The organism is Pseudomonas sp. FBCC-B545, from assembly GCF_059134095.1.
This window is the reverse complement of record NZ_CP101441.1, coordinates 3,363,282-3,593,967: the sequence shown is the minus strand read 5'-3', so window position 1 is coordinate 3,593,967 and position 230,686 is coordinate 3,363,282. Positions and strand designations below refer to the sequence as shown.

The 230,686-nt window shown below is 60.7% G+C and carries 184 protein-coding genes, 1 pseudogene and 2 riboswitches (1 of these 187 running past the window's edge); of the genes and pseudogenes, 93 read left to right on the top strand and 92 right to left on the bottom strand.

What is annotated here, in order from left to right:
* The first annotated feature begins 224 nt into the window (after nucleotides 1–224).
* From NMB39_RS16630 to NMB39_RS16570, 13 genes are all read left to right on the top strand, one after another.
* On the top strand, nucleotides 225–2,162 hold the full coding sequence (locus NMB39_RS16630) for a bifunctional 5-dehydro-2-deoxygluconokinase/5-dehydro-2-deoxyphosphogluconate aldolase (RefSeq protein WP_057022567.1): 1,938 nt from the start codon (nucleotides 225–227) through the stop codon (nucleotides 2,160–2,162).
* 165 nt (nucleotides 2,163–2,327) lie between these two features.
* Nucleotides 2,328–3,215, top strand: a complete 888-nt coding sequence (iolE, locus tag NMB39_RS16625) for a myo-inosose-2 dehydratase (RefSeq protein ID WP_057022566.1) — start codon at nucleotides 2,328–2,330, stop codon at nucleotides 3,213–3,215.
* A 3-nt stretch (nucleotides 3,216–3,218) separates the two neighbouring features.
* Entirely contained in the window at nucleotides 3,219–4,007 is a 789-nt protein-coding gene (iolB, locus tag NMB39_RS16620) for a 5-deoxy-glucuronate isomerase (protein WP_057022565.1), read from the top strand.
* A 25-nt stretch (nucleotides 4,008–4,032) separates the two neighbouring features.
* Nucleotides 4,033–4,848, top strand: coding sequence for a TIM barrel protein (locus tag NMB39_RS16615; protein ID WP_464006401.1), 816 nt, complete (start codon nucleotides 4,033–4,035; stop codon nucleotides 4,846–4,848).
* 10 nt (nucleotides 4,849–4,858) lie between these two features.
* Entirely contained in the window at nucleotides 4,859–6,790 is a 1,932-nt protein-coding gene (gene iolD, locus NMB39_RS16610) for a 3D-(3,5/4)-trihydroxycyclohexane-1,2-dione acylhydrolase (decyclizing) (protein WP_494340416.1), read from the top strand.
* A gap of 19 nt (nucleotides 6,791–6,809) precedes the next feature.
* Entirely contained in the window at nucleotides 6,810–7,835 is a 1,026-nt protein-coding gene (gene iolG / locus NMB39_RS16605; protein WP_494340417.1) for a bifunctional inositol 2-dehydrogenase/D-chiro-inositol 1-dehydrogenase, read from the top strand.
* A 155-nt stretch (nucleotides 7,836–7,990) separates the two neighbouring features.
* Nucleotides 7,991–9,019: a Gfo/Idh/MocA family protein gene (locus NMB39_RS16600; protein ID WP_494340418.1), complete on the top strand. Its 1,029-nt coding sequence runs from the start codon at nucleotides 7,991–7,993 to the stop codon at nucleotides 9,017–9,019.
* A 128-nt stretch (nucleotides 9,020–9,147) separates the two neighbouring features.
* Entirely contained in the window at nucleotides 9,148–9,324 is a 177-nt protein-coding gene (locus tag NMB39_RS16595) for a hypothetical protein (protein ID WP_494340419.1), read from the top strand.
* Between the two features lie 49 nt (nucleotides 9,325–9,373).
* Nucleotides 9,374–10,309: a sugar ABC transporter substrate-binding protein gene (locus tag NMB39_RS16590; RefSeq protein WP_057022560.1), complete on the top strand. Its 936-nt coding sequence runs from the start codon at nucleotides 9,374–9,376 to the stop codon at nucleotides 10,307–10,309.
* 65 nt (nucleotides 10,310–10,374) lie between these two features.
* Nucleotides 10,375–11,928 (top strand): sugar ABC transporter ATP-binding protein, encoded by a 1,554-nt coding sequence (locus NMB39_RS16585; RefSeq protein WP_494340420.1) that lies wholly within the window; start codon nucleotides 10,375–10,377, stop codon nucleotides 11,926–11,928.
* Nucleotides 11,929–11,954: 26 nt separating this feature from the next.
* Nucleotides 11,955–12,977, top strand: coding sequence for an ABC transporter permease (locus NMB39_RS16580; protein WP_003191668.1), 1,023 nt, complete (start codon nucleotides 11,955–11,957; stop codon nucleotides 12,975–12,977).
* Nucleotides 12,978–13,399: 422 nt separating this feature from the next.
* Nucleotides 13,400–13,804, top strand: coding sequence for a TraR/DksA family transcriptional regulator (locus NMB39_RS16575; protein ID WP_003191666.1), 405 nt, complete (start codon nucleotides 13,400–13,402; stop codon nucleotides 13,802–13,804).
* Between the two features lie 199 nt (nucleotides 13,805–14,003).
* Nucleotides 14,004–14,207 carry a hypothetical protein gene (locus NMB39_RS16570; protein WP_057011180.1) on the top strand — a complete coding sequence of 68 codons (204 nt, stop codon included), beginning with the start codon at nucleotides 14,004–14,006 and terminating at the stop codon, nucleotides 14,205–14,207.
* A 1-nt stretch (nucleotide 14,208) separates the two neighbouring features.
* Here the strand turns inward: NMB39_RS16570 and NMB39_RS16565 are convergent, their stop codons facing one another.
* From NMB39_RS16565 to NMB39_RS16555, 3 genes are all read right to left on the bottom strand, one after another.
* The gene (locus NMB39_RS16565; RefSeq protein WP_034120024.1) at nucleotides 14,209–14,451 is read right to left on the bottom strand and encodes a DUF2789 domain-containing protein; all 243 of its coding nucleotides are present in this window, start codon (nucleotides 14,449–14,451) and stop codon (nucleotides 14,209–14,211) included.
* 69 nt (nucleotides 14,452–14,520) lie between these two features.
* On the bottom strand, nucleotides 14,521–14,751 hold the full coding sequence (locus NMB39_RS16560; RefSeq protein WP_057022696.1) for a hypothetical protein: 231 nt from the start codon (nucleotides 14,749–14,751) through the stop codon (nucleotides 14,521–14,523).
* A 110-nt stretch (nucleotides 14,752–14,861) separates the two neighbouring features.
* The gene (locus NMB39_RS16555; protein ID WP_057022558.1) at nucleotides 14,862–15,137 is read right to left on the bottom strand and encodes a hypothetical protein; all 276 of its coding nucleotides are present in this window, start codon (nucleotides 15,135–15,137) and stop codon (nucleotides 14,862–14,864) included.
* A gap of 389 nt (nucleotides 15,138–15,526) precedes the next feature.
* Here NMB39_RS16555 and NMB39_RS16550 point away from each other — a divergent pair, with 389 nt between their 5' ends.
* Nucleotides 15,527–15,976, top strand: coding sequence for a hypothetical protein (locus NMB39_RS16550; RefSeq protein WP_043050583.1), 450 nt, complete (start codon nucleotides 15,527–15,529; stop codon nucleotides 15,974–15,976).
* A 130-nt stretch (nucleotides 15,977–16,106) separates the two neighbouring features.
* Nucleotides 16,107–17,114 carry an ABC transporter substrate-binding protein gene (locus NMB39_RS16545; protein WP_198720324.1) on the top strand — a complete coding sequence of 336 codons (1,008 nt, stop codon included), beginning with the start codon at nucleotides 16,107–16,109 and terminating at the stop codon, nucleotides 17,112–17,114.
* 121 nt (nucleotides 17,115–17,235) lie between these two features.
* Here NMB39_RS16545 and NMB39_RS16540 read toward each other — a convergent pair whose 3' ends face one another.
* Nucleotides 17,236–19,362 (bottom strand): TonB-dependent receptor, encoded by a 2,127-nt coding sequence (locus NMB39_RS16540; RefSeq protein WP_494340421.1) that lies wholly within the window; start codon nucleotides 19,360–19,362, stop codon nucleotides 17,236–17,238.
* Between the two features lie 94 nt (nucleotides 19,363–19,456).
* Nucleotides 19,457–19,846 (bottom strand): DUF2946 domain-containing protein, encoded by a 390-nt coding sequence (locus tag NMB39_RS16535; RefSeq protein WP_124400428.1) that lies wholly within the window; start codon nucleotides 19,844–19,846, stop codon nucleotides 19,457–19,459.
* Between the two features lie 93 nt (nucleotides 19,847–19,939).
* Between NMB39_RS16535 and NMB39_RS16530 the strand changes: the two genes are divergently transcribed.
* The 12 genes from NMB39_RS16530 to NMB39_RS16475 all read left to right on the top strand — a co-directional run bounded on the left by NMB39_RS16530 (nucleotide 19,940) and on the right by NMB39_RS16475 (nucleotide 34,414).
* The gene (locus NMB39_RS16530; RefSeq protein ID WP_124377652.1) at nucleotides 19,940–20,377 is read left to right on the top strand and encodes a DUF3995 domain-containing protein; all 438 of its coding nucleotides are present in this window, start codon (nucleotides 19,940–19,942) and stop codon (nucleotides 20,375–20,377) included.
* 707 nt (nucleotides 20,378–21,084) lie between these two features.
* Complete coding sequence (locus tag NMB39_RS16525) at nucleotides 21,085–22,251, top strand: efflux RND transporter periplasmic adaptor subunit (RefSeq protein ID WP_306957768.1); 1,167 nt, start codon at nucleotides 21,085–21,087, stop codon at nucleotides 22,249–22,251.
* Nucleotides 22,248–25,424, top strand: a complete 3,177-nt coding sequence (locus tag NMB39_RS16520) for an efflux RND transporter permease subunit (RefSeq protein ID WP_046072296.1) — start codon at nucleotides 22,248–22,250, stop codon at nucleotides 25,422–25,424. Before NMB39_RS16525 ends, NMB39_RS16520 begins: the two co-directional genes overlap by 4 nt.
* Nucleotides 25,421–26,872, top strand: coding sequence for an efflux transporter outer membrane subunit (locus NMB39_RS16515; protein ID WP_494340422.1), 1,452 nt, complete (start codon nucleotides 25,421–25,423; stop codon nucleotides 26,870–26,872). The genes NMB39_RS16520 and NMB39_RS16515 overlap by 4 nt, the downstream gene beginning before the upstream one ends.
* A gap of 261 nt (nucleotides 26,873–27,133) precedes the next feature.
* Nucleotides 27,134–28,129: an HOASN domain-containing protein gene (locus NMB39_RS16510; protein ID WP_494340423.1), complete on the top strand. Its 996-nt coding sequence runs from the start codon at nucleotides 27,134–27,136 to the stop codon at nucleotides 28,127–28,129.
* A gap of 40 nt (nucleotides 28,130–28,169) precedes the next feature.
* A complete protein-coding gene (locus tag NMB39_RS16505) occupies nucleotides 28,170–29,156 on the top strand; it encodes an HOASN domain-containing protein (RefSeq protein ID WP_043051409.1) in 987 nt (328 codons plus the stop codon).
* A gap of 30 nt (nucleotides 29,157–29,186) precedes the next feature.
* A complete protein-coding gene (purB, locus tag NMB39_RS16500; RefSeq protein WP_198719860.1) occupies nucleotides 29,187–30,605 on the top strand; it encodes an adenylosuccinate lyase in 1,419 nt (472 codons plus the stop codon).
* The gene (locus NMB39_RS16495; RefSeq protein ID WP_057022550.1) at nucleotides 30,605–32,053 is read left to right on the top strand and encodes a class-II fumarase/aspartase family protein; all 1,449 of its coding nucleotides are present in this window, start codon (nucleotides 30,605–30,607) and stop codon (nucleotides 32,051–32,053) included. Before purB ends, NMB39_RS16495 begins: the two co-directional genes overlap by 1 nt.
* Before the next feature lie 37 nt (nucleotides 32,054–32,090).
* Complete coding sequence (locus NMB39_RS16490; protein WP_057022549.1) at nucleotides 32,091–33,164, top strand: class I SAM-dependent methyltransferase; 1,074 nt, start codon at nucleotides 32,091–32,093, stop codon at nucleotides 33,162–33,164.
* 120 nt (nucleotides 33,165–33,284) lie between these two features.
* Nucleotides 33,285–33,614: a hypothetical protein gene (locus NMB39_RS16485; RefSeq protein ID WP_046072302.1), complete on the top strand. Its 330-nt coding sequence runs from the start codon at nucleotides 33,285–33,287 to the stop codon at nucleotides 33,612–33,614.
* Nucleotides 33,615–33,703: 89 nt separating this feature from the next.
* Nucleotides 33,704–34,150: a GNAT family N-acetyltransferase gene (locus tag NMB39_RS16480; RefSeq protein WP_057022548.1), complete on the top strand. Its 447-nt coding sequence runs from the start codon at nucleotides 33,704–33,706 to the stop codon at nucleotides 34,148–34,150.
* A 3-nt stretch (nucleotides 34,151–34,153) separates the two neighbouring features.
* Complete coding sequence (locus NMB39_RS16475) at nucleotides 34,154–34,414, top strand: hypothetical protein (protein WP_057022547.1); 261 nt, start codon at nucleotides 34,154–34,156, stop codon at nucleotides 34,412–34,414.
* Between the two features lie 303 nt (nucleotides 34,415–34,717).
* Here NMB39_RS16475 and NMB39_RS16470 read toward each other — a convergent pair whose 3' ends face one another.
* Entirely contained in the window at nucleotides 34,718–35,080 is a 363-nt protein-coding gene (locus NMB39_RS16470; protein WP_198719858.1) for an NUDIX hydrolase, read from the bottom strand.
* Between the two features lie 128 nt (nucleotides 35,081–35,208).
* On the opposite strand from NMB39_RS16470, the gene NMB39_RS16465 reads away from it, so the two are divergent.
* The 3 genes from NMB39_RS16465 (at nucleotide 35,209) to NMB39_RS16455 (ending at nucleotide 37,567) form a co-directional block, all read left to right on the top strand.
* Nucleotides 35,209–36,186, top strand: coding sequence for a Gfo/Idh/MocA family protein (locus NMB39_RS16465; protein WP_124412128.1), 978 nt, complete (start codon nucleotides 35,209–35,211; stop codon nucleotides 36,184–36,186).
* Nucleotides 36,187–36,232: 46 nt separating this feature from the next.
* Entirely contained in the window at nucleotides 36,233–36,862 is a 630-nt protein-coding gene (locus tag NMB39_RS16460; RefSeq protein ID WP_057022545.1) for a ribonuclease T2 family protein, read from the top strand.
* Nucleotides 36,863–36,979: 117 nt separating this feature from the next.
* Nucleotides 36,980–37,567: a LysE family translocator gene (locus NMB39_RS16455; protein WP_057022544.1), complete on the top strand. Its 588-nt coding sequence runs from the start codon at nucleotides 36,980–36,982 to the stop codon at nucleotides 37,565–37,567.
* Here the strand turns inward: NMB39_RS16455 and NMB39_RS16450 are convergent.
* The 9 genes from NMB39_RS16450 to gloB form a co-directional block, all read right to left on the bottom strand.
* Nucleotides 37,509–38,384 (bottom strand): helix-turn-helix transcriptional regulator, encoded by an 876-nt coding sequence (locus NMB39_RS16450; protein ID WP_494340424.1) that lies wholly within the window; start codon nucleotides 38,382–38,384, stop codon nucleotides 37,509–37,511. The genes NMB39_RS16455 and NMB39_RS16450 overlap by 59 nt on opposite strands.
* 69 nt (nucleotides 38,385–38,453) lie before the next feature.
* Complete coding sequence (locus tag NMB39_RS16445; RefSeq protein WP_494340425.1) at nucleotides 38,454–41,942, bottom strand: hypothetical protein; 3,489 nt, start codon at nucleotides 41,940–41,942, stop codon at nucleotides 38,454–38,456.
* A 218-nt stretch (nucleotides 41,943–42,160) separates the two neighbouring features.
* Entirely contained in the window at nucleotides 42,161–43,762 is a 1,602-nt protein-coding gene (locus tag NMB39_RS16440) for an ABC transporter ATP-binding protein (RefSeq protein ID WP_198719855.1), read from the bottom strand.
* Nucleotide 43,763: 1 nt separating this feature from the next.
* A complete protein-coding gene (locus NMB39_RS16435) occupies nucleotides 43,764–44,783 on the bottom strand; it encodes an ABC transporter permease (RefSeq protein ID WP_057022540.1) in 1,020 nt (339 codons plus the stop codon).
* 1 nt (nucleotide 44,784) lies between these two features.
* On the bottom strand, nucleotides 44,785–45,858 hold the full coding sequence (locus NMB39_RS16430; protein WP_494340426.1) for a microcin C ABC transporter permease YejB: 1,074 nt from the start codon (nucleotides 45,856–45,858) through the stop codon (nucleotides 44,785–44,787).
* The gene (locus tag NMB39_RS16425) at nucleotides 45,859–47,697 is read right to left on the bottom strand and encodes an extracellular solute-binding protein (protein ID WP_494340427.1); all 1,839 of its coding nucleotides are present in this window, start codon (nucleotides 47,695–47,697) and stop codon (nucleotides 45,859–45,861) included.
* Entirely contained in the window at nucleotides 47,694–49,529 is a 1,836-nt protein-coding gene (locus tag NMB39_RS16420; RefSeq protein WP_494340428.1) for an extracellular solute-binding protein, read from the bottom strand. Before NMB39_RS16420 ends, NMB39_RS16425 begins: the two co-directional genes overlap by 4 nt.
* Before the next feature lie 206 nt (nucleotides 49,530–49,735).
* Nucleotides 49,736–51,136, bottom strand: coding sequence for a transglycosylase SLT domain-containing protein (locus NMB39_RS16415; protein WP_057011157.1), 1,401 nt, complete (start codon nucleotides 51,134–51,136; stop codon nucleotides 49,736–49,738).
* Between the two features lie 98 nt (nucleotides 51,137–51,234).
* Nucleotides 51,235–52,002: a hydroxyacylglutathione hydrolase gene (gloB, locus tag NMB39_RS16410; protein ID WP_306957778.1), complete on the bottom strand. Its 768-nt coding sequence runs from the start codon at nucleotides 52,000–52,002 to the stop codon at nucleotides 51,235–51,237.
* A gap of 65 nt (nucleotides 52,003–52,067) precedes the next feature.
* Here gloB and NMB39_RS16405 point away from each other — a divergent pair, with 65 nt between their 5' ends.
* From NMB39_RS16405 to NMB39_RS16385, 5 genes are all read left to right on the top strand, one after another.
* Entirely contained in the window at nucleotides 52,068–52,826 is a 759-nt protein-coding gene (locus tag NMB39_RS16405) for a class I SAM-dependent methyltransferase (protein ID WP_057011155.1), read from the top strand.
* Nucleotides 52,827–52,911: 85 nt separating this feature from the next.
* Nucleotides 52,912–53,364 carry a ribonuclease HI gene (rnhA, locus tag NMB39_RS16400; protein WP_003173571.1) on the top strand — a complete coding sequence of 151 codons (453 nt, stop codon included), beginning with the start codon at nucleotides 52,912–52,914 and terminating at the stop codon, nucleotides 53,362–53,364.
* A 70-nt stretch (nucleotides 53,365–53,434) separates the two neighbouring features.
* Nucleotides 53,435–54,193 (top strand): DNA polymerase III subunit epsilon, encoded by a 759-nt coding sequence (gene dnaQ, locus NMB39_RS16395; protein WP_164484850.1) that lies wholly within the window; start codon nucleotides 53,435–53,437, stop codon nucleotides 54,191–54,193.
* A 182-nt stretch (nucleotides 54,194–54,375) separates the two neighbouring features.
* Complete coding sequence (locus NMB39_RS16390) at nucleotides 54,376–56,631, top strand: Orn/Lys/Arg family decarboxylase (protein ID WP_306957780.1); 2,256 nt, start codon at nucleotides 54,376–54,378, stop codon at nucleotides 56,629–56,631.
* Between the two features lie 8 nt (nucleotides 56,632–56,639).
* Nucleotides 56,640–57,221, top strand: a complete 582-nt coding sequence (locus tag NMB39_RS16385) for a GNAT family N-acetyltransferase (protein WP_057022534.1) — start codon at nucleotides 56,640–56,642, stop codon at nucleotides 57,219–57,221.
* Nucleotides 57,222–57,231: 10 nt separating this feature from the next.
* Here the strand turns inward: NMB39_RS16385 and NMB39_RS16380 are convergent, their stop codons facing one another.
* Together NMB39_RS16380 and NMB39_RS16375 are read right to left on the bottom strand one after the other, a co-directional pair.
* Nucleotides 57,232–61,467: a glycosyltransferase family 32 protein gene (locus tag NMB39_RS16380; protein WP_494340429.1), complete on the bottom strand. Its 4,236-nt coding sequence runs from the start codon at nucleotides 61,465–61,467 to the stop codon at nucleotides 57,232–57,234.
* A 153-nt stretch (nucleotides 61,468–61,620) separates the two neighbouring features.
* Complete coding sequence (locus tag NMB39_RS16375; protein ID WP_306957783.1) at nucleotides 61,621–62,538, bottom strand: LysR substrate-binding domain-containing protein; 918 nt, start codon at nucleotides 62,536–62,538, stop codon at nucleotides 61,621–61,623.
* Between the two features lie 184 nt (nucleotides 62,539–62,722).
* Here NMB39_RS16375 and NMB39_RS16370 point away from each other — a divergent pair, with 184 nt between their 5' ends.
* Nucleotides 62,723–63,061: a hypothetical protein gene (locus NMB39_RS16370; RefSeq protein ID WP_124400453.1), complete on the top strand. Its 339-nt coding sequence runs from the start codon at nucleotides 62,723–62,725 to the stop codon at nucleotides 63,059–63,061.
* 60 nt (nucleotides 63,062–63,121) lie between these two features.
* Here the strand turns inward: NMB39_RS16370 and NMB39_RS16365 are convergent, their stop codons facing one another.
* On the bottom strand, nucleotides 63,122–63,358 hold the full coding sequence (locus tag NMB39_RS16365; RefSeq protein WP_057022530.1) for a hypothetical protein: 237 nt from the start codon (nucleotides 63,356–63,358) through the stop codon (nucleotides 63,122–63,124).
* A gap of 228 nt (nucleotides 63,359–63,586) precedes the next feature.
* On the opposite strand from NMB39_RS16365, the gene NMB39_RS16360 reads away from it, so the two are divergent.
* The gene (locus NMB39_RS16360) at nucleotides 63,587–64,144 is read left to right on the top strand and encodes an NADPH-dependent FMN reductase (protein ID WP_306957785.1); all 558 of its coding nucleotides are present in this window, start codon (nucleotides 63,587–63,589) and stop codon (nucleotides 64,142–64,144) included.
* A 112-nt stretch (nucleotides 64,145–64,256) separates the two neighbouring features.
* Here the strand turns inward: NMB39_RS16360 and poxB are convergent, their stop codons facing one another.
* The 3 genes from poxB to NMB39_RS16345 all read right to left on the bottom strand — a co-directional run bounded on the left by poxB (nucleotide 64,257) and on the right by NMB39_RS16345 (nucleotide 68,436).
* A complete protein-coding gene (poxB, locus tag NMB39_RS16355; protein ID WP_057022528.1) occupies nucleotides 64,257–65,981 on the bottom strand; it encodes a ubiquinone-dependent pyruvate dehydrogenase in 1,725 nt (574 codons plus the stop codon).
* A 318-nt stretch (nucleotides 65,982–66,299) separates the two neighbouring features.
* Entirely contained in the window at nucleotides 66,300–66,794 is a 495-nt protein-coding gene (locus NMB39_RS16350; RefSeq protein WP_057022522.1) for a DUF934 domain-containing protein, read from the bottom strand.
* Complete coding sequence (locus tag NMB39_RS16345; RefSeq protein ID WP_046072328.1) at nucleotides 66,778–68,436, bottom strand: nitrite/sulfite reductase; 1,659 nt, start codon at nucleotides 68,434–68,436, stop codon at nucleotides 66,778–66,780. Before NMB39_RS16345 ends, NMB39_RS16350 begins: the two co-directional genes overlap by 17 nt.
* 426 nt (nucleotides 68,437–68,862) lie before the next feature.
* On the opposite strand from NMB39_RS16345, the gene NMB39_RS16340 reads away from it, so the two are divergent.
* Nucleotides 68,863–69,930, top strand: coding sequence for an ABC transporter substrate-binding protein (locus NMB39_RS16340; RefSeq protein ID WP_494340430.1), 1,068 nt, complete (start codon nucleotides 68,863–68,865; stop codon nucleotides 69,928–69,930).
* On the opposite strand, the gene NMB39_RS16335 is transcribed toward NMB39_RS16340, so the two are convergent.
* Nucleotides 69,927–70,145, bottom strand: a complete 219-nt coding sequence (locus NMB39_RS16335) for a DUF2970 domain-containing protein (protein ID WP_124400460.1) — start codon at nucleotides 70,143–70,145, stop codon at nucleotides 69,927–69,929. The genes NMB39_RS16340 and NMB39_RS16335 overlap by 4 nt on opposite strands.
* Before the next feature lie 158 nt (nucleotides 70,146–70,303).
* Here NMB39_RS16335 and NMB39_RS16330 point away from each other — a divergent pair, with 158 nt between their 5' ends.
* Entirely contained in the window at nucleotides 70,304–77,524 is a 7,221-nt protein-coding gene (locus tag NMB39_RS16330) for an NEL-type E3 ubiquitin ligase domain-containing protein (protein ID WP_494340431.1), read from the top strand.
* A 59-nt stretch (nucleotides 77,525–77,583) separates the two neighbouring features.
* Here NMB39_RS16330 and NMB39_RS16325 read toward each other — a convergent pair whose 3' ends face one another.
* Together NMB39_RS16325 and metH are read right to left on the bottom strand one after the other, a co-directional pair.
* Nucleotides 77,584–82,374 carry a dermonecrotic toxin domain-containing protein gene (locus NMB39_RS16325; RefSeq protein ID WP_494340432.1) on the bottom strand — a complete coding sequence of 1,597 codons (4,791 nt, stop codon included), beginning with the start codon at nucleotides 82,372–82,374 and terminating at the stop codon, nucleotides 77,584–77,586.
* 136 nt (nucleotides 82,375–82,510) lie between these two features.
* On the bottom strand, nucleotides 82,511–86,221 hold the full coding sequence (gene metH, locus NMB39_RS16320; protein ID WP_494340433.1) for a methionine synthase: 3,711 nt from the start codon (nucleotides 86,219–86,221) through the stop codon (nucleotides 82,511–82,513).
* 162 nt (nucleotides 86,222–86,383) lie between these two features.
* On the opposite strand from metH, the gene NMB39_RS16315 reads away from it, so the two are divergent.
* The 3 genes from NMB39_RS16315 to nfuA all read left to right on the top strand — a co-directional run bounded on the left by NMB39_RS16315 (nucleotide 86,384) and on the right by nfuA (nucleotide 90,432).
* Nucleotides 86,384–88,675 carry a fatty acid cis/trans isomerase gene (locus NMB39_RS16315; protein ID WP_057022516.1) on the top strand — a complete coding sequence of 764 codons (2,292 nt, stop codon included), beginning with the start codon at nucleotides 86,384–86,386 and terminating at the stop codon, nucleotides 88,673–88,675.
* Nucleotides 88,676–88,762: 87 nt separating this feature from the next.
* Entirely contained in the window at nucleotides 88,763–89,788 is a 1,026-nt protein-coding gene (locus NMB39_RS16310) for an acyltransferase family protein (RefSeq protein ID WP_057022692.1), read from the top strand.
* Between the two features lie 59 nt (nucleotides 89,789–89,847).
* Entirely contained in the window at nucleotides 89,848–90,432 is a 585-nt protein-coding gene (gene nfuA / locus NMB39_RS16305) for a Fe-S biogenesis protein NfuA (protein ID WP_003190728.1), read from the top strand.
* A 597-nt stretch (nucleotides 90,433–91,029) separates the two neighbouring features.
* Here the strand turns inward: nfuA and cobM are convergent.
* The 4 genes from cobM to NMB39_RS16285 form a co-directional block, all read right to left on the bottom strand.
* Nucleotides 91,030–91,776, bottom strand: a complete 747-nt coding sequence (cobM, locus tag NMB39_RS16300) for a precorrin-4 C(11)-methyltransferase (protein WP_057022691.1) — start codon at nucleotides 91,774–91,776, stop codon at nucleotides 91,030–91,032.
* A 69-nt stretch (nucleotides 91,777–91,845) separates the two neighbouring features.
* Nucleotides 91,846–92,238: a cobalamin biosynthesis protein gene (locus NMB39_RS16295; protein WP_494340434.1), complete on the bottom strand. Its 393-nt coding sequence runs from the start codon at nucleotides 92,236–92,238 to the stop codon at nucleotides 91,846–91,848.
* Nucleotides 92,235–92,936, bottom strand: a complete 702-nt coding sequence (locus tag NMB39_RS16290) for a CbtA family protein (protein WP_494340435.1) — start codon at nucleotides 92,934–92,936, stop codon at nucleotides 92,235–92,237. The genes NMB39_RS16295 and NMB39_RS16290 overlap by 4 nt, the downstream gene beginning before the upstream one ends.
* Before the next feature lie 11 nt (nucleotides 92,937–92,947).
* Nucleotides 92,948–93,136 (bottom strand): CbtB domain-containing protein, encoded by a 189-nt coding sequence (locus tag NMB39_RS16285; RefSeq protein WP_046072339.1) that lies wholly within the window; start codon nucleotides 93,134–93,136, stop codon nucleotides 92,948–92,950.
* A 98-nt stretch (nucleotides 93,137–93,234) separates the two neighbouring features.
* Nucleotides 93,235–93,448: riboswitch (cobalamin riboswitch) on the bottom strand.
* Nucleotides 93,449–93,859: 411 nt separating this feature from the next.
* Between NMB39_RS16285 and NMB39_RS16280 the strand changes: the two genes are divergently transcribed.
* The 5 genes from NMB39_RS16280 (at nucleotide 93,860) to NMB39_RS16260 (ending at nucleotide 102,144) form a co-directional block, all read left to right on the top strand.
* A complete protein-coding gene (locus NMB39_RS16280; protein WP_057022690.1) occupies nucleotides 93,860–95,248 on the top strand; it encodes a M10 family metallopeptidase C-terminal domain-containing protein in 1,389 nt (462 codons plus the stop codon).
* 123 nt (nucleotides 95,249–95,371) lie between these two features.
* A riboswitch (cobalamin riboswitch) is annotated at nucleotides 95,372–95,571 on the top strand.
* 93 nt (nucleotides 95,572–95,664) lie between these two features.
* The gene (gene cobW, locus NMB39_RS16275; protein ID WP_057022512.1) at nucleotides 95,665–96,726 is read left to right on the top strand and encodes a cobalamin biosynthesis protein CobW; all 1,062 of its coding nucleotides are present in this window, start codon (nucleotides 95,665–95,667) and stop codon (nucleotides 96,724–96,726) included.
* 2 nt (nucleotides 96,727–96,728) lie between these two features.
* Nucleotides 96,729–100,493, top strand: coding sequence for a cobaltochelatase subunit CobN (gene cobN / locus NMB39_RS16270; protein WP_494340436.1), 3,765 nt, complete (start codon nucleotides 96,729–96,731; stop codon nucleotides 100,491–100,493).
* Nucleotides 100,490–101,488 (top strand): magnesium chelatase ATPase subunit I, encoded by a 999-nt coding sequence (locus NMB39_RS16265; RefSeq protein ID WP_494340437.1) that lies wholly within the window; start codon nucleotides 100,490–100,492, stop codon nucleotides 101,486–101,488. The genes cobN and NMB39_RS16265 overlap by 4 nt, the downstream gene beginning before the upstream one ends.
* A 53-nt stretch (nucleotides 101,489–101,541) precedes the next feature.
* Entirely contained in the window at nucleotides 101,542–102,144 is a 603-nt protein-coding gene (locus tag NMB39_RS16260; RefSeq protein WP_494340587.1) for a vWA domain-containing protein, read from the top strand.
* Nucleotides 102,145–102,257: 113 nt separating this feature from the next.
* Here the strand turns inward: NMB39_RS16260 and NMB39_RS16255 are convergent, their stop codons facing one another.
* Nucleotides 102,258–103,205, bottom strand: a complete 948-nt coding sequence (locus NMB39_RS16255) for a DUF1853 family protein (protein WP_494340438.1) — start codon at nucleotides 103,203–103,205, stop codon at nucleotides 102,258–102,260.
* 146 nt (nucleotides 103,206–103,351) lie between these two features.
* On the opposite strand from NMB39_RS16255, the gene NMB39_RS16250 reads away from it, so the two are divergent.
* Genes NMB39_RS16250 through pepN form a run of 6 tightly spaced genes read left to right on the top strand, consistent with a single transcriptional unit; the run spans nucleotide 103,352 to nucleotide 109,852 of the window.
* Nucleotides 103,352–104,242, top strand: a complete 891-nt coding sequence (locus NMB39_RS16250) for an NAD(+) kinase (RefSeq protein WP_003217892.1) — start codon at nucleotides 103,352–103,354, stop codon at nucleotides 104,240–104,242.
* Nucleotides 104,239–105,213 (top strand): metallophosphoesterase, encoded by a 975-nt coding sequence (locus NMB39_RS16245; protein ID WP_494340588.1) that lies wholly within the window; start codon nucleotides 104,239–104,241, stop codon nucleotides 105,211–105,213. The genes NMB39_RS16250 and NMB39_RS16245 overlap by 4 nt, the downstream gene beginning before the upstream one ends.
* Nucleotides 105,210–106,079, top strand: coding sequence for a rhomboid family intramembrane serine protease (locus NMB39_RS16240; RefSeq protein WP_057011131.1), 870 nt, complete (start codon nucleotides 105,210–105,212; stop codon nucleotides 106,077–106,079). Before NMB39_RS16245 ends, NMB39_RS16240 begins: the two co-directional genes overlap by 4 nt.
* Nucleotides 106,080–106,093: 14 nt before the next feature.
* Complete coding sequence (locus NMB39_RS16235) at nucleotides 106,094–106,354, top strand: YeaC family protein (RefSeq protein WP_043051201.1); 261 nt, start codon at nucleotides 106,094–106,096, stop codon at nucleotides 106,352–106,354.
* The gene (locus tag NMB39_RS16230; protein ID WP_057022508.1) at nucleotides 106,351–107,181 is read left to right on the top strand and encodes a DUF2797 domain-containing protein; all 831 of its coding nucleotides are present in this window, start codon (nucleotides 106,351–106,353) and stop codon (nucleotides 107,179–107,181) included. Before NMB39_RS16235 ends, NMB39_RS16230 begins: the two co-directional genes overlap by 4 nt.
* Before the next feature lie 13 nt (nucleotides 107,182–107,194).
* Nucleotides 107,195–109,852: an aminopeptidase N gene (pepN, locus tag NMB39_RS16225; RefSeq protein ID WP_494340439.1), complete on the top strand. Its 2,658-nt coding sequence runs from the start codon at nucleotides 107,195–107,197 to the stop codon at nucleotides 109,850–109,852.
* 359 nt (nucleotides 109,853–110,211) lie between these two features.
* On the opposite strand, the pseudogene NMB39_RS16220 reads toward pepN, so the two are convergent.
* Nucleotides 110,212–110,697: pseudogene (locus tag NMB39_RS16220) on the bottom strand (IS110 family RNA-guided transposase); the annotation flags it as partial.
* 506 nt (nucleotides 110,698–111,203) lie between these two features.
* On the opposite strand from NMB39_RS16220, the gene NMB39_RS16215 reads away from it, so the two are divergent.
* The 4 genes from NMB39_RS16215 (at nucleotide 111,204) to NMB39_RS16200 (ending at nucleotide 114,088) form a co-directional block, all read left to right on the top strand.
* Entirely contained in the window at nucleotides 111,204–111,920 is a 717-nt protein-coding gene (locus tag NMB39_RS16215; protein ID WP_057022506.1) for a helix-turn-helix transcriptional regulator, read from the top strand.
* A 53-nt stretch (nucleotides 111,921–111,973) separates the two neighbouring features.
* A complete protein-coding gene (locus NMB39_RS16210) occupies nucleotides 111,974–112,309 on the top strand; it encodes a nuclear transport factor 2 family protein (RefSeq protein ID WP_057022505.1) in 336 nt (111 codons plus the stop codon).
* Between the two features lie 15 nt (nucleotides 112,310–112,324).
* A complete protein-coding gene (gene zapE, locus NMB39_RS16205) occupies nucleotides 112,325–113,431 on the top strand; it encodes a cell division protein ZapE (RefSeq protein WP_057022504.1) in 1,107 nt (368 codons plus the stop codon).
* 165 nt (nucleotides 113,432–113,596) lie between these two features.
* Nucleotides 113,597–114,088 carry a GNAT family N-acetyltransferase gene (locus NMB39_RS16200; protein WP_057022503.1) on the top strand — a complete coding sequence of 164 codons (492 nt, stop codon included), beginning with the start codon at nucleotides 113,597–113,599 and terminating at the stop codon, nucleotides 114,086–114,088.
* 99 nt (nucleotides 114,089–114,187) lie between these two features.
* Here the strand turns inward: NMB39_RS16200 and NMB39_RS16195 are convergent, their stop codons facing one another.
* The 3 genes from NMB39_RS16195 to NMB39_RS16185 form a co-directional block, all read right to left on the bottom strand.
* Nucleotides 114,188–114,400 (bottom strand): hypothetical protein, encoded by a 213-nt coding sequence (locus NMB39_RS16195; RefSeq protein WP_057011126.1) that lies wholly within the window; start codon nucleotides 114,398–114,400, stop codon nucleotides 114,188–114,190.
* A gap of 227 nt (nucleotides 114,401–114,627) precedes the next feature.
* The gene (locus tag NMB39_RS16190) at nucleotides 114,628–116,370 is read right to left on the bottom strand and encodes a phosphoethanolamine transferase CptA (protein WP_494340440.1); all 1,743 of its coding nucleotides are present in this window, start codon (nucleotides 116,368–116,370) and stop codon (nucleotides 114,628–114,630) included.
* Nucleotides 116,371–116,527: 157 nt separating this feature from the next.
* Nucleotides 116,528–116,689, bottom strand: coding sequence for a DUF6026 family protein (locus tag NMB39_RS16185; protein ID WP_231984824.1), 162 nt, complete (start codon nucleotides 116,687–116,689; stop codon nucleotides 116,528–116,530).
* Nucleotides 116,690–116,963: 274 nt separating this feature from the next.
* Here NMB39_RS16185 and gnd point away from each other — a divergent pair, with 274 nt between their 5' ends.
* The 3 genes from gnd to NMB39_RS16170 are packed head-to-tail and all read left to right on the top strand — an operon-like array spanning nucleotide 116,964 to nucleotide 120,288.
* The gene (gene gnd / locus NMB39_RS16180) at nucleotides 116,964–117,947 is read left to right on the top strand and encodes a phosphogluconate dehydrogenase (NAD(+)-dependent, decarboxylating) (protein WP_046072353.1); all 984 of its coding nucleotides are present in this window, start codon (nucleotides 116,964–116,966) and stop codon (nucleotides 117,945–117,947) included.
* Nucleotides 117,944–119,467 (top strand): glucose-6-phosphate dehydrogenase, encoded by a 1,524-nt coding sequence (zwf, locus tag NMB39_RS16175; protein WP_057022501.1) that lies wholly within the window; start codon nucleotides 117,944–117,946, stop codon nucleotides 119,465–119,467. Before gnd ends, zwf begins: the two co-directional genes overlap by 4 nt.
* Entirely contained in the window at nucleotides 119,464–120,288 is an 825-nt protein-coding gene (locus NMB39_RS16170; protein ID WP_198720245.1) for an HAD family hydrolase, read from the top strand. Before zwf ends, NMB39_RS16170 begins: the two co-directional genes overlap by 4 nt.
* A 65-nt stretch (nucleotides 120,289–120,353) precedes the next feature.
* On the opposite strand, the gene NMB39_RS16165 is transcribed toward NMB39_RS16170, so the two are convergent.
* Complete coding sequence (locus NMB39_RS16165; protein WP_043051608.1) at nucleotides 120,354–120,614, bottom strand: hypothetical protein; 261 nt, start codon at nucleotides 120,612–120,614, stop codon at nucleotides 120,354–120,356.
* Nucleotides 120,615–120,948: 334 nt separating this feature from the next.
* Here NMB39_RS16165 and NMB39_RS16160 point away from each other — a divergent pair, with 334 nt between their 5' ends.
* The gene (locus tag NMB39_RS16160) at nucleotides 120,949–122,271 is read left to right on the top strand and encodes a sigma-54 dependent transcriptional regulator (protein WP_464005662.1); all 1,323 of its coding nucleotides are present in this window, start codon (nucleotides 120,949–120,951) and stop codon (nucleotides 122,269–122,271) included.
* A gap of 232 nt (nucleotides 122,272–122,503) precedes the next feature.
* Here the strand turns inward: NMB39_RS16160 and fapF are convergent, their stop codons facing one another.
* The 7 genes from fapF to NMB39_RS16125 all read right to left on the bottom strand — a co-directional run bounded on the left by fapF (nucleotide 122,504) and on the right by NMB39_RS16125 (nucleotide 129,009).
* Nucleotides 122,504–123,802, bottom strand: a complete 1,299-nt coding sequence (gene fapF / locus NMB39_RS16155; protein ID WP_494340441.1) for a fibril amyloid transporter FapF — start codon at nucleotides 123,800–123,802, stop codon at nucleotides 122,504–122,506.
* Between the two features lie 50 nt (nucleotides 123,803–123,852).
* Nucleotides 123,853–124,596 (bottom strand): fibril amyloid subunit FapE, encoded by a 744-nt coding sequence (fapE, locus tag NMB39_RS16150; RefSeq protein ID WP_494340442.1) that lies wholly within the window; start codon nucleotides 124,594–124,596, stop codon nucleotides 123,853–123,855.
* Between the two features lie 37 nt (nucleotides 124,597–124,633).
* Entirely contained in the window at nucleotides 124,634–125,314 is a 681-nt protein-coding gene (gene fapD, locus NMB39_RS16145; RefSeq protein ID WP_057022496.1) for a fibril amyloid maturation endopeptidase FapD, read from the bottom strand.
* Between the two features lie 61 nt (nucleotides 125,315–125,375).
* Nucleotides 125,376–126,113, bottom strand: a complete 738-nt coding sequence (fapC, locus tag NMB39_RS16140; RefSeq protein ID WP_057022495.1) for an amyloid-like fimbrin subunit FapC — start codon at nucleotides 126,111–126,113, stop codon at nucleotides 125,376–125,378.
* A gap of 68 nt (nucleotides 126,114–126,181) precedes the next feature.
* Nucleotides 126,182–126,733, bottom strand: coding sequence for a fibril amyloid subunit FapB (gene fapB / locus NMB39_RS16135; protein WP_198720240.1), 552 nt, complete (start codon nucleotides 126,731–126,733; stop codon nucleotides 126,182–126,184).
* Nucleotides 126,733–127,161, bottom strand: coding sequence for a fibril amyloid chaperone protein FapA (gene fapA, locus NMB39_RS16130; protein WP_232923755.1), 429 nt, complete (start codon nucleotides 127,159–127,161; stop codon nucleotides 126,733–126,735). The genes fapB and fapA overlap by 1 nt, the downstream gene beginning before the upstream one ends.
* 852 nt (nucleotides 127,162–128,013) lie before the next feature.
* Nucleotides 128,014–129,009: a FecR family protein gene (locus tag NMB39_RS16125; RefSeq protein ID WP_057022492.1), complete on the bottom strand. Its 996-nt coding sequence runs from the start codon at nucleotides 129,007–129,009 to the stop codon at nucleotides 128,014–128,016.
* Nucleotides 129,010–129,161: 152 nt separating this feature from the next.
* Between NMB39_RS16125 and NMB39_RS16120 the strand changes: the two genes are divergently transcribed.
* Nucleotides 129,162–129,431, top strand: a complete 270-nt coding sequence (locus NMB39_RS16120) for a PepSY domain-containing protein (protein WP_057011113.1) — start codon at nucleotides 129,162–129,164, stop codon at nucleotides 129,429–129,431.
* A gap of 20 nt (nucleotides 129,432–129,451) precedes the next feature.
* Here the strand turns inward: NMB39_RS16120 and NMB39_RS16115 are convergent, their stop codons facing one another.
* Nucleotides 129,452–134,590, bottom strand: coding sequence for a dermonecrotic toxin domain-containing protein (locus NMB39_RS16115; RefSeq protein ID WP_494340443.1), 5,139 nt, complete (start codon nucleotides 134,588–134,590; stop codon nucleotides 129,452–129,454).
* 171 nt (nucleotides 134,591–134,761) lie between these two features.
* On the opposite strand from NMB39_RS16115, the gene NMB39_RS16110 reads away from it, so the two are divergent.
* The gene (locus NMB39_RS16110) at nucleotides 134,762–135,796 is read left to right on the top strand and encodes an Ldh family oxidoreductase (RefSeq protein WP_198720238.1); all 1,035 of its coding nucleotides are present in this window, start codon (nucleotides 134,762–134,764) and stop codon (nucleotides 135,794–135,796) included.
* 41 nt (nucleotides 135,797–135,837) lie between these two features.
* Here NMB39_RS16110 and NMB39_RS16105 read toward each other — a convergent pair whose 3' ends face one another.
* Nucleotides 135,838–136,158 carry an ElaB/YgaM/YqjD family protein gene (locus NMB39_RS16105; RefSeq protein ID WP_057022489.1) on the bottom strand — a complete coding sequence of 107 codons (321 nt, stop codon included), beginning with the start codon at nucleotides 136,156–136,158 and terminating at the stop codon, nucleotides 135,838–135,840.
* Between the two features lie 164 nt (nucleotides 136,159–136,322).
* On the opposite strand from NMB39_RS16105, the gene NMB39_RS16100 reads away from it, so the two are divergent.
* Nucleotides 136,323–136,577, top strand: a complete 255-nt coding sequence (locus NMB39_RS16100; protein ID WP_003190904.1) for a hypothetical protein — start codon at nucleotides 136,323–136,325, stop codon at nucleotides 136,575–136,577.
* Here the strand turns inward: NMB39_RS16100 and NMB39_RS16095 are convergent.
* The gene (locus NMB39_RS16095) at nucleotides 136,549–137,469 is read right to left on the bottom strand and encodes a LysR family transcriptional regulator (RefSeq protein ID WP_056845825.1); all 921 of its coding nucleotides are present in this window, start codon (nucleotides 137,467–137,469) and stop codon (nucleotides 136,549–136,551) included. The two genes, NMB39_RS16100 and NMB39_RS16095, sit on opposite strands and share 29 nt — an antisense overlap.
* 90 nt (nucleotides 137,470–137,559) lie before the next feature.
* Between NMB39_RS16095 and NMB39_RS16090 the strand changes: the two genes are divergently transcribed.
* Entirely contained in the window at nucleotides 137,560–138,486 is a 927-nt protein-coding gene (locus NMB39_RS16090; protein ID WP_198720236.1) for a carbon-nitrogen hydrolase family protein, read from the top strand.
* Nucleotides 138,487–138,652: 166 nt separating this feature from the next.
* Here the strand turns inward: NMB39_RS16090 and NMB39_RS16085 are convergent, their stop codons facing one another.
* Nucleotides 138,653–139,114, bottom strand: a complete 462-nt coding sequence (locus tag NMB39_RS16085) for an LEA/WHy family protein (protein WP_494340444.1) — start codon at nucleotides 139,112–139,114, stop codon at nucleotides 138,653–138,655.
* Nucleotides 139,115–139,127: 13 nt separating this feature from the next.
* Nucleotides 139,128–140,558, bottom strand: a complete 1,431-nt coding sequence (locus NMB39_RS16080; RefSeq protein WP_464005656.1) for a nucleobase:cation symporter-2 family protein — start codon at nucleotides 140,556–140,558, stop codon at nucleotides 139,128–139,130.
* A 200-nt stretch (nucleotides 140,559–140,758) separates the two neighbouring features.
* Between NMB39_RS16080 and NMB39_RS16075 the strand changes: the two genes are divergently transcribed.
* Nucleotides 140,759–142,417, top strand: a complete 1,659-nt coding sequence (locus NMB39_RS16075) for a methyl-accepting chemotaxis protein (protein WP_371851114.1) — start codon at nucleotides 140,759–140,761, stop codon at nucleotides 142,415–142,417.
* A 51-nt stretch (nucleotides 142,418–142,468) separates the two neighbouring features.
* Here the strand turns inward: NMB39_RS16075 and NMB39_RS16070 are convergent, their stop codons facing one another.
* The 11 genes from NMB39_RS16070 to NMB39_RS16020 form a co-directional block, all read right to left on the bottom strand.
* Nucleotides 142,469–143,446, bottom strand: a complete 978-nt coding sequence (locus NMB39_RS16070; protein ID WP_057022485.1) for an NAD(P)-dependent oxidoreductase — start codon at nucleotides 143,444–143,446, stop codon at nucleotides 142,469–142,471.
* Entirely contained in the window at nucleotides 143,443–144,735 is a 1,293-nt protein-coding gene (locus tag NMB39_RS16065; RefSeq protein WP_057022484.1) for an MFS transporter, read from the bottom strand. The genes NMB39_RS16070 and NMB39_RS16065 overlap by 4 nt, the downstream gene beginning before the upstream one ends.
* A 45-nt stretch (nucleotides 144,736–144,780) precedes the next feature.
* Entirely contained in the window at nucleotides 144,781–145,722 is a 942-nt protein-coding gene (locus NMB39_RS16060) for a sugar kinase (RefSeq protein WP_494340445.1), read from the bottom strand.
* A complete protein-coding gene (locus tag NMB39_RS16055) occupies nucleotides 145,715–146,497 on the bottom strand; it encodes a sugar phosphate isomerase/epimerase family protein (protein ID WP_046067924.1) in 783 nt (260 codons plus the stop codon). Before NMB39_RS16055 ends, NMB39_RS16060 begins: the two co-directional genes overlap by 8 nt.
* Nucleotides 146,498–146,580: 83 nt before the next feature.
* Entirely contained in the window at nucleotides 146,581–147,642 is a 1,062-nt protein-coding gene (locus NMB39_RS16050) for a LacI family DNA-binding transcriptional regulator (RefSeq protein ID WP_124356115.1), read from the bottom strand.
* A 108-nt stretch (nucleotides 147,643–147,750) separates the two neighbouring features.
* Nucleotides 147,751–148,350 carry a LysE family translocator gene (locus tag NMB39_RS16045; protein ID WP_057022480.1) on the bottom strand — a complete coding sequence of 200 codons (600 nt, stop codon included), beginning with the start codon at nucleotides 148,348–148,350 and terminating at the stop codon, nucleotides 147,751–147,753.
* Nucleotides 148,351–148,405: 55 nt separating this feature from the next.
* The gene (locus NMB39_RS16040) at nucleotides 148,406–149,245 is read right to left on the bottom strand and encodes an AraC family transcriptional regulator (protein ID WP_057022479.1); all 840 of its coding nucleotides are present in this window, start codon (nucleotides 149,243–149,245) and stop codon (nucleotides 148,406–148,408) included.
* A 74-nt stretch (nucleotides 149,246–149,319) separates the two neighbouring features.
* Nucleotides 149,320–149,961: a DUF1345 domain-containing protein gene (locus tag NMB39_RS16035; RefSeq protein WP_057022478.1), complete on the bottom strand. Its 642-nt coding sequence runs from the start codon at nucleotides 149,959–149,961 to the stop codon at nucleotides 149,320–149,322.
* Between the two features lie 103 nt (nucleotides 149,962–150,064).
* Nucleotides 150,065–150,508 carry a hypothetical protein gene (locus tag NMB39_RS16030; RefSeq protein WP_494340446.1) on the bottom strand — a complete coding sequence of 148 codons (444 nt, stop codon included), beginning with the start codon at nucleotides 150,506–150,508 and terminating at the stop codon, nucleotides 150,065–150,067.
* Nucleotides 150,509–150,648: 140 nt separating this feature from the next.
* On the bottom strand, nucleotides 150,649–153,738 hold the full coding sequence (locus tag NMB39_RS16025; RefSeq protein ID WP_494340447.1) for a multidrug efflux RND transporter permease subunit: 3,090 nt from the start codon (nucleotides 153,736–153,738) through the stop codon (nucleotides 150,649–150,651).
* 6 nt (nucleotides 153,739–153,744) lie between these two features.
* Nucleotides 153,745–154,887 (bottom strand): efflux RND transporter periplasmic adaptor subunit, encoded by a 1,143-nt coding sequence (locus NMB39_RS16020; protein ID WP_494340448.1) that lies wholly within the window; start codon nucleotides 154,885–154,887, stop codon nucleotides 153,745–153,747.
* A gap of 290 nt (nucleotides 154,888–155,177) precedes the next feature.
* Here NMB39_RS16020 and NMB39_RS16015 point away from each other — a divergent pair, with 290 nt between their 5' ends.
* The 5 genes from NMB39_RS16015 to sfnG all read left to right on the top strand — a co-directional run bounded on the left by NMB39_RS16015 (nucleotide 155,178) and on the right by sfnG (nucleotide 160,171).
* Nucleotides 155,178–155,879 (top strand): response regulator, encoded by a 702-nt coding sequence (locus NMB39_RS16015; protein ID WP_043051055.1) that lies wholly within the window; start codon nucleotides 155,178–155,180, stop codon nucleotides 155,877–155,879.
* A 3-nt stretch (nucleotides 155,880–155,882) separates the two neighbouring features.
* Nucleotides 155,883–157,187 carry an ATP-binding protein gene (locus NMB39_RS16010; protein WP_046067931.1) on the top strand — a complete coding sequence of 435 codons (1,305 nt, stop codon included), beginning with the start codon at nucleotides 155,883–155,885 and terminating at the stop codon, nucleotides 157,185–157,187.
* Nucleotides 157,188–157,246: 59 nt separating this feature from the next.
* The gene (locus NMB39_RS16005) at nucleotides 157,247–158,017 is read left to right on the top strand and encodes a class I SAM-dependent methyltransferase (RefSeq protein ID WP_057022474.1); all 771 of its coding nucleotides are present in this window, start codon (nucleotides 157,247–157,249) and stop codon (nucleotides 158,015–158,017) included.
* Nucleotides 158,018–158,108: 91 nt separating this feature from the next.
* Nucleotides 158,109–158,894, top strand: coding sequence for a sulfite exporter TauE/SafE family protein (locus NMB39_RS16000; RefSeq protein WP_057022473.1), 786 nt, complete (start codon nucleotides 158,109–158,111; stop codon nucleotides 158,892–158,894).
* Between the two features lie 191 nt (nucleotides 158,895–159,085).
* Nucleotides 159,086–160,171: a dimethylsulfone monooxygenase SfnG gene (gene sfnG, locus NMB39_RS15995; RefSeq protein ID WP_057022472.1), complete on the top strand. Its 1,086-nt coding sequence runs from the start codon at nucleotides 159,086–159,088 to the stop codon at nucleotides 160,169–160,171.
* Between the two features lie 255 nt (nucleotides 160,172–160,426).
* On the opposite strand, the gene map is transcribed toward sfnG, so the two are convergent.
* Complete coding sequence (gene map, locus NMB39_RS15990) at nucleotides 160,427–161,182, bottom strand: type I methionyl aminopeptidase (protein ID WP_057022471.1); 756 nt, start codon at nucleotides 161,180–161,182, stop codon at nucleotides 160,427–160,429.
* A complete protein-coding gene (locus NMB39_RS15985; RefSeq protein ID WP_003190946.1) occupies nucleotides 161,182–161,382 on the bottom strand; it encodes a ParD-like family protein in 201 nt (66 codons plus the stop codon). The genes map and NMB39_RS15985 overlap by 1 nt, the downstream gene beginning before the upstream one ends.
* A 371-nt stretch (nucleotides 161,383–161,753) precedes the next feature.
* Between NMB39_RS15985 and NMB39_RS15980 the strand changes: the two genes are divergently transcribed.
* Complete coding sequence (locus NMB39_RS15980; protein WP_046067938.1) at nucleotides 161,754–162,029, top strand: DUF1652 domain-containing protein; 276 nt, start codon at nucleotides 161,754–161,756, stop codon at nucleotides 162,027–162,029.
* A gap of 61 nt (nucleotides 162,030–162,090) precedes the next feature.
* On the opposite strand, the gene NMB39_RS15975 is transcribed toward NMB39_RS15980, so the two are convergent.
* The 8 genes from NMB39_RS15975 to NMB39_RS15940 all read right to left on the bottom strand — a co-directional run bounded on the left by NMB39_RS15975 (nucleotide 162,091) and on the right by NMB39_RS15940 (nucleotide 170,959).
* On the bottom strand, nucleotides 162,091–163,029 hold the full coding sequence (locus NMB39_RS15975; protein WP_057022470.1) for a carbohydrate kinase family protein: 939 nt from the start codon (nucleotides 163,027–163,029) through the stop codon (nucleotides 162,091–162,093).
* A 12-nt stretch (nucleotides 163,030–163,041) separates the two neighbouring features.
* Nucleotides 163,042–164,523 carry a xylulokinase gene (gene xylB, locus NMB39_RS15970; protein ID WP_464005654.1) on the bottom strand — a complete coding sequence of 494 codons (1,482 nt, stop codon included), beginning with the start codon at nucleotides 164,521–164,523 and terminating at the stop codon, nucleotides 163,042–163,044.
* A 138-nt stretch (nucleotides 164,524–164,661) separates the two neighbouring features.
* Nucleotides 164,662–166,143 (bottom strand): mannitol dehydrogenase family protein, encoded by a 1,482-nt coding sequence (locus tag NMB39_RS15965; protein ID WP_494340449.1) that lies wholly within the window; start codon nucleotides 166,141–166,143, stop codon nucleotides 164,662–164,664.
* Nucleotides 166,144–166,159: 16 nt separating this feature from the next.
* Nucleotides 166,160–167,263, bottom strand: coding sequence for an ABC transporter ATP-binding protein (locus tag NMB39_RS15960; protein ID WP_043051066.1), 1,104 nt, complete (start codon nucleotides 167,261–167,263; stop codon nucleotides 166,160–166,162).
* A gap of 22 nt (nucleotides 167,264–167,285) precedes the next feature.
* Entirely contained in the window at nucleotides 167,286–168,116 is an 831-nt protein-coding gene (locus tag NMB39_RS15955) for a carbohydrate ABC transporter permease (RefSeq protein WP_005788583.1), read from the bottom strand.
* Between the two features lie 10 nt (nucleotides 168,117–168,126).
* Nucleotides 168,127–169,017 carry a carbohydrate ABC transporter permease gene (locus NMB39_RS15950; RefSeq protein ID WP_043051067.1) on the bottom strand — a complete coding sequence of 297 codons (891 nt, stop codon included), beginning with the start codon at nucleotides 169,015–169,017 and terminating at the stop codon, nucleotides 168,127–168,129.
* Nucleotides 169,018–169,187: 170 nt separating this feature from the next.
* Nucleotides 169,188–170,510, bottom strand: a complete 1,323-nt coding sequence (locus NMB39_RS15945) for an ABC transporter substrate-binding protein (protein ID WP_494340450.1) — start codon at nucleotides 170,508–170,510, stop codon at nucleotides 169,188–169,190.
* Nucleotides 170,511–170,710: 200 nt separating this feature from the next.
* Nucleotides 170,711–170,959, bottom strand: coding sequence for a DUF6124 family protein (locus NMB39_RS15940; protein ID WP_494340451.1), 249 nt, complete (start codon nucleotides 170,957–170,959; stop codon nucleotides 170,711–170,713).
* 342 nt (nucleotides 170,960–171,301) lie between these two features.
* On the opposite strand from NMB39_RS15940, the gene NMB39_RS15935 reads away from it, so the two are divergent.
* From NMB39_RS15935 to NMB39_RS15925, 3 genes are read left to right on the top strand one after another with little or no spacing between them, the layout of a single operon-like run.
* On the top strand, nucleotides 171,302–171,796 hold the full coding sequence (locus NMB39_RS15935) for an Hcp family type VI secretion system effector (RefSeq protein ID WP_494340452.1): 495 nt from the start codon (nucleotides 171,302–171,304) through the stop codon (nucleotides 171,794–171,796).
* An 11-nt stretch (nucleotides 171,797–171,807) separates the two neighbouring features.
* A complete protein-coding gene (locus NMB39_RS15930; RefSeq protein WP_494340453.1) occupies nucleotides 171,808–172,650 on the top strand; it encodes an RNase A-like domain-containing protein in 843 nt (280 codons plus the stop codon).
* Between the two features lie 9 nt (nucleotides 172,651–172,659).
* A complete protein-coding gene (locus NMB39_RS15925; protein ID WP_494340454.1) occupies nucleotides 172,660–173,025 on the top strand; it encodes a hypothetical protein in 366 nt (121 codons plus the stop codon).
* Nucleotides 173,026–173,354: 329 nt separating this feature from the next.
* Here the strand turns inward: NMB39_RS15925 and NMB39_RS15920 are convergent, their stop codons facing one another.
* The 3 genes from NMB39_RS15920 to NMB39_RS15910 all read right to left on the bottom strand — a co-directional run bounded on the left by NMB39_RS15920 (nucleotide 173,355) and on the right by NMB39_RS15910 (nucleotide 176,191).
* A complete protein-coding gene (locus tag NMB39_RS15920; protein ID WP_494340455.1) occupies nucleotides 173,355–173,822 on the bottom strand; it encodes a hypothetical protein in 468 nt (155 codons plus the stop codon).
* Nucleotides 173,823–173,923: 101 nt separating this feature from the next.
* Nucleotides 173,924–174,829, bottom strand: a complete 906-nt coding sequence (locus NMB39_RS15915; protein WP_122734530.1) for an AraC family transcriptional regulator — start codon at nucleotides 174,827–174,829, stop codon at nucleotides 173,924–173,926.
* A gap of 72 nt (nucleotides 174,830–174,901) precedes the next feature.
* Nucleotides 174,902–176,191, bottom strand: coding sequence for a glycosyltransferase (locus tag NMB39_RS15910; RefSeq protein ID WP_494340456.1), 1,290 nt, complete (start codon nucleotides 176,189–176,191; stop codon nucleotides 174,902–174,904).
* A 159-nt stretch (nucleotides 176,192–176,350) separates the two neighbouring features.
* Here NMB39_RS15910 and tpx point away from each other — a divergent pair, with 159 nt between their 5' ends.
* The 7 genes from tpx to NMB39_RS15875 all read left to right on the top strand — a co-directional run bounded on the left by tpx (nucleotide 176,351) and on the right by NMB39_RS15875 (nucleotide 189,652).
* Nucleotides 176,351–176,851 carry a thiol peroxidase gene (gene tpx, locus NMB39_RS15905; protein WP_003190967.1) on the top strand — a complete coding sequence of 167 codons (501 nt, stop codon included), beginning with the start codon at nucleotides 176,351–176,353 and terminating at the stop codon, nucleotides 176,849–176,851.
* Nucleotides 176,852–177,083: 232 nt separating this feature from the next.
* On the top strand, nucleotides 177,084–178,382 hold the full coding sequence (locus NMB39_RS15900) for an MdtA/MuxA family multidrug efflux RND transporter periplasmic adaptor subunit (RefSeq protein ID WP_494340457.1): 1,299 nt from the start codon (nucleotides 177,084–177,086) through the stop codon (nucleotides 178,380–178,382).
* Entirely contained in the window at nucleotides 178,379–181,480 is a 3,102-nt protein-coding gene (locus NMB39_RS15895) for an MdtB/MuxB family multidrug efflux RND transporter permease subunit (protein ID WP_043051502.1), read from the top strand. Before NMB39_RS15900 ends, NMB39_RS15895 begins: the two co-directional genes overlap by 4 nt.
* Nucleotides 181,477–184,584 (top strand): efflux RND transporter permease subunit, encoded by a 3,108-nt coding sequence (locus tag NMB39_RS15890; protein WP_057022456.1) that lies wholly within the window; start codon nucleotides 181,477–181,479, stop codon nucleotides 184,582–184,584. The genes NMB39_RS15895 and NMB39_RS15890 overlap by 4 nt, the downstream gene beginning before the upstream one ends.
* A 35-nt stretch (nucleotides 184,585–184,619) precedes the next feature.
* Nucleotides 184,620–186,047: an efflux transporter outer membrane subunit gene (locus NMB39_RS15885; RefSeq protein ID WP_232923790.1), complete on the top strand. Its 1,428-nt coding sequence runs from the start codon at nucleotides 184,620–184,622 to the stop codon at nucleotides 186,045–186,047.
* Between the two features lie 707 nt (nucleotides 186,048–186,754).
* Nucleotides 186,755–188,851, top strand: coding sequence for a putative bifunctional diguanylate cyclase/phosphodiesterase (locus tag NMB39_RS15880; RefSeq protein WP_494340458.1), 2,097 nt, complete (start codon nucleotides 186,755–186,757; stop codon nucleotides 188,849–188,851).
* A 54-nt stretch (nucleotides 188,852–188,905) separates the two neighbouring features.
* Nucleotides 188,906–189,652, top strand: coding sequence for an SDR family oxidoreductase (locus tag NMB39_RS15875; RefSeq protein ID WP_057022453.1), 747 nt, complete (start codon nucleotides 188,906–188,908; stop codon nucleotides 189,650–189,652).
* 9 nt (nucleotides 189,653–189,661) lie between these two features.
* Here NMB39_RS15875 and NMB39_RS15870 read toward each other — a convergent pair whose 3' ends face one another.
* The 4 genes from NMB39_RS15870 to NMB39_RS15855 all read right to left on the bottom strand — a co-directional run bounded on the left by NMB39_RS15870 (nucleotide 189,662) and on the right by NMB39_RS15855 (nucleotide 193,536).
* The gene (locus tag NMB39_RS15870) at nucleotides 189,662–190,141 is read right to left on the bottom strand and encodes a hypothetical protein (protein WP_231989035.1); all 480 of its coding nucleotides are present in this window, start codon (nucleotides 190,139–190,141) and stop codon (nucleotides 189,662–189,664) included.
* Between the two features lie 53 nt (nucleotides 190,142–190,194).
* Nucleotides 190,195–191,604 carry a GntR family transcriptional regulator MpaR gene (gene mapR / locus NMB39_RS15865; protein ID WP_057022452.1) on the bottom strand — a complete coding sequence of 470 codons (1,410 nt, stop codon included), beginning with the start codon at nucleotides 191,602–191,604 and terminating at the stop codon, nucleotides 190,195–190,197.
* 97 nt (nucleotides 191,605–191,701) lie between these two features.
* Nucleotides 191,702–193,111, bottom strand: a complete 1,410-nt coding sequence (ccoG, locus tag NMB39_RS15860; protein WP_494340459.1) for a cytochrome c oxidase accessory protein CcoG — start codon at nucleotides 193,109–193,111, stop codon at nucleotides 191,702–191,704.
* 185 nt (nucleotides 193,112–193,296) lie between these two features.
* Nucleotides 193,297–193,536, bottom strand: coding sequence for a DUF3203 family protein (locus NMB39_RS15855; RefSeq protein WP_494340460.1), 240 nt, complete (start codon nucleotides 193,534–193,536; stop codon nucleotides 193,297–193,299).
* Between the two features lie 119 nt (nucleotides 193,537–193,655).
* Between NMB39_RS15855 and NMB39_RS15850 the strand changes: the two genes are divergently transcribed.
* Entirely contained in the window at nucleotides 193,656–194,153 is a 498-nt protein-coding gene (locus NMB39_RS15850) for an MgtC/SapB family protein (protein ID WP_494340461.1), read from the top strand.
* Between the two features lie 6 nt (nucleotides 194,154–194,159).
* Here NMB39_RS15850 and NMB39_RS15845 read toward each other — a convergent pair whose 3' ends face one another.
* A complete protein-coding gene (locus tag NMB39_RS15845; protein ID WP_494340462.1) occupies nucleotides 194,160–195,413 on the bottom strand; it encodes a M10 family metallopeptidase C-terminal domain-containing protein in 1,254 nt (417 codons plus the stop codon).
* A 549-nt stretch (nucleotides 195,414–195,962) separates the two neighbouring features.
* Between NMB39_RS15845 and NMB39_RS15840 the strand changes: the two genes are divergently transcribed.
* From NMB39_RS15840 to NMB39_RS15825, 4 genes are all read left to right on the top strand, one after another.
* The gene (locus tag NMB39_RS15840) at nucleotides 195,963–197,951 is read left to right on the top strand and encodes an alpha-1,4-glucan--maltose-1-phosphate maltosyltransferase (RefSeq protein WP_494340463.1); all 1,989 of its coding nucleotides are present in this window, start codon (nucleotides 195,963–195,965) and stop codon (nucleotides 197,949–197,951) included.
* Nucleotides 197,952–198,034: 83 nt separating this feature from the next.
* Nucleotides 198,035–201,382, top strand: coding sequence for a maltose alpha-D-glucosyltransferase (treS, locus tag NMB39_RS15835; protein WP_494340464.1), 3,348 nt, complete (start codon nucleotides 198,035–198,037; stop codon nucleotides 201,380–201,382).
* Nucleotides 201,379–203,616 carry a 1,4-alpha-glucan branching protein GlgB gene (gene glgB / locus NMB39_RS15830; protein WP_306957840.1) on the top strand — a complete coding sequence of 746 codons (2,238 nt, stop codon included), beginning with the start codon at nucleotides 201,379–201,381 and terminating at the stop codon, nucleotides 203,614–203,616. The genes treS and glgB overlap by 4 nt, the downstream gene beginning before the upstream one ends.
* 90 nt (nucleotides 203,617–203,706) lie before the next feature.
* On the top strand, nucleotides 203,707–204,834 hold the full coding sequence (locus NMB39_RS15825) for a GGDEF domain-containing protein (RefSeq protein WP_057022446.1): 1,128 nt from the start codon (nucleotides 203,707–203,709) through the stop codon (nucleotides 204,832–204,834).
* 2 nt (nucleotides 204,835–204,836) lie between these two features.
* Here NMB39_RS15825 and NMB39_RS15820 read toward each other — a convergent pair whose 3' ends face one another.
* The 6 genes from NMB39_RS15820 to NMB39_RS15795 form a co-directional block, all read right to left on the bottom strand.
* On the bottom strand, nucleotides 204,837–207,023 hold the full coding sequence (locus tag NMB39_RS15820) for a GAF domain-containing hybrid sensor histidine kinase/response regulator (RefSeq protein ID WP_057022445.1): 2,187 nt from the start codon (nucleotides 207,021–207,023) through the stop codon (nucleotides 204,837–204,839).
* Between the two features lie 171 nt (nucleotides 207,024–207,194).
* A complete protein-coding gene (locus tag NMB39_RS15815; protein WP_494340465.1) occupies nucleotides 207,195–208,046 on the bottom strand; it encodes a CAP domain-containing protein in 852 nt (283 codons plus the stop codon).
* An 82-nt stretch (nucleotides 208,047–208,128) separates the two neighbouring features.
* A complete protein-coding gene (locus NMB39_RS15810) occupies nucleotides 208,129–209,454 on the bottom strand; it encodes an MFS transporter (protein WP_057022443.1) in 1,326 nt (441 codons plus the stop codon).
* Nucleotides 209,455–209,511: 57 nt separating this feature from the next.
* On the bottom strand, nucleotides 209,512–210,705 hold the full coding sequence (gene lhgO / locus NMB39_RS15805; protein ID WP_057022442.1) for an L-2-hydroxyglutarate oxidase: 1,194 nt from the start codon (nucleotides 210,703–210,705) through the stop codon (nucleotides 209,512–209,514).
* 106 nt (nucleotides 210,706–210,811) lie between these two features.
* A complete protein-coding gene (locus NMB39_RS15800) occupies nucleotides 210,812–211,522 on the bottom strand; it encodes a FadR/GntR family transcriptional regulator (RefSeq protein WP_494340466.1) in 711 nt (236 codons plus the stop codon).
* Nucleotides 211,523–211,560: 38 nt separating this feature from the next.
* On the bottom strand, nucleotides 211,561–212,793 hold the full coding sequence (locus NMB39_RS15795; RefSeq protein ID WP_494340467.1) for an MFS transporter: 1,233 nt from the start codon (nucleotides 212,791–212,793) through the stop codon (nucleotides 211,561–211,563).
* 587 nt (nucleotides 212,794–213,380) lie between these two features.
* Here NMB39_RS15795 and NMB39_RS15790 point away from each other — a divergent pair.
* Nucleotides 213,381–214,265, top strand: coding sequence for a LysR family transcriptional regulator (locus NMB39_RS15790; protein ID WP_494340468.1), 885 nt, complete (start codon nucleotides 213,381–213,383; stop codon nucleotides 214,263–214,265).
* 56 nt (nucleotides 214,266–214,321) lie between these two features.
* Complete coding sequence (locus NMB39_RS15785) at nucleotides 214,322–214,999, top strand: GNAT family N-acetyltransferase (RefSeq protein WP_494340469.1); 678 nt, start codon at nucleotides 214,322–214,324, stop codon at nucleotides 214,997–214,999.
* Here the strand turns inward: NMB39_RS15785 and NMB39_RS15780 are convergent.
* Nucleotides 214,989–215,591, bottom strand: coding sequence for a TetR/AcrR family transcriptional regulator (locus NMB39_RS15780; protein ID WP_057022438.1), 603 nt, complete (start codon nucleotides 215,589–215,591; stop codon nucleotides 214,989–214,991). The genes NMB39_RS15785 and NMB39_RS15780 overlap by 11 nt on opposite strands.
* Before the next feature lie 72 nt (nucleotides 215,592–215,663).
* On the opposite strand from NMB39_RS15780, the gene NMB39_RS15775 reads away from it, so the two are divergent.
* On the top strand, nucleotides 215,664–216,263 hold the full coding sequence (locus NMB39_RS15775; RefSeq protein ID WP_494340470.1) for an NAD(P)H-dependent oxidoreductase: 600 nt from the start codon (nucleotides 215,664–215,666) through the stop codon (nucleotides 216,261–216,263).
* A gap of 1 nt (nucleotide 216,264) precedes the next feature.
* On the opposite strand, the gene NMB39_RS15770 is transcribed toward NMB39_RS15775, so the two are convergent.
* The 3 genes from NMB39_RS15770 to NMB39_RS15760 form a co-directional block, all read right to left on the bottom strand.
* The gene (locus tag NMB39_RS15770; RefSeq protein WP_046067974.1) at nucleotides 216,265–216,654 is read right to left on the bottom strand and encodes a hypothetical protein; all 390 of its coding nucleotides are present in this window, start codon (nucleotides 216,652–216,654) and stop codon (nucleotides 216,265–216,267) included.
* A 25-nt stretch (nucleotides 216,655–216,679) separates the two neighbouring features.
* On the bottom strand, nucleotides 216,680–217,936 hold the full coding sequence (locus NMB39_RS15765; RefSeq protein ID WP_494340471.1) for a 3-phosphoshikimate 1-carboxyvinyltransferase: 1,257 nt from the start codon (nucleotides 217,934–217,936) through the stop codon (nucleotides 216,680–216,682).
* 169 nt (nucleotides 217,937–218,105) lie between these two features.
* On the bottom strand, nucleotides 218,106–218,660 hold the full coding sequence (locus NMB39_RS15760; protein ID WP_494340472.1) for a UPF0149 family protein: 555 nt from the start codon (nucleotides 218,658–218,660) through the stop codon (nucleotides 218,106–218,108).
* Nucleotides 218,661–218,838: 178 nt separating this feature from the next.
* On the opposite strand from NMB39_RS15760, the gene NMB39_RS15755 reads away from it, so the two are divergent.
* The gene (locus NMB39_RS15755; protein ID WP_494340473.1) at nucleotides 218,839–219,651 is read left to right on the top strand and encodes a crotonase/enoyl-CoA hydratase family protein; all 813 of its coding nucleotides are present in this window, start codon (nucleotides 218,839–218,841) and stop codon (nucleotides 219,649–219,651) included.
* 5 nt (nucleotides 219,652–219,656) lie between these two features.
* A complete protein-coding gene (nudC, locus tag NMB39_RS15750; RefSeq protein WP_046067978.1) occupies nucleotides 219,657–220,490 on the top strand; it encodes an NAD(+) diphosphatase in 834 nt (277 codons plus the stop codon).
* On the opposite strand, the gene NMB39_RS15745 is transcribed toward nudC, so the two are convergent.
* The 5 genes from NMB39_RS15745 to NMB39_RS15725 form a co-directional block, all read right to left on the bottom strand.
* Complete coding sequence (locus NMB39_RS15745; protein ID WP_056845863.1) at nucleotides 220,458–221,237, bottom strand: TSUP family transporter; 780 nt, start codon at nucleotides 221,235–221,237, stop codon at nucleotides 220,458–220,460. The genes nudC and NMB39_RS15745 overlap by 33 nt on opposite strands.
* Before the next feature lie 120 nt (nucleotides 221,238–221,357).
* Nucleotides 221,358–222,074: a phosphatidylcholine synthase gene (gene pcsA, locus NMB39_RS15740; protein ID WP_057022431.1), complete on the bottom strand. Its 717-nt coding sequence runs from the start codon at nucleotides 222,072–222,074 to the stop codon at nucleotides 221,358–221,360.
* Between the two features lie 148 nt (nucleotides 222,075–222,222).
* The gene (locus tag NMB39_RS15735) at nucleotides 222,223–223,143 is read right to left on the bottom strand and encodes a class I SAM-dependent methyltransferase (RefSeq protein ID WP_494340474.1); all 921 of its coding nucleotides are present in this window, start codon (nucleotides 223,141–223,143) and stop codon (nucleotides 222,223–222,225) included.
* A gap of 236 nt (nucleotides 223,144–223,379) precedes the next feature.
* Nucleotides 223,380–223,871: a DUF1289 domain-containing protein gene (locus NMB39_RS15730; protein ID WP_057022687.1), complete on the bottom strand. Its 492-nt coding sequence runs from the start codon at nucleotides 223,869–223,871 to the stop codon at nucleotides 223,380–223,382.
* A gap of 17 nt (nucleotides 223,872–223,888) precedes the next feature.
* Nucleotides 223,889–225,139, bottom strand: coding sequence for a ribonucleotide-diphosphate reductase subunit beta (locus tag NMB39_RS15725; protein ID WP_494340475.1), 1,251 nt, complete (start codon nucleotides 225,137–225,139; stop codon nucleotides 223,889–223,891).
* 379 nt (nucleotides 225,140–225,518) lie between these two features.
* Between NMB39_RS15725 and NMB39_RS15720 the strand changes: the two genes are divergently transcribed.
* Nucleotides 225,519–225,734: a TOBE domain-containing protein gene (locus tag NMB39_RS15720; RefSeq protein WP_003173733.1), complete on the top strand. Its 216-nt coding sequence runs from the start codon at nucleotides 225,519–225,521 to the stop codon at nucleotides 225,732–225,734.
* Nucleotides 225,735–225,781: 47 nt separating this feature from the next.
* Here NMB39_RS15720 and NMB39_RS15715 read toward each other — a convergent pair whose 3' ends face one another.
* Together NMB39_RS15715 and NMB39_RS15710 are read right to left on the bottom strand one after the other, a co-directional pair.
* Nucleotides 225,782–229,504: a dermonecrotic toxin domain-containing protein gene (locus tag NMB39_RS15715; RefSeq protein WP_494340476.1), complete on the bottom strand. Its 3,723-nt coding sequence runs from the start codon at nucleotides 229,502–229,504 to the stop codon at nucleotides 225,782–225,784.
* Between the two features lie 87 nt (nucleotides 229,505–229,591).
* On the bottom strand, nucleotides 229,592–230,686 hold the 3' portion of the coding sequence (locus tag NMB39_RS15710; RefSeq protein ID WP_494340477.1) for a MalY/PatB family protein. It continues 51 nt past the right edge of the window; the window shows 1,095 of its 1,146 coding nt (coding positions 52–1,146); the start codon falls outside the window, past its right edge; the stop codon is at nucleotides 229,592–229,594.

Genomic DNA, 230,686 nt, shown 5'->3' with positions numbered 1-230,686 from the left:
GGCGCAAAAAAATACCTCGGCATCACGGCCCGTGTGGCCTGCTGAAACGGTGCACGGGCGCTGGCGTGCCGCTATGCTGACGTATTGGAAAAAATATTCCACTAAAAATAATTATGGAATAAATATTGATTGCCGCCGCTGGACGTTCTAGTCTGCTCCCACCAAGAGCGTTTGCCGTCGCCACGGCGGCACAACGCAGGCTGATAAAAATAACAGGAGCCAGCATGGGCCAGACTCGTTTTGCCAGTGGGCGTCAATTGGATCTGATTTGCCTCGGGCGCCTGGGCGTCGACCTCTATGCGCAGCAAGTCGGTGCGCGGCTTGAGGACGTGACCAGCTTCGCCAAGTACCTCGGCGGTTCTTCCGCCAACATCGCCTTCGGCACCGCCAGGCTGGGTCTCAAGTCAGCGATGCTGAGCCGCGTGGGCGACGACCATATGGGCCGTTTTCTGGTGGAATCCCTGGCCCGTGAAGGCTGCGATGTCAGCGGTATCAAGGTCGACCCGGAGCGCCTCACCGCCCTGGTGCTGCTGGGCCTCAAGGATCGTGAAACCTTCCCTCTGGTGTTCTACCGCGAAAACTGCGCGGACATGGCCCTGCGCGCTGAAGACATCAGCGAGGCCTTTATTGCCTCCAGCAAAGCGCTGTTGATCACCGGCACGCACTTCTCCACCGACGGCGTGTACAAGGCCAGCATCCAGGCCTTGGATTACGCCGCCAGGCACAACGTCAAGCGCGTGCTGGACATCGACTACCGCCCGGTGCTGTGGGGCCTGGCGGGCAAGGCCGATGGCGAAACCCGTTTCGTCGCCGACCAGAATGTCAGCCAGCATGTGCAGAAGATCCTGCCGCGTTTCGACCTGATCGTCGGCACTGAAGAAGAATTCCTTATCGCCGGTGGCAGTGAAGACCTGCTCACCGCGTTGCGCACCGTACGCGAACTGACGCCTGCGACCCTGGTAGTCAAGCTGGGTCCCCAGGGTTGTACGGTCATTCACGGCGCGATTCCTGCGCGGCTGGAGGACGGGGCGATCTACCCCGGTGTGCGCGTGGAAGTGCTCAATGTGCTGGGGGCCGGCGATGCCTTTATGTCAGGCTTCCTCAGCGGTTGGATCAATGACGCTAGCGATGAACGTTGCAGTCAGTTGGCCAATGCCTGTGGCGGCCTGGTGGTTTCGCGCCATGCCTGTGCGCCGGCCATGCCGACACCCGCCGAGCTTGAGTACCTGTTCAGCAGCCCGGTGCCCATTACCCGCCCGGACCAGGACGTGACCCTGCAACGCCTGCACCGCGTAACGGTGCCGCGCAAGGCCTGGAAGCAATTGTTCGTGTTTGCCTTCGACCACCGCTGGCAACTGGTGGACCTGGCGCAAAAGGGCGGTCAGGACCCGACGCGCATCAGCGCGATCAAGCAGTTGTTTATCCAGGCCATCGAACGCGTGGAGCGCAAGCTCGGCGAGCAGGGCGTCGAGGCCGACGTGGGCCTGCTCGCCGACCAACGTTTCGGCCAGGATGCCCTCAACGCCGCCAGCGGTCGCGGCTGGTGGATCGCACGCCCGGTGGAAGTGCAGAACTCGCGGCCCCTGGCGTTCGAACACGGACGCTCGGTGGGCAGCAACCTGATTGCCTGGCCCCAGGAACAGATCATCAAGTGCCTGGTGCAATTCCACCCCGATGACGAACCGATGCTGCGCCTGGAGCAGGAAGCGCAACTCAAGGCGGTGTACGAGGCCTCCATCGTGAGCGGGCATGAGCTGCTGCTGGAAGTCATCCCGCCCAAGGATCATCCATCGACTTATCCCGACGTGCTCTACCGCAGCCTCAAGCGCCTGTACAACCTGGGTATCTACCCGGCCTGGTGGAAGATCGAGGCGCAGTCAGCCGAGGATTGGAAGAAGCTTGACGAACTGATCCAGGAGCGCGACCCGTACTGCCGGGGCGTGGTGCTGCTGGGCCTGAACGCGTCCGCCGAATGCCTCGCCGATGGTTTCCAGCAAGCACGCCTGAGCACCACCTGCCGTGGGTTTGCCGTAGGCCGCACGATCTTCCAGGAGCCGAGCCGGGCGTGGATGGCGGGGGAGATCGATGATGAGACCTTGATCCAGCAGGTACAGGCTACCTTCGAACAACTCATCAATGCCTGGCGCAGTTCCAGAGCTTAATCACAGTTCTAAAGGTGCAATGCAATCAAATGTGGGAGGGGGCTTGCTCCCGATAGCGGTGTATCAGGTACCTATTTATCAACTGACCCACTGCCATCGGGAGCAAGCCCCCTCCCACACAGGCTGATCCCAGTGATCTCAGGCTAAAACAATAAAGGTGCAGCCATGCCCGCAATCCGAATTGGCATCAACCCGATCTCCTGGAGCAACGACGACCTGCCGGCCCTCGGCGGTGAAACCCCGCTGAGCACGGCCCTGAGCGAAGGCAAGGACATCGGCTACGAAGGTTTTGAACTCAACGGCAAATTCCCCAAAGATGCCAAGGGTGTCGGCGACGTGTTGCGCCCCTATGACCTGGCCCTCGTCTCCGGCTGGTACTCCAGCCGCCTGGCCCGTCGCTCCGTGGCCGAGGAAATCGAGGCGATTGCCGGCCATGTCGAACTGCTCAGGCACAACGGCGCCTCGGTGCTGGTGTATGGCGAAGTGGCTGATTCGATCCAGGGCTCGCGCATTCGTTTGATCGAACGCCCGCGTTTCCATAGCGAGCAGGCTTGGCAGGACTATGCCGACAAACTTACCGAACTGGCGCGCTTCACCCTGTCCCAGGGGGTACGCCTGGCGTACCACCACCATATGGGCGCCTATGTCGAGTCCCCCGAAGACATCGACCAGCTGATGCAGCGCACGGGGCCGGAAGTCGGCCTGCTGTTCGATTCGGGCCACTGCTACATGGGCGGCGGCGAACCCGTCGAGGTGTTGCGCAAGCATATCGACCGTGTCTGCCACGTGCATTTCAAGGATGTGCGCAAACCCGTGGTGCAACTGGCGCGCAACCAGATGTGGAGCTTTCCCGATTGCATCGTCAACGGCACGTTCACTGTGCCCGGCGATGGCGACATCGATTTTGCACCGTTGCTGGACGTACTGCTGGCTGCGAACTATGAGGGCTGGCTGGTGGTGGAAGCCGAGCAGGACCCGGCCGTGGCGCCCAGCTATATCTACGCAAAAAAAGGTTATGACACCTTGCGTGCGCTTCTCAACCAGAGGACTTGAGTGATGAGCTTGTTGGTCAAAAGCAGCAAACGCGGGCAAACCATGGTCGCCCTGGAAGCCGGGCGCCTGGAATACGTAGGCTTTGCCGCCTACCGCCTGAGCCTGGGCGAAAGCCTGCCGATCAGCGCGGGCGATCAGGAGTTGTGCCTGGTGTTGCTCAGCGGTCGGGTAAACATCGAAGGCGAAGGTTTCAGTTGGCAGAACGTCGGTGATCGCCAGTCGGTGTTCGAAGACAAATCACCGTTCGCCGCCTACCTGCCGCCCGGCACCGACGCCCAGGTCAGCGCCTTGAGCGATGTACAGATCGCCGTCTGCGCCGCTCCGGGTGCCCAGGGTTTTGCCCCGCGCCTGATCCGCCCCGAGCAGTGCAAGCGCAGTGTGCGTGGCAAAGGCGCCAACACCCGCTACGTGTGCGACATCCTGCCCGATAGCGAGCCGGCCCATTCGCTGCTGGTGGTGGAAGTGCGCACACCGTCGGGGCATTCCTCAAGCTACCCGCCGCACAAGCATGACACCGACGACCTGCCGCACCAGAGCTTCCTGGAAGAGACCTATTACCACCAGATCAACCCGCCCCAGGGCTTTGTCTTCCAGCGCGTGTACACCGATGACCGCAGCATCGACCAGGCCATGGCCGTGGAAAACAGCGACCTGGTGGTGGTGCCCAAGGGTTACCACCCGGTCAGCGTGCCATACGGCTACGAGTCGTATTACCTCAACGTGATGGCCGGCCCCAAGCGCGCCTGGCATTTCCATAACGACCCGCAGCACAGCTGGCTGCTGGACCTTTAAACGGTTTGGACGGAGAACAACAACAATGAAGTCGCCGCTACGTTTTGCCCTTAACCGCATGGTCGCGCCTGACCTGGCCCTGGCGGATTTCATCCAGATGGCCAAAGCCCTCAAGTGCGATGCCATCGAGATCCGCAACGACCTCAAGAACCGCGAAATCGAATACGGCATGCCCGCCACTCGCGTACGTGAGTTGTGCGCGGCGCAGGGTATTACGGTGCTGTCGATCAACGCGCTGTACCCCTTTGACGTGTGGAACGACGAGCGCCGTGCCCAAGCGTTGGAGCTTGCCACCTACGCCCGTGAATGCGGTGCCCAGGGTCTGGTGATGTGCCCGTTCAATGAGCCCGGCGACACGCGCACCGACGCGCAGCGCGCCGCCGCTTTGCGCACCGCGTTGAGCGAATTGGCACCCATCCTGCGCGAGTACGGGATTCTTGGTTTTGTCGAACCCCTTGGTTTCGAAGTATCCGCCCTGCGTCGCAAGCGCGTGGCGGTGGAAGCGATCAAGTCCATCGGTGGCCTGGATGTGTTCCGTGTGGTGCATGACACCTTCCACCATCACTTGGCCGGCGAGCATGAGTTCTTTCCCGAACTGACCGGCCTGGTGCATATCTCCGGGGTGGAGGATCGCGACGCGCCGCTCAACGCGATTGGCGACGGCCACCGCGTACTGGTGGGCGAGGGCGATATCCTCGGCAATGCGGCGCAGATCGACACCCTGTTGAGTACCGGCTACAGCGGCTATCTGTCGTTCGAGCCGTTTGCCGAAAGCGTGCATGGTTTAGCGGATATCCAGCAGGCCGTGGGGGCAAGCATCGCCCACCTGCAAAAATCATAAGGGGCGCGTCATGACCACCACACGATTGACCATGGCCCAGGCCCTGGTGAAGTTCCTGGATAACCAATACATCGAAGTCGACGGCGTGCAGAGCAAGTTTGTTGCCGGCGTATTCACCATTTTCGGCCATGGCAACGTGTTGGGCCTCGGCCAGGCCCTGGAGCAGGACAGCGGCGAGTTGGTGGTGCACCAGGGCCGCAACGAGCAGGGCATGGCCCATGCCGCCATCGGCTTTGCCAAGCAGCACCTGCGGCGCAAGATCTATGCGTGCACGGCTTCGGTCGGGCCTGGCGCTGCGAATATGCTCACCGCCGCAGCCACCGCCACGGCCAACCGCATCCCCTTGCTGCTGTTGCCCGGCGATGTCTACGCCAGCCGCCAGCCGGATCCGGTGCTGCAGCAGATCGAGCAGTTCCACGACCTGAGCATCAGCACCAACGACGCGTTTCGCTCCGTGAGCAAATACTGGGACCGCATCAACCGCCCTGAGCAATTGATGGCGGCGGCGATCCAGGCCATGCGCGTGCTCACAGATCCCGCGGAAACCGGCGCGGTGACCCTGGCCTTGCCACAGGACGTACAGGCCGAAGCCTGGGACTATCCCGACTACTTCCTGCAAAAACGCGTGCACCGCATCGACCGGCGCCCGGCCACTGCGGCGATGATCGGTGATGCGCTTGCCGCGTTTCATGGTAAGCGCAAGCCGCTGATCATTTGCGGTGGCGGGGTGAAGTACTCCGGCGCCAATGCCGCGCTGCAAGCCTTCGCCGAGCGCTTTGCGATTCCCTTCGCGGAAACCCAGGCGGGCAAGAGCGCAGTGGTTTCCAGCCATCCGCTGAATGTCGGCGGCATCGGCGAAACCGGCTGCCTGGCGGCCAACCTGCTGGCGCCCGAAGCCGACCTGATCATCGGTATCGGCACCCGTTATACCGACTTCACTACCTCGTCCAAATCGCTGTTCAAGCACGCCGAGGTGAAGTTTCTCAACCTCAATATCAGCCCGTGCGACGCCTTGAAACTCGACGGCGTGCAAGTGCTGGCGGATGCCAAGGTCGCCCTTCAAGCGCTGGCTGACGCCCTGGGCGATTACCGCTCCGGCTGGGGTGAGCAAATCGCTGACGCCAAGGCGCAACTCGATGCCGAAGTGGATCGTGTGCATCAGGTGGAATACCAGGGCGATGGGTTCGTCCCCGAAGTCGACGACCACCTGGACCGTGGAGTACTGCGTGAATTTATCGAGCTGACCGGCTCATGCCTGACCCAAAGCCGGGTGCTTGGCGTGCTCAACCAGAGCCTGGCCGACGACGCGATCATCGTCGCCGCCGCCGGCAGCCTGCCTGGGGATTTGCAACGGGCCTGGCGCAGCAAGGGCGTCAACACCTACCACGTCGAATACGGCTATTCGTGCATGGGCTACGAGATCAACGCGGCCCTTGGCGTGAAGCTGGCCGAGCCGACCAAGGAGGTCTATGCGCTGGTCGGTGATGGCTCCTACATGATGCTGCACTCGGAACTGGCCACCTCGATCCAGGAGCGGCGCAAGATCAACGTGGTGCTGCTCGACAACATGGCTTTCGGCTGTATCAACAACCTGCAGATCGGCAATGGCATGGACAGCTTCGGCACCGAGTTCCGCTACCGCAACCCCGAGAGCGGCAAGCTCGACGGTGGCCTGGTGCCGGTGGACTTCGCCATGAGTGCGGCGGCCTATGGCTGCAAGACCTACAAGGTCAGCACGGTGGAACAGCTCGAAGCGGCCCTGGCGGATGCGCGCGCGCAGTCCGTCTCGACCCTGATCGATATCAAGGTGCTGCCCAAGACCATGATCCACGGCTACCTGTCGTGGTGGCGGGTGGGCGTGGCGCAGGTGTCCACCAGCGAACGCACCAATGCCGCTGCGAAAAAACTCAATGAACACCTGGCGAAAGCCCGGCAGTACTAATAACAAGAGGAGTGTTTGCATGTCTTTGCTTTCTAATTCACTGCGGTTAGGTGTAATCGGCACAGGCGCCATCGGCCGTGACCATATCCGTCGTTGCAGCCAGACCCTGCTCAACAGCCAGGTGGTGGCGGTCACCGATATCAACCTTGAGCAGGCCGCCAAGGTGGTCGCGGACTTGAAGCTGGACGCAGAGGTGTACCCGGACGGCCATGCACTGATCAGCTCGCCGCAGGTCGAAGCGGTGCTGGTGACTTCATGGGGCCCAAGCCACGAAGCGTTCGTACTGGCCGCCATCGCCGCCGGCAAACCGGTGTTCTGTGAAAAGCCCCTGGCGGTCACCGCCGAAGGTTGTCGCAAGATCGTCGAAGCCGAAGTCGCCCATGGCAAGCGCCTGGTGCAAGTGGGTTTCATGCGTCCGTATGACGAAGGCTATCGTGCCTTGAAAGCCGTAATCGACAGCGGCCAGATCGGCGAGCCGTTGATGCTGCACTGCGCGCACCGTAACCCCACGGTGGGCGAGAACTACAAGACCGACATGGCGATCACCGACACCCTGATCCACGAGTTGGATGTGTTGCGCTGGCTGCTCGACGACGACTACGTTAGCGTACAGGTGGTGTTCCCGCGCAAGACCAGCAAGGCCCTGGCCCACCTGCGCGACCCGCAGATCGTGCTGCTGGAAACCGCCAAGGGCACGCGTATCGACGTGGAAGTATTTGTGAACTGCCAATACGGCTACGACATCCAGTGCGAAGTGGTGGGGGAGACCGGCATCGCCAAGTTGCCGGAGCCGTCCCAGGTGCAACTGCGCAGTGACGCGAAGCTGTCCAACGCGATCCTGATGGACTGGAAGGACCGCTTTATCGGCGCCTATGACGTGGAGTTGCAGGCCTTCATTGACAGCGTGCGCGCTGGACAGGTGGGTGGGCCGTCGGCCTGGGATGGGTATGCGGCGGCGGTGGCGGCAGATGCCTGCATTGAAGCCCAGGGCAGCGGGCAGATTGTGAAAGTCAGCTTGCCGGATCGCCCACACTTCTACAGCTGATCCCAATCTCACAGGTGGAACCTGGTCAATGTGGGAGGGGGCTTGCTCCCGATATCGGTGGGTCAGTCACCCAGTATGTATCTGATCTACCGCTATCGGGAGCAAGCCCCCTCCCACATTTGGATTGGTTTTCACTTCAAGTCAGGAGTGTATGCATGCGAATTGGACTAGTCGGCTACGGCCACGGAGGGCGCTTCTTTCATGCGCCGCTGATTGCAACGTTGCAAGGCGCGACGTTTGTAGGCGTCGTCACACGCTCAGCCGAACGCCGCCAGCAATTAAGTACCGACCTTCCAGGCGTGAAGGCCTTCGACTCCATCGGCCAGATCGTCGAGGCCGGCGTCGATGCCCTGGTCATCTCCACCACCCTCAAAGGCCGCCCTGCATTAGTACTGGAAGCCATCGAACACGGTGTAACCGTGGTCAGCGATAAACCCTTTGCCGCCAACGCCGAACAGGCCCAAGCCTTGATCACCGCCGCCGAGCGCCAGGGTTCCCTGCTCAGCGTCTACCAGAACCGGCGCTGGGACTCGGATTACCTGACCCTGCGTAAACTCATCGACGCCGGTGCCCTCGGCAGCATCACCCGGTTTGAATCCCGCGTGGAGCGCTACAGCCCAGAGGCTGTGGGCAATGCCAGTGGCGGCGGATGGCTGCGCGACCTGGGCAGCCATCTGGTGGACCAGGCGCTGCAACTGTTCGGCCCGGTGGATCGAGTGTTCGCCCAACTGCACTACACCGCGCAATACCCCAGCGTGGATCACGGCTTCTTTGTTTCCTTGACCCACGCCAATGGCGTGATTTCACACCTGTGGGGCAACGCCTTGCAGAACAGCCAGGCACCACGCTTTCGGGTCAGTGGCAGCTTGGGTTGCTACACCGTCGAAGGCTTGGATGGCCAGGAAGACGCGTTGATGGCCGGTAAATCGCCGAAGACCGAAGGCGAGCATTGGGGGGCCGAGGAACATCGACGCTGGGGCTGGTTCGAGCAGGGGCCGGAACGTGAGCGGGTGCCGTCGGAGAAGGGCTGCTGGACCCAGTTCTATCGCCAATTGCAAGCGGCCGTGCAGGGCCAGGGGCCGCTGCCGGTAAGCGCCTATGACGCACTGGAAACCACCCGTATATTGGACGCCGCGCGCCTGAGTGCCGAGCGCCAGCAGGTGGTTTCGACAAAAATAGAATAAAATTCTAAAACAGGTTGATATGGAAATTATTTTCCAATAAAGTCTTTTCCAGGTTGCATAAAGTCCGTCCCGCACACGTTTGGGGCGACTCAACAAAAACAAGATCAAAAACAACCAGGTACCGTCAGATGAAAATCTTCAACGCTGTACTGCAAGTTTTACGCCCCGCCCAAACGCCTCGCGGCCTGCCCCGCGCCCGGCCGTTCTACTTCTCCTTCCTCAATGTGCTGTGCGTCGAAAACCAGGGCGCGCTGGTCTGCTGCATTCCGGGCGCGCCGGTGGTGCGAGTGCCGGCCGAGGCCTGATCAACGCAACGTCCAAAAAAACCAACAAGAAAGTGGAGACAGACCGTTCATGAAGACCCCGATCCGTTTTACCGCGCTGGCCCTGTCCATGCTGCTGGCCAGCGGTGTTGCCGGCGCCGCCGATCTCAAGGTGGGCGTCACGATGTCCGCGTTCGACGACACCTTCCTTACCTACCTGCGCGAAGACATGGACAAGCAAGCCAAGTCCTACCCCAAGGGCGATGGCGTGCAACTGCAGTTCGAAGATGCCCGCGCCGATGTGGTCAAGCAACTGAGCCAGGTCGAGAACTTCATCAGCCAGAAAGTCGACGCGATTATCGTCAACCCGGTCGATACCGCATCGACCAAGAACATCATCAGTGCCGCGACCAAGGCGGGCATTCCGCTGGTATTCGTCAACCGCCGGCCCGACCAGAAAGACCTGCCCAAGGACGTGGTGGCGGTGACCTCAGATGACGTCGAGGCCGGTCGCCTGCAAATGCAGTACATCGCTGAGAAACTCGGTGGCAAGGGCAAGATCGTGATCCTGCTGGGCGACCTGGCGAACAACTCCACCACCAACCGCACCAAGGGCGTGAAGGAAGTACTCGCCAAGTACCCGGACATCAAGATCGAACAGGAACAGACCGGCATCTGGCTGCGGGACAAGGGCATGACTCTGGTCAACGACTGGCTGACCCAAGGCCGCGAGTTCAACGCAGTGCTGGCCAACAACGATGAGATGGCCATTGGTGCATCCATGGCGCTGAGATCGGCCGGCAAGGAAAAGGGCAGCGTGCTGATCGCGGGTGTCGACGGTACGCCGGACGGCTTGAATGCAATCACCAAGGGTGACATGGCCGCCTCCGCGTTCCAGGACGCCAAGGGCCAGGCCGTGGGGTCGGTGGAAGCGGCGCGCAAGATGGCCAGGAACGAGCCGGTCGAGCAGAACGTGATCATTCCGTTCCAGCTGATTACTCCGGACAACGTCGCCCAGTTCAAGTAGCCCTGACATCACAACAATGAACCGGCAGGGCGGTCGTGCCCGCCCTGCTGATGGAGTACCGTCTTATGCTCGCTCATGCCGCTGTCTCGCAGCCTCCCGGTATCCAGCCGTTGCCGCTGGACGAACCCTACCTGTTGGAAATCGTCAACATCAGCAAAGGCTTTCCCGGCGTCGTGGCCCTGGCCGACGTACAACTGCGTGTGCGTCCCGGCACGGTGCTGGCGCTGATGGGCGAGAATGGCGCAGGCAAGTCGACCTTGATGAAAATCATCGCCGGTATCTATCAGCCCGACGCTGGGGAAATCCGCCTGCGCGGCAAGCCCATCGTGTTTGACACACCGCTGGCGGCACAGAAAGCCGGGATCGCGATGATCCACCAGGAACTCAACCTGATGCCGCACATGAGCATCGCCGAGAACATCTGGATCGGCCGCGAGCAGCTCAACAGCCTGCACATGGTCAACCACCGCGAAATGCATCGTTGCACCGCCGAGTTGCTGGCGCGCCTGCGCATCAACCTCGACCCCGAAGAACAGGTCGGCAACCTGAGCATCGCCGAGCGGCAGATGGTCGAGATTGCCAAGGCGGTGTCCTATGACTCCGACATCCTGATCATGGATGAGCCCACCTCGGCGATCACCGACAAGGAGGTGGCCCACCTGTTTTCGATCATTGCCGACCTCAAGTCCCAGGGCAAAGGCATCGTCTACATCACGCACAAAATGAACGAAGTGTTCGCCATCGCCGATGAAGTGGCGGTGTTCCGCGATGGCCAGTACATCGGCCTGCAACGTGCCGACAGCATGAACAGCGACAGCCTGATCTCGATGATGGTAGGGCGTGAGCTGAGCCAGTTGTTCCCGGTGCGCGAGACGCCCATTGGTGAGCTGCTGCTGTCGGTGCGCGACCTGAGCCTGGACGGCGTATTCAAAAACGTATCCTTCGACCTGCACTCCGGGGAAATCCTCGGCATCGCCGGGCTGATGGGCTCCGGGCGCACCAATGTGGCAGAAACGATTTTTGGCATCACCCCAAGCACCAGTGGGCAAATCACCCTGGACGGCCAGGCGGTGCGTATTACCGACCCGCACATGGCCATCGAGAAAGGCTTTGCGCTGTTGACCGAGGACCGCAAGCTCAGCGGCCTGTTCCCGTGCCTGTCGGTACTGGAAAACATGGAGATGGCAGTGTTGCCGCACTATTCGGGCAACGGCTTCATCCAGCAGGAAGCCCTGCGTGCGTTGTGTGAAGACATGTGCAAGAAGCTGCGGGTGAAAACCCCGTCCCTGGAACAATGCATCGACACCTTGTCCGGCGGCAACCAGCAAAAGGCCTTGCTGGCACGCTGGCTGATGACCAACCCACGCCTGCTGATCCTCGACGAGCCGACCCGCGGTATTGATGTGGGCGCCAAGGCCGAGATCTATCGCTTGATCGCCTTCCTCGCCAGCGAAGGCATGGCGGTGATCATGATTTCCTCCGAACTGCCCGAAGTGCTCGGCATGAGCGACCGGGTGATGGTCATGCACGAAGGCGAACTGATGGGCACCCTGGATCGCGCTGAGGCCACCCAGGAAAAAGTCATGCAGTTGGCTTCCGGTATGACCGCGGTCCACTGATCTACAGAATAAGAAGGTGATGGGTTATGAACGCAATAACAGACAACAAGCCGGCGACGGCACCGGTCAAGAACCGTCGACGCATGCCTACCGAGCTGAGCATCTTCCTGGTGCTGATCGGCATCGGCCTGGTGTTTGAACTGTTCGGCTGGATCGTGCGCGACCAGAGCTTCTTGATGAACTCCCAGCGCCTGGTGCTGATGATCCTGCAAGTATCGATCATCGGCCTGCTGGCCATCGGTGTGACCCAGGTGATCATCACCACAGGGATCGACCTGTCTTCCGGCTCGGTACTGGCCTTGTCAGCAATGATCGCCGCGAGCCTGGCGCAGACCTCCGATTTTTCCCGGGCGGTGTTTCCGTCCCTGACCGACCTGCCGGTGTGGATACCGGTGGCAATGGGCTTGGGCGTAGGGCTGCTGGCCGGGGCAATCAACGGCAGCATTATTGCGGTGACCGGCATCCCGCCGTTTATCGCGACCCTGGGCATGATGGTCTCGGCCCGTGGCCTGGCGCGTTATTACACCGAAGGCCAGCCGGTGAGCATGCTCTCGGATTCCTATACGGCTATCGGCCATGGCGCGATGCCGGTGATTATCTTTCTGGTGGTGGCGGTGATCTTCCATATCGCCCTGCGCTACACCAAGTACGGCAAATACACCTACGCCATCGGCGGCAATATGCAGGCGGCACGCACCTCGGGGATCAACGTCAAGCGCCACTTGATCATCGTCTACAGCATCGCCGGCCTGCTGGCGGGCCTGGCCGGCGTGGTGGCTTCGGCACGTGCGGCTACCGGCCAGGCGGGCATGGGCATGTCCTATGAGCTGGATGCGATCGCCGCAGCGGTGATCGGCGGCACCAGCCTGGCGGGCGGGGTAGGGCGCATCACCGGCACCGTGATCGGCGCGCTGATCCTCGGCGTGATGGCCAGTGGGTTTACCTTCGTCGGCGTTGACGCGTATATCCAGGACATCATCAAGGGCCTGATCATCGTGGTGGCGGTGGTGATCGACCAATACCGTAATAAGCGCAAGCTCAAGCGCTGAGTGAATCCAAGGGCCAAATCAGATCAAATGTGGGAGGGGGCTTGCTCCCGATAGCGGTCAGCCAGAAACAGATGTGCAAGCTGACACACCGCTATTGGGAGCAAGCCCCCTCCCACATTTAGTCCGGGATCAGCCACTTTCAACCGTTTGTCTTCTATATAGCTCCACAAACTTGAATTTCTTGCTATAAACGCACTCCGATGACCGTTCGCCAAGCCCGTCCTGGTGCCTTTGGGGGTTAATTGGGAAAAAATGCCTGTCTTTTCAGTTGCTGCGCCCTCAAGTCGGCCTTAGACTGCCGCCCCTCGTAAATTGAGTGCCGGGTGGCGCTTGAAATGGACGGCGCCCTTCCGAGACCTGCAGAGGCCTGCCGGAACGCTCCCTTATTCGCCTTAATGCACGTATTTTTTATAGAGAAATCAATGACAAAGGAAAAGTTGCTGGCCATGCCGGCGGATGACTACATGAATGCCGAACAGCACGCTTTTTTCGAGAAGTTGCTGCAAGACATGAAAGTGGAACACCACGAGCGCATTGAACAGAACCGCATCGCCATTGAAAGCCTGGACACCCCGGCCGACCCGGCTGACGCCGCTTCCGTGGAAGAAGAGCGCACCTGGCTGGTAAATGCCATCGATCGCGACCAGCGCATGCTGCCGCAGCTTGAGCGCGCCTTGGAGCGTATCAAGGAAGATTCCTTTGGCTGGTGCGATGACAGCGGCGAGCCTATCGGCCTCAAGCGGCTGCTGATCAGCCCTACCACCAAGTACTGCATCGAAGCGCAAGAGCGCCACGAGCAGATCGACAAGCACCAGCGTCAAGCCTGACACGGGTGAGGGGGGCGCCTGCCAGTGAGCCGGCCGCCCCGCCTGCAACAGCATTACGCGAGCATCCGGCCGCGTCCAGCGCGTAGATTGTTGCTGTTTATGCAATGAAGCTATTCCGAAGATAGCTTTTTCCAACTGGAATAAAACCGTAGCATGGCCAACATTGTTAGCAAGCTAACTAATGCTGCGGAGAAGCTCCATGCAAAACAAAGTCGATGTGGCCGTAATGATCGGCAGTGGCGTACCTGAGACCCTGCGTGCCCTGGGCCAGAAAGCTTGCTGGGTGGTATTGCTCAATGGTGAGCAGCGCGGAACTGCCTTTGCCAGCCGCGATGAGGCAGAGGAGTGCAGGACTGCCTGGCAAGCGCTGTTGCGCATGGAACAGTCAGACAGCCTGCATTGAATTATTCCTTGGGCGATTCGTGCAACAGTGCGTTGAGGTCGTCCACCGCAGGCGCCCATTCGGCATCTACATGCAATTGTTCCTTGAGGAAACTCGCCTGTTGTTCGCTCCAGAACGGCGCGTCGATGAGTTTGACATCATCCGGCAGGCGATGCTCGGCGGTAAAGCGCTCGATGGCTTCCTGGCTCGAGTCCAGGCCCAGTTGATCGAACAAGGTTTCGAGCGTGGGGGTGGTGGTATCCATGTCGTACTCCATGCAGTTCAAGTGTGTATGCATGGGAGGCTTGGGGCGCTGCAGAGTTCTATCAGATTGTCAGGAGGTGAGCGCCCCTGAATCCACGGCTGCCTTGAGCGCCTTGGCAGCGTCCTTCGCGGCATTGGCAGCGGCGTCCACGGTTTTGAACCAACGGTCCTTCTCTACCTGATGCGTAGTGACGGTGGTCAAGGGTGGTTTGGCACGCATTACGATAACTGCTTGAAACTCTCCGTCTACTTCCCTGGCATCGCCGTGGATAAAAAATTCGCCAATATCAAATTCCGTCACGTATAGCCTTCCCTTCAAGGTAACTGCACTGATGAAACCTGACCCGCAGGGGGCAAACTTCAATGGACGCGCCAGTATGGCAGTTGTTGAAGGGCGACGGCGCGGTAAAGTCATCCAGGTGACGAAACGAGTGTGTCACACAGGGCTTGCAACTTGGCTTCCAGGGTCTTGGCCAGTTCGCAGGCCTTGTTATGATCGCTGCGAAACCCCTTGATCCGGCCACTGGGTACTTCAAGGATGTGGAAAAAGTTCTTCCCAGCCGGTACAACTTGATAAATGACCGAGTTCGAGTACCCATCAGCGTTTTGCAGGCAGTAGTATTGGCGTTCCTCTGACCATGATGAACGCTTGTGGAAAGACGCAGCGTCGTGTGGACGTCGTTGCATGCTCAGCTCCTGTCAATCTTGTTGGCCTGTCAGTGGCGTTTCGGGTGGTTTAACCCGGGTTGCTGTTTTAGTATTGTCGTCGGCAGTTCGCGACTGGTTCCATGCCTGGGTATTTTTTTGTTTTGGGCGTCGGAAAACTGCATTTTCGGTTGGGTTATTCTCTGAAGTTGCTCGACTTGTATTCTCGGGTCGCTAAACCTGTGATTTGCTGTGCTACCGGATGACCTTGATTGAGGTCCACCGCGGCTGTATGTACCAGCCTTGTAGGTTATCTTCAGTTTTTAACGAATGGGTGATCGTGCCGTAACGGCCGTTTTTTGTGTTGCCCGCTTCAGCGGCCAGCGCTTTTTTGATGTGGGGACGTTTCCTTGGCAGTCAGTAATCTGGATATGCACGCGTTATTCGTGCTGGGTGATTTGCGCGCAAAGTTGGTCAAGCAGTTTCAATCGCGGTTTGTCTACGTCACCGAACAAACGCCAGAAGGTATCTATATCGCCGAGATCGATACCGAAACGGCGCTGGTCGTGGATGACAAGCCACGCCTGGAACTCAAGGTGGGCGACCATTTCCGTGCGGCGGTGTTACCCAGCCGCGAAGGTGGCAAGTTCGAACTCAAGTTTCGCGATATCAAGTTGACCGTGTATGGGTTGGGCGATTACGCCTTTGTTTCGTCGGCCGAGGGCCAGGGCATTGTGTTCAAGGAAGGCCACAGCGTGATGCTGGTATTTGCTGCCCATGAACAATTGCAGGAAGGCCTGACCAAGACCCTGAAAGCCGTGACCGGCAAGGCTGCCAAATGGCGCAAGGGCGAACTGGTTACTTTCAAGGCCAGCGAATAACCGATAAACACTTCGTGTACCGATCTGTTCCGGAACCTCTACTACAGTTGCGTTGACTTAACTATTCAGAGGCTTCGCGCATTGGCGGCAAAGCCGTTCGCCATGACTGTGAAGACGCGAGGTGCAACGCATGAAGGGATTGAAATCACTGTTGGCAGCGTCCTTGACGGCCTTGAGCCTGTCATTGCCGGTCTCGGCTGCCCAGGCACCGGTGCATTTTGCTGACCTGAACTGGGAAAGCGGCAGCCTGATCACTGAAGTACTACGCTTTATCGTCGAGAAGGGTTATGACCTGCCTACCGACACCTTGCCCGGTACCACCATCACCCTGGAAACCGCCCTGGCCAAGAACGATATCCAGGTGATTGGGGAAGAATGGGCTGGTCGCAGTCCGGTGTGGGTCAAGGCCGAAGCCGAAGGCAAAGTGGTAGGGCTGGGGGATACGGTCAAAGGCGCCACCGAAGGCTGGTGGGTGCCGGAGTACGTGGTCAAGGGTGACCCGTCGAAAAACCTCAAGCCTCTGGCTCCAGACCTGAAAAGTGTCAAGGACCTGGCGCGCTACAAGGATGTGTTCAAGGACCCCGAATCACCAGGCAAAGGTCGCTTTCTTAACAGCCCCATCGGCTGGACCTCCGAAGTGGTCAACAAGCAGAAGCTCAAGGCCTATGGCCTCGACGATAGCTACGTGAACTTCCGCAGCGGTTCGGGCGCGGCGTTGGATGCAGAGATTGCGTCTTCGATCCGCCGGGGCAAGCCAGTGTTGTTCTACTACTGGTCGCCGACCCCGTTGATGGGGCGCTATAAATTGATCCAGCTCGAAGAGCCGCCGTTTGATGCGGATGCATGGAAGACCCTGACCGATGCGGATAACCCAGACCCCAAGCCTACCCGGTCGTTGGCATCCAAGTTGAGCATTGGCGTATCGACGCCGTTCCAGCAGGAGCATCCGCAGATTGCGCAGTTCTTCGAGAAGGTTGAGTTTCCCATCGAGCCGCTGAACAAAGCCTTGGCGAAGATGAGCGAAAACCACACGGCACCGCGGGACGTGGCCCAAGCGTTCCTGAAGGAACACCCTGAGGTGTGGAAGGCGTGGTTGACGCAAGATGTAGCGCAGAAGGTTGAGGCGAGTCTCAAGTAACCGATAGTCTTGATGTGGGAGGGGGCTTGCTCCCGATAGCGGTGTATCAGCTTGCATATGCATTGACTGAACCACCGCTATCGGGAGCAAGCCCCCTCCCACAGTTGGCTGCATTTCAGGCTCAGAACTTGGTTTGCACCGCTACCTCAAACGTTCTCGGCGAACCCAGGTAATACGCCGGCGACACATGGGCAAACTCGGCATACACCTCATTGGTCAAGTTGCGCACGCGGCCGGTCACCGAGGTGTGGGCGTCCAGCCTGTAGCGCAGGAAGGTGCCAAACAGCGTGTAGGCCGGTACCGTCTGGGTATTGGCATTATCTGCATACACCTGGGCGACATACCGCGCATCCACACCCCCTTGCCAATCCTCGGAAAAATCATAGGTCAACCACAGGTTGCCCACGCGCCTGGGCACGTTGGTCGGCGTATTGCCCTTGCGTGACACCACTGCGCCACTGGCCATTTTCTCATTGAACTCATCGTACTCGGCGTCTACCCAGGCGAAGTTGCCTTCAGCCAGCAACCTTGGCGTGATACGCAGTGAGCTGGCCAATTCGATGCCCTTGGACGACTGCGCGCCCACCGGAATGCTGTTGGTCGGATCCAGCGGATCAGTGACGGCAAAGTCTTTGCGTTCAATCTTGTAGGCCGCGACCGTGGCGGAACCGCGACCGTCCAGGTAGTCGAACTTGCTGCCGATCTCCCATTGCTTGCCGGTGGACACATCGAACACCTGGGTGGTGGTATTGGGCTGTTCGACGGCGGTGCTGTATTGCACGTAGACATTGGCCGACGGGATGAATTGATAAGTCAGGCCCACACGCCCCGTCAGCGGTTCCCAGCTGCGCTTGAAGTGCCGTGGGTTAGCGGCGGTGACCGAGCGGTGGTTGGTCACGTCCATGTCGATGGCGTCATATCGCAGGCCGGTCAGCAGCGAGAGCTTATCCGTCAGCCCCAGGCGGTTTTCCACGAACAGTGCCTTGGTGGTCACCTGGTTGGTCTTGTCCTTGACGAAACCCGGGCGGGTGCCGGGGATGTCATAGAAGTGTCCCGGGTCATAGTTGTTCGGGTCCACGGTACTTTTTCCCGGCACGTTCAAGGGGCTGTTGGTGGTGCTGTTGACCTTGTACTCAAAACCGCCGGACCAGGTGGTGGAGAGGCCGAAAATCCTGTTGTCATGGCGCAGTTCGAACTGGTTGCCGTTCTGTTGGCCCTGATGCCGTACCTGATAGGCGGTCGAGCGGTTCACCGCGCTGTTATCGGCGTTGTACTGGTAGGTCTCCAGGTTGCGGTAGTCGCGCTGGCTGTCGAGGTGATAGAGGGTGTTTTTCAGCGTGGTGCTGTCATTTATTCGGTAGTCGATGATCGACCGTGCCCAGATCGTGCGCTGTTCGTAACGACCGTCGGCGACGTTGTAGTTGTTGAAGCGATTGTGCTTGTCGATCTTAAGTTCGCCGGCCTTGGGGTTGAGCACCGGCGTGCCCCAATAGGGGCTGTCTTCATGCTCGTCCTGATATTCCAGGGCCAGGGTGTGGGACAGGTCGGGGGTCAAGTCGCTGAGCAGCGAAAACGCTACGCTCCAGGCATCTCGTTGATCGCGGTCGATATAGCTGTGGTTGGTATTGCGGCTCACGTCCAGGCGTGCGTAGTGCGGCACCTCGGCACCAGGCTCGGTCAGCGCATGGTTGAGGCCGAACGCCATGCCCGCGGTGTCGTAGCTGCCATAGGTCAACTGGCCTTCGACAGCCTGTTCCTCACGGCTCGCCAGCTTGGTCACGTAGTTCAGCGAGCCGCCCACGGAGCCTGCGCCGTTGATCAAGGAGGAAGGGCCGCCCACCAGCTCGACGCGGTCATAGACCCACGCATCCACTGGCCGCGCCAGGCCCGTGGCAACATTGATGCCGTTGAACATCTGGGTAATCTGGCTGCTGGTAAACCCTCGGTACGATACAAACCCACCAAACCCGGGCGGCGCGCTGGCATTGACGCCGGGCAGGGTGTTGGCCGCATCGCGGAAGGTCTTGGCGCCATGGCGCTCGATATCGTTGCGGTTGGCGATGGCCACCGAGGCCGGGGTTTCCCGTACGCTCAGTCCCAGCCGCGAGGCCATACCGCTGGGTTGGTCCAGGGCCAGCCCGGGCTCAACGCTTTGCTCGCCTTCAATGGTGGTCGGTGCCAGCTCCAGAGCAGGGGCGCAGACAGGCAGGCAGCCGAACAGGCCTGCCAGCAGGGGTAGATGTTTCATGGTTGAATCCTGAAAACTTGGCTTGAAAACAAACGCACGGCCGCCCGTCCTTCCTCACGGAAACGGTCGGTATGCAGATCAGAAAGCGCAGGGATCAGGCGAGGGCAGGTGGCGCGCGCGGGTTAGCGGTGGGCCAGGTGAAGCGGGCAGGAATGTCAGCGGCGAGCACGATCGCCGCAGGCGGCGCGTGGGGTTGTGGCAAAACTGCCACGTTCAGGTGGCTGTTGAGCGCGGGGCCCATGCCGCCGGTCGAACACAACGGGCAACCGAACGCCTTCGACAGCGTTGGCAGGTTCTCATCCGTAGAGTTGTTTTGCAGAGGCGCCTGGGTACGCGGATCCACGGTGCAGAACTGGCCGCTGATGCCGTTGAGCTGCATGCCCACCATTTGCCCGTGGCCAATGCTGCAGGCGAACACATTGAACAGGACGCAGCAGTAAAGCATCCAGGCAATGAGCGAGCGGTCGGCACGGGCGAGTTTCATGGGGCGGCACTTTACCATCAGCCGCCGACGAAATGCCTGCAAAAAATCTCAGGGCGACTATCCTGACTCCCACATTTTTCGGGAGCGTCCGCCATGAGTTTTGTCATTGCGCGATGGATTGTCGGGGTTTTTACCTTTATCAGCATGGTGCATCTTTACTGGGCCGCTGGCGGCAAATTCGGCAGCCTGGCGGCGATTCCGCAACTGCCCGGCGAATTTGCCAGCGGGCCGCGACCGGCGTTCAAGCCATCGGCGCTGGGCACCTTTCTGGTCGCTATGGGGTTGGTGGCAATTGCATTGCTCGTTTGCCTGCGCGCCGGGTTGTATTTCACGCCGGTGTCCCATGGGGCGTTGCAGTGGGGCATCAGTGCGATTGCGGTGCTGTTCTTTGCCCGGGCGATTGGCGATTCGGAGCTGGTGGGCTTTTTCAAAAAGGTCGGCGGCTCCCGGTTTGCGCGCCTGGATACGTACCTCTACTCGCCGTTGTGCCTGGTGTTGGGTGCCGGGTTGTTGGTGGTGGCCTGGACCTGATGGTCTCAGCTCCCATGTGGGGGCGGTGCGATGATTCGACTTGCCCCCGGATGAGCATGGGTATCTACACAACTTCTGGTACGCCGCCGGCCCATGTGGGAGGGGGCTTGCCCCCGATGGCGGCCTCACAGCCGACCAGGATGTTCGGTTGGATCGAGTACATATCCATTGTTTAGGTGACGGCCGCTATTGGTTCCGCCCTTACGGCGGGTCATTTTTAAAAGCGCAAAAGTAACCAAAACGCTCTTGCCCCACCACTCGGCACCTCGCTTGGGCTCGGTGTGCCCGTAATCCGCCAGGGATTTGGGGGGCCGCCGCCACGCGCCATCCATGGCGCGGGGCGGCTAAACCGGCATCCCTGCCGGTTTAGCCCCCAAATCCCTGTCGAATTCCGGCCAGCGTGGTTTAACGGGGCGCCTAGGATCAAAAGCAAGATCAAGAGCGGCTCGCTTCGCATCGTGGTTACTGACGGTTGCTTGTGATTGACCCTCCGCTACCGAGGGCAAGTCGAATCGTCGCACCGCCCCCTTCCACAACAAAGCGCCTAAAGGCCGAGATCACCCAAACAGCACACCCAGCCCTCCCTCCAAACACCCTTCAGACAAAAACACACCTCCCGGTTTTATAGCACTTGACCTTCCCAATGTGGCAAGCCCGATAAAAACCTCCAGTGTCGATTTGTCTTGAGACTCCAAGGAGGGTGAACGATGTACGCCAAACCAATAAGCCTGATCACCGGGGCAATGGCCGCGGTGTTGACGCTGGGCGGATGCACAGACAACGCGCCGCCGGCTGCGGCCGCCATGCCGCCCGGTGTGCCGGTGGCCGAGGTGGTTGCGCGGGCGGTGACGCCGTTTGTCGAGTACACCGGTTCGTTGACCGCCATCGATCAGGTGGAACTGCGCCCGCGTGTCAGCGGCTATCTGCAAAGTGTCAGCGTGCCCGAGGGCCAGTTCGTGGCCAGGGGCAGTCCGTTGTTTGTGATTGACCCGCGGGTGTTCCAGGCGGCGCTGAATGCGGCCAAGGCACGTTTGCGCGAGGCCGAGGCCAATGCGGTGCTGGCCCAGGCCGAGCACGGGCGAGCCGAGCAATTGTTCGCCAAGAAGGTCGTGGCGCGTGATCGTCTTGATACCGCCATTGCTTCGTTGAATGCCGGCAGGGCCCAGGTCGAGGCGGCGAGGGCGGCACTGGATGCGGCACAACTGGACCTGGGCTATACCCGTGTCACCGCGCCCATCAGCGGCCGCATCGACCGCGCCCTCGTTACCGAAGGCAACTACGTGACGCAAGGGGTGACGGCGTTGACGACTATCGTCTCCATCGACCCGTTGCATGTGTATTTCGATGTCGACGAGCGCACGTATCTGCACTCGCTTGCCGCGACGCGGGAACATGCCGGGTCCAAGGGCGAAAAAGCCGCCAAGGTCATGGTGGCCATGCTCAACGATACGACCTATGCACGGGCCGGGCGGGTGGACTTCCTGGCCAATGCGGCCGACCGCAAGACCGGCACCGTGCGCGTGCGTGCGGTAGTCGACAACCCGGATGGGCGCCTGACCCCCGGGCTGTTCGCCAAGGTCAAGCTGGACACCGGCGCGGCGCAACCGCGGGTGTTGATCGCCGACCAATCCATCGGCACCGACCAGGGCCGCCGCTATGTGCTGGTGGTCGGTGAGGGCAACAAGACCGAATACCGCCCGGTGGAATTGGGCCCGGTGGTCGACGGCCTGCGCGTCGTCGAACAGGGCCTGCAACCGGGCGAGCGTATTGTCGTCAAGGGCCTGGTGCGCCCCGGCATGCAGGTGACGCCACTGGCCGCCAGTATCGAGGGCAAGCCGCTTGAGGCGCCGCTGACCGTGGGGGGCGTGCAATGAGCTTCCCACGCTTTTTCATTGATCGGCCAATCTTCGCCATTGTCTTGTCGGTGTTGATGATGATCGGCGGTATCGTGGCCTTCTTTCATCTGCCGCTGAGTGAATACCCCGCGGTCACGCCGCCCACGGTGCAGGTCACCGCGTCCTATCCCGGGGCCAACCCGCAGGTGATCGCCGAGACGGTGGCGGCGCCATTGGAACAGGTGATCACCGGGGTCGAGGGCATGTTGTACATGACCTCGCAGTCGGCCACCGACGGCCGCATGATCCTGACCGCGACCTTCGCCCAGGGCACCAACGCCGACATGGCGCAGATCCAGGTGCAGAACCGTGTGTCGCGGGCCTTGCCGCGCTTGCCCGAGGAGGTGCAGCGCCTCGGCGTGGTCACGCAAAAGACCTCGCCGGACATCCTCATGGTGGTCCACCTGCTATCCCCCGATAAACGTTATGACCCGCTGTACATCTCCAACTATGCCTACCTCCAGGTGCGTGACGAGCTGTCGCGCCTGCCGGGGATCAACGACGTGCTGGTATGGGGCGCGGGCGAATACAGCATGCGCTTGTGGCTCGACCCGGACCTGATCGCCGCCCGTGGCTTGACCGCCGGCGATGTGATTGCCGCGGTGCGCGAGCAGAACGTGCAAGTGGCGGCCGGCTCCGTCGGCCAGGCACCGGATTCCAGCGCGGCCTTCCAAGTCACGGTCAATACTCTCGGGCGGCTGACGGACGAAGAGCAATTTGGCGACATCATCATCCGCACCGGCGATAACGGCCAGGTCACGCGTCTGCGTGATGTGGCCCGTATCGAGATGGGCGCCGATGCCTACGCGCTGCGCAGCCTGTTGGACGGCGAGCCGGCGGTGGCCTTGCAGATCATCCAGAGCCCGGGCGCCAACGCCCTCGATGTGGCGCAGGCAGTGCGCGATACCATGCAGCGCCTGCAGACCAACTTCCCTGAAGGGCTGGTGTCGCGGATTGCCTATGACCCGACGGTGTTTGTACGGGCTTCGCTGGAGTCAGTCGCGATCACCCTGATGGAAGCGATCCTGCTGGTGGTCATCGTGGTGGTGGTGTTCCTGCGTAACTGGCGCGCGTCGCTGATCCCGTTGATGGCCGTGCCGGTGTCGATCATCGGCACCTTCGCGGTCATGCACCTGATGGGTTTTTCCCTGAATACCTTGTCGTTGTTCGGCCTGGTGCTGTCGATCGGCATTGTGGTCGACGATGCCATCGTGGTGGTCGAGAACGTCGAGCGGCATATCGAAAACGGCGAGGAGCCCACGCAAGCTGCGCGGCGTGCGATGGGCGAGGTCACCGGCCCCATCATTGCGATTACCTCGGTGCTGGCTGCGGTGTTCATCCCCACGGCGTTCCTCAGTGGATTGCAAGGTGAGTTCTACCGGCAGTTTGCGCTGACCATCGCGATTTCGACGATCCTCTCGGCGGTCAACTCGTTGACCCTCAGCCCGGCGTTGGCCGGCCTGTTGCTGCGCCCACGAGGTGCCGCCGTGGTACATGACCCGCGTAGCCTGCGCGGTCGCGCCGTGCGCCTGCTGGAGGTGCTGGGCCGGCCGTTCCAGCGTGCGCCGCAGGCGTATGGCAGCACGGTGCGCAAGGTGGTCGGCCGTCGCGGCGTGGCGCTGGTGGCCTATTGCGGATTACTCGCGCTGACCTGGTTCGGCTTCAACGCTGTGCCGGCGGGTTTTGTGCCGATGCAAGACAAATACTACCTGGTCGGCATTGCCCAATTGCCCAACTCGGCGTCGCTGGATCGTACCGACGCGGTGGTGCGGCAAATGTCGAAAATCGCCCTGGACGAACCGGGAGTGGAAAGCGTGGTGGCGTTCCCGGGACTGTCGGTCAACGGCTTCGTCAACGTACCGAATGCGGCGGTGATGTTCGTGATGCTCGATCCGTTCAAGGAGCGAACCTCGCCGGACATGGCCGCGGTCGCCATCGCCGGGCGCCTGCAAGCCAAGTTCGCGAGCATTCCCGACGGTTTCCTCGGCGTGTTCCCGCCGCCGCCGGTGCCTGGCCTTGGCGTCACCGGTGGTTTCAAGCTGCAGGTCGAGGACCGTGGCGGAGTAGGGCTTGAGGCGTTGGTGCAGCAGACCCAGGTGCTGATGACCAAAGCCACCGAGTCGGGCCAGGTCGCCGGCTTGATGACCAGCCTGGACGTCAACGCGCCGCAGCTGAATGTGGATATCGACCGCACCCAGGTCAAGAGCCAAGGTGTGCGCCTGGCGGATGTATTCGAGTCACTGCAGGTCTACCTCGGGTCGCTGTATGTCAACGACTTCAATCGTTTCGGCCGCACCTACAAGGTCACCGCCCAGGCCGATGCGGACCACCGCATGCAGGCCGAAGCTATCGGCCGCCTGCAAGTGCGCAATGCCGCCGGGGACATGCTGCCGTTGTCGGCGTTTGTCACCGTCACCCCGGGTTCCGGCCCTGACCGTGTGATTCACTATAACGGCTATCCCTCGGCGGATATCTCCGGCGGGGCGATGCCGGGCGTCAGCTCCGGGCAGGCTGTCGCGCTGATGGAGCGCCTGGCGCAGGAGGTGCTGCCCGAAGGTGTGACCTATGAATGGACGGACTTGACCTACCAGCAAAAGCTCGCCGGGTCGTCGGCGCTGTTTATTTTCCCGCTGTGTGTGTTGCTCGCTTATTTGATCCTCGCGGCGCAGTACAACAGCTGGCTGCTGCCGTTGGCGGTCTTGCTGATCGTGCCCATGTGCCTGCTCAGCGCAATTATCGGCGTGTGGCTGGTGGAGGGTGACAACAACGTGTTCGTGCAGATCGGGCTGGTGGTGCTGGTCGGGCTGGCGGCGAAGAACGCCATCCTGATTGTCGAGTTTGCCCGCAGTCTCGAAGCCGAAGGCGCCAGCCCGCTGGAGGCGGTTATCCACGCCTGCCAATTGCGCTTGCGGCCGATCCTGATGACCTCACTGGCGTTTATCGCCGGCGTGGTGCCGCTGGTATTTGCCAGCGGCGCCGGGGCCGAGATGCGCCATGCCATGGGCGTCGCGGTGTTTGCCGGCATGCTCGGGGTGACGCTGTTCGGGCTGTTCCTCACCCCGGTGTTCTACGTGGTGATGCGCAGCCTGGCGCTGCGCGTGGAGCGTCAGGGGTCGAGTCCGAAGTTGCAGTTGGAGGAGCGTGCATCATGAGACTGTCTTATCCAGTGTTGCTGTTGCCGTTGCTGCTGATGGCCGGCTGCGCCTCGGTAGGCCCTGATTATTCCACCCCTGTGTTGCCTGCCGCGCAGCGCCCGGCGAGCTTCGGTGCGCCCGTCGCCGGTCTCGGTACCGGCGAGGTCGAGGCGCAGTGGTGGCAGGTGTTCGACGAGCCCGCTCTCAGCCAATTGATCCAGCAGGCGCTGGCAGCCAACCATGACATCGGCATCGCCGCCGCACGCCTGGACGAAGCCAAGGCGATGCTGCGCGAAAGCCGCCAAGGGTTCTTGCCCAGCGGCGGTGCCGCCCTCGGTTATGAGCACCGACGGCGCAGTGAGGTCGAGACGCCATCTGGCGAGCAGCGCTCCATTGAAACCACCCGTGCAGCCCTGGATGCGGCCTGGGAAATCGACCTGTTTGGCCGCGTGCGACGCTCGGTTGAGGTGGCGCAGGCCCAGGCCGGGTCACGCCAGGCGTTGCTGCGCAGTGTGCAGGCGAGCGTCGCGGCCACCGTTGCCGCCACCTGGTTTGAGTTGCAAGGAATCGAAGCTGAACAAGCGGTGGTCGCTGACATCAGCCAGAGCCAGCGCGACAGCTTGGGCCTGGTGCAGCATCTGGTCAGCGTCGGCGCTGCCACCGAGTTCGACCGGCTGCGTGCCGAGGCTTTGCTGCGCAATGTCGAGGCGGTAGCGCCCGACCTTGAGCGGCGTCGCGCAACCTCCACCAACGCGTTGGCGGTGCTGCTGGGGCAGGCGCCGCAAGGATTCAAGCCACCGCAGGCCCGGCCCGGTCGTGAGTCTTTGAGCCTGCGCACCCTGCAAGTCGGTGACCCGGCCGGCTTGTTGGCCCGGCGCGCCGATATTGCCGCGGCCGAACGCACCCTGGCGGCTGAGACCGCACAAATAGGTGTAGAAACCGCTGGTTTGTATCCCGATATCCAGGTGCAGGGCTCCATCGGGCTACTGGCCGGAAGCCTCGGCTCCCTAGGCGATGCAGGCATGCAGTCGAACTTTATCGCCCCGGTGATTCGCTGGTCGCTGCTGGACACTGGACGCGTGCGCGCGCGGATCGCCGCCAGCGAGGCGCGTACCCAGGCGGCGTTGATCGCCTACGACCAGACCGTATTGCGTGCCCTGCAGGAAACCGACGATGCGTTCCAGGCCAACAGTGCAGCAGGCAGCACCCTGGGCTTGCGGCTGCTGGAGGCGGCAGCCAACCGCGAAGCGGCCAGGTTTGCGCGCACGCGGTTTGCCGAAGGCGAGGGCATGTATCTGGATGTGCTTGAGGCCGAACGTGCCGACTTCACCAGCCGCCGTGCGTTAACGGCGGCGCGCACCCAGCAGCGCTTGGCGGTGGTCGGGATCTACAAGGCGCTGGGCGGTGGCTGGCTGATTTGTGAACAGGCGGGGCAGGCTTGCAGTGGGGCTGCGGCGCTGCGTTAGCCACAGCCGAGCAAAAACACAGCACGGCAGTGCAAATGTGGGAGGGGGCTTGCTCCCGATGGCGGCGGGTCAGTCAGTACATCTGGCACTGACCCACTGCCATCGGGAGCAAGCCCCCTCCCACATTTTTCTCTCCACACGCCAGGTAAATGTCCATTGGGAAAAGAAATTTCCTACAGGTATTGACCTTGCCACTAGAGGAACCTTTAGCCTTTTCTTCGAGTACGCCAAATCACAAAAACAAGAATCGAGGGGTTATCAATGGATACTGCTGCCCTGCAACAACGCCCGGATTCCGATCTGTTCACCACGGCCTCGACGCTGATGGTCAATGCCCTGGAACCCGGTGCCCACTACGCCCAGGTCACCCGCGCGCTGGAAGCACTGCTCGCGCTGACCCGGCAAGGCTTGTCGGGGGATGCCGATGCCTACGCCCACTACCAGGCAGCCCTGCTGCAACTGCACATTCCGGGCGATCCACGCACTGAGCCGACCCGCCGTTGGATGGCCAGTGAGGTCTACCGCGCCGAAGATGAGTTCGCCGCCGACCTGCCGGGCTTCACCGCGTTGCCGGTGGATGAGTTCCGACGGTTGGTCGACGCTGAAATCGCCGCTCGCAGCCGGGTCAACCACCCCATGTCGGTGCACCTGTTCCAAGGTACGCCGCCTGTGCAAGACGTACGTTTCTTCCTGGAACACCACTGGACCCGCTCATACAACTTCTACAGCCTGCTGGCCGAGCTGGCCTTTCGCTTCGAGGCCATCGAGGATGCCTCGGTGTTCTACCGCAACCTTTACGGTGAAGCGGGGGCCGAGACTCCGCAGCGTTCGCACCCGGCGATGCTGGCCCATCTGATGGAGTATTTCGATATTCCGCTGGCCATCGACTTTCCTGCGTTGCATCCCCTGGAAAAAGCCTACCTGAATAATCGCATTCGCTGCGTGCGCCACACCGATGTCGCCTGGGGCCTTGCGCTGCTCTATGCGGTGGAGTCTGTCAGTTGCGTCAACCACCGGCGCATCTACGAGCTGTTGCAGCGCCTGGACGTTCCAGAGCAGCCCAGCGAATTCCACCGCCTGCACGGCACCCAGGATGAGATCGACACCGAGGAAATGTGGGCGCTGATTGCCAAGTTCGCCGGCGATGAGGGCTTTCAGCGCACGTTCATGCGCGCGCTCAAGCGTCACTTCGAAATCAACAAGGCCTATTTCGACAGCTTGTGGCAGCAGATGCAGGCGCAGCGCCTGCCCGCCTGAACCGCCCAGCGATCCTAAAACAACAATAATGGAGCACATGATGAGCCCACGTAATTTCTCGCAGCCTCAATTGCAGAATATCCACACCGCTGAAGCCCGCCTGTTGGCCGAAGCGCTGAAGCCGGATGCGACGTTCAATCGCATCGAAATTGCCGCCAATATGCTGCGTGCCCTGTGTGAGTCGGGCCAGCGCGGCGATGCCGCGAACGCGGCGCAGTGCCAGCAATTGCTGTACATCCTGTCGCTGAGCGATGACGTCGCCACCGCCTCGACCCGACGCTGGCTGGCCAATGCCATCTATAGCGTGCAAGAGCGTTTCATGCCGTCTGCGGACCTGGCCTCGCCGTTGTCCGAGGCCGCGTTTCAGCAACGCCTGGAAGAGCAGATTGCCGCGCAGTCACGGGAAAACCACCCGATGTCGCAGTATGTGTTTGAGGGCAAGGCGTCCCGCGAGCAACTGCAGGTGTTCCTGCGCCACCAATGGTTCCGCACCTATCGCCTGTACCGGGATGCCGCCGACCTGTTGGTCAACCTGACCGATGTTGACGAGGCGGCCGCCCTTGGCCGTTATCTCTACGGTGAGCTGGGCGAAGAGGACGAACAGCGCTCCCATCCGCGGCTGTTGGCCAAGCTTCTCGCTGCCATAGGCCTGACCGCGGATTTCGAGGCCATCTCGACGATGCCCGAGGAAATCGCCTACCTGAACAACCGTGCCCGCTGTTTCCGCAACCCCGATGTCGGCTGGGGCCTGGCGGTGTTCTACATCACCGAGCTGGTGGTGCCCGGCAACCACGGCAAGTTGTACAACGCCTTGCGCAATGCGGGCTTGAGCCAGGACGACGCGGAGTACTACGAAGTGCATATCAGCCTGGTGCCACCCCGGGCCAAGCGTGAATGGGCACTGATTGCACGGCGTATCCCGGACCTGGGTTTCCAGAACGCGTTCCTCACGTCCCTGGCGGAACACTTCCGGCTGGAGCGGGCCTATTACGACGCGGTCTGGGAAGCAATGCAGCGCGTGAAGTAGCCCTCCTTAGGACAACGCGAGTAACCCGACATGCCGAGTCATATCACTGAATCCCGTATCCACGGGGGCGCTTACTCGTCCCCGGAATTTGCCGCGATCTTCTCTGATGCCAGTCAGGTGCAGAAGTGGCTCGATGTAGAAACAGCGCTGGCGGCCACCCAGGCGCAGATGGGCATCATCCCTCACGAAGCTGCGCGGGAAATCGCCCGTGTGGCCAGCGTGGAACTGCTGGACCTCGACGCCCTGGGGCGCCAGAGCATGGAGACCGGGCATATCCTGGTGCCGACCCTTCGCGCCCTCGAGGCCTTGTGCGCCGATGGCTGGGGTGAGTACGTGCATTACGGCGTGACCACCCAGGACATCCTCGACACTGGGCTGATCCTGCAAGTGCGCGATGCCTGGGGCCTGGTGTTGCAGCGCTTGCACGCGATCCGTGGGCATTTGCTCACGCTCGCCCTGCGGCACAAGCACACGCCGATGGTCGCCCGCACCCATGGGCAACAAGCATTGCCCACCACGTTTGGCTACAAGGTCGCGGTGTGGGTCGATGAGATCGATCGCCACCTCGAGCGCTTCGACGAGGCGTATGCCCGGGTCATGGTGGGCAACCTGACCGGCGCCGTGGGCACCCTGGCGGCGCTTGGCCCGCAGGGTTTGGAGGTGCAGCGCCGCACTCTGGAAAGTCTCGGCCTGGGGGCACCGTTGAGCAGTTGGCACAGCGCCCGCGACCGCATCCTGGAGGCGGCGTGGCTGCTGGTCCAGGCGTCGGCGACCCTGGGCCGCGTCGCCAATGAGATCTACCACCTGCAACGCACCGAGATCGATGAGGTGCGTGAAGGCCGCCGGGCAGGGCAGGTGGGGAGCAGCACCATGCCCCACAAGCAGAACCCGTCGACGGTGGACCTGATCAGTGCGCTGTCGCGGCTGGTGCGCGCGCAGATGCTTGCGCTGACTGATGCGGCGTTCCAGTTGCATGAGCGCGACGGCACCACGTGGCGCATTGAATGGGCGGCTTTGCCGGAGCTGTTCATCTACGCCGGCGCCTTGCTCGCCCGTATGGAGGGTGTCCTGCTGGCCGGGCTGGATGTGCGCGAAACGCGCATGCGCAGCAACCTCGACATGCTCGGCGGGCTGATTCTGTCGGAGCGCATCATGCTCGCGCTGGCGCCACGGTTCGGCAAGCAGACGGCTCATCAGCTGGTCCACGAAATAGCCCAGCAGGCCCAGGTCGAGGGTCGTCCTTTTCGCGAAGCCCTGCTCAGCGACTCGCGCCTGCACGGCTGTTTCAGTCGCCAAGTGCTGGACGACCTGCTTGACCCGGCGGCCTACACCGGGCTGGCGGCAGACATGGTCGACCTGGTGGCGAATAAAGCGATACCCCGTCTTGAAGGGTTAGTAAAAACCCAAGGCAATACCGGTCAGTCCCAGTACGCAATGGAGGGTATGTGATGGATGCGCAAACGTTGGAAATGGCAGCCCGTGCGTCTTGCACCGCACGTTCGGAACACCCGGGCCTGGGTCATGACGGCGAACAGTGCCGGCATGAACACAGCCACATCCTCGACTCGAAAACCCACGGTTCAGGCTATGCCGGCCCGCAGAGCCGCAAGATCTTCTGCAGCCATTGCCGCCTGCAACGCTGGCTGGATGTTGAAGCCGCACTGGCCATGGCCCAGGCCGATGTCAATATCATCCCGCGTGAGGCGGCCCTGGACATCGAAAAAGCCGCGTTGCTGTCGGGCATCAATGTGCGCCAGTTGGCCGATGGCGTGGCGGCTACCGGTCATTCGCTGATGCCATTGCTCAGCGCCCTGCAAAAGAACTGCAGCCCGAGTGCCCGCGAATACGTGCACTACGGCGCCACCACCCAGGACATCCAGGACACCGCCCAGTCCCTGGAAATGCGCGATGTCCTCGACGCCATGGACCAGGCCCTGGAAACCTTGCTGGGCAAATTGTCGACGCTGGCCGATGCGCACCGTGATTCGCTGATGGTCGCCAGGACGCACTCGATCCCGGCGTTGCCGACCACCTTCGGGCTGAAGGTCGCCGGCTGGATCGACGAGCTGCTGCGCCATCGCCAGCGCCTGGCCGAGGCACGCCAGCGCGTGCTGGTGGTGCAACTGTTCGGCGGGGTCGGCACCATGGCCGCGTTCGGTCCGGAGGCGATACCGATGCTGGAGCGTTTTGCCGAGCGCTTGTCATTGCAGGTGCCCTTGACCGGCTGGCACGTGTCCCGTGACCGGGTCGCGGAGTTCGTCAGCACCCTGGCCATGGTCACGGCCTCGTTGGCTCGGGTAGCCGATGAAATCCGTACGCTCAATCGCTGGGAAATCGCTGAAGTGGAAGTGGGCTGGAGCGATCAGCAGATCGGCAGCAGCACCATGCCGCACAAACGCAACCCGGAAGGCTGCGAGCAGGTGGTGGTGCTGGCGCGGCTGGCCAAGGCCCAGGTCATGCTCGCGCTGGACGCGATGATCCTCGAACACGAGCGCGATTACCGCGGCACCCGCCTGGAGTGGTGCGCGGTCGCGGATGTTTCCCACTATGCGCTGATGGCGCTGTCGATCCTCACCGACACCATCGAGGGGCTCACTGTGAACGTGCAGAAGATGGAGTGCACCGCCCACGCCTACGGCGATGCCATCTGCACCGAAGCCGTGGTGTTCGAAATGGCGCGCAAGCTGGGCAAGAGCAGCGCCTACGAAATCATCTTCGAAGTGTCCCAGGCGAGCCAGCGCAATCACGTGTCGATCCGCACCGCGATCGAGGCTGATGCGCGGGTGGTTGCCGCCATGGACACCGGCGCACTGGCTCGACTGTTCGAGCCCAGGACCCACCTGGGCATGTCCGACCGTATCGTCGACAACGTGCTGTCCAAACTGGCGGCCCGCTAAGCATTGATCACCCCACAGACTTATCAAGGAGCGACACATGTCAAACGTTATGGCCGTTGATAAAGCCAAGGTTCAACAGTTTTCGGCGCGCATCATGGAGGACTACGGCAACACCCTGCGCGGCGCCATGCTCTATATCGGCGACCAGCTCGGCTTGTTCAAGGCCCTGGCCGACGGCGAGGCGGTGACCCTGGAGGAGCTGGCGCAGAAGACCGGCTACAACGCCCGTTACCTGCGCGAATGGCTGGGCAGCATGGTCACCGGCAGCTATGTGACCTACGACGCGCCCACCCGCCGTTACCAGATGCCTGCGGAGTTCGTGCCGGTGCTCGCCGATGAAGACTCGCCGTATTTCGCCGGCGGCATCATTCAGTTGAGCGTGCCGTTCGTGAGCATGGCGCCCAAGGTCATCGAAGCGTTCCGTAATGGCGGCGGCTGCGCCGAAGAGGCGTTCCCGCTGGAGACCTGGAAAGGCATGGAACGCATGACCATGCCCTGGTACAAGCACTACCTGGTGCAGCACTGGATCCCCTCCCTGGACGGCGTGGAAGAGAAACTCAAGACTGGCGGCAGTGTGCTCGACTTCGGCTGCGGCGCCGGCCTGGCGGCGATCACCATGGCCAAGGCCTACCCCGAGGCGCGGATTGTCGGCTGCGACTTCCACTTGCCCTCTATCGAGTTGGCGCGGGCCAACGCCGAGGCGGCCGGCGTGGGCGACCGGGTGCAGTTCGAGGTGAACGATTCCGATGCGCTGCGCGGCCAGCAATTCGACTTCGTGACCACCTTCGTGGTGATCCACGACGCCACCGACCCCCAGCAAATGCTCAAGGACCTGCGCGCAGCCACGGCCGCAGACGGCACCTACCTGATGGTCGAACTCAACCTGTCCGAAGAGCTGCACGAGAACATGAACCTGTTTGGCCGGGTGATGTACCCGCAGAGCACCCTCTATTGCATGACCTGCTCGCTGTCCCATGGCGGGGCAGGCCTGGGAGCGTTCATGGGCGAGAAGCGCGCCCGCCAGATGGCGCAAGAGGCCGGGTTCAGCCACTTCCGCAAAGTGCCTTCGGAGTGGCCGCCGATGCCGGCGTTGTTCGAACTCAAGCCCTGACGTGGGCCATGCCTGCGACGGCTGCCTGAAGTTCGTACAGTAAGGCAATTTAGTGGCCCCTTTGTAACTAAATCCTCGCCAAAATCGCTTTTATTTTCAGGTGGTTAGGCGAGGATGCAAATGCGCACTGTGGGAATGATGCTGATTGCCTGCTCCCTGGCCGGCGGCGCGGCTGCCGTGCAGGCCCGGGAATTGCGCGAGGGCGACAAGTACATGTGCAGCTGGGGCGCGGGCACTGCCGCCAGGGCCCAGGAACTCAAGCTCTCCGGGGTGTCGCTGTACGCCGCTCGGCAGAAGATCCAAAGCATCAAGTTCAACAAATCGTGGATGCGCATGATGGCCATGGGCATTACCGAACAGACCTATGACAGTCGTTCACGGCTTAAGCCGGAGGCGATTCGCAAGAGCTTTTATCAGGATTGTTTGCGGTATAAGGTGGCGCGTAAATAACTGCGTGCCACGCACTGGCGCTTACAAATCCACGACAAACTCAATGTAGGTATTTGCATACAATCACGCACTTCTTCATGGAGGCCTGTATGCAAGTGCTTATCCGAGCGGCAACAGCCGATGACGTTGACACGCTTTGTGCTATCCGCACTTCGGTGGTGCAAAACCATCTGAGCCTTGAGCAGATGGCCGACCTTGGCATTACCCCACAGGTACTGGTCGATACCCTGAGTGCGGCCCCCTGCGCCTGGATCGCGGAAGTGGATGGCCAGGCGGCCGGGTTTTCCATGGTTGACCTGGCCGAAGGCGAAGTGTTCGCGATGTTCGTGTTGCCCACCTATGAAAACCTTGGGCTGGGGCGCCAGCTGATGGCGTTGGCCGAGGCGGCATTGTTTGAACACCACGACAAGCTGTACCTGGTCACCGACGGGCGCGATGACATCCGCGCCAATGGCTTCTACCAGCGCCTGGGCTGGTCCGTTGTGGGCCGTGTCGAGGGCGACGACGTTCGTTATGAAAAGGGCAGGGCGCGGTAGACCATGGATGCGCCGCAGCCGCCAGCGTCCAACAGCCTGCGTTATCTCGCGGTTGGCGTGCTGTGCGTCGCGGTGCTATTGGGGTTCTATTTCGTTCAAATCAACGCCAAGGCAGACCGCCAGCGTGAAGAGGCCGCCGAACGCCTTGCGCTGTGTCGTCATCTGGAACGGGTCGCGGGTGGGACCTCCTCGCGTAACGACGAGCTTCGTCGAACGTGCGCGCAACTGAGCGAGCAGTTATTCAAGCGGGCGCCGTCAGATTGATTAATAACCCTTTTTTATAAGCGGGATTGTTTCAGGAATATCTGCGCTACTTGCACCAAAAAGTGGCACTCGTATTGTTCCTTACCTTAAAAAACATGTGGTTATTGAATGACTTACGCAATATGTAATCCGACGAAAGGATTAAAATATTGTTGTTACAGGTTTTTACAGTCGCTACTATAGCCGGGCGTTCACCTCCCACGGTTTATGCATTTTTAAATCCCAAGTTTCCATCAGCTACTTGGGATTTTTTTTGCCTGCGATTTGACCTGGGGAACGAATTTCAGAATATTTCATCTGGCGTCAGAGACGACGCAGGAAGGATTTGACGATGTGGCGGGTGGTATCGGTGGTATCCAGCTCGTCCAGTGCCCCATAGGCGTACCACTGGCAGTCGACGATCTCATTGCAGGGTCGTGCCTGGTCGATATTCACCACCGAGGCCTCGAACACATGGTGCAGGGTGTCGCGGGTCTTGAGTTCCTGTAAATACAGCAAGCCGTCCACGTTTAATCCGGTTTCTTCTTCCAACTCGCGTTCCGCCGCGCCGACCGGGCGCTCGTCGGACTCGACCTTGCCGCCTGGCAACGCCCATTTGGACCGGGCCTTGCGCACGAAGAGAATATGCTCCTCATGTGCGCAAATGACCGTTGCACGTATTTTCAATGCCTGTACCTCCCGCAACGCAATCAATGTCATAAAAGTGTAATGCAATTGTCATGCTAAGTGGTTATGGCGTGCCGGGGCCTGTATGTGGATACTGCCGGTTTGACGAATACGAGCGAGGACATTCAATGAAGACCATACGCTGGGGCATGATCGGCTGTGGCAATGTCACTGAGTTGAAGAGTGGACCGGCTTTCTATAAAGCGCCAGGTTCGGCACTGGTGGCGGTGATGGGGCGGCGTCTGGATGCAGTGCGCGATTATGCGGCGCGACATGGTATTGCCCGTTTCTATACCGACGCCCAGGCACTGATCGATGACCCCGAAGTGGATGCGGTATACATCGCCACGCCGCCCGACAGCCACCTTGAATACAGCTTGATGGTGGCGGCGGCCGGCAAGCATTGTTGCGTCGAAAAACCCATGTCGCTGAATGCCGAACAGAGTGCGTTGATGCAGCGCACCTTCGAACGCGCCGGGCTGCATCTGTTTGTTTCCTATTATCGGCGCTCGTTGCCCCGCTTCCAGCAAGTGCGTACCTGGTTGCAGGAAGGTCGTATCGGTGCATTGCGCCACCTGACCTGGACCCTGTGCAAGCCGGCTGCTGCGGCTGACAGCAACGCCGCCAATTGGCGCACTGATCCGGCGATTGCCGGTGGCGGCTATTTCGCTGACCTGGCCAGCCACGGCTTCGATCTTTTCCAGTACCTGGCTGGCGATATTGTCGAGGTCTCGGGCTATACCGCGCGACAGGCCGGACGCTATGCAGCAGAAGATGCGGTAACCGCCTGCTGGACCTTTGCCAGCGGTGCGTTGGGCATGGGTTGCTGGAACTTCGTGGCGGACCGCCGTGAGGATCGTGTCGAGTTGATCGGTAGCCTGGGGCGCATCCAGTTCTCAGTGTTCGAGGACCAGCCACTGCGCCTTGAAGGCGAGACCACCGAAGTATTGGAAGTGCCATGTCATGCCCATATCCAGTGGCACCACGTACTGAACATGAACGCCCATATTCGCGGGGAGGCCGAGCATCCGTCGCTGGCGATCGAGGCGTTGAAGACCGATATCATCCTGGACAAGGTGCTACAGCGTTACTCCCAGCATCCCTAGCCGTTGCAATAGCGTGAGGCTTCTTTTTTTTCAAAGGAATACCGGGATGAAATACTGGATGGTGTTGTGGCTGCTGATCGCTACAGGTGCAACGGCGGCTTCGCGCAACCAAGGGCGGGCGGGGGAGTTTGATTTTTATGTGCTGTCACTGTCATGGTCACCGACGTTTTGCTTGACGCACCCAAGCAATGAACAATGCTCGGGCAAAGGCTATGGCTTTGTGCTGCACGGCTTGTGGCCGCAATACGCACGAGGTGGTTGGCCGGCCTCGTGTGCGCCGCAGTCGCGCCTGAGCGACGAGGAGATGGACAAGGGCGCGACGCTGTTTCCGACCCGTGCGTTGCTCAAGCATGAGTGGGCCAAGCATGGCACCTGCAGCGGGCTTGAGCCGCTGGAGTATCTGCAAAGGACCGACACGGCGCTTGGCGTGGTGGTCATCCCGCAACAGCTGCAGCCGTTCAATACACCGCCATCGCTGCCGGCACAGGAGATCGAAGCGCTGTTTCGCGAGAGCAACCCACGCATGGGCAATCACGGGCTGGCGGTGATCTGCAAGGGCAAGGTGCTCTCGGAGGTGCGCGTGTGCCTGACCAAGGACCTGGCGTTTGCCGGTTGCCCGCGCAGTGTGAAAAGCCAGTGCCGAGACGGTGATATTCGTATTCCTGCCCAACGCTGAATGCCAATTCCAGCAGTGGGTATGGAGCAGGGCAGAGGGGCATTTTGTTCAATACCTTGATCGTTGCGCGCGTTACCGTGATCTCAACCTCGTTTGGCATCACAAGAAGGAACTGCAATGAGCTTGATCATTTCCATGGCCGCCTTTGCCCTGGCCACTTCCATCACCCCCGGGCCGGTCAATGTCGTCGCCCTGAGCAGCGGCGCGCGCTTCGGTTTTGCCGCCAGCCAGAAGCATGTGTTCGGCGCCGCCGTCGGCTTCACCTTGTTGCTGGTGCTGATCGGCCTGGGCCTGCATGAAGTGCTGGCGCGCTGGCCGATCCTGACCCAACTGATCCAGTGGGGTGGGGTCGCCTTCCTGCTGTACATGGCCTGGAAGCTGGCGGTGGACGATGGTCGCCTGGACGCCGACGGTACGGCAACCGCGCCGTCGATGTTGTACGGCGCAATCATGCAGTGGCTTAATCCGAAGGCCTGGCTGGCCTGTGTGGCAGGCATGGGGTTGTTTGCGGCTGATGGCGACGCTGGGCAGGTGTGGTTGTTTGCGGCGCTGTACCTGGTGATCTGCTACCTGTCGGTGGCGTGCTGGGCGTATGCCGGGACATTTTTGCGCCGCTACTTGAGCCACCCCCGGGGCGTGCGCCTGTTCAACCGCTCAATGGCCGCGTTGCTGGTGGCCAGTGTGGGTTATTTGCTGATGGCTTGAGGTTTTCGCGGTACTGCCCCGGCGTGGCGGCAAAGTGCTGTTTGAAGGTGCGCTGGAAATGCGCCTGGTCGGCAAAGCCTGCGGCCAGGGCGACATCGGCAATCAGTGCACCATTGCGCAATTGGCTGCGGGCAAACTGGATGCGTCGGTTGACCATGAACGCGTGGGGCGTCAACCCGTAATACTGCTTGAATGCGCGGATCAGATAGGACGGCGACAGCTCGGCCGCCTGGCAAATGTCTTCGAGTCTCAACGCCAGGGTACAGTGGGCGCGGATGTACTCGGCGGCACGTTCCAGCTTGTGGTTGACCTCACGCACTGGCGTCAGCGACGGATTCAGGCGCTGTTGCACCTCGGTGAAATAGCTCACCAGCGCGCTCTGTTTTTGCAGCATTTCGGCCTGTTCATCCAGGAGTATCCGGTACAGATCCAACAAGCCGAGGTACAGCCGCGTGTCACGGGTATGGGGCGTATCGAAAGGCCGGTAACCCTGCTCGGTGCTGAAACCCAGCTGGTGTTGCAGGTCGGTCAGCCACGGCGTGTCGAGGTACAGCATGTGATAGGACCAGGGTTGGTCATGGATAGGGTTGCACGCATGCACATCGCCTGGGTTCATCAGCACCACCGTGCCGGCGCTGATCTCGAAGGTCTGGGCGCCGTAGTGGTAATAACTGCGCCCGGTGGTGATCGCGCCAATGGAAAAATGCTCGTGGGCATGCCGGGTGTAAGTGACCTTGCGCCCGTCGGCGATGGTCCGCGCCTCAATGAACGGCAAGCGTTCGTCACGCCAGAAAAGCGGTGCTGTAGCGGCGGTCATGGGCAGGCGCTCCCGGGTGGCAATCAATCGAGCAAGCAGCCTTATACAAAACCCGGGTTTGTTCAAGCCTCAACGATGTACAAGTGCCAGGCCGCGCAGGTAGTCGGCCCAGGGGTCGCTGCCGCTCGCGGCGGCCTGCAGGCTGATCGGCAACCTGGCTTGTTGACGCAAGGCCAGGCTGTCGTGCAGCAGGTGCTGTTCGACAATCACCTGCGTCAGCGCATAGCTGCGCGGCGAGTCCAAGGTGCGAGGAACGCGCCGCTCCAGGCTGTCCGGTGCGGGAATGTTGTCCGCCGTGGGCAGATCATGGTCGAGCTTGTTGAGTACCAGGCCGGTATCGACTAGCGTCAGCGCTACCTTGGCCGGTGGGGTTCCGCGTGCATACGCTTGCCAGTCGAAGCGCATCCAAGCTGGGTGGGTGGCATTGTCGACAGCTTGTATGACCTGGGAGTAATCCAGATCGCGTCGTGGGCGAATCAGCACCTGCCTGGGGAAGAATTCATAGAAGTGCCGGTCAGTGAAATACGCGACATACACCAGCACACCGAATCGACCCACCTCTGTGGAGCCCTGCGGCCCCCGCCGGCTCACGCTGAAAAACTGCACGTTGCCATACTCCAGGGCTTCACGCCGCGGCAAAGTCAGGTGCGACAGCCAATAACGAATGGATTCTCCATAAGCAGCCTTCAACTGCTGGAGCTTCAGGTCAAAGGCGATGGCAAATACTGTATTGATCCGCCCCAGCAGATGAAAGTGCTTGGCCATTTCCCGGTATTTGATCGCCGGGTTTGAGGAATGCCAACGGCGAGAGGTGGTGTCCAGGGCGCCGGCCATGTGCAGGTCGACGAAGGAATACTTAGGCCCGGTATGCACATCCTCAAAGCGCCCTTCTTCGGAAAATGGCGAGTCTTGCGGCAGCCACATCAACACGCGCGTCTCAAGCAACGCATTGTCAGGGTAGACCTTGTGCAGATCCTCCAGGGCGGTCTGCCGCAAAGTGACGATGGGCTGGGCAAACGCCCGCAGCGTTGAGGCCAGGCGTGCACGTTGGAAGTTGAGCGCCTGGCTTGCGCTGTTCAACGCTTGCGCACCGCTGCGTGACTGGGCGGGCAACACGCCGTTGGCCTCGGCCCAGTCCAGGATCGGGCCGACCGCTTCGGTGCTGGCCAGGAAGCTTTTCCAGCCACCTTCCGGGTTCAGGTAGGCCAGGGTCATGATCTGCGGGTAGCTCAACTGACGGGACGACCCTGTCACGACTTTTTCCATATAACTCACGTACTGGCGGAACAGCACCCAGGCCTGGGAACTCAGGCAAGGTGTGGATTCGGGAATGTCGCGAACCAGCAAGTGCGGGCTTTTTGCGCAGAGCAGTAGATGGGCGGCGAGGGCTGCTACCGGTGCGCTGAGCCCTTGCAGGCTGACTTCGATCTGGTGGCGGACGAAAGACACGGACTCACCCCAGTAGTAGTCATCGTGCCAGTCGATGTAGCTGATGCGGGTGGGGTGCAGGTGCGGCTCGGGATCCAGGCTCAAGATCAATGCCGCCAGGATCAGCGCGTTGCGACTGCCGCTTTCGGTGCGCTCACTCGCATGGCCACCATGCCAGTGCAAGGTGTTCGAGAGATTCTCGCCCAGTTGCTGGGCCAGGGGGGACGCCAGCAAACGGACCAGGAGAAAGTCCGCTTCGGCGCGCACGTCGGCCACCGATTTTCCGGCCAGGCCGGCTTCCCCCAACGCTTCAAACAGCGCGCCGTCCCTGTTCGCCATGAATGCCTGGCTGATGTCCAAGACCTGCTGGCGTTCCAGCGTCGACAATTGCCACGCCGTCGGCTGCCAGCCGGTCGACGGTTTCAACGCCCGCCACCAGGCACGATCGCTGGCTGCCAGAGGCTGGCTGACTTCCAGGCGCTGCAGGATGACGCGGGCTTCTTCCAGTGTGCGGGGCGGACTCAATTGATAGAGTTTCAACGCCTGGGCGAGGGTGACGGTGGTGTCGGTGCGCAGGTAGCCACCGGCCTTGGCGGCCACGTCCCGCAGTTGGCTTACCAGCGCCGCCAGCCTGGGTTGTTCCTGTACGGCATCGGTCAGGGATGCCCAGTTGCCGTCCAGGTCGGATGCGCCGAGGCTGCCGGCGGCGCTCAGTACCACAGGGCTGGAGGGATCAATGCGTTCGCGAAGACGCAGGGCCAGGAAGGCAGGGTCGTCGGTCAGCACGCGCAATTGCCCATAGGCTTTTTTCACGGTGGCCTGGAGCGCATCCGGGTCACCGCTGAAGGGCATCTCAAGGCCGTCGGCCCCTTGCAGTGCACCCGCGTCGATGACCTTGGCCAACGCGGTGCGCAACATATGACGATCGTTCAACAGGCCGACATACTGCTGGTAACGATACAGCTCAGCAAAGGAACGTCTGGCATTGAGCACCACCGGTATTGTCGGGGCGGGCATCTGGCGCAAGCGCCCGACCAGGGCATTGATGGCCGACGCGCTCCAGGGCCGTTCGAAGGCGTATGCCTGCAAGGCCGCGGCGACGCTGAGGCTGTGGTCCAGGTAAAGATCAATGCCCAACTGGTTGCCGAATGACAGCAGTTTGTTCCAGCGCTCATCGCGATTGGCCGGGACGAGGAAGCTCAACGCCTGCTCATCGCCGGCTGTGGGTACTGCCAGCTGTTGGCGCTGGCAGTCGAAGTACACGCAAGCCAATGTGCCCGTGGTCGCGCTCAGGTCGTTTTCGTCCATGATCGCCTGCAGCAGGCCCGCTGCATCCTTCAAGGTCCTGGCCAGTCGCGAATCGGACTTCAATTGCAGGCGGGTGCGGTAAATATCCAGGGCCGAAAAAGCTTCGCTGTCCTGAGCAAGCCGCTCCAGGGCATCGGCCAGTTGTTGGCGGTCCCGGGCCTGCTCGGTTAATTCAGCGTAGATCACCGACTTGCTGCGCCCGTTGTCGTCAAACCCAGGAAAACCACCCAAGGCTTCCAGCTCTTCGACAATCGTCCCGGCCTGTAAATGGTTGGCCGGCATCGGTAAACCATGGAAGGCCAGCGCCATGTTCAACGGCAGCGTCAGGGCTTGCGCTTGCGGCTGTGGGTCGATAGGGGGCATGCCCAGTTCAATCGGGTCGATCAGTTGGCTGATGAAAATAATCGGGTTGGCGTGCATCCACCAGCCGGACGCGTCGGCCAGCTTGAAGACTCTGTGCTGGCCGCCCACGGTGGCACTCAGGGTGCTGTTGTGGACCCGCAGGCTCTCGTGATCAAAGCCTTCCAGGGCATCGACCCAGGCCCTGAATGCCTTGCCGTTGATGGCTTTGCCGAAGGCTGCGCTCCATTGGCCCAGTAAGGAGCCAGCGGCAATCGTCACCGGCTGCGAAGGTGGCGCCAGGGCCTGGCTCGCCGCAATGGCAAGCACGCCGGTCAATTGTTCGATCAGGCTGCGGTCACCCTCCATGCGCAGGGCCTGGCGTTCACTCACAAAGTTCGTCGAAGGTTTGAGCGTGACCGGCAAGGCGGTATCGCTGGGCAAGGCGTCCCAGGTCAGGGCGAGGGTGCGAAAGTCTTCCATGAATGCGGTTCCGGAGTTGAGGGTAAACCCGGATGTTCACATGGGCGGTCGGCGTCCCAGTAGCGGGGGCTTCCGGTAAGGCCGTGGCTTGTATCAGCCAGGGCTGCCCGCCATCGCGGCGTGGGGCGGCCTGGCAGCCGCTGAGTATCCAACTGACGGGGGCAAGCCCCCTCCCACATAAGAGAGCAAGCCATTGCCATATTTCGCCCCGTGTTCCCTCAGGCAGGCACGAGGAAGGCCGCCTTGAGCAACTGCCGCGTGTAGGCGTGCTGCGGGGCAGCAAAAATATCTCGCGCATCACCTTGCTCCACCACCTGGCCTTGCTTGACCACCATCAACTGGTGACTCAGCGCCTTCACCACCGCCAGGTCATGGCTGATAAACAGGTAGGTCAGGTTGTACTTGGCCTGCAGGCCGCGCAGCAATTCCACCACCTGGCGTTGTACCGTACGGTCCAGGGCCGAGGTGGGTTCGTCCAGCAGGATCAGGCGCGGCTTGAGCACCAGGGCGCGGGCGATGGCGATGCGCTGGCGTTGGCCGCCGGAGAATTCATGGGGGTAACGATGGCGGGATTCGGGATCCAGGCCCACCTCCTTGAGCGCCGCGATGATCGCTGCTTCCTGCTCGGCAGGTGTGCCCATCTTGTGGATGCGCAGGCCCTCGCCGACGATCTCGCTGACGCACATACGTGGGCTCAGGCTGCCGAACGGATCCTGGAACACCACCTGCATTTCCCGGCGCAATGGGCGCACCTGTTGCTGGCTGAGCTTGTCCAGTTGCTGGCCTTCGAAGCGAATCCCGCCTTGGCTGCCGATCAAGCGCAAGATGGCCAGTCCCAGGGTGGACTTGCCCGAGCCGCTTTCACCCACAATGCCCAGGGTCTGCCCCTGGGGCAGGCTGAAGTTGATCCCGTCCACGGCCTTGACGTAGTCGACGGTGTTGCGCAAGAAACCTTTCTTGATCGGAAACCAGACTTTCAGGTTGTCGACTTCCAACAACGCTGGCCCTACCGCGTTGTTGGCCGGCCCACCGCTGGGCTCCGCCGCCAGCAACTCCTGGGTGTAGGGATGCTGGGGTGACTGGAACAGCGTCTCGCAATCGGCCTGCTCGACGATGCAGCCCTGTTGCATCACGCACACGCGGTGGGCGATGCGTCGCACCAGGTTGAGGTCGTGGCTGATCAGCAGCAGCGCCATGCCCAGCCGGGCCTGCAACTCCTTTAGTAGTTCGAGGATCTTCAACTGCACAGTGACGTCGAGGGCCGTGGTCGGCTCATCGGCAATCAGCAGTTCCGGCTCGTTGGCCAGGGCCATGGCGATCATCACCCGCTGGCGCTGGCCGCCGGACAATTCGTGGGGCAGGGCCTTGAGGCGCTTGTGCGGCTCGGGGATGCCCACCAGTTCCAGCAACTCCAGGGTGCGCAGGGTGGCGACCTTGCCGGTGAGGCCCTTGTGCAAGCCGAGCACTTCGTTGATCTGTTTCTCGATGCAATGCAACGGATTCAACGAGGTCATCGGCTCCTGGAAGATCATTGCGATACGGTTGCCGCGAATATGCCGCAGGGTTTTTTCTTTCAGGGTCAGCAGGTCTTGCCCGGCATATTCGATGGTGCCGGACGGGTGCCTTGCCAACGGGTAGGGCAGCAGGCGCAGGATCGAATGGGCCGTCACCGATTTGCCGGAACCGCTTTCACCTACCAACGCCAGGGTTTCGCCACGCTTGATGTCGAAGCTGACGTGATTGACCACGCGATGGTGTTGCTCACCCGTGACGAACTCGACACTCAGGTCGCGGATTTCGATCAGATTGTCCTGAGTCATCTCATTTCCTCGGGTCGAACGCATCGCGAGCGGACTCGCCGATAAACACCAGCAAACTCAACATGATCGCCAGTACCGCGAAGGCACTCATGCCCAGCCACGGCGCCTGCAGGTTGGATTTGCCCTGGGCCACCAGCTCACCCAGTGATGGCGAACCGGCCGGCAGGCCAAAGCCAAGGAAGTCCAGGGCGGTGAGGGTGCCGATGGCGCCGGTGAGGATGAACGGCAGGAAGGTCATGGTCGAGACCATCGCATTGGGCAGGATATGACGGAACATGATCGCGCCGTTCTGCATGCCCAACGCCCGTGCCGCACGCACGTATTCGAGGTTGCGCCCACGCAGGAACTCGGCACGCACCACGTCCACCAGGCTCATCCACGAAAACAACAGCATGATCCCCAGCAGCCACCAGAAGTTGGGCTGCACGAAGCTGGCGAGGATGATCAGCAGGTAGAGCACCGGCAGCCCCGACCAGATCTCCAGAAAGCGCTGGCCGGCCAGGTCGACCCAGCCGCCGTAGAAGCCCTGCAAGGCACCGGCAATCACGCCGATGATCGAACTGAGCACGGTCAGGGTCAGGGCAAACAGCACCGATACGCGAAAACCATAGATTACTCGCGCCAGCACATCACGGCCCTGATCATCGGTGCCCAGCAGGTTGGTGCTCGAGGGGGGCGCGGGGGCGGGGACCTTCAGGTCGTAGTTGATGCTTTGGTAGCTGAACGGGATTGGCGCCCAGAGCGTCCAGGCGTCCTTGGCCTTGAGCAACTCCTGGATGTACGGGCTCTTGTAGTTGGCTTCCAGGGGGAACTCGCCGCCGAAGGTGGTCTCCGGGTAGCGCTTGAGCGCCGGGAAGTACCAGCCGCCATCGAAGTGTACGGCCAGGGGCTTATCGTTGGCGATCAACTCGGCGCCCAGGCTCAGTACGAACAGGACCAGGAACAGCCACAGCGACCACCAGCCACGCTTGTTGGCCTTGAACCGCTCGAACCGGCGGCGATTGAGGGGGGACAGGTTCATCTCAATGCTCCCGGCTGGCGAAGTCGATACGCGGATCGACCAGGGTATAGGTGAGGTCACCGATCAGTTTCACGACCAGCCCCAGCAGGGTGAAGATAAACAGCGTGCCGAACACCACCGGATAATCGCGGTTGATCGCCGCTTCAAAGCTCATCAGGCCCAGGCCGTCGAGGGAGAAGATCACTTCCACCAGCAACGAGCCGGTAAAGAAGATGCCGATGAAGGCCGAAGGGAAACCGGCGATTACCAGCAGCATGGCGTTGCGGAACACGTGACCATAGAGCACGCGGTGGTTGGTCAGCCCCTTGGCCTTGGCGGTGACCACGTATTGCTTGTTGATCTCGTCAAGAAAGCTGTTTTTGGTCAGCAGGGTCATGGTTGCGAAGTTGCCGATCACCAGCGCGGTGACAGGCAGTGCCAGGTGCCAGAAGTAATCGAGGATCTTGCTGCTCCAACTCAACTCATCGAAGTTGTTGGAGGTCAGGCCGCGCAACGGGAACCAGTCCAGGTAGCTGCCTCCGGCAAACACTACGATCAGCAGGATTGCAAACAGGAACGCCGGGATCGCATAGCCGACGATGATCGCCGAGCTGGTCCACACATCGAAGTGGCTACCGTGGCGTGTAGCCTTGGCGATCCCCAGGGGGATCGATACCAGGTACATGATCAGGGTGCTCCATAGCCCGAGGGAGATGGACACCGGCATCTTTTCCTTGATCAGGTCGATGACCTTGGCGTCACGGAAGAAGCTGTCGCCGAAATCCAGCTGGGCGTAGTTCTTGACCATGATCCACAAACGTTCCGGCGCCGATTTGTCGAAGCCGTACATCTTTTCGATTTCCTGGATCAGCGCCGGGTCCAGGCCCTGGGCACCACGGTAGCTGGAACCGGCCACCGCGACTTCGGCACCGCCGCCGGCGATGCGGCTGGTGGCGCCGTCAAAACCTTCGAGCTTGGCGATCATCTGCTCCACTGGGCCCCCGGGGGCCGCCTGGATAATGACGAAGTTGATCAGCAAGATCCCGAACAGCGTGGGGATGATCAGCAACAGGCGGCGAACAATATAGGCCAGCATTCAATTGCCTCCGCTCGCCGTATCGGCGTTTTGCGTGGTGTCCAGGGAGACCGCCGGTTTGACGTCGGGTTTGGCCCACCAGGTGGCCGTGCCCACGTCGTAGCGTGGTGAGACCTTCGGATGGCCCAAATGGTCCCAGTACGCCACGCGGAAGGTCTTGATGTGCCAGTTGGGAATTACGTAGTAACCAAACTGGAGTACGCGATCCAGCGCCCTGGCGTGGGCTATCAGGCTTTGGCGCGAACCGGCGTCGATCAGCTCTTCCACCAACTGGTCGACGGCGGGGTCCTTGAGGCCCATGTAGTTGCGACTGCCGGGCTTGTCGGCGCTGGAGGATTTCCAGAATTCGCGCTGTTCGTTACCCGGCGAAGTGGATTGCGGAAAGCTGCCCACCAGCATGTCGAAGTCCCGCGAGCGCAGACGGTTAATGAACTGCGAGACATCCACCCGACGAATCACCAGATCGATGCCCAGGTCCGCCAGGTTGCGCTTGAACGGCAGCAGGATGCGTTCGAACTCGGTCTGGGCCAGCAGGAACTCGATGGTCACCGGCTTGCCGGTGGTGTCGACCATCTTGTCATCGACGATCTTCCAGCCGGCCTCTTGCAGCAGTTGGTAAGCCTCGCGCTGCTGGGTGCGGATCATGCCGCTGCCGTCGGTTCTGGACGGCTCGAAAGCCTGGGTGAAGACTTCGGCAGGGATCTTGTCGCGCAAGGGTTCAAGGATCGCCAGCTCATCCGGGCCGGGTAAACCGGTGGCGGCCATTTCCGAATTTTCAAAGTAGCTGCGCGTGCGGGTGTAGGCGCCATTGAACAGCTGCTTGTTGCTCCATTCGAAATCCAGCAACAGGCTGATGGCCTTGCGCACCCTTACATCCTGGAACATCGACTTGCGTGTGTTGAACACGAAGCCCTGCATCCCGGTGGGATTGCCGTTGGGGATTTCTTCCTTGATCAAGCGGCCCTGGGTCACTGCCGGAATATTGTAGGCATTGGCCCAGTTCTTCGCGCTGAACTCCAGCCAGTAGTCGAACTGCCCGGCCTTCAAGGCCTCCAGGGACACGGTACTGTCGCGGTAGTAGTCGGTAATGCGGGTATCGAAATTGTAGAAGCCCTTGGTCACCGGCAGGTCCTTGGCCCAGTAGTCCTTGACCCGCTCGTAGCGGATCATGCGTCCGGGCTTGACCTCTGCCACCTGGTACGGCCCGCTGCCCAGGGGAATTTCCAGGTTGCCCTTGGAAAAATCGCGGGTCGCCCACCAGTGCTTGGGCAGTACCGGCAATTGCCCGAGGATCAGCGGCAATTCACGGTTGTTGGTACGCTTGAACTTGAACAACACACGTAGCGGGTCTTCGGCCACCACTTCATCGACGTCGGCGTAGTAGTTGCGGTACAGCGGGTTGCCGTCCTTGATCAGGGTCTGGAAGGTGAATACCACGTCTTCGGCGCGGATCGGGTGGCCATCGTGGAAGCGCGCCTCGGGGCGCAGGTAGAAACGCACCCAGCTGTTGTCCGGGGCCTTTTCGATCTTGCCGGCCACCAGGCCGTATTCGGTAATGGGCTCATCCAGGCTTTGCACGGCCAGGGTGTCGTAGATCAACTGCAGGTTATCCGCCGGCACGCCCTTGCTGATGTAGAGGTTGAGGCTGTCGAAACCGCCCATGGCCGATTCATGGAAGGTGCCGCCCTTGGGGGCGTCGGGGTTTACGTAGTCAAAATGCTTGAAGTCGGCGGGGTACTTGGGTGGCTCGTTGTAGAGGGTCAGCGCATGTTGCGGGGCGGCTTGGGCCGCGGTGCACAGCAACAGGCTGGCGAGCAGGGTAGTACGCAAAGACATCATTGGGCTTTCTCCGAAGCTTTCAGCCACCACGCGCTCAGGCCCAGGCTATAGGGCGGCGTGGTGACGAAGGCGAACCGGTTGCGGTACGCCAGGCGATGATAGTTGAGGTACCAGTTGGGAATGCTGTAGTGCTGCCACAGCAGCACACGGTCCAGGGCACGGCCGGCGGCCAGTTGTTCTTCGCGGGTCTGCGCCGCCAGCAGTTGGTCCAGCAGGTGATCGACCACCGGGTTGGCGATACCCGCGTAATTCTTGCTGCCCTTGATCGCGGCCTGGCTGGAGTGGAAGTACTGCCACTGTTCAAGACCGGGGCTTAAGGTCTGGTTGAGGGTCATCAGAATCATGTCGAAATCGAATTGATCGAGGCGCTGTTTGTACTGTGCACGGTCGACCGTGCGCAAGCGGGCGTCGATGCCGATGCGGGTCAGATTTTCGACATAAGGTTGCAGGATGCGCTCCAGGTTCGGGTTGACCAACAGGATCTCCAGGCGCAACGGTTGCCCGTCCTTGTTGAGCAGGCGCTGCCCTTGTCCCGACAGCTTCCAGCCGGCGTCGCCGAGCAAGGCCAGGGCGCGGCGCAGGGTGTCGCGGGGGATGCCGCGACCGTCGGTTTGCGGCAGGTTGAAGGGTTGGGTGAAGAGGGCGGTTGGCAATTGGTCGCGGTAAGGGGAAAGCATCAACCACTCATGCCCGGTCGGCAGGCCGCTGGCCGAGAATTCGCTATTGGGGTAATAGCTCACCGAACGCTTATAGGCGTTGCTGAACAGGGTGCGGTTGGTCCATTCGAAATCGAACATCAACCCCAGGGCTTCGCGCACCTTGGCCTGGCTGAACGCGGGACGCCGGGTGTTCATGAACAGCCCCTGGCTCTGGGTGGGAATCTGATGGGCAATCTGCGCCTTGATCACGTCACCGCGATTGACCGCCGGGAAGTTGTAGCCCGTGGCCCAGTTCTTGGCCTGGTGTTCGATATAGATGTCGAATTCGCCGGCCTTGAAGGCTTCAAAGGCCACGTCGCTGTCGCGATAGAACTCCACTTCGACTTTGTCGTAGTTATAGAAGCCGCGGTTGACCGGCAGGTCCTTGCCCCAGTAATCCTTGACCCGCTCGAACACCAGTTGCCGGCCAGGGGCGACCTTGGTGATGCGATAAGGCCCGCTGCCCAGCGGCGGCTCGAAGGTGGTGGCCTTGAAATCGCGGTTCTTCCAGTAGTGCATGGGCAGCACCGGCAGCTCGCCCAGGCGCAGGATCAGCAATGGGTTGCCGGCACGCTTGAATACAAAGCGGACGCGGTGGCGGTTGAGGATATCCACCCGCGCCACTTCCTGCAGGTTGGTGCGGTATTGCGGATGGCCTTCGGTCAGCAGGGTGCGATAGGAAAATGCCACGTCATCGGCAGTGATCGGCTTGCCATCGTGAAAGCGCGCCCCGGGGCGCAAGTTGAAGACCACCCAGCTGCGGTCTTCGCTGTATTCCACTGACTGGGCAATCAGGCCGTAGCTGGAGGTGGGCTCGTCGCCGGACGGCGCATATTGGCCGGTGCCGACCATCAAGGGTTCGTTCAGCTCATTGACGCCGTATTGCAGGAAATTGCCGGTGGCCACCGGGCTGGTACCCTTGAAAGTATAAGGGTTGAGGGTGTCGAAGGTGCCAAATCCCATGATCCGCAGGGTTCCGCCTTTGGGCGCTGCAGGATTTACCCAATCGTAATGGGTGAATTTGGCCGGGTACTTGAGTGAGCCGAACTGCGCGTAACCGTGGCTCTCGGTAATCGTCGCGTTCGCCGCAAAGCTCAAGGCCAGACTTATTAGTAGAAGGAGAGGACGCTTCAAGTCAGAGATCCGATCCAGGCGGCTTGGGCTTTATGATCGGTACAGTAACAGCTTGTTCCGGTTGGAAAAAGGCTGCTGAGAGCACTGGAGACTCAATGTGGGAGGGAGCCTCCCGATAGCGGTGTGTCAGTCAATACCAGGCTGACTGACCCACTGCTATCGGGAGCAAGCCCCCCCCACATGAGCCTCCCGGTGTTCTTGAGGCTTTATCTTGGCCCGGAAACGACCAGCATCTGCCCAGGCTTCAAGGCCTGGCCGGTGCGCGGGTTCCAACGCTTGAGATGTTGCATCTCGACGTTGAAGCGCTTGGCGACCATGTACAGCGAGTCGCCTTTCTTGACCTTGTACTGCACCGGTTTTTTCGCCGCGGCTTTACGAGTGTCCTGCATCACCAGGGTCTGGCCGACCTTGAGGGCCTGGCCGTTGAGCTTGTTCCAGCGTTGCAGATCATGCACATCGACCTTGTTGGCCTTGGCGATCAAGGTGAGGTTGTCGCCACTGCGCACCTTGTAGCTGCGGGTGCGCCCGGCCACCGACTTGGTCTCGACTTCGTCGAACACCGGCTTTTTCGGACGCATACTCAGCAATTCTTCGGGCTTCATCGTCGAAAGGGTGCTGGTCAGCAACTGGGCCTTGGACGTCGGCACCAGCAAATGCTGGGGGCCGTCCAGGGTGGTGCGCTGCTTCAAGGCCGGGTTGAGCTGGAACAGTTCGTCTTCGTCGATCTCGGCCAGCGCGGCAACCCTTGACAGGTCCATGCTCTGCTTGACTTCAACCACTTCGAAGTACGGCGTGTTGGCAATCGGGTTCAGGTTGACACCGTAGGCCTCAGGCGCCAGTACCACCTGGGACAGGGCCAGGAACTTGGGCACGTAGTCCTTGGTTTCCTGGGGCAGGGGCAGGTTCCAGTAATCGGTGGGCAGGCCGAGCTTTTCGTTGCGCTCGATGGCCCGGCTGACCGTGCCCTCACCGGCGTTATAGGCCGCCAGGGCCAGCAGCCAGTCGCCGTTGAACATGTCATGCAGACGCGTCAGGTAGTCCAGGGCGGCGGTGGTGGAGGCGGTAATGTCGCGACGGCCGTCGTAGGCACGGGTCTGGCGCAGGTTGAAGTAGCGCCCTGTGGAGGGAATGAACTGCCACAAGCCGACTGCATCGCTGCGCGAATAGGCCATTGGGTTGTAGGCACTTTCAATCACTGGCAGCAGCGCCAGCTCCAGGGGCATGTTGCGTTCTTCAAGGCGTTCGACGATGTAATGAATGTAGAGGCTGCCGCGTTCGCCGGCGTTCTCGAGGAAGGACGGGTTGCTGGCGAACCACAGGCGCTGTTGCTCGATGCGCGGGTTGACGCCGACGCCGTCCTGCAATTGAAAGCCCCGACGCATGCGCTCCCAGACATCCTGGGGCACTTCGGGGCTAGGCTTCTCTGATAGCCAAATAGGTTTTTGCTTGATCTTGGCAGCAAGATTGGGTTTGGGTTGCACGGTGGATTGTGCAGCGTAATGGGTCGATTGGCAGCCCGCCAGAGTCGCGGAGACAGCCACCGCCACGGCTTGAGCCAGGCGGGTCAATGCGTCTGAAGAAATGGATTTACGAATAGATGACGACATTGGCTGGAAGTAAGTTCCGGGCAAAAATGTCGGGCGATTCTAGAAAGCGCTTCGGTTCCGGTCAACCATTCAGAAATTACGTATCAGAATACGTCCTCTTAGAACTTATCTTTCCAAGCCCTCAAGCTAGCAAACACCTCGGCCCCAGAGCGGTTGTCGCGGCCATTCCGTTCGTCCGCTTTTTGTTTAACGGATGTTTCAGCGGTACGCAGGAAAGGGTTGGTACGTTTTTCCAGGGCCAGATTGGAAGGCAGCGTCATCTCGCCGCGAGCCCGCAGTCGAGCAACGTTCTCTACTCGTTCGGCAATGTCGGCGTTGTGGGGTTCCACGGCCTGGGCAAACTTGAGATTGCTTTGTGTGTATTCATGGGTGCAATACACCAGCGTATCGGCCGGCAGGGCGGCCAGGCGTTCCAGGGAGGCATGCATCTGCTCCGGCGTGCCCTCGAACAGGCGCCCGCAACCGGCGGCGAACAAGGTATCGCCACACAACAGCACCCCTTCGTGATAAAAGGCGATATGGCCCAGGGTATGCCCCGGCACGGCGTAGACGTCGAAGTCCCAGCCCAGCACGTCGATACGGTCATTGTCCTGCAGCGCCACGTCCCGCGCCGGGATCTTTTCGTTGGCCGGGCCGTAGACCTTGGCGCCGGTCAGCCGTTTCAGTTGCTCGACACCGCCCACGTGATCATGGTGATGGTGGGTGACCAGAATGTCGCTGAGGGTCCACTCGGCGTTCTGCTGGAGCCAGGCCAGCACTGGCGCGGCATCGCCCGGGTCGACCACGACGCAGCGCCGGGTGGCGGGGTCTTGCAACAACCAGATGTAGTTGTCGGTGAAGGCGGGTAGGGCACTGATCTGTATCATTCTTCGATTCGCCAAGCTGAACACATTGGTGCATCTTAGAACGTCTAGGCGAGTTGGAGAATGCAATGACCGATAAAGCGTTCGCCCAGGCCGATCCTGAGTGGCTGGCCCTGATCAGTGCGGCCCGCGAATGGTTGTCCGGGCCGATTGGGCAATTTCTGCTGGATGAAGAACGACGCATGCTCGATGACGAACTGGGCCGGTTCTTTGGTGGCTACCTGGTGCATTACGGGCCGTCGGCCGAAACCCCGCCATCGGCACCCCAGGTGCAACGCAATGTGCGCTTGGGCGCGCCGCTGCCGGGGGTGGAAATCGTCTGCGAGGAACAGGCCTGGCCCTTGAGCGAGCACGCCGCCGATGTGGTGGTGCTGCAGCATGGGCTGGATTTTTGCCTGTCGCCCCATGGCTTGCTGCGCGAAGCGGCGAGCAGCGTGCGCCCTGGTGGCCATTTGCTGATTGTCGGCATCAACCCCTGGAGCAGTTGGGGCCTGCGCCGTGTGTTCGCCCATGACGGCCTGCGCCAGGCGCGCTGCATCTCGCCGTCGCGGGTAGGTGACTGGCTGAACCTGCTGGGCTTTGCGCTGGAGAAACGCCGCTTCGGGTGCTATCGTCCGCCGCTGGCGACGGCCAAGTGGCAAGGCCGCCTGGCCGGTTGGGAACGCCGGGCGGGGGCCTGGCAACTCTCGGGTGGCGGCTTCTATTTATTGGTGGCGCGCAAGATCGTGGTCGGGCTGCGGCCGGTGCGCCAGGTACTGCGCCAACCCATGGGCAAGCTGGTACCGATGCCGATGGCCAAGGTCAACCGCAAGCAAAGCGAACCCTAACCCCTTTATTGATTTCAGGCCGGGCTGCCCGGCCTCGGGATACTGTCGGTCCATTACCGCCAGCCCGTCTTGATGGATGCAACCGATGACCGATAGCGTAGAACTCTTCACCGACGGCGCCTGCAAGGGTAACCCCGGCCCGGGTGGCTGGGGTGCCCTGCTGGTGTGCAAGGGCGTGGAGAAGGAACTGTGGGGCGGCGAAGCCAACACCACCAATAACCGCATGGAACTGATGGGCGCCATTCGCGGCCTCGAAGAGCTCAAGCGTCGTTGCAATGTCCTGCTGGTGACCGACTCGCAATATGTGATGAAGGGCATCAACGAGTGGATGGTCAACTGGAAAAAACGCGGCTGGAAGACTGCGGCCAAGGAGCCGGTCAAGAACGCCGACCTGTGGCAATTGCTCGACGAGCAATGCAACCGTCACGACATCACCTGGAAATGGGTGCGTGGGCACATCGGCCACCCTGGCAACGAGCGCGCCGACCAGTTGGCCAACCGTGGGGTGGACGAAGTACGCGGCTACAAGCAGAGCTGAAACCAGCTCACGTGTTAACATCGCGCCCTTTGATTCACACCACACCGTTGAGAGCTGAACCCTGATGGCCATCCGATCTGTTGTACTCGATACCGAAACCACCGGCATGCCGGTGACCGATGGTCACCGGATCATCGAAATCGGCTGTGTCGAACTGATGGGCCGCCGCCTGACCGGCCGCCACTTCCATGTCTACCTGCAACCGGACCGCGACAGTGACGAAGGCGCGATTGGCGTTCACGGTATCACCGACGAATTCCTCAAGGGCAAGCCGCGTTTTGCCGAAGTGGCCGATGAGTTCTTCGAGTTTATCAACGGCGCCCAGCTGATCATCCATAACGCGGCGTTCGACATCGGCTTTATCAACAACGAATTTGCCCTGATGGGGCAGATGGACCGTGCGGACATCTCCCAGCACTGCACGATCCTCGATACCCTGATGATGGCCCGCGAGCGTCACCCGGGCCAACGCAACAGCCTCGATGCCCTGTGCAAGCGTTATGGCGTCGATAACTCTGGCCGTGAACTGCACGGCGCCTTGCTCGACTCCGAGATCCTGGCCGACGTCTACCTGACCATGACCGGCGGGCAGACCAGCCTGTCCCTGGCCGGCAATGCCTCTGATGGCGCCGGATCGGCGGAAGGCTCCGGCAATCGCCCTTCGGAAATCCGCCGTCTGCCGGCTGATCGCAGGCCTACGCCGATTATCCGGGCCAGCGAGCAGGATTTGGCCGAGCATGCGGCGCGGTTGGAAGCGATTGCCAAGTCGGCGGGTGCGCCGGCGTTGTGGACCCAGTTGACCCAACAATCACCCAGCTCAATGCAGTAAAAATGTGGGAGGAGACTTGCCCCCGATAGTGGTGCATCAGCCATGCATTTATCAGCCGGCACACCGCCATCGGGGGCAAGCCCCCTCCCACAGTTGATCTTCATCGCCTGCAAAATCTTCATTCGCCACATTCGCTCCCAGCTTCTACCCTTGAGTGCAAAGCCTCCGGAGTAAGAGCGCTCATGTACAAAGACCTGAAGTTCCCCGTGCTGATCGTGCACCGTGACATCAAGGCCGACACCGTTGCCGGCGACCGGGTTCGAGGCATTGCCAGGGAGTTGGAACAAGAGGGCTTCAGTATCATTGAAGCGGTGGACTATGCCGAAGCACGTCTGGTGGCTTCCACCCACCATGGTCTGGCGTGCATGCTGATCGCCGCTGAAGGTGCCGGGGAAAATACCCATCTGCTGCAAAACATGGTTGAGCTGATCCGCCTGGCGCGGGTGAGGGCGCCCAATCTGCCGATCTTTGCCCTGGGCGAGCAAGTCACCCTGGAAAATGCCCCCGCCGATGCCATGAGCGAGCTTAACCAACTGCGCGGGATTCTCTACCTGTTTGAAGACACCGTGCCGTTTCTGGCGCGCCAAGTCGCCCGCTCTGCACGCACCTATCTGGATGCCCTGTTGCCGCCGTTCTTCAAGGCCCTGGTGCAACACACCGCCGACTCCAATTACTCCTGGCACACCCCCGGCCATGGCGGTGGCGTGGCCTATCGCAAAAGCCCGGTGGGGCAGGCGTTTCATCAGTTCTTCGGAGAAAACACCCTACGTTCGGACCTGTCTGTTTCGGTTCCCGAACTGGGTTCGCTGCTCGATCACACCGGGCCCTTGGCCGAAGCCGAAGCCCGCGCCGCCCGCAACTTTGGCGCCGACCATACGTTCTTTGTGATCAACGGCACGTCCACCGCCAACAAGATCGTCTGGCATTCCATGGTCGGCCGCGACGATCTGGTGCTGGTGGATCGCAATTGCCACAAATCGGTGTTGCACTCGATCATCATGACCGGCGCGATCCCGCTGTATCTGTGCCCTGAGCGCAACGAACTGGGAATCATCGGCCCGATTCCCCTGAGCGAATTCAGTCCTGAGTCGATTCGCGCCAAGATCGACGCCAGCCCCCTGACCCGTGGCCGGCTTGCGAAAGTGAAGCTGGCGGTGGTGACCAACTCCACCTACGACGGCCTGTGCTACAACGCCGAATTGATCAAGCAGCAACTGGGCAACAGTGTCGAGGTGCTGCACTTTGATGAAGCCTGGTACGCCTACGCCGCCTTCCACGAGTTTTTCGCCGGGCGCTATGGCATGGGCACCTCGCGCACCCCGGACAGCCCCTTGGTCTTCACCACCCACAGCACGCACAAGTTGCTGGCCGCCTTCAGCCAGGCATCGATGATTCATGTGCAGGACGGCGGCGCCCGGCAACTGGACCGTGATCGGTTCAACGAAGCCTTCATGATGCATATCTCGACCTCGCCCCAATACAGCATCATCGCCTCGCTGGACGTGGCCTCGGCGATGATGGAAGGCCCGGCCGGGCGCTCGCTGCTACAGGAAATGTTTGACGAGGCCCTGAGTTTTCGTCGTGCCCTGGCCAACCTGCGCCAGCATATTGCGGCCGAAGACTGGTGGTTTTCCATCTGGCAGCCGCCCTCGGTCGCCGGTATCGACCGGGTCGTCACCGCGGATTGGCTGTTGCACCCTCAGGATGAGTGGCATGGTTTTGGCGACGTTGCCGAAGACTACGTATTACTCGACCCGATCAAGGTGACGCTGGTGATGCCTGGCCTCAACGCCGGGGGCGCCCTGAGCGATTGCGGGATTCCCGCTGCGGTAGTCAGCAAGTTTCTCTGGGAGCGCGGTCTGGTGGTGGAAAAAACCGGGTTGTATTCGTTCCTTGTGTTGTTTTCCATGGGCATCACCAAGGGCAAATGGAGCACCTTGCTCACCGAATTGCTGGAGTTCAAGCGCAGCTATGACGCCAATGCCAGCCTGGCCAGTTGTCTGCCGTCGGTGTATGCCCAAGGTCCTGCGCGTTATCAGGGCATGGGGCTGCGCGACCTTTGCGACCAGTTGCACAGCTGTTACCGTAGCAACGCTACTGCCAAGCATCTCAAGCGCATGTATACGGTGTTGCCGGAAATCGCGATGAAACCCGCCGATGCCTACGACCAGTTGGTGAGGGGCGAGGTGGAGGCAGTCTCTATCGATGCCTTGCCAGGGCGTGTCGCGGCCGTGATGCTGGTGCCTTATCCGCCCGGTATTCCGTTGATCATGCCCGGTGAACGCTTTACCGAGTCAACCCGTTCAATCATCGACTACCTGGCGTTTGCCCGTACGTTCGATAGCAGCTTCCCCGGTTTTGTCGCGGATGTTCATGGGCTGCAACACGAAGATGACGGCAGTGGCCGTTGTTACACCGTCGATTGCATCAAGGGCTAAGGATGTTTATGCAAGCTGTAATGAACCCGAAGTACCCAGGGCTCAGTGTGCGGGTCGCCGATGAAGGTTTCGACCCCTATGTTTGGGGCAATGACTTCAGCTTCGAGGTCAGCGCCTATGGTGTGCCGCAGATGGGCCAGCGTGTCGATCAGTGGCCTGTGGAGCGCGTCCTGCCGTACCGCAAGTGCTACGGCATTGACCCGGAAGAGTTCGCCAGCTTTCGCGATGCCACCGACAGCGCGATCTTCATGGCTTACCTGGACGACCGCGCGGTGGGTCATGTGGTGGTCAGCACCAACTGGAACGGTTTTGCCCACGTCGATGAGCTGGCGGTGGTGTTGCCTGCGCGACGCCATGGTGTAGCCAAGGCGTTGCTGGATGTGGCGCAGTTCTGGGCCCGCAAGAAAAACCTGCCGGGCATGATGCTGGAAACCCAGAACAATAACCTGGGAGCCTGTCGCTTGTACGAGCGCTGTGGTTATGTGTTGGGCGGGATCGACCACCTGCGTTATCGCGGCATTGATCCGCAAACCCGCGAGGTGGCGATTTTCTGGTATCGGTTGTTCATGTCCGAGCGGGATGCCGGCTGAGCGGGACAGTCTATGAATTGATCCACGAATGTTCGGCACCGACGCTGATCTGCAGTTGATCACGGTAAGCACGGTAGTGCTTCTTGGCCTCCTGTACACTTTGTTTGAGCCCATCGGGCTCTGTCAGACCTTTGCTTGCGTAATACTGGCGGGTGTCGTCCTCAATGTTGAACGGTTTTCCTGGCGTGAGCCCGTGATTGCCTTGCTGCATTTTTTCTTTGCTCATTCCATCAAAACCCGCATCGTAAATGTCAGGTCGTTTGGATTTCAGTACATCGTCAAACATGTTCGGGCCTACGGTTTCAAAAACCTTGCCTTCGTACTCCAGAAAGTCCGAGGTGTAATCGAATCCACCCTTGGAATTTTTGGTGATGGTCGGTCGATTGGCCTCAAAATAGGCTTTGTTTTTGGTGAAGCGATGATTCATCTCGGTGATCATTTCAGCTATGACCGGATTATTCGGGTGCGTGGCGAAGTTACTCGTATTAAAAAATGGCTTGTAGTCAGTCACTTTGTGAGCGACAGGTCGACTGACCAGAATATCCGAGTCGCCCGCATTTAAGCCTGCCGATCCGACCGCGCCTTTGATCGCGTCATCGGTGTCGAGATAAATGCCTCCGTATTTATTCATCAGCGGATAGCGGGCTATATCGGAAGTCGCAGCGAGGTTCTTGCCCTGACCCTTGCGGAAATATGAATACAGCTCTGTGTTTTTCAATGGCTGGAAGAACTCTTCTTCATGCAAGTTCATGGCTGTGACACCGGGGGCGTCTTTTGCCAGCTTGAGCTTGATTGCCTGGAATAGCTCCGGGGTATCGGCGTCGACATGCACGATGGATTTGAACCCAGGCATTTTGTCGGTGTTGGCCGCGATATTCTTGGTCAACCTGTCCGGTATTTCGCCACCGGCCCAGAAATAGTGAATGTCTTGGGGGATGGGGCGGATGTTCCTGGGCATCTGCAATATGGCCGGCGCGGGTGCTTCTATAAACCTGAAGTTGTGATCGGCTATCTTTTTGGCATTTTGATAGTTTTCCAGTGAGCCCCTCTGCCATTTGTTCTTCGCGCTTCTCCAGAAATATTCAGGCGTTGTCCCTTTGGTATTGCCCACCCCCGCTGACCAGGCACCCACCTTGGTGTCAAAGGTGGTGGCGTAATTCATGCCTTGGTAGTTGATGACGTAGGGGTACGGAGAGCCTGTCTGTATATTTATGTCGTCTACCGGCACGATGTAGGTGTTTTCGTTGAGCTTCCAGGCAGGCAAGGACTCACCACCGAGTAAGCGATTCGCTGTTGCCGAAAGCTCCCATCCCCTGCCGCCCAAGTCCCTGATGGCAAGGTCGGGATGGCCTGCGTTGGGGTGCTGGATAACGCGTTGACCATCCTTGAGTTTGGACTGATAAAACCGGTGGTCAATTTTTATGAATTCCTTACCGTTGTGGTCCTTATAAATATTTGATTGGAGGCCTTTCACCTGCAGCCGGTCGGGCGAGATGTCCACCGCATAGTCCCGCAGTGCGGGCGGGTTGAGCACTTTGAGCTCATCTGCAGCCGCCACCACGCTAGGTCTGAAATCCTTCAGCGGCTTCCCATAGGGCTGCCCCTTCGCCACGTCATAGTCGTACCAATTGCCGTTGCGCAACGCTGCTCCCGTTTCCTCGGCATGGTCGAGGAGCTTGTAGGTGCCCACGGCAACCACGGCATGCTGCTTGCCCGCCTCCTTGAGTACATCGTAGCTGCCGCTGGCCCCCCGGAGGAAATTAACCGCTGACTTTCCCTTGGACCACACCAGGCGGCTGGCGCCCTTGAGCAGGTCACCCGCACCACCCAGCGGGTTGAGCGCCTCCAGCGCGGCGCCGCCAAGGAATCGCACGGTTTTCGATGCGGCCTTCAGGCTGGTCACGCCCTTGGCCAAGACCTTGCCCGCCTGGGCGGCCTTGCCGACGCCCAGCGTGACCAGCCCAACCACGTCAAGGCCAAGGTCGAACAAACCTTCGCCAACGTCACCTTTCATAAAATTGACAATCGCCGACCTGAACGGAATCAGGTTGAGGAAAAAATTGCCGATGGCATCGTCGGCAGCTGCACTTTTGTCATAGGAGGTCGTGCCGCTGGCATGTTCAAGCAGGTCATCGTTGTGCAGGTCGAGGGACTTGGCGAATACTTTGGCGATGTAGTTTGTGCGTTCGGAATTGAATACTTGCGGTGTTTGCGAGACCGTCGCTTTTTCCGTGGACTGCTTAGCGTGCTCGTCTTCGAACGGATTGAACTGGACGGTTCTATACAGCCTGTTGGCGTCTCTTCTATCGAGCATGCCGTAAGGCGGTGAATATTTTTCGATGAGGTAGTTGTGCTTTGAAACAGTGCCTGCGCTGGTATCAATGCGATAAATGTTGACCTGACCGTCGCGGGTGGTTTTCACATCCAGCGTATGGCCTCGCTTGGTCAGGGTCTTCGTCCCGAAGTCGGTGCCTATTTTATATTCATTGGTATGGAAAAACTCGAGCTGACCGTACTCGAAGTTCTGCTTGTCCTCTGGCGGCAGGTTCGAGATGAGGTACTGGGTCAGGCCTGTGTGGCCTTTTTCCAGTTCCGTTATGGCCTGGTTATAACGCTCGGTAAAGGTATCTGCCACCGTCAGTTTGCCGCTTGCGGACTTTTCGCAGAACTCATTAATGGGAATTCGCTTGTCTTGAGTCAGCCAATGTTCTTTGTCGTCATGCTTGACCTTGTCACCCTGCATGACGATATCCAGCATTGAATGGTTGCCGGGGAAGCGAGTGGGCCGTCCTGGGGTCAAGCTGGCTTTGAGGATGTTTCTTGCCTTGAAAACGCTGTCCGGGACTCCTGGGAACTCTGCGCGGAGCAGCTCCAGCGCCATCGTTTCACGGTTGGGGATGGACGTTGCAAGCGCTGTGGACGTGGCTTGCAATGCGCTCTGCTGGGCATTGAATGCGTTTTGCACTGCCTGCATTTCAATCTGGGTGGGCGCGATGTCACCGGCTCTCAACAGTCCATGGACGACTCCCCAATTGCTCAAGGCTTTATGCTGGATACGGTGGGTGAGCGGGGCGCCAACATCGATAGCCTCGGCGGCGGCGAGCACCTGGCTGTAGCTCATCGTGAGTACGCGCCCTGGGAATTTGGCCTCCAGCTTGGCCGCCGCGATTGCCAGTTGTGTCCATGGGATACTGCCGTATGTCACGTTGGCCGGAATGTCCTTGACCCGGTATTCAGGTGCGACCCGTGCCAGCAGCATGCGAGCTGCAAGGTCGGCCGATTGCGGGGTGGCTCGCCCCTCGGCCACCAGATAGCGGCTCAAGCCGTCAATCACCAGCGCAGCCGGCTTATTCCAGTATTGTTGCTGCCCCAGATCAAAGCCGGCGACGCTGTTGCGAGCCGGGGTACCCAGGGATTCCGGATCCAGGCCAAGATGGATTGCCGCCAGCAAGTAGTCATTGCTGCTGGTATCTGTCGCAATGCCCCCCAACTGGGTTTGTATAGCCTGCCCCAATGCTTGTGCCTTGGCCGAGCCCAGCAGCGTTTCCAGCGCTGAGCTGGGGTATTTGAAGTCATCGTTGGAGAGGTTCGCGGCTGACAGCAGATAGCCCAGTACCCCTTTTTGTTTGTCGGCCAATGGCAGTCCGGGCACTGTCGAGCCGGGTGCATTGAGCAGGTCGATGATGGTTTGTTTGTCCTGCGTTGCCAGCGGAGTCGGCCATGACAGCGCCCCGCTGAAATTACCCAACGGGTGGGTGTGCACATGTTCGATAGCGCGCTGATACAGCGCGAGCAACTCATCCAGGGTTTTCGGTACGTTCAAGCCGCTGCCGCTGAGGAAGGTGTGAAGCTTGACGACGCTGGTTGGGGTCAGGTTGTGTTCTTCGTAATAGCTGGAGAGTTCACAGACCGGCAGTGAAAGGCTGTTCAACTGTGCTGCCAGTTGTTTCTCAAGGCGGCTTTGCTGTGCGCTGGACAAGTCACCCGGGAAGGCTCCGGTCAGTTCTTCAAGGAGCGGCAGCAGTTTTGCAGCCAGCTCTTTCCAGTTGCAGTATTCAGCAAAGGCTTTTTTAAGGGCTGCGGGATTGTCGAACTCGTCAGGGCTTGGATCGTTGGCCGAGACATCGGGCCGGTTGTCGAGGGGCTTGGACTGAACCCCGGTGAGAACCGTGGCGGCTGATGGAGAGTCGTGCCCGATCAGGGCCGTGGCAGGCAGGTGGGTAAGCACAGGATTAAGATTATTCATGGAAACCGTTCCTTAGTTTCATATTCGTCCGATAGGAAGCGGGTTGGCGCTTCCTTGCAGCGATTGGGTGTAAAAAACTTCGGACGAGGTTCCCGTCACATCTCTACCGGATGTGTCGGGTACAGCATGAGAAAAGAAGGTTTGGGAGGAGCGTCAGGGTGCGGGCGTGCCAAGCGAAGCGCCGGTTAGCAAGGCTTCGGCCTTGTGCATGACAATCTCCAGCAGCGCGTTTAGCGCCGGCGTGGATGACGCGTTCTTCAAAGTCAGTGCGTAAAGGATCACAGGGATGGGAGGAGATAACGGGCAGCTATCCAGCCCGGATTCCCGCGCGCCAGCTGCGGTGAACGAGTCGACAATCGCCAAGCCTTCCCCGGCTTCCACCATGCTGCGCATCATCTGGTAAGTCTGCACCCGCGTCTGCACCACCGGCAACGGGCGCAGGGCTTGCAGCTTGGCGTCCAGCAAGCGGCTGAGCGGGTCATGCCCCTCAAGCCCGATCAGTGCCTGCCCGGCCAGGTCCTGCAATGCAATGTACTTTTGTTTGGGTTTGAGCCAGCCATGGGGCGCGAGCAATTGCAATTTGCCCTGGGCCAGTACGGTGCTTTGGATTTGCGCATGTTCCGGGTCATGTAGGCTCAGGCCCACATCGGCTTCGTGCAGCAGCAGGCTCCTGACGATCTCGCGGGTCGGCTGGCTCGACAGGTTGCACGGGGTGTCCTGGAAGCGTCGGCGCAGCATGGCAATGCTTTGCGGCAACAGTTGGTTGGCCAGCGGCGGGGTGCACAGGGCGCGCAGTGTCGGGGCATGATGGTGTTTCAAACGGCTGGCCAGGCGTTGTACTGGTTCGAGCGCTTCGTACAGCGGGCCAATATGCGCCTGCAGCTCCAGGGTCTCGCGCGTCGCTTGCAGGCGGCCGCGTACACTGGCGAACAACATGAACCCCAATTGCAACTCGGCATCCTTGAGGGTGGCGTCTACCTCGCCCACGGGGAGTTGCAACCACTCGGCGGCCGTGCCGAGGTGCCCGGTCTGCAAGATGGCCTGAATCACTTCGATATGACGTAAACGCATGGCCGGAGTCTATGTGCAGCGCGATGGGGATTCAATGGTGCAAGGCGTTGTGCGCAAAAAAGACTGCACGGGTCGTCCTGGCCTATGGCGTTCGGCCACGACCTCACTAAAATGGCGCATCTGATCAGTAACGACCAATGCCGGCGTTCCGGTACTTAAAACAAAAAACAGGTCTGGTCTCAAAATGCCTCTACCCTCGACATTCTTCGGGGTGACGGCCAAGCAACTCCTGGTCCTGGTGACCCTGGGATGCGTGGCGGCTTACCTCTTCAATGATCACGCAGAACCCACGCCGGAAAACCTCGCACTGGAAACCTTTATCCGTTCCCAGGAACAGGTAGGTGAACAGGTGGGTGCGGTGCTGGGCATTACCTTGATCCGGCAGGTGGAGGCCTATCCCGCCTATAACGCGTCTGGCTACAAGCGCTCCATGTACGCCGTCGAGGGGGAGCGAGGGCGACTCGTGGTGACGCTCAAGCAAGGCGAGCAGGGAATTGAAGTGACAGATATCCGCAAACCCTGATCCTCCGGCCCAGTCGCTGCCAGCACGCGCTGGGACTGGGCGGGTGGATAAGGCGGGATCTTATGAGGCGAGGGTGGTTTGCGACTCGCGGACGATAATGGTCCCCGACTGGATCAACTTGAATTCATCGCCTTCCAGTTTTTCTACACGGTCGCCAATGGCCAGCTTGTAGGTAGTGGAGGGCGTCGAGCCAACCAGGTCGCCTTGCGCCGGGTTGGATTCCTGGAACTCATGCACCGAATACACGCGACCTTCCGCGTCTCTGGCATGGAACTGTCCGACTAGTACTGCTGCCATCTGTTTAGAACCTCTGGAGATAAACACTCGATTTGCGGTTCTGTAGACCGTCAGGGAGCGGGGTAGTTTACCTATAAGAAAAAAATACTATTCGCTGATGTTTTCAGACGCTTCCTACGCAATTGATTGCAAAGAAAACGCCGGGAAAATCACCGGGAACCTCTGGTGAACACGCCGCGAAGCCTCTATAACTACCAGCTCCTTTATTCAGAAGTCGGGAAAACCTCAATGAGCAAGGTCTACACGATCGCCGTCCTGGTGGGCAGCTTGAGAAAAGAGTCGATCAACCGCAAGGTCGCCCTGGCCCTGGCCGAGCTGGCCCCCGCCAATCTCAAGTTGAACATTGTTGAAATCGGCGATTTGCCGCTCTACAACGAAGACCTCGAGGGAGCAACACCGCCCGCAGCCTACAGTACTTTCCGCAAACAGGTGAGTTCATCCGACGCAGTGCTGTTCGTGACCCCCGAATACAACCGCTCCGTACCCGCTCCGTTGAAGAACGCCATTGACGTGGGTTCGCGTCCTTACGGGCAAAGCGTGTGGGGCGGCAAGCCAGGGGCGGTCATCAGCGTGTCCCCGGGCGCCATCGGCGGCTTTGGCGCCAACCATCACCTGCGCCAGTCCCTGGTATTCCTCGACGTGTGGTGTATGCAGCAGCCGGAAGCCTATTTGGGCGGGGCGGGCAATGTGTTTGATGAAGCGGGGAAGGTCTCGGAAAAGACCAAGCCGTTTCTGCAGGCATTTATCGACGCGTACGGCAAGTGGGTGGAAAAACAGCACGCCTGATTTGGCAATGAGCTCCAATGTGGGAGGGGGCTTGCCCCCGATGGCGGAGTGTCAGTCACGAGGAGGTCGACTGGCCCACCGCTATCGGGAGCAAGCCCCCTCTCACATTTGTCTATCGCAGCCAGTTAGTCCGCGCCAGCTCTATCACTTCATCCCCACGCCCGCTCATCACCGCCTTGAGCATATACAGGCTGAACCCTTTGGCCTGCTCCATTTTGATGCTCGGCGGCATCACCAACTCCTGGGTGGCGGTCACCACGTCCACCAGCACCGGGCCGTCATGGGCCAGGGCCCGGCGCAGGGCCGGCTCGAGGTCTTCGGATTGCTCCACGCGTATACCTAAAATGCCCATGGCATTGGACATGGCCGCAAAGTCCGGGTTTTTCAGCTCGGTGCCGGTGTCCAGGTAACCGGCGGCCTTCATCTCCATGGCGACAAAACCCAGGGACGCATTGTTGAACACAATGAGTTTCACCGGCAGATTCAGTTGCGCCAGTGAAATGAAATCCCCCATCAGCATGGTGAAGCCACCGTCGCCAGACATCGAGATCACCTGGCGCCCGGGGAATGCCGCCTGGGCGCCGATGGCCTGGGGCATGGCGTTGGCCATCGAACCATGGTTGAACGAGCCGATCAGGCGACGCTTGCCGTTCATTTTCAGGTAGCGCGCCGCCCACACGGTCGGTGAGCCCACGTCGGCGGTGAAGATCGCGTCATCGTCGGCCAGTTCGCTGAGCAATCGCGCCACGTACTGGGGATGGATCGGCCGATCGGCCTTGGACGGTTGCGCCAGGTCATCCAGGCCCTGGCGGGCTTTTTCGTAGTGCTTCAGAGAGGTTTCGAGGAAGCTGCGATCGGTCTTGCGGGTCAGGCGCGGCAGCAGGGCGTCGATGGTTTCACTGACATCGGCGGCTATGCCCAGGTCCAGGGTGGCGCGGCGCCCAAGAGCCTGCGGGTCGCGGTCGACCTGGATGATCTTCGCGTCGGTCGGGTAGAACTGCCGATAAGGGAAGTCGGTGCCGAGCATGATCAAGGTGTCGCAGTCGAGCATGGCGTGGTAACCGGAGCTGAAACCAATCAGGCCGGTCATGCCGACGTCGAACGGGTTATCCCATTCCACATGCTCCTTGCCCCGCAACGCGTGCACCACTGGTGCGCCGAGGGCGTCGGCCAAGGCCACGACCTGGTCGTGGGCACCGGCACAACCACTGCCGCACAGCAGGGTGACTTTCTCGCTGCCCTGCAGAATCTCGCTGAGGCGTTGCAGGTCCTGTTCCGCCGGCAAGGTTCGAGGTGCGTGCAGGGCCGGCCAGGGCTTGAGTTTGTCTTCGACTTCCAAAAGTGAAACATCCCCTGGAATCACCACCACCGCCACGCCGCGATTGAGGATCGCCGAACGCATGGCGCGGTGCAGCACCTGAGGCATTTGCTCGGGGTTGCTCACCAGCTCGATAAAGTGGCTGCACTCCTTGAACAGTTCCTGGGGATGGGTTTCCTGGAAGTAATTCAGGCCGATCTCCGACGACGGAATTTGCGCGGCAATCGCCAACACTGGCACATGGTTGCGATGGCAATCGAACAAGCCATTGATCAAATGCAGGTTGCCCGGCCCGCAGCTGCCGGCGCACACAGTCAACTCACCGGTGGCAGCGGCTTCGGCACCGGCGGCGAAGGCGGCGACTTCCTCGTGGCGCACGTGCATCCACTCGATGCTGTCCATGTTGCGCAGCGCGTCGGTCAGGCCATTGAGGCTGTCGCCGGTCAGACCCCAGATGCGCTTGATGCCCGCCTGTTCAAGGGTGGTCGCCAGCTGCTGGGCCAAGTTGATTTTCGCCATGAAGAACTCCAATCGTCAGTGAGGTTAAAAGCTGCTGATCAGTAGAGGACAGTTCGATTACGGCGAATGCTCACCCTTTAGTGTGAAGATTGCTTCATGGCCGCGCGGTATTGGCGGGTGCGCCGGGGGATGAATCACTGGTCGCGTACCAGCGCCATGCGCGGGGCGACGTTGGCCTTGGCCTGCCCACCCAAATTTGCAGAGCCAAGCAGGACCAAATGTGGGAGGGGGCTTGCCCCCGATAGCGGTGGATCAGCCAACGAATCTGTTGACTGGTACTCCGTCATCGGGGGCAAGCCCCCTCCCACAATTTGATACTCAGCGTCGGCGGAACAGCGGCCGCGGCTCGTCGGTGGCGGCCTGATAGGTCACCGAGAAGTCCTTGAGGCTTTCCAAGGCTTCATACGGGTCTTTGTCGGCGCGCAAGGCGAAGGCATCGAACCCGCAACGGCGCAGGTAGAACAGCTGGTCACGCAACACGTCGCCAATCGCGCGCAATTCACCCTTGTAGCCATAACGGTCACGCAGCAGGCGGGCGTTGGAGTAGTTGCGCCCGTCGGTGAAGGCCGGGAAGTTCAGGGCGATGACCTGGAAGTGTTCCACATCGTCACCGATTTCCTCGGCTTCTTCATCGGCGTCCAGCCACACGCCCAGGCCGCCGTCGCGGGCCTTGAGAGCGTGGCCGTGTTCGCGCCACAGGGCCAACGGCACGATCAGGTCGTCGCAGTTGGAGATGCCGTCGAAGCTCGCGTCCTTGGGCAGCAGGTGCCAGGTTTCGTCGACGACTTCGTTGTTCTTAATGATTCGCTGCATAGACGCGCTCCTTGAACAGGTCGATGCCGATGCGTTGGTAGGTGTCGATGAAACGCTCATCTTCGGTGCGCTGTTCGATGTACACGTCGATCAGCTTGCCGATCACCTCCGGCATGGCTTCCTGGGCAAAGGATGGGCCGAGGATCTTGCCCAGGCTCGCATCGCGGCTGGCGCTGCCACCCAGGGACACTTGGTAGAATTCCTCGCCTTTCTTGTCCACGCCCAGGATGCCGATGTGGCCGACGTGGTGGTGACCACAGGCGTTCATGCAACCGGAGATGTTCAGGTCCAGCTCGCCGATGTCGAACAGGTAGTCCAGGTCGTCGAAACGGCGCTGGATCGATTCGGCAATCGGGATCGACTTGGCGTTGGCCAGGGAGCAGAAGTCGCCGCCCGGGCAGCAGATGATATCGGTCAATAGGCCAATGTTCGGCGTGGCGAAACCGCCTTCGCGCAACTCGCCCCATAGGGTGAACAGTTGGCTTTGTTCAACGTCCGCGAGAATGATGTTCTGCTCGTGGGAGGTGCGCAGCTGGCCGAAGCTGTAGCGCTCGGCGAGGTCAGCGACGGCATCCAGTTGCTTATCGGTGATATCCCCAGGGGCAACGCCGGTGGGTTTCAGTGACAGCGTCACGGCGACGTAGCCCGGCTTCTTGTGCGCCAGTGTATTGCGCGTGCGCCAGCGGGCGAAGCCTGGGTGCTGCTGGTCGAGTGCGGCCAGCTCGGCATCCTGGTTGGCCAGGGCCTTGTACTCAGGGTCGACGAAATGCTTGGCCACGCGGTGCACTTCGGCTTCGGTCAGGGTGGTCTGGCCGCCGCGCAGGTGTTCCATCTCGGCGTCGACTTTCTGGGCGAATACCTCAGGGGTCAGCGCCTTGACCAGGATCTTGATCCGGGCCTTGTATTTGTTGTCGCGACGGCCATAGCGGTTGTAGACCCGCAAAATCGCATCCAGGTAGCTCAACAGGTCCTGCCACGGCAGGAACTCGTTGATAAACGCGCCGACCACCGGGGTACGTCCGAGGCCGCCCCCCACCAACACGCGGAAACCCAGCTCGCCGGCTGCGTTGTGCACCGGCTCCAGGCCGATATCGTGCACTTCGATGGCCGCACGGTCGGAGGTCGAGCCGTTGATGGCGATCTTGAACTTGCGCGGCAGGTAGGCGAATTCCGGGTGGAAGGTGGTCCACTGGCGCACGATTTCACACCAGGGCCGTGGGTCGATCAGTTCGTCGGCAGCGACGCCGGCAAACTGGTCGGTGGTCACGTTGCGCAGGCAGTTACCGCTGGTCTGAATGGCGTGCATCTGCACGGTGGCCAGTTCAGCCAGAATGTCCGGCACGTCCTCCAGGGCAGGCCAGTTGAACTGCACGTTCTGGCGGGTACTGATGTGGGCGTAGCCTTTGTCGAAGTCGCGGGCGATCTTGGCCATCATTCGCGCCTGGCGCGAAGTCAGTTGGCCATAGGGCACGGCGACCCGCAGCATCGGCGCAAAACGCTGGACATAAAGGCCATTTTGCAGGCGCAGAGGGCGGAACTCTTCTTCGCTCAGTTCACCTGCTAAGTAGCGTCGGGTCTGATCACGGAACTGCTTGACGCGGTCCTCGATGATGCGCTGATCGTATTCGTCGTATACGTACATATAGGTCCTGTTCTCGGCAAATCTGCGCGCACGGCCGCGCACTCCCAACGGAGCCGGCGCACGATACCAGTTTGCGTATATGCGCAAAAGTGATGTTTGGGTATATGTAAATAACCAAACTGACTAATGAGAACTGTTATCGTGATACCCACATTTGTCATGCGGGCAATCATGATCTTTACTGTGGTCGAGTCTTAGTGCCGTCACCTATAAAACCGACAAGAGGCGATGCAATGAGCAATTCCACCAAAGCCCGTAAACCTGACAGTACCGTGGATGCCTGGGCCATTCTATTCCTGATCATCCTGGTAGTCGGGACGGCCGTGTTCTGGGTCAGCCACCAGTAACAAAGAGGGTTGATTGAGCCTCGATCGGCTGTCGGATTGCCACTATCATAGCGATCCATTTTTTCAGGCTCGAACAACCATGTTGAAGGTGTTGATTGCGTGCGCGTGGCTGGCAGTATCGGCGCACGGGGCGATGGCCCAGGCGGCGTCGGTGGTGTTTCTCAACCCAGGCACGTCTACCGAAACCTTCTGGGTCAGCTATGCGCAATTCATGCAGGCCGCTGCCAAGGACCTCGGCCTGGATTTGCGCGTGCGTTATTCCGAGCGCGAGGCCTTTAACACGTTGGCACAGGCTCGCGAAGCGTTGCAAGGCAGCGAGCGGCCCGACTACCTGGTGCTGGTCAACGAGCAATACGTTGCCCCGCAGATTTTGCGCATGGCCCAGGGCAGTGGGGTCAAGCTGGTGATCGTGAATAACGCGTTGACCGCCGATCAAAAGCAACTGCTGGATGCGCGGGCTGATAGCGGTTGGGTCGCCAGCCTCGTGGCGGACGACGAACAGGCCGGCTACCTGATGCTCACCGACCTGCTGCGTCAACACGGCCCGGTGGCGCCGGGTCAATCCCTCGATCTGCTGGCTTTTTCCGGGGCCAAGAACACCCCCGCTGCACGGTTGCGTGAACAAGGCTTGTACCGGGCCTTGGCCGAGCATCCTGAAGTCCGCCTGCGCCAGTTGGTCTACGGGGAATGGAGCCGCCAGCGCGCCTTCGAGCAAGCCACGCAACTGTTCAAGCGCTACCCGCAGGCGGCGCTGGTGTGGTCGGCCAACGATGAGATGGCGTTGGGTGCCATGCGGGCGCTGCACGACAGTGGGCGGGTGCCGGGCCAGGCGGTGTTGTTCAGCGCGGTCAACAGCTCGCCGGATATTTTGCAGGCACGCCTGCAGGGGCGACTCACCACCTTGGTCGCAGGCCATTTCACCCTTGGCGGCTGGGCCATGGTGCTGATCCATGACGATGCCAAGGGCGTCGCTATCGACGCCCACGGTGGGCGCGACCGCCAGCAAGCTTTGTTCCAGCTGATTGATACCGACCAGGCAAAACGCTTGTTGGCGCCCACGCTCCCCGTGGATTTTCGCACACTGTCGGCCGTCGGTAAGCCGGCGTCCTACCGTTACCCGTTCAGCCTGCAACTGCTGCTGCGCTAAACGCCGGCCAGGTGCAGCACCAGCTTGACGATGCCGAACAGCGTCAAGGCAAATACCACGGTGAACAGGATGCCCAGCACCACAAAATGGCTGGGTTTGCCATGGGTAAAGTCGCGGGCGCGGTTCTTGCCGCTTTGCACGCCGAAGGCGGCGGCCATGACACTGTGGAGCATTTGCCAGAAGGTCGGTGGTTTGTTGTCGACTGGATCGCTCATGAGAACCTCGTCAGGTGCAGCGTTCTCTAGAGCATAGACAATGCCTGGGGCAGGGTGGCGTTGCATGCCTGCTGTAGCCGGTTGCACTCTTATGTATGCACCACCGTCCATGGACCCCGCGGTGATGTGCTGTCACTTCAATTCAAAGGAGTGACCGCATGTCCGATTCATCCCCACTTTCCGTCGCTGGCAAGCCTCCAGCAGCCACCCTGAGTATTCACGGCGATTTCCTTGAAAAGGCCGTGCCCCGGTGGCTGGTCGATGCCACACCCGCTCGCAGGGCGGCGTTGGTACAGGCCACGTCGCTGCCGGATTGGTACACCAGCGCCACGCTGGAACAACGTAAATCCATGCATGCCAGCGTCAAGGCCAGCGCCATCGCCCAGGTGCGACTGGACCAGCGCATGGCGACCTTCCAGGACGTCGACACCTTTGCCCGGCCCTTGCTGCTCGAGGCGTTGAAAGCGCAGTTCCAGGTCGAGGTTGACGTCGACAAGACCTTGCTGTGCCTGCGTCGTCCGCTGGAGGTAACCGTGTTCCAGGTGGAGGTAGCATCCTTCGAGGTGCTCAAGTTACCGATGCTGCAAGCCGCCTTGCATAACTTCGAAGCCTGGGAATGTCGCGACGGCGCCTATCACGCCAGTTCCGGCTTTGTGGTGCAGACGTCGAGCCCTGACACCTTCGAGCCTGCCACCTTGGCGCTGACGGTCAGTGAGTTCCTCAGCCTGTGCCGCAGTCTGGATGTGGGGGCCAAGTATCAGGATTACCTCAAGGGGTTCTTCGCGTCCGCAGATGGCACCCTGCGTGACGCCTTCGTCTCCAGCCAGAAAGCTACCCTGCGCGCTGCCGCCGACCAGGCGCTGGTGAGCGGTGACATCGAGCCTGCGGACCACGAGATGATTGTCTCGGTGATCAACGGCGAGATCCACCCGTGGATGAGCGATAAACAGGTGTGGTTCAACGACATGGGCTTGATGAGAAAGCGCATGACCGGCTGCGTGGCCTTCGTGATCTGCAAGAAGTACCGCTACAACGACGAGGTGATCCTCTACGTCCCTCACGACCCGGCGCATCCGCTCAAACGTTATACCGCCGAGCAGATGCGCGCGCAGTTCAAGCGCCTGTTCACCGCCCGCGACGGCCTGCAGCCCGGCGATCCAAGCCCCACGGCCTACCAGCGGTTTTTCAGCCAGTTCGTAGCCTATGCCGAACGCAGCTACTACTTCAGCCAATTCACCCAGGAGACCGCCGACTCTCCCGGCGGCCCGTTGACGTCACCGTGGCGCACGATCATCGAAACGATCAGCGCGGCGTCGCCGGTTACCCAGATCAAGGAACTGCCCCCAGCGCGTGCGGCGAAACTGGAACCGGCGGCCGACCCGTACATCGCGCCGTCGACCCTCACGCGCAAAGGTCGTGGCCCGTGGGCGGACAATGTCGACCTGTGGGCCTACCTGTTTGACCGGCACCGCGACAAAGTGCTGGCCGATGCCCGCAGCCACGCGGTACCCACCGCCGAAGTAGACGCCAAGGCGCGGGATGCGAAGCTGGCGCACCTGCTGCAAGTCGGCCTGCTGGGCTTGAACCTGGTGTCGATGTTCGTGCCGGTGTTGGGCGAAGTCATGTTGGGGGTGATGGCCGCGCAGTTGTTGTATGAGACCTTTGAGGGCTCGATCGAGTGGGCCGAGGGCGACAAGCGTGCCGCCAAGGCGCACCTGATCGACGTGGCCGAGAACCTCGCCCAACTCGCCGTGATGGCCGGGGTAGGGGCGGGTGTGCGCAGGTTCAAGGCGGCGCGGCCGGAACCCGTGATTGAGCGCCTGAGCCCAGTCACCTTGCCCAATGGTCAAACCCGCCTGTGGAAGCCTGACCTCGATGGTTATGAAAGCGCCGTCACGCTTGGTGCCAACACGCCACCCAATGCGTTGGGCCAGTACCTCGTGGAAGGCAAGACCTATATCCGCCTGGGCAATAAACCCTACGAGCAGGTATTCGATGAGTCGATCAAGCAGTGGCGCATCAAGCATCCGAGCGACGTCGATGCTTACCAGCCGATTCTGCAGAGCAACGGCCGCGGTGCCTGGCGCCACAGCCTCGAGCGGCCGCTGGAGTGGGATCGCCTTACCCTGCTGCGGCGCATGGGGCCGGTCACCGAGGGTTTTTCCGATACCGAGTTGATCAAGGTGGCGGATGTCAGTGGGATCAGCGACAACGCACTGCGCAAAATGCACGTGGACCACGCGGCGCCACCTGCGCAACTGAGCGATGCACTGCGCTTGTTCAAGGCCGACACCGACGCCGGCCAAGTGATCGAGCAATTGCGCGGCACCCAGGCCATTGACCAGCGGTATCTGTATGCGCTGCCCCTGGTCACCGAACTGCCCGGCTGGCCCAGGGCCCGTCTGCTAGAGGTGTTCGAGGGCCCTGAGCTGTCCGGGAGGTCGGTTAAGTACGGTTCCGAACGCCTGCGTGTTGGCGCCGCGCAGAAGGCGTCGATCAAGATCAGCCGTGCCGATGTGCTCGACGGCAAGCTGCCTGAGCGTATCCTGGCGGCGCTCGACGAGCAGGAAATTGTCGGGATGCTGGGCGCGCAGGGCGCGCGGGTCAAAGAGGCAAGGCCCCTGGAGTTCAGCAAGCAACTCAATGAGTACGCCCAAACCCGCAAACCGGCCATCTTCGACAGCATCTATACCGGGACCGAACCATTACCACCTCGGGTTCGCGTGCTGCAGCGCAACTGTCCCGGCCTCAGCGAGGCCGCCGCCGAGCAAGTGCTGGCCCATGCAGGCCCTCCTGAGCTAAAGCAACTGGACGAAGCCCACCGGGTGCCCCTGACCCTGTTGGAAGAGGCGCGCTGGTATGCACGCCAGGGCCGTCAGACCCGGGCGTATGCCGGTTTGCGCAGCGACACCATGGCCTCGGCAGACAGCCGGCGCCTGGCCCTGCATTGCCTGCAAAAGCTGCCGGGCTGGCCCGACGACCTGCGCCTGGAGGTTCGCGACGCCAGTCCCAGCGGTTCGTTGCTGGACAGTATCGGCAGCGCGACGGCAGTGCAGCTCAAGTACCTGGTGAAAAAAGGTCCACATTTTCAGGCCTTCAATGAGCGCGGTGAAGCACTCAACAGCGTGTCCAGGGAAGGCGACAACTTCTACGCTTCGTTAATGCATGCGTTGCCCGATGAAGCTCGGCGCGGGTTGGGTGTGCCGCAGGTCGGCCAGAGTGCCTTGCTGCAAGATAAACTCATTGAGTTTGCCGACCGCTATCGCAGTGAAACGCCCCTGCTGCTGGAACCCCAGGGCCGCTGGTTCAGGCCGCCTGTGCGGGTCAATGCCAAGCTGCTGGGCTACCCCGCCAGCGGCCGGCCGCTGGATTTGCGCTTGAACCTGGAGGCCCGGGCGCGCACGCTCTATCCGGAGCTGAGCGACGACCAGGCCGCGGCTTATATTCGTCGTTTGCGCCAGGCGGGCAAGAGCGACCGGGATATCTTCAACGCCCTGCAAAACTGCGAGCGTGAATACCAGCAGTTGGCATCTACGCTCGATCAATGGGTAGGCCAGGCTCCTACGACCTATGCCTCTTGGAGCACCGCCCCTGACAATACCGCGTACCTGCACAGGGCCCAGGTCGCGCAACTGTTGAAGGCCATTTGGGCGCGGGCGCCGCTGGTCGGGGAGGTGCAACACGCGGATCGTCTGTCCCTTGTCATCAATGACCCCTTGCCGCCATTGACCGCGGATTTTTCCCATATTCGTGAGTTATCGGTGGGTGGTCGCGGTATGACGGATGCCAATTCGAACGCGTTTCTGACGCGCTTTCCCAATGTGCGAACCCTGTCGATTGGTGAAAACGGCCGCTTCTGGGGCCCCACTGCCGACGGCAAGCCGGCGTTGACGAGCCTGCCCCAGGCGGTGAGTGAAATGCGTCAACTCAGGAGGTTGAAGTTCAAGACTGATGCGTTGTCGCTGGCTCCGGACTTCGCCTCCAAGCTCCAGGCCCTGACGGCACTGGAGGAGCTGCATATCGATTGCGCCGGCTTCTCGCCGACGGCACTCAATAACCTGGACCTGTCCGCACTGGTGCAGCTCAAGCAACTGAAATTCGACGCCCCCCATGCGCTCTCGCGTTGGCCGGCCTACGTCGAGCAGTTACCCAGGCTTGAACGTCTGGATTTGAGCAACACCGCGATCAGCGCCTTGCCGCCCAGCCTGTACAGTGGGCATGAACGCTTGTGGGCTGGCCTGTCGCTGGACTGGGCCAAGTTCCCCCCCCAGGCATTCAAGCCCGCCTATGAATACATCAAGGACTACCAAGGCGAGCAGGGGCACTTGATGGATTTGCAACAGATGGTCAGCGACTACATCAAGGGCCAGTTGGGCGCCATGGCTAGAAAAAACCAGCCGATCATCCTGGCGTTGCATGAAAAACTACTCGCCAGTGCGCCGACGCCGCAAGCGCGGTTTGCCGCGATCGAAAAACTCAGCGCCGAGTACGACCGGGTGTTCGAGTCATTCTATTATCCGCCGGTCAGTGCCACGCAAAGCTTCAGGCTGCGCTCGGCGTCCTGGCAAGTGGGGCCGGCTGCCGAACTGGTCAATGTCCTGGAGGCCAATTGGTGGGGGGCAGTGGCGCAGCGTTATGGCTTGCCCGCCAACGTGTCGGTGCTGGAGCTGCCCGGTGCGGACACCTACAGCGTGCCACCGGGAACCCCCATTGAGCTGCCGCCTTTGCCTGCCGGTAGCTTCGAGCATGTTCGCACCCTGCGCTTGCGCTGGTCCGGCCAATCCGCCGAGCAGACACGCGGTTTTATCCGTGCTTTCAGCGGTACGCAAACCCTGGAGCTCAAATCCCATCGGTTGAACGAAATACCCATTGCCCAAGGCGATCTTCCGGCCTTGACCCAACTGGACCTGTCCTTCAATCAGCTCGAAGGCGGGCCGCAGGTGCTGGCGCAACTCAATGCTCTCCAGAACCTGGAGCTGTTGGACTTGAGCCACAACCCGCTCAACCAACTGGATGTCAGCGCCTTGACGCGGCTCAAGGCGCTGAACCTGCGGGCCACGCAGTTGCAGGCGTGGCCGACCGGCGCCGAAGGTTTGCCGCAATTGGCCTGGCTCGACCTGCGCGACAATCAACTGCCAACCCTGCCGATCCGGGTATTGGAGAACGACGCGGTGCTGATGAAGCTTGACCTGGCAGGTAACCGCTTTACGCCAACGGGGGAGGATAGCCTGCAGTCGGCGCGCCAGCGGGTCGAGAACACCCAGGGTCTGCCCGCGGGCGCGTTGGCCCGGTTCGAACAGCAAGGCAGGTCGCAAGCTTTTGCGCCACCGCATGCCAGCGTGTCGATGGCAGGTTATCTGTTGCCCATGCCCCAGCCTTTCGCGGGGCCTGCAGGCGCGCCGGGTTTCACCGCACGCTTGCAACGGCTGAACCCGGCACTGACTGAGGAGTTAGCGCTGCAACGGCTCGCACAACTGCGCAGTGCCGGCATGGGGGAGTCACAGGTCGACGCTCAACTGACGGCATGGCACCAGGCGCATGACACGTTACTCCGTCAGCTCAATGGTTGGCTGTACACCCGCGAGCTCCGGGGGCAGGACTTGAGCGCGGTGGCGCAAGAGCGGCGTCTGGTGGCGCTCAAGATCAGGCAGGCCTGGCAAAACGGCCTGTCAGACGATGCAGGTACCGAGTTGAGCCTGCATGGCCTTCAGGTCAACGACCTACCCAGGTTGAGCACACCGCTGTACCACGTCCATACCCTAGATTTGACCGGTGTGCGCTTCTCGGAGCAAAGCGCCGAAGGTTTCCTCGACAGTTTCCCGGCCTTGCGCCGATTGGTCCTGAGCGGCAACCAACTGACGACGCTGCCCTTGGCCGTGCAACGTCTCAACCAGCTTGAACAGCTGGAACTGGCCGCGAATGCGCTCAGCGACCCCGAGCCGCTGTATCCCTTGCTGGGTAATGAAGGTTTGCGCCGGCTGGATCTGAGCCACAACAGCTTGAGAATGTTCAACCCCAGTACCTTCGGGCGGCTGGAGGCCCTGTATCTCAATTACAATACGGTGGCCAACTGGCCCAGTGCGGCGTTGACCGCTCCGGCCCTGCATACGTTGGACCTGAGTGGCAATGCGCTGACGAGCTTTGCGTACAGCTTGCTCGATGGACGCCACGAGGAGTTGGTCACCGGCACCGACCTTGTCGATAATCACCAGCTTTCACTCAACGCCCTCAGACTCATGCGTGCCTACAGCGATAGCCACTTGGGCGGTGGGGGCGTGATGGGGCTTACGCGGGAGGAAATCGACACCAGGATTGCCGCGCTCGAAAGCGATTCCGATAGTGGTTCGGGTTCGAGCAGCGGTTCTGATTCCGATTCGGACGGTGACTCTGGCGACAGTGGCGATGATGCCTACGCGCCGTTGGAAATCATTCTTGACCCGGCCGCAGATACCAGCGAAGCGGCACTGGCGACTTGGCTGGTGAATGTTCCCGAGCCGTTGGCCGCGGCCCGGCGCGAGGCCTGGGTACAGCTGAGCCAGGAGCCCGGCCATGCGCCATTTTTTCATCTGCTCGCGCAACTGCGCCATACCCCCGAATATGAGTACACCCGAGCCGATTTCACCCGTCGGGTGTGGGCAGTGATCGATGCGGCGGTCAGCAGCGCGCAACAGCGAGAGCCGCTGTTCGTCGCCTCCCAGACCCACGCCACCTGTATCGACGGGCGCATCCTCACCTTCAGTGCCATGGAAGTGCTGGTGTTCGAAGAAAATGTGCTACGGGGCGTCCCGGGCGATGAGCTCAGGCTACGCGGCCAGCGCTTGTTGAACCTGTCACGGCAACTGTTCCGCCTCGATCGCGTCGACAGCTTGGCCGAAGCCAATGCCAAAGGCATGGACCGCGCCGAAGTGCGCTTGCACTACCGGGTTGGCATGACCCGAGGTTGGCCCGACGGCCTGGAACTGCCGGGGCAACCTTCCTATATGGCCTTTGCAACACCGATCAGCGGGCCAGAGCTATTGCAGGCCCGGACCGAGATACTCGCGGCGGAAGCGTCCGAGGCCTTTTATGAAAGTCTGCTTGCCCGTGATTATTGGCTTAGCTATTTGCGCGAACGGCATGGCCAGGCCTTCGAGTCGCTTGAAGAAAACGCGCGCAGGCGCCAGGAGGCCCTGGAAGACGAATACAGCGCCAGGCAATCGGGTACTGAGAGCCAGGAGCGCTACGAAGTGGCGTTGAACCTGTTGGAGATTGAATTGGGCAGCGCCCGTGCGCAGAAGCTGCTCGAGCTGTCCCGCCAGGAAGTACAGGAGTTGTCGGCGGGGGCGGCGCCGACACCGCGGCCGGCGTCACCGCAGCCCGGCCCATCCTCGCGTCATTGAATATCGGTTTGTATCCGCACCGCGTATTCGCGGTGCGGATGGCCGGTTGTGTCGCGGTGTCACTCAGCCCGGGCAGGTTCCAGGTCAAGGAACAGTTCCTTGTCCAGAGGCGGCCTGATCGTGGCTTTATCCAGGTTGACCACGGCGCGGTTTTCGGCGGCGGCCTTTTCGATCAGCTGTTTGCGCGTGAACAACTGGTCTGCCGGAAGCTTCAGGTGGCCGAAGCTGTACTGCGCAGTCGGCGTTTGGACGGCGGGGTAGTGGAAATGCGCATACCACAAGACATGGAGAGTGCCTTTTTCGTACACCGCGTATTCGCTGAGAAAATCCCCGGCTGCCAGCGGCTCGCGGCTCTTGGCCAGGTTGATATCGACAAAGCCATGGCGCCATAGATAGGCAACATTGGACGCCTTGGGCAACTGTTGCTTGTAGCCCTCGGCGCACATCTCACGTGCGAGCTTTTGCGCCGAGGCGGCCTCGCCCCGGTATTGCTTGATCAATGCGGCGGCGCCGGCCTGGCCGGAGTGATCGCGTTGGATTTCATCGGCCAGTGCTGTGACTTTGCTCGCATGCTGGCTCAGCATGTCATCCCAGTCCAGGGGGCTCAGGGTTTCGCGTCGGGCCGGGTCTTGAAGTTTTTTCTGCTGGGCGCGAATCGTGCGTTCGATACCTGCCCGTTGGGCAATCAGGGTGCCGGCGTTTTGCTTGATGATCTTGAGCGCGCGGACCTTCACTGCAGGTGTCGGCGTGGACGGCTTTGCGACCTCCACTTCCACCCACTCCCTTTGATTGGCATGCTCATGGTAGGTGGCGACCGTTTGGCCTGTCAGCGGGTCTTTGATATCGACAAAACTGCCGGGCGTTGTTGCGTCTGCTGGGCGCAGGTCGCCCACCAGGGTCGCTTGTTTACGCGTCTTGATCACCTTGCGACTGGCGGGTTTCGGCCGGCTGGGTGCAGCCACGCTGGGCACGTGGGCGAAACCTTCTTCGGTGAGAATCACATCGGCCAGTTGCGCTTCCAGGCTGGTGCGGGCAATGACCAGTTGGTCGAGGAACTCGGTGCGATAGGCCTCGCGCACAAAGCCTGAACCCATTTCCGTGAGTGAATTGACGGCGTTCTCCATGCGCTCATAGCGTTCGAGTGCGCCCTTGAGTACGTCGATCTGTTCGGTGGTGGAGTAGCCGCTCGTGGTCCGCATCTCGGTATGCGCCAGGATTCGGGTAGTGTTCTCGGGTTTGGTGAGTTCCACGATAAAAGGCAACTCTGCCGGGCTTCGCGAAGTATGGGTGCGATCCAGCACCAGCTCGGCAAGAAACATCAGGATGTTTTGTTCAACGGTGACCACGGACAAGTGCTGGTCCTCGGGATGATCCTTGAGCAGGAACTCGCGTAGTTCCGGGTCAGCCTGCTTGAGGACGGCTTCGATTTTTTCGGCCGGTTCGAGCATCTCTCGCAGCGTTTCGATCTGCCGTTTCCGGGTGTCCAGGAACGTTTGGTAGGCATAAGGAATGCCTTCGGGCAGTTCACGGTTGACCCGGTCAAACAGCTCTTCGGCATTTTCGCCCTGGTCGGTTTCAAGGATGTCGGTAAACTTTTGCAGCCGGGTCTCGAACACGGAGCCCCAGTAGTCATAGAGGGATTTAGCCGCGACATTGCGGGTTTTCTTGTGTCTTGCGTCGGCGTTGTCGGCCTCCATCAGTTCGCCGCCCTTGTCCTGGATCTGTTGCATGGTCGCATTGCCCGTCTCGGCGTTTTGCCGGTAACGCTCGAAGGCGATCTCCCATTCCATCCTGGCTTTGGCCACCATTGCGCGGCGTTCTTCATGACGGGCAACGAGCTTGTCTTGCAGGCCAGGAATCTCGCTCGCGGTGCGCAGCCTCAACCAGTCTTCGCGCAGCTTCTTTTTTTGATTGACCAACTCGACACGCGTTCTGTCCAGCGCGGTCTTGAGCGGTAGCGAGGCGAGCGCCTGGGGCAGGAACTCCAGGTTGAGCCGCGCAAGGTCGGCCTCCAATCTCTCCAAGCGCTTGCGATGCTGGCTCTGCCATCTTTCCCGGCGTTCCCTGGGCATGCCGCCCTCCAGTCGCGCCTTGCGCTCCAGCCGCCAATGCCCCTGGCCGTCGCTGGTCAGCTTGATGCCAGGGCGCAGCGGGTGCTGGGGATCCACCAGGTAGACCTCGCCGAAACCCGGCACTACGCTGATCTGGAACAACAGCCCGCCGAGGCTGGCGTGCCAGGTTTCGCCAATGCGGTACAAACCCTTGAACGGGCCACTGGCCTGGGCGGTGGGCAACGGGTCGGGCCAAGGCACATGCAGCTCGAGCAATAATTTCAACAATTTCGCAGCGGCCTGGGGGCTGGCAATCGAGCGGCTGAAATCCAGCGGGGTAAGCCCGGTGGCCGGCGGTTCACCCGGCAGCGCTACCTCGCCATGAAGTACCTGGGGCGCGGCGGGCTCCTGGATCTGATGCGCAGGGCGGCGCCAGGCGGCCAGCGCCGGTGCGGCGTCCTCGTGTGCCTGTGGTGGGGTGCGCGGCGACGGGCTGGCGGCGTGCAACAGCACCATGGCGGTGTTGAGCAACAGGTCGATCATGGCTAGCTCGCGGGTGGTCGGGTCGCTGCTGTCCAGGCCTGCCAGGTCCTGCTCCAGGCTGCTGACCATCACCAGGAACCAGCCGGCCAGCATCGCCGGGCCGCGGGTCAACGGCAGCAGCAGGGTGTTGAACAGCAACCAGGCACCCTCCATCACGATGGCCCAGCGGCTTTCGCTGTTGGACACCGATTCGCGGTCCGCCAACTCCACCAGGGCCCGTGCGGTGCTGCCGAACAAGTGGCTGGGCAGTTGCCCATTGACTTGCGATTGCAGCCATTCTTCGGCGCCTTCATCCACCGCCAGGGTTGCGGGAGCGGGCTTTTCAGGAACCGCGAACTCATCTCCGGCCAGAAAGCGAATGATGTGCGGCTCCTTGATGCCGCCGTGAGCGTAGATCGGTCGCGCCTTGTCACTCAGCCAGGTAAGCATGCTGTCCTGCAGGTCACCGGGGGCCGCCAGCGCGTCCAGCAGGGCCTGGCGCGTTGGGTACTGATACAAAGCGTCTTTGTACAAAGGGCGATACAGCAAGTGCGGGCCGATGCTGGCATCCCGAGGTTCGATCACGAAGCAATTGTTGACCGTGTCCGCAGTGGCGCCGGGCTTGCGGCACAGGGCCAGGGGCCGCAGGACGATCTCCTGGCCATCGACAATCCGGTCGATGGGTGCCTCGCCCATCAGGGCGTTTACATAGCGGTAGCCCAGGGTGGTGACGCCGTATTGCTGCCTGATCGCGAATTCCAATGCCATTCGCGGCAGTTGCACCTTGAGTTCGCGGGTAAAGAGCTGTTCCCGGCGACGCGCATCGACACTGTCGGACAGCAGCAGGTCCTTGATCGTCTGGGGGTAAGCCGTACCGATGTCGACCCGCTGGATCAGGCCCGAGGAGCCCAACACGTAATCGTCAGTCAGCCACGGCGGCAGCGCGCCGCCACTTTTGGATGACAGCGTCAGCGTGCCTTTGGGTTTGCCGGCGAGGTTTTTTACCGCCAGCTCGGTCAGCGACATCCTGACGTGGTCGATAATGCCCGCGCCACCTGGGTAACCGGCGGCCACGGCGAAGTCCAGCAGCACATCGTCAGGGTCGTAATCGCCATGGTCGGCCTGCATCTGCTTGCGCAGGGTTGTGCGGCTGAAATCATGAAGGTTTTCGATGCCCTCATTGTAGGAGCGTCCCTGGTTAAGCCGCAGCACCGGGGCCATCTGCTGTAGGTGCAGGTGGTAGGCGAAACGGTCATCGGCATGCGCCTGCTTGAGCCAGCCGGGCAGCTGCGCTTCAATTTTCTGCAGCAGTACCGGGTCACCTGCGGGCGCTGGTATGAACAGCATCGCCGGATCCGTGAGCCGGTCCAGGCGTCGGTCAACCTCGGCTTCGCTGGGGCCGCGCAGGTCCACGGCCGCAAGGTCTTCGAGTTGCTGATTGAGGATTAACCCGGCCTGTTGTTCAAACAGGTTGCTGTCCGGTTCATTGCGCCGCCAGGTCAGGCTGTCGAACTGGAACTGGCGTTGCAGGCGCAGGCTCCAGGCCTGGCCAAAGGCATCCAGGGAGTCAAACGCCTCAACCGCCCCGGCCACGCTGCACAGCAGCACCTGTCTGTCGCGTACCAGCAGCAGGTCCGGGGTCAGCAGGCGCACTTCCTGTGTGGCCCTGGCCAGTGTGGTTTCGATGAAATACGCATAGGTGGTGGGTGTGGAGCGCGGCAGGCGTTCGAGACGCACCGGCCAGGCCGCGGCGACCGCCAGCATGTCCCGCTGGGTGTCGCTCAGGGCCGAGGTGGTAGCGGCGGCGGCGGTCATCTGGCCCTGGAGAAATTCCCCCAGCCATTGCCAGCGACTGCGGCCATGACTATCGGCCTGGCTCCAATATTCAGCCAGGTCCTGCTGGAAAGACAGATACAGCGAGGCGCGCAACTCGTCGATAATTTGCGCAATCACCTGCATGTCGACGTCGGCCAGGCCACTGCCGGGGGCGGGCGACAAGTAATACGGCAGTTCACCCCGTGGGCTCAGGTCGAGCGGTCGGGGCTTGAGGACATGGGCGAGGGCGACATGGGCCAGCAAGGGAAAGGCATAGCCGCCACTGGGGGTAGGGCTGGCGAGCTTGAGCGTGAGCAGGTCCAATTGCAGGTTCGGGTAGCGCTCGCTGATGCCCGTACGCAGGGCCTTGAACACCACTGAAAACAACGCTGGGCGCGTAGCGAAATGGGCGTGGACGGCTTGGCTGGGCAATTGGCCCAGGGCCGTAGGTGAGTCGGACATGATGAAATCCTTTTTCCTGTGTGAATCCGGCTGGACGGGCTGCCGGGTCAGCGGACCGAGGATCGGTCCTGCACAGGAAAACGGATTTTGTGGTCACGGGTGCGGCATCGGGATACCGCAACCTTTGGCCAATGGCCTAATTGTCGTACCCCAGGTTAGGCGCCAGCCAGCGCTCGGTCACGGCCAGGTCCTGATGTTTGCGTGCGGTGTAGCTGGCCACCTGGTCCTTGTCGACCTTGCCCACGGCAAAATACTGCGCCTGCGGGTGGGCGAAGTACCAGCCACTGACCGCCGCCGCCGGGAACATCGCGTAGTGCTCGGTTAGGAATACACCGCTGCGCCCTGCGTGCATTTCGCGAGCCTCGGGGTCGAGCAGTTGAAACAGCTGGGCTTTCTCGGTGTGGTCCGGGCACGCCGGGTAACCCGGGGCCGGGCGGATACCGCTGTACTGCTCCTTGATCAGTGCCTCGTTGTCCAGTTGCTCGTCCTTGGCGTAGCCCCAGTGTTCTTTACGTACCTGTTGGTGCAGCCACTCGGCGCAGGCTTCGGCCAGGCGATCAGCCAGGGCCTTGACCATGATCGAGTTGTAGTCGTCGCCGGCGTCCTGATAGGCCTTGGCGACTTCTTCGGCGCCGATGCCGGCGGTGGTGATAAAGCCGCCGATGTAGTCGGTCACGCCGCTGTCCTTGGGCGCGACGAAGTCGGCCAGGGAGAAGTTCGGCTTGCCGTCGGTCTTGATGATCTGCTGGCGCAGGTGATGCAGCCTGGCAATCGGCTGGCCGTCGTCGCCGTAGACTTCCAGGTCATCGTCCTGCACCTGGTTGGTCGGCCAGAAGCCGAACACGGCGCGGGCGCTGATGAGTTTTTCGTCGATCAGCTTCCTGAGCATTTCCTGAGCGTCGGCGTACAGCGCAGTGGCGGCTTCACCGACCACCTCGTCTTCGAGGATGCGCGGGAACTTGCCGGCCAGGTCCCAGGAGATAAAGAACGGCGTCCAGTCGATGTATTCGGCCAAGACGTTGAGGTCGATATTGTCCAGCACCTTGGCGCCGGTAAAGGTCGGCTTGACCGGAGTGTAGGTGCTCCAGTCGAACTGAGGCTTCTTGGCGATGGCCGCCGGGTAGCTCAGGCGCTCGGTGCGTGCACTGCGGTTGGAGGTGCGTTCACGCACGTCGATGTATTCCAGGCGGGTCTTCTCGACGAAGCCGGCCTTCAACTCCTTGGACAGCAGCTGCGTAGCCACACCCACGGCACGGGAGGCGTCGGTGACGTAGATCACCGCGTCGTTGCTGTACTTGGGTTCGATCTTCACCGCCGTGTGCGCCTTGGAGGTAGTCGCGCCGCCGATCATCAGCGGCAGGTGGAAGTCCTGGCGCTGCATCTCTCGGGCTACGTGCACCATCTCGTCCAACGATGGAGTGATGAGCCCGGACAGGCCGATGATGTCGCACTTCTGTTCCTTGGCCACCTGCAGGATCTTCTCTGCCGGTACCATTACGCCCAGGTCGACAATGTCATAGCCGTTGCAACCGAGCACCACGCCGACGATGTTCTTGCCGATGTCGTGCACGTCGCCCTTGACCGTGGCCATGAGAATCTTGCCCTTTGCTTCGGGTTTGTCGCCTTTTTCCAGCTCGATAAACGGGATCAGGTGGGCCACGGCCTGCTTCATTACCCGGGCGGATTTCACCACCTGGGGCAGGAACATCTTGCCGGCGCCGAACAGGTCGCCGACGATGTTCATGCCAGACATCAGCGGGCCTTCGATCACTTCGATCGGGCGTGCGAACGACTGCCGGGACTCCTCGGTGTCTTCGACGATATGGGTGGTGATGCCCTTGACCAGCGCGTGTTCCAGGCGCTTGTTGACTTCCCAGCCACGCCACTCCTCGGTTTCGGCTTCCTTGACGCTGCCGTCGCCCTTGTACTTGTCGGCGATGGCGAGGAGGGCGTCGGTGCCCTCCGGGGTGCGGTTGAGCACCACGTCTTCCACCGCGTCACGCAGCTCGGCCGGGATCTGGTCGTAGATCTCCAGTTGGCCGGCGTTGACGATCCCCATGGTCAACCCGCTGCGAATCGCATACAGCAGGAACACCGAGTGGATCGCCTCGCGCACCGGGTTGTTGCCGCGGAACGAGAACGACACGTTGGACACGCCGCCGGAGGTCAGTGCGTAGGGCAGCTCGTCGCGGATATACGCACAGGCATTGATGAAATCGACGGCGTAGTTGTTGTGCTCTTCGATACCGGTGGCGACGGCGAAGATGTTCGGGTCGAAAATGATGTCTTCCGGCGGGAAGCCGACTTCATTGACCAGGATGTCGTAGGAGCGCTTGCAGATTTCTTTCTTGCGCGCTTCGGTGTCGGCCTGGCCGTCTTCGTCGAACGCCATCACCACCACGGCGGCGCCGTAGCGCTTGCACAGCTTGGCGTGGTGAATGAATTGCTCGACGCCTTCCTTCATGCTGATGGAGTTGACGATGCCCTTGCCCTGGATGCACTTGAGGCCGGCCTCGATCACTTCCCACTTGGAGGAGTCGATCATGATCGGCACCCGGGAGATATCGGGCTCGCCGGCAATCAGATTGAGGAAGGTCACCATGGCCTTCTTCGAATCGAGCATGCCCTCGTCCATGTTGATGTCGATCACCTGGGCACCGGCTTCCACCTGTTGCAGGGCGACTTCCAGGGCTTCGGTGTAGTTGTCTTCGCGGATCAGCCGGGCGAACTTGGCCGAGCCTGTGATGTTGGTGCGCTCGCCGACGTTGACGAACAACGAGCTGCGATCGATGGTGAACGGCTCCAGGCCCGACAGGCGGCAGGCTTTGGGAATGTCCGGGATCGCGCGCGGCGCGTAACCGGCCACGGCCTTGGCGATAGCTTCGATATGGCCCGGGGTGGTGCCGCAGCAACCGCCGACGATATTGAGGAAACCGCTCTGGGCGAATTCTTCAATGACCTTGGCGGTTTGCGCCGGCAGTTCGTCGTACTCGCCGAATTCGTTGGGCAGCCCGGCGTTGGGGTGCGCAGATACATGGGTATTGGCTTTGTTCGACAGCTCTTCCAGGTAGGGGCGCAACTCGCTGGCGCCAAGGGCGCAGTTCAAGCCTACGGAGATCGGCTTGGCGTGGGCCACGGAGTTCCAGAACGCTTCGGTGGTCTGGCCCGACAGGGTACGGCCGGAAGCATCGGTGATGGTGCCGGAAATCATGATCGGCAACTCGATGCCCAGTGCTTCGAACACGCCTTGCACGGCGAAGATCGCGGCCTTGGCGTTGAGGGTGTCGAAGATGGTCTCGATCAGGATCAGGTCGGCGCCACCCTCGATCAGGCCCTTAGTGGCCTCGGTATAGTTTTCCACCAGTTCATCGAAGGTCACGTTGCGGTAGCCGGGGTTGTTCACGTCCGGCGACAGCGAGCAGGTACGGCTGGTCGGGCCGAGCACGCCGGCGACGAAGCGCGGCTTGGTCGGGTTCTCGGCCGTCTTGGCATCGGCGATACTGCGCGCCAGGCGTGCGCCTTCCACGTTCAGTTCATAGGCGAGTTCTTCCATGCCGTAGTCGGCCATGGAGATGCGCGTGGCGTTGAAGGTGTTGGTCTCGAGGATGTCCGCACCGGCGTCCAGGTAGGCCTTCTCGATCCCACCGATGACGTCCGGGCGAGTGAGCACCAGCAGGTCGTTGTTACCCTTGACGTCGCTTGGCCAGTCGGCGAAGCGTTTGCCACGGTAGTCCTGCTCCTCGAGCTTATAGCTCTGGATCATCGTGCCCATGCCGCCATCGAGGATCAGGATACGTTCCTTGAGGGCTTGGTGAAGGGCTTGCAGGCGAGCGCTACGATCGGGCATGGGACTACTCTGGTCAGGCATTACGGAGGGCATGGATCATAGCAAACCTGTGCCGATTTGGAGCATGTGCCGGTTTTGCATGAATATCGTTCATGTTGAGGGCGGCCGTGGCCCGGTAGAATCGCCGGCACTTTTAGCGCACGCATTGAATCGGGACCGGACATGTCACTTCGCTTTTTCGCCAGCGCCTTCCTGGCACTGGTCGCCTGTACCGCCCAGGCACAAGGTCCCGTTGCGGCGATCTCTTATACTCGCGACATCCAGCCGATCTTCACCGAGAAGTGCGTCGCCTGCCATGCCTGCTACGACTCCGCCTGCCAGCTTAACCTGGGGAGTGCCGAGGGTGCGGCCCGTGGTGCGAGCAAGGTGCCGGTATACGACGGCGAGCGGAGCCGGGCGGCACCGACCACCCGCTTGTTCTACGACGCTTTCGGCCAGCAGGCCTGGCAGCAGAAGGGCTTCTATTCGGTACTCGATGCCCAGGGCAGCCAGGCCGCGCTGATGGCGCGCATGCTGGAGCTGGGGCACAACGCGCCGTTGCAGCCCAATGCCAAGCTGCCGGAAGGCATCGTTCTGGGCCTGAGCCGCGAAAACATGTGTGCGACGCCTGGCGAGTTCAACGCTTATGCAGGCGCCCATCCCAAGGAAGGCATGCCGCTGGCCGTCACCGGCCTGACCGACCAGCAATACAAGACTTTGCAACGCTGGCTGGCCTCCGGCGCACCGATTGACGAACAAGGCCTGGCACCCAGCGCCAAGGAGGCCCTGCAGGTGCAGCAGTGGGAAAACCTGTTCAACCAGCCCGGTGCCCGGCAAAGCCTGGTGGCGCGCTGGTTGTACGAGCATCTGTTCCTGGCCCATATCTACTTTGAGAACGGCGAGCCGGGGCATTTCTTCCAGTGGGTCCGTTCGCGTACGCCAAGCGGCCAGCCCATCGACCTGATCGCCACCCGCCGTCCCAATGATGACCCCGGTACTAAAGTCTATTACCGTCTGTGGCCGGTGCAGGGCGTGATCGTGCATAAAACCCACATCACTTACCCGTTCAGCGCGGCGAAAATGGCGCGGATCAAGGCGCTGTTCTATACCGGTGACTGGCAAGCGAGCGCATTGCCGGGCTACGGCCCCGGGCGCCGCGCCAATCCGTTCGAAACCTTCGAAGCCATCCCGGCCAAGGCCCGCTACCAGTTCATGCTGGATAACGCCGAATACTTCGTGCGCACCTTTATCCGCGGGCCGGTGTGTCGTGGGCAGATTGCCACGGATGTGATCCGCGATAACTTCTGGGCCCTGTTTCAGGACCCGGACCACGACCTCTACATCACTGATGCGCGCTACCGTGGGCAGACCACGCCGTTGCTGGCGATGCCGGGACAGAACGATGACGTCGGCAGCGTGCTGAGCCTGTGGCTGGCCTATCGCGACAAGCGCAACCAATACGAAGCCCTGCGCCGTGACAGCTATGCAGACGTGCCGCCACCGAGCTGGTCGAGCCTGTGGGCGGGCAATGACAATGCCTTGCTGACGATTTTTCGTCATTTCGACAGCGCCTCGGTCACCAAGGGCCTGATCGGCGAGGTGCCGCAGACGATGTGGCTGTTTGATTACCCGCTGCTGGAGCGTACCTATTACCAGTTGACGGTGAATTTCGACGTGTTCGGCAACGTATCGCACCAGGCCCAGACGCGCTTGTACTTTGACCTGATCCGTAATGGCGCCGAGCAGAACTTCCTGCGCCTGATGCCGGCTGACACCCGCGAGGATTTCCTCGATGACTGGTACCAGAACAGCGGCAAGCTCAAGCTGTGGCTGGACTATGAAGCCATTGATGACGATAAGCCCACGGGCTTGCATCTGGACGAAAAGGATCCCAAGCGTGACTTCGCCAATCAGCTGTTGGCGCGTTACGGCGATTTGAACGCCAGCCCGGATCCGATCAACCGCTGCACGGGGGCTTATTGCTCGCGCACCGCTATCGACCCAGACCTGCAGGATGCCGAACAGGCGCTCAGCCGCCTGACGTCGCGGCCTGCGGCGGGGCTCAAGGTGATCTATCAGTTGCCCGAAGCCACGATGCTGCGCATCGAGACCGCCAGCGGCCAGCGTGTGGTCTACAGCATGCTGCGCAACCGCGCCCACAGTAACGTGGCGTTCCTGCTGGGTGAGGCCTATCGCTACCAGCCGGGGTTGGACACGCTGACCATCTACCCTGGGGTGATGAGCAGTTATCCGAACTTCATGTTCAATATTCCGGCCCGGGAAGTGTCTGAATTTGTCGCACGCATGCAGCAGGCCCAGGATGCCAAGGGGTTTGAGCAGATTGTCGAGCGCTGGGGCGTGCGCCGCAGCCATCCGCTGTTCTGGCAGTATTTCCACGACTTGTCGCGATACATTCATGAAACCACGCCGGTGGAAGAGGGCGTATTGGACATGAACCGCTATGAGAACCTATAACGGTAGTCAGTGATCCAGTCATCGCCTTGAGCAGGTGCTGAAGCGGTCGGATGGTTGCCTTGCGGGATTGGAAAAGGTATTCCGATGATGTTGATTTCAGTGCAGGCGCTACGGGCGCTGGCGGCGTGGGTGGTGTTCGGGCACCACTTCACCCAAGTGTTTTTTGAATTCGAGGTGCATAACCCACTGGCTTATCTGTTTGCCGACAAGGGCGGCATCGGGGTGGACATATTCTTCGTCATCAGCGGCCTGGTGATTTTCCTCGCCACCGCAGATAAGGCGCTCACGCCGTGGCAATTCATGCTGATGCGCCTGGCGCGGATCGCTCCAGCGTATTGGTTCTATACGCTGCTCATGGCTGTGCTGGTCCTGACAGTGCCGTCGATGTTTCCCGATGCTGAGCTGGCGCTGGGCCATGTGCTGCTGTCGCTGCTGTTTATTCCTGCTGAGAACCCGGGAGGGTATGGGGTCTATCCGCTGCTGGATGCTGGCTGGACCCTGAACTTCGAGATGCTCTTCTACGTTCTGTTTGCCGTGGCCTTGCTGGTTGGCCGTTCATATCGGTTGTGGGTGGTGGCAGGTTTGTTGTATCTGGTGTGCTGTGCCCTCAGCCCCGCCCTGGACCTGGCCAGCGGTTTTTACCATAACGACATCGTGCTTGAGTTTCTGATGGGTATCGTGATCGGCATGCTGTACCGCCGTGGTCTGTGCCGGGCCAGGGCGTGGCTGCCGTTATCCGGGATCGCGGTGGCCCTGGCGGCGATTTATCACGGCGCAGATGTACCCCGTGCGCTTGAGTGGGGCGTGCCCAGCGCGATATTGGTTATCAGCTGTGTAACGCTGGAGCCTTACTTCCAAGGCTCGCGCATTTTGAAAATTCTCGGCGATTGCTCTTATTCGGTATACCTGATCCACGTGCTGGCGCTGGCCGCCGGGCGATGGATTGCTGAGCGAAACGCAATAGATCCCTACACAATCCTGCCGGTTTGCATCGTAGTGACGGCGCTGGGCGCATACGTCAGCTACCAATGGCTGGAGAGGGCAACCTATCGCCCGCTCAAGCGTTGGCTGGCTGTCGAGGACCAGGCAATTATTTCCCGACAAAAATACTAGGACTTTGTACCTCTGTAATGATTTGGCGTAAACTGCCGGCAAGCCTGTGAGGAGTTTCCATGACTGCCATAACCATTACCGACGCCGCCCATGATTACCTGGCTGACCTGCTGTCCAAGCAGAACACCCCGGGTATTGGTATCCGCGTCTTTATCACCCAGCCCGGTACCCAGTACGCCGAGACGTGCATCGCCTACTGCAAGCCGGGTGAAGAGAAACCTGAAGACACCGCCCTTGGGCTGAAAAGCTTCACCGCCTACATCGATGCCTTCAGCGAAGCCTTCCTCGATGACGCCGTGGTCGACTACGCCACCGATCGCATGGGCGGCCAGTTGACCATCAAGGCCCCCAACGCCAAGGTGCCGAACGTCAACGCTGATAGCCCGGTCAACGAGCGCATCAACTACTACCTGCAAACCGAGATCAACCCAGGGCTGGCCAGCCATGGCGGCCAGGTGAGCTTGATCGACGTAGTGGATGACGGCATCGCCGTATTGAAATTCGGCGGCGGCTGCCAGGGCTGCGGCCAGGCAGACGTGACCCTGCGTGAAGGCATCGAGCGCACTTTGCTTGAGCGCATTCCGGAGCTCAAGGGCGTACGTGATGTGACTGACCACACGCAGAAAGAAAATGCCTACTACTGAGTAAGGTGTTCACTGCGAAGAAAAAACGGCGCCCCGTGAGCGCCGTTTTTTTTGCTTAAAATTCATTGGCTTATGATATCTATCTAATAATAAGGATTAAGTGTTGGAGGGGCTTGCCCGCGATAGCCATGGGTATCTACACAACTGTGGAACAGCCAACGGTAACCACGATGCGCAGCGAGCCGCTCTTGATCTTGCTTTTGATCTTGGGCGCCCCGTTAAACCACGCTGGCCGGAATTCGACAGGGATTTGGGGGGTAAACCGGCAGGGATGCCGGTTTAGCCGCCCCGCGCCATGGATGGCGCGTGGCGGCGGCCCCCCAAATCCATGTCGGATTACGGGCACACCGAGCCTAGGCGAGGTGCCGAGTGGTGGGGCAAGAGCCTTTTGGTTACTTTTGGGCTCTTTTCAAAAGTGACCCGCTGTAAGAGCGGAACCAATAGTCGCCGTTACCTAAACAATGGATATGTACTCGGTCTAAAACCAAGACCCCGGTCGGCTCTAAGGCCGCCATCGGGGGCAAGCCCCCTCCCACATTCTGTTCTATGTTTATTCATTTAAATCAACGGGTTGGTTTGATTTTGTGAAGTAAAAAATCAAGGTCTGTACAGGTGCGCATGTCCCGCCCGATACAGTGACGACTCGCTGAAAGTGTCATTGGCCAGCACCCGGCCCACCACAATCAACGCCGTACGCCGGAACCCCTTGGCCGCGACCTTTTCGGCAATATCCGCCAAGGTGCCCACCGCCCAATCCTGATCCGGCCAGGTTGCACGGTGTACCACGGCTATCGGGCAATCGGCGCCATAGTGCGGCAGTAACTCGGCGACGATCTTCTCCAGATGATTGACCCCCAGGTGAATCGCCATGGTCGTGCCGTGCCGGGCCAGGCTGTCGAAATTCTCGCCGGCAGGCATGCTGGTTTTATCGGCATAGCGGGTCAGGATCACGCTCTGGGCAATGTCCGGCAGGGTCAGCTCGGTTTCCAGCAGCGCCGCGCAAGCGGCTATGGCCGTGACCCCGGGAATGATCTGGAAGGGAATGCCCAGCTCACGCAAGTGACGGATCTGCTCGCCAATCGCCCCATACAGGCTTGGGTCGCCGGAGTGCACGCGTGCCACATCCTGGCCTTGTCCATGGGCGGTCTTGATCAAGTCGATGATCTGCTCCAGGTGCAGTTCGGCGCTGTTGACCAGCTGTTGCGCCTGATGGCCCTCCAGCACCGCCGCGGGCACCAGCGAGCCGGCGTAGATGATCACCGGGCAACTGCGGATCAGCCGCTGGCCCTTGACGGTGATCAGTTCCGGGTCGCCGGGGCCTGCGCCGATGAAGTAGACGGTCATGGGAAATTCCTGTTGAAAACGGGTGAGCATGAAGATTATTCATGATCGATAACGGCAATTATCGGGATTTTAACCGGCGCAGGCTAATGCAAAGGTGGCCTGGTTGGTTTTCCTGCGGGTAATCAGCAGACGGGCAGGGTTGCCAGAGAGGTGTTCGGCCATGGCCAGGGCAGCGCTTTCGGCCACGCCATAACAGCCGACATGGGCAAAAGCGACCGCTGACTTATGGCTCAAGCGCTGTTCATAACCGGCCAGTTGTTCGGCATTGAAGCACTGTAGCGGTAGGCCCAGCTGGTGAGCGAGGGCCAATAAACCGGGCTCATCCTGCTTGCGATCAAGGCTGGCCAGGGCGGTGATACGCTGGCGTTCAATGCCGCGCTCGGCGAGGGCGGCGTCAAACAGGTCCAGAAGGGCGTGAACATCACAACCGCGCTGGCACCCCAGGCCGACCACCAGGATCATGCCGAGTATCGATCGTCGCGGTGGCGGCGGAATAACCAGGCGCTGATCAGGCCAAGGGCCAGCCAGAACGCCACGTTGGTCAATTGCGAGGCAATCTGGAATTGTGCCTCGAGAGCCTCCGGGGCCAGCATCGAGTGCACCTGCGGCTGCGGTGCGCCGATTACGTGGGGCACGGCAAGGATCGCCACGCCCAGCACTTTCAACAGCCAGTTGCGGCCGAACACGATTAGCGCAATACCGGCGGCGGTAGCGGCGGCGGTGCCGATCCACCAGCTCTGGCGCAGCGCCAGGTCAGCCGCTGCCGTACCCGGCAATTCCGGTGGCAGGCCCAGGGTGGGCGCCAGCACGAAGGTCGCGTAACCCGCCAGGCCCCACAGCAAGCCATGGCCGGTGCGGGTCGGTGCACGCAGGGTGTACAGGCCGGCGAGCATCAGTGCAAATCCAACGGCAACCACCAGGTTGCCACCGGTGGTGGAGAGCACCCGCTGCCAGCCATCTTCCGGCTCCCAGGCTTCGGCGTCGTGGGTGTGCGCAGCGGCGCTGGCATGCTCATGGGTGACTTCGGTGGTTGCCGGCGGCTTTTCATAGGTCTCCGCCTGCAAAATCAACGGTGCAACCCACAAGCTTTGCAGCAGGGTCAGCAGCAGGGCGGCGAACAAGCCGGTGAACCCTGCGGTCCGGGCAATGCGTTTGATCATGTCGGCAGCTCTCAGTGGCACGGAAACGCAGCGCTGTGGCGGGTATCGTGGGCCGCGTTGTGCACCGCCTCGATATGGGAGAAACCGGCGAAATACACCAGGCACGCGCCAAGGATCGACGCACCGATTGCGGCGGTCAGGCGTTGGCTCAAGGTGGCAGTGCTGCTGGCGGAGTGCGAGGTGCTGGTGGTGATCGACATGGCGCGTCCCTATCAGGTGTCAGGGTGAAACGAGCGCATGCAAACCACGCGAGCCAGGGCACGCAGGGTTTTGAACAGCGCCCGCCCACCGCGGGTTTGTTATCTGATTTTTTCGGGCCGGTCTCCGGGCTTGCGAGGGGCGGCTCTTGGAAGAGTTCCACCTGATAAGCGTCTCCTTCCCATGCACAGCACAGTGGATTTGACGCTTCGCTCGCTTACCGTTGCGGGGGCAGCACCGGACTTGCCATAGGTCTATGGCGCACCGGTTTCCCGTTTCACCCTGTGAAGGGCACCCGAAACAAGATGTGTAGGAGAGCATGCGGCGAGCGATTACGTCAAATGGCGGAATGCGCTGCCAAGGCAACGAGAGAGGTGGCCCTGTACGCGTCCACAATCTTTATTTACTTGTCGTTAGCGAATGCAGCGGAACATGAGCTTTTACATGTTTCAAAAGGAAGAAAGGTTATTCTTTCTGTTGCCGAAATATAAAAATATATTGTATGGGTGTAAGTGGGTTGTTCGGGCTTTTACTTACTTTTCAATAGGTTGTTGAGGCGGTATGTTCAGTGAACTAATGCTCCATTCGTAGCTTGGTTATTTAGAGTGATGCAGGCGTTGAATCGTTGGGCAAGCTGTCCGGGAACGCTTTTTGCGTTTCTCCCTACTGATGCTCGTGGTTGTGGTTTTGTCTCCCTTGAATAGTCAAAATTGATGGTGCCCATTGTGCAGATAACCAACAGCGTGCAACGCTCCTATAACCCGTCCGTAGAGGCTCAACAAAACAGCTCTTCCGATCCCACGTTGCGTAAGTTCGACCCGCATTTGAGGCCAATACCGGGTCTTGATAAGCCGGTTTTTACCGTGGACCAGATCGCCCAGCACCTCACCCGGGACGGCCGGAAATGGAATGACAGCAATGGTGATGGCGTCACGCAAGTCTCCTATACATTCGATACCCACGGACAAGGGGAGACTGCGTTCAATGCCACCCAGAAAAGCCAGGCCAGACTGTCCATGCAGTCCTGGGCCGATGTGGCGAACGTGTCTTTCGAAGAGCGTACTGGCCGTGGGGAAGGGCACCTGGCTTTTTCCAACAGTGAGGTGCCCCGGGTTGCATTCGCCCAATTGCCAGGTGGAGACGGTAAAGTCCTCATGAATCCCCGTTTTGGCACGAATGCTGCGCCTGCACTTAACAATCACGGCCGATATACGCTTACCCATGAAATAGGGCATGGACTGGGGCTTTTGCATCCAGCGGACTATGACAATAGCGGCGATTCCACCTACCCCAGTTACTATCGCGACGCCGTCTATGCCCAGGATACTCGTGGCCATACTGTCATGAGCTACTTCGATGCCAACTTAAGTGGTCAGAACCTTAAGGGAAGGTACTCTGCTGCACCATTGATGGGTGATATTGCTGCTGCCCAGCGGGTATATGGTGCCAACTATAGAACACGTAATTCAGACACCACCTACGGTTTTAACTCCAATTCGGGTCGAGACTATTATCAACTCGATCATCCCAGGAATACGGCATTATTCTGCGTGTGGGACGGTGGAGGTAACGACACATTGGATTTTTCCAGATATCGCCAAAACCAGACCGTCAACCTCAACGCTGAATCCTATTCCGATGTTGGAGGGTTACGGGGGAATGTTTCTATTGCCAAAGGCGTTACGGTTGAAAACGCAATCGGCGGTTCTGGTCATGATGCGATCATCGGGAACGATGCGGACAATGTGCTCAAGGGGGCAGCGGGCGCCGATTGGCTGAGGGGGGCAGGGGGGGCGGATACCTTTGCTTATGACCACGCCAGCGATTCCACGTTGGAAAATCCTGACCTGATCATGGACTTTGAGAGTGGCACCGACAAAATCGACATTTCGGTCTTGTTGAAAAACGCCGGTATTGGCGCCTTGACGTTTGTAAGGCGGCTATCGGGCGAACCTGGTCAAGCTGTTCTGGGTTACAACCGCCACACCAACCAGTCGAGGTTGGCTATTGATCTGACGGGCAACGGCCGTTTTGACTTTTTTCTCAAAAGCCACGGTCCGATAAATACACCCGACATCATTAGTAATGTTCCGGTTAAGTGGGCCTATTCCTAAAAAAGAAGCAGCATGCCAGCGGCTAGGGAGTAGTCGCTTCAACAGGCCGGCCGCTGCCTGTGTGGTTTCGGCGTTTCTCGATGTCGGATGAGCGATCAACATTGACCCGTTCTCCCGCACTGCGTAGCCTTGCCCGTTCGAGGTTCTTCGGCCCAGGCCGAAGCTAAGAAGGGAACGCGGTTCAAGCCGCGGCTGCCCCCGCAACTGTGAAGGGTTCAGTTGACTGCCACGCCACTGCCGAGACGGCGGGAAGGCGCAGTCAGCGTTGGTCGCAAGACCTGTACGCCCCAAGCCAGGAGACCTGCCTCGTCACTGATTTTCCAATTCAACCGGGCGGGGTGATCCGGTGACGAAATCCGCTGCTGCGCGCCGCCGCAGGGCCTGTCGTCCCGTATGCCCGCCCCAAAGGGCATCCGATGAAAACACTGGCCAAACTCCCTGTCACCATCGTCACCGGCTTCCTTGGCTCGGGTAAGACCACCTTGTTGCGTCATATGCTCGACAACGCCCAGGGCCGTCGTATTGCGGTGATCGTCAACGAATTCGGCGAGCTGGGCATTGACGGTGAAATCCTCAAGCAGTGCGCCATCGGTTGTACCGAAGAAGAAGCCAATGGCCGCGTGTACGAACTCGCCAACGGTTGCCTGTGCTGCACCGTGCAGGAAGAGTTCTTCCCGGTGATGCGCGAACTGGTTGCCCGTCGCGGCGACCTTGACCATATCCTCATCGAAACCTCGGGCCTGGCCCTGCCAAAGCCACTGGTGCAAGCCTTCCAGTGGCCGGAAATCCGCAGCGCCTGCACTGTCGACGCAGTGATCACCGTGGTCGACAGCCCGGCCGTGGCCGCCGGCACCTTCGCCGCGTTCCCGGATCAAGTCGACGCCCAGCGCAAACTCGACCCGAACCTGGACCACGAGTCGCCATTGCATGAACTGTTCGCCGATCAACTGGCCAGCGCCGACCTGGTGATCCTCAACAAAGCCGACCTGATCAGCGCCGAAGACCTGGCCCGCGTGCGCCTGGAAGTCGCCGAGGAGCTGCCGCCAGCAGTGAAGGTCATCGAAGCCAGCAGCGGTCGCCTGCCGTTGGACGTGCTGATTGGCCTGGGCGCAGGCTCCGAGGAGCACATTGACGCTCGCCACAGCCATCACGATCATCATCATGAAGGTGAAGACGATCACGATCACGATGCCTTTGACTCGATCTCCATCGACCTGCCCCAAGCCGAAGAAGCGCTGTTGCTCGACGCCCTGGCTCAATTGGTGGTGCAGCACGGCATCCTGCGCGTCAAAGGTTTCGCCGCGATCCCGAACAAACCGATGCGCCTGTTGATCCAGGGCGTGGGCACGCGCTTCGACAAACACTTCGACCGTGCCTGGGGCTTGGAAGAAGCACGTACCACGCGCCTGGTGCTGATCGGCCAGGAGCTGGACGCCGCCGGCCTTGAAGCGCAATTGCGCGCTGCCCTCAGCGTTTAACCATGCACCTGCTCAGGACCCAACCCGGTGGTTTCGTCGCGGACGACAATATTGCCGACCTTGGCCAAACCCCTGCTGAACTGGTGATCCTGTGCAGCGGCGACTCCAGCCTGGCGCTGCTCGCCGAAGCAGCCCAGCAGTTGCCCGAGGATTACCCGAGTCTGCGCCTGGCCAATCCGATGCAGGTGCAAAACCATGCCTCCGTCGACCTGTACGTCGATGAGGTGTTGCGGCACGCCAAGGTGATTCTGATTTCCTTGCATGGCGGCATTGGTTACTGGCGCTACGGCATAGAGCGCCTGGTGGAACTGGCCGAGCGCGGCGTCACGCTGATTTTGGTGCCGGGGGATGACCGCCCCGACCCGGAGCTCAGCTGCCTGAGCACCGTTGATGCCGAACAGCGCGAGCGCCTGTGGCATTTCCTGCGCCAGGGTGGCCTGGGTAACGCGCTGGATTTTTATCATTGCCTGGCCAGCGCCCATCTGGGTCGCGACTATATATGGGCCGAGCCGCAAACCTTGCCGCGTACGGCGATCTATCACCCTGGTAAAGCCAATGCCCGCCTCAATGACTGGCAGGTGGATTGGCGCGCTGACCTCCCCGTGGCCGCCGTGCTGTTCTATCGCTCCCACTTGCAGGCGGCCAATACCGGCTTTATTGATGTGTTCTGCCAGCGCTTGCAGGCTGCGGGCCTCAACCCGTTGCCCATCGCGGTGGCCAGCTTGAAAGAGCCCGGCTGCCTCACGGCGGTCGAGGACCTGCTGGACGACGTGCAAGCCGCGGTAATCCTCAACACCACCGGCTTTGCCCAGTCCAGCCCCGAAGCCCCGCACCTGCGCCCGTTTCGTCGCAATATCCCGGTGATCCAGGCGATCTGCGCCCAGGACAACCAGCCCGGCTGGCAGGCCAGCGAACAGGGGCTCGGCCCCCGCGACCTGGCGATGCATATTGCCTTGCCGGAGCTGGATGGGCGCATCATCAGTCGGCCGATCAGCTTCAAGGACCTGGCCTGGCGCAGCGAGCGCAGCCAGTCGGACGTGGTGTGCTATCGCGCAGTCCCTGAACGCATGGACTTTGTCGCTGAATTGGCGCGGCGCTGGGTCGACTTGGCCCGGGTGCCGAATGCCGATAAGCGCATTGCTCTGATCCTCGCCAACTACCCGACCCGAGATGGGCGTATTGGTAATGGCGTGGGCCTGGACACCCCGGCGGCGGCGTTGAATATCCTGCGTGCCTTGCAATCTGAAGGCTACCCGGTGGCAGAGGTGCTTCCCGAGAGCGGCACCGCATTGATCCATGCGCTGCTCGGTGGAGTCACCAACGACCTGGACAGCCTCGACCTGCGCCCGTGCCACCAAAGCCTGGGCCTGGGGGATTACCAGGCGATGTTCGATCGCTTGCCGGCGTCCAATCGTCAGGCTGTGCTGGAACGTTGGGGCGCCGCGCAAGACGATCCCATGTTTCGCGACGGCCGCATGATGATCGCCGGCTTGCGCCTGGGCTTGACCTTCGTCGGCATCCAGCCGGCACGGGGTTACCAGGTGGACGCCAGTGCCGTGTACCACGACCCGGACCTCGTGCCGCCCCATGGCTACCTGGCGTTCTATTTCTGGTTGCGCCACACCTACGGCGCCCATGGCGTGATCCATGTGGGCAAGCACGGCAACCTGGAATGGCTGCCGGGCAAAGGCGTAGGCCTGTCGGAAAACTGCTGGCCGGATGCATTGCTCGGGCCGCTGCCGAATATCTATCCGTTTATTGTCAACGACCCAGGCGAGGGCGCCCAGGCCAAGCGGCGTACCCAAGCGGTGATCATCGACCACCTGATGCCACCGCTGACCCGCGCCGAAACCTACGGCCCGTTGCGTAACCTGGAGCTGTTGGCCGACGAGTACTACGAGGCGCAATTGCTCGACCCGCGCCGCGCCCTTGAGCTGCAAAAAGACATTCTCAAGCTGGTGCGCGAAACCCGCATCGACCAGGAGCTGGAGCTGGACAGCGAGGCTGACGCCGACATCTGGCTGCCGCGCCTGGACACCTACCTGTGTGACTTGAAGGAATCGCAGATCCGCGACGGTCTGCATGTTTTTGGCGAATCACCCGAGGGCCGCTTGCGCATCGGCACCTTGCTGGCCTTGCTGCGCATTCCCCGTGGCGATGGCCGTGGCCCGCAATCGAGCCTGCTGCGGGTACTGGCCAAGGCATTCGACCTGGGCTTTGATCCGCTCGATTGCGCCTTGGCCGAGCCCTGGACGGGACGGCGTCCGCCAGTGTTGCAGAAAATCGACGGGCAGTTATGGCGCACCGCCGGCGATACCCGCGAACGTCTGGAGCTGTACGCAGCGCGGCTGATCGAGCAGGCGCTGGAAGGTCCCCTCGAGCAGTTGGAAGAGCCCGGCTGGCAGGACGTGAAGTCGGTGATAGAAAGCCTGCGCATCGTGGTCGCGCCACGCCTGGACGCCTGTGGCCCAGCGGAAATGCGCGGCTTGCTGGATGCCCTGGGCGGGCGGTTTGTACCGGCAGGGCCCAGCGGTGCGCCCAGTCGCGGTCGCCTGGATGTACTGCCGACGGGGCGTAACTTCTTCACCGTGGATGTGCGCAACCTGCCGACCACCACGGCCTGGCGCATCGGTTTCCAGTCGGCCAACCTGATGCTTGAGCGACATCTGCAAGATCACGGCGACCACCTGCGCCAGCTTGGCTTGTCGGTGTGGGGCACCGCCACCATGCGTACGGGGGGCGACGATATCGCCCAGGCCATGGCGCTGATGGGCGTGCGCCCGGTATGGGCTACCGGCAGCCAGCGGGTGGACGATTTTGAAATACTGCCGATCAGCCTGCTGGACCGCCCGCGTGTCGACGTGACCCTGCGTGTGTCCGGGTTCTTCCGCGATGCCTTCGCCAACCTGATTCGCCTGTTCGATGCGGCGGTGCAGGCGGTAGCGGCCCTCGATGAACCGGATGACATGAACCCGCTGGCCGCCAAGGTGCGCAGCGAGCGCCAGGCGTTGCAGGCGTCGGGCCTGGACTTAGAGGTCGCGGCGAAGCAGGCCGGCTGGCGCATCTTCGGCGCCAAGCCCGGTGCCTATGGCGCAGGTGTGCAGGGCGCCATTGACGGGCGCCTGTGGCAGAGCCGTGAAGACTTGGCTGAGATCTACCTGAACTGGGGCGGTTATGCCTACGGTGGGTCCGACGAGGGCACCGCCGCCCGCGAGCAATTTGCCCAGCGCTTGAGCCAGGTGCAGGCGGTATTGCAGAACCAGGACAATCGCGAGCATGACCTGCTCGACTCCAATGACTACTACCAATTCCAGGGCGGCATGCTTGCCGCCGTGGAAACCCTGAGCGGTGACAAGGCCGCCAGCTATCATGGTGACCATAGCCAGCCGGACCTGCCCAGAATCCGTACCTTGAAGGAAGAGCTGAACCGGGTTATCCGCGCCCGCGCCGCCAACCCCAAGTGGATCGAAGGCGTCAAGCGCCATGGCTATAAGGGCGCGTTCGAAATGGCCGCGACCGTGGACAACCTGTTCGCTTTCGACGCCACCACCGCGCTGATCGACGATCATCAATACGCGCTGCTGGCCGATGCCTACCTGCTCGACCCTGACACCCGCGCCTTTGTGCAGCAACATAACCCCGACGCCCTGCGGGACATGACCGAGCGTATGCTCGAAGCCCAGCAGCGGGGCATGTGGCAGGAGCCGGGGGCGTATCGCGAGGCGTTGGAAAACCTGTTGCTGGATATAGAAGAAGACAGCCGATGACTGAGACTCCCCATTTCCCGCTGTCCGCCGTGGTCGGCGCCGACGAGCTGAAACTGGCGCTGTGCCTGACTGCCATCGACCCGAGGATCGGCGGCGTGCTGATCGAAGGGCCGCGGGGCATGGCCAAGTCGACCCTGGCCCGTGGCCTGGCGGACCTGCTGGCCAGCGGGCAGTTCGTCACCTTGCCTTTGGGCGCGACCGAGGAGCGGCTGGTCGGCACCTTGGACCTGGATGCAGCACTGGGCGAAGGCCGTGCGCAGTTTTCCCCCGGCGTGTTGGCCAAGGCGGATGGCGGTGTGCTGTATGTGGATGAGGTCAACCTGTTGGCAGACCACTTGGTGGACCTGCTGCTGGACGTGGCCGCCAGCGGCACCAACCTGATCGAACGTGACGGCATTTCCCATCGCCATTCGGCGCGCTTTGTGCTGATCGGCACCATGAACCCGGAGGAGGGTGAGTTGCGCCCGCAACTGCTCGACCGCTTCGGCTTCAATGTGGCGCTGAGCGGGCAGACCTTGCCTGCCGAGCGCGGGCAGATCATCCGTCGTCGCCTGGATTTCGACACCGATCCAGCGGCGTTCTGCGCGCAGTGGGCTGAACCTCAGGCCGCCTTGCGCGAGCGCTGCACCCAGGCGCGGGCACGGCTCGACAGCATCCCGTTGGATGATCAGGCATTGGCCCGGATCACCGAACGCTGCTTTGCTGAAGGCGTCGATGGCCTGCGCGCTGACCTGGTCTGGCTGCGTGGCGCCCGTGCCCATGCGGCGTGGCGTGGCGCGTCAGCCATCGCCGAGGAAGATATCGATGCAGTGGCCGAGTTTGCCTTGCGCCATCGCCGTCAGCCGCAAACGCCACCGGCCGCGCCGCCGAATGAAGGGCAATCGTCGAAGCCGTCTGAGACCTCCCCTGGCCAGGGCCAATGGGGCGATATGCCCGCACCGGCCTTGCCCACCGGCGCACGCCGCGATGTGCCGGCCTGGCCAAAAAAGCCCTAGGCATCCGCCCCCGACCTGACGCGGGGGCGGATGCCCGGCCCCAGGCGGGCAGACTGGACAACGGCAGGCAGGGCAAGGCGCGCAGCGCACAGCAGGGCACGATCAATTGGCCGGGCACTTTGCTCGACGGCCGGCCGCAATCCCGGGACGATTTGCTGTTTCACCTGCGTAGTCGTTCAGCGCCTGAATTGTGGTTGGTGATCGTCGATGCCTCGGCGTCGACTCGGCGCCATCGCGCGTTGAGCGATGCCAAGGGTTTGTTGGCCCAGCTGTTTGACGATGCTTACCGGCAACGGGCGCGCATGGCCTTGCTGACGGCAAGCGGCGCATCGCCGAAGTGGCAGGTGCAAGGCCTGAAGGCTGCCAAAGGACTGGCGGGTTGGCTGGAACAACTCGGTGCCGGCGGCGGCACGCCATTGCTGGCGGCACTGGCCGAGGCCGGGGAGTGGCTCGCGGCGCGGCGCAAGCGCTATCCGGTGGAGCAACAGAAGTTGCTGGTGATGACCGATGGGCGGCTCAAGGCAATTGACGCATTGCCGCGATTGGAGTGCCCGGGATTGCTGATCGATATTGAGCGTGGGCCGATCAGGTTGGGGAGGGCTCAAGAGCTGGCGATGGGGTTGCAGTTGGAGTATCGGCATATCGATGATGTGTAGTGCCTTGGCCATCGCCATCGGGAGCAAGCCCCCTCCCACAGGGGAATGCGGTGTGCTCAAAATGTGGGAGGGGGCTTGCCCCCGATGAGGCCTTCAAATACCCCACAGCTTCATCAGCCCGCCCCCGGCACATTCGGCCAAAGATCCGCCACCATAAACAACCGTTCCGCTTCCTCCCACTCCTCACCGCTCTGCACCATCCGCACCAGCAACTGCGCCGGGGCCATCGGGTCCAGGTCCGCCAGCCAGCCTTGCATCTGTTCTTCACTCCACACCTCACCCGCCGGGTAATGCGCCGGTGCCAGCCAGGCATGGCGGGGTAAGGGCTGCCAGCGGCCGGGCGGGGTGGTGCTGACAAAGTCCCGCCAGTCGCGTTGATGCAGCCAGCGCCCGCGCAAATGCTGCGGGTGAGCGCCAAGGGGGGATTGCGCCGCGCCGGGCCAGGGGTAGAGCAGATAACCGCCCAACCACAAATGCGCATCGAACTGTTGGATATCCAGCGCCGCCAAGGCTTCGCGGCTCTCGGCACGTGCCGAGATCGGCAACTGGTGCTGGGCCAGGTGTGCCAACTTGCGGTCGAGCCGGTCATGGCAGCCAGGGCCAAGCCATTGCGCGGTGTCTTCGCCATCGCCGTCCTGGGGGCCCAGGTAGAGCTTGATCGCCAGTTCCAGGTGGTGCACGCCATCGCGGTCGCGCAGCAGCATGTCCAGCTCGCCCAGAGTATGCCCGGCGCGGCGGATCGGCAGGTTGGCGGCCAGCAATTCCACGCCCGGCGCATGTTGCACCGCGAACTGCCACAGGCGTTCGTAGTAGAGGCCCAGGCGCCGCGTGCGTGACAGGCTCAGCCATTGCTGCAAGGCACTGCTGTCACGGTCCAGGTCACGCAGCCAGGCTTCGAGCAAGTGGGGCGCCTGCACCCAGTCACTGCCGGCCAACGGATGGCGCTGCGGCCATGGTGTCTGCGCGAGCATCGGCGGGGCGAGTATCACCCACGCCAGGTCGCGCACCTCGGGGTGGCGCAATTGACGGGGCAGGGCGTGCAAGTCAGGGAACACTGTCATGGTCCGAGCATAGCCTTTTCAGACGTGCGCAAGGTGCCTGAGAACCATTGTCATCAAGGCTCTGCGGCGACAAAGGATTTTGCCTGAGACGGCCTTTCGCCCATAATCGTTCTTTTTGGTCGCACCCCACACCCCGCAGGAGCCCCATGGAGCAATTTCGCAATATCGGCATTATCGGTCGCCTGGGCAGTACCCAGGTGTTGGACACCGTCCGCCGACTGAAGAAGTTTCTGCTCGAGCGCCACCTGCATGTGATCCTCGAAGACACCATCGCTGAAATCCTCCCAGGCCACGGCCTGCAAACCTCGTCGCGCAAGATGCTCGGCGAAGTCTGCGACATGGTCATTGTGGTCGGCGGCGATGGCAGCCTGCTCGGCGCCGCTCGTGCGCTGGCGCGGCATAACGTGCCGGTGCTGGGGATCAACCGCGGCAGCCTGGGGTTTCTGACCGATATCCGCCCCGATGAGTTGGAAGTCGAAGTGGCCAAGGTGCTCGACGGCCATTACCTGGTGGAGAACCGCTTCCTGCTGCAAGCCGAAGTGCGCCGCCACGGCGAGGCCATTGGCCAGGGCGATGCCCTCAACGATGTAGTGCTGCACCCGGGCAAGTCCACGCGGATGATCGAGTTCGAGTTGTACATCGACGGCCAGTTCGTGTGCAGCCAGAAGGCCGACGGCCTGATCGTCGCCACCCCCACCGGCTCGACCGCCTACGCGCTGTCGGCAGGCGGTCCGATCATGCATCCCAAGCTCGATGCCATTGTGATCGTGCCGATGTACCCCCATATGTTGTCCAGCAGACCGATTGTGGTCGATGGCAACAGTGAGTTGAAAATCGTGGTGTCCAAAGACATGCAGATTTACCCGCAAGTCTCCTGCGACGGGCAAAATCATTTCACCTGCGCCCCCGGTGACACCATCACCGTGAGCAAGAAGGCACAGAAGTTGCGCTTGATCCACCCGCTGGATCACAACTACTACGAAGTGTGCCGTACCAAGCTGGGCTGGGGCAGCCGCTTGGGGGGTGGAGGCGACTGATGCTCGATCCCGCGCGTAGTTATGACCTGATTGGTGACGTGCACGGTTGCGCTCATACCCTTGAGCACTTGCTCGGCCAATTGGGTTACCACAAGCAGGGCGGCACCTGGCGCCACCCGTCACGCATGGCGGTGTTCCTCGGCGATATCATCGACCGTGGCCCGCGCATCCGCGAGGCGCTGCATATCGTTCACGATATGACCGAGGCCGGCCAGGCGCTGTGCATCATGGGCAATCATGAGTTCAACGCGCTGGGCTGGACCACGCCGGCTCCACCTGGCAGCGGCAAGCAGTTCGTGCGCGAGCACAACCCACGGCATGCGCGTTTGATCCAAGAGACCCTGACCCAATTCGAACACCACCCGGCCGACTGGCACGACTTCCTCGGCTGGTTCTACGACATGCCGCTGTTTGTCGATGCCGGGCGTTTCCGCGTGGTGCACGCGTGCTGGGACGAGGGCTTTATCCAGCCGCTGCGCGCGACCTTCCCGGATGGCTGTATCGACCAGCACTTCCTGCAGGCCGCCGCCGTGCCGGGCAGTTTTGCCTGCAACGCCTTCGACCGGCTGCTGCGCGGCACCGATATGCGCTTGCCCGACGGCTTGACCCTGACCGGTGGCGATGGCCTGACGCGCTCGTTCTTTCGCACCAAGTTCTGGGAAGACGACCCCAAGACCTACGGCGACATCGTGTTTCAGCCCGATGCACTGCCTGAGCCGGTGGCGCGCACGCCGTTGTCTTCCAAGCAAAAGAATTCGTTGCTGCGCTACGGCGTCGATGAACCGCTGTTGTTCGTCGGCCACTACTGGCGCAGCGGCAAACCGGCGCCGATCCGCCCGAACCTGGCCTGCCTGGACTACAGCGCGGTGTTGTACGGCAAGCTGGTAGCGTATCGACTGGACCAGGAAACCCAGCTGGATCCACGTAAATTCGTATGGGTCGACGTTGAGCGACCAGAGGCCATTCCATGAGTACCGTAGCTGTATTGCGCTTGCCCCTGAGCGTCGACCTGGGTGGTTTCGTCAAGTTGCTGCAACGCATGCAAGTGCCCCATCGCGTCAGTGAAGAGGCGGGCGAGCAAGTGTTGTGGGTGCCCGAAACCATCAGCGATGACGTGCGCGTGTTGTATCAGCGCTTCCCCGCCGGCGACCCGGACCAGCAGTTGGATATTCCCGAACAGGCACCGGTTGCTCGGCCAGGCTTTGTCCAGCAAGTACGCCATAGCCCGGTCACCGCGCTGGTGCTGCTGGCCAGCCTTATCGTCGGTGCAGTGACTCTGCTCGGCGAAAACCTGCAAGCCATGGCCTGGCTGACCTTCCTGCCGTTCCGGGTGCTGGGCGAGTACATCCAGTTCACGCCGCTTGCCGACACGCTGGCTTCGGGGCAGTGGTGGCGCCTGGTCACGCCGATGCTGATTCACTTCGGCATCCTGCACCTGGCCATGAACGGCATGTGGTACTGGGAGCTGGGCCGGCGCATTGAAGCACGCCAGGGCAGTATCAACCTGCTGGGCCTGACCCTGTTGTTCAGCCTGGTCTCCAACTACGCTCAATATGCCTATGGCGGCCCCGGCCTGTTTGGCGGTTTGTCCGGCGTGCTGTATGGCCTGCTCGGGCATTGCTGGATCTTTCAATTATTGTCACCCAACCCCGCCTATCGCCTGCCCCGTGGAGTGCTGGTGATGATGCTGGTGTGGCTGCTGCTCTGCCTGTCGGGGCTGGTCTCGATGATCGGCTTCGGCGAAATCGCCAACGCGGCCCATGTGGGCGGCTTGGTCATCGGTTGCCTGACGGGTTTGCTCGGTGGTTTGTACAACCGTCGCAAAGCGTCTATTTGATAAGGAAGAGCCTTATGTCCTCTTTTGCTGCAATGATCGAAAACATCACCCCGGACATCTACGAGAGCCTCAAGCTCGCCGTGGAAATCGGCAAATGGTCTGACGGCCGCAAGCTCACCGCCGAGCAGCGCGAGTTGTCTTTGCAGGCAGTGATCGCCTGGGAAATCCAGAACCTGCCCGAAGAGCAGCGCACCGGCTACATGGGCCCGCAGGAATGCGCCTCCAAGTCGGCGCCGGTGCCGAACATCCTGTTCAAGTCGGATGCGATCCATTGATTGAAATTGGTCGCGGTGCAGTCAGCAAAATGTCGGCGCAACTCGGTGAGCCGACTGTTCAATACGCTTTTCGCCTGGGCGATGTCGAGGTGCCGGTCAACCCTCTGATCGGCACCCATGTGCGCCTCGAATACCTGGGTGCCATTCATTGCAGCCATTGCGGGCGCAAGACCAAGACCAGCTTCAGCCAGGGCTATTGCTACCCGTGCATGACCAAGCTGGCCCAGTGCGACCTGTGCATCATGAGCCCCGAGCGCTGCCATTACGACGCCGGCACCTGCCGTGATCCCGGCTGGGGCGAAACGTTCTGCATGACCGACCACGTGGTGTACCTGGCCAATTCGTCGGGGATCAAGGTCGGCATCACCCGCGCCACCCAATTGCCCACCCGCTGGCTCGACCAGGGCGCCAGCCAGGCGCTGCCGATCATGCGTGTCGCCACGCGCCAGCAGTCCGGCTTCGTCGAAGACCTGTTCCGCAGCCAGGTGGCCGACAAGACCAACTGGCGCGCCTTGCTTAAGGGCGACGCGGCAGCAGTGGACCTCAAGCAGGTGCGCGATGAGCTGTTTGCTTCCTGTGCCGAAGGCTTGCTGGGTTTGCAGGAACGCTTTGGCCTGCAAGCCATCCAAACCATTGCCGACATCGAGCCGATTGAAATCCGCTACCCGGTCGAGCAGTATCCGACCAAGATCGTCAGCTTCAACCTGGACAAGAACCCGATTGCCGAAGGCACGCTGCTGGGGATCAAGGGCCAATACCTGATCTTCGACACCGGCGTTATCAATATTCGTAAATACACGGCCTACCAGCTCGCCGTGCATCAGTAGAAGGATCCCAAGCATGCGCACCGAACAACCGAAGATGATCTACCTTAAGGACTATCAGGCGCCGGACTACCTGATTGACGAGACGCACCTGACCTTCGAGTTGTTCGAGGACCACAGCCTGGTCCACGCGCAATTGGTGATGCGCCGCAACCCCGAGCGCGGTGCCGGCCTGCCGCCGCTGGTGCTCGATGGCCAGCAACTGGAGCTATTGAGTGTGAACCTGGCTGACCAGGAACTGACGGACGCTGACTACCAGCTGACCGACAGCCACCTGACCGTGCAGCCCAAGAGTGCAACCTTCACCCTCGACACCACCGTCAAGATCCACCCGGAAACCAACACTGCCCTCGAAGGGCTGTACAAATCCGGCAGCATGTTCTGCACCCAGTGCGAAGCCGAAGGCTTTCGCAAGATCACTTACTACCTCGACCGTCCGGACGTGATGAGCGTCTTCACTACCACAGTGATCGCCGAACAGCACAGCTACCCGGTGTTGCTGTCCAACGGCAACCCGATTGCCAGCGGCCCCGGTGAAGAAGGCCGGCATTGGGCGACCTGGGAAGACCCGTTCAAGAAGCCGGCCTACCTGTTCGCGCTGGTGGCCGGTGATTTGTGGTGCGTGGAAGACAGCTTCACCACCATGACCAACCGTGAAGTGGCGCTGCGCATCTACGTCGAACCGGAAAACATCGACAAGTGCCAGCACGCCATGACCAGCCTGAAAAAATCCATGCGCTGGGACGAAGAAACCTACGGCCGCGAGTACGACCTCGACATCTTCATGATCGTGGCGGTCAACGACTTCAACATGGGTGCCATGGAGAACAAGGGCCTCAATATCTTCAACTCCAGCGCCGTGCTGGCTCGCGCCGAAACCGCCACCGACGCCGCCCACCAGCGGGTCGAGGCCATCGTCGCCCACGAGTACTTCCATAACTGGTCGGGCAATCGCGTGACCTGCCGCGACTGGTTCCAGCTGTCGCTCAAGGAAGGCTTCACCGTGTTCCGTGACTCGGGCTTCTCCGCCGACATGAACTCGGCCACGGTCAAGCGCATCCAGGATGTGGCCTACCTGCGTACCCACCAGTTCGCCGAAGACGCCGGGCCCATGGCCCACGCGGTGCGCCCGGACAGCTTTATCGAGATCTCCAACTTCTACACCCTGACCGTGTACGAAAAGGGCTCGGAAGTAGTCGGCATGCTCCATACCTTGCTCGGCGCCGACGGTTTCCGCAAAGGCAGCGACCTTTACTTCGAGCGCCATGACGGCCAGGCCGTGACCTGCGATGACTTCATCAAGGCCATGGAAGACGCCAATGGCGCCGACCTCAGCCAGTTCAAACGCTGGTACAGCCAGGCCGGTACGCCACGTCTGGCGGTCAGCGAGTCGTATGACGCTGCGGCCAGGACCTACAGCCTGACTTTCCGCCAGAGCTGCCCGGCCACCCCGGACAAGGTCGAGAAACTGCCGTTCGTGATTCCGGTGGCGCTCGGGTTGCTGGACGGGCAGGGCGCGGGTATTGCCTTGCGACTGGCCGGTGAGGCGACGGCTGGCGGCACTTCCCGAGTGATCTCGGTGACTGAAGCCGAGCAGACGTTCACCTTCGTCGACATAGCCGAAAAACCCTTGCCTTCGCTGCTGCGTGGCTTCTCGGCGCCGGTGAAACTGAGCTTCCCTTACGACCGTGACCAACTGATGTTCCTGATGCAGCACGACAGTGACGGCTTCAACCGTTGGGATGCCGGCCAGCAACTGTCGGTGCAGGTGCTGCAGGAACTGATCGGCCAACATCAGGCGGGTCAGCCGCTGAAGCTGGATCAGCGCCTTATCGACGCGCTGCGCACTGTCTTGAGCGATGAAAGCCTGGACCAGGCCATGGTCGCGGAAATGCTCTCGCTGCCGAGCGAAGCCTACCTGGCAGAAATCAGCGACGTGGCGGATGTGGATGCCATTCACGCCGCCCGTGAGTATGCCCGCAAGCAATTGGCCGACAACCTGTTCGAAGGATTGTGGCTGCGTTACCAGGCCAACCGCGACCTGTCCAAGCAGACGCCGTACGTGGCGGAGGCCGAGCACTTTGCCCGTCGCGCCCTGCAAAACATCGCGTTGTCGTACCTGATGCTCAGCGGCAAGCCGCAAGTACTCGCGGCCACCCTGGATCAGTTCGATACTGCCGACAACATGACCGAGCGCCTGACCGCCCTGGCGGTACTGGTGAACTCACCTTTCGAGGCGGAAAAAGCCCAGGCCCTGGCGGTGTTTGCCGAGAACTTCAAGGACAACCCGTTGGTGATGGACCAGTGGTTCAGCGTCCAGGCCGGCAGCACCTTGCCGGGCGGGCTGGCACGGGTCAAGGCACTGATGGAGCACCCGGCATTCACCATCAAGAACCCGAACAAGGTGCGTGCGCTGATCGGTGCATTTGCCGGGCAGAACCTGATCAACTTCCATGCGGCGGACGGCTCGGGTTATCGCTTCCTGGCGGACCTGGTTATCCAGCTCAACACCCTGAACCCGCAGATCGCTTCGCGCCAACTGGCGCCGCTGACGCGCTGGCGCAAATACGACAACGCACGGCAGGCGCTGATGAAAGCGGAGTTGGAGCGCATTCTCGCGTCCGGTGAGCTGTCCAGCGATGTGTTCGAGGTGGTCAGCAAGAGCCTGGCGTAAGTTGGGGGTAGGGTGACTGCAGGCGGCTATTGAGCGGGGGCTTCCATCCAAATGTGGGGCTTGGTCTTGCAGCCGACCGCTATCTAACCAGCGCCCTGATCCAATGTGGGAGGGGGCTTGCCCCCGATGGCGGCCTGACAGCCGACCAGCATGTTGGATTAGGCCGAGTGCATATCCATTGCTGCGGTAACGGCCACTTAAGGTTCCGCTTTTACAGCGGGTCACTTTGGAAAAGAGCCCCAAAGTAACCAAATGTATGGTCAGCCCACCTTTTGCTATCCAGTCACGATGAACGGTAAATCAGGCTTGCGCTAATGTATCCGGGCTCCTTGTGAGCGCGTGTACACGCTCGGCCCTGCAGGAACCCGCTCCAACGCGGCATAGCCGGCGGGAAAGATAACGCCAAACTCCAGTAAGAATCCGTGCACCTGGTTGATCACTCCAGTGCGTCGACTCACCAGTGATTTACGCAGTTTATGCACGGTCGACAGCACCTGCTGGTCAACTGATTTCACCTGTACAGATCGCGTTCTGGGACGTGATGCGGCTTCGCAAATAGCCTCGGCATCAATGAAGTCGTTCTTGTTGCCGGTGACGTAAGCTTTCACATGCTGCGGCGCAATCAGTTGGACCTGATGACCGAGCTTGGTGATTTCTCTGGCAAGAAACTGTGATCCGCCACAGGATTCCATGGCAACTTTGCAGGGGGGCATTTGTGCAAGTAATGGCAGCAACTGTCGGCGATTGAGCTTCTTGCGCAGCACTTGATGGCCTTGTGCGTCTTGGCCGTGCAAGTGGAAGCTGTTCTTGCCAATGTCGATGCCTAGAAGCGTTACGCTGTTCATGAGAAAGCCTCCTCAGGAAAAGTGAGAACCTCAGTAGTGTGGACCTGAGGTTCTCGCCGGGCTGACCATCTCATTAGGGCTCTTGCCCCACCACTCGGCACCTCGCTTAGGCTCGGTGTGCCCGTAATCCGACAGGGATTTGGGGGGGGGGGCGCCGCCACGCGCCATCCATGGCGCGGGGCGGCTAAACCGGCATTCCTGCCGGTTTGCCCCCCAAATCCCTGTCGAATTCCGGCCAGCGTGGTTTAACGGGGCGCCTGAGATCAAAAGCAGATCAAGAGCGGCTCGCTGCGCATCGTGGTTACCGTCGGCTGCTACGAAGTTGTGTAGATATCTATGCTCAGCGGGGGCAAGCCCTTTCCCACATTCATGGCATTTCTGACGGAGTTAGAGGTTTTGAAAGCGGTCGGCTCGAAGGTCGCTATCGAGCCCGTACTACTGACATTTGCTGACAGGAGCCTCTGCTAAGCTGCTGCACCTCTAGCCCCAGTTCTGGTGACATCAACGTGTCGCGCACCACTCGTCTATTAACGTTGCTCCAGGCCCTGCGGGGCAGAAAACGCCCGGTCACCGCCGCCATTCTCGCGGCGCAACTGGAAGTCTCGGAACGCACGCTGTACCGCGATATCGCTGAATTGACCGCCTTGGGCGCGCCGATTTTTGGCGAGGCCGGGGTCGGTTATGTATTGCGCAGCGGCCTGTTTCTGCCGCCCCTGATGCTCAACGCCGAAGAAACCGAAGCGGTCGTGCTGGGCTTGCGTTATGTAGACCAGCGCGGCGATGACGTATTGAGTCGCGCCGCCGCCAACGCCCTGGCGAAGATCGCCGATGTGTTGGACCCTGCGGCTCAAGAGGCGTTGCGTAACCCGACGCTGCTCCCTGGACCTCCCGGCTTCGGTTACCCGGAAAACCGCGTCCCGCTCAACGTGTTCCGCGATGCTATTGGCCATCAGGCCAAGCTGCATATCAACTACGCCGACGCCAGCCAGACCCAGAGCCAACGCCTGATCTGGCCGCTGGCCCTGGGCTTTCTCAATGAAGCGCGGGTGATCGTGGCGTGGTGCGAGTTGCGCGGTGCCTATCGCACCTTTCGCACCGATCGCGTGGCCAGCGCCGATGCCCAGGGTGAGCGTTACCCCGGAAGGCGCAGCGACCTGTTGCGAGGCTGGCGCAAGCTGATGGAGCAGCAAGAGTCCGCGCCGTTTACTCCTGACAAAAACTGACACATCCGTGGCTTAGCATGGCATCACAAATCATTCAGGCAAGGAGTTGTGCCATGTCTTTTCCCGAGTTGGCCCCGGCCATCGTGGCTTATATTGCAGCAACCAATACCGGCGACATTACCGCGATCGACCAGTGTTTCGCCGACGACGCCAATGTATTCGATGAAGGCGAACATCAGGTGGGCACGGCCGCCATTGCACGCTGGATGGAAGACACCGGCCGCCGCTACCAGCCACGGGTCGAGGTGCTCAGCGTGCAGCAACGCACCGGCAAAGTGCTGGTCAGCAATATTGTCTCCGGTAATTTCCCCGGCAGTCCGCTGGAGCTGCGCTACACCTTTCGGCTGAACGAACAGGGCAAGATTTCACGGCTGGATATCTGCGCGTAAGTCATACTGGCGGGCATGACTTTCGACTCGCCACTCGCCGCCTACCAACATGCCATCGCCCAGCAAGGTTTCGTTCCCGACGACGCCCAGCGCCGGGCGGTGCAAGCCCTGCAGACCTGCCATGGGGCTCTGCACCAAGGCCGCTCGCCGGTGACCGGGGTTTACCTATGGGGGCCGGTAGGCCGCGGCAAGACCTGGCTGATGGACCATTTCTACCAAAGCCTGCGTATTCCCGCACGACGCCAGCATTTTCATCACTTCATGGGGTGGGTGCACCAACGTTTGTTCCAGCTCACGGGCACCCAGGATCCGTTGCGGGCGTTGGCTCGGGAGTTGAGTCGGGAGGTGCGGGTGCTGTGCTTCGATGAGCTGTTTGTGAATGACATTGGTGACGCGATCATCCTCGGTCGCCTGTTCCAGGTGATGTTCGAGCAGGGCGTGGTGATGGTGTGCACCTCTAACCAGCCGCCCGATCAGCTATACGCCGATGGCTTCAATCGCGAGCGTTTCCTGCCGGGCATCGTTGCACTCCAGCGGCACATGCAGGTGGTGGCAGTGGATGGCGGCGAGGACCATCGCTTGCATCCCGGTGCTGGCATGCAGCGATACTGGGTGAACCAACCCGCTGCGCTGGCTGCGGTGTTCAAGCAATTAAGCCTGGGGCAGCGTGTGATCAGCGGGGCAGTGAGTGTAGGTCACCGTTCTATCGTGGCGGTACAGGCCAGTGACAGGGTGCTCTGGTGTCGTTATGCCGAGCTGTGCGAGCAACCCCTGGCTGCCATGGACTTCATGCTGCTGTGTGATCGCTACCAAGCCATCCTGTTGGGTGACGTCCCCAACCTCAGCGCACAAAGGCGTGCGGGGCGGATTGCTCGTGGCACCGAGGACGGTGTCGAACGTGTGGTGGCGGGGGATCGCGAATTGCCGCAGCTGTCGGTACACGATGACAGCGTGCGACGCTTTATCGCGTTGGTGGACGAATGCTACGACCGCAAGGTGCCGCTCTTTATCGACGCCGGGGTGCCGTTGGATAGCCTTTACACCGAAGGCTACCTGGAGTTTCCTTTCCGTCGCACCCTGAGCCGTTTGCAGGCGATGCAGTTGCAACGCTTCGCCGTCTAGGAAAAATCGCCGTTTCAGGGATGTTTGCAGGTTTTGACGCGTTCAACCTTCGCGATTTCTGTCGGGCATTTGTAGTTAATCTCCTTCATCTGTTGCCGACTCCGCGCTTACAATCGCAGCTCTCAAAGGGAAACGAATCCCTGGTTGTCGTTATCGAGGAAGGAAATGGACACCCCAGACATCCTGGTGCTGCAAGCCAGCTACACCAACGCCGTGCATGCCGATGCCATTGGCCTGTTGCTCAATCATTATGCTGAAGATTCGATGGGCGGCGGCCACACCTTGCCGGCCGATCTCTTGCAGCAGCTGCCTGCCGAGTTGGCCAAGCGCCCACACGCGTTCAGCGTCCTGGCGTTTATCGGTGGCGAACCGGCGGGGTTGGTCAATTGTTTTGAAGGTTTCTCAACCTTTGCCTGCCGCCCGCTGGTCAACGTCCACGACGTGGTGGTGATGGATAGGTTTCGTGGCTTGGGGTTGAGTCAGAAAATGCTGCAGAAGGTCGAGGAAATCGCTCGGCAGCGCGGCTGCTGCAAGATCACCCTGGAAGTGCTCGAAGGTAATGAACTGGCACAGTCGGCGTACCGAAAGTTTGGTTTCGATGATTCAGTTTTTGATCCGAATCATGGGCGCATGTTGTTCTGGAGCAAGTCGCTTTAATAAATACCTTGCAAAAAAAGGCGCCATTAAATGGCGCCCAATACACTTTGCCAACGGAGCAGGATGGCGCAGGGTGTTGCAGATTAAATAAACATTAAATCAACTGTTCGGTTGTTCCTCGTTGACGGTGTCGACCTTCAAGGTCTTGCCGTCGGCGGAAGCCATTCGCTGTTCAGCTGCGCCATGAGTTTGTTGCTGAATGAAGCTGAAGTTCTGGTAGAACTCCTTCGAACGCTCTGAACCGCCTTCTGCGAAGGCGGCGGCGGAAGTCAGTGTCATCAGGCTGGCAAGCATCAAGGTCGAGAGTTTCATCGCGGTATTCCCATTAAGAGTGATAGGTGTCTGGCCGTTCCTTGATCAGAATCATGGAGCGACTATGGCCGTATCTTATTAAGTGGGAGTTAACGCAAAGTGCCTGCGAAGTTAACAGTTTTGTTAACTTCGCAGGCACTGAACAGGACAGGGTTCAAAGACGCCTGGGGATGAAGGACGTCAGGCCTGGACGAGAATGATTGTATCGTTCTGTCGCCGAGCCAGGTTTACTTCAACACCACTTCACTGCCATCGGCCTTCTTCGGCTTGATCAGGCTGAAGTCGATCAACGCCTTTTGCTTGGTTTCGTAAGGGTTGCCGATCAACAATGGACGCGGTTTGAAGCTGTCGCTGACCAGGCTCTTGCTATGGTCCAGCTCGTCAAAACTCAAGCCGGCCATGTCGGCCCAGGTGTGAATCAGCTGCGAGCTGCTGTAAGGCCGCTGCAGGTCGCCGGCGAAGCTCCAGTCGTGGCTTTCGCGCCATTTGGGCGAGGCGTAGGCCATGAACGGAATGGTGTACATCGGTGCGGTCGGCTTGCCTTCGTTGCGGCCCAAGGTGTCGTGGCCGGCAGAATCGAACACGTCTTCGCCGTGGTCCGAGAGGTACAGCAGGAAACCATTGGGGTCGGTCTTGGCGTAGTCCTTGATCAGGCTGGAGACCACGAAGTCGTTGTACAGCACGGCGTTGTCGTAGCTGTTGTACGTCGGCAACTGTGCATCGCTGACACCTGCGGGCACGCCCTGGCGGTCGGTGAACTTGTCAAAGGTCTGCGGGTAGCGGTACTGGTAGCTCATGTGGGTGCCCAACAGGTGCACCACGATGAACTTGCGCTCGGCGGTATCGGCAAGGGCCTTGGAGAACGGCGCCAGCACATCGCCGTCGTACTGACGGGCGTTCTGGTTGCGGTTGTTATTCAAGTACACCTGCTCGTCAGCCTGTTCGGAAAAGGTCGTGAGCATGGTGTTGCGTTTGGTCATGGTCTGCTGGTTGGTGATCCAGAAAGTCTTGTAGCCGGCCTGCTTCATTACGCTGACAATCGACGGCGTCTTGAGGTACAGGTCCGGGTTTTCTTCGTCGGCAAAGGTCAGCACCTGTTGCAGCGCTTCAATAGTGTAGGGGCGCGGGGTGATGACGTTATCGAACACGGCCAGTTGGTCGCGCAGCTTGTCCAGTTCCGGCGTGGTATTGCGCGGGTAACCGTAAAGGCTCATGCGTTGGCGGTTGGTGGACTCGCCGATCACCAGCACCAGGGTGGACGGCTGGCCGGCCATGCTGTCCTTGAGGTCCTTCAATGGCGGGATCTGGCTGGCACTGGTCAGCATGCCTTGCATATTGTCCAGCTGCTCGGTGTAGCGACGGTAGGCGACGATCATCTGCCAAGGCACGGCCGGTTCGATACGGGTTTCGAAACGGTCGATGGCCAATTCCATGGTTTCGCTGGTAGCGATCTGCTTGACCAGCGGGTAGCCCACAACCGCCAGGACGATGGCCACCGCTGCCACGATCGACTGGCCGCGCGGCAGGTAAACAGGGCGCAGGCGTGTCCAGAGGAAAACGGCAAAGGCGGTGTGGGCAATAAATGCCAGCACGATCCACCAGGCAAAATATTGGGTCGCGTATTCGCCGGCTTCAGAGATGTTCGATTCGAACATGATGAAGATGACGCTTTGGGAAAATTCCTGCTGGTAAATGAAGAAATAACCCAGGCTCGCCATGGAGCAGGCCCACAGCACCACGCCGATCAGCGCGGCAAGCAGGCGCGTACGACGCGGGAACAACAACATCGGCGCCAGCCATAGCGCACTCATGAAGAAGGCTTGGCGGAAACCACTGAAGCCGGAGGTGCCGGTCAGTTGGATTAGCAGTTGGGTAATACCCGAGAAATACCAGAAAAACAGAAACAACCAGCCAAGGCCGGCCCAATCAAAGCCTTTCGCAGTCGTCGTGCTGCGTTTGAACATCGCCATCCAGCGCCCCATCAGAGAATGATTGTCGCGCACAGGCGCGCGACATCGGGCCGCCCAGGAAGTGAGCGGCATCGCGGAACGGGAGTATCGGGAGTGGAATGTGAAAACTTTGTGAGTTTTCTGTAGGTATTACCTTACAGCGCGCTCAGGCACCTACTCAGCAGAGTAAGGGCTTGGCATCAGACGCTTGCTCCAGCTGGGCTTGAAGGTGCAGGCGCAGGCGCAGGACTTCCTGCTGCAACTGATCACGCTCGTCTTTCAACTGACGCAATTCATCGCGACGGATGCTGACGTAGAGGGTCTGTGGCGGGCGGGTCATCTGTGCTGTGCTCATTGCTTACCTCGCAAATAGCCGGTAGATCGCGGTGCCGGAACAGGTTTCCGGCAACAGTCGGGAGCAAGTTTGAATTCTTTTGCGAGACAAGGGAACTTTTTTATTTTTTACGGTCGTGTGACTTTTTCGAGGGTGATGGTGAAACGATGGCAATTTTTTTGCCATGAAACTACACGGATCCGCTCTGGACTAACCCTCAATAGCCTCATTGCGCTATAAACTATGTCACACATTTTTTAGCAGTTAGGAGCATCAGCACATGCAACTGGGGATTATCGGACTAGGCCGCATGGGCGGTAACATTGCGCGGCGCCTGATGCTCAATGGGCATACCACCGTTGTATACGACCGTAACGAAGCCTTTGTCAAAGGCTTGAGCGAGGAGGGCGCTACCGGTGTCGCCGACTTGAAAGCCCTGGTGGCCGGCCTGCAAAAGCCCCGTGCTGTGTGGGTAATGTTGCCGGCGGGCGCGCCCACTGAAGACACCATCAACGCGCTTAGCGAGTTGCTCGAAAACGGTGATGTGATCATCGACGGCGGCAACACCAACTACAAGGACGACGTGCGTCGCGGCAAGGCCCTGGCGGAAAAGGGCCTGCACTATGTCGATGTCGGCACCTCGGGCGGCGTCTGGGGCCTGGAGCGCGGCTACTGCATGATGATCGGTGGCGACGTCGAGACCGTGCAGCGCCTGGACCCGATCTTCAAGAGCCTGGCGCCGGGCATGGGCAACATCCCGCGCACCAAGGACCGTTCGCCGTCTGCCGACCCGCGTGCCGAGCACGGTTATATCCATGCCGGCCCAGCGGGCTCCGGTCACTTCGTCAAGATGATCCATAACGGCATCGAGTACGGAATGATGCAGGCGTTTGCCGAAGGTTTTGACATCCTCAAGACCAAGAACTCGGAAAACCTGCCGGAAGACCAGCGTTTCGACCTCAACGTTGCCGATATCGCCGAAGTCTGGCGCCGTGGCAGCGTGGTGTCGTCCTGGTTGCTGGACCTGACCGCCGACGCCCTGGCCACCGATCCGAAGCTCGATGGCTACTCAGGTTCCGTGGCCGATAGCGGTGAAGGTCGCTGGACCATCGAAGCGGCCATGGAACAAGCGGTGCCGGTACCGGTTCTGTCGACGTCGCTGTTTGCGCGTTTCCGTTCCCGCCAGCAGAGCACCTACGGTGACAAAATGCTGTCTGCCATGCGCTTCGGCTTTGGTGGCCATGTGGAGACTTCAAAAAAATGACCGCCAACGGCAAGAAACCCAAGGCCGAACCCGCACCCCCCACCACCCTGTTTCTGTTTGGCGCCCATGGCGACCTGGTCAAGCGCCTGCTCATGCCGGCGCTGTATAACCTGAGCCGTGACGGGCTGCTGGGCGATGGCCTGCGCATTGTCGGCGTTGATCACAACGCCATCAGCGATGCCGACTTCGCCAAGAAGCTTGAGGACTTCATTCGCACCGAGGCCGCCAGCAAGGTGCGCGGCAATGCCGAAAATGCCCTCGACCCGGCAATGTGGGCAAAATTGGCCAAGGGCATCAGCTACGTCGAGGGCGACTTTCTCGACGACAGCACCTACGCGGATATCGCGCAGAAGATCGCCGACAGCGGCACCGCCAACGCGGTGTTCTACCTGGCTACCGCTCCGCGCTTCTTCAGTGAAGTGGTGCAGCGCCTGGGCAGCGCCGGCTTGCTGAACGAAACGGATGAGGGCTTTCGCCGCGTGGTCATCGAAAAGCCGTTCGGCTCCGACCTGGCCACCGCCGAGGCGCTCAATGCGTGCCTGCTCAAGGTAATGAGCGAGAAGCAGATCTACCGCATCGACCATTACCTGGGCAAGGAAACGGTGCAGAACATCTTGATCAGCCGTTTCTCCAACGTGCTGTTCGAAGCGTTCTGGAACAACCACTACATCGACCACGTGCAAATCACCGCCGCCGAAACGGTCGGTGTGGAAACCCGGGGCAATTTCTTCGAGAAAACCGGCACCCTGCGCGACATGGTGCCTAACCACCTGTTCCAGTTGCTGGCGATGGTCGCCATGGAACCGCCGGCCGCCTTTGGCGCCGATGCGGTGCGTGGCGAGAAGGCCAAGGTGGTCGGTGCGATCCGCCCCTGGTCTTTGGAGGATGCCCGAGCCAACTCGGTTCGCGGCCAGTACACCGCCGGCGAAATCGCCGGCAAGGCGCTGCCAGGCTATCGCGAGGAAGCCAACGTTGCGCCTGACAGCAGCACCGAGACCTTCGTCGCCCTCAAGGTGATGATCGACAACTGGCGCTGGGTTGGCGTGCCGTTCTACCTGCGTACCGGCAAACGCATGAGCATTCGTGATACCGAGATCGTCATCTGCTTCAAGCACGCGCCCTATGCGCAGTTCCGCGACACCGAAGTCGATGAGCTCAAGCCCACCTACCTGAAGATCCAGATCCAGCCGAACGAAGGCATGTGGTTCGACCTGCTGGCCAAGAAGCCTGGGCCGACCCTGGAGATGGCCAATATCGAGCTGGGTTTTGACTACAAGGACTTCTTCGAGATGCAACCGTCGACAGGCTACGAAACCCTGATCTACGACTGCATGACCGGCGACCAGACCTTGTTCCAGCGTGCCGACAATATCGAGAACGGTTGGCGCGCTGTGCAGCCGTTCCTCGATGCCTGGAAGGAAGATGACGGTATCCAGGCGTACAAGGCCGGTGAAGACGGCCCTGCGGCGGCCGATGTGTTGCTGGCCCGTGACGGCCGCGCCTGGCATAGCCTCGGATGAGTGACGCGGCGATCCAACCCATTCGATTTGTTCTCAGCGATGTGGACGGGACCTTATTGCATCCCGACCACAGCCTCAGTCAGCGTACTGCCGACGCGATTCGTGCGATGCGTGAAAACGGGGTGCTTTTCAGCCTGGCCAGCGGGCGGCCGCCCAAGGCCATGCTGCATCTGATGGAGACCTTTGGCATCGACGTGCCGGTCGCCGGCTTCAACGGCGGCACGTTGGTCAACCCGGATGGCAGCATCCTGGTTGCTCATCATCTGCCGGCAGAGGCGGCGCTGGTCACCCTGGCGCTGTTTTCGGCCGAGCCGGACGTGGAGGTCTGGGTGTTTGCCGACGGCGACTGGCTGCGCCGTGACCCGCCAGGGCCGATGGTACAGCGCGAAGCCGATGGCTTGGGCTATGGACCAGTGGTGGTGGAAAGTTTTGAGCCCTACCTGGATCGCGTCGACAAGATTGTCGCCGCCAGTAACAACACTCAGTTGCTGGTGGAGCTGGAGGCGCAATTACAGCCGAAGGTGCAAGGGTTGGCCCAGGTGTCACGTTCGCAACCGGTGTACCTGGACGTGACGGCGATGCTGGCCAACAAGGGCGAAGCCTTGAAGACCCTGGCCGCGCACCTTGGGGTGCCGCTTGAGCAGACCGCAGCCATCGGCGACGGCGGCAACGATCCGGCGATGTTTCATGTGGCCGGCTTATCGATTGCCATGGGCCAGGCCGAAGAAACCGTCAAACGCCAGGCCAATGTGGTGACCGGCAGCAATATCGACGACGGCGCTGCCGAGGCGTTCGAGCGGTTTATTCTCGCGGCACGTTAAACCTGAAGTCTCGCTGCACAACTTCCAGCCTGTGTTTCCCAAGGGTTGGAAGTTGTTGTAGTGAATTACTTCGGCATTGCCCAGTGCTGCAACTGGTAGCCATCTTTATCGAGTTCGGCGCGAGCCTGCAACAACAGGTTTTCCAATTGCGCTGGATCGGTATAAGTCTTCGATGACAGCTGTTTGCTGCCGATACGGGTGTTGGTACGGTCGATGACGCTCAGGCTGAGGGCGCCATTGCCATCGTGCCAGGCCACGCACTGGAAGGGTTGGAAGGCACGGTCTGCAATCAAAAGAGCTTCGTTGATGCGCAGCGGAGCGTTCATTTGGGTCTTCTCTCTGTATGCCCATTCAAGTGAGTACCGGCGGTTGGGCTGACCGTGCGGTGGGTTACTTGTACTGATGCACGATGATGGGGTGCGGGTCACATGCTAGAGCAAGAAATTTTACCTTTCCCTGATTAACATCATCTAAATGCCTGTTTTGAAAGCGGAATGAAAGTTTGCGCCGCCGGCAACTTGCGAGGGCTACATGGCTTTTTGCCCGCACTTATAGCGAAATGGTACAAGCCAGGCGTCAATATCTTGCTAGGGTTACAACCGGTCGCCACAAACCCTTGTTTCTAAATAACTTTAATAATTCTGGCGCCAAGGAATCGTCATGCTTGTGACACCCGTCCAACGCCGCTTGCTGGTGGTCGACCCCTGTGACGACTGCCACGACCTATTACCTGGCTTGCGCACGGCCGGCTGGGAAGTGGACAGTTGTGCCTTGCAGGCGGTAGGTGAGCGCTCCTGCGATGTGGGCCTGTTGCGCTTGCAGCCCAGCCATCTGGAGTGCCCCGAAGCGGTCAAGGAATTGATTGGCCGCAGCGGCACCGAGTGGATTGCTGTCCTCAGCCAGGATGTATTACGCCTGCAGAACGTCGCTGATTTTGTCTGTGAATGGTTCTTCGACTTCCATACGTTGCCGTTCGATGTATCCCGGGTCCAGGTGACCATCGGCCGTGCGTTCGGCATGGCGCGCCTGCGTGGCAAGGGGTACGCGCCTGTAGATGAGCCCCACGAGCTGTTGGGCGACAGCCGCCCCATTCGTGAACTGCGCAAATTGTTGGCCAAGTTTGCCCCCACTGAATCCCCTGTGTTGATCCGCGGCGACAGCGGCACCGGTAAAGAGCTGGTGGCCAAGACCTTGCACCGGCAATCCCAACGGCACGCTAAACCGTTCGTGGCGATCAATTGCGGTGCTATCCCTGAACACCTGATCCAATCCGAACTGTTCGGTCACGAAAAAGGCGCGTTCACCGGCGCTCATCAGCGCAAGGTGGGGCGCATTGAGGCCGCCAACGGTGGCACGCTGTTCCTGGATGAAATCGGTGACCTACCGCTGGAGCTGCAAGCCAACCTTTTGCGTTTCCTGCAGGAAAAACACATCGAGCGCGTCGGCGGCAGTCAGCCGATCCCGGTGGATGTGCGGGTGCTTGCCGCGACCCATGTCAACCTCGAAGCTGCGGTGGAGAAGGGCACCTTTCGCGAAGACCTGTATTACCGCCTGAATGTCCTGCAAGTGGTCACCGCGCCTTTGCGCGAACGCCATGGCGACGTGGCGATGCTGGCCAACCACTTTTCGCGTTTCTATAGCCGGGAAACCGGCCGGCGCCCGCGCAGTTTCAGCGAGGACGCGCTGGTGGCGATGGGGCAACACCCTTGGCCGGGCAATGTGCGGGAACTGGCCAACCGCGTGCGCCGCGGCCTGGTGTTGGCCGAAGGGCGCCAGATCGAAGCCGTTGATCTGGGCTTGCAAGGCCCACAGGCGCTTTCGGCGCCGATGGCGACACTGGAAGACTACAAGCACCGCGCCGAGCGCCAGGCGCTGTGCGATGTGCTCAACCGGCACAGCGACAACCTGAGTGTCGCCGCCCGTGTTCTGGGGATTTCCCGGCCGACGTTCTACCGGTTGCTGCATAAACACCAGATTCGCTGATGGCGGTGTATCAGCTATAGATAAGCTGGCTGACACACTGCTATCGGGGGCAAGCCCCCTCCCACATTTGGGCAACATTCCTTCAGTTGAACACTACTGCGCCTGACTGCGGCGGCTCGTCACTACCAAACCCATCAGACTGACCCATATCAAAATGTGGGAGGGGGCTTGCTCCCGATAGCAGGCTGTCAGTCACTTACCTGTAGCTGAGCCACCGCTATCGGGGGTGTAGTCAGAAGTAATACGGAAATTTCAGGCTGAACGTAAAGTCCGGTGCATCATCGGTCATGCCGATCGCCAGGTTCGGCACGATGGTCAGGTTATCCGAGGCGGCAATGGTCATGCCCACGTTGAAGTAACCGGCATTGGCATCGCTGGACACCACCGATTGCCAGTCGCCGCCGTCCGGCTTGAGCTTGCTCTTGCGCTGCACCAGGTCGGAGACCGAGAACGACATGCTCATCTTTTCGTTGAGCGCGAAGGCTACGCCGACGCCGAACTGGAAGCTGTCGCCCAGGCGGACTTTACCGCCGACTTTCTGGTTGACGTCGCTGCTGATATCGTCAAACGAATCTTCAAAGTTGTGGGTATACGACAGCGAGCCAAACAACACTGCCGGGTCGAAGGTCTTGACCAGGGAAATGCCCGGGGTAACCGACCAGACCCCGTTGCCTGTTGGCAGGCTTTCCGGCAGATAGAGGTTGTCGTTGGTGGGTTGCCTGACCAGCTTGATGCCGAAAGGCTCTTTACCCGTGGGCGCCTTGACCCGTACAGATACCACGGCATCCGGCAAAGTCGGGGTTTCGTCGAGGAACTTGTAGGCCACGCCAAAGTTGACATCGCCAATGGTCGGGTCGCGGGTTACCGAGCCTTCCGAGGTGGCGGTGGCGTCGTTGCCGGCGCCGGCCGACTGGTAGGTCGAGTCGCGGTACACCACCGGTACGTTCAGGTCGAACTGCCAACGGTTGTCGACGTTGTAGCGCCCGGTGAGGTCCAGGGTCCAGCTGTCGGACTTGATCCGATCCAGGTTGATGTTGCCGAGGAAGATCGAGTCCAGTGCGAGGAAGCCATTGAGGGTCAATTGGCGCGCATCATAACGGGCATAGGTGATGCCGGTTTCAACGCTGAACTTGCCATTGCCGAAGAAACCACTGGCCTCGTTGTAGAGGTTGCTCACACTTTGCGCGGGGGCCGAATCGTCCTTGAGGGATTGGCCGTAGGAACTGCCTGCACCACCCGAGGCGGCTGCGGCTCCAGTACCCGTGGTCGCGACAGCGTTACCGCCATTCTTGAAGTCGGCAGGTGACTTGGCCAGGCGCCTGGGGGCGGGCGTCGCCGGTTGATCCTCTACCTGACGTACACGTTGCTCCAGCACAGCCAAGGCTTTTTGCTGCACGTCATAACGTTGCTTGAGTTCCAGGAGTTCCCTCTTCAGGGCTTCGATATCGGCGTCTGGCGCGGCATACAATAGCGATGCGGGCAAGAGCGTACTTAAACAAATCACCGCACGTAGCGATAACGATCGATGCATGAAATAAGCCGTCCTTTACTAATGCGTAAGTGTCGAAGGGTCAGCGTAGTTCAATAACCGAGCGTACGTAGGCCTTTGAGCTGATCCAAATTGCAGTTCAACGCGGCGTTATTCAAGCCGTTGTTGTTCATCACCACATTGATCTGAGTGATATTTTTGACAAGGTTGGTATTGCCGGTCAGCACCGTACCCTGCAGCACGTTGCCGCCACCGATCTGCTGCAGGCTGCTGCCTTGGTTGTGGTTGGCCTGGATCGCCATCTGCACGCCGCCATTGTTGGCCGATACGCTTACGCGGCCCGCTGCGCTGTCACCGCTCACAGTACCTCCGGCCATCAGCACCTGTCCGGATTGGAGGTTATTGGCGGGGGCAACGCCGTTCTCAACATTGATGCCGACGTTGTTGTAGGCGGTGTTGCCATCGCCGGCCGTGCGCACACTTTGGGTCACGCCCTGGCCGCTGCCCAGGCCCGCTCCCCCGACCACGTTGCCGGTGCCGGTGGTTGGAGGCGTGCCGGTACCGGTCGAACCGGTGGTTTGCACATAGAACTGCGGGGTGATAGTGGTCTTGTCGATCTGCATGTTGGCCGTGCCGGTGATGCTGTCACCGACGGCATTGGTCCAGGTGCTGCTCATGACGATGCCGAAGCTGATGATGCGCCCCGGCATTACGTAGCGGCCACGCAGTTCGGCCATTTCTGCGTCCTTGAGTTCGATAGGCTTAAACCCCGATGACGCATAAGCGGGCATTGAGGCTGCCACGCACAACAGCGTCAGCCAACGGCAAGTGTTCATCTGCGGCTCCTGGGGCGTCCTGCCCCTTATTGCGCTTCTAGAAGAAGTCGCTCTGGATAAAACCGAAATCCATCAGCTCTGCATCGCCCACCGGCCTGAACTCATTCATCTGGCTCTTGGCGGTAAGCGGCATGGGCGGGTCGAGCAAGACATTGGCCTTGTCGTAACCTTCACCCAGTACGGCGAAGACAATGCCATTCCAACCTTTGACGAAGTCGTCGCGGGAATAGCGCTTGTGGCCGAGTACGGGATCGCCGATATACACCCAGTCCTTGTCGGCCCGCTGCATCACCACGAAGTGCTTGTAGCCGCGGATTTCCAGCAGCACCACCACGGGGATTTTCACGGTCAGCAAGGTATCTGGCGCGATCTTGTAGCCGCGGGCACGCATGCCGATGCTTTCGAGGTAGCGCTTCATGTCCAGCATGGAAAAGCCCTGGGTTCGTACCAGGTCCTGGTCGGCAGTGACCAGCATGCCTTTGATGATGTGGGCTTCGTCGACATCCAGCCAATAGGCCTGGCGCAGAATGGTGGCGAGTGCCGCGGCACCGCAGCTGAAATCGGTTTTCTGTTCCACCAGGTTGGCGAAGCGGCGCTCACGGATACTCTCGACCTTCTTGTAGATCACCGCGCCGCCGGGCATGGCGGAGATCGCCATGGTGCCTGCCCAGGTCGTGCCGGTGAGCAACATCAGGAGGGTGAGAATCGCGAGGCGCATGATCGGATCACCTGCTGGACACTGGAATAAGATAGGGCCTTGTTGCCAAGGCCCCGTTGGATCAGAAGCGCACGCTGCTGCTGCAGACGCTGCAACCTTGGCCGATCGCCAGGCTGTTGCTGCCTTGGTTGCCCGCACCGGATTGCAGGTTGACGCCTACGTTGCCGGAGTTGCGGTTGACCGAGTTGTCGAGACTTGCGTTGTTGGACACGTATTGCGGCTTGCCACCATAACCATGGCTGCTGGCGGCCGCATTGAGGTAGCTGTTGTTGAGCGAGTTTTGCTCGGTGTTGGAGGCCGCTGCGATGTTCTTGCCATCGGCAGTAGTGATTGCCAGGTTGTTTTTACCTTGGTTGCCTTGCCCGGCCTGGCCGTTGTAACCCACGTTGCCGGAGTTACCAGTGATGGAACCATCAAGAGAGGCGTTGTTTTGCGTTCCTTTGTTGACGAAGTTATTGCCCGCACTGCCTTGATCCACATCGATCACCGCAAACACCGTCGCAAAGTCACCTTTAGCACTGGAGATGGCACCGGCGTTGTCAGCCAGGTTACCGGACCCCGATTGCGCGTTGACCCCGACGTTACCGCTGTTGCTGTTGACCGAGTTATCGGCCGAGGCGTTGTTTTCGGTGTTGGTGTCGTCGAATTTGTTGTGTTCGCTTTTTTGTACATCGGTGACGACAGCGGCAACAGTGCCGGTGGGTTGAGGGGTTGGATGCCAGCCACCCGCTTGAGCAGCAGCAGCCATGAGTGCGGCGAGAGCGAAAACCAGTGGTTTGAGCGCCATTTGAGGTTTCATGGTGTTTCTCCTTGCTTCTGATTAGTTGGTTAAGTGTTGGTACGGCCTAACGAACGTCTATCAAGCGGTCACTTGATAGTGATGCCCAGGGTGTTAGCCACTCGGTTCCCCACCCCGGCACTCTGGTTCACCTGAATCACACCTCGGCTGCCGGTGAAGGCCTGGTCGCTGGTAACGACCTGGCGGCTGCCAGTGGCGGGGGTGAGCCCTGAGTCAGTTGCCAGCGTCGTCGTGTTCTGTTGCAACAGGACGCTGTCATCGATGCTTTGCGGGCCAGGGTTGAGGCTGATCCGCACCGCATTGATCGATTGGTTATTGGCCCCGGCCGACTGGTTGATGCCCAGCACACCGTTGCCATTGATAAAAGAAGTGCCCTGGATCGCCGCCTTGGCGTTCAGGGCCGGGTCGACCTTGCCATTGAGCTTCTGGATGTCGACGGTGGTGGCCTGGCCACCGAGCGCAATGGCACGGCTGTTGGACGTTTGTTGCTGGGTGCCGGCTGCCTGGTTGATCGACAGCACACCTTCGTACTGCTGGCCGCTGTTGTTGATCACCGCGGTGTTGTCGGCCATGGCCGAGGCGCTGCCCAACAGGGCGAAAATCAACAGGGCGCGATTCATCACTTGCCCCCCAGCATGTTGCCGAGGTTGTTCAAGGGCGCCATGCCGCGCTGGATCGAGTCGCTGATCTGCCCGCCCATGCTGTTGCCCGCACCATGGCCGGCGGCTGCGCCAGTGCCCAGTGTCGACATGCCGTGCTGTGTGGTGCCAAGACCAGACAAACTGGCATTGGGCTGGATGGAGCGGGCGAGGCTTGCGCCGCTGCTGATACCGCCTATATCCGCGTCGCTGAGTTCGCCGGACAGGGCGTTGATAATCTCTTTGCTGGGATTGGCATTGGCGGTAGTGGGGTAGGGGTCGGGGCCGAATGCCGGGCGGCCGACCATATGCCCCTGCACGTTACGACCCGTGACGATAACGCCGTCACCGGCAAAGCTCGGAATACTGATACCGGCGCTGAGTACACAGCTGACCAGCAGTGCGGTCATCGAACCTTGAGCAAGTGTGTTCACGGCGGCAGTCCTTATGCTTCACGCTGACCCTAAACAGCGTTGTGAGGGAAAGAGCAGAAGCCGTGCCGCTTTTGATTTTTTGTTGATTTACAGTGGGTTGTGTTTAGAGCCAGGCAAAGTGATGGCAACGCTGTTTCAACATTGAAACAGTCCCCCGGTGCTTGAGACAGGCCCATCCTCACCTCGCACTGTCTCAGCGATGTAACACCGCCCATGACAAATAGATGAATCCGCACAAAGCGGGCGATTCAGGCGAGGGAGGTGTTTCAAAACTGAGACTGCGGGAATGAGCGAACCCACTCCCGCATGAGGGCATAGCTATCTACACATTTGATCGTGTTGACTCGCTGCTTGCTCTTGCTCTTGCTCTTGCTCTGCTTTTGATTTTAGGCGCCCCGTTAAACTACGCTGGCCGGAATTCGACAGGGATTTGGGGGGTAAACCGGCAGGGATGCCGGTTTAGCCGCCCCGCGCCATGGATGGCGCGTGGCGGCGGCCCCCCAAATCCATGGCGGATTACGGGCACACCGAGCCTAGGCGAGGTGCCGAGTGGTGGGGCAAGAGCGTTTTGCTTACTTTTGCGCTTTTCAAAAGTGAGCCGCCGTAAGGGCGGAACCAATAGCGGCCGTTACCCAAATAACGGATATGTACTCGATCAAACTCCAACATCCTGGTGGGCTTCCAGGCCGCCATCGGGAGCAAGCCCCCTCCCACATTTGGATCGTAGAGTATCAGTTAGATAGCGGTCGGCTGTCAGGCTCCAGGAAGAGCAAGCTTCTTCCCTGAAGGCCCCGCCAAAGTTGCGTAGATACCCATGCGCATGAGGGCTCAACCCTTGGGCGTTTTACCTGGGATGGAATTGAGTACGGGGTTGCCGTCCTGGTTCTGGGTCAGGTAGACCGGCAGCACCTTGGGCAGGGAGGGAACGAGGTTGCTGACTTCGTTGATATTGTAGATACCGCCGATGCGGATCTTGCCGGTACCGGCGTCTGCCAGCATGACCGGCGTTTTCAGGTAACGGTTGATCAGCGGCAGCGCATCCGCCAGGGGCAGGTTGTCGAGCACCAGCTTGCCGTGGCGCCATGCCAGCGCGCTGTCATCGGGGCTGATGGCGGTGACTTGCGGGGTGTCGTCACCCTGGCGAAAGCTGGCCTGCATGCCTGGGCTCAGCGGTACACTGGCGTGCTCCGCGTCGCTGGAAACCTGCACCGAGCCTTCCAGCAATATCACCCGTACCTGTTCGTCGTATTCCCAGACGTTGAACTGGGTGCCGGTTACCCGCACCTGGCCTTCGCCGGCCCGCACGATAAACGGGTGTTCGCGGTCGTGGGTCACCTTGAAGAACGCTTCGCCCTTTTTCAAGGTGACCCGGCGCTGGTCCTTGTAGTGGCTGTAGACCAGTTCGGTGCCCAGGTTCAACTCCACTTGGCTGCCATCGCCGAGGGTGATTTTTTCCAGGCCATTGGTTGCTTCGAAATGTTCATAAGAACTGGGCAACCAACCGGCTTCCCAGCCGGTAAAGGCCGCAAGCGGCAATGCGCCAAGGCAGACCGCTGCGGCCACTGCGTAGTTGCGTAACCGGCTGCGTGGCTTGACGGGGGCCACCGTTGGGGCAGGTGGGAGGCGGGGCAGGTGCTCGGCCACCTCCCAGATTTCCAGCATGGCCGCATATTCGAAGGCGTGCAGCGGATGGGCGTCGTGCCATTGCGTAAAAGCCTGACGTTCGCTCGCCGTGCAATCGGCGGCGTGCAGGCGCATGCACCAATGCGCGGCGGCGTCGGTGATCGCATCGTATTCGGCGTCTGAAAGGGGCTTTTCGCTCATTGACTCATCCTGGTTTGCCGCATTCTAACCCCCCGAGGCAGGCGGCGAGAACCGCCATCATGGCGATTGCACATCAATTGGAACTTATTCTTATTTGGTAATACCTAAAATATCAGGACAAGTGTCCGGCATTCCCACAATGGAGTACGAATATGTTGAAGAAAACCTTAGTCGCCCTGTGTGCAACCACCGCGCTGCTCAGCGCTGGCGCCGCCCTGGCCGATAAGCCGGGCGCCGGCTGGATCCCTATTGAGAAGGCCATTGAAGTGGCGAAGACCAAGGCTGGGTATATCGAGGTCTATTCGGCTGAAGCCGACAATGACGGTTACTGGGAAGTCAAAGGTCGCAAGTCCGACGGCACTGTCTATGAAGCCCGTATCGACGGCGCCTCCGGCAATGTCCTGCGCGACCAGAAAGACTGATTTGCCCGCTGGGGGCCTGCTCAGGCTCCCACATCCAGCATGCGTCCCAGGTGTGTAATCAAGTACGTGACTGAATCGGCGTTGGAGAGAATGACGTCGATGCGTTTGTCGATATTACTCATGAAAATCTGACGCGCCTCAACCAGGGTTTTGGCCCCGGTGGTACTCAGTACTTTGCGCTTGAGGTAATGGGTCGTGGTGAAAAAGCCGTAATCCTCCCAGGTTTCCGAAACGTCATCCCAGGTCTTGAACAGCATCCGTTCGGGCGTCAGGGTGGACAGCGCGGTGGTTTGCAAATCATCCTGGCGGGTCTTCACTGCCTGGGCGCCGGGCTTGGCCGTGTCGATCAGGTCGCGGAACGGCTCGAAGCTGTGCAGGTAGGCGATGTCTGCCGTCTTGAAACGCAGGTGCGTCAGCTCATGAATCAGGGTAGCGGCCCTGGCGTGGGCCATCATGTCGAAGGGTACGCTCAGCTTGTCCACGTAATCGGTCAGGTTCGGATCGAAGAAACGCTCGAACAAATACACTTTGCGTTCGCTGTCGTTGACCAGAACCATGGCGTATTCATTTATGGCGTCCGTCAGGCTGTCCCCGCTGACGAAGCGCATCGAGTCAGGGCCGGTCAACGTGGGATCACTTAACTCATCGAGTATCCCGTCGACGATGTTGTCGATTTTCTTGACGTGATCCGGGTTCAGGTTGACAGCGCCGAACAGCTCGCACAAAAACAGGCCGACCCGGCTCTCAGGGGAGCGCAGGGCGGCAAACTGCTGGAGGTTGCGCTTGCAGTTGACGGCGTAGTACGTCGCCACATTCAAGGCTTCGTCGATAGCCTGGGCTTTCCAGCTGGACACGGCGGCAATCTCCCTTATGCCCCGTGCTTGAATGTTGATGTCGCGTCGTTCGGCCCGTAGTGTCTTGTGGCGCGTCCAGGCTTGGCCGAAGCGCGGTTTATGCACGCTCAGGTCCAACACCCATCTGCCCTCCGAGTTGCGGCCAACATAGGGGCCCTGTTGATCGTCGCTGTCCAGGCGCCACTGGTCCTTGGCTTTCTTCACCGGGTATACCTTGCCGGCCATCGGCACATAGCCATCGACGTTGGTCTTGTCCGTGTAGACATGGGTGGACGTGTCCAGCGCAAGGTCCTGCAGGGCGACGTCGTGGGTCTCGAAAGGCTGCAACCGCGTACGTGAAGCGGCGGTGATGTCCAGGGTGTCGAGGGTGGTGGCCGCCGGCAGTTTGCCCTCAGGCAGGTCGACCACCTCTGCCTCATCGGGCGGCGGGGTTTCGCTGCCGTCAAGCTCGCTGTACAGCGAGGCCATTTGTACCACGGCCAGGATGAAGTACTTCATCGCGGCTTTCCACTGGTGCAGTTGCAGTGCTTCCATCGAGCGTTTGACCAGCTTGTAGCTGCGCCACACCACCAGCGGATAGGCGAGCTTGCCTGCCATGAAGTGCACCGCCGTGGGAATACCCTTGCCGAGTAGGCCGACCACCTTGTCCCAGAGCAGCTGGGTGCCGTGTTCGAATTGGCAGGCGAGCATCTTGAGCAGGATCAGCGTGTTTTCACTGAACAGGTAGTGCAGCAGGTTGCCGGTGATTGGAGAGAAAGCCAGTTGGAGATCTGACGGACGATGACGGTTATTTTGCAGCAAGTTGCGGTAAATGGCCTGGTGCGGGTCTTCCAGGTGCTGGAGGACCCAGTCCTGCAGTTCGCCCGGTCGCTCCAATTCGTCCAGCAGCGCTTGTTCGCTGGCGTATTGCTTGAGCACATGGTGTTCACTGTAGGGCGTATATAACACCACGGGCCCGGCATCCTGGCTTTCAGCGCTGATCAGGTACATGCCCAGTACCTTGGCGGCAGTGGCACCTTCGGTCGCCACCAGTTCCACCGGCCGGATCAGCGCCGACGCGCCCTGCAGCGCCGCGCGTGCCAGGGCGTCAGGCATGTCGAATACCTGCCGGACCAAGCCCAGGGCCTGGCTCGACAGGCGTTCTTGCAGCTGTTGCTCGTGGGCCAATTGCAGCACCTGCCAAGGCAATTGCTGGCAGAACCGGCGCCGGCGTATGCGGCCTGCCTCGGTGCTGGTGTCCAGCGCGGTTTGCAACTGCTTCTGATAGACCGATTTCAAGTCCAGTTGCCGCACCATCTGGATCACCGCGTTGGCATCCAGAGTGTCCGGCAGGCCCTGGGCGGTGCGTGAGCGCGGGCGGATAATCTGGCTGTTCAGGTCCGGCCAGTGGCGCAACGCAAAGTCGGTCAGGCTGTAGTCGTGGATGTCGAGGGCCTGGTGTACGGGGATCAGTACATCATCGGGGCTGATGGTCTGCTTTGGAAAGCGTGCCTGGAGCAGCTCCAGCAGGGCGGCAAAGGTGTGCTCGCCAATGGTGGGGATGCCATGCAGGTAGTCTTCTTCCTCCGGGGCGCTGTTGTGGTATTGCTCCAACAGTTCGGCATGGTGGATCTGCTCCTTCGCCGGCGCCATTGCCAGCCAGACAGGCAGGACCTGCTGGTTGACCATGGCCTCGGCCAGCGCCTTGGCACGTGCCAGGTTGGTCGGCGCCGGGGTCTCCAGCAACGCATCCAGGCGGTCCTGCACCGCACGTGCCGGCAAGTCCATGGCCAGCAGATGATCCACCGCATCCATCACGAAGTCGCCGTAGCTGTTCAGGCGATTGTCCAGCAGGTTATCGTCAATGCGTTGCAGGGGGGCCAGGCGATACACCTGGTGAGGCACGCGCTGGGAAAACGGCAGGTTCTCCAGCAGCGAGAGGCGCTTGATCGGATGCGCCAGGCGCTGGGTGAGCGCCTCGCGCAGGGCCGTGACCGAGGGGAACACCTCATGACCACGCCGGGGCGTCCATAGGGTGACCTGGCCCGAGTTTCTGGTGTCGAGGCCGCCACGTTCGGTCAGTACAAACAGGTTGGGCAGTGCCAGCAGCGCCTGGGATGTACCCTGATGCAAGGCCACTGCAAACGCATCCGGGAGAAAGCCGTTGATTCCGTGACGGGTCAGGCGTACCAGGCTGTCGGTGCGCAATACCGCGTCAAGGATAGCGTGGCCGCGCGCCGGCAGAGTCTTGCCCAGCAGTCGCAGTTCAGCCTCGCTGCGCAGGCCGAGCAGCATCGAGTGCGCATGTTTATCCCGGGTGTTTTCCAGGAACAGGCGGGGGAGCTCACGCATCTCGTGGCCGGCAAAGTAATTCAACACCTGTTCGATGAGGCTGTTAAAGATTTTCTGGCTGATGTTATTGAGCTGTTGGGCCACCCCTTGGTCGCGTTTTTTGTAGAAGCCGGTCCTGGACGACACCGGCAGCGGGCCGCTTTCCCGGGCCAGGCGTTCGATGAAGTGTTCAGTCATGCTCAGGGACGAAAGGGGCAGGCGCTCTTCGCGTTGCTGGGCACGGGAGGCATAGGTATTGACATAAACCTCATCGGCCTTGAGATCCAGGCGTTGCTTTTGCAGCTCCGTGTCCATGGCCAGGGCAACCATGCTGCGCAATGTGGGGTGTCGGACACGTTCGATGTTCAGCCCTTGCTCGGCAGCTTGCAGGCGCTGCAGGTGCAACCTGGCCAGCTCGGCCTGCACGGTGGAGGGGCGGCCATTACCGCTGGTCACGGGGTGCACGCTCCAGCGCCCGTCGGTTTCCAGGTCGCCCAGGCGGCTGTCGAGCATGGTGCGCACGTCCAGGGCGTAATCGAGCAAGGCATCCGCGTCCACCTGGCCGGCGCTGCTGCGATAGAGGCCCAGGGCGTGGTTCATATTACTGATCTGTTTGGCGGCAATGTCTTCGATCATGCCGGTAAACACATGCCCGGTGACGGGATGCGCGGCAATATTTACCTGATCAAGACCTATAAAAGTGTTGCGCTCGTCCAAGGACAGGAAGTTGAGCAATTCGTCTTCGTGCCCGGCAGCCTTGAGCATGCTCAACAGCGTGTCTTTGAGATCATCCAGGTCTTCGAGTACCTGCAGGCCACGGGACTGGGTGTAAAGATAGGCGTGGGTTTCATGCAGCATCAGGGTACTGGCCAGTTCCACGTAGTGCTGGTAGGGCGCATAGACACGCACTTTTTCCACGCTCAGGTTGGCGGCGTAGGCGCTGCGAGCACCCTGGTCGCTGAGGAACATGGCCTGGAGCATATGACTCTCGTCGGCGCTGAGGATGCCGGCCTGGCGCTTGAGCAGTACATCAAGGCGAAATTTGTCGGCCATGACTTGCGCAAACAGTTCCAGGCGCGAGGTGCCACCGTCGATGTCCTCGTTCCAGTAGGTCTGCAGCAGGCTGTCGAGCAGTTTGGACAGCGTACCGGAGGTTTGTTCGACGAGGCGTTCCCAGTGTTCCCGGTCTTGTTGCAACTGGGTCGGGGTGAAGTCGGTGGTGACATGCTTGGGGTTGAAGAATTCGCGGGTTTGCCCCGCAGGCCAGGCGTGTTTCACGTAGAACAGCAGGAGCGCTTCACGTAGCGGCAGCGAGTCGATCCAGCGCCGGTCGGTATCCATCGGGCTTTGCATAAAGCAATTGACCCGCGTGTCCCGTTGATCCAGGCCGGGGAAGTACGGGTGGGCCATGATGCCGAGCAGTGTGTCGAGCATACCGGAAAGGGTCGGGGTTTTCTGCAAGTGCGCCAGCATGGCGTGTACGTTGGCCTGCTGGCAGGCCTGCAGGGTTTGTTCCTGGTCCTCCATGACGGCACCTTCGACCAGCGTGGTCGTCAGCGTCATGGCCGTACCCGCCGGCAGGCTGTTGCGCTGGGCGATCGACAGGAAACTGAGCAAATCCACGCGCTGCACCGGGTCGGCCAGTGCCTGGCTGACCTCGGCAAGCAGTGCTGCATGGTTGTCGTACACCTGGATACCGCCGTAGGGCGTATACAACAGGGCTTTTTTACCGTCCGGGCTGGGGCTCATCAGGAACGCGCCGGCCAGTGGGATCGCGGCTTTGCCCGTTACCGTAACCAGCAGTTTTTCGACACGCATGGGGTGGCTTTGCAGACGCGTATCCCGGCGGTTGGCATCGCTGGCGTAATACACGCCATGCAGCCATTCCAGGTCCTTGACCGTAAGCCCCAGGGCGCGTTCGCGCTCGCTCAGCGTCGAACGATTGACGGGTCGCAGGAATTCGTCGAAAAAATATGGCGGGGTGACGCGGTTCATGGCCTGGCTCCAGGGTCAATTAGGAAACACAGGGTAGGCAGGCCTTTGTGCCAGGCGGGGGTAACTATTGAGCCACGCGGGGAAGTTGACAGCGGGCGCTGTGCGTGGTGTCTAATCGACGGTCTGGATGTCCATTCGTTGCCCCTTCCAATCATAAAAACGGAGCTTCAAATGTCTGCACAGTCTCCGACAGTCGCCCCGGCTTCGACCTCGATCCCGTTCACCGAACTGGTGACCTTGCTGCAACAGGTATTTGTCCGGCATGGCACGTCGCCCGAGGTGGCTTTGGTGCTCGCGCACAATTGTGCCAGCGCTGAACGCGATGGTGCCCATAGCCATGGGGTGTTCCGTATTCCCGGGTATGTCTCGACGCTCGGCAGTGGCTGGGTCAACGGCAAGGCGGTGCCGGTGGTCGAGGATGTCGCCTCCGGGTTTGTACGCGTGGACGCCGATAACGGCTTCGCCCAACCGGCCCTGGCGGCAGCGCGCAGCCTGCTGGTGGAGAAGGCCCGCAGCGCCGGAATCGCCTTGCTGGCGATTCGCAACTCCCACCACTTCGCCGCGCTGTGGCCGGATGTGGAGCCCTTCGCCGAGGAAGGCCTGGTAGCTCTGAGCGTGGTCAACAGCATGACCTGCGTAGTGCCCCACGGCGCGGATCGGCCGCTGTTCGGTACCAACCCGATTGCGTTTGCCGCGCCCCGCGCCGATGGCCCGCCGATTGTGTTCGACCTGGCCACCAGCGCCATCGCCCATGGCGATGTGCAGATTGCCGCACGCAAGGGCGAGCGCTTGCCCCTGGGCACTGGGGTCGACAGCCTGGGCCAGCCGACCCAGGACCCCAAGGCCATCCTTGAGGGCGGCGCGTTGTTGCCGTTTGGCGGGCACAAGGGCTCAGCGCTGTCGATGATGGTCGAACTCCTGGCGGCGGCCCTGACTGGCGGTAATTTTTCCTTTGAGTTTGATTGGTCCAACCACCCCGGCGCCCGCACACCCTGGACCGGCCAGTTGCTGATTGTCATCGATCCGGCAAAAACGGCAGGGCAGGGCTTCGCCGAGCGCAGCCAGGAACTGGTGCGGCAGATGCACGCGGCGGGGCTGCGGCGGCTGCCGGGAGATCGGCGGCATCGTACGCGAGAGAAGTCGTTGCAGGAGGGGATCGTGTTGGAGGTGGAGGTACTGCAGCAGTTGCGCGAGCTGGCGGGTTGAAATAATGGCGTGGCAGCGGCAGGCCGCTGCCACGCAATGGGTCAGTTGCGGCGACCCAGCAACAGGCCGACCACCAGGCCGAAACCGGCGGAGATCGCCACGGTCTGCCAAGGGTGACCACCGATATAGGTCTCGGTGGCATCGACCACAGGTTTGCTGCGTTCACGCACGCTGGACAGCGAGTCCAGGGCTTGCTTGAGCTTGATGGCGACCTGCTCACGCAGGGTTTCACCTTCTTCGCCCACCAGGGATGCGCTGCTTTTGAGCAACTTGTCCGACTCCTCGATCAGCGCGGTCAATTCGCTGAAGGCTTGGTCCTTGATTTGTTCTTCGGCAGCTTGGGCGGCGGTTTTGCGGGCCATTGGGGTGACTCCTTGCAGGTGAATGTGACAGTGAACAATGGAGTGTCGGGCAGCGGCAAAAGTTGCAGTTATTTTCCCGGGCGTTCATCTGGGGCAAAATCCGGATCGGGAACTTTAGACCTACAGTGTAAGATGTCACTTATTTGTGCAGCAGGTAATTCAATATGAGCTTCAATCTCGCCAACAAGACTCTCGCCGAACGCGCCGAGCTGGAAGATGAAAAGTCCCGCCTCTACGACCTGTGGCAAACCAATCTGGGCAAGGCCAAGGGCGAAGCCGCGCGGTTGTTCGGCGAACGTGCCAAGCGCAAGGGCAAGTGGGCCGAATGGGTGCGCGCCGAACTGGACGGCATGTCGCCGCCGGAGTTTTCCAACATGGTGCGCAGTGAGGTCAACAAGCTGATGGCGGCGGCGAAGTAAAGCACGCTACAACCGCCTCACGTACCTTGAGCAACAACGGATCAAGCTGGGTCTGGGTGCGCCAGCCCAACTCCACCGGGTAGCGCGGCAGCGCTAACGGGCAGGGCAACACCTGCAGGCCGGTCATCTGCGCGATGGCCTGGGCCGCATGCCCGGGAATCGTCGCCACTGCCGCGCTGCCTTTGAGCAGGTACGGCAGCGCGGCGAAGTGGCTGGTGGACGCGCATACCTGGCGTCTCAAGCCCTGCGCCGCCAGGCCTTCGTCAGTAATGCCGATAAACCCGCCCGACGACACCAGCACATGCTCCCGTGCGACGAACTCCTCAAGGTCGATACGTTGCTGGCCGGGCGCCAGGCTGGATGGGTCCACCAGGCAGCGATAATCACCTTCCCCCAGTACCTGCCGACTCAGCCTGCGCTCGGCAAAACCGCCAGCGGTGACGGCCAGGTCCAAGTTGCGGTCAAGCAGGGCGCCAGCGACGATCTGGCTGTGGGTCTGGCGAAAGATTACCCGCAGTTTTGGCAGGCGCTGAGCGATGGCGTCCATCAGTCGACGGCCGTAGGCAATCTCGAAGTCGTCGGACAGCCCCAGGACCACCGAGCGCCCCTCGTAGTGCAGGTTATCCGGGTTGATCATCGCCAGGCTCTGCCGGCAGCGATCCAGTGCCTCGCTGATCACCGGTTTCAACTGATTGGCGCGCAATGTCGGCGCCAGGCCGCGGCCAGTGCGGATGAACAATGGGTCGCCATACACCTCGCGCAAACGCCGCAAGCCGGCACTGATCGCCGACTGCGTCACCCCCAGGCGCAACGCTGCGCGGCTGGCGCTGGATTCATCGTGCAGGGCTTCGAAGGTTTTCAGCAGATTGAGGTCGACCTGGGCGATATTCATTTGGCTCATATCATTTAGCACTGGAGTGGGCTTTATTCATGATCGAGCCTGGCCGGAGAATGGGCAACCCCCACTATCGGAGTGATCCTGATGCCTGTTTCTATCGTCGCTGCCTTGCAAATCGGTGCCTTGCCCAGTGGCAAGGCTGAAACCCTCGCGCAGATCCTGACTTTTGAAGATGAGATTTTGCGCAGTGGCGCGCAATTGGTGGTCATGCCCGAGGCGTTGCTGGGCGGCTACCCCAAGGGCGAAAGCTTCGGTACGCAGTTGGGCTATCGCCTGCCCCAAGGGCGTGAAGCGTTTGCGCGGTATTTTGCCAATGCCATCGACGTGCCGGGCGTGGAGACCGAGGCACTGGCCGGGTTGTCTGCGCGTACCGGTGCCAGCCTGGTGCTCGGTGTGATCGAGCGCAGTGGCAGCACGTTGTATTGCACAGTGTTGTATTTCGAACCGGCGGGCGGCCTGCTTGCCAAGCATCGCAAGTTGATGCCGACCGGTACCGAACGGCTGATCTGGGGCAAAGGCGATGGCTCGACGCTGCCGGTGATCGACGCGGCAGTTGGACGTATCGGCGGCGCGGTGTGCTGGGAAAACATGATGCCGCTGCTGCGTACCGCGATGTACGCCAAAGGGGTGGAGGTGTGGTGTGCGCCCACTGTGGACGAGCGCGAGATGTGGCAGGTGAGCATGCGCCATGTCGCCCATGAAGGGCGCTGTTTTGTCGTGAGTGCCTGCCAGGTGCAGGCATCGCCAGAGGCGTTGGGTGTCGAGGTTGCCAACTGGCCCGCAGATCGGCCGTTGATTGCCGGCGGCAGCGTGATTGTCGGGCCCATGGGCGACATTCTGGCCGGGCCGTTGCTGGGACAGGCGGGATTGTTGACGGCGCGGATCGATACGGATGATCTGGTGCGGGCACGCTATGACTATGACGTGGTGGGGCACTACGCCCGGCCGGATATTTTTGAACTGGCCGTGGACGAGCGCGCCAAGCCCGGCGTTCGCTTCATCACTGACTGAACCGGGTCAAACCAAAGCTTTTGTAGGAGCGAGCTTGCTCGCGAAAAACCCATAGGCGCCGCGTTTGTTCAGGAAACACGCGTTATCGTTGACGTTTTTCGCTAGCAAGCTCGCTCCTACAGTTGATCTTCAGCATTTCGCGGATTTGGATCAGATCTTTCTCGCATCACCAGGTGGCGGTATTGGGCAAGTCCAGGGTGCCGCGCTCTACGAAACGCATGGTGCCGAACAATCCACCCGCCAGTTTGCCACGCAGCACGTAGGGCAGGTTATTCAGGCTTTGGGTCTGGCTCAGGCCCAGAGTCTGACGCAACACCGAAAACGCCGAAACGCTGACCGGCACCATCAGCACCGTCTCGGAGAAACGTGGGATGCTGCCGGCCTGGTCACTCACGCCTGAGGCCATCGGCCGGCCATTGACTTCCAGGTCCAGGGCCACGCCGTTGTAGTCGATCGCGGTTCCATTGGGGTTCTGCACCCGCAGCTTCACCGCGAAGCGCACTTCCAGGTCCTGGCTTTGCAGCGGCTCGATGCCCACTACGTTGATGTTGACCGGGTCACGGTTGGGGAACAGCGCGCAGGCGCTCAAGGTCAGCAGCAACAGCGATAGAACCATGAGCTTGCGCATATGAAAGGTGCTCCTATTGTTTCGTGACGTCGGGGTCTTGCATGACCTTGAGGGTAGAAGACTCCGGATCGAATTCATCTTCTTCCAGCTCTATGAACTCTTCGGGCAGGAAAATGTTCAGCAGGATTGCACAGAACGCGCCCACGGTGATCGGCGACTCGAAGATGTTGTGCAGCGCCTTGGGCAGGTCGCGCAGTACTTCCGGTACGGCGGCAACGCCCAGGCCCATGCCCAGGGAGATTGCCACGATCAGTACATTGCGCCGGTGCAGGCCGGCTTCGGCGAGGATCTTGATCCCGGCCACGGCCACAGTGCCGAACATGATCAGGGTGGCGCCGCCCAGTACCGGCTTGGGCATCAGTTGCAGCACCGCGCCGATCATCGGGAACAGCCCCAGCAGCACCAGCAGGCCGGCAATAAAATAGGCGACGTAGCGGCTGGCCACGCCGGTCAATTGGATCACGCCATTGTTCTGGGCGAAGGTCACCATCGGCAGGCTGTTGAAAGTTGCAGCCATCGCCGAGTTGAGGCCGTCGGCCAGCAGGCCGGACTTGATGCGCTTGATATACAGCGGGCCCTTGACCGGCTGTTGGGAAATCATCGAGTTGGCAGTCAGGTCACCGGCGGCTTCCAGGGGCGAAATCAGGAAGATCACCGCCACTGGGATAAACGCCACCCAGTCGAACGAGAAACCGTACTTGAACGGCACCGGCACGCTGATCAGCGGCACCTGGGGCAGGGCGGCCATGTCGACCCGGCCCAGCCACCACGCGACAAAGAAACCCAGGCTCAGGCCGATCACGATCGAACCCAGGCGCAGGAACGGGTTGCTGAACCGGTTGAGAACCACGATGGTCAGCAGCACCAGCGCCGCCAGGCCCATATTGCCCGCGGCGCCCAGGTCGCTGGCGCCATAGCCACCGGCCATGTCGGTGACTGCCACCTTGATCAGCGACAGACCCATCAGGGTAATGATGGTGCCGGTGACCACCGGGGTGATCAGCTTGCGCAGCTTGCCGATGAATTGGCTCAGCACTACCTCGATAAACGCGGCGAAAAAGCAGATGCCAAAGATCGTCGACAGGATTTCATCGGTGCCGCCGCCCCGGGCCTTAACCATGAAGCCGGCGCTGAGAATCACGCTGATGAACGAAAAACTGGTGCCTTGCAGGCACAACAGGCCCGAGCCCACCGGCCCGAATGTACGCGCCTGCACGAACGTGCCGAGCCCCGAGACAAACAACGCCATGCTCACCAGGTATGGCACCTCGCTTTCCAGGCCGAGTACGCCGCCGACGATCAGGGTCGGGGTGATGATGCCGACGAAACTGGCCAAGACGTGCTGCAGGGCGGCAAATATCGCGGCGGTGAAGTGCGGGCGGTCTTCCAGGCCATAGATCAGGTCGGATTTATAGCGCGGGCGGGGGGCTTGAGCGTCAGACAAAATGATGGCTCGGGTCGGAAAATGGAGGCGAAGAATGCCAGAAACCGCCAGCCGTCAGAAGTGTAAAAAAATATTAATAAAGCCCCTGCGCAAAACCCCGGCCCCGGCCGATAGTAAATATAGGCCCACATTAAAACGACAACAGTGGTGACCAAGGTCTGGCCAGCGCGTTGACGCTGACGGATCGTTTCGCGGCAGGGATGCTCGCAAACACTACTTCTGAGAACAGCCCTATGTCCCTTCGTCATCTGAATATCGCCCCTCGAGCGTTTCTCGGTTTCGCCTTCATTGCAGTGTTAGTGGTCATCCTGGGGGTGTTTGCGGTCAACCGCATGACGCAGATCCGGCAGTCTTCCGTGGACATGAGCGCGACCCAGCTGCCCAGCGTGACGTCCCTGGGCAACATCACTGAAAACGTACTGCGCATGCGCATCCTGTCGTTTAGGGTGTTGGTCAACCGCGAACCGGCTGCCCTGCAGGAAGCCGAAACTCGCATCGGCGTGCTGACCGACAAGGTCAAGGCTGCCCAGGCCCATTACGTCCAGTTGCCGATGGGCGAGCAAGAGGCAGTGTTGTACAAGACCTTCAGCGTGACGCTGGATAACTACCTGAAGGCTCAGGCCGACATGCTGATGCTGTCCAAGCAAGGCAAGGTCGATGAAATGCGCACGCTGATCAACAGCCGCATCAAGGACGGCACCGACCAGATGGGCGAGCAGTTGAACAAGCTGATCGCCCTCAATGCCGCCGATGCGAAAACCGCTGACGCGGCGGCCGGGCAAAGTTACGAGGGCGCAATCACCGGCGTGGTGGCGGTGTCGGTGGTGGCCGCATTGCTCACCGTGCTGTTGGCCTGGCTGCTGACCCGCAGCATCGTTACGCCGTTGCGCAAGGCCGTGGAAGTCGCCGAAACCATTGCCGCCGGCAATCTCAGCAAAACCTTCGCGGACGATGGCAAGGATGAACCTGCGCGCTTGCTCAGTGCCCTGTCGAGCATGCAGGCCAACCTGCGCCAGACCATCCAGCATATCGCCGGCTCAGCCACGCAGCTGGCGTCAGCAGCGGAAGAGTTGAGCGCCGTCACCGAGGAAGCCTCCCGCGGCCTGCAACAACAGAACAATGAGATCGACCAGGCCGCCACGGCGGTCAACGAGATGACCGCAGCGGTAGAAGAAGTGGCGCGTAATGCTGTCTCCACTTCCGAGGCCTCCGGGCAGTCCAACCAGGCGGCACGCGAAGGCCGCGACCGGGTGATGGACACCGTCGGCGCGATCCAGACCATGACCCAGGATGTGCAAAACACCGCCGTGATGATCGAAGGCCTGGCGACTCAAGGCCGGGATATCGGCAAGGTCCTCGACGTGATCCGGGCGATTGCCGAGCAGACCAATTTGCTGGCGCTCAACGCCGCGATTGAAGCGGCCCGTGCCGGGGAAGCCGGGCGTGGCTTTGCGGTGGTTGCCGATGAAGTGCGGGCACTGGCCCATCGCACCGCGCAATCGACCCAGGAAATCGAGAAGATGGTCGCCGGCATCCAGAACGGCACCGGTGAAGCTGTGCAGTCCATGCAGCAAAGCAACCAACGTACCCAAGCCACCCTGGAAATGGCCCGTGCTGCCGGCGTGGCCCTGGAGCAGATCACCCAGTCCATCAGCCTGATCAACGAACGTAACCTGGTGATTGCCAGCGCTTCGGAAGAACAGGCCCAGGTCTCCCGCGAGGTGGACCGCAACCTCGTCAACATCCGCGACCTGGCCACCCAGTCTGCGGCGGGCGCCAACCAGACCAGCGCGGCCAGCCATGAGTTGTCGAGGTTGGCGGTGGATTTGAATGGGATGGTGGCGCGGTTTGTAATCTGACCTGATTTGAAACGCGGTCGAATGTGGGAGTGGGCTCCCTCCCACATGGGTTCACTGTTTCCAGACAGCCGCGTTCACCAGGTTTTGTGGCCGCTCACCCGACAAGGCCTGCAGCAGATTATCCACCGCACACTTGGCCATCGCCTCCCGCGTTTCATGGGTGGCCGAGCCGATATGCGGCGTCGCCACCACGTTGTTCAAGCGCAGCAACGGCGAGTCGTGGCTGAGCGGTTCTTTCTCGAACACATCCAATCCCGCCGCCCGGATGGTGCGTTGCTGCAACGCTTCAACCAATGCCGCTTCGTCCACCACCTTGCCGCGTGAAATATTGATAAAGATCGTCTCCGGCCCCATCAGCGCGAATTCTTCCGTGCCAATCAACTTCTCGGTTTCAGCGGTCAGCGGCAGGGTCAGGCAGACAAAATCCGCCTCTTTGAGCAAGTCCTGGAGGCTTCGGTACTGCGCGCCAAAGCGCGCCTCCACGGCCGGCTTGGGTGCATGGCTGTGGTAGATCACCGGCATGCCGAAGCCAAAATGCCCGCGCTGGGCCAAGGCTTCGCCGATGCGGCCCATGCCGATGATGCCCAATGTCTTGCCATGCACATCGCTGCCGAAGTGGGCCGGGCCGATGTTCTTGTTCCATTGGCCGGCACGCACCATGTCGGCCAGCTCGACCACACGTCGGGCAGTCGCCAGGATCAGCGCAAAGCCGGTGTCGGCGGTGGTTTCGGTGAGCACATCCGGGGTGTTGCTGAGCAGGATGCCGCGTTGGGTCAGGTAATCGATGTCGTAGTTGTCGACCCCGACCGAAACGCTGGCCACTGCTTCCAGCTTGGGTGCCAGGTCGAGCAACTGGGCGTCCAGGCGCAGGCTTGCACCCAACAGGCCATGGGCGCCGGGCAGCGCATCGCGCAGTTTGGCCAGGCCGGTCTCATCCAGTGCATCGATCAGCGTGACCTCGGCCTGCTCATGCAGGCGAGCCATCAGCGGCGCGGAGAGCTTCTTGTACAACACAACGGACTTTTTCATGAGGTTTTTACCTTCAACTCCAGGGTTGGCGCCGGCGAGCGGTCACTGGCGCCGGGCTTGAGGAAAATCGTCAGCACCACCGACAGCAGCAGCGCGCCGCTCATCAACAGATACGAAGCGCCGGGCGAACCGGTGCTGCTGTTGAGGTAGCCCACCAGATACGAGCCGCCGAACGAGCCCAGCGCGCCCATGCTGTTGATCAGCGCCATGGCGCCACCGGCGACGTTGGCCGGCAGGATTTCCGGGACGATGGCGAAGAACGGGCCGTAGGGTGCATACATGCATGCCCCGGCGATCACCAGCAGGGTGTAGGACCACCAGAAATGTTCAGCGCCCAACACGTAGGACGCGTAGAAGGCGATGGACGCAATCAGCAACGGCGGCCACACAAAACGCTTACGCTTTTGCAGCTTGTCCGAGCCCCACGACACCACCAGCATGCCGATCACCGCCGCCAGGTAGGGTAGCGCCGAGAGCCAGCCGGCTTCGACCATGTCCATCTGCAAACCGGCCTTGAGGATCGAGGGCAGCCACAGCACGAAGCCATACACGCCGATGCTCCAGCAGAAGAATTGCAGGGCGAGGATGATCACCTTGGGTGAACGGAAGGCCTCGGCGTAATTCTTCACCGCCTTGATCCCCACCTGTTCGGCGGCGAGGGCGGTTTCCAGGTCTTTTTTATGCTGTTCACTGAGCCACTTGGCATCGGCGGGTTTTTCATCCGCCAGTTTCCACCAGATAAACGCCCACAACACCGCCGGCAGACCCTCGATGATAAACATCCAGCGCCAGCTGAAATGCTGCACCAGGTAGCCCGAGACCACCGACATCCACAGCATGGTCACCGGGTTGCCGAGGATCAGGAAGGTATTGGCCCGCGAGCGTTCGGCACGGGTGAACCAATGGCACAGGTACACCAGCATCGCCGGCATTACCGCCGCTTCGACCACCCCGAGCATGAAGCGGATGACGATCAGCATATAGGCGTTGGACACCACGCCGGTCAGGGTCGCCAGGCCGCCCCAGAGGATCAGGCTGACGAAAATCAGTTTCTTGACGCTGCGCTTTTGCGCGTAGATCGCCCCCGGCACCTGGAAGAAAAAGTAGCCAAGGAAAAACAGCGCGCCGAGCAGCGAGGACATGCCCGGGGTGATCATCAGGTCTTCGGCCATCCCGGAGGCGGCGGCAAAGCCGTAGTTGGCGCGGTCCAGGTAGGCCAGGCTGTAGGTGATAAAAACGATGGGCATGATGTACCACCAACGGCGGGTGGCGAGTTTCACGGTTTCCATGGGGTTGCTCCTGAGCTTGTTGTAGTTGTGGCAACAGGTAATGGGTCAAGCAACGGATCGTGTGGGCAGTTCGCTGCGGCTGGGCAAGCCTTCCATATCGCCACGACTCTGCACGGCGCGGCTGCCGATCCAGTTACCGCGCTTCACCGCGTCGGGGAAGCTTGAGTTTTCCAGCAGGGCGCTGATCATGCCTACAGCAAAACCATCGCCGGCGCCGACGGTGTCCACGACTGTTTCGACCTTTACTGCGGCAACAAAACCCTGGTCCATGTGGGTGCGGTAATAGGCGCCGTCGGGACCGAGCTTGATCGCCACGGCTTCAGCACCCTGGTCGAGGTAGAACGCGGCGATGTCGGCTGGGTCGTCGAAGCCGGTGAGCAAGCGACCTTCACCAAGGCCGGGCAATACCCAGTCAGCCAGGCCGGCGAGGGCGTTGATTTCACGGACCATCTGCGCCTGGCTGGCCCACAGGGAGGGACGCAGGTTTGGGTCGAACGACACGCTGCGTCCGGCCTTGCGCATCTGCGTCATCAGCTCGAAGGACAGTTCACGGGTGGCATCCGACAATGCCGGTGGAATCCCGGTGGCGTGCAGATGACGGGCTTGAAGCAGTGCGGGGCTGATATCGGCGATGGACAAATGACTGGCCGCCGAGCCTTTGCGGAAGTACTCCACCTGGGGATCTGCGCCGGCTTCTTCACGGGACTTGAGTTGAAAACCGGTGGGGTGCAGCGGATCGACCGCGACATGACGGCAATCGAGCCCCTCCTTGCTCAGCGTCTCGACCACAAAACGCCCAAGGGAGTCGTTACCCACCCGGCTCAGCCAGGCGACGTTGAACCCCAGGCGCGACAAACCAATGGCGACATTGCTGTCGGCGCCGGCAATGCGCTTGTGGAACTGCCCGACCTGGGCCAGGTCGCCGGTCTGCTCGGCGACAAACATCGCCATGGTTTCACCAAACGACAGGATATCGATCTCAGACATGGGCGTTCTCCACGCGGGGTTGGCCAAGGTGGGCGAGGGTGGCGACCTGCTGCGCGGTGACCTCGATCAAGTCATCGCCCTGCAACGGAAATTCCACCGCCCGAGTAATACCTTGAGTCATGTGCTTGAGCAGTTGTTCCCACAGATGCAGGTCGGTGGCGCCGGGCGGCAAGGCCACCAGCTTGCCGTCCGGGCGGCGGGCCACGGCCTTGCAGTGCAGGTAATCCACATGCCGGCCCAGCAGGCGTGCGGCAGTGAGCGCGGATTGGTCCTGCCACTGCCAGTTGCCGATGTCGAAAGTCATCTTCACCGGCAGGCCCAGGCGTTCGACTTCGGTGAAAAACCGCTGCATCGGTTCGATGCGCCCACCGTGCAGGGTCTGGTCGTTTTCCACCAGCAGCTTGACCGGGTGGCGATTGAGCAGGGCGTGCAGGCTTTCCAGATCGTTGGTGTCGGTGAAGTAGCCGAGGGAGACTTTCAACCAGCCCGACCCGAACGCCTGGGCGCGGTCCAGGGTTGCAGCGAGTTCGGCATTGGGCTGGGCACGGCCGGCGACCCAGAGTTCCAGGGGCGACGAAAACACGCTGTTCAAGCCTTGCTCGGCGGCGGCCTGGGCCAAAGTGGCGGGGTGTTCGTTGGTCAGCAGCTCTTCACGCCATTCGATGCGCTGGGCGCCGGCGGCGCTGAGCAAGGCGACAAAACTCAATTGGCCCTGCTGGCGCACAAGCTCGGCGCCGTAGCTGGAAAGGCTGATGGAGACGGGGTATTTATGCATTGTTGTTTACCTCTGAAACCGGTTTCATTTTCGTGTACAGAACAAATGTGAGAGGGTGCTTGCTCCCGATAGCAGTGGGTCAGCTAAAGATAAGCTGACGGACATACCGCCATCGGGAGCAAGCCCCCTCCCACAGGGAGCTGGGTGGAGCCGCGGATAATCAGCTCGGGCAAGAAATCCAGGGTGCGGGCTGGTGCCGTGTCGCCGCGCAGGCGCTTGAGCAAGCAGTCGAAAGCACTGGCGCCAATCGCTTGTGTCGGCTGGGCGAGGGCGGTGATGCCGGTGCCCACCAGCGGGTACCAGTCCAGGTCATCCAGGGCGATCAGACCGACATCGTTGAACAGCTCGCAGCCCAATGCCTTGAGCGCACGTGTGCAGGCCAGCGCAGCAACACCGTTGGCGCAAAAAAGCGCCTTGGGGCCGGGCTTGGCCAAAAAGGTCTGCAAACGGCTTTCCAGTTCGTCATCCAATTCAACCACGGCACCGGTCAAGCCTGGGCGCCGGGCAATCTCGGCCTTGAAACTCTCCAGGCGCTCCAACCGCGAGCTGGTGCCATCGGTGGCCTCGCTCACCAGCAGTACATCGCGGTAGCCCTGCTGTTCAAGATGTTCCACCGCGATACACACCGCCGCCGGGTTATCCAGGCCCACCAGGTCGCTGTGCAAGGGCTCGACCTTGCGGTCGACCAGCACCAGGGGCATTTCCCGTTGCAGTTCCAATAGCTGGTCGAGGTGGTGGCCGAGGGTGTTCACGATCAGCCCTTCGATGTTGTACGAACGCAACGCCGCCAGGTGCTGGCGCTCCTGCTCGTCATCGCGGTCGGTGTTACACACCACCAGGCTGTAGCCGTGCTGGCGGCAGGCGGTTTCGACGCCGTGCATAACGGCAATGGAATAGGGGTTACGGATATCGGCCACCAGCATACCGATCAGGCGCGTGCGCCCCCGCTTGAGGCCGCGGGCCATCTGGTTGGGGCGGTAGCCGAGTTCATCGATGGCCTGTTCGATACGCAGGGCGATGGCATCGGAGAGCAGGGCGCGGTCATCGCCGATGAAGCGCGAGACGCTGGCCTTGGACACGCCAGCGCGCTCGGCGACGTCGAGCATGGTCACGCGGCTGCGCTGGGCAGCGGAAAAGTTGTTCACGGTCATTGACCTTCTGTTCTTATTGGAATGACTGAAACCGGTTTCAGGAAACCATTAAAGTAGGAAAGTCGTCAAGAAATTGTAGGACGTGACCGGATGACCGGGTATTCAGCGAAACACGCTCACCCAGGTTGCAGCCAGCAGCACTAGCGCCATCGCGCGATTGAACCATTGCATGGCTTGGGCCGACCGCAGTATCCGGGCTGAACCCGAGCCCAGCAGTGCCCACAGACCCAGGCAGGGGAGTGAAATCAGAAAAAACACCAAAGACAGGTACATCACCTGGCTCTCGCGTTGCGCGCCAGTACCCGCAAATACGCTCACCACTGCCAGCGCCATCACCCAGGTCTTAGGGTTGACCAATTGCAACGCCGCGGCACCGGACAGGCCCAAGGGTTCCTGCCTGGCATCGGCCTGGATGGCTTGAGCCGGGGCGCTGAAGATTCGCCAGGCCAGGACACTCAGCCAGGCTACGCCGACCCATTGCATCGCGGTTTGCACCTTGGGCATTTGCACCAGCGACTGGCCGATCCCGCAGCCCACCAGCAGCACGATCCCCGCAGCTCCCGCGCAGGCACCGAAAATGATCGGCAGCGCAGCCTTGAAACCGTAACGGGCGCTATTGCTCAGCACCAGGATATTGGTGGGCCCGGGGGTAATGGAGGCGACGAATGCAAACAGCATGAAAGGGAACAAAGCGGACTGCATGGCGGGGAGACTCCGATGAACCAATCGATGGAGTCGAGCTTCACAAACCCACGCGCTACCTGTCTGGAAGATTTGAGCAACGTTTGCGATAGGCCGCCGGGGTCAGGCCGTAGGCGCGCATAAACCAGCGACCCAGGTGGCTCTGGTCGGCAAAGCCCAGCAGAGTGGCCACTTGCGCTGGCGGCTCGCCTTTAGCCAACAAGTGCCGGGCACGCGCCAGGCGCAGTTGCACCAGATAAGCATGGGGTGCCAAGCCGAAGGCGCTCTTGAAGGCACGGGTCAGGCGGAAGCGGTCGACGTTGCAGGCCCGCGCCAGTTCATCCATACCCACGTCGTGATGCAGATGTGCATGCAGATATTCCCGGGCCTTGTGGGCCACCTGTGGCAGACGCGGGTCTGGGTGATAACGGGTGCGCCAGTAAAGTTGGCCGGTGATGAGCTCCAGCAACTGGTCCATCGCACGCTGGCGCACGATGCGCAATTCGCTGCTGTGCAGCGACTGGAACGCTTGACTGGTGGCCAACGCCAGGCGTGGGTCGCAGATCAAGGTATTGGCAAAGCTCAACTGGCTGTTGGCAGGTGCCTCTTCAAATACCGCACTCACTTCCCGCGCCAGCCATTGCGGGTCGAGGTAGAGCATGTGATAGGTGAAGCCATCTACGGTTGGTGCGTCGCCGTCATGCAACTCGCCGGGCTCCAGTAGGAACACCTGGCCGGGTACACTGTTATGGCGGGTGCGGCGGCAATTGAACTGCTGCACGCCTTGTTCGGTGACGCCGATCAGGTAGCTATCGTGCCAATGGGGGTCGTAGGCGTGGCCTTCGAAATGCGCGCGCAACGTCTCGATGCCGGTGTCGGCGTCCTGGGACAGGTCGATCCAATTGTGCGCGGCCATAAACCACCGAGATGGAAAAGTTAAGCGTATTCATGCTCGGCGGTTGTGTGAGCGTCTAGAAGGTTTGTGCAGCCCTAGCCGAACAGCCCGGCGGCGATGTTGATCGAAAACCCCAGGATGGCGGTATTGAATAGAAACCCGATCAACGACTGCCCCAGCACAACTTTGCGCAGGCCACGGGTCGCAACGCCCACGTCCGAGGTCTGCACCGCCACGCCGATGGTAAAAGAGAAATACAGGAAATCCCAGTAATTGGGGGTGAGCAAGCCTTCGGCAAAGCGCAGTGCCGGCTCCTTGCCCTGCCAGGTGTAATAGAGCCTGGCGTAGTGCACGCTGAAAATCACCCCGATCAGCAACCATGAGCCGATCACCGTCAAGCCGGTAAAGCCGTAATGCAACAAACGCTCGGAGCTGGCCAGGTCCTTGCTCCCCACCAATTCGAAGGTGATGGTCGCCAGACTGGCGATGGCGGCGATGCATACCATGAACAGCACCAGGCCGGCGTTCTCGTCTTCGATTTCGGCGATGCGCTTGACGTCCTCGGCCTTGGCGCGAATGGTCAGCGACAGCATCAGTACCAGGTAAGTCCAGACCCCGGCGTTCCAGCCGATGAGGATTTTGCTCGCGACGGTGTCGGCCGGGGCCAGGAGGCCGACGGCGAGGCCCAATACGGCGGCGGATGAGAGGCGAGGGTGGGTGCGGGCGAGGAAGGGCATAGGCACTCAAAACACACGGGGGACTGAGTGCCCAAGCCTATTCGAACGCGTGCGTGCTTGAAAGCGCCAAATGCAGCCTGATAAGCCAAATGTTTGCAGTATTTTAATAGTCAGAGTCTATGCCTGTAACCTCCACCGCTCCATTGGTAAAGCTATAACCCGGTTCGGAGCTATTACCTTTAACTTCAAAACTGATGGTTGCGCTGAACGTTTGCTCGTTGCTGTTAAAGTCATAAGTGACGCGGCCACTGTCCGCGCTGTCAAGTCGATAGAAATCATTCCCTACTGGATACCAGACGAGTACTTGAAACAATTCGTTATCGCCGACCGGCGCTGCGTCAGCCTGTGAGGGAGCGTCCGCACTAAGAAGCAAGTAAACCTTCAGGAGGCCTGCGGAGAAGTTACTGTCCTCGGTCTCTACCCTTACCTGATAGATATCAGTGGTCTTCATGCTGACCTTGGTTGATCTGTATTTGTAAGATTGGTTTAACGAAGTATCGCTTTCGTACTTGCCCGTTGTGCGTCGAAACTTATTTTTACCCAGCATGATCAATCTCCTTGACTGGATCGAGGGATATTTCTGTTGTGCAGAAACGTTGATTCACCCTCAATCTAGCGCGGAAGAAATCTCTTGCATACTGTCAGAATTGACAGTCTAAAAGCTTGATTCCTTAGATCATAAATACCTTATCGACGCCTGCGCACCAACTTCATCACCACCACAAAAAACACCGGCACGAACACCACTGCCAACGTCGCCGTGATCATCCCGCCGATCACCCCCGTACCAATCGCCTGCTGGCTCGCCGAGCTGGCCCCGGTGGCAATCGCCAGCGGTACCACGCCGAGGATAAACGCCAGCGAGGTCATGATGATCGGCCGCAGCCGCAGCCGTGCTGCCTTCAAGGTGGCTTCGATCAAGTCCTCACCCTGGTCATACAGGTCCTTGGCGAACTCGATGATCAGGATCGCGTTCTTCGCCGACAGGCCGATGATGGTGATCAGGCCGACCTTGAAGAACACATCGTTAGGCATGCCACGCAAGGACACGGCCAGGACCGCACCCAGCACACCCAGGGGCACCACCAGCAACACCGAGGTGGGTATCGACCAGCTTTCATACAGCGCTGCCAGGCATAGGAACACGATCAGCAGCGACAGCACCAGCAGCAACGGTGCCTGGGAACCGGACAGGCGTTCCTGCAAGGACAAGCCGGTCCATTCCTGGCCCAGGCCCGCAGGCAACTGGCTGACCAGGCGCTGGATTTCCTCCATGGCCTCGCCGGTGCTGTGCCCCGGCGCCGCTTCACCGCTGATGGCGATGGCCGGGTAGCCGTTGTAACGGGTCAGCTGTGTCGGGCCTTGGGTCCACTTGGCTTCGACAAAGGCCGACAGCGGCACCATCTTGCCGGCGTTGTTGCGCACGTTGATCTTCATCAGGTCGGCGACCTGGCTGCGCTGGTCGCCTTCGGCTTGCACCACCACGCGCTGCATGCGGCCCTGGTTGGGGAAGTCATTGATATACGCCGAACCAATTGCCGAGGAGAGCACATTGCCGACGTCGGCAAACGAAACACCCAGGGCATTGGCCTGCTTGCGGTCGACTTCCAGCTGCACTTGTGGCGCTTCGGCCAGGGCGCTTTCGCGCACGTTGGCCAGGATCGGGCTTTTCGCCGCCGCGTCCAGCAATTCGGTACGTGCGGCCATCAACCCGGCATGGCCGACGCCACCGCGATCCTGTAAGCGGAACTCGAACCCGCTGGAGGTGCCGAGGCCGTCCACCGGCGGTGGCAGGACTGCATAGGCAATCGCATCCTTGAGTTCGCTGAAGGCCATATTGGCGCGGTCGGCAATCGACGCCGCCGAGTCATCGCTGCCGCGTTCCGACCAGTCTTTGAGCGTGGTGAACGCCAGCGCCGCGTTCTGCCCGGCGCCGGAGAAACTGAAGCCCATGATCATGGTGGTATCACCCACCCCCGGCTCCTCGGCGTTATGCGCCTCGATCTGCTCGGCAACCCGCACCGTACGGTTCTTGCTGGCCCCTGGCGGCAACTGGATATCGGTGATGGTGTAGCCCTGGTCTTCCACTGGCAGGAACGAGGAGGGCAGGCGGCTGAACAGCAGCCCCATACCCACCAGCAATACCAGGTAGATCAGCAGGTAGCGGCCGCTGCGCTTGAGGGCGTACGCCACCCAACCTTCATAGCGATTGGTGAGTTGGTCAAAGTTCTTGTTGAACCAGCCGAAGAAACCGCCTTTGGCGTGGTGCTCGCCCTTGGCAATTGGTTTGAGCAAGGTGGCGCACAGGGCCGGGGTCAAGGTCAGGGCGAGGAACGCCGAGAACAGGATCGAGGTGGCCATCGACAGCGAGAACTGCTGGTAGATCACCCCCACGGAACCTGGCATGAACGCCATCGGCAGGAACACCGCCACCAGCACCAGGGTGATACCGATGATGGCCCCGGTGATCTGGCCCATGGCTTTTTTCGTCGCGTCCTTGGGCGACAGACCCTCGGTGGCCATGATGCGCTCGACGTTTTCCACCACCACGATGGCATCGTCCACCAGGATGCCGATGGCCAGCACCATGCCGAACATGGTCAGTACGTTGATCGAGAAACCCAGCAACAGCATGGTGGCAAAGGTGCCCATCAGCGCAATCGGCACCACCAGGGTAGGGATCAAGGTGTAGCGCACGTTCTGCAGGAACAGGAACATCACCGCAAACACCAGCGCCATGGCCTCAAGCAAGGTGTAGACCACCTTGGTGATCGAGACCTTGACGAACGGCGAGGTGTCGTAGGGGATCTTGTATTCCACATTGGCCGGGAAATAGCGCGACAGTTCGTCCATCTTTGCCCGCACCAGGGTTGCGGTGCTCAGCGCGTTGGCGCCCGGCGACAATTGCACGCTGACGGCGGTGGAGGGCTTGCCGTTCAGGCGAGTAGAGAACTGGTATTCCTGGCTGCCGACTTCGACCCGCGCCACATCACCGATGCGCACGGTCGAGCCGTCGGGGTTGGCCTTGAGCACGATGTCGGCGAACTCCGCAGGGGTCGACAATTGGCCCTTGACCAGGATCGCCGCGGTGATTTCCTGAGTATTGGTGCCTGGCAAGTCACCGATGCTGCCCGCCGAGACCTGGGCGTTCTGCGCGCTGATCGCGGCGCTGACGTCAGCCGGCGTGAGATTGAAACCGATCAGCTTCTGCGGGTCGATCCAGATGCGCATGGCGCGTTCGGCGCCATACAATTGGGCCTTGCCGACGCCGTCCAGGCGTTTGAGTTCGTTCATCACGTTGCGCGCCAGGTAATCGCTGAGCGCCACGTCATCAAGCTTGCCGTCGTTGGAGGTCAAGGTCACCAGCAGCAGGAAGCCGGCGGAGACTTTTTCCACCTGCAAGCCTTGTTGGGTCACGGCTTGCGGCAGTCGCGGCTCGACCACCTTGAGGCGGTTCTGCACATCCACCTGGGCCATTTCCGGGTCGGTGCCCGGCTGGAAGGTCGCGGTGATCGTCGCCGAACCCAGGCTGCTCTGGGATTCGAAATACAGCAGGTGATCGGCACCGTTGAGCTCCTGCTCGATCAGGCTGACCACGCTTTCATCCAGGGTCTGGGCCGAAGCACCTGGGTACACCGCGTAGATTTCCACCTTCGGTGGCGCGACGTTGGGGTACTGGGCTACCGGCAACTGCGGGATCGCCAGGAAGCCAGCCAGCAGGATAAACAGGGCCACCACCCAGGCAAAAATCGGGCGGTCAATAAAGAACTGCGGCATGACGGGTTATTCCTTTACGAGCGGGCTGTCGTCCACTTCAACTTTTTCACCGGGGCGCGCGTGTTGCAGGCCCTCGACGATGATGCGGTCGCCGGGCTTGAGGCCGCTGGTGACGATCCAGCGATCCTCGATCACCGCACCCAATTCCACCGGTTGCTGGCTGACGGTCTGCTCGGCGTCCAGCAGCAGCACCATCGGGATGCCGGCACTGTCACGGGTGATGGCGCGTTGCGGCACACTGATGCCTTGCTTGTCCACGGCCTGCTCCAGGCGCACCCGGACGAAACTGCCGGGCAACAGGTCGAGGTCCGGGTTGGGGAACTCGCTGCGCAGCGTGATCTGCCCGGTGCCAGGGTCGACGCTGATCTCGGCGAACAGCAATTTGCCCGGCAACGGGTACAGGCTGCCGTCATCCTCGATCAGGGTGGCCTTGGCCTGGTCCTGGCCGACCTGCTTCAAGCTGCCGGCGCGAAAGGCGCGGCGCAGGTCATTCAACTCTCGGGTGGACTGGGTGAGGTCAGCGTGGATCGGGTCCAGTTGCTGGATGATCGCCAGCGTCGTGGCTTCGTTCTGGCCGACCAGCGCGCCCTCGGTGACCAGGGCGCGGCCGATGCGCCCGGAAATCGGCGCCGTCACAGTGGCATAGCCCAGGTTCAACTTGGCACGCTCGACGGCGGCCTTGTTGGCGGCGATTTCGGCGTTGGCCTGGCGCAAGGCAGCACGGGCGTTATCGTATTCCTGGCCGCTGATGGCGTTGCCTTCGACCAACTGGCTGTAACGCTGCTCCTGCAAGCGTGCCTGGAAGGCATTGGCCTCGGCCTTGCTCAGGTTGGCCTGGGCGCTGTCCAGGTCAGCCTTGAACGGCGCGGGGTCAATACGGAACAGCACGTCGCCCTGTTTCACATCGCGCCCTTCGTTGAACACCCGCTGCATGACCACGCCGGCAACCCGGGCGCGCACTTCGGCAATCCGTGGCGCGGCGATACGCCCGCTCAGTTCGTTGGTGATGGACAGGGGCTTGGCCTGCAGGGTTTCAATGCGCACTTTGGCCAGGGGCATTTGTGGCGCCTCGTCTGCTGACTGGCCACACGCGCTCAGCGCCAGTGTGAGGGCCAGCAGGCAAAACGGCGCAAATAGATTCTTCGACATGCTCTTATCCCAATATTGACTGGCGCATCCTAAGGACACCTGCGCCGTGGTGCTGTGAAGCTGTGTAGGTCGTGTGTGAAGAAGTGTAAGGTACGGCCCATAGTAGGCAGGGGGCGTATATCCTTGCACAATCCTGCAATTATTGAAGGTTCAATGTGGGAGGGGGCTTGCCCCCGATTGCAGTGTTTCAGTCAGCTTATCTATAGCTGACACACCGCTATCGGGGGCAAGCCCCCTCCCACATTGGATCCCTGTACACCCAGCAAACAGTATTTATTGGAAACACCTCCATGCCCAACATCCTCCTGGTCGAAGACGACGCCGCACTCTCCGAGCTGATTGCCAGCTACCTGGAACGCAACGGCTACCACGTCTGCGTGCTCAGCCGTGGCGACCATGTGCGCGAACGTGCGCGCCTGAACCCGCCGGACCTGGTGATCCTCGACCTGATGTTGCCGGGCCTCGACGGCCTGCAGGTCTGCCGCCTGTTGCGCGCCGACTCGGCGGGCCTGCCGATCCTGATGCTGACCGCCCGCGACGACAGCCATGACCAGGTACTGGGCCTGGAGATGGGCGCCGACGACTATGTCACCAAGCCCTGCGAGCCGCGTGTGCTGCTAGCCCGGGTGCGCACGCTGCTGCGCCGCAGCAGCCTGTCCGAACCCCAGGTGGCCAACGACCGGATCATCATGGGCAACCTGTGCATCGACCTGTCGGAGCGCACCGTGACCTGGCGCGAGCAGGCGGTGGAGTTGTCCAGCGGTGAATACAACCTGCTGGTGGTACTGGCCCGGCATGCCGGCGAAGTGCTCAGCCGCGACCAGATCCTGCAGCGCCTGCGCGGTATCGAGTTCAACGGCACCGACCGCTCGGTGGACGTGGCGATCTCCAAGCTGCGCCGCAAGTTCGACGACCACGCCGGCGAGGCGCGCAAGATCAAGACTGTGTGGGGCAAGGGCTATCTGTTCAGCCGTTCCGAGTGGGAATGCTGAACCATGTTCCGTGTGCTGCTACGCCTCTACCTGATCACCATCGTTACTTATAGCGCGGCGATCTTCCTGATTCCCAAGCTGGTGATCCAGCTGTTCGAACACCGCTACATGGACTACAACGTCGAGCAGTCCCGTGGCCTGCAAAAACTGATGGTCAAGCAATACCAGCGCGCGCCGGTGGAGCGCTGGTCCCAGGTCACCGACCAGTTGAGCCAGGATTTCGCGCCGTTGAAGGTCGAGCTGCTGCTGCGCCAGGACGCCCGCTACACACCCCAGGAAGAACAGCTGCTGGAGCAAGGCAAGCCGGTGATCCGCCTGGGCGAGTGGGGCTGGATGGAAGAAATCAGCTCGCCGATCAACCAGCAGTTCGCGGTCAAGCTCACCGTGCCGCCGGATCCGCTGGACATGAACCTGCTGTATTGGTCGATGAACGTGCTGATCGGCGCGGCACTGTTGGCGTGCCTGCTGGTCTGGCTGCGCCCGCACTGGCGTGACCTGGAACGCCTGAAAAGCACTGCCGCACTGTTGGGCAAGGGCCACCTGGGGGAGCGCACGCGACTGCCGCCCAGTTCCAGCATCGGCAGCCTGGCGGCTGTGTTCGATACCATGGCAGACGATATCGAGCACCTGCTCAACCAGCAGCGTGACTTGCTCAATGCGGTCTCCCATGAACTGCGCACGCCGCTCACACGCCTGGACTTCGGCCTGGCCCTGGCGCTTTCTGAAGACTTGCCCGAGGCCAGCCGCGAACGCTTGCAAAGTCTGGTGGCGCATATTCGCGAGCTGGACGAACTGGTGCTGGAATTGCTGTCCTACAGTCGCCTGCAAAACCCGGCGCAATTGCCCGAGCGAGTAGAAGTGGCGCTGGACGAGTTTATCGACAGCGTGCTGGGCAGTGTCGACGACGAGCTGGAAAACCCGGAGATCGTCATCGATGTGGTGCTCGACTGCACGGTTGAGCGTTTCAGCCTCGACCCGCGCCTTACTGCCCGGGCGTTGCAGAATTTGCTGCGCAACGCTACGCGTTACTGCGACAAGCGCATCCAGGTGGGCGTCAAGGTGTGCCCCAACGGCTGTGAAATCTGGGTGGATGACGATGGCATCGGCATTCCGGCGGATCAACGCGAGCGCATCTTCGAGCCGTTCTACCGCCTGGATCGCAGTCGTGACCGCGCCACCGGCGGTTTCGGCCTGGGCCTGGCGATCAGCCGGCGTGCCCTGGAAGCCCAAGGCGGCACCTTGACGGCCCTGGCGTCGCCCCTGGGTGGCGCGCGGTTTCGGGTGTGGTTGCCCACTCGAACCGATTAGAAAAACCGCAGGGAAGGGCGCACACTGTGCGCCCCGCTTTACCCGAGGAGAGATTGGCAATGACTGGTGTTCACACGTCTGCTCAACAGGGTTTCTCGACCCAGGCCGTCACTTACGCCCAAGGCCGACCGGACTATCCGCGCCAACTGACCGCCTGGCTGGCCGAGGCGCTGCAGATCAATTCACAATCGACGGTGGTCGACCTCGGCGCCGGCACTGGCAAGTTCACCCGCTTGCTCAGCAGCCTGGCGCCGACGCTGATTGCGGTCGAGCCAGTGGCAGAGATGGGCGCGCAGTTGGCCAAGCTATTGCCGGATGTCCGCCTGCTCGACGGCACCGCCGAGTCCATCCCCTTGGCGTCCGCCAGCGTCGATGCCCTGGTGTGTGCCCAGGCATTTCACTGGTTCTCCACCCACGCTGCCCTGGCGGAAATCCACCGTGTGCTCAAGCCTGGCGGGCGACTGGGGTTGGTGTGGAATGTGCGCGATGAGTCGGTGGACTGGGTGGCGGCGATCACTGAGATCATCACCCCGTATGAGGGCGACACCCCGCGCTTTCACACCGGGCGTTGGCGCGAAGCTTTCACCGGTGAGTACTTTGGCGCTCCGCAAGTGACCTGTTTTGCCTACCAGCACGTGGGCAGTCCCCAGGAAGTGATCATGGATCGATTCCTGTCGGTGAGCTTTATCGCGGCGCTGCCCCCTGCGGAAAAAGCCAAGGTCACCGCGCAATTGCGCACCTTGATCGATACCCATCCCGCCCTGCAAGGCCGCGATACCGTAGCCTTCCCGTACCAGACCCAGGCTTACCTGTGTGAGCGACTGAGCTAAAAGGCATAAAGTCAGATCACATTGGTATAAGTGGTTATAAGAAAAATCGCTATCCTGCGGCCAGAAATTTATAAGGCCGCAGGTAGTTGTAATGGATGCAGGTAATTTTGGTTTCGTGGTGGCCGGCCTGATCGTGGGGTTTATCGTGGGCATGACCGGTGTCGGCGGGGGCTCGTTGATGACGCCGATCCTGTTGTGGTTCGGTATCAACCCGGCCACTGCGGTTGGCACCGACTTGTTATATGCCGCCATCACCAAGTCCGGTGGCGTGTTGGTGCACGGCAAGAACAAGAACATCGATTGGAGCATCACCGGCTGGCTGACCTTGGGCAGCGTGCCGGCAGTGTTGTTGACCTTATGGTTCCTCGCCAGCCTGCACACCGACCCCAGCGCAATGAACGCCGTGATCAAGCAGGCCCTCGGCGTGGTGTTGCTGCTCACGGCCCTGGCGATCCTGTTCAAGAAAAGCCTGTTGGCCTTTGCCCAGCGTCATGCCGGCGACGACTACCATATGCGCCCGCGCAACCTGAACGCACTGACCGTGGTCACCGGTGCGATCCTTGGCACCATGGTGGCCCTGACCTCCATCGGCGCCGGCGCCCTGGGCACGGTGGCGCTGTTTATCCTCTACCCGTTCCTCGCCACGCGGCGGCTGGTAGGCACCGAGATTGCCCACGCCGTGCCCCTGACCCTGGTGGCGGGCCTGGGTCATGCGAGCATGGGCAATATGGATTGGCACCTGTTGGGCTTTTTGCTGATGGGATCGTTGCCGGGAATCTACTTTGGCAGTCATATGACCGGCCGAATTCCTGACGGCGTGCTGCGCCCGTGCCTGGCGGTGATGTTGATGGCCGTGGGTTACAAGCTGGCGTTCTAAGCTGCACATTTGCCCCAGTAAGTGTTGCTCCAGCAACAGCCTATCGACAAATCACTGTGATCCCCGACATTAGCCGCCGGATGATCCAAGTTGGCATTTCTGCTGCGACACCCATGGCGCGGGCCTTTGCCTGAGTCTGGCACGCTTGCTGCTCCAGCAGCCTTACATCCCTTTGTGTGAGGTAGTGTTCGATGAGCCAGCAAGCCGTGAAATTTGCCTATTGGGTACCCAACGTCAGCGGTGGGCTGGTGGTGAGCAAAATTGAGCAACGTACCCATTGGGGCATCGACTACAACCGCAAGCTGGCGCAACTGGCCGAAGCCGCCGGCTTCGAGTATGGCCTGACGCAGATTCGTTTCACCGCCGGTTACGGCGCCGAAAACCAGCACGAGTCCGTAGCGTTCAGCCATGCGTTGCTGGCGGCAACCACCACGCTCAAAGTGATCGCGGCGATCCTGCCAGGTCCCTGGCAACCGGCGCTGGCGGCCAAGCAATTGGCGACCATCGACCAGCTCACCAACGGCAGGATTGCGGTGAATATCGTCAGCGGCTGGTTCAAGGGCGAGTTCCAGGCCATTGGCGAACCCTGGCTGGAGCACGATGAACGCTACCGTCGTTCCGAAGAATTCATCCGCGCCCTGAAAGGCATCTGGACCCAGGACGATTTTACCTTCAAGGGCGACTTCTACCGCTTCAACAACTACACCCTCAAGCCCAAGCCGTTGGGCCATCCGGAGGTTTTCCAGGGGGGCAGCTCACGGGCGGCGCGGGACATGGCGGCGCGGGTGTCGGACTGGTATTTCACCAATGGCAACACCCCCGAAGGCATCAAGGCCCAGGTCGATGATATCCGCGCCAAGGCCGCTGCCAACCACCATTCGGTCAAGGTCGGCGTGAACGCCTTTGTGATCGCCCGCGATACCGAAGAAGAAGCGCGGGCCGTGCTGGCAGAAATCATCGACAAGGCCGACCCGGAGGCCGTCAACGCCTTTGGGGATGCCGCCAAACAAGCGGGCAGGGCATCACCGGAGGGTGAGGGCAACTGGGCCAAGTCCAGCTTTGAGGACCTGGTGCAGTACAACGACGGCTTCAAGACCAACCTGATCGGCACACCACAACAGGTCGCCGAGCGTATCGTCGCGCTCAAGGCCGTGGGTGTGGACCTGGTGCTCGCAGGCTTCCTGCACTTTCAGGAAGAGGTGGAGTACTTCGGCACACGTGTATTGCCGCTGGTGCGCGAATTGGAAGCCGAGGCTGGGGTCCAGCGGGTGGCCTGAGGTCACTTGTCGACGTGGCGCTGGAGTTGTCATACCCATGCCTATCGCAGCATGGGTATCGACACAACGTGGGTACGCCACTGGATCTGTGGGAGGGGGCTTGCCCCCGATGCGGTGAGTCAGCCCCAGATGTATTTACTTGCACTCCCTCATCGGGAGCAAGCCCCCTCCCACAGGGTCCAGCGGCATACTCAAAGTTGTGTAGAGACCTTTGTCTATGGCAGGCAAGCCAGTGTCCACGCAGGTGTGGTGGACTCAAGCGTTGGTTTGCAGGGTCAGCACCTCAAACCCATCTGACGTTACCGCCACCGTATGCTCCCATTGCGCCGACAGGCTGTTGTCCTTGGTCACCACCGTCCAGCCGTCCTTCAGGCTGCGCACCTTGGCGCTGCCCTGGTTAAGCATCGGTTCGATGGTAAACACCATGCCCTCGCGCAACTCCAGGCCAGTGCCGGGGCGGCCGAAGTGCAGGATTTGCGGTTCTTCATGCATCTGCCGGCCGATGCCATGGCCGCAGTATTCGCGCACCACGCTGTAGCCGTTGGCCTGGGCGTGGCTCTGGATCGCATGACCGATGTCACCCAGGCGCGCGCCAGGCTTGACCTGGCGGATACCGGCCCACATGGCTTCGAAGGTCATTTCCACCAAGCGTTTGGCCTTGGGCGCCACGTTACCGATCATGTACATCTTGCTGGAGTCGGCAATAAAACCGCCTTTTTCCAGGGTGATGTCGATGTTGATGATGTCGCCGTCCTTGAGGAACTGCTTGGCGCTGGGCATGCCGTGGCACACCACTTCGTTGATCGAGGTATTGATGGAAAAGGGGTAGTCGTACTGGCCCAGGCTGGCGGGGCGGGCCTTGAGTTCGTGGCGGATGAAGGCTTCGACGGCGCTGTCCAGTTCCAGGGTTGAGCGGCCGGCGGCGACGAAGCCGTCGAGCATGTCGAACACCTGGGCCAACAGGCGCCCGGATTCACGCATCACGGCCAATTGCGCGGCGGTCTTGACCATCAGCTGCGCCCCCGGATCAGATCGGGCTTGTCCAGCAAAAGCTTGTTGATCAGCTCGTTGTAGGGCAGGTGCGGGTTGAGTTCGGCGAGCAGGCCGATCTTGATCCAGAATTCGGCCTGGGCGTTGATGGAGCGATCCATGGCGGCGCTGGCCAGGCGAAGCTGTTCGTGCAGTTGGTCGGTGATCTTGACGATGCCCATGAGGTTTCACTGTTCGGGGGTTGATATACAAAGCGTATACGTTTCGTATGTTTCAAGTAAACCCCACGGGCCAGATTACCCGCCTGATAGTTGCTACATGTTGCCGAAAAGAGCTTCGGCTCACTTTGCTGTTTACCCTGATGTGCAGGGTTAAACGTTTAATCGAAGTGGTTCGACGATTATTTCAAGGCTGCAATCTGCTTCATATTAAACGGTAGGTTGCTTATGAGGAAAAGTTACAACAACGCCGGGATTTGCCGAGTAGGCTTGGTGAGTACAGGCGTCTGCCAGGGTTGGCAAGACGGGGCAGGCCAGCGCCTGCCAAGCCCATAAGAAACTGATTGGCAGTCTCAAAAAAGGAGAGGTTGGCCATGCTTTCGGAACTTGAACTTCGCAGCATTATTGAAGGAAGTTTTCTGCCTAAACGGTGCGAATGCACCAAAGCCGAGGATGCTTCGTTGACGATCAAGGTGTATGACGACCGTGACCGTGACCGGGTGGACTTGGAAGTCAAAGGTATAAACGCTGACAAACTCGACAGCAGTCGAGCCATTTGTAACCTGATCGCCGGTTTGCGTGAAGACCTCAAACACACCCAGACCCACACCCCCGCCCTGCGTCGAGCAGGAGCGCGCGGTTATTTTTAGTTAAGGCTTGAATTTAAGTTGACCCAGGGCCTGGCATTCGCCGGGCCCGTTGCTATGCGCGTCAGCCCAGCTGATGACGGTACGGCAGGTCGGGTCCGGTCTTGGTACAGGTCAACGCAGCCGCGCGAATCGCAAAGCCGAGCATGCTGTCAATTTGTGTGCGCGTCAGCTGCTGCAGACCCTCCAGTGAATCCAGCTGCTGCTCGGTCAGCCAGGCAATCAGTGCCGCCTGGAAGGTATCGCCGGCACCCACCGTATCGGCCATCACCACCTTGACCGCCGGCTGAGACCAGTTGCCGTGCTGGCGACTGAATACCGAAGCGCCGTCGCCGCCACGGGTGAGAAACACCAATTGGCAACGATGCTGCAGCCAGCCTTGTACTACGCTTTCCGGTGACTGGCTGGGGTAGAGCAGATGCAAATCTTCGTCGCTGACCTTGATCAGGTCAGCATGCTGCACCAGTTGCGCCACGCGCTCGCGCCACAGCTGGATATCCGGCTGCGGGTTAAGGCGCACATTCGGGTCGAGGCTGATCAGGCGCTTGCCGCTCTCGCGCTTGACCAGGTTCAGCAGGGTGTCGCCAACCGGCTGCACCACCAGGCAAAACGACCCGATATGCAGCCCACGCACCTCATCACCCAAGGTTGGCAGATGCGCCGTTTGCAGTTGGCGGTCGGCGCAGCCTTCGCCACGGAAGCTGTACTGCGGCGAACCATTGGCACCCACGGCCACCATCGCCAGGGTGGTCGGCGCGTCGAATTCCACCAGGAAGCGTTCGCTGACGCCTTCGTCCTTGAGCACCTGCAGCAAGCGGCGACCGAGGTAATCGGTGGACACGCCGGCAAAGAATCCCGACTCGATGCCCAGGCGACGCAGGCCCACCGCCACGTTGAATGGCGAGCCACCGGCAATGGCCTTGTAATTGAGCTTGGCCGGCTGCCCACTGGCATCTTCCTCGCTGAAAAAATCAAACAGCGCTTCACCACAAACCAGGTACATAGTCGTTCGCTCTTAAAGGGATGCCACGTGCTGTTGATAACGCTCATACGCCTGTTGATAGGCACTGACATTGGCTGACATTGGCAGGGTGCGGCTGGCCGGGTCGATGCTCACGCATTTGTCGCACAGGCTGGCCAGGGATTCGCCGCTCTGGCACCAGGCCGCCTGGATCGCCGCGCCCAGGGCAGCGGCCTCGCTTTGTTCGGTACAGACCACTTCGGTGTGCATGATATCGGCGACCATCTGCCGCCACACCGGGCTTTTCGAGCCGCCGCCGATCAGGCGGATGCTCTGGCTTTGCAGGCCGGTGTGGCGCAGCAGGTCCAGACCGTAACGCAGGCCGAACGTGGTGCCTTCAACCACGGCGCGGCACAGATTGGCGCGGGTCAGGTTGGTCATGGTCAGGCCATGCAGGCTGCCGGTGGCGTGGGGCAGGGCGGGCACGCGTTCGCCATTGAGGAACGGCAGCATGCTCACGCCATCGGCACCGATAGGCGCCTGTTCGACCAGGGCGTTAAAGGCATTCAGGTCCAGTTCGAACAGCTCGCGAATCACGCCGGTGGCGTTGGTCAGGTTCATGGTGCAGATCAACGGCAGCCAGCCGCCACTCGACGAACAAAAGGTCGCCACCGAGGCCTGCGGGCTGACGTTGGGCTGGTCGGCAAAGGCATAGACGGTGCCCGAGGAGCCCAGGCTCATGGTGATCACGCCGGGGGCGATATTGCCGGTGCCGATGGCGCCCATCATATTGTCGCCGCCGCCGCTGGACACCACGGCCTTGGGGTTGATGCCCAGGCGTTCAGCGATGGCTGGCAGGATAGTGCCCACCGCCTGGCCGGCGTCAATTAACGCAGGCAGGGCCGCTTCGAGGCGACCGCTGGGGTCGATGTGCCTGAGCAGCGCCACATCCCAGGTACGGCTGCGCACATCGAAATAACCGGTGCCGGAAGCATCGCCGTACTCGGCGCAGGCGCGGCCGGTAAGCCAGTAGTTGAGGTAGTCGTGGGGCAGCAGGATATGGGCGATGCGTGCGAACACGTCCGGGTGCTGCTCGCGGGTCCAGAGCAGTTTTGACACGGTGTAGCCCGGTGCGATCGCCACGCCCAAGCGCTCCAGGGAGCCACTTTCGCCGCCCAGGTGGTGCAGCAGGCGGTCATTCTCGGGGGTGGTTTCGGTGTCGCACCATAGCTTGGCCGGGCGCAGCACTTCACCTTGCTCATCCAGCAGCACCAGGCCATGTTGCTGGCCGGATATGCCGATACCGAGGATGTCCTGGCCATCCACGCCGGCCTGTTGCAGGGCGCGGTGGGTGGCTTCGGTAAAGGCGTCGAGCCATTCCTGGGTGTGCTGCTCACGGCGGCCATTGGCGCCGCTGATCAGCGTATGCGCGGCGGCGCCCAGGCCCAGTACCTTGCCGCTGGAAGCGTCGAGGACGATGGCCTTGGTGCCTTGGGTGCCGCAGTCGATGCCGAGAAACAGGTTTTGCTGGGTCATGAGGATTTGCTCAGCAGTATTATTTTTGGATTGGTAACCCGGTCAAGTGTGGGAGGGGGCTTGCTCCCGATGGCGGTGGTTCAGTCAAATATCCTTTACTGACCTACCGCCATCGGGAGCAAGCCCCCTCCCACAGTTTTAATCCGGTTTGTTCAGGAGTTGTTGCAGGGTTTCGGTGACGCCTTTGTCGCGCAGGCTTGCATAGCACCACTCAAACGCTGCCACAAACGCCGCCGACTTGGGAATAGCCGTACCAAAAATCTCCTCCACGCCCAACAAACGCTGACTGATCAGTGCGTCATCCGTCACCAGCCCCTGGCAGAATTCGGTCCGTGGGTCGGGGATCTTGTAGCTCACGCCATTCTCATCCACGCCCTTCAAATACAAGGCCCAGGCCGCGACCACCAGTGCGGCGCGTTCGGTCTCGCGGCCACCGGCAATCAAACGGTTGATGGTCGGCACGGTGAACTTGGGAAACTTCGACGAGCCATCGGAACACACGCGCTCCAGCTGGTCGGCAATCGCCTGGTTGGAAAAGCGCTCCACCAATGTCTGCTTGTAGGCGGTCAGGTCGATGCCTGGCACCGGCGCCAGGTTTGGGGTGACGTCCAGGTCCATGTACGCACGCATATACGCCACGAACAGCGGGTCGTTCATGGTCTCGTGGACAAACCGATAACCCTTGAGAAACCCCAGGTAGGTGAGCGCCAGGTGGCTGCCGTTGAGCAAGCCGATCTTCATCTCTTCGTAAGGCGTGACGTCATCGGTGAATTGCACGCCGACCTTTTCCCAGGCCGGGCGCCCGCTGACAAACTTGTCTTCCAGCACCCACTGCACAAACGGCTCGCACACCACCGGCCAGGCATCGTCGATGCCGTGTTCGTCATGCAATTGCAGGCGGTGAGCGGTGCTGGTCATGGGTGTGATGCGGTCGACCATGGCATTCGGGAAGCTGACGTTGGCCTTGATCCAGTCATGCAGCTCGGCATTATGCAGGGCGGCGAAGGCCAGCAGTGCCTTGCGGGTGACGGCGCCGTTGTGGGGCAGGTTATCGCAGGACATCACTGTGAACGCCGGAGTGCCGGCGGCGCGGCGCTGGGTCAGGGCGGCGCAGATGAAACCGAACACGGTTTTCGGCGCCGTGGGGTGCGCCAGGTCATGCTGGATCTGTGGCAGGTGGGCCATGAACTCGCCGTTGCTGTCGTCGATGCAGTAGCCGCCCTCGGTGATGGTCAGCGAGACGATGCGGATAGCCGGGTCGGCCAGTTTATCGATCAGCGCCTGGGCACCGTCTTCGGCGAGCAGCATGTCGCTGATGGCGCCGATCACACGTACTTCGGTGTCGTCGGTATCGCCCAGTTCGTACAGGGTGAACAGGTAGTCCTGGCCGGCCAGATCGTCGCGGGCCCTGCGGTCTTCGGCACGCAGGCCGACGCCGCAAATGCTCCAGTCCAGGCCCTCTCCGGTATTCATCAGGGCATCGGTGTAATACGCCTGGTGCGCACGGTGGAAGCCGCCGACGCCGATGTGGGCAATACCCTGGCGGGTGTCGGCAATCGCGTAGGCCGGGGTTTTCACTTCCGGCGCCAGCTGCGTGAGGTTGGCTTTATTCAGTTTCATCGGGAAATACTCGGGATCAGGCGGCAGCGCGCAGTGGGCGGGCCACGGCTACACCGTTTGTGTCGAACAGATGGCAGTGCGCCGGGTCCAGGTGCAGCTGCAGCGTCTCACCGTACTGGCTGGCCATGTCGCCGCGGATGCGCATGGTCAGCGGCTCGCCATTGGCAGTGATGACGTGGCAGAAGGTGTCGCTGCCCAGGCGCTCGCCGACGTCGGCGGTGACGGTCAGGGTGGTTTGCCCCGGCGCAGCGATTTCCAGGTGCTCCGGACGGATCCCCAGGGTCACCTCACTGCCCACGCTCAAGGTGGCGCCGCTCAACGGCAGGCTGATCAGGGTGCCGGCGTCCAGTTGAACCTCGCAGCCCTGGCTCTCGATGCGGGTGACCTTGCCCTTGAGGAAACCCATCTTCGGCGTGCCGAGAAACCCGGCCACAAACAGGTTGGCCGGCTGGTGATACAGCTCCAGCGGCGAGCCGACCTGTTCGATACGGCCACTGTTGAGCACCACCACCTTGTCGGCCAGGGTCATGGCTTCAACCTGGTCGTGGGTCACGTAGATCATGGTGGCTTGCAGTTCTTTATGCAGACGCGCCAGTTCCAGGCGCATCTGCACACGCAGCGCGGCGTCGAGGTTGGACAGCGGCTCGTCGAACAGGAAGATCTTCGGGTTGCGCACAATCGCCCGGCCGATCGCCACGCGCTGGCGCTGGCCGCCGGACAGTTGCTTGGGCTTACGCTCCAGCAGCGGGCCCAGCTCGAGGATGCGCGCCGCTTCGCTGACTTTGCTGTCCACCAGCTTCTTGTCGACGCCGGCCAGGTCAAGGGCAAACGACATGTTCTTGCGCACGCTCATGTGCGGGTACAGGGCGTAGGTTTGGAACACCATCGCCAGGTCGCGCTTGGCCGGGGTCACTTCGGTGATGTCGCGGCCATCGAGTTCGATGGTGCCGTCGCTGACTTCCTCAAGGCCTGCGATCAGCCGCAGCAGGGTGGATTTACCGCAGCCCGATGGCCCGACGAACACCACGAATTCCTTGTCGTTCACTTCCAGGTCAATGCCCTTGATGATGGAAAATCCTTCGAAGCCTTTTTGCAGATTCTTGATTTTGAGGTTGGCCATGATGGGCCTCCTTTTCGAATTATTATTTGACGGCGCCAAAGGACAAGCCGCGCACCAGCTGTTTCTGGCTGATCCAGCCAAAGATCAGGATCGGCGCGCAGGCCAGGGTCGAGACGGCGGACAACTTGGCCCAGAACAAACCTTCGGGGCTTGAGTAGGAGGCGATCAGTGCGGTCAGCGGCGCGGCGCTCGACGAGGTCAGGTTCAGCGACCAGAACGCCTCGTTCCAGCACAGGATCAACGACAGCAACACCGTGGAGGCCAGGCCACCCTTGGCAATCGGCAGCAGCACGCGGACCATTTCCTGCCACAGGGTGGCGCCGTCCAGGCGTGCGGCTTCGAGGATGTCCTTGGGGATGTCCTTGAAGTAGGTGTACACCATCCACACCACAATCGGCAGGTTGATCAGGGTGTAGATGATGATCAGCGCGATGCGCGTATCCAGCAGGCCAAAGCTCTTGGCCAGCAGGTAGATCGGCATCAGCACGCCCACCGGTGGCAGCATCTTGGTCGACAGCATCCACAACAGCGTGCCCTTGGTGCGCTGGGTTTCGTAGAACGCCATGGAGTAGGCGGCCGGCACCGAGATCAGCAGGCACAGGGCAGTGGCGCTGAAGGAAATCACCACCGAGTTCCAGGCGTAGGCGAAGTAGTTGCTGCGTTCGTTGATGTGCAGGTAGTTCTCCAGCGTCGGCGTGAAGATGAACTGCGGCGGGGTGGCGAACGCGTCGATTTCAGTCTTGAAGCTGGTCAGCACCATCCAGAAGATCGGGAAGAAAATCAGGATCGCGATGGCCCAGGCCAACGTACCGAGCAGCAGGCTTTGCAGGCGGCGGGATTGTTGAAGTGTCATGGCGCGGCCCTCAAGGCTTGTCAGTCAGGTTTTTGCCGATCATCCGCACCAGGATGATCGCCGCGATATTGGCGATGACCACGGCAATCAAGCCGCCGGCCGAGGCCATGCCCACGTCGAACTGCACCAGCGCCTGGTTGTAGATCAGGTAGGCGAGGTTGGTCGAGGCGTAGCCCGGGCCACCGTTGGTGGTGGTGAAGATTTCGGCAAACACCGAGAGCAGGAAGATGGTTTCGATCATCACCACCACGGCAATCGGGCGGGCCAGGTGGGGCAGGGTCAGGTGCCAGAAGATCGCGATGGCGCCGGCACCGTCCAGGCGTGCGGCTTCCTTCTGTTCCTGGTCCAGGGACTGCATGGCGGTCATCAGCAGCAGGATCGCGAAGGGCAGCCATTGCCACGAGACAATGATGATGATCGACAGCAGCGGGTAATGCGCCAGCCAGTCCACCGGCTCGGCACCGAAGAACTTCCACACCGCGGCGAGAATCCCCGACACCGGGTGGAAAATCAGGTTCTTCCAGATCAGCGCCCCGACGGTGGGCATGATGAAGAACGGCGAAATCAACAGCACCCGCACTATGCCGCGCCCGAGGAATTCACTGGCCTCCAGCAGGGCACTGATCAGCACACCAAAGACCACGCTGATCAGCAATACGCTGCCCACCAGCAACAGCGTATTGGTGGCGCCGGGCAGGAAGCCCGAATCGGTGATGAAGTAGGTGAAGTTCTCCAGCCCCACGAATTGGTTTTCACCGGGGTAGAGCAGGTTGTAGCGGATCAGCGAAAAGTACAGGGTCATGCCCAGGGGCACGATCATCCACAGCAGCAACAAGGCCACCGAGGGGCTGACAAGGAACCAGCCGGGGTTGGCCAGGCGGTTTTTGGCGGGTGTATTCATGGTAATCAAGGCCAGTGCTGAGCAAGGTTCGAAGTGCGGTCAATGTGGGAGGGGCGGTGCGACGATTCGACTTGCCCCCGATAGCGGTGTATCAGTCACAGATGCATCAACTGGTAGATTGCTATCGGGAGCAAGCCCCCTCCCACATTTGACTGTGGTGAAGGCCGGAATTACTTGGGGTAACCAGCCCGCTTCATTTCACGCTCGGTGGTGGTCTGCGCAGCGGTCAGTGCAGCATCCACCGTTTGCTGACCGGTCAACGCACCCGAGAAGAACTTGCCCACCTGAGTACCAATCGCCTGGAACTCCGGAATGGTCACCAGTTGGATACCGATGTACGGCACGGGCTTCTCGGTCGGCTTGGTCGGGTCGGCCACTTTCAGCGATTCCAGGGTCACCTTGGCAAACGGCGCGGCCTGCATGTACTCGTCGCTGTAGGTGGATTTGCGCGTACCTGGCGGCACATTGGCAATGCCGTCGGTCTTGGCCACAAGCTGGCCGTATTCCTTGGACGTGGCCCAGGTGGTGAACACCTTGGCGGCATCCTTGGCCTTGGAGCTGGTCGGGATCGCCAGGGACCAGGAGTACAGCCACGACGTGCCCTTGTCGGTCTTCTCGTGGGGCGCGAAGGTGAAACCGACATGCTCAGAGACCTTGCTCTGGCTCTTGTCGGTAACAAACGAGCCCGCCACGCTGGCATCCACCCAGATCGCACACTTGCCGCTGTTGAACAGCGCCAGGTTCTCGTTGAAGCCGTTGCTGGAAGCACCCGGTGGGCCGGATTTCTTCATGTTGTCGACGTAGAAGTTCAGCGCATCCTTCCACTCCGGGCCGTTGAATTGCGGCTGCCATTTCTCATCGAACCAGCGCGCACCGTAGCCGTTGGCCAGGGTGGTGATCAGCGCCATATTCTCACCCCAACCGGCTTTGCCGCGCAGGCACAGGCCGTATTGCTCTTTGGATTTGTCGGTGAGTTTGGCCGCGTATTCGCCGATCTGGGTCCAGGTCGGGTGCTCAGGCATGCTCAGCCCGGCGTCCTTGAACAGGTCGGTGCGGTAATAGGTGATCGAGCTTTCAGCGTAGAACGGCAGGGCGTATAGCGAGCCCTTGACCGACAAACCGTCACGCACCGAAGGGAACACATCGTCGAGGTCGTAGGAGGCCGGCAGGTCCTTCATCGGCTCCAGCCAACCCTTGGCGCCCCACAGTGCGGCTTCGTACATGCCGATGGTCAGCACGTCGAACTGCCCGCCCTGGGTGGCGATGTCGGTGGTGAGGCGTTGGCGCAGCACGTTTTCTTCAAGCACCACCCAGTTCAACTTGATCTCCGGGTGCTCGGCCTCGAAGGTTTTCGAGAGCTTTTGCATACGGATCATGTCGCTGTTGTTGACGGTGGCAATGGTCAGGGTTTGCGCGCCAAGGCTGACGGCGCTGAGGGTCATGCATGCAGTCATGCAGGAACAGGCAAGCAGAGCTTTTGCTGTGAACTTCATCGCGCACTCCATTTCCGCGCCCAGGGGGCTACAGAAGGACGGTTATTGTTGTTGTGTCTTCCTGCAACGAGTCAGGAAGAGTGTGCATTGATTACAGCCTTGAATCGGGGGTTGTGACAAATCCTTGGGCGCACGCTCACTGATACTTTTTTGCACTCGATGATCGTCCCCGTGACGCGTGGGGACGATCAATGCCGTATTTAACGCTCGATATCAGCCAGTACCCGCTCAGCCAACAACCGAGACACCTCGATCAACTGGGCAATACCCAGCGCGCCTTCGCGCCGCGAGCCGTCGAGATCAAAGGCGAAATCGCAGGTGAGGGCGTGGGCAGAGGCGAGGGATTCGCTCAGGTTGACCAGTAGGTCATGCATGGAGATGCCGTCTTTTACGGTGAACAGCACACTGGGTGCTGGATCGATTGGGGGATTTGAGGTGGGTTTGATCATGGTCAAGCTCCGCAGATGTATTAAAGGAGCCGGAGAAATACGGGCCGCGACGCCCGACCGCTGATTGTGCAGCGGTGTACGGAGACTAGAGATCGAGTGTCCTAGGGGCAACCTCAAAGCCTTGTAAGACGTTTCTGTTTTTCCCAATACCTAGCCGAACGGACAGTTGTTTGGTTGTGTATTCGTCAGCAATATCTTTTGGGCGTCATTGCGGCGCGACATCGCGTGCCCGTTGCACTTAAAAAGGAGCAAGCATGAAAGACACTAATAGTCAAAGCGAGCAATCAGCTGCAATACGTCAGGTAACCGACCTCTCATTCAATTCCGACCAGGCAGCTGATAATGGTTTTTGACGCATTCATGCATTTAGACGGTGTAGAAGGTGAGTCATTGGACGCTGAGCATAAAGGCTGGGTCGAATTACTGTCTTACCATTACGACGCAATTCAGTCGATCAGCCAATCGACTCACTCCAGTGGTGGTGCATCTGCTGGACGGGTGATGTTGGGTGATTTTCAAATAAGCAAGTACGTGGATAGAGCTACGCCAAAGCTATTCGAGTTGTGTTGCCGAGGCTCACAAATCAAGACAGTGACCATTCGCATACATCGCGCTGGAGGTGAAAAGTTTAAATATATGGATATCGTTCTTGAGGATGTTTTGGTGTCCACTGTAAGTGGGCAAGGTGCTGATCAAGGCGGCCTTCCTATGGAGGTCATCAATCTGAATTATCGTCGTATCAAATTCGAGTACACCCAGCAACGCCGATCTGACGGCGCCAGTGCGGGAAAAGTCTCCGGCGGTTGGGACAGGGCCACCGATAAGCCATTCGCATAAGGCCGCGCCACATGGCTGACGATGGAGAGTTTCGTATAGCACTAAGCTTCGCGCAGATGGCCGCAATATTGACTCAAGAGTCGCTTTCGCCTGCGGAGATAATGTCGAATCGTATAGTGGGTAGCTTGCGTCTTGTCGGCGGTGTTGTGGAGCTTGCCGGGGCTGGCGTACTGTGCGCAGTGCCTGAACCGACGCTGCTTAGCAAGGCGGGATGTATCGCAATGGGCATACATGCCTCCGATCAGCTTTCAGCCGGCGCGACACAGCTTCTGACAGGTAAAGAAACGGATTCGTTTGCCTTTAAGGCAGGTTCATCTGCAACTCAAGCGCTTGGTGCATCGAGGGCCACAGGCCAGGTTATTGGTTTGGCGACGGAATTTGCAGTTCCCCTGTCGACTGCCTCTTTATACAACGCCTTCAGAGTTTCGTCTGTGCGGGCAGGTCGGATAACCGTTATTACCAGCGAAAAACCGCTGCAAGCTCCTAAAAAATTTGGTGGTGGGCATACCATATCCAAGCATGTTGATAAAGATATGGAGTATCTGAAATCACGATTTGCTTCAAGAAAAGTCCACGTCTCGTCGACTTTTTATAATCTTGATGTGGCGGAATGGGCTGTGAGTCAAGCGCTCCAAAGGAATAAACTTAAAATACTCATGTATTCGAAAGCGAGATTCGTATTGAAGCACGGACAATACAGTTTCGTCACGCAGTTAGAAAGTGCCGTTGGTTGGGGTGTCACTAGGCAAGATCAATCCAAGATTGTCGCGATGTCAAAGCTCAAGGTGACAATTAAATATGCTGAATACAATCGTATGCCATATTATATAATTACTGCATTTCCAGCTTTGTAAGGTAAGGTTATGAGCAAGTATATGCATTTGCACAGTTTTATGTATGAGGTTGGTGAAGGGGTTGGCGAGTTTTTATCAGATGATGAAAAAAAGCATTTTCAACCTTTGACCTTGCCTGAAATAGTCAAGGATTCTTTCGGTGAGGGGGGCGTGCTCAGTTTAGTGCATGCAATTATTCTTAAAAAACAAATAGCACATTACATAAAAAATCACATGGGGGCTGAAGGTTTGGAGTATGTAGATCCCCCATTTGATCAAGAAACATCTTTCGCTGAAGATTATTTTGAAGGGGATCTATACACGTTTCTAACTAGCGTAATGGAGCTGCTCGATAGTGAAATGAAAGCCCGGCGACGGAAATTTTTTCTGGGTTAATAGGGGCGCGTTAGCGATGCATCTACCGAAAAATGATGTGGCGTGACGTTATGTAATAATATGCGTGCCTGTCAAGGGTGATTTGTATGACGGTTTAAACAATATTCTAAGTTTGCTCGATTTCGAGATCTAAACCGGATGATGAAAAATGTTCAGCGGGCTTATTGGAAAACGTTAATTTTTACACTCAACCAATCTGACGATTGGATGACTATAAGCGCGGAGGATGGGAGCAATAAGTTCAAGCCGAATTCCGCCAGGTCAGCCGCTGCGCCGCCAGTCGTCGATAATGCGAGTGCGTCATGCCTCTAAGTATACTCATCCTTTTTTTACCCGACTTTTTCTTTCAACCAGTCAATCAGGCGAAAAACACGCCTAAGCCTACGGCGCCACGGTCTGACCGGTCCTATCACAGTGATCGTATCGATCACCATGATCTGGTTGGATTTGAAATTAAGCCGCACTGAAACCTCGCCGGTGACTGTGGACCTGAGGTAGAACCTGTACAGGCTGGGCTTCCAAGGTGCGATGTTATGCAGTTCGTCCGAGCCTCCCGGATGGGTGGCAACGAGTGTTTCGCCGGTTCGGTCGCCCCGTAGCCGAATGGTCAGTTCAACATCTTCAAGCCCGGTCAATGGCCTGCCCCAGTCTCTGGCTACGCCTCTGGAAAACCAGCGATGTTGACCATCGTATTCGTCCGCGTATATCTCGCCTTCACCGGTCCAGTTCCACGTGTCGCCGGGTTTATCGAAACGCACGGATTCGTTGATAGCAAAAGGAGCCGTCGACTTTTTCATGGGAGGTGAAATCCGCTTAGGTGCCTGAGCCCCATCATGATTAACCTCGAGGCTGCGTGACACTGTCAGACTTGACAGTCCTGATCAACGGAAAGTCGTGCTTAAGCCAGGTTTTGCTCAGTCAACCGCTGCACCGCCAACCGTCGATAGTGAGACGGCGTCATCCCCTTAAGCTGCTGAAAGCGCCGATTGAAGTTGGAAATATTGTTGAACCCCGACTCAAAGCACACATCCGTCACGGCCTTGTCGCCATCGGCCAGCAACTCGCAGGATTTGCTGATGCGCAGCCGATTGACGAATTCAATAAAAGTCCGCCCGGTGGCCTGCTTGAATACACGGGAAAAATACGTCGGTTTCATCCCCAGGTACTCCGCGACTTCTTCCAGCGGCAACTCGCGGGCGTAGTGGGCAAAGATGTAGTCCACCGCGCGGTTGGTGCGGTCGATGCTGTGTTCATCGGCTTGCTGCGGGGTGGTCACGCCGGACAGCAGCTGGTAGTCCTCACAGGCGCTCAACACCTCCAGCAGGATAAAGAAGTGCCCCAGTCGCGCCATGCCGTGGGCGTCTTCGATGTGCTGCATGAGGGTCATGGCGTGGGCGATGGTCTTTTTGCAGCGGAATTCGATGCCGTACTGGGCGCGTTCGAGCAGCGGCGCCAGGCGTTTGAGTTCGGTGAAGATATGGCTGCCGTGTTCGAACAACTCGTCAGTGAAGTTCACCAGCATGTCGCGCTTGGGGACCACTTCGCCGTCTTCCACCTGGCTGATCCAGTTGTGGGGCAGGTTGGGGCCGGTGAGGAACAGGCTTTGCGGGTAGAAGTTGCCGATGTAGTCACCGATAAACACCTTGCCGGAGCTGGCGACGATCAGGTGCAGCTCGTATTCCTTGTGAAAGTGCCAGCGCACCAGCGGGCAGGGGAAGCCGTGTTGGCGATAGATGATGGACAGACCATTGTGATCGTCCATCAACTCGTAGGAAGGGTCGGTGATGCGCGTTGCTCGGGTCATGCTGCCGTCGCTTTATTGTGGTCGCTGCGTAGGATAATGCCCCGTCGCGCACGACCTCGCCAGCAGCAGTGTTTACAGGTTGCGGTTTTTCGCCTCGATCCACTGGGACATGTACTGGGTACTCTTGTGCGCGTGATGGCGCAGCATGCTGCCGGTGAAGTTGTCCCGGCGATGGGCGGCAAGGTTGCGGCGGCATTGCTCCAGGCACGCCACCAGGGCCGGCCCATGCAGAGCCTGGTCATAGCGCCGGGCCAGCAGTTGGCGCCCGTGTTCCTGGGCCTGGGTCCAGCGCTCGTGGTCCTGGTAGAGGGCCACGGCAGCGGCGGCCAGGGCCGGGGCGTCGTGTTCGATCACGCCGGGCCAGGGTTGATCATCGCCCATGGCCTCGGCGCCGATCGGGGTGGTGACATTGGGGGTGCCGCAGAGCATGGCGTCGATCAACTTGCCCTTGATGCCCGCACCAAAGCGCAACGGTGCCAGGCAGATGCGTGCGGCGGTCATGACTTGCAGCGCGTCTTCGGCCCAGTTCATCACATGAAAACCCTGTGCCGGGTTGTGCAGGGCGGTGGCCTTGGGTGGGGTGTAGGCGCCATAGATATGCAGCTGCGCGCCCGGCAACTGTTGGCGAATCAGCGGCCACAGGCTTTGCTTCATCCACAGCACCGCATCCCAGTTGGGCGCGTGGCGGAAGTTGCCGATGCTGAGAAAGTGCGCCCGGTCTTCAAACGGCGCAAACGCGGCGGTGGGCGGTTGCAACATCAGCGGGCACCAGTGGAGCAGGGCGGCGGGCACCTTGAACTGCTCGGTGAGCAGGCGAATTTCCACGTCGGAGATCATCAAGCTGATGTCACAGCGGTAAATCGCGGCGAGTTCGCGTTTGGCCAGGTCGGTATCGGCCATGCGCTGGAACTCGTCCTCCAGCGCCGGCGCGAACAGGGCGCTGAAGTCGTCGCTGTCGGGGTTGGCTTTCACCTGCTCCTTGAAACGCTGGTGGCGGGCGTCGCGCAGGCTTTGCAGGTCGGAGGTTTCCAGCACGCGCAGGACGTTGGGGCAGCATTGCTCCACGCGCCAGCCGAATTGCTCCTCCATCATGAAACGGTCGAACAGTACGATATCCGGGGCCAGTTCGCGGATAAAGTCATCGAAACTGCTGTTATTCAGTTCGATGGCGCATTCGGCGATGCCAAGTGCCGGCAAGTCGGCCTTGTGTTCGCCGATGGTCGCTGGGCTGCTGAAGGTAATGTCCCAACCTTGCGTAAGAAAACTCTCAAGGATCTGCATCATATGCCCGCCCGCAGCCGAGGAGCGCGGCTCTGGCCAGACATAACCAATGACCAGGACTTTGGTGGCGGGCTGATTCATCGACAACGGTTTCCTTGAAGGGGCAGGTGAAAAGCGCGCAATTAAACCACAACCGGTGGCATGACAATTTGTGTCTGGCGGTAGGTCGCCATCGTAGTTTGTGGTTAACTTCGGCCTCTCGAATTCGTTTAACCAAAACCCAGCATAAGGATTCCGTTCATGGCTCAAGTCACCCTTAAAGGCAACCCGGTCCAGGTTGAAGGCGAACTGCCGAAAGTCGGCGCCAAAGCCGCAGACTTCACCCTGACCGCCGGCGACCTGTCCAACGCCACCCTGGCTACCTTTGCCGGCAAGCGCAAAGTGCTGAACATCTTCCCAAGCGTTGACACCCCAACCTGCGCCACTTCCGTGCGCAAGTTCAACGCCCAGGCCAACGATGTGGCCAACACCGTGGTGCTGTGCATCTCCTCCGACCTGCCATTCGCCCAGGCACGCTTCTGTGGTTCCGAAGGCCTGGAAAACGTGAAGAACCTGTCGGACTTCCGCAACGCCGACTTCGCCGTTGACTATGGTGTTTCCATCGCCGACGGCCCACTGCAGGGCCTGACCGCTCGTGCTGTCGTGGTGCTGGACGAAAACGACAACGTGCTGCACAGCGAGTTGGTCAAGGAAATCGCTGAAGAACCGAACTACGATGCAGCCCTGGCTGTGTTGAAGTAACTGTTTCTGCGCGTAACTGTCGTTTGGCAGTAACACGTATGATGCATGATTGCGGCCTGGCCTAGTCCAGGCCGTTTTTATTTGCAGCTCAAATGCTTAGCGAAACAGCCGTCGGACTAAGCCATAGAAGTTAAAAGTTGTAAGCCCAAGGTAAATAGCCGGTAAAGGTGCTTTTCTTAACGCATCCCAGTGCTTATCTTTCAGCCTCCCCAAGTAGAAGCTCTCGCGCCCAATGGTTGATCACTCCATGCAATCCTCCCCCCGCAAATCCCGTCGCTGGCTGTTTGGCCTGCTCGTGCTGCTGGTTATCGCCGGCCTGTGCTGGAAATTCTGGCCCAGCGGCGCGGCCCATAAAGACGCGCCGGCCGGGCACACCGGTAAAACCGGTATGGCGCGCCCGGGCTTCGGCGGTTCCACCGGCCCGGTGCCGGTGCGTGTGGCACCGGCGGTGCTGGGGGAGTTCCCGGTGTACTACAAGGCCCTGGGTACGGTCACTGCGCTCAACACCGTTAATGTGCGCAGCCGGGTGGGCGGTGAGCTGATGAAGATCGCCTTTGAAGAAGGGCAGATGGTCAAGGCCGGCGACCTGCTGGCAGAAATCGACCCGCGCAGCTACCAGAACGCCTTGCTCCAGGCCCAGGGCACGCTGCTGCAGAACCAGGCCCAGCTGAAAAACGCCCAGGTCGACGTCGAGCGTTATCGCGGCCTGTATGCCCAGGACAGTATCGCCAAGCAGACGCTGGACACCGCCGAAGCGCTGGTCCTGCAATACCAGGGCACGGTCAAGACCAACCAGGGCGCGGTAGACGACGCCAAGCTCAACCTTGAATTCACCAAGATCCGCGCTCCGATCAGCGGCCGCGTCGGCTTGCGCCAGCTTGACGTCGGCAACCTGGTCGCCGCCAACGACACCACGGCCCTGGCGGTGATCACCCAGACCCAGCCGATCAGCGTGGCCTTCACCCTGCCGGAAAATACCCTGGAAACCGTGCTCGCTCGTTACCACGCCGGCAACAAGCTGCCGGTGGAAGCCTGGGACCGTGGCGACACGAAAAAGCAGGCCGTCGGCGTGCTGCAGAGCCTGGACAACCAGATCGATGTCACCACCGGCACCCTGAAATTCAAGGCGCGCTTCGATAACAAGGACCAGGCGCTGTTCCCCAACCAGTTCGTCAATGTGCACTTGCTCGCCGACACCCTGCATAACGTGGTGCTGGCACCGTCTGCGGCGATCCAGTTCGGCAATACCGGCACCTTTGTCTACAAGCTCGACGGCGACAATAAGGTCAAGGTCCAGCCTTTGGTGCTCGGTGACACCGACGGCGACAACACCGTGATCAAGGAGGGCCTGGTCGCCGGCGACCGCGTGGTACTGGAAGGCACCGACCGCCTCAAGGACGGCAGCGAAATCGAAGTGGTCAATGACAGCAGCGAAGTGCCGACCACGCCGACCGAACACCTACAAGGCAAACCTGCGGCAAAAGGGGAGACCGGCGCTGACGCCGGCAAGGCGCAAAAGGTCGGTTCATGAACCTGTCACGCCTGTTCATCCTTCGCCCGGTCGCCACCACGCTGAGCATGCTGGCCATTGTGCTGGCCGGTATCATTTCGTACCGCTTGCTGCCGGTGTCGGCCTTGCCTCAGGTGGACTACCCGACGATCCGGGTGATGACCCTGTACCCCGGCGCCAGCCCTGATGTGATGACCAGCGCGGTCACCGCACCCCTTGAGCGCCAGTTCGGGCAGATGCCCGGGCTGACCCAGATGGCGTCCACCAGCTCCGGCGGCGCCTCGGTGCTGACCCTGCGTTTCAATCTCGACATCAATATGGATGTCGCCGAGCAACAGGTGCAAGCCGCGATCAACGCGGCCACCAACCTGCTGCCCAAGGATTTGCCGGCACCGCCGGTGTACAACAAGGTCAACCCGGCTGATACCCCGGTGCTGACCCTGGCAATCACTTCCAAGACCATGCTGTTGCCCAAGCTCAATGACCTGGTCGACACGCGTATGGCGCAGAAAATCGCGCAGATCAGCGGCGTCGGCATGGTCAGCATCGCCGGTGGCCAGCGCCAGGCTGTGCGCATCAAGGTCAACCCCGAGGCCCTGGCGGCCAATGGTTTGAACCTGTCGGATGTGCGCAGCCTGATCGCCGCTTCCAACGTCAACCAGCCCAAGGGCAACTTTGACGGTCCCACTCGCGTGTCGATGCTCGATGCCAACGACCAGTTGGTCTCGCCCGAGCAATATGCCGAACTGATCCTGGCCTACAACAATGGCGCACCGCTGCGCCTCAAGGATGTGGCGCAGATCGTCGACGGCGCCGAAAACGAACGCCTCGCGGCCTGGGCCAATGAGAACCAGGCGGTGCTGTTGAATATCCAGCGCCAACCCGGCGCCAACGTGATCGAGGTGGTCGATCGCATCAAGGCGCTGCTGCCGAGCATCACCGACAACCTGCCGGCCGGGCTCGATGTGACCGTGCTCACCGACCGTACCCAGACCATTCGCGCCTCGGTCAAGGATGTGCAGCATGAACTGCTGATCGCCATTGCCCTGGTGGTGATGGTGACCTTCCTGTTCCTGCGTCGGGTCAGCGCCACCATCATTCCGTCTATCGCCGTGCCGCTGTCCCTGGTCGGCACCTTTGGCGTGATGTACCTGGCGGGGTTCTCCATCAATAACCTGACGCTGATGGCCCTGACCATTGCCACCGGCTTTGTGGTGGATGACGCCATCGTCATGCTGGAAAACATCTCCCGCTATATCGAGGAGGGTGAGACGCCGATGGCGGCCGCGCTCAAGGGCGCCAAGCAGATTGGCTTTACCCTGGTGTCCCTGACCCTGTCGTTGATCGCGGTGTTGATTCCGCTGCTGTTCATGGCCGACGTGGTCGGGCGGCTGTTCCGTGAATTTGCCATCACCCTGGCGGTGGCGATCCTGATTTCCCTGGTGGTGTCCCTGACCCTGACGCCAATGATGTGTGCACGCCTGCTCAAACGTGAACCCAAGGAAGAAGAGCAGGGGCGCTTCTACAAGGCCAGCGGCGCCTGGATCGATTGGCTGATCGAAGCCTATGGCCGCAAATTGCAATGGGTGCTCAAGCACCAACCGCTGACCCTGCTGGTGGCCATCGCTACCCTGGGCCTCACGGTGGTGCTGTACCTGGTGGTGCCCAAGGGCTTTTTCCCGGTGCAGGACACCGGGGTGATCCAGGGGATTTCCGAGGCGCCGCAGTCGATTTCGTTTGCGGCGATGAGCCAGCGCCAGCAGGAGCTGGCGAAGATCATCCTCGCCGATCCGGCGGTGGAAAGCCTGTCGTCCTACATTGGCGTGGATGGCGATAACGCCACCCTCAACAGCGGCCGCCTGTTGATCAACCTCAAGGCCCACGGCCAGCGCGATTTGAGCGCAGCGCAGGTGATTACACGACTGCAACCTGAAATCGACAAGCTGGTGGGCATCCGCCTGTTCATGCAGCCGGTGCAGGACCTGACCATCGAAGACCGTGTCAGCCGCACCCAGTACCAGTTCAGCATGTCGTCCCCGGACGCCGAGTTGCTGGCGCTGTGGAGTGGCAAGCTGGTGCATGCCCTCAGCCAGTTGCCGGAACTCACCGACGTCGCCAGCGACTTGCAGGACAAGGGCTTGCAGGTGTACCTGGTGATCGATCGCGATGCGGCCTCACGCCTGGGCGTCAACGTCGCGACCATCACTGACGCGCTGTATGACGCCTTCGGCCAGCGGCAGATTTCCACTATCTACACCCAGGCCAGCCAATACCGCGTGGTGTTGCAGGCCCAGTCCGGCGAGACCCTCGGCCCGGCTGCCCTCAACCAGATCCATGTGAAGACTACCGATGGCGGCCAGGTGCGGCTGTCGAGCCTGGCCCATGTGGAGCAGCGCCAGGCGCAGCTGGCGATTGCCCATATCGGCCAGTTCCCGGCGGTGATGATGTCGTTCAACCTGGCCCCCGGCGTCGCCCTGGGCAAAGGCGTGGAGCTGATCAACCAGACCCAGAAGGACATCGGCATGCCGGTGGGCGTGCAGACCCAGTTCCAGGGTGCGGCCCAGGCGTTCGAGGCGTCGCTGTCGAGCACCTTGCTGCTGATCCTGGCCGCGGTGGTCACCATGTATATCGTGCTCGGTGTGCTCTACGAGAGCTATATCCACCCGATCACCATCCTCTCGACCTTGCCGTCGGCAGCGGTGGGGGCGTTGCTCGCGTTGCTGCTCAGTGGCAACGACCTGGGCATGATCGCGATCATCGGCATCATCCTGCTGATCGGTATCGTGAAAAAGAACGCGATCATGATGATCGACTTTGCCCTCGACGCCGAGCGCAACCAGGGCCTTGATCCACAGACGGCGATCTACCAGGCGGCACTGCTGCGCTTCCGGCCGATCCTGATGACCACCCTGGCCGCGTTGTTCGGCGCAGTGCCGCTGATGCTCGCCAGCGGTTCCGGTGCAGAGCTGCGCCAACCGCTGGGCCTGGTGATGGTAGGGGGCTTGCTGGTGAGCCAGGTGTTGACGCTGTTCACCACGCCGGTGATCTACCTGTACTTCGATCGTCTTGGCCGGCGCTGGCGCAAAGAACCGCAACGCCTGGAGCCGGTTGAACCATGAACCTGTCCGGACCTTTCATTCGCCGGCCGGTAGCCACCATGCTGCTGAGCCTGGCGATCATGTTGCTCGGTGGCGTCAGCTTCAACCTGTTGCCGGTGTCGCCGCTGCCGCAGATCGACTTCCCGGTGATCGTGGTGTCGGCCAGCTTGCCCGGCGCCAGCCCCGAGGTGATGGCGTCCAGCGTAGCGACGCCGCTGGAGCGTTCATTCGGTTCGATTGCCGGCATCACCACCATGAGCAGTTCGTCGAGCCAGGGTTCCACGCGAGTGATCCTGGCGTTCGATTCCGACCGTGATATCAACGGCGCGGCGCGGGAAGTGCAGGCGGCCATCAACGCTTCGCGCAACCTGCTGCCCAGCGGCATGCGCAGCATGCCGACCTACAAGAAGATCAACCCGTCCCAGGCACCGATCATGGTGTTGTCGCTGACCTCTGACGTGTTGCAGAAGGGCCAGTTGTACGACCTGGCCTCGACCATCCTGTCCCAGAGCCTGTCCCAGGTGCCCGGCGTAGGCGAAGTGCAGATCGGCGGCAGTTCGCTGCCGGCGGTGCGCATCGAGCTGGAGCCCAAGGCCCTCGACCAGTACGGCGTCGCCCTGGACGATGTGCGCAACACCATCGCCAACGCCAACCAGCGCCGACCCAAGGGTTCCCTGGAGGACGGTGAGCGTAACTGGCAGATCCAGGCCAACGACCAACTGGAAAAGGCCAAGGACTACGAGCCGCTGTTGATTCGCTACCAGGATGGCGCGGCCCTGCGCCTGCGGGACATAGCGAAGATCACCGATGGCGTGGAGGACCGCTACAACAGCGGTTTCTTCAACAATGACTCGGCGGTGCTGCTGGTGATCAACCGCCAGTCCGGCGCCAACATCATCGAGACGGTCAGGCAGATCAAGGCCCAGTTGCCAGCGTTGCAGGCGGTGCTGCCGTCCAGCGTCAAGCTCAGCCTGGCCATGGACCGTTCGCCGGTGATCGCCGCCACCCTGCACGAAGCCGAGATGACCTTGCTGATTGCCGTGGGTCTGGTGATCCTGGTGGTGTACCTGTTCCTGGGCAACTTCCGCGCTTCGCTGATCCCGACCCTGGCGGTGCCGGTGTCGCTGGTGGGCACCTTTGCGGTGATGTACCTGTACGGTTTTTCGCTGAACAACTTTTCGCTGATGGCGCTGATCCTGGCCACCGGGCTCGTGGTGGACGACGCCATTGTGGTGCTGGAGAACATTTCCCGGCATATCGATGAAGGTGTGCCGCCGATGAAGGCCGCGTACCTGGGAGCCCAGGAAGTCGGCTTTACCTTGCTGTCGATGAACGTGTCGCTGGTGGCGGTGTTCCTGTCCATCCTGTTCATGGGCGGAATTGTCACCAACCTGTTCCGCGAGTTTTCCATCACCTTGTCGGCGGCGATCATTGTCTCGCTGATCGTCTCGTTGACCCTGACGCCGATGCTCTGCGCCCGCTGGCTCAAGCCCCACGACAAAAACCAGCAGACCGGTTTGCAGCGCTGGAGCCAGAAGATCAACGACCGTATGGTCGCCGGCTACGCCATCAGCCTGGATTGGATCTTGCGCCATCGGCGTCTGACCCTGCTCAGCCTGTTACTGACTATTGGTTTGAACGTCGCGTTGTACGTGGTGGTGCCAAAGACCTTTATGCCGCAGCAGGACACCGGCCAACTGATCGGTTTCGTGCGTGGCGACGATGGCCTGTCGTTCAGCGTGATGCAGCCGAAGATGGAGATCTTCCGCCAGGCGGTGCTCAAGGACCCGGCAGTGCTCAGCGTAGCCGGATTTATCGGCGGCAACAACGGCACCAACAATGCGGTGATGCTGGTGCGCCTCAAGCCGATCAGCGAGCGCAAGATCTCCGCCCAGGCGGTAATCGAGCGCTTGCGCAAGGACGTGCCGCTGGTGCCGGGCGGGCGTCTGTTCCTGATGGCCGACCAGGACCTGCAGTTTGGTGGCAGCCGCGACCAGACCAGCGCGCAGTACTCCTACATCCTGCAAAGTGGTGATTTGGCCGCGTTGCGCCTGTGGTACCCGAAAGTCGTCGCGGCCATGCGCGAGCTGCCGGAGCTGACCGCCATCGACGCCCGCGAGGGTCGGGGCGCGGCCCAGGTCACGCTGATTGTCGACCGTGACCAGGCCAAGCGTTTGGGTATCGACATGAACATGGTCACCGCCGTGCTGAACAACGCCTACAGCCAGCGGCAGATTTCCACCATCTACGACAGCCTCAACCAGTATCAGGTGGTAATGGAGGTCAACCCCAAATATGCCCAGGACCCGATCACCCTCAATCAGGTACAGGTGATCACTGCCGATGGTGCGCGGGTGCCGTTGTCGACCATCGCCCATTATGAAAACAGTCTCGCAGATGATCGCGTCAGCCATGAAGGCCAATTCGCTTCGGAGAATATCGCCTTCGACATGGCCCCCGGCGTCACGGTAGAGCAGGGCACGGCCGCTATCGAGCGGGCGATTGCCAAGGTCGGCTTGCCCGAAGATGTGATCGCCAAGATGGCCGGCACCGCCGATGCCTTTGCGGCCACGCAGAAGGGTCAGCCGTTCATGATCCTGGGCGCATTGGTCGCGGTGTACCTGGTGCTGGGCATTTTGTATGAAAGCTATATCCATCCGCTGACGATCCTGTCGACGCTGCCTTCGGCCGGGGTGGGCGCCATGCTGGCCATCTACCTGACGGGGGGCGAGTTCAGCCTGATCTCATTGCTGGGCTTGTTCCTGCTGATCGGAGTGGTGAAGAAGAACGCGATCCTGATGATCGACCTGGCGCTGCAACTGGAACGCAACGACGGTATGGGCCCGCTGGAATCAATCCGCAGCGCCTGCCTGCTGCGTCTGCGACCGATCCTGATGACAACGCTCGCCGCGATCCTCGGCGCCTTGCCGTTGTTGCTCGGCACCGGCGATGGTGCGGAAATGCGTCGCCCCCTGGGCCTGACCATTATTGGCGGCCTGGTTTTCAGCCAGATCCTGACCCTCTACACCACTCCGGTGGTCTACCTCTATCTCGACCGCGCACGCCATCGTTTCAACGCGTGGCGCGGCGTGCGTACCGATGCTGCCCTGGACACTGCGCTATGACCGATTCAACCCCAAATAAAATCTTCGGCAATGGCATGAAGTCATTGGCCGTAATGGTGTGTGCAGTCATGCTCGGCGCCTGTGCCATCGGGCCTGACTACCAGCGTCCGGAGGTCATCGAACCGGCGCAATTCAAGGAAGCCCAGGGCTGGCGTCAGGCTAATCCGAGTGACTCCCTGGCCCGCGGAGCCTGGTGGGAGCTGTACGGCGACCGCCAACTGAATGACCTGGTGGTGCGCCTCAACACGTCCAACCAGACCGTCGCCCAGGCCGAAGCACGTTTTCGCCAGGCCCAGGCACTGGTGCGCAGTTCACGCGGGGCGTTCTACCCCAGCGTCGACCTGAGCGTCGGTAAAACCCGCGCCAGCCAGGGCACCGGCAGCAGCAGCGCGAGCCTCAGCAGCTCCAGCAGCGGTATTCGCGACACCCTCAATGCGCAGTTGGGCGTGAGTTGGGAGGCCGATATCTGGGGCAAGTTGCGCCGTGGTCTGGAGGCCAATGAAGCCAGCGCCGAGGCCAGCTCAGCCGATCTGGCCGCGATGCGCCTGAGCCAACAATCGGAACTGGTGCAAAGCTACCTGCAACTGCGGGTCATGGACGAACAGACACGCCTGCTGCAAGCCACGCTGGACACCTACCAACGCTCATTGAAGATGACCGAAAACCAATACCGCGCCGGTGTAGCCGGCAAGGACGCCATTGCCCAGGCGCAAACCCAGCTCAAGACTACCCAGGCCAGTCTGATCGACCTGATCTGGCAGCGCGCCCAACTGGAAAACGCCATCGCCGTATTGATCGGGGAAGCCCCGGCCAACTTCAACCTGGCCGTGAGCAAGGAAATCCCGGCACTGCCACAGATACCGGTGAGCCTGCCATCCCAGTTACTCGAACGCCGCCCCGACATTGCTTCGGCGGAGCGCTCGGTGATCGCCGCCAACGCCAATATCGGCGTTGCCAAGGCGGCGTACTACCCGGACCTCAGCCTGAGCCTGCAGGGCGGCTATTCCAGCAGCACCTATGAGGATTGGATCAGCCTGCCGAACCGCTTCTGGTCGGTGGGGCCCAAACTGGCGATGACCCTCTTTGATGGCGGCCAGCGCTCGGCGGAAGTCGACCGCACCGTGGCCAGCTATGACGAGACCGTGGCCAAGTACCGCCAGACGGTGCTGGATGGTTTCCGTGAGGTGGAAAACTACATGGTGCAACTCAAGGTGCTGGCGGACGAGGCGGTGGTCAGCAATGAAGCGCTGGAGTCAGCGCGTGAGTCGTTGCGCCTGACCGAGAACCAGTACAAGGCGGGGCTGATTGCCTACCTGGACGTGGTCACCGTGCAAGCGACGGCCCTGAGTAACGAGCGTACGGTGTTGAACTTGCTGCAGTCGCGCTTGGTGGCAAGTGTGCAGCTGATTGCCGCACTCGGGGGCGGCTGGGACGGCCAGACCTCCCTGGCCGAAAAGGAGTGACCCGGCCCAAATGTGGGAGGGGGCCTGCCCCCGATGGCGGCCTGACAGCCGACCAGTATTTGACTGATGGTCTCGGTCCAAATGTGGGAGGGGGCTTGCTCCCGATGGCGGCCTGACAGCCGACCAGGATGTTGGATCAGACCCTGTACATATCCATTCCTGCGGTAACGGCCACTATTGGTTCCGCTTTTACAGCGGGTCACTTTTGAAAAGAGCCCAAAAGTAACCAAAAGGCTCTTGCCCCACCACTCGGCACCTCGCCCAGGCTCGGTGTGCCCGTAATCCGCCATGGATTTGGGGGGCCGCCGCCACGCGCCATCCATGGCGCGGGGCGGCTAAACCGGCATCCCTGCCGGTTTACCCCCCAAATCCCTGTCGAATTCCGGCCAGCGTGGTTTAACGGGGCGCCTAAGATCAAAAGCAAGATCAAGAGCGGCTCGCTTCGCATCGTGGTTACCGTCGGCTGCTACACAGCTGTGTAGCTACCCATGGCCCTCGGGGGGCGAGTCGAATCGTAGCACCGCCTCTCCCACATTTTGATCTCCGTGGTGACCAGAAAATGCCTCATGAGGCCATCCGATTGACGCAAAAAAATCACTAATGGCCTTCTGATAATTAATCACCTGCCCCAGATTCATTCTCGCTACAATCGCCCGCTTTGCCACCCGGCACGGGCTTTTACACCCCGGTAGCCCGCGAGAAGTCCTATGCTGATCGGTAGCTACTCAACCTCCCTTGTCGTGATTTCCCTGTGCGTCGCTGTACTGGCGTCCTATACCGCGTTGGACCTGGCCGGGCGTATCGCTACCGCCAAGGGGCGCGCCGTTTATCTATGGATCAGCGGCGGTGCATTGGCGATGGGCGTCGGTGTCTGGTCCATGCACTTTATCGGCATGTTGGCCCTGCGCCTGCCGTTTGCCCTCGGGTTTGACCTGGGCATCACTGCGCTGTCGCTGTTGATCGCGGTGTTATCCAGTGGCTTCGCCTTGTGGCTGGTCAGTCAGCCACGCCTGCCGGCCTGGCAGTTGGCATTCGGTGCGTTGATCATGGGCGCCGGTATCGCCAGCATGCATTACACCGGCATGGCTGCGATGCGCATGACGCCGGGTATCGACTACGATCCCACTTTGTTTGGCGCCTCATTATTGATTGCAGTGGTGGCTTCCGGTGCGGCACTGTGGATCGCCTTCAACCTGCGGCGCAACACGCCTTATGTGCGCCTGGCACGGGGTGGGGCGGCGGTGGTGATGGGCGTGGCTATCGTCGGCATGCACTACACCGGGATTGCCGCGGCGCGTTTTGCCGACGACAGCTTTTGCGGTGCCGCACTGACGGGCCTGAGCGGCAGGGGCCTGGATAACCTGGTTTTGGTGACCTCTTTGGCGGTGCTGGTCATTGCGCTATTGACCTCGCTGCTCGACGCACGCCTGGAAGCGCGCACTGCCGTGCTCGCCGATTCCCTGACCCTGGCCAACCGGGAGCTGACCCATCTGGCGCTGCATGACATGCTCACCGGCCTGCCCAATCGCACGCTGCTGGCGGATCGCATCCAGCAAGGTATCCAGGCGGTGAATGAGCGGGGCGGCTGCTTTGCCTTAATGTTTATCGACCTGGATGGCTTCAAGCCGGTCAATGATGCATTTGGTCATCACATGGGCGATCAGTTGCTGCGCGAGGTCGGCCTGCGCTTGCGCGAGGACTTGCGCAGCCAGGACACCCTCGCCCGTATCGGTGGCGACGAATTTGTGTTGCTGGTGCAATTGACCCAGCCGGACGATGCCATGGGCTTGGCCGAACGACAGGTTGGCCTGATCAACCGCACCTTCAAGGTCGCCGAGCATGAGTTGAACATCTCTGCCAGCATCGGCATCGCCCTGTTCCCGGGCAACGGCAGCAGCCCTCAGGAATTGTTGATGAACGCCGATGCGGCGATGTACCACGCCAAGGGCATGGGCAAGAACGGCTACAGCTTCTTCGATGTATCGATGAATACCAATGCGCGCAAGCAATTGCAGCTGTTGCAGGATCTGCGCAATGCCCTCGAACAGGGGCAGTTTCGCTTGTATTACCAGCCAAAGTTCGACGCAGTGAGCGGTATTGCGGTGGGCGCCGAGGCGTTGCTGCGTTGGGAGCACCCGCAGCAGGGCCTGTTGCTGCCGGCCACTTTTATCGCACTGGCGGAAAAAACCGGGTTGATCATCCCCATTGGCGAGTGGGTGCTCAACGAAGCCTGCCGCCAGATGAGCTTGTGGTACGCCCAGGGTTATGAGAGCTGGCGCATTGCCGTGAACCTCTCGGCGTTGCAGTTCTGTCACGCCGGGTTGGTCAACAGCGTAGCGGCCGCCCTGGAGCGTCACCAATTGCCCGCCAACAGCCTGACCCTGGAAATTACCGAGACCACCGCCATGAGCGATGCCGACGCGAGCATGACGGTGTTGCAGCAGCTCTCGGACATGGGCGTCGACCTGTCCATCGATGACTTTGGCACCGGCTACTCCAGCCTGATGTACCTCAAGCGCCTGCCGGCCAACGAGTTGAAGATTGATCGCGGCTTCGTGCGTGACCTGGAACATGACAGCGACGACGCGGCGATCGTTTCGGCCATCGTGGCGCTCGGCCAGGCCCTGGGCTTGCGGATTGTGGCCGAAGGCGTGGAAACCGATGTGCAGCAGGATTTTCTCACTCGCCTGGGATGTGATTCGTTGCAAGGCTACTTGTTGGGGCACCCATTGCCAGCCGATAGCTTCATGGCAGATATCCGCAGCGCCGAACAAACGGTAGCGCCTGACAAAAGCTATGAGTGACGGGTATTCTTGGATCCAACCCTAAACATCAGGTTGAATCTGGAGACCGCAGCCATGGATAAAGTCGTCATCATCACCGGAGGTAGCCGTGGAATTGGCGCCGAGACGGCGTTGCTGGCCGCTCGCGAGGGGTATCGCATCTGCATTAATTACCAGTCTGACGAGAAGGCCGCCCAGGGCATGCTTGAACAGGTGCGCGGTTTGGGCGCCCAGGCCATTGCGGTGCGCGCCGATGTCAGCAGCGAAGATGAGGTGATCGCGTTGTTCAATCGCGTGGATGCCGAACTGGGCCGTGTCACGGCGCTGGTCAATAACGCTGGCACCGTCGGGCAGAAGTCGCGGGTCGATGAAATGTCCGAATTTCGCCTCCTGAAAATCATGAAGACCAATGTGCTGGGCCCGATCCTGTGCGCAAAGCACGCAGTGCTGCGCATGTCGCCCCGGCATGGCGGGCAGGGTGGCAGCATTGTCAACGTATCGTCGGTGGCGGCGCGCCTGGGATCGCCGGGTGAGTATGTCGACTATGCTGCGTCCAAGGGGGCCCTGGACACCTTCACGATTGGCCTGTCGAAAGAGGTCGCGGGTGAAGGCATTCGTGTCAACGCAGTACGCCCCGGCTACATCTTTACCGATTTTCACGCCCTCAGCGGTGACCCGGACCGGGTCAGCAAGCTGGAGTCCGGCATTCCCATGGCTCGTGGTGGGCGCCCGGATGAGGTGGCGGAGGCGATTATCTGGCTGCTGTCGGACAAGGCTTCATACGCCACCGGAACCTTCCTGGATCTGGGTGGAGGACGTTAAATCTCCTGGCTAGCGCCCCAGGCTTTGCAGTACGTCATAGCCGTCTTGCGCGAATGCTACGAGTAGGCGCGCCTCGGAATTTTTACGGGTGGAATAGCCCGCGTTGTAAAAGCCGTTGATCTTGCCGTCATGCCGTTCACTGTTACCGACGCGACGATCATTTACGTTGTCGAGGACATTGATCACTCGCGCCAGGTTATAGGCCGCGTGCGCCCTGGCTTTGGCATCAGGGTTGGCGGATGTCCAGTCGCCCAGTTGTCGCTTGAGCAAGTCGGTCACCGGATAGCTGTCCCTGCGCCTGAGCAGGTGTTTCAACCCTGGATTGGCGTTGATGATTTGCCTGGCGGAGCGACGATCCGCGAAAGGCGGTTCTTCGGGCGCTGCAGGCACCGCAAGCCAGTTGTTTTCCGGGCGCCCTTCGCCAAGCTGGTAGGCGGTCGATGCGGGAAGCATGTTGATGCGCATGGCGGTCTCGAAGTGAAGATACACACACCTGAGTGTCTCCTTGGGGCGCAGGGTTCCTAAGGCTGTGTATCCCATCGTTAAAACGACCGCACAATCCGCCCCAGCGTTTCCATGGCCTTTTCCGACGCCTCGGTCCACGGGCTGCCATAGTTCAAGCGAATGCAATTGCTGAACCGTCGGGTCGCCGAGAAAATCGGCCCCGGGGCAATGCTGATGCCTTGGGCCAAGGCCATCTGGAACAATTTCAGCGAGTCGGTCTGTTCCGGCAGTTCCAGCCACAGGAAATACCCGCCGGCCGGCTGGCTGACCCGTGTCTGGGTCGGGAAGTAACGGGCGATGGCTGCCAGCATGGCGCTTTGCTGTTCTTCCAGGGCATAGCGCAGTTTGCGCAGGTGCCGGTCATAACCGCCGTGCTGCAGGTAGTCGGCAATTGCCGCCTGGGCCGGCATCGATGGGCACAATGAGGTCATCAGTTTCAGGCGCTCGACTTTCTGCGCGAAGCGCCCGGCCGCGACCCAACCGACGCGGTAACCCGGTGCCAGGCTTTTGGCAAAGGAACCGCAATGCATCACCAACCCTTCAGTGTCAAAAGCCTTGGCCGGCTTCGGCGCTTGCTGCCCGTAATACAGCTCTGCATAGACATCATCTTCAATCAACGGCACCTGATGACCGCGCAGCAGTTCCACCAGCGCCTGTTTTTTCGCCTCAGGCAAGGTAGCGCCCATGGGGTTCTGGAAGCTGGTCATGGTCCAGCAGGCCTTGATCGGATAGCGCTCAAGGCTTTGGGCAAGGGCGTCGAGGTCAATGCCGTCGCGTGGGTGCACCGGGATTTCCACGGCCTTGAGCTTCAGGCGCTCCAGCACTTGCAGGCAGGCATAGAACGCCGGGGCTTCGATGGCAACCAGGTCGCCGGGTTCGGTCACGGCCTGCAGGCACAGGTTCAGTGCTTCAAGGGCGCCATTGGTGATCAACAACTCCTCCATGGGCAGCATCAGGCCGCCGACCATGTAACGCAGGGCAATCTGTCGGCGCAGTTGCGGGTTGCCCGGCGACATGTCGGTGACGACCAGGCGCGGGTCCATTTCGCGGCTGGCACTGGCCAGGGACCGAGCCAGGCGGGGCAGTGGGAATAACATCGGGCTGGGGAACGCCGAGCCGAAGGGCACGGTGTTAGGGTCCTTGATGGAGTCCAGGACCGAGAACACCAGTTCGCTCACGTCTACATCGGTGGATTCGTGCACCTGCTCACTCACCTCCGGTTCGGAAAACGGGCTGGGCGCATGGGTGTTGACGAAGTAGCCGGAACGCGGCCGTGCGCGAATCAGGCCGCGGCGCTCCAGCAGGTAGTAAGCCTGGAACACTGTGGACGGGCTGACGCCGTAGGTCTGGCTGGCGTAGCGTACCGATGGTACACGCTGGCCAGGGCCGAGGACGCCGGAGCGGATCAGTTCTGCGATGTCGTCGGCGAATTTTTCGTAGCGTTTCATGGGGGCCTTAAACAGGTTTTTCTGTGTGTACGCTGGGTAAATGTGGGAGCGAGCAAGCCCGCTCCCACATTTGGATCTCTATCTATCCAGATAGATTTCAGCGATTCAACGGTGCAACAAAACGACTGTCTGCAGCGCTGTAGATCCAGGGTTCATCCACATCCGTGACTTTGAAGCGGATAGTCTGCGAACTGCTCACCGGTTTGTCCGCCAGCAATGCCACCGACACCGGTACATCGACGATTTCCCCGGGCGCCAGGCTGAACTGGGTCTTGCCCTGCAACTGGAAGCCGTCGGCGTCCACCAGTCCCAGACGGTAGTCCTGGCGTTGCTGGGTCTTGTTGATGACCTTGAGGCTGTAGATGTTTTCGATCAAGCCCTGGCTGTTTTCGCGGAACATACCACGGTCCTTGGTGACGTCCAGCGATACCATCGGCCGTTCGACCAAGGCCACCACCAACGCTGCGATCATCACCAACAGCACGGCACTGTAGCCGATCAGGCGGGGCCGCAGCAGGTGAGTCTTGCCACCTTGCAATTGGTGTTCGCTGGTGTAGCTCACCAAGCCGCGGGCATAGCCCATTTTGTCCATGATCGAGTCGCAGGCGTCGATGCAGGCCGCGCAGCCGATGCATTCCATTTGCAGGCCGTCACGAATATCGATGCCGGTGGGGCATACCTGCACGCACAGTTGGCAATCGATGCAATCGCCGAGGCCGACGTCCGCGGGCTGCACCTCGCGTTTACGCGGGCCACGGCGTTCGCCACGGGCGGCGTCGTAGGAAATGGTCAGGGTGTCTTTATCAAACATCACACTCTGGAACCGTGCATAGGGGCACATGTGCATGCACACCGCTTCGCGCAGCCAGCCGGCATTGATGTAAGTGGCACCGGTAAAAAACATCACCCAGAACAGGCTCACGCCGCCCATCTGCCAGGTCAGCAATTCGGTGGCGAGCGGGCGGATCGGTGTGAAGTAGCCAACAAACGTCAGCCCCGTCAGCACGCTGATACCCAGCCACAACGTATGTTTGGCCGAGCGCCGCGCCAGTTTATTCAGGCTCCATGGTGCGGCTTGCAGCTTGATGCGTTGGTTGCGCTCGCCCTCGGTGACCTTTTCACACCACATGAACAACCAAGTGAACGAGCTTTGCGGGCAGGTGTAGCCGCACCATACGCGGCCGGCAAACACCGTGATTGCAAACAGGCCAAAGGCGCAGATGATCAGCAGCGCCGAGAGCAGGATGAAATCCTGAGGCCAGAAAGTAGCGCCGAAGATGTGGAACTTACTCTCGGCCAGGTCCCACAGCACGGCTTGGCGGCCACCCCAGTTCAGCCATACGGTGCCAAAAAAGATCAGGAACAGCAGGCCGGCACCGCCGACGCGCAAGGTGCGAAACACGCCGGTGAAGCTGCGGGTATGAATCAGGTTGTCGCTGGATCTGGCCTTCACCTTCTTTGGGTGGTTGGGCTCAAAGGTTTCCACGGTTGGGATTCGTTCGCTCATGGTCGTTCGCTCATCAGCCTCCATCAGGCCGGGGAACTATGGGCGACAGTCTGTTCGCATAACAGGCTCAGGCATGGTGATAAAAAGCGGATCAGATGGGGCTGGTTCAACCGTCTTTGGCAATCTGCTGTACCCCAGGCTCACTGGGGTACAGGGGGGCTTAGATGTGTATTGATACAGATCAATCAAATCACCGAACCCGGTTTATCGGCCTTTACGTGGTTACGACCATCTTTGGCGCCTTCTACGGTGAGGGCGTCGGCCTCGACTTCGGTGATGTAGATCTGCTGGCCGGCCAATTCCACATAAGACATGGCTTTTTCATTGTCGGTAAGAATATTTACCCGAGTAGCCGGCAGGCTCTGTTCCTGGCCGGTCTCGTCGAGCGTGAAGTAGCACAAATGATTTTCGATGCGTACAGACATGGCGATCTCCTGTTCATGGGCTATGTCCCGTTAGGCGACGGTAACGCTGGCGGGTTCCAGGCAACTGACTGGCGGTCTGCACTGTCTATCTTTCATTCACAATAAGAAAGGACACATCCATGGACGCCTGGTGGCATCAAGTGTGGCAAACCCTGCAGGCTGAATTTGCCGACATCGGCGACGCTCGGCAGTTGACGCAAATCACTGTGCGCCTGCTGATCGCCGCGCTTTTAGGCGGCATCCTGGGGTTTGAACGTGAACAAAAGGGCAAGGCGGCAGGGGTGCGCACCCATATGCTGGTGGCCTTGGGCGCCGCGTTGTTTGTGGTGGTGCCGCAAATGTCCGGCAGCCAGGCGGACGCCATGAGCCGCGTGGTGCAGGGGGTGATTGCTGGGATTGGCTTCCTTGGCGCCGGTACCATCCTCAAGGGCAAGGAAGACGAGGAGGGCCAGCACGTGAAGGGCCTGACCACGGCGGCCGGGTTATGGATGACCGCCGCCATTGGGGTGGCGGCGGGGATGGGGCGTGAATCGACGGCGGTACTCAGTACGCTGCTGGCACTGATGGTATTCAGTGTGATGCCACGGGTCGTCAAGCTGCTGGAGAAGGATGAGTGACACGGGTCAGGTAGTGAGGTTGCTGTACCTGACCTCACCGAAGACCTTCACTACAAAAGGCGGCTCTCCTGGGTTACCGGAGATCATCACCACGCTCGTATTATTGGCCGGGTTGTAGTGAATCTGCATCTCACCACTGGCTCCTGAAAAATTTTCTACCAATTTCAATGGCTTGTTGCCGAGTTGGTGTCGAATTGCCGATACATCGAGTTTGTCTTTGTCGTGATCAAAATCCATCACTTCTTTAGGTGTATCGAAGTTTGATTCGCGGATATTGTGGAAGGTGAAGGTCTGGCTATTGTCAGTCCTGGGGTTGTTGCTGGTGCTCTGGTTGCTCTGGTTGCTCTGGTTGTTGTTGTTGTTGTTGTTGTTGTTGTCAGGTTTGGGGCTGTCTGCCGCTGGCGGTGAATTGTCCGGTTGCGGGGTCGGCTCGCCGAGGTCCACTTCCTTGCCGATATCGAAGAGGGCCGAGGCGAGGGGCGTACTTTGCCGCACCCGCTGTTTGGTATAAGAGTCCTCAATGCGTAGCTCATGCTCGATTTGCCTATATTGGCTGAAACCTTCCTCGGGGTCAGAAGTGGAGATGCGGTCGCGGATCTCTTGAGCGCTCAAGCCCGATGCCTCTGTTTGTGCGGAGCGGTCATGGATCCTCTGCAGGCTTGACTGACCTAAACGTTCCTTCGCTTCGGTAATCACCTTACGCGCCTCATCTGCATCCGGGCCTTGCAGCAAGGACTTGACATTTTCCTTGCTCAACAGGCTCCGGATCGCGGCCAACTGCCCTGCGGTCTCCCGCGAGTTCGGTTCGCGCAGCATCTTGGTAACGTTCTCCCGGCTGGTGAGCGCACGAAGCTCGGCGAGCTGGGGAGCGTCAGCACCGGGCGCTCGCGGCTCTACATTCGTAGTGGGTGCAGTGCTGGGCGCAGTTGAGGTTTGCTTCTTGGGGGCGTCGGTACCGGGCGCCTGCGGTTCTACATTCGTGGTGGGTGGAGGACTGGGCGGCGTTGAGATTTGCCCAGCCTTGGGGGTATCGGCATTGGGCACCTGCGGTTTTACATTCGTCGCGGGGGCAGGGTTGGGCGGGGTAAAAGCTTGCGGCCCCCTGGGGAGGTCCGAGGGGTGCCTGTCAGGCTCTTTCCTGCGCATGATTCCGCTGGGGCCGGCCCTTAATAAATCGTTCACTTTCTGTCGATAATCGTTGGCGGACGGTTGTTGTATGCCGTGAATATTCGACGTTGGGGGCAGTAGTGAGATGGACATGGAAGGTACTCGCGTTACGGATGGAAATAGTCTGCAGCCAGCCACAAGGCGGGTCAGCGCACGAGCACTGAATCTATCTTGACCTTGGGAGGGGGGAGCTCGGCGCCGTCTGTAATACGAGTGGGAAAAATCAACAGAGCTTGCTCGCGATGTTTGGTTCGCAAGCAAGCGATTGCGGGCCTGTGAATCAGGCGATAACGGGCGGCATCGTTGTGGGGGGCTCCTGGACGGGCGGTGGCTCGTTTTCAGGGGGCTCTTGTTCAGGAACGGGTTTGGGTTCTGTGGGCGGCAGCGGGGGCTCGTCGATATTCGGATCTTCGGGTTCAGGGGGTAACGGGATATTCATGGGTATGGCCTCGTTTGTGCTTTGCTCTATCGGTGGACCATGGTCTGCGGGAATTGATTCCCGCCCAGTGGCGGTATATCCACCTGAACTTTTGAATGGCACCCAGGCTCGGACCTTATACGGCCCTACTCAGGGAGAGTGTCGCCGTTTCTGAATTCGGATCAAGCAAAGGGCGTCCACGGGGCGTAAGGGGAAGATGCTCGATGACTGCTGAAACACTGGCTCCAGAAGATTCCGTATTGCCGCTGTCCCAGGCGCTTTTGTTACCCAGGATCGCTATCGAAAGCACCATGCCGGTGATCGACAATGGCGAGTTCGCCGTCAAGGCGGTGGTTGGCCAGCGGATCAATGTCACCAGCAAAGTGTTCGCCGATGGCCACGACAAACTGGCGGTGCTCATCCGCTGGCGAGCGCGGGAGGATGAAAGCTGGCACAGCGTGGTCATGAACGATGTGGGCAACAATGGCTGGGAGGGGGCGTTCAGCGTCGCCCAGCAGGGCCCGCATGAATACTGCATCGAAGCCTGGATCGATACCTTCGCCAGCTTCTGTTACGAACTGCGCAAGAAACATGAGGCCGGGGTGCCGGTCAGCCTCGAGCTGCAGGAAGGCCGCAGCCTGGTGCTGCAGGCCGCCGAACGCAGTGACAACGAATTGCGCGACCGCTTGATGCTGTTGCACCACGAACTGTCGGGCCTGTTGGAAACCGAGCAGGTGGCGCTGTTTCTGCATAAAAACAGTGCACACTTGATGACCCAGGCCGATCACCGCGCCTACCTGAGCGTCAGCCCGGTGTACCCGATTGATGTGGAACGCGAAGCGGCGCAGTTTGCCAGTTGGTACGAACTGTTTCCCCGCTCGATCACCGACGAGCCGGCGCGCCACGGCACCTTCAACGATGTGCACTCGCGCTTGTCGATGATCCATGACATGGGCTTTGACGTGCTGTACTTCCCACCGATCCATCCCATCGGCCGCAGTCATCGCAAGGGCAAGAACAATGCTCTGACGGCCGGCCCCGATGATCCCGGCAGCCCCTATGCCATCGGCAGTGAAGAGGGCGGTCACGAGGCGATCCACCCGCAGTTGGGTAGCCGCGATGACTTCCGCCGGCTGGTCAAGGCCGCCGCCGACCACGGCCTGGAAATCGCCCTGGACTTCGCCATCCAGTGTTCCCAGGACCATCCGTGGCTCAAGCAGCACCCAGGCTGGTTCAACTGGCGCCCGGACGGCACGATCAAGTATGCGGAAAACCCGCCAAAGAAATACCAGGACATCGTTAACGTCGATTTCTATGCGGCGGATGCGATCCCCGGCCTGTGGACCGCGCTGCGCGACATTGTGGTGGGCTGGGTGGAAGAGGGCGTCAAGACCTTTCGCGTGGACAACCCCCACACCAAGCCGCTGCCATTCTGGCAGTGGCTGATCAGCGACGTCAGGGCCAAATATCCTGAGGTGATCTTCCTGGCGGAGGCGTTCACCACCCCGGCCATGATGGCGCGCCTGGGCAAGGTCGGCTACTCCCAGAGCTATACCTACTTTACCTGGCGCAACACTAAGGCCGAGTTGAGCGAATACCTGACGCAACTGAACCAATCGCCGTGGCGCGAATGCTACCGGCCGAATTTCTTCGTCAATACACCGGACATCAACCCAGGCTTTTTGCACCAGTCCGGGCGCCCCGGCTTCTTGATCCGTGCCGCCCTGGCGACCATGGGCTCGGGCCTGTGGGGTATGTATTCGGGCTTTGAGCTGTGTGAAGCCGCGCCGGTGCCCGGTAAAGAGGAATACCTGGATTCGGAGAAGTACGAAATCCGCCCTCGGGACTTTACCGCGCCCGGCAACATCATTGCCGAGATCGCCCAGCTCAACCGTATCCGTCGGCAGAACCCGGCGTTGCAGACCCATCTGGGGCTGAAGCTCTATAACGCCTGGAATGACAACATCCTGTATTTCGGCAAGCGCAGCGAAGACGGCAGTAACTTTATCCTGGTGGCGGTCAACCTCGACCCCTTCAATGCCCAGGAAGCTCATTTCGAGTTGCCGCTGTGGGAGATGGGCCTGCCCGACGACGCCCAGACCCAGGGCGAGGACCTGATGAATGGCCATCGCTGGACCTGGTACGGCAAGACCCAATGGACACGGCTAGAACCGCAGATGCCATTTGGGATCTGGCGTATCACTGTTTCCTAGGCAAGTGGAGATCAGAGCGTGGGAGGGGGCAAGCCCCTCCCACATTGATTGCATTTGCGTGTGCAGAATTTCAGGAGTTTCCAATGGCGAAGAAACCCAAGGCAGCCACCTTTATCAAAGACCCGCTCTGGTACAAGGACGCGGTGATCTATCAGGTTCACGTCAAATCCTATTTCGACTCCAACAACGATGGCATCGGTGACTTTCCCGGGCTGATTGCCAAGCTCGACTACATTGCCGACCTCGGTGTGAACACCATCTGGCTGTTGCCGTTCTACCCTTCGCCACGCCGTGATGACGGCTACGATATTGCCGAGTACCGTGGCGTACACAGCGACTACGGGACCATGGCCGACGCCAAGCGCTTCATTGCCGAAGCCCATAAGCGCGGGCTGCGGGTGATCACCGAGCTGGTGATCAATCACACCTCCGACCAGCACCCCTGGTTCCAGCGTGCGCGCAAGGCCAAGCCGGGCTCGGCGGCACGGGATTTCTACGTATGGTCGGACGATGACCAGAAGTACGACGGCACGCGCATTATTTTCCTCGACACCGAAAAGTCCAACTGGACCTGGGACCCGGTGGCGGGCCAGTACTTCTGGCACCGCTTCTATTCGCACCAGCCCGACCTCAACTTCGATAACCCGCAAGTGATGAAAGCGGTGCTGTCGGTGATGCGCTATTGGCTCGACCTTGGCATCGACGGCCTGCGCCTGGATGCGATCCCCTACCTGATCGAACGCGACGGCACCAATAACGAAAACCTTGCGGAAACCCACGACGTTCTCAAGCAGATCCGTGCCGAAATCGACGCCCATTACCCTGACCGCATGCTGCTGGCCGAGGCCAACCAATGGCCGGAAGACACCCAGCTGTACTTTGGCGACCGCAAGGGCGATGACGGCGATGAGTGCCACATGGCCTTCCACTTTCCGCTGATGCCGCGCATGTACATGGCATTGGCCCAGGAAGATCGCTTCCCCATCACTGATATTTTGCGTCAGACCCCGGAGATTCCCGCCAACTGCCAATGGGCGATCTTCCTGCGCAACCACGATGAACTGACCCTGGAAATGGTCACCGACAGGGAGCGCGACTACCTGTGGAACTACTACGCCGCCGACCGCCGCGCGCGTATCAACCTGGGCATCCGCCGGCGCCTGGCGCCGCTGATGGAGCGCGATCGCCGCCGTGTGGAGTTGCTCAATAGCCTGTTGCTGTCGATGCCGGGCACGCCGACCTTGTATTACGGCGATGAAATTGGCATGGGTGACAACATCTATCTGGGCGACCGCGACGGCGTGCGTACACCGATGCAATGGTCCATCGACCGCAACGGCGGTTTTTCCCGCGCCGACCCGGCCAGCCTGGTGTTGCCGCCGATCATGGACGCGCAATACGGTTATCAGTCGGTCAACGTCGAAACCCAGGCCCAGGACCCGCACTCGCTGCTCAACTGGACCCGACGCATGCTCGCCGTACGCAAGCAGTCGAAGGCGTTTGGCCGCGGCAGCCTGAAAATGCTTTCGCCAACCAATCGCCGCATTCTTGCCTATACCCGTGAGTACACCGGCGAAGATGGCCGTAGCGAGATCATCCTGTGCGTGGCCAACGTGTCGCGCAGCGCCCAGGCTGCGGAGCTGGACCTGTCTGCGTTTGCCGGCATGGTACCGGTGGAAATGCTTGGCGGTAATGCGTTCCCACCCATCGGCCAGCTGAATTTCCTGCTGACCCTGGCGCCCTATGGCTTCTATTGGTTTGTACTGGCGGCGGAGAACCAGATGCCCAGCTGGCATGTGGAACCGGCGCAAAGCATGCCTGACTTCACCACCCTGGTACTGAAAAAACGCATGGAAGAATTGTTGGAAGAACCTTGCCGCACCAGTCTTGAGCAAACCTCATTGCCGGCCTGGCTGCCCAAGCGTCGCTGGTTTGCCGGCAAAGACACGGCCATCGACAGCGTGCACATCGCTTACGGTGTTCGCTTTGGCGACCCGCAGCACCCGGTGCTGCTCAGTGAAATCGAGGTAACCAGTGGCGGCCAGGTCAGCCGTTATCAATTGCCGTTGGGCTTTCTGGGCGAAGACCAGTTCACCAGTGCCTTGCCCCAGCAATTGGCCCTGGCTCGCGTGCGGCGTACCCGCCAGGTAGGGTTGGTGACTGATGCGTTCAGCCTTGAGCAGTTTATCCGTGAGGTGATCCAGGCCATGCAGGCCGGTACCGTGCTCAGTTCCGTTGAGGGCGATCTGCGTTTCGAGTCGACCCAACACTTGGCCGGGCTGCAACTGGGCAGCGAATCGCCGGTGCGCTACTTGTCCGCCGAGCAGTCCAACAGCTCGGTGGTAGTGGGCGAGAGCCTGGTGCTCAAGTTGATCCGCAAAGTCAGCGCCGGGGTGCACCCGGAGCTGGAAATGAGTGCCTACCTGACCGCCGCCGGCTACCCGAATATTTCGCCATTGCTGGGTTCGATGAGTCGCCGCGATGGGCAAGGCCAGGACAACCTGCTGATGATTGCCCAAGGCTACCTCAGCAACCAGGGCGATGCCTGGAGCTGGACCCAGAACAACCTGGAGCGGGCGATCCGCGACGAACTGGCCGAGGCCATCTCCGAACAGGAGCAGCACTACAACGCCCTGGGGGAACTGGCGGATTTCGCCGGGCTGCTTGGCCAGCGCCTGGGGGAAATGCACCTGGTGCTGGGCGCGCCGACCGCCGACAAGGCTTTCAAGCCCGAACTCACCACGGCCAAGGATACCCAGGCCTGGGCCAAGGATGTCGGCGCCCAGATCGACCGCGCCCTGCAACTGCTCAAACTTCATCAAAGCCAGTTGAACCCCGCTGATCAGGCGTTGGTCAGTGAATTACTGGCGCAGAAAAAAGCCAACGCCGGGCATGTCCAGGCGCTGGCGAAGGCCACGCTAGGCGGATTGCGTATCCGGGTGCATGGAGACTTGCATCTGGGCCAGGTATTGGTGGTCAAGGGCGATGCCTACCTGATCGACTTTGAAGGCGAACCGGCGCGACCACTGCATGAACGGCGTGGCAAACACAGCCCCTATAAAGATGTGAGTGGTGTGTTGCGCTCCTTCGATTACGCGGCGGCCATGGCCCTGAATGTGCAAGGAGTGGATCACTCGCCGGAAGCGGACAACGCGCGTAAACGCGTGACCGATCGCTACCTGAATGAAGCCCGCCAGGCATTTACCCAGGCTTACCAGGCGGCGACGGCTACACTGGCGCATGATTGGCAGGATGCCAAGGGCCAGGACGCAGCGCTGACGTTGTTCAGCCTGGAGAAGGCTGCGTACGAAGTGGCCTACGAAGCGGAAAATCGCCCGACCTGGTTGCCGGTGCCCCTGCAAGGGCTGCACGGTTTGCTCAGCGGGCTAACACCTAAATCGAAACCTGTACGCGGTGGGGAGACCTCATGAGTTTTACACATAAAGAACCGCTGCAGCCCAAGCTGACGGCATTGCCGGCGTCCAAGGACGTCGAAGCGCTGGTGCGCGCCGAGCACCCCGATCCATTCTCGATCCTGGGGCCCCATGACGACGAGCAGGGGGGGCAGTTTATCCGCGTCTTTCTGCCGGAGGCGTTGAGCGTCCAAGTGCTCAGCCGCGATGGCAGCGAGACCCTTGGCAGCCTGGAGGCCAACCAGGTACCGGGTTTGTTTGTCGGGCAGTTCGGTACGCGTCAACCTTACCTGTTGAAAATCCAGTGGGCGGGCGGCGAGCAGATCACCGAAGACCCCTACAGCTTCAGCCAATTGTTGCTGGGGGAAATGGACCTCTACCTGTTTGCCGAAGGCAATCATCGTGACCTTGGCAGTTGCCTCGGCGCCCAGGTGACCAGCGTCGATGGCGTCGCGGGCGTGCGTTTTGCGGTATGGGCACCGAATGCACGGCGGGTCTCGGTGGTGGGCGACTTCAATATCTGGGACGGTCGCCGTCATCCGATGCGCCTGCGCCATCCGTCTGGCGTCTGGGAGATTTTTATCCCTCGCCTGCAACCGGGTGCCGCCTACAAATATGAAATCCTCGGTGCCCATGGGATTCTGCCGCTCAAGGCCGACCCCATGGCCCTGGCCACCCAATTGCCGCCCGATACCGCCTCTAAAGTCGCCGCTCCCTTGCAGGTCGACTGGCAGGACCATGACTGGATGCAGGCCCGTGGCGACAAGCAGAAATCCACTGCGCCGTTGTCGATCTATGAGCTGCATGTGGGCTCCTGGCAGTGCGAACTGGACGAGACCGGCGAAGTCGCCCGCCAGTACGGCTGGCGTGAACTGGCCGAGCGCCTGATTCCCTATGTGCAGCAACTGGGCTTCACTCATATCGAGCTGATGCCGATCATGGAGCATCCCTTTGGCGGTTCCTGGGGCTATCAAGCCCTGTCGCAGTTCGCGCCCAGTGCGCGCTTTGGCTCGCCGGAAGACTTCGCCTGGTTCGTCAATGCCTGCCATCAGGCAGATATCGGCGTGATCCTTGACTGGGTGCCGGCGCATTTTCCCACTGACACCCACGGCCTGGCGCAATTCGACGGCACGGCGCTGTACGAATATGCCAACCCGCTGGAAGGCTTCCACCAGGATTGGGACACGTTGATCTACAACCTGGGCCGCACCGAGGTCCATGGCTTCATGTTGGCGTCGGCGTTGCACTGGCTCAAGCATTTCCATGTCGACGGTCTGCGAGTGGATGCGGTGGCGTCGATGTTGTACCGCGACTACTCGCGCAAGGCTGGAGAGTGGGTGCCCAATCGCCATGGCGGCCGGGAAAACCTGGAAGCCATCGACTTCCTGCGGCACTTGAACGACGTGGTCGCCCTGGAAGCGCCGGGGGCCTTGGTGATTGCCGAGGAGTCCACCGCCTGGCCCGGGGTGAGCCAGCCGACCCAACAGGGTGGCCTGGGGTTCAACTACAAGTGGAACATGGGGTGGATGCATGACTCGCTGCATTACATTCAGCAAGACCCGGTGTACCGCGCCCATCATCACAACGAACTGAGTTTTGGCCTGGTCTACGCCTGGTCCGAGCGTTTTATCCTGCCGATCTCCCACGACGAGGTGGTGCACGGCAAGCACTCGCTGATCGACAAGATGCCTGGCGACCGCTGGCAGAAGTTCGCCAACCTGCGCGCCTACCTGAGTTTCATGTGGATGCACCCGGGCAAGAAGCTCTTGTTCATGGGCTGTGAGTTTGGCCAGTGGCGCGAGTGGAACCATGACCAGCAACTGGATTGGTACTTGTTGCAATACCCCGAGCACCGCGGCGTGCAGAAGCTGGTGGGTGACTTGAACCGCCTGTATCGCGAGGAGCCGGCGCTGCACGAACAGGATGATGCACCCCAGGGCTTCCAATGGTTGATTGGCGATGACGCGATCAACAGCGTCTACGCCTGGCTGCGCTGGAGCAAGGACGGTAAGCCGGTGCTGGTGGTCGCCAACTTCACCCCGGTACCGCGTGAAGGCTATGCGGTGGGTGTGCCCTTCGGCGGGCGCTGGAGCGAGGTGATCAACAGTGATGCGGATACCTACGCCGGGTCAAACTTTGGCAACGGCGGAGAGGTGCTTGCCCAGGAGGAGCCACGTCATGGGCAACCGGCGTCGTTGTCGTTGAACCTGCCGCCGTTGGGCGTACTGATTCTGCGCCCGCAAGGACTTTAAGGGCTCTTCCTTGCTGGACGCAGTTGTCCAGGCTACTGGCAGGGTGCCACAATGGCGCCTTTGTCGTAGCAGTCCAAACAGGCGGTTTGCATGAACAGCTTCAGTCGTGCGCAGGATCAGGACGACGTGATCGAGGAGCAGGTGCGAACTGACCGTTTGCATCAGCTGTTTCGCCAATCGTTTTCCGCGGTGTTCGGCAGTTACTTGGGCGCGGCCATGCTCTGCTGGCTGTGCTGGGATCGCTTTGAGCACCGGGTCATGCTGGTGTGGCTGGTGTTGCTGGCGGGTGCGTCGCTGCTGCGATTGAAGATGTTCATGGGCTGGTTTGGGTGCCCTGACAGCGAGCGCACACCCGCTCGCTGGGAGCGGCGTTACTGGGTCACATTGATGTTATCGGCCGGCATCTGGGGTGGCGGTGCGTTGGCGGTCATGCCCAGTGACGACCGGGTGTCTCAAGTGCTGGTCATGTTGTTTACCGTAGGCATGTCGGTCAGCGCCGTATCCTGTTACTCAGCGTATCGCTACATGACGCTGGGGGCCATGGCCCTGGTGCTGCTGCCGTGTACGCTGTGGTTGCTATTGCAGCCTTCATCGATGCAGGTTGGCGTGGCGCTTGCGGTGCTGGTGTTCTCGACCTTTGTGATGAGTGCCACGCGCAAGCTGTCTGATGCCCTGGAAAAAGCTTTTCGCCTGACCCGGCAAATGGAACAGGCCCACACCATTTCAACCCATGCCGCACAGACCGACGAACTCACCGGCCTGAAGAATCGTCGTGCTTTCTTCGAGCATGCCCAGTTGTTGTACACGCAGTGTCGACAGAACCAGCAGCCGCTGTGTGCGCTGATGCTGGACATGGACCATTTCAAATACATCAACGATACCTACGGCCACCAGGCCGGTGACCAGGTGTTGCGCCAGGTCGGCGGTGTGATCAGCGCTTCGTTTCGTCAAGCCGACGTGTCCGGGCGCCTGGGCGGTGAAGAGTTTGCCGTGCTGCTGCCCAATACGTCCCTGGAGACTGCGCGGGCTATCGGTGAGCAATTGATCGAAGCGATTGCCGGCTTGAGCGCTGAACCGGTGCAGGGCCTGACCGCGAGCCTCGGGGTGGCGTCGACCGAGGGCAACGAGCACGATCTGCCCGGCCTGATGAACGATGCCGACCAGGCGCTGTACCGCGCCAAATCCCTGGGTCGCAATCAGGTCGTGATCGCGCAATAGGCTCAATCCTTGGACATGGCCCTGGCCAGGGCGCGTGCGACCTGTTCGGCAGAGTAGGGCTTGGCGAGGAATTCGAAACCTTCGTAGCCGCTGTCGGCCAGTTCTTCGCTGTAGCCCGAGGTGAGCACCACCGGCAGGTCGGCACGGCGCTCGCGCAGTAACCTGGCCATCGCCACGCCGGTCATCCCGGGCATCACCACATCCGAAAAAATCGCATCGAACGCCCCAGCGTCGGGGCCTGCGAGGGCCAGTGCCTGGCGAGCGTCGGTGGCCCAAGTGGTCTGGTAGCCCAGGTCCTGGAGGATCTGGCTGGCGAAGCGTCCCACTTCCAGGTTGTCTTCCACGATCAGCACATGGCGCTGGATGTTGTTCGGCAGTGGCACGAACTGCTCGGGCGTGGGCGATGGCGGTGCGTCCTGGCTGTCCACCTGTGGCAGGTACAGGGTAAACACCGTGCCTTGGCCGAGGGCGCTGGATACGTCGATATTGCCACCTGATTGCTTGGCAAAGCCAAACACCTGGGATAGACCCAGGCCTGTCCCTTTGCCCACCGCCTTGGTGGTAAAGAACGGCTCGAAAATGCGTTCGAAGGTGTCACTGGGAATGCCGGGGCCGGTGTCTGCCAGAGAAATCGTCACGTAGGGCAGGTGCGACCCGGCATCCCCGCGGATGCGCGGCAGGGGCTGGTGCCCGGTGACTTTCAACGTCAGTGTGCCCTGGCCTTCCATGGCATCGCGAGCGTTGAGGGCGATGTTGATCAATGCAGTCTCGAACTGGCTCGGGTCGATGCGTGCGTAGCAAGGCTGATCAGGCAATTGCACCTTCACGTGGATACGTGCGCCGGTGACGCTTTCAAGCATTTCACCGATGTTCTGCACCCGCTGACCGACATCGAATACCTGCGGGTTCAACGGCTGGCGACGGGCAAAGGCGAGCAGTTGACTGGTCAGCTTGCTGGCCCGCTCCACCGTATCGGAAACGGCGCTCATGTAGCGCTGGCGACGTTCTTGCGCCAACCCCGGTTGGCGCAGGAAGTCCACGGACGAGCGAATGATGGTCAGCAGGTTGTTGAAATCATGGGCCACGCCGCCAGTAAGCTGGCCGATGGCTTCAAGCTTTTGCGATTGGCGCAGTGCAGCCTCGGCCTGGGCCAGGGCGAGGGTACGTTCTTCCACCCGCTGCTCCAGGGTGGCGTTGAGTTCGGTGTATGCCGCCAGCCCCTCGCGTACGGCGGCATCGGCGCGCACGCGCTCAATGTGCGCCCAGGAGCGCTCCGTGACTTCGCCCAACAACGCCAGGTCGTAGGAAGACCAGTAGCGGGGCTGCTTGTCATGTATGGCCATCAACGCGGTGAGGCGCCCATCCTTGATCAGCGGCATGCAGATGGTGGCGGTTACGCCCAGGGCCTGGAAGGTCGCCGACTCATCGGCCGGCAGTTCGACCAGGTTATTGCAAATCACCAGCGGCGCGCCGGCCCGCAGGCAGGTCACGGCGCGTTCGCCGAACTGCGCCAGGCTGTAATGGCCGATGATGCTTGGCGAGCCGTTCGCCGCCCAGTCGCCGCGGATGGTGAAGCCGTCTTCATCGGCATCCATGTCGGCGTAAGCGCAAATGGACACCTGCAGGTGTTGCGCCAATAACTGGGTGGTGGCGGTCATGATTGTTTCGGCGTCGGTGGCGTTGGCTACAGTGCTGCCGATGGCATCCAGCACTTCCAGGCGCCGGGCGAGAAACACAGTGGCGGTGGTCTCGGTCACCGTGTCGAGCATGCCGACCACCTTGCCCCGGGAGTCACGGATGGGGCTGTAGCAGAAGGTGAAGTAGGCTTGTTCAGGCACATCATTGCGCTGGATCAGCAGCGGGAAGTTCTCGATGAAGGTGGCATGCCCATCGAATGCAGCGCTGGCGATGGGGCTGATATCGCTCCACACCTCATGCCATACCTCGTTGAACGGGCGGCCCAATGCCTCAGGCTTGTTACCCAGGATCGGGGCGAACGCATCGTTATAGAGCGTAATCAATTCAGGCCCCCAGACGATGGCCTGGGGAAACCGGGAGGCGAAGCACAGCGCGGCGGTGGTCTTCAATACGTCGGGCCACTGCTCCAGCGGCCCCAGGGGCGTACTGGCCCAATCATGCTGGCGGACCCGCTCGGCCATGTCGCTGCCGTCTTGCAGCCAATTCATCATTGGGTCAACACCTTATTTGCCACGGTTCAACTATTGCCTGAAACGTCAGGTCGCAAGCAACAGACCTGCATGACCGCAACCAGTTCAGCGCGACCATGCAGGTGATAGCAGTTTGAACATATCTGCATATGGATGAATAAATTCAGCGCTTTCCAGGCGCTCGCCCAAGGCTTATTGGGCGGCGAATACTCCGGTCCAGTAGATGCCCGCGTCGCTCTTGGGATCCATCGCGTAGGCGGCCCCCAATTCGCGAAATTGCGGGTTCATGAGGTTGGCGCAATGGCCAGGGCTGGCGAGCCACCCGTCGACGACCTTGCGTGGGGTATCGAGGCCGGCGGCGATGTTCTCACCAATGTTCTTGGCGATATACCCGGCCAGTTCGGCGCGGTCGCCAGGGGTACGGCCGTCGTGGTCCAGGTGGTCGAAGAAATTGCCGTTGGCCATGTTACGTGTGTGGCTGTTGGCAGCGCTGGCGAGTGCATCGTTCCACGACAGCGGGGCGGCGGCGGTGAACGCCTGGGTGCCGCAAGTGCGCGTTTCTGCGCGAGCGGCGTTGACCAGGTTGAGCAGTTGCCGGCCCTCGGTCTGCCAGTCACCCAGGCCACTGGTCACCAACGGGCGGGCCAATACGATGCGCCAGTCCTGGCCGCTGTTACTCACGCCGATGTCGACAAATTGCGGGTCCAGCACCACCCGGCAGAAGCTTTCGCGTACCGCTTTCATGGCGGCGTCGGCGTCCTTTGGCCCGGACAGGCTGATGGCCTGCACGTTGACCATCGGGTACGCAGCCCGCGCCAGGGACTGCTGCAAGTCGCCGACGTTGGAGGCCGGCAGCACCAGGCGTGTGTCGCTGGTCAGTGGCGGCAACTCCTGGGAGCCTTGGTCACCGCAGCGTTGCAGCTGGCTGCGGTATTGATTGATCTGTTGTATCAACTGACTTTCTTCATTCGCCATCGCGCTGGCGCAGAACACCGTACTGGCGGCCAGCGTCGTAAGACCCATCATCAATGACAGAACGCGCATGGACGTTACCCTTGAGCTTGAAAGTGCCCATGATGCGCGATCCAGGTGCATCCATGCACCCGTTGGTCCGAACTTTTTTTCTTCAGTTCTTGAATGTCGAATGTTTTGCGCCCTGATCGCACAGGGCAAACACCACCACCAACAGCGCAGAAACCGCGAGGATGATCACCACCCCATCGGTGGAATGGGTGGCCGAGGCCGCCACCATCGACAGCGCGCCCAGCGGTGCCAGGCCACCGGCAATGGCCGTGCCGATTTCACGCCCGGTGCCGAAGCCCGATGAGCGCGTCTGGGTCGGGAACTGCCGGCTCAGGAACGAGCCCTGGGGAGCGAACATCATCGGCGCGAGGATGCCGGTGCCTACGCCGATGGCGAGGTAGATCATCAGGCTTTCGCCACTGTTGAGCAGCGCCAGGAACGGGTAGGCGAACAGCAACGAGCACAGGCCACCGAGCATCAGCACGGTCTTGCTGCTCCACTTGTCGCACAGCCAGCCGAAGCAGGGCACCGCGACGATGGCGACCAGGCTGGCGATGGTCACCGACAGGGAGGTGACATGCACGTCTACGCCTTTGAATTGAGTCAGGTAGGCCAGAGAGAAGGTCTTGAAAATGTAGCTCAGGGCGTTGTAGCCAATAGCAACAAAGAACACCACCGCGAGGCCCTTGAGATCGTTCTTGAACAGCGCCTTGAGCGGGGACGGCTTGGCCTTGACGGCCTCTTTACTCAGTTCCTGGAACTGCGGGGTTTCCGGAATGCTGTTACGTACCCACAGGCCCACGCCCACCAGCACGATGCTGCAGATAAATGGAATACGCCAGCCGCCAGCCAGCAGGAACTCGTTGCCGTTGATGGTCAGCAGGTAAATGGTCAGCGAGGACAGCAGCAGGCCCAGGTTCAGGCCCAGTGCCGGCCAGGCGCCCTGGCTGCCGCGCTTGCCCTGGGCGGCGTGTTCGTAGGATGTCACTGCGGCGCCCGACAACTCGGCACCGGCGCCCAGGCCCTGGATGATGCGGATGAACACCAGCAGGATCGGGGCCCAGATGCCGATGGAGGCGTAGCTGGGGATCAGGCCGATCAGCGTGGTGCACACGCCCATCAGGCAGAAGGTCAGCACCAGCACCTGCTTGCGTCCGAACTTGTCGCCCAGGTAGCCAAACAGGATGCCGCCGAACGGGCGGGCGATAAAGCCGATGGCGAAGGTGGAAAAGGCCATCAGCGTGGCCGTCTTGGGGTCGCTGTTATCGAAGAAGATCTTCGAGAACACAATGGCCGCCATGGTTGCGTACAGGTAAAAGTCGTACCACTCCAGCATCGAGCCAAAAATGGTGGCGGCCGCGACTTTGCGCAGGCGCTTTCGGGTTTGCACAGGCGTTTCGGTGCCGGGGATGGAGGCGGTTGCCGTCATGCTGGACTTCCTTCTGGGTCTTTGTAGTTATTGTTGGGTGAACGGGCAGAGCGGGTATTACTCGGGGTGGAACAGGCGGTCGGCGATCATCGCGCCGATGGGCATGGCTGACGTGGCGGCCGGCGAGGGCGCGTTGCACACGTGGAGCATTCGCGAGGTCTGTGCGAACAGGAAATCGTGGACCAGGCTGCCATCGCGCATGACTGCCTGGGCGCGGATACCGGCCTCATAGGGCAGCAGGTCGTCGAGGGTCAGGGACGGGCAGTATTTGCGGCACTGCTCCAGGTAACCGGACTTGAACAGCGAGTTCTTCATCTCGGTGGTACCGGAGCCGAGGTTTTGCCAAAGGGTTTTCCAGAAACCCGGAAAACTGGCGTACTGCGCCACGTCGCGCCAGTTCACCGAGAACTTGCGGTAGTTCTCGCGCCCCAGCCCGAGTACGGCATTCGGGCCGACGGTGACGCTGCCGTCGATCATGCGGGTCAGGTGGACGCCGAGGAACGGCAGCTCCGGATCGGGAATCGGGTAGATCAGGTGGTTGACGATGTTGTTCTTCGATGCCGGCAGGCGGAAGTACTCGCCGCGAAACGGGATGATCTGATGATCAATGCTGATTCCGGCCAGGCGGGCCAGGCGGTCCGATTGCAAGCCGGCGCACACCACCAGGTGGCGGGCTTGCCAGGTTTCGCCATGGGTACTGACGGTGACTTTATCGGTGTCTTCGTGAATGGCGGTTACTGTGCGCTCCAGGCAGATCTGCCCGCCGCCGCGACGGATCACCTGGGCCATGGTCTCGCACACCTGGCGGTAATCGACGATCCCGGTGGCGTCGAGAAACAACCCGCCGAGGCCGACAATGTTCGGTTCACGCTGGCGCAATTGCTCGGCATCCAGGCGCTCGACCTGCATGCCGTTAAGCTGGGCGCGGGCGTGCAACGCTTCCATCCGTTGCATTTCCAGCGGGCTGGACGCCACCAGCAGCTTGCCGCACACCTCGAACTTGATCCCGTGATCACGGCAGAACTGCTTGGTGGCTTCAGCGCCGCGTTTGCACAGGTCGGCCTTGAGGCTGCCGGGGGCGTAGTAGATGCCTGCATGAATCACGCCGCTGTTGTGACCGGTCTGGTGCTTGGCCAGCACCGGTTCTTTTTCCAGGATCACCAGTGACGCGCCTGGCTGGCGCTTGAGCAATTCCATGGCGGTGGCCAGGCCAACGATGCCGCCGCCGATGATGCAAAAATCGTGAATCATTGCAGGAGTTCCCAAGTCACACATTTCAGTCTGCTTATCAGGTTGTCAGACTAATGTTTTTGTTAAAAAAATGGCGTGTCCCAGGACACGCTATAAACACAGTGGATCAATTCGTGGTCGGCAATTCCAGTTGCAGGCGGCGTGCTGCTGCACGCAAATGCGCCTCGGCGCTGGCGGCTGCGCGTTGAGCGTCGCCGTCGGCAATGGCTTGGTAGAGCTGCTGGTGTTCCTGGGTCGCATCGGCCGAGCCGGTAGCGAAGCGCGACGCGGAGTTTTCCCACGCGGTCTTGCGGGCACTGGCCAACTGGCTCCTGAGGAAGTCATGGAAGGCCACGAAGTAGTCATTCTTGCTGGCGTCGGCGATGGCGCGGTGGAATTCCACATCGGCCAGGGCCGCGGCCTCGAAATCGTCACGGTTGTCCTGCATGGCCTGCAAGGCGCTTTTCATGCGTTGCAGGTCGGTAGCGTCACGTCGCTGGGCGGCAATCGAGGCGGCCTGCGTTTCGATCCACAGGCGCACTTCGAACATCTGCGCCAGGTCAGGCCGGCGCCCGTTCGGCTGCGGGAAACGGAACACCGTGCCAGCGGGCGTCTGCGAAATAAATGAGCCCAGGCCGCGGCGGGCGGTGAGGACGCCGTCAGCCTTGAGCTGGGCAATGGCTTCGCGCACCACGGAGCGGCTGACGTTGAGCTGTTCAGCCAGTTGCTGTTCGGTAGGCAGGCGCGACTCCGGGGCCAACTGGCCGGATTCGATTTCTGCGCGAATCGCGCTGACAACCCGTACGACGAGCGAATCGGGGCGCTGGAGCTCAAGCATGATGAAACCTTGGTGATCAGGTTGTCAGACAATAGTCGTTACGATTTTAACTTGTCAATATTTGTCTGCTCCGAGCCGGCCCGTTTGCGCGCGCGATTCCAGGCAATCACACCGGCGAGCAGGATCAACCCCGCTGCTGTGGCGAAGGTGGCATGCAGGCCGGCGGTCACAGTCTGTGGCGTAGCCTGGGTGACATCCGGGCTGCTGCGGGCGAAGACCGCGCCCAGGACCGATGCGCCGAAAATCAGGCCCAGGTTGCGCGACAGATTCAACAGGCCGGCAACGGTACCCCGGCGTGTCGCCGGCACATCGCTCATGACTGCGGTATTGTTGGCCGCCTGGAACAGGCTGTAGCCCGTCGTCAACCCCATCAGTGCCGCGATGTACGCGACGAGCCCCGAGACCTGCGACAACCAAAGCGCAGCGCACAGCATCGTGCCTATGCCCACCAGGGTCAGGCGCCGGGTACCCAGGCGGTCGGTAAGGTAGCCCGCCGGTATGCCGGTAATGGCCGCGACCGCCGGGCCAACCGCCATCGCCAGGCCCATCAAGGCGGGATCCAGGCCCAAGCCACGGGACAGATAGAACGGGCCCACCACAAACGTGGCCATGATCACCGCCGACACGAGGGCGCTCATTGCCAGGCCGGCGCGCAACCCCGCATCGCGCAAGGGCGGCCGGAATGTATCCGGGAGTGACGCGTCACGGCGGCAAGCATCCATCGGCAGATAGCGATAGGCGAGGACGGCGGCCAACCCGGCCAATGGCATACCGACCAGGAACAACGCCTGCCAGCCCCAAAGACTGAGTAATAGCCCCCCGAGGCTGGGGCCCATGGCGGTGCCAAGCGCTGACATCGTGCCGAGCAGGCCCATGACCCGACCAGTGTTTTGCTTGCTGACCGTGTCACCAACCATGCCCAGGGTCATCGCCATCATGATTGCCGCGCCCAGGCCCTGCAGCACCCGTGCGCCGACCAGCCAGGGCAAGGAGGGCGAGGCGGCACAGCCTGCGCATGCCAGGGCAAACAGCAATAACCCGGCCAGCAACAGGCGTCGACGACCCAGGTAGTCGCCCAGGCGCCCGGCGCTGACGATCACTGCAGTGATGGCCAACAGGTAGGCGAGCACCACCCATTGCACTGCGTGAAACGATGCCGCGAATGCGTGCGCCAGGCTTGGCAGACCGACATTGGCGATGCTGGTGCCCAGCGCGGCCAACAACATGGATAACGACAAGGCGACAAGGCCGCCGCGTGAGGACGTCTGCATGAGCGTTTCCTTGAGTGAATGCGACTGTCACAAATCTACGGCGTCACCTAAGATGGCGGAAGACGCATGGGTTGCAGGTTATAGCTGCACAAAACGCCTCATCGGGGCATGGTGTTCCACAACTACTGGTACGCCACCGGACCTGTGGGAGGGGGCTTGCCCCCGATGGCCATGGGTATTTACACATCTTTGATGTAGCGACCGCCGGTAACCACGATGCGCAGCGAGTCGCTCTTGATCTGGCTTTTGATCTTGATCTTAGGCGCCCCGTTAAACCACGCTGGCGGATTACGGGCACACCGAGCCTGGGCGAGGTGCCGAGTGGTGGGGCAAGAGCGTTTGGTTACTTTGCGCTTTTCAAAGTGACCCGCTGTAAAAGCGGAACCAATAGTGGCCGTTGCCCAAATAACGGATATGTACTCGGTCTGATCCAACATTCTGTTCGGCTGTCAGGCCGCCATCGGGAGCAAGCCCCATCCCACAGGGGGTCTGCGCTTAACTGACCGGCGTTAGGGCAAGCCGCTCCCCCATTTAGAGCGTCGCGAGGGTGAGCGCCTTCGGCAATACCCATACTCATCGGAGCCCGCATGACCGACTTCAATTTGCTGATCACCCTGGATATTTTGCTGGCCGAAGGCAGCGTCGCCCGTGCCGCCAAGCGCCTGCGCCTGAGCCCTTCGGCCATGAGCCGGGCCCTGGCGCGTTTGCGTGCGGCCACTGGTGATCCGTTGCTGGTACGCGCCGGTCGCGGCTTGGTGCCGACGCCACGGGCGTTGCAATTACGCGAGCAGGTCAGCCAACTGGTGCAGGATGCCTACGCCGTGCTGCGTCCGGCTCACAGCCTGGATCTGGGTGGGTTGGTGCGCACCTTCACCCTGCGCACCAGTGAGGAGTTTGTCGAAAGCTTCGGCCCGGCGCTGTTGGCGCGCATCGCACGTCAGGCCCCAGGTGTGCGTTTGCGTTTCGTCAATAAAAGCGACAAAGCCAGCGCGCTGTTACGCGAAGGCGGTGTCGACCTGGAAACCGGTGTGGTCGATGCCGACGCCAGCCCCGAGGTGCTGACCCAGGCGCTGTTTCGTGACCGCCTGGTGGGCGTAGTGCGCGATGGCCATGCCTTGAGCCGCGGCAAGATCAGCGCCGCGCGTTTTGCCCAGGGGCAACATGTCTATGTGTCGCGGCGTGGGCAGGATCGTGGTCAGATCGACGCTGCACTGCAGGCCCTGGGTCTTGTACGGCAGGTCGGTATCGTGGTCGCCGGCTTCAACACTGCCATCGCCCTGGCCCGCGAGACTGACCTGATCGCCAGCGTGCCTGAGCGCTACATCACCGTACCGGCCCGAGGGCTGCACTGCTTTGAACTGCCGGTCACGTTACCGACGTTCACCGTGGCAATGCTTTGGCACCCACGCCAGGATGCCGACCTGGGCCATCGCTGGCTGCGCGGTTGCCTGCGCGAGGTATGCGGGCCATGAGGGGGCCGCAACGGGTACAATCGCCGCTGCCTTGACGCGAAACTCCAGGAATTTGCATGTTCAGCCTTACCCGCTATACCACGCCGTGCCCAGAATCGGTCAACAGCCAGATCCTGCAGATGGTGGTGGACAACCTCACCGACATCAGCAGCGTGGCGTTGGCGCCAAGCAACCTGCTGTACAACATCTACCAGTACGCCATTGGCTTTGAGGTGCATCTGTACCTTGAGGCGTTGGATGGCACAAAGGGCATTGCCGTCGAGTTGGTCGTGGCGATGCAGGCAGAGACCGTTATTGGTTTTTGCCTATACCTGCCGGTGAAGGACGATCCAGAGGCGTGTGGCATAGCCTTCATGGCGGTGCAGGCTGGCTTTCGTCGTCAGGGTGTGGCGCGGGGCATGCTGGGCGAGGTGCTGGCGCGCTATCCCCATGCTGAGCTGGCCTGTGCGGTGGAGAAGGTCCCGGTCTTCGAGGCCATGGGGTTCCGAGTGCGCGGGGCGCGGGGTACGCAAGTGTTGATGAACACCCGCGACTACGGCACCGACGGGCTGATGGGCGTGCTGGATGTGGCGCCGATCTATAGCTCGCTGGAAGTACGCCAGATCCATACCTACCTGCTGCAAAAGCACGGCAAGCGCGCCATGGTCGACGCGGAGAAGCAGCGCGACCGGCACCTGGATCAGTTGACGCGCAAGGTCCAGCTGTTTATCCAGGGCCGTTCTCCTACCGCCTGACGCGATTGACCATCCCCAGGATGGTCGCCAGCAATTCCTCTTGCGCCTCCTCGCGGCTGATCTCGCCATTGGCCGCCGCATGGGACAACGCTTCTGCTGCACCGAGCATGGCCCGCAGGCCAGCCTGGGAAATACTGCCACCTGAGGCGAAGGGGGCCAGCGCGTCGCGGCATTTCTCCAGGAAGATCGCCTCATATTCACGCTTGAGCGCCTCCAGCTCCGGCGAACCGCTCAGCGCCGCAATCACCCCCGGGATTTCCCGGCCTTGCAACAACACGCAATCGACATAGGACGAGGCGATCACCCAGGCTCGGTCCTCCAGGGTTGCGTTGCTGGTCTGGATGGCATCGGTAAAGACCTGATCCTGACGCTCGTCGAAATCTGCATACAACGCGGTCAGTAACCCTGCACGCGTAGTGAAGTGGTCGTAGACCACCGGCTTGGTAACGCCCGCCAGTTCTGCCAGACGGCCCAGGGTCAGGGCGTCGGTGCCCTCTGCGCGGACCAGTTGCCAGGCCACATCGAGTAACTGGCGCAGGCGACCTTCACGGGATAAACGCCGACGCGGGGCAGGGGATTCAGTGCTTGACATGCTTATATACCAAAAGTAACTTAATCAACGTAACTTACTAAAAGTAGATTAAGCCAAAAGGGAGTCAAAGTCATGCACGCACTGATTGTTGTTGCCCATCACGACCCGCAATCCCTCACCCACAGCGTGGCCGCCCAGGTCGGTGCCGGTTTGACCGCCGCCGGCCACACCTTTGAAATCGCCGACCTTGCCGCAGAAGGCTTCGACCCTCGCTACACCGCCGCTGATCACCAGGTGCACCGTAATCACGCAACGCCGCCAGCCGACGTGTTGGCCGAACAGGCCCGCATCGAGCGCGCCGACGCCCTGGTGCTGGCGTTCCCGATCTACTGGTGGTCAATGCCGGCCTTGCTCAAGGGCTGGGTGGACCGCGTGTTTGTCAATGGCTGGGCGATCGACTATGGCCCTGACACAGCGGTGGAGAAAAAATTGCGGCACTTGCAGGTGCACCTGCTGGCCCTCGGTGGCGCGGATGAAAGCGCTTTTGATCGACACGGTTATGCCAAGGCCATGCGCACCCAGATCGACTACGGCATCTTTGATTACTGCGGGGCGCAGGTGCTGACATCCGAGCTGCTGCTGGATTCGGAAAGCGGTGCTGCCCAAGCGCATCTGCACAGGGCCAGGGCGGTAGGGCGGGGGGTGTTTCAGCGCGAGACGGTAGCCGGATGATTCAAACGTCGCGAAACAGGTCGTGGGCATCCAGCAAACGGTAGGCAATCTCCGGCCGTTTCTCCAGGCCGCGGCGGATCGATGCCGGGATCGCTTGCCGGGTCTTGCGGCACATGCCCGGCAGTTCGTCGATGACGATCTGGATCCCGCGCATGCTCTTGACCTCGGTGTGCCCCGGCGCGATATGCACGCGGATGCCGAGTTGCTCGTACATCCGCCGTTGCATATGTTCCAGGTCTTGCAGGCTCTTGAGGTTTTCAAGGCGCTCGAGCAGGATTTTTTCCTGCTGTCGCGTCAATTGGAGGATGCGCAGGTCAGCGCCGGCAGCCTCCAGCAGTTGTTCACGGTTGCAGACACAGGCGCCAGGTGGGCAGGGTTGGCGAAGGGTCATAGGCGCTTCCGGCGAGTCGCAAGGGTCAGTAGCTTAACTGAACCCCAAGGCTACCCAAGGCTTTCCAATACTCAGGGTAGGTCTTGGCCACGCAGTCCGGGTCCTGGATGCGAATGCCCGAGATTTTCAGACCGGCCAGGGCAAAGCACATGGCGATGCGATGGTCGGCGTGGGTATCGATCAGCGCCGTGCACGTGGTGCCGGCCAGGGCAGGGTCGCTCGCGACCAGCAGATCATCACCCTCGATGGTCGCCAGGCCTGGGCGGATCTCATTGAGGCCATCGTGCAGCGCCTGTACGCGGTCACATTCCTTGACGCGCAGGTTGGCCAGTTCAGTGAAACGCACCGGGGTGTTGTTGAATGCGGCGAGGACGGCCAGGGTCGGGATGGCGTCCTGCATTTGTGAGCCCACTACCGTGGCCTGCATATTCGGGAACAGGGCGATCACGGCCTGGGCCTTGGCGTCCGGCTGGGTGAAGTCCTGTGCCGCGACACCGATATCGATACGTCCACCGGTCAACACTTCGGCGGCCCACAGGTAGGTCGCGGCGGACGCGTCGGGTTCGATCAGGTAGTCATGGGCGGTGTAGCCGGTCGGGGCCACGCGCCAGGTGGTGTCGTCCACGGTTTCGACCTGGGCGCCGAATGCGCGCATGCAATCGAGGGTCAGGTCCACGTAGCCACGGGCGCCAATGTCCTTGCCGGTCAGCGCCACTTCAATCGGCGCCTTACCACAGGCTGCGAGCATCAGCAGGGCTGATACGTACTGGCTGGACAGGCCGCCATCGATTTCAAAGCGCTTTGCTTGCACCTTGCCTACGCCGTGCACGGTCACCGGTGGGCAGCCGGTGGGGCTGTCGACCTGGATACCGTTCTGGCCTAGGGTAGCCAGCAACGGGCCGATCGGGCGTTTTTGCATGTACTCGTCGCCGTCCAGTACCACGGTGCCTTGCACGGTGGCCACGGCCGCAGTGAGAAAGCGCATGGCGGTGCCGGCGTTGCCGAGGAACAACGGCTGGGCCGGCAATTGCAGCGAACCTTGGCTGGTGACGACGAAGGTGGTGTCGTCCGGTTCATCGATGCTTACGCCCATCTGGCGCAGGGCGACCGACATGTGGCGGGTATCGTCGCTTTTCAGCGCACCGCTCAAGCGGCTGGTGCCCTTGGCCAATGCCGCCAGCAACAGGGCGCGGTTGGTAATGGACTTGGAGCCGGGGGGCGCAACCTTGCCATTGAGGGGAAAGTCGGGCGGTGTAACGGTCACGGTTTTCTGCGAACTCAAGGGACAAGGCTCCTGGTCAAGGCGAGATGGCATGGAGTGGCCGACGTGCGGACCCGAATAATCAGGCAAACACGCCATGTTTGTCGAGTGAGCTGGTGATCGGCATGACTTTTTAGTGGTCCCCTCCCACAGGTCTGCGGCTAGCGTTTGTAGACGAAATAAGCCCGCCTCAGCGCTGGCTCAGCCAGTAGTCATGTAGCGTCCGCGCAGCCGGCTCGATAGCGCTGACCTGCTGTTGATGGGCGTCTACATTCAGGTCCACCGGCAATTCGAAATTGTCCTGCTCAGCGCACCAGGAGATTTTCTCCAATTGCCCGGCTTGTTCGACGGGCAATTCAGGCCAGTTACCGATCGTCACGCCTCGCACGTAGCCAAAGCACCATTCCTCGGCAAGGGTCACCGCCTGGCCCTGATGCTCGGTTTCATCGAAACGCGCCTTGAACGCCTGGGAATCGCTGGCCAACTGGGCGGCCAGGGTATTCATATGGCGCACGCACAGTTCAAGAAAACCCTGGGCCTCGTCCATGCTTTCCCATTCCGGGTTCTGCCCACCCCAGATGGCTGGGAACCATTGAGCCACGTCAACCTGGGCCGGGCCGGACACCAGGGCGGTGAAGTAGCCATCGAGTTCGGCCAGGTTCAGCACCGAATGGTCATCGCCGTACTTGAGCAGGGTTTCGTCGATCAGGTCTAAATCAGCGGATGTGAGGGGCTGGGCGTGCATGGCATATCCTTCGAGCGTCGAACGCCGCGGGTCAGGCGGCTTAAAGCGCGCAGGATGGCGTGTACGCGGCATTTTATCCAGCGTCTTTTGCGCGGCCGGTCCCGCTTTTGGCCGATGCGCCGTGGCACACCCTTGATATAGTCTGGGCTTTCTCAATCGCCAGTCAGGGATCACTGCCATGTCCGAATACCAAGCCTTCGTTGTCGAACTCAGCGGCAACGTTGCCCATGTGCAGATCAATCGCCCGGAAAAGATCAACGCCATGAACGCGGCGTTCTGGAGCGAAATCATCGAGATCTTCCAATGGGTCGAAGATACCGATGCCGTGCGCGTCGTGGTGCTCAGCGGCAATGGCAAGCACTTTTCCTCGGGTATCGACCTGATGCTGCTGGCCTCGGTGGCCAATGAGTTTGGCAAGGACGTGGGACGCAACGCACGCCTGCTGCGGCGCAAGATCCTCGAGCTGCAAGCTTCGTTCAATGCGGTCGACAACTGCCGCAAGCCGGTGCTGGCGGCGATCCAGGGTTATTGCATCGGCGGCGCCATCGACCTGATCAGCGCCTGCGACATGCGTTACGCCGCCGAGGACGCGCAATTCTCGATCAAGGAAATCGACATCGGCATGGCCGCCGACGTCGGCACTTTGCAACGCCTGCCACGCATCATCGGCGACGGCATGCTGCGTGAGCTGGCCTATACCGGTCGCCAGTTCGGCGCCGAGCAAGCGCGCAGCATCGGCCTGGTCAACCGGGTGTTTGCCGATCAGCAAAGCCTGTTGGCCGGGGTCATGCAGATCGCCGAGGAAATCGCCGCCAAATCGCCGATTGCCGTGACCGGCACCAAGGCGATGATCAGCTACATGCGCGACCACACCATCAATGACGGCCTGGAATACGTTGCCACCTGGAACTCGGCTATGTTGCAATCCAACGACCTGCGCGTGGCCATCGCGGCCCATATGAGCAAGCAGAAACCCGAATTCGTGGATTGACTGACATGACCCCAGGCTGGATTACCACAACGCTGCTGGACAACGACACCCCGGGCGGCTGGGCTGTTGCCCGCAGCCGCGAGGGCTTTTTGCACGACACCAATGGCCCGCTGTTCCCGCGTGAATGGCTTAAGCGCCAGGACCTGTCGGTGTTTGCCGAGCACGGCATTGGCCACCTCGACGGCGAGCCGGTGTACCTGCTGGAGCTCAATGCGCCGGCAGAGGTTCCCGGGTGCAGTTGGCAAGGCCTGCGCGGCTTCATGCTGCAAGGCGATCACACCCTGTACAAGGTGCTGGGCTACGCCGCACAGATCGGCACCTGGGCGCGAGAGCATCGGTTCTGCGGGAGTTGCGGCCAGGCCATGGTCCAGGTGCCGCGGGAACGGGCGATGTACTGCCAGGCCTGTGACCTGCGCAGCTACCCACGGATTTCGCCGAGCATGATCGTGCTGGTGACCCGTGGCGATGAGATTCTGCTGGCACGCTCGCCACGCTTTGTGACCGGGGTCTACAGCACCTTGGCCGGCTTTGCCGAACCGGGTGAGTCCGCCGAAGACTGCCTGATCCGCGAAGTGCGCGAAGAGGTGCAGGTGGAGGTCAAGAACATCGAGTACATGGGCAGCCAGTGCTGGCCGTTTCCCCATTCAATGATGCTGGGCTTTCATGCCGAGTACGCCGGTGGCGATATCGTGCCCCAGGTCGACGAGATCGAAGACGCGCAGTGGTTCAATATCCATGAGCTGCCACCGTTGCCGGCGTCACGTTCGATTGCCCGCTACTTGATCGACCTCTACGTGGCCCGCCGCCTAGGCCACGCTGAACCAGTGCTGCCAGGCTAGGCGCACCGTCAGGCCGAGGACCACGGTGATAAACACCGGGCGAATGAATTTGGCGCCGCCGCTGATCGCGCTGCGGGCGCCAAAGAATGCGCCACCCATCACCGACACACCCATCGCCAGGCCGACAATCCAATCCACCGAGCCATTGATGATAAACACCGTCAGCGCCGCCGCGTTGCTGACGAAGTTCATGCTGCGCGCCACGCCGCTGGCCTTTACCAGGTCGATGGGGTGCAAGAGCATGGTGCTGACGGTCCAGAACGCCCCGGTGCCGGGGCCGGCCACGCCGTCGTAGAAGCCCAGGCCAAAACCCTGGGTGGCTTGCCACTTCTTCTTGATCGGCGCATCCACGTCCAGTGGCGCCTTTGGCGTGCCGCCGAACAACAGGTACACGCCGCAGGCGAAGACAATCACCGGCAGCATCTTGTTCAACGCCTCGGCGGGCAGGTAGTGGGCGACCACTGCGCCAGTCAACGCGCCGACCAAGGTGCCGACGATGGCGTGCACCCATTGGCGCGGGTGGAACAGCTTGCGGCGGTAGAAGGTGAAACTGGCGGTAGCCGAGCCGAAGGTGGAGCTGAGTTTGTTGGTGCCCAGTACCAGATGAGGCGGCATGCCGGCGGTGAGCAGCGCGGGGGTGGTCAGCAAGCCGCCACCGCCGGCAATGGCGTCGATGAAACCGGCGATAAAGGCGACGACGGCCAGGATGGCCAGGGTGGTGAGGTCAACACTGAGTTCGAAGGGCATGGGCAGGGCTTATTGTTGGGGGGCGCTATGCGAAAGGCTGCCATCTTACCTGCCGAATGCACGCATAACCAAATGTGGGAGGGGGCAGGCCCCTCCCACATTTTTACCGTGTCCGCTTGGTTATTTGTGGGTTCCGATCCACTCCAGCGCCGTGCGCCAGATGCAAATCCCCAGGAAGTACGCCGACATCAGCGACCATAAGCCAAACGTCCAGGGATTGGTGTTGGGGTAGTCCACCACCATCAGGAAGCTGCACAACAGCCAGATCGTGGTCACCGCGATATTGATCGGCATGAAGCGCTTGACCCGGAACGGGTGCAAAAACTTCATCGGTGTCACGGTCAGCAATGCCAGGCCGATCACGGTCAGCAAGGTGACCCAGGCGTCAGGCTGAATGATGTACACGCACAGGGCGACCACGTTCCAGGCAGCGGGGAAGCCGACGAAGTAGTTGTCCTTGCTTTTCATGTTCACGTTGCAGAAGCAGAACAGCGACGACACCAGAATCACCGACACGGTGAACAGGTGGGTGAACTCCGGCAGGTCGATATAACGGTAGATAAACAGCGCGGGGATAAATACGTAGGTGAGGTAATCGATCACCAGGTCCAGCACCGAGCCGTCAAAGCTGGGCAGCACCGTGCTGACGTTGACCCGTCGCGCGAGGGAGCCATCGACGCCATCCACCACCAGTGCCAGACCCAGCCACAGCAGGCATGCCTTGGGGGAGTTTTCCAGCAGCGCCAGGGTGGCCAGGAAGGCCAATACCACACCGGTGGCGGTAAAGCCGTGGGCGCCCCAGGCTTTGAGTCTGGCTACATGCAGGGTCGATATCACGGGCGGTTCTCCAAAAGGTCAAACGGGGCAGCCGACAACGTAACGCCGTCGAGTCTGGCCAGGAATGCAGGTATCGACCGGGAAGGGGGGGATAAGGTTCACCACCCCGGCGTATCCGTTAGGGTAGCAAGGGTAGGACATTTCGGCATCAACCCTGACGGAATACCAGTGCCTTCAAGCCACTCTGCGGGTCAATGTCGGGGAATTCCGGTGGGTTTTCCAGGCGCTGCACAAAGCGCAGGCCCGGTGCTTCGCGGGTTACGCCGTCGATCAGGAAGTCTTCGCCGAACGCCGGATCGTTCATGCACGCCAGCACTGTACCTTGTGCCGTGAGCAGATCCGGCAAGCGCCGTAGCACACGCTGGTAGTCCTTGGTCAGCAGGAAGCTGCCTTTCTGGAACGACGGTGGGTCGATGATTACCAAGTCATAGGGGCCGCTGTGGGTGACCTTTGCCCACGACTTGAACAGGTCGTGGCCCAGGAAGGTGACTTTGCCCAAGTCATGCCCATTCAGGCGATGGTTGTCGCGACCCCGGCTGAGCGCGCCACGGGCCATGTCCAGGTTCACCACATGGTCAGCGCCGCCCTCGATGGCAGCCACCGAGAAGCCACAGGTATAGGCGAACAAGTTGAGCACGCGTTGGCCCTTGGCCTGTTCACGTACCCAGTTGCGCCCGTAGCGCATGTCGAGGAACAGCCCGCTGTTCTGTTTTCTACCCAGGTCGATCAAATAGCGCAGGCCGCCTTCGGTGATGGTCAGCTCGTCAATGGCATCGCCCACCAGCCACTCGGTGGTGCTTTGCGGCAGGTAACGGTGTTGCAGGGCCACGGTATGCACACCAAAGCCGGCCCAGTCGATCTGTAGCAGCATCTGCTTCAAGGCTTCCAAATGCTCGGTTTCCTTGAACACGGCGACCAGCACCGTGCCTTGCAGCCAGTCCACCGTCAGTTGCTCCAGACCCGGCCAGCAACGGCCACGGCCATGGAACAGGCGCCGGGTTTCCACCGGCGCGTCGGCCAGGGCGGCGATCAGGTGGGCGTGCAGGGTAGCGAGTACTTCTGGGTTCATCGTTTAGCGTCAGTCAGCGGGCGGGCGGCATTTTAAACACAATCGCGGGCTTTGCGGGGGCGTGAGCACAACGTGTCTTTTTTGGTCTGGGTCAGGATCGCCGTGGGCTTGGTGATTGACGTAGATCCAATGTGGGAGGGGGCTTGCTCCCGATAGCGGTGGATCAGTCAGTTTATTTGTTACTGACACACCGCTATCGGGAGCAAGCCCCCTCCCACATTGGTCCCTGGTGTTAGTTAGAGCGTGGCAATCAGGGTCGGGCCGCCGAATGCGTCTTTCAGGAAGACCGGGGCGATATAGCGCTCGTAATGCGCCTCGGACAGCAGGAAAAACTCCCGGTCTATCGCATCCCGCAGCTCCGCCAGGTGGCGCTCGCGAAACTCCGGCAACAATGCCAATCCATAGGCATCCAGCTTGGAAATCACCCGCGCACCCCGGGCAATCAGCTGGTACGCCCAGCAATACGGCGACTGGTGCGGCATAAAGCGAATCTTGCGCGCTTCCAACTGTTGGCGCAGGCGCTGCGGGTCGAAGACTTCCAGCTTGCTGGCCATTACCTGCACCAGCAATTGTTCGAGGCGCAGCCACACCGCCTGTTTTTCCTCGGCGTTGTAGCCATTCCACTGGATCACTTCGTGGTGATAACGCTTGCAGCCCCGACAGACCAAGTCACCGTAGACGGTGGAGCACAGCCCGACGCAAGGGGTCTTGATGGTTTGATTGGGCATAAATGTGATCTGTTGAATCAATCCCAGCTCAACGCGCCGCCAGTTTGATACTCGATCACGCGGGTTTCGAAGAAGTTTTTCTCTTTCTTCAAATCCATGATCTCGCTCATCCAAGGGAACGGATTAGTCGTGCCTGGGTACTCTTCCTTCAAGCCGATCTGCGACAGGCGACGGTTGGCGATGAACTTCAAATAGTCTTCCATCATCGCAGCATTCATGCCCAACACACCGCGCGGCATGGTGTCGCGAGCGTATTCAATCTCCAACTGAGTCCCTTGCAGGATCATCTGGGTCGCTTCTTCCTTCATCTCGGCATCCCACAAGTGCGGGTTTTCGATCTTGATCTGGTTGATCACATCGATACCGAAGTTCAGGTGCATCGACTCGTCGCGCAGGATGTACTGGAACTGCTCGGCCACGCCGGTCATTTTGTTGCGGCGGCCCATGGACAGGATCTGGGTGAAGCCGCAGTAGAAGAAGATGCCTTCCAGCACGCAGTAGTAGGCGACCAGGTTGCGCAGCAGTTCCTTGTCGGTGTCGACGGTGCCGGTTTCGAACTTCGGATCGGAGATCGAGCGGGTGTACTTCAGGCCCCAGGCGGCTTTTTTAGCGACCGATGGAATCTCGTGGTACATGTTGAAGATCTCGCCTTCATCCATGGCCAACGATTCGATGCAGTACTGGTAGGCGTGGGTGTGGATCGCTTCTTCGAAGGCTTGGCGCAGGATGTACTGGCGGCATTCCGGGTTGGTGATCAGGCGGTACACGGCCAGCACCAGGTTGTTGGCGACCAACGAGTCGGCGGTGGAGAAGAAGCCGAGGTTACGCATGACGATGCGGCGTTCGTCGTCGGTCAGGCCTTCGGGGTTTTTCCACAGGGCGATGTCGGCGGTCATGTTGACCTCTTGCGGCATCCAGTGGTTGGCGCAGCCGTCGAGGTATTTCTGCCAGGCCCAGTCGTACTTGAAAGGCACCAGTTGGTTGAGGTCGGCGCGGCAGTTGATCATGCGCTTTTCGTCGACGGCGACGCGGGCGGAGGCGCCTTCGAGTTCGGCGAGGCCTTCGGCGACGTCGAGTTTGTCCAGGGCAGCCTTGGCGCGCACGATGGCGGCCGAATCACTGGCAGTGACGGCGCGGGCTTCGATGGCGGCGGCGGCGCCGGCACCGTCGAGGCGGTCCATGTTGGCTTCGCTCGCATGGCCGGCGTTGGCGCCCTTGATCACCGCTGCATCGGTGTCTTCGTTGTCGACTTCATCCCAACTCAGCATTGAAATACTCCTTCCTGATCTGTTCCGACGGTGTGTAAAACCGTGCAAAAAAATGTGCGGTTTGCAGGCTACTAGGCATTGAAATACTGCGCGTAGTGTGGTCGGTAAATACCGATACTGCACACTATGTAGTGGTCTGTTCTGTTTGTGGGCACACTATATGGGGTGTAACAAGGTTGGTCAACGCACAAGATGTGCGTTGATAGGTCGCTGTTCACTACCGGATCGGCGATCACCAGCATGCGGGGCTGGCATGTCATATATATCTATAAGGAATAGATAAATAGTTATTTATTCCTTTTAATATTCCTGCGTGCAGCGCATTTTGAGGGCCTGCGCATTCGTGCGGATTGACCCAACAGCCAAAAGGAAAGCCGACATGACCATCAAAGCGATCAACGTGCGCAACCAGTTCAAGGGCGTGATCAAGGAGATCCTGCTGGGGGAAGTGGTGTCGGAAATCGACGTGCAGACCGCGTCCGGGATTGTGACGTCCGTCATTACCACGCGCTCTGTGCGTGACTTGGAATTGAAAGTAGGCAGTGAAGTGATCGCTTTTGTGAAGTCCACCGAAGTGTCCATCGCCAAGTTGTAGGCGTTGCCGTAGGCGGACAGCGCAGGTAGGGGGCGTAGCGCTGCTCGTCAATCAACCCGATCGAAAATCTCCCTGACTTGATCCACGGGAAATACGCCCTTGCCGCTGCCTTCGATCAGCTCAAACGTGCCATCGGCATTGATGGTGATGCCCAGGGAACTGGCAAGTGTCACTGAGACGCCCGCTCGCGCTTGGAGCAAGTCTCTGAGCGGTTGCCCGCCCTGGAACGATTGCCCGATAGTGGTGGCCATGCCTTGCAGGGAGTCTGAACTGATGCCTCCCACCAGGATAACGCGCCCGCCATTGTTCAAGGATGCTTGCAATTGGTCCAGCAGTGCCTGGGTATTACCCCGCAGGCCCAGTTCCAGGTTGCTGCCGGTGACGTGCATCAGCGTGCGGGTCTGGTAGCGAGTACCGTCCCAGTCGGTGAGCACGGCAATGGCCGAGCAGTCGGTGAGGCTGCGGGTGGAAAGCGCCTCGTTGCCGGTGTTCAAAGTCGTCGATTCACCCATGGGGACATGCACGGTATTGGTCGGCCTGCGCGGGAAGCGGGCGATCACTGGCGTGACGGTATCCACCTGCGAGCCGTAGGGCTGCTTGGGCTGGTTGATGAGCTTGTCCAGCCAGTCCGGGTCCAAGGGGCTCATATTGCGCTTGATACCTTCTCGGATTTTCCAGCCGGCCTTGTCCCATTTGGCCATGGTTGCCTTCAATTGAGCTATGTAGTCGGAGGCCGGGCAGGCGATATCAGCCCATGGATCGACAACCCAGGCGTTGGCCCAGGCGGGTTCTGAAAAGTCCACGGTGGGCTTCACAGGACCTGTCGGGCCTCCGACGACGGTGAAAGCGTGCGCATTGCCTGCATGCCATTCGGCGGCCCTGGCGCCACTCTTGTGGAGAATTTCCCTGGCCAGGATCGCCATTTCGCCGCAATTGCCTGCGCCGGTCTTCATGATCAGGTCGCCTGCATGGCGGGCCTTGAGATCAGTGGTGCGCCGCAACCAGCCCAAGGTAATGGTTGCCGCATCAGCCCTGGCCACATCGGTGGCTGAGCGTACCTGGTTGCCAGGCCCCAATCCGGTGGCCTTGAGGGCCTGATTGACGGTGTCCTTGGCGTGCTCGGCATAGAACTGGTTTTGACGTTTCGCCGGCCATTGCGCAAAGCCAGGGGGTGTTTGCAGGGGGGCGACACGGCGGGGGCGTAACGCTACATCCGGTTTCAGGATGGCGTTGGCCTGCTGCAATTGGTAAGCCACTTCCCGTTGCTGTTCAGGGCTCATGCCCTTGCATTGCTGTTTAAGCTCATTGATGTCAGCTTCGCGAAAACCTGAGCGCTTCAGCTGCTTGTAAACCTTCTTGAGAGGGGGCAGGGCGATGAAGTCCGCATCCACGAGTTGCACAGGGTGGTGAGCGCTCATGAACTGGCGGTAACCCTGGGCGAGGCCCGTTTCCATAGGCCCGCACTTTTTGAAGGTGATATCGCCGGTTTGGGCGCTTCCCAGCGGTGCGTAATAGAACTCGGCGGTGTCAGCTTCCACCACCAGGTATCGCTGGCTGCCACTGGTGACCGCCACACCCATGACCTGGCGTTGGTCATCGCTGGCCTTGCTGATACTGTTGAGCTTGACCACCCGCGTGTCTTCAGCGAGAGCGCGCGCGCCGTGGCCTGCGTAAAAACCGAACCCCGGGTCGGCGATGACCTGGCCCTGTACCCGTGACCTGTAGGTGATGCGCTCGCCATTGGCGACCGGCACCAACTTGGCGCCGGTCTCGCCTTCAACCCATTCGTGCAGGCGTTTTTCATAGACCACCGTGCGTGCACGCTTGAACAGCCCGGCCCTGGACGGAAACAACCGCACGTGTTCGAGGGCTTGCAGGGCACGTTCGGCGTCGGGCAGGTCTGCAATGACTTTGGCGAAGCATTCATCATTGGCGCCGCGGCGCACCCGCCCACCCAGCCCAGGCACTGGGCAAAACGCTTCGAAGCCTTCCAGCGGGGCGGTGTGTGCAGTTGACTCCAGGTCGGTAAGCTCGCCTGGCCTGCTGTAAAGGTAACGATAGACCCGGTTGCGGTCCACCAGGTCGTAGCCGTTGGCCCGCGGCAGGGTATAAGCAGTGGCGCTCAACGGATGTTCGATGACCAGCGCCTGTTGGCCGTCGGCGAACAGCTCCGGGCGCACCGCTATCGTGCTGGGCTGTTCAAGGGGCGGCTCCCTGGTTGTGCCGCCGGCTGCCGAGAACAAGGTGTTGAGCGCGCCATCCAATGCCGTCATGGCGCCGTGTCTACGCTCCGCCCGGGTGTCGCCGCTGAGGGCTTTTTCAGTGCCCAATAGGGTCTCGGTAAAGCCGGTCACGACGGCGGCGCCCACGGCAATCGGTTCGCCAATCACGGCGAATTTGGCGGCCAGCCCCGCTGCCACGGTCAGGTCGTTGAGCCAGGTGTCGCGGGTGACCTCGCTGTTGGACTTGATCATGATGTCTGCATCGCTGGTCATACGCTGTTGCGTGGCGTCTTTGATCACGCTGAATACATCGCCCTGGATACGTACGTTGGCGCTGTCGATGACGGTGCCTTCAAGACTGTCCCAGTAGCCGCTGCCCAGGTAACTCAGGGCGGTGTCGACGCCTTTGTTCGATTGATGATCGCCGGTGATGAAGGCTTTGATATCGCTCCAGAACCCGACGCCGTTGTCTTGCCGATCCCTGAGAGGGAAGTGTGCTTGCAGCGCCTTGCGCTTATCGGCGTCGCGGCCCTGTGCGGCTACCCATTGGTCCATGGCGGTCAGGGAGTCAAAGCGCAGGAATGCCGGTTGATGGCCGGGGATATAGAGGATTTGCACACCGTCACGGCGGTCACCCAATTGCCGGGCAGGGCCGTCATCGACGGCGGTAAAGCGCAGGATGTCGTTGGCGGGCAACCCGTTGATATCGAACAGGTGGGTCAATACCACGCCTTTGACCGGCGCCTGCGCACGCAGTTGGTCGACGCTCAGGGCTTGGTTTTCATCCAGCGGCAAGTTGGCGACCGCGCCCATGACCAGACGGTAGTCTGCCCGGGTGAAGCGCTGCTCGGCCGGCATCTGCTCGCGTTCGGCGGGCGAGGCTCGCTCGTAGCCCTTGAGCTGCTGGCGGGCCTGGTAGACGAACTCACCTTTGAGGCAGGTGCGGTAATCATCGCCATGGTCACGCCAGAAATGCTCGAGTTTTCCCGTCATGTGCGCCTGGAAGTCGCTTTTCCAGCTCTCATGCATCAGTTGGGAGGGCGCCAGGGCAAACTGGTTATGGGCGCCATAGCCGCCTTTTGTGCTTTGCCCACGGCCCGTCTTATACAAACCGGCTTGCTGGTCAAGCACGCCCGGTAGCGAGTCGTGTTCGTTAAAGTTGCCGAGCAGCGCGTCCGGCAGCGCCTGGGAAATCGTCGGTTCCTCCCCCAAGTGCTCCCAGCCGGTGGCAGTGTTGGCACTTTGTGCTTGCTGGAAGCGATTCAGGAAGACTTTGTCGGCATCTACGTTGAGGCCGGTCAACTTGAGCAGCATTTCTTCAGCCCATTTTTTTGCCTCGTCGCGCACGCTGGGCAGCGCATTATGCGTGGCCTGCAACAGTTGCTTGTAGTCGGCTTTCTGACGGGCTATCGAGGGAAGGCGGCTATCGGTCACCCGGGGCTGCGCCGGCTCGAAAATCGAGTAGGACGGCATCGCCGCGGGTTTTTCGCCGGTGATGGGTTTGAAATCCCAGACCGGCGAGGGCTGGGTGTGGGGCGGCAGGATCATGGGCGGACGGCTCCGGGGTCTTCAACAGCACAATGGGCGGCTGCTCCACATGTGTGTTGAAACGCCCCGGTGGGGTTCCGGCCAGCGTCAGCGCTTTTGTAAGCTGATTTCCATGCGCCGCACACCTTCCTCGAGCATCGCCCGCGGGCAGCCGAAATTCAGGCGCACGAATTGCTGGCTGTTATCGCCAAACTCGATTCCCGCACTCAAGCCGACCTTGGCCTGTTCCAGGAAAAACTGCTGCGGGTCGTCCAGGCCCAGGGCACTGCAATCGAGCCACGCCAGGAAGGTGCCTTGGGGCGCGTGCATCACCACGCCGGGCAGGCGGGTCTTTACCGCATCGAGCAGGTAGTCGCGGTTGGCCTGCAGGTACTGCACCAGTGCAGCGAGCCAGTCGCCGCATTGGCTGTAGGCGGCGCGGGTGGCTTCCAGGCCCAGCGGGCTGACGCTGTCGACCATGCCGCAGCGCGCCTGGTTGAAGCGCTCGCGCACCTCGGCGTTCTGCACCACGGCAAAGCAAGTCTTCAAGCCGGCGACGTTATACGCCTTGCTCGCCGACATCAGGGTGATGGTGCGCTGGGCGATCTCGGGGCTGAGGCTGGCGGTGGGAATGTGGCGGCGGCCGTCGAAGCACAGTTCGGCGTGGATTTCGTCACTGATGATCAGTGCGCCGTGTTCCAGGCATGCGTTGGCCACCGCCAGCAGTTCTTCGCGGGGGAAGACCTTGCCGATAGGGTTGTGCGGGTTGCTCAGCAGCAGTGCGCCGGCACCGCTCAATGCCTCGCGCATGGCGGGCATTGGCGTGATGTATTCGCCGTCGATCAGTCCAAATGGCACTTCGATGCGCGGCAGGCCCCAATGGCCGGGGGCCAGGCGAATCGGCCGATAGTTGGGGGTTTGCAACACCACCGCCTGGCCGGGTTGGACAAAGGCATGCAGGGCCATGTTGAAACCAGGTTCGACGCCGGGCAGGAACAGCAGCTCTTCAGGTTGCACGCGCCAGGCATACTTGGCCCACAGGTCGGCGACGATAGCGTCGCGCACGTCGTCGCCGGCCATGCTGTAGCCGAGGATCTGCTGGTCGAGTCGTGCATGAAGGGCTTGCAATACGGCGGGCGGCGCGGCGATGTCCATGTCGGCGATCCACATCGGCAGAACGTCTTGCGGGTAACGGCTCCACTT

Bases quoted from the DNA above. Each gene is read 5' to 3' on its own strand.
- NMB39_RS16630 (WP_057022567.1), top strand. From the start codon at position 225: ATGGGCCAGACTCGTTTTGCCAGTGGGCGTCAATTGGATCTGATTTGC.
- iolE (WP_057022566.1), top strand. From the start codon at position 2,328: ATGCCCGCAATCCGAATTGGCATCAACCCGATCTCCTGGAGCAACGAC.
- iolB (WP_057022565.1), top strand. From the start codon at position 3,219: ATGAGCTTGTTGGTCAAAAGCAGCAAACGCGGGCAAACCATGGTCGCC.
- NMB39_RS16615 (WP_464006401.1), top strand. From the start codon at position 4,033: ATGAAGTCGCCGCTACGTTTTGCCCTTAACCGCATGGTCGCGCCTGAC.
- iolD (WP_494340416.1), top strand. From the start codon at position 4,859: ATGACCACCACACGATTGACCATGGCCCAGGCCCTGGTGAAGTTCCTG.
- iolG (WP_494340417.1), top strand. From the start codon at position 6,810: ATGTCTTTGCTTTCTAATTCACTGCGGTTAGGTGTAATCGGCACAGGC.
- NMB39_RS16600 (WP_494340418.1), top strand. From the start codon at position 7,991: ATGCGAATTGGACTAGTCGGCTACGGCCACGGAGGGCGCTTCTTTCAT.
- NMB39_RS16595 (WP_494340419.1), top strand. From the start codon at position 9,148: ATGAAAATCTTCAACGCTGTACTGCAAGTTTTACGCCCCGCCCAAACG.
- NMB39_RS16590 (WP_057022560.1), top strand. From the start codon at position 9,374: ATGAAGACCCCGATCCGTTTTACCGCGCTGGCCCTGTCCATGCTGCTG.
- NMB39_RS16585 (WP_494340420.1), top strand. From the start codon at position 10,375: ATGCTCGCTCATGCCGCTGTCTCGCAGCCTCCCGGTATCCAGCCGTTG.
- NMB39_RS16580 (WP_003191668.1), top strand. From the start codon at position 11,955: ATGAACGCAATAACAGACAACAAGCCGGCGACGGCACCGGTCAAGAAC.
- NMB39_RS16575 (WP_003191666.1), top strand. From the start codon at position 13,400: ATGACAAAGGAAAAGTTGCTGGCCATGCCGGCGGATGACTACATGAAT.
- NMB39_RS16570 (WP_057011180.1), top strand. From the start codon at position 14,004: ATGCAAAACAAAGTCGATGTGGCCGTAATGATCGGCAGTGGCGTACCT.
- NMB39_RS16565 (WP_034120024.1), bottom strand. From the start codon at position 14,451: ATGGATACCACCACCCCCACGCTCGAAACCTTGTTCGATCAACTGGGC.
- NMB39_RS16555 (WP_057022558.1), bottom strand. From the start codon at position 15,137: ATGCAACGACGTCCACACGACGCTGCGTCTTTCCACAAGCGTTCATCA.
- NMB39_RS16550 (WP_043050583.1), top strand. From the start codon at position 15,527: ATGCACGCGTTATTCGTGCTGGGTGATTTGCGCGCAAAGTTGGTCAAG.
- NMB39_RS16545 (WP_198720324.1), top strand. From the start codon at position 16,107: ATGAAGGGATTGAAATCACTGTTGGCAGCGTCCTTGACGGCCTTGAGC.
- NMB39_RS16540 (WP_494340421.1), bottom strand. From the start codon at position 19,362: ATGAAACATCTACCCCTGCTGGCAGGCCTGTTCGGCTGCCTGCCTGTC.
- NMB39_RS16535 (WP_124400428.1), bottom strand. From the start codon at position 19,846: ATGAAACTCGCCCGTGCCGACCGCTCGCTCATTGCCTGGATGCTTTAC.
- NMB39_RS16530 (WP_124377652.1), top strand. From the start codon at position 19,940: ATGAGTTTTGTCATTGCGCGATGGATTGTCGGGGTTTTTACCTTTATC.
- NMB39_RS16525 (WP_306957768.1), top strand. From the start codon at position 21,085: ATGTACGCCAAACCAATAAGCCTGATCACCGGGGCAATGGCCGCGGTG.
- NMB39_RS16520 (WP_046072296.1), top strand. From the start codon at position 22,248: ATGAGCTTCCCACGCTTTTTCATTGATCGGCCAATCTTCGCCATTGTC.
- NMB39_RS16515 (WP_494340422.1), top strand. From the start codon at position 25,421: ATGAGACTGTCTTATCCAGTGTTGCTGTTGCCGTTGCTGCTGATGGCC.
- NMB39_RS16510 (WP_494340423.1), top strand. From the start codon at position 27,134: ATGGATACTGCTGCCCTGCAACAACGCCCGGATTCCGATCTGTTCACC.
- NMB39_RS16505 (WP_043051409.1), top strand. From the start codon at position 28,170: ATGAGCCCACGTAATTTCTCGCAGCCTCAATTGCAGAATATCCACACC.
- purB (WP_198719860.1), top strand. From the start codon at position 29,187: ATGCCGAGTCATATCACTGAATCCCGTATCCACGGGGGCGCTTACTCG.
- NMB39_RS16495 (WP_057022550.1), top strand. From the start codon at position 30,605: ATGGATGCGCAAACGTTGGAAATGGCAGCCCGTGCGTCTTGCACCGCA.
- NMB39_RS16490 (WP_057022549.1), top strand. From the start codon at position 32,091: ATGTCAAACGTTATGGCCGTTGATAAAGCCAAGGTTCAACAGTTTTCG.
- NMB39_RS16485 (WP_046072302.1), top strand. From the start codon at position 33,285: ATGCGCACTGTGGGAATGATGCTGATTGCCTGCTCCCTGGCCGGCGGC.
- NMB39_RS16480 (WP_057022548.1), top strand. From the start codon at position 33,704: ATGCAAGTGCTTATCCGAGCGGCAACAGCCGATGACGTTGACACGCTT.
- NMB39_RS16475 (WP_057022547.1), top strand. From the start codon at position 34,154: ATGGATGCGCCGCAGCCGCCAGCGTCCAACAGCCTGCGTTATCTCGCG.
- NMB39_RS16465 (WP_124412128.1), top strand. From the start codon at position 35,209: ATGAAGACCATACGCTGGGGCATGATCGGCTGTGGCAATGTCACTGAG.
- NMB39_RS16460 (WP_057022545.1), top strand. From the start codon at position 36,233: ATGAAATACTGGATGGTGTTGTGGCTGCTGATCGCTACAGGTGCAACG.
- NMB39_RS16455 (WP_057022544.1), top strand. From the start codon at position 36,980: ATGAGCTTGATCATTTCCATGGCCGCCTTTGCCCTGGCCACTTCCATC.
- NMB39_RS16450 (WP_494340424.1), bottom strand. From the start codon at position 38,384: ATGACCGCCGCTACAGCACCGCTTTTCTGGCGTGACGAACGCTTGCCG.
- NMB39_RS16445 (WP_494340425.1), bottom strand. From the start codon at position 41,942: ATGGAAGACTTTCGCACCCTCGCCCTGACCTGGGACGCCTTGCCCAGC.
- NMB39_RS16440 (WP_198719855.1), bottom strand. From the start codon at position 43,762: ATGACTCAGGACAATCTGATCGAAATCCGCGACCTGAGTGTCGAGTTC.
- NMB39_RS16435 (WP_057022540.1), bottom strand. From the start codon at position 44,783: ATGAACCTGTCCCCCCTCAATCGCCGCCGGTTCGAGCGGTTCAAGGCC.
- NMB39_RS16430 (WP_494340426.1), bottom strand. From the start codon at position 45,858: ATGCTGGCCTATATTGTTCGCCGCCTGTTGCTGATCATCCCCACGCTG.
- NMB39_RS16425 (WP_494340427.1), bottom strand. From the start codon at position 47,697: ATGATGTCTTTGCGTACTACCCTGCTCGCCAGCCTGTTGCTGTGCACC.
- NMB39_RS16415 (WP_057011157.1), bottom strand. From the start codon at position 51,136: ATGTCGTCATCTATTCGTAAATCCATTTCTTCAGACGCATTGACCCGC.
- gloB (WP_306957778.1), bottom strand. From the start codon at position 52,002: ATGATACAGATCAGTGCCCTACCCGCCTTCACCGACAACTACATCTGG.
- NMB39_RS16405 (WP_057011155.1), top strand. From the start codon at position 52,068: ATGACCGATAAAGCGTTCGCCCAGGCCGATCCTGAGTGGCTGGCCCTG.
- rnhA (WP_003173571.1), top strand. From the start codon at position 52,912: ATGACCGATAGCGTAGAACTCTTCACCGACGGCGCCTGCAAGGGTAAC.
- NMB39_RS16390 (WP_306957780.1), top strand. From the start codon at position 54,376: ATGTACAAAGACCTGAAGTTCCCCGTGCTGATCGTGCACCGTGACATC.
- NMB39_RS16385 (WP_057022534.1), top strand. From the start codon at position 56,640: ATGCAAGCTGTAATGAACCCGAAGTACCCAGGGCTCAGTGTGCGGGTC.
- NMB39_RS16380 (WP_494340429.1), bottom strand. From the start codon at position 61,467: ATGAATAATCTTAATCCTGTGCTTACCCACCTGCCTGCCACGGCCCTG.
- NMB39_RS16375 (WP_306957783.1), bottom strand. From the start codon at position 62,538: ATGCGTTTACGTCATATCGAAGTGATTCAGGCCATCTTGCAGACCGGG.
- NMB39_RS16370 (WP_124400453.1), top strand. From the start codon at position 62,723: ATGCCTCTACCCTCGACATTCTTCGGGGTGACGGCCAAGCAACTCCTG.
- NMB39_RS16365 (WP_057022530.1), bottom strand. From the start codon at position 63,358: ATGGCAGCAGTACTAGTCGGACAGTTCCATGCCAGAGACGCGGAAGGT.
- NMB39_RS16360 (WP_306957785.1), top strand. From the start codon at position 63,587: ATGAGCAAGGTCTACACGATCGCCGTCCTGGTGGGCAGCTTGAGAAAA.
- poxB (WP_057022528.1), bottom strand. From the start codon at position 65,981: ATGGCGAAAATCAACTTGGCCCAGCAGCTGGCGACCACCCTTGAACAG.
- NMB39_RS16350 (WP_057022522.1), bottom strand. From the start codon at position 66,794: ATGCAGCGAATCATTAAGAACAACGAAGTCGTCGACGAAACCTGGCAC.
- NMB39_RS16345 (WP_046072328.1), bottom strand. From the start codon at position 68,436: ATGTACGTATACGACGAATACGATCAGCGCATCATCGAGGACCGCGTC.
- NMB39_RS16340 (WP_494340430.1), top strand. From the start codon at position 68,863: ATGTTGAAGGTGTTGATTGCGTGCGCGTGGCTGGCAGTATCGGCGCAC.
- NMB39_RS16335 (WP_124400460.1), bottom strand. From the start codon at position 70,145: ATGAGCGATCCAGTCGACAACAAACCACCGACCTTCTGGCAAATGCTC.
- NMB39_RS16330 (WP_494340431.1), top strand. From the start codon at position 70,304: ATGTCCGATTCATCCCCACTTTCCGTCGCTGGCAAGCCTCCAGCAGCC.
- NMB39_RS16325 (WP_494340432.1), bottom strand. From the start codon at position 82,374: ATGTCCGACTCACCTACGGCCCTGGGCCAATTGCCCAGCCAAGCCGTC.
- metH (WP_494340433.1), bottom strand. From the start codon at position 86,221: ATGCCCGATCGTAGCGCTCGCCTGCAAGCCCTTCACCAAGCCCTCAAG.
- NMB39_RS16315 (WP_057022516.1), top strand. From the start codon at position 86,384: ATGTCACTTCGCTTTTTCGCCAGCGCCTTCCTGGCACTGGTCGCCTGT.
- NMB39_RS16310 (WP_057022692.1), top strand. From the start codon at position 88,763: ATGTTGATTTCAGTGCAGGCGCTACGGGCGCTGGCGGCGTGGGTGGTG.
- nfuA (WP_003190728.1), top strand. From the start codon at position 89,848: ATGACTGCCATAACCATTACCGACGCCGCCCATGATTACCTGGCTGAC.
- cobM (WP_057022691.1), bottom strand. From the start codon at position 91,776: ATGACCGTCTACTTCATCGGCGCAGGCCCCGGCGACCCGGAACTGATC.
- NMB39_RS16295 (WP_494340434.1), bottom strand. From the start codon at position 92,238: ATGATCCTGGTGGTCGGCCTGGGGTGCCAGCGCGGTTGTGATGTTCAC.
- NMB39_RS16290 (WP_494340435.1), bottom strand. From the start codon at position 92,936: ATGATCAAACGCATTGCCCGGACCGCAGGGTTCACCGGCTTGTTCGCC.
- NMB39_RS16285 (WP_046072339.1), bottom strand. From the start codon at position 93,136: ATGTCGATCACCACCAGCACCTCGCACTCCGCCAGCAGCACTGCCACC.
- cobW (WP_057022512.1), top strand. From the start codon at position 95,665: ATGAAAACACTGGCCAAACTCCCTGTCACCATCGTCACCGGCTTCCTT.
- cobN (WP_494340436.1), top strand. From the start codon at position 96,729: ATGCACCTGCTCAGGACCCAACCCGGTGGTTTCGTCGCGGACGACAAT.
- NMB39_RS16265 (WP_494340437.1), top strand. From the start codon at position 100,490: ATGACTGAGACTCCCCATTTCCCGCTGTCCGCCGTGGTCGGCGCCGAC.
- NMB39_RS16255 (WP_494340438.1), bottom strand. From the start codon at position 103,205: ATGACAGTGTTCCCTGACTTGCACGCCCTGCCCCGTCAATTGCGCCAC.
- NMB39_RS16250 (WP_003217892.1), top strand. From the start codon at position 103,352: ATGGAGCAATTTCGCAATATCGGCATTATCGGTCGCCTGGGCAGTACC.
- NMB39_RS16240 (WP_057011131.1), top strand. From the start codon at position 105,210: ATGAGTACCGTAGCTGTATTGCGCTTGCCCCTGAGCGTCGACCTGGGT.
- NMB39_RS16235 (WP_043051201.1), top strand. From the start codon at position 106,094: ATGTCCTCTTTTGCTGCAATGATCGAAAACATCACCCCGGACATCTAC.
- pepN (WP_494340439.1), top strand. From the start codon at position 107,195: ATGCGCACCGAACAACCGAAGATGATCTACCTTAAGGACTATCAGGCG.
- NMB39_RS16210 (WP_057022505.1), top strand. From the start codon at position 111,974: ATGTCTTTTCCCGAGTTGGCCCCGGCCATCGTGGCTTATATTGCAGCA.
- zapE (WP_057022504.1), top strand. From the start codon at position 112,325: ATGACTTTCGACTCGCCACTCGCCGCCTACCAACATGCCATCGCCCAG.
- NMB39_RS16200 (WP_057022503.1), top strand. From the start codon at position 113,597: ATGGACACCCCAGACATCCTGGTGCTGCAAGCCAGCTACACCAACGCC.
- NMB39_RS16195 (WP_057011126.1), bottom strand. From the start codon at position 114,400: ATGAAACTCTCGACCTTGATGCTTGCCAGCCTGATGACACTGACTTCC.
- NMB39_RS16190 (WP_494340440.1), bottom strand. From the start codon at position 116,370: ATGGCGATGTTCAAACGCAGCACGACGACTGCGAAAGGCTTTGATTGG.
- NMB39_RS16185 (WP_231984824.1), bottom strand. From the start codon at position 116,689: ATGACCCGCCCGCCACAGACCCTCTACGTCAGCATCCGTCGCGATGAA.
- gnd (WP_046072353.1), top strand. From the start codon at position 116,964: ATGCAACTGGGGATTATCGGACTAGGCCGCATGGGCGGTAACATTGCG.
- zwf (WP_057022501.1), top strand. From the start codon at position 117,944: ATGACCGCCAACGGCAAGAAACCCAAGGCCGAACCCGCACCCCCCACC.
- NMB39_RS16170 (WP_198720245.1), top strand. From the start codon at position 119,464: ATGAGTGACGCGGCGATCCAACCCATTCGATTTGTTCTCAGCGATGTG.
- NMB39_RS16165 (WP_043051608.1), bottom strand. From the start codon at position 120,614: ATGAACGCTCCGCTGCGCATCAACGAAGCTCTTTTGATTGCAGACCGT.
- NMB39_RS16160 (WP_464005662.1), top strand. From the start codon at position 120,949: ATGCTTGTGACACCCGTCCAACGCCGCTTGCTGGTGGTCGACCCCTGT.
- fapF (WP_494340441.1), bottom strand. From the start codon at position 123,802: ATGCATCGATCGTTATCGCTACGTGCGGTGATTTGTTTAAGTACGCTC.
- fapE (WP_494340442.1), bottom strand. From the start codon at position 124,596: ATGAACACTTGCCGTTGGCTGACGCTGTTGTGCGTGGCAGCCTCAATG.
- fapD (WP_057022496.1), bottom strand. From the start codon at position 125,314: ATGCGCCTCGCGATTCTCACCCTCCTGATGTTGCTCACCGGCACGACC.
- fapC (WP_057022495.1), bottom strand. From the start codon at position 126,113: ATGAAACCTCAAATGGCGCTCAAACCACTGGTTTTCGCTCTCGCCGCA.
- fapB (WP_198720240.1), bottom strand. From the start codon at position 126,733: ATGAATCGCGCCCTGTTGATTTTCGCCCTGTTGGGCAGCGCCTCGGCC.
- fapA (WP_232923755.1), bottom strand. From the start codon at position 127,161: ATGACCGCACTGCTGGTCAGCTGTGTACTCAGCGCCGGTATCAGTATT.
- NMB39_RS16125 (WP_057022492.1), bottom strand. From the start codon at position 129,009: ATGAGCGAAAAGCCCCTTTCAGACGCCGAATACGATGCGATCACCGAC.
- NMB39_RS16120 (WP_057011113.1), top strand. From the start codon at position 129,162: ATGTTGAAGAAAACCTTAGTCGCCCTGTGTGCAACCACCGCGCTGCTC.
- NMB39_RS16115 (WP_494340443.1), bottom strand. From the start codon at position 134,590: ATGAACCGCGTCACCCCGCCATATTTTTTCGACGAATTCCTGCGACCC.
- NMB39_RS16110 (WP_198720238.1), top strand. From the start codon at position 134,762: ATGTCTGCACAGTCTCCGACAGTCGCCCCGGCTTCGACCTCGATCCCG.
- NMB39_RS16105 (WP_057022489.1), bottom strand. From the start codon at position 136,158: ATGGCCCGCAAAACCGCCGCCCAAGCTGCCGAAGAACAAATCAAGGAC.
- NMB39_RS16100 (WP_003190904.1), top strand. From the start codon at position 136,323: ATGAGCTTCAATCTCGCCAACAAGACTCTCGCCGAACGCGCCGAGCTG.
- NMB39_RS16095 (WP_056845825.1), bottom strand. From the start codon at position 137,469: ATGAATATCGCCCAGGTCGACCTCAATCTGCTGAAAACCTTCGAAGCC.
- NMB39_RS16090 (WP_198720236.1), top strand. From the start codon at position 137,560: ATGCCTGTTTCTATCGTCGCTGCCTTGCAAATCGGTGCCTTGCCCAGT.
- NMB39_RS16085 (WP_494340444.1), bottom strand. From the start codon at position 139,114: ATGCGCAAGCTCATGGTTCTATCGCTGTTGCTGCTGACCTTGAGCGCC.
- NMB39_RS16075 (WP_371851114.1), top strand. From the start codon at position 140,759: ATGCTCGCAAACACTACTTCTGAGAACAGCCCTATGTCCCTTCGTCAT.
- NMB39_RS16070 (WP_057022485.1), bottom strand. From the start codon at position 143,446: ATGAAAAAGTCCGTTGTGTTGTACAAGAAGCTCTCCGCGCCGCTGATG.
- NMB39_RS16065 (WP_057022484.1), bottom strand. From the start codon at position 144,735: ATGGAAACCGTGAAACTCGCCACCCGCCGTTGGTGGTACATCATGCCC.
- NMB39_RS16060 (WP_494340445.1), bottom strand. From the start codon at position 145,722: ATGTCTGAGATCGATATCCTGTCGTTTGGTGAAACCATGGCGATGTTT.
- NMB39_RS16055 (WP_046067924.1), bottom strand. From the start codon at position 146,497: ATGCATAAATACCCCGTCTCCATCAGCCTTTCCAGCTACGGCGCCGAG.
- NMB39_RS16045 (WP_057022480.1), bottom strand. From the start codon at position 148,350: ATGCAGTCCGCTTTGTTCCCTTTCATGCTGTTTGCATTCGTCGCCTCC.
- NMB39_RS16040 (WP_057022479.1), bottom strand. From the start codon at position 149,245: ATGGCCGCGCACAATTGGATCGACCTGTCCCAGGACGCCGACACCGGC.
- NMB39_RS16035 (WP_057022478.1), bottom strand. From the start codon at position 149,961: ATGCCCTTCCTCGCCCGCACCCACCCTCGCCTCTCATCCGCCGCCGTA.
- NMB39_RS16030 (WP_494340446.1), bottom strand. From the start codon at position 150,508: ATGCTGGGTAAAAATAAGTTTCGACGCACAACGGGCAAGTACGAAAGC.
- NMB39_RS16025 (WP_494340447.1), bottom strand. From the start codon at position 153,738: ATGCCGCAGTTCTTTATTGACCGCCCGATTTTTGCCTGGGTGGTGGCC.
- NMB39_RS16020 (WP_494340448.1), bottom strand. From the start codon at position 154,887: ATGTCGAAGAATCTATTTGCGCCGTTTTGCCTGCTGGCCCTCACACTG.
- NMB39_RS16015 (WP_043051055.1), top strand. From the start codon at position 155,178: ATGCCCAACATCCTCCTGGTCGAAGACGACGCCGCACTCTCCGAGCTG.
- NMB39_RS16010 (WP_046067931.1), top strand. From the start codon at position 155,883: ATGTTCCGTGTGCTGCTACGCCTCTACCTGATCACCATCGTTACTTAT.
- NMB39_RS16005 (WP_057022474.1), top strand. From the start codon at position 157,247: ATGACTGGTGTTCACACGTCTGCTCAACAGGGTTTCTCGACCCAGGCC.
- NMB39_RS16000 (WP_057022473.1), top strand. From the start codon at position 158,109: ATGGATGCAGGTAATTTTGGTTTCGTGGTGGCCGGCCTGATCGTGGGG.
- sfnG (WP_057022472.1), top strand. From the start codon at position 159,086: ATGAGCCAGCAAGCCGTGAAATTTGCCTATTGGGTACCCAACGTCAGC.
- map (WP_057022471.1), bottom strand. From the start codon at position 161,182: ATGGTCAAGACCGCCGCGCAATTGGCCGTGATGCGTGAATCCGGGCGC.
- NMB39_RS15985 (WP_003190946.1), bottom strand. From the start codon at position 161,382: ATGGGCATCGTCAAGATCACCGACCAACTGCACGAACAGCTTCGCCTG.
- NMB39_RS15980 (WP_046067938.1), top strand. From the start codon at position 161,754: ATGCTTTCGGAACTTGAACTTCGCAGCATTATTGAAGGAAGTTTTCTG.
- NMB39_RS15975 (WP_057022470.1), bottom strand. From the start codon at position 163,029: ATGTACCTGGTTTGTGGTGAAGCGCTGTTTGATTTTTTCAGCGAGGAA.
- xylB (WP_464005654.1), bottom strand. From the start codon at position 164,523: ATGACCCAGCAAAACCTGTTTCTCGGCATCGACTGCGGCACCCAAGGC.
- NMB39_RS15965 (WP_494340449.1), bottom strand. From the start codon at position 166,143: ATGAAACTGAATAAAGCCAACCTCACGCAGCTGGCGCCGGAAGTGAAA.
- NMB39_RS15960 (WP_043051066.1), bottom strand. From the start codon at position 167,263: ATGGCCAACCTCAAAATCAAGAATCTGCAAAAAGGCTTCGAAGGATTT.
- NMB39_RS15955 (WP_005788583.1), bottom strand. From the start codon at position 168,116: ATGACACTTCAACAATCCCGCCGCCTGCAAAGCCTGCTGCTCGGTACG.
- NMB39_RS15950 (WP_043051067.1), bottom strand. From the start codon at position 169,017: ATGAATACACCCGCCAAAAACCGCCTGGCCAACCCCGGCTGGTTCCTT.
- NMB39_RS15945 (WP_494340450.1), bottom strand. From the start codon at position 170,510: ATGAAGTTCACAGCAAAAGCTCTGCTTGCCTGTTCCTGCATGACTGCA.
- NMB39_RS15940 (WP_494340451.1), bottom strand. From the start codon at position 170,959: ATGATCAAACCCACCTCAAATCCCCCAATCGATCCAGCACCCAGTGTG.
- NMB39_RS15935 (WP_494340452.1), top strand. From the start codon at position 171,302: ATGGTTTTTGACGCATTCATGCATTTAGACGGTGTAGAAGGTGAGTCA.
- NMB39_RS15930 (WP_494340453.1), top strand. From the start codon at position 171,808: ATGGCTGACGATGGAGAGTTTCGTATAGCACTAAGCTTCGCGCAGATG.
- NMB39_RS15925 (WP_494340454.1), top strand. From the start codon at position 172,660: ATGAGCAAGTATATGCATTTGCACAGTTTTATGTATGAGGTTGGTGAA.
- NMB39_RS15920 (WP_494340455.1), bottom strand. From the start codon at position 173,822: ATGAAAAAGTCGACGGCTCCTTTTGCTATCAACGAATCCGTGCGTTTC.
- NMB39_RS15915 (WP_122734530.1), bottom strand. From the start codon at position 174,829: ATGACCCGAGCAACGCGCATCACCGACCCTTCCTACGAGTTGATGGAC.
- NMB39_RS15910 (WP_494340456.1), bottom strand. From the start codon at position 176,191: ATGAATCAGCCCGCCACCAAAGTCCTGGTCATTGGTTATGTCTGGCCA.
- tpx (WP_003190967.1), top strand. From the start codon at position 176,351: ATGGCTCAAGTCACCCTTAAAGGCAACCCGGTCCAGGTTGAAGGCGAA.
- NMB39_RS15900 (WP_494340457.1), top strand. From the start codon at position 177,084: ATGGTTGATCACTCCATGCAATCCTCCCCCCGCAAATCCCGTCGCTGG.
- NMB39_RS15895 (WP_043051502.1), top strand. From the start codon at position 178,379: ATGAACCTGTCACGCCTGTTCATCCTTCGCCCGGTCGCCACCACGCTG.
- NMB39_RS15890 (WP_057022456.1), top strand. From the start codon at position 181,477: ATGAACCTGTCCGGACCTTTCATTCGCCGGCCGGTAGCCACCATGCTG.
- NMB39_RS15885 (WP_232923790.1), top strand. From the start codon at position 184,620: ATGAAGTCATTGGCCGTAATGGTGTGTGCAGTCATGCTCGGCGCCTGT.
- NMB39_RS15880 (WP_494340458.1), top strand. From the start codon at position 186,755: ATGCTGATCGGTAGCTACTCAACCTCCCTTGTCGTGATTTCCCTGTGC.
- NMB39_RS15875 (WP_057022453.1), top strand. From the start codon at position 188,906: ATGGATAAAGTCGTCATCATCACCGGAGGTAGCCGTGGAATTGGCGCC.
- mapR (WP_057022452.1), bottom strand. From the start codon at position 191,604: ATGAAACGCTACGAAAAATTCGCCGACGACATCGCAGAACTGATCCGC.
- ccoG (WP_494340459.1), bottom strand. From the start codon at position 193,111: ATGAGCGAACGAATCCCAACCGTGGAAACCTTTGAGCCCAACCACCCA.
- NMB39_RS15855 (WP_494340460.1), bottom strand. From the start codon at position 193,536: ATGTCTGTACGCATCGAAAATCATTTGTGCTACTTCACGCTCGACGAG.
- NMB39_RS15850 (WP_494340461.1), top strand. From the start codon at position 193,656: ATGGACGCCTGGTGGCATCAAGTGTGGCAAACCCTGCAGGCTGAATTT.
- NMB39_RS15845 (WP_494340462.1), bottom strand. From the start codon at position 195,413: ATGTCCATCTCACTACTGCCCCCAACGTCGAATATTCACGGCATACAA.
- NMB39_RS15840 (WP_494340463.1), top strand. From the start codon at position 195,963: ATGACTGCTGAAACACTGGCTCCAGAAGATTCCGTATTGCCGCTGTCC.
- treS (WP_494340464.1), top strand. From the start codon at position 198,035: ATGGCGAAGAAACCCAAGGCAGCCACCTTTATCAAAGACCCGCTCTGG.
- glgB (WP_306957840.1), top strand. From the start codon at position 201,379: ATGAGTTTTACACATAAAGAACCGCTGCAGCCCAAGCTGACGGCATTG.
- NMB39_RS15825 (WP_057022446.1), top strand. From the start codon at position 203,707: ATGAACAGCTTCAGTCGTGCGCAGGATCAGGACGACGTGATCGAGGAG.
- NMB39_RS15820 (WP_057022445.1), bottom strand. From the start codon at position 207,023: ATGATGAATTGGCTGCAAGACGGCAGCGACATGGCCGAGCGGGTCCGC.
- NMB39_RS15815 (WP_494340465.1), bottom strand. From the start codon at position 208,046: ATGCGCGTTCTGTCATTGATGATGGGTCTTACGACGCTGGCCGCCAGT.
- NMB39_RS15810 (WP_057022443.1), bottom strand. From the start codon at position 209,454: ATGACGGCAACCGCCTCCATCCCCGGCACCGAAACGCCTGTGCAAACC.
- lhgO (WP_057022442.1), bottom strand. From the start codon at position 210,705: ATGATTCACGATTTTTGCATCATCGGCGGCGGCATCGTTGGCCTGGCC.
- NMB39_RS15800 (WP_494340466.1), bottom strand. From the start codon at position 211,522: ATGCTTGAGCTCCAGCGCCCCGATTCGCTCGTCGTACGGGTTGTCAGC.
- NMB39_RS15795 (WP_494340467.1), bottom strand. From the start codon at position 212,793: ATGCAGACGTCCTCACGCGGCGGCCTTGTCGCCTTGTCGTTATCCATG.
- NMB39_RS15790 (WP_494340468.1), top strand. From the start codon at position 213,381: ATGACCGACTTCAATTTGCTGATCACCCTGGATATTTTGCTGGCCGAA.
- NMB39_RS15785 (WP_494340469.1), top strand. From the start codon at position 214,322: ATGTTCAGCCTTACCCGCTATACCACGCCGTGCCCAGAATCGGTCAAC.
- NMB39_RS15780 (WP_057022438.1), bottom strand. From the start codon at position 215,591: ATGTCAAGCACTGAATCCCCTGCCCCGCGTCGGCGTTTATCCCGTGAA.
- NMB39_RS15775 (WP_494340470.1), top strand. From the start codon at position 215,664: ATGCACGCACTGATTGTTGTTGCCCATCACGACCCGCAATCCCTCACC.
- NMB39_RS15770 (WP_046067974.1), bottom strand. From the start codon at position 216,654: ATGACCCTTCGCCAACCCTGCCCACCTGGCGCCTGTGTCTGCAACCGT.
- NMB39_RS15760 (WP_494340472.1), bottom strand. From the start codon at position 218,660: ATGCACGCCCAGCCCCTCACATCCGCTGATTTAGACCTGATCGACGAA.
- NMB39_RS15755 (WP_494340473.1), top strand. From the start codon at position 218,839: ATGTCCGAATACCAAGCCTTCGTTGTCGAACTCAGCGGCAACGTTGCC.
- nudC (WP_046067978.1), top strand. From the start codon at position 219,657: ATGACCCCAGGCTGGATTACCACAACGCTGCTGGACAACGACACCCCG.
- NMB39_RS15745 (WP_056845863.1), bottom strand. From the start codon at position 221,237: ATGCCCTTCGAACTCAGTGTTGACCTCACCACCCTGGCCATCCTGGCC.
- NMB39_RS15735 (WP_494340474.1), bottom strand. From the start codon at position 223,143: ATGAACCCAGAAGTACTCGCTACCCTGCACGCCCACCTGATCGCCGCC.
- NMB39_RS15730 (WP_057022687.1), bottom strand. From the start codon at position 223,871: ATGCCCAATCAAACCATCAAGACCCCTTGCGTCGGGCTGTGCTCCACC.
- NMB39_RS15725 (WP_494340475.1), bottom strand. From the start codon at position 225,139: ATGCTGAGTTGGGATGAAGTCGACAACGAAGACACCGATGCAGCGGTG.
- NMB39_RS15720 (WP_003173733.1), top strand. From the start codon at position 225,519: ATGACCATCAAAGCGATCAACGTGCGCAACCAGTTCAAGGGCGTGATC.
- NMB39_RS15715 (WP_494340476.1), bottom strand. From the start codon at position 229,504: ATGATCCTGCCGCCCCACACCCAGCCCTCGCCGGTCTGGGATTTCAAA.